Source organism: Paenibacillus crassostreae (assembly GCF_001857945.1).
Classification (GTDB): domain Bacteria; phylum Bacillota; class Bacilli; order Paenibacillales; family Paenibacillaceae; genus Paenibacillus_AQ; species Paenibacillus_AQ crassostreae.
Genome location: NZ_CP017770.1, coordinates 1,614,805 through 1,845,490 on the forward strand (window position 1 = coordinate 1,614,805; position 230,686 = coordinate 1,845,490).

Below are 230,686 nucleotides of genomic sequence, written 5' to 3' on the forward strand. Positions count from 1 at the left end.
CCCACAAGCTAAATAAATGTTGAAAGGTCTCATCAACAGATTTGGGGTTTCTAAGGAACAGATCATATTGTTCCTGCACATAACCGAGATTTGGACCGTAATAAGTTTGCCAAGGATCACTTGAATGTTGCTTATTCATTATCATTGTCGGACGTACCCCCGTCTTGAATTATGATAGTTGCAAGGTGAAAGGTAATACTTACAATCATTTCTGCTTTCATTATAGACCTTCCAACACGATAGCTGAAATAGCCTTTTCATATTGTTATGATCTAATAAACAGATGGATCAATATATATGTTCAATGTCCTTTGTCACATTCTGTTCATATATTGATACTATTATCATATTACCCTCTAGCTACTTTGTCTAATACGATCTTTTTATAGATAATAACAAAACAAAAATAAAAATAGAGTAGCAAACTTTTAACAGTTCACTATCTCTATTTTTATAGGATAAATGAGTCATATATTATCAAAAATACTGCCTTTTATCGCTTCAGTATAGATAATATATTTTTATCATCAGCTAATGGTATCCCGAAATTCGGTGTCCCATCTGAATTCCAATGTAGTATTTGTGCCCGAGCATGGCGATTAGGATCGTATAAAGGATCTCCTACAATTTCTTTATAGTTACGGGCATGATAGACAATGATATCTTGCTTACCATCTGGAGAAACCGTAAAGCTATTATGTCCAGGGCCATATTGCCCCGTTAGCTCATTCGTTTGAAAAACAGGTTGCTCCGATTTGACCCATGAAGCAGGATCTAGTAGATTAGCATCTTCATCTGCGGTAAGAAGACCCATACAATAATTATGATCCGTTGCACTAGCTGAATAGCTAATGAATATCTTACCATTCCTTTTCAGAACAGCTGCACCCTCATTTACTTTGAAGCCGATAACTTCCCATGGATATTCAGGTGTACTGATCATCGCTTGTTCACCACATAGAGTCCAAGGATTACTCATCTCCGAAATATACAGATTGGAATTACCAACGATATCTAAAGCTTTCTGAGCCCATACATAATAACGTTTACTCTTATGCTCAAAAGTCGTTGCGTCTAGTGCAAAACTCTCCCACTTAGTCCGAACCTGACCTTTCTCTTCCCATTTACCTTCTAGAGGGTTAGCAGAAACATTCTCTAGAACATACATACGATGATCGAATAATCCTTCTTTTGTCTCACTAGTATGAGCTGCGGCGAAATAAATGTACCATTTGCCATCAATATAATGAAGCTCTGGCGCCCATATATTAGCGCTTAATGGACCTGTTTCATGCTTACGCCAAACAACTACAGGATCTACCGCATCCAAATCTTGAAGCACCTTAGCTCGGCGGAGTTCAATTCTGTCGTACTCTGGTACCGATGCTGTAAAATAGTAATATTCATCCGTATGCCTATATACCCAAGGGTCGGCACGCTGTTCCACAATAGGATTATTTATATATCCACTCATATCCATGCTTACTTTTCTCCCTCTCTCTAAATCAATCTTGTAATGATTTCACAGTTACGTATGATTAACTGTCTCTCTCCCTTAACCTTTAATTCCTGAATTCAAATTAATAGATTGTACAAAATACTTCTGTGCAAATAAGAACAATACTAATGTTGGAATAATCGCTAGTACTGCCGATCCCATTAGCTGACCAATCATGCGGTAATTCCCATAAATATCTTGTAGTAGTAGCAATCCAGCTGTAACCGGCATTTTTTCCACATCGGTGTATACGATAACCGGCCATAGAAAGTCATTCCATGATCCAGTAAATGAAAATAATGCACAAACGATCAATATCGGCTTAATTAACGGTACGATTACTGAAATATATATTCTATAATCACTAGCCCCATCAATACGGGCAGACTCATCTAATTCTTTAGGTAGACCTTTCATAAACTGTCTAACTAAAAATATGTTACCCATTCCAGCTAATCCAGGGATAATCATCGCCCAAGATGTATTAACCCAACCTAACGCATCAATTATCTTGTAGGAAGGGATCAAGTTAACAACTCCTGGAAAGAAGGAAATACCTAGTAAAACAAAAAACAAAGTATCTCTTCCTTTAAAATTCATGCGAGAATAACCATACCCAGTTACTGAAATAACAATAACCACTAGAATCGTATGCATTGTTGCAATAAAGATAGAATTCATTAACCAGCGTAAAATAGGTGCTGTAGATGTATTAGTTAAGATCGTTACATAGTTATCAAAGATCCACTTTTCAGGGAACAATCTAAAACCAGTGGAGACCACTTCCGTTTGCGATCTAAACGATGTTGTAATACCGTATATCACGGGAATAACGAAAATTGCGCACAGAACAATCAGAAATATATATGCGAAATATTTAGATATACTCTTGTCGGAACCCTTCCCAATATGCTTAACACTTAAATTTGGATTATTATTCGATTTATGTACCACTTGGTTTGACATTTTGTTACACCTACCTTTTCCGTATCCAATAAATTATCATTCAAACTAAGAAGCATTTCGATTCATCACATAATATTGCAATGCTGAGATAATCAAAATAACTAATCCTAGTAAAACAGCCATTGCAGAGGCCATTCCAGCAATAGATTCTCCGTTACCAAAGGCTAATTGACGGATATACATCATCAATACATGGGTGCTTTGTTGAGGACCACCATCAGTCATCATTAACGGTTGACCAAATACATTAAATGCGCCAGCAGTTGTCATGACAAATGTAAATATTAGTGGGAAACGAATAGAAGGTAAGGTAATACTAAAGAACTTGCGAAACGCTCCAGCACCATCCATTTCCGCTGCTTCATACAAATCTTGAGCTACACCACTTATAGAAGCGCGATAGATAATCATATTTCCTCCAGCTCCACCCCATACAGTGATCACAATAATGATAATCCATGCATAAGGCTGATGAGCTGCCCAAACTGTATCTGAACCTAATAAGTTACCTGTAATCCCCAACTGCTTATTAAATATTAAAGACCATATTAATGCAGCTGCAGATATGGATATTAGTCCTGGAATATAGATAATAGCTTGAATGAAATCTTTCATTTTCACTTTTTTATGCTCTAATGCAACAGCAACCATTAATGGGATCACTATTAATAGAGGAACACTAAGAACAACAAAGAATAATGTGTTTTGCAATCCATTAGTAAATTGAACATGGAAGGTTGATTCAGAATCAAAAAGGATTGTTCGATAGTTATCCAAACCAACCCATACTGGATCATTCATTAAGTTCCATTTCGTAAAGGATGCATAAATCCCATAAATCGTGGGTATTAAGATAAAGACAATAAATAACACAACATGTGGACCTACAAAGAAAACAGGTGCCAAATTTAGTTTCTTTTTCATAGGCGTTCATTTCTCCTTTTGTAAAAGTAATATGCTAGCTTATAGCACATTACTTTTACAATCTTTTCAGTTTCAATTCACTTAATTTGCACTACTTGCTTCAGCTACTTTATCATCAACAAATTTCTGCATCGTCTGCAATGTTTCATCAATATCCACGTTACCACGAACGATATCAGCACAGTACGTATCTACTGCTTCTGCTATATATGGATAGTATTCATAGGTGTAAATATAAAGGGATTCAATTTCTTTTTCATTTGATGTAAAGAAAGATTGCATATAGTTTTGGTACTCAGGACTTTCATTGACTTGTTTACTCGCAACAATTTGCCCTGCTTTAGCCCACTCCATTGAATTCTGACGAATAAATTCTAAGAAACTACCCACTCCAGCTTCTTTTTCATCAGTTCTTTTTTCGTTCTTCATCATTGTGAATAAGTGAGAAGATGATCTGTTCGTATATTTATCTGGCGTTGTAGAATAAATATTGGTTACACCGAAGTTCAATCCTTCAACTCCAGCATGTGCTGTAGAACTCCAAGTACCATCTGTAGAGAATAATACATTTTGAGACTGGAACATCAAGTATCCATCTTCACCAAATGGTGTCATTAACCCAGCATCAGCAATTTTCTTAACGCTTTCAAAAGCTTCTTTCATAACAGGTGTGTTTACAGCAGGTTTACCATCTTCCTGAATATCCCCACCTAAGTTTTGTATTTGTGCTAAAATAACCCATCCAAGCAAGGCATCATTGACAACATAATCGCCTTCATCTAATTTACCTTGTAATGAAAGCATTTCATCAATTGTAACAACATTATCATCTAAGAATGATTCCGCATTATATTTCTTAAGCAAATCTTTATTGTAATACATTGTATTGCTATGAATATCTAGAGGTACAGTATATTGAGTTCCATCAATAGTACCTGTTGACCATGCTTGCGGTAAGTAATTTTCTGCTTTTAATTCTGGCTGTGCTCCTAATAGAGTTGTCATTTCTTCGAGTGCACCTTGTTTCACATAACCTGGAACACGGTCAGCATGGATGATTGCTAAATCTGGCACACCTTTACCTGAGTTCAATACGGTAGATAATTTTGTATACATATCAGAAGTGATTACGTGTTTTACTTTAATTTCAGGTTCTGTTGCATTATAATCTTTTACAATTTGATCCATGTAAGCTCCATCGTCACCTGTAAGTGGTGTCCAAAACGTAATTGTTTTTTCGTCTTTATTACCACAACCAGCCAAAATACCTGTTACTAGAAAAACAAGAACCAATGTAAAAACTAATCTTCTTTTCAATGCTTTCTCCCCCTGTTAAGTTCTTTTAGAAAATGATTTCCAAAGATAAATCTTCATAAATAACTTTCTGAGGTTTAGTATACACACTTCTGAAAGCGCTGACAATAACTTTTTTATAAACTTAATAATAAATATTTGATCTTAGTTAATATAAATGTTATCTTATAGTAGGTAATTTGATAATATATTTACTTAAGTTATCATTAATGTTACTATATACAAATATTAATAATCCTTTTTGTTTAGTTAGCAATAATTAAATACCCTTATATAACAGTGATATCAATTCGAAAGAAGTGAATTAGGATGCAATTGACAATAGACCAGTCCTCGCTCGTTGTTTACCAAGCATTAGCCAGTGAGGTTCGAATTAAAATCATCCAGTTACTCTCAAATAATAAAATGAACATCAAAGACTTAGCTAAGGAACTTGAGATTAGTAGCCCGATCGTAATTAAACATATTCAAAAATTAGAAGATGCAGGGATTATTAAGACGGAAAAAATCCCAGGAAAATCGGGATACCAAAAAATTTCTATTTTAAAAGTAGATCATATTGAGATTAATTTTCCTAAAAAGATTTTCCATTCATTCGCTTCCTATGAAACTTCAGTTCCAATCGGTCATTATACGGATTATGATTTAAAACCAACCTGCGGGCTGGCCACTGAGAAAGAATTTATTGGTAGAGTGGATGAGCCGAAGTACTTTATGGATCCCAAAAGAGTCGATGCAGAAATATTATGGTTTACTGAAGGATTCGTCCAATATAATATTGCTAACTTTTTAAAAAAAGAAGAAACATTGCAACAATTTGAAATCAGTTTAGAACTCTCATCAGAATTTCCATTCTCAAATGATGTATGGCCGTCTGACATCACCTTTTCGTTAAATGGGTTGGAATTAGGCACTTGGACAAGTCCTGGAGACTTTGCTGATACTAGAGGGAAATTCACCCCTGAATGGTGGCCACATAATATCAACCAATATGGATTACTCAAAACAATTAGAATTACAAACCATGGTACATACATTGATGGTGACCCATTGTCTCCCGTTTCGGTTGAGGATTTAGATGCAAGTTGTGATAGATGGACTTTTAGAATTGAAGTGAAAGATGATGGGAAACATGTTGGAGGAGCAACGATTTTCGGAAAAAAATTCGGTAACCATGATCAAGACATTATGTTCAAGTTATATTATTTATAGTTCGTTACAAAGTAAATACCACCTAAGCTAGGGAGTCCACATTAGTCATCGTATTGGCTAGAGGCACTCCCCTTTCCCATTTCTCTAATATAAAAATTCTATGAGATGCTCAATTAACATGCAGGAATTATTATATCTAAACCTGAATCATTTAAGTTATAATGGAATATAAAGCGCTTTCAATATTAGCTTTCCATCTAGATCTTGCTTGATTATCAAGTCATACCTAGGAGATGATACATTTATATGATTTATATTAAGAATCTAATGTCTGGTGTTAATATTTTTAAAGCATTAAGTTCAGAAGTTCGTATACAAATCCTAGAATTATTAGCAACAAACCAAAGCCTTAACCTTAATGAAATAGCTAGCAAACTAAATCTTAGTAATGGTGCAATCACGATGCATATCAAAAAATTGGAGGATAGTGGGCTCATCGAGATCAATACCGCTGTTGGTAAGCATGGGCTCCAGAAAATTTGTTATCTAAATAAAGACAAACTAATGGTCGATTTGAAAAATAAAGAGGTCGCTAACCTGTATGAGGTTGAGATAAAGATTGGTCACTACAGCAATTACCACGCTGTTCCAACTTGTGGTCTTGCTACTAGAGACAGTATTATTGGGGATTTTGATGAACCTAGATATTTCGCTGATCCTCAGCGTGTAGATTCTGAAATTATCTGGATATCTGAGGGATTTCTTGAATACCGTATTCCAAACTATTTAAAACCAAATCATATATTCAGTGAAATCCAGTTCTCAATGGAGTTAAGTTCTGAAGCGCCTGGATATTGCGACAACTATCCATCTGACATCTATTTCTATGTCAATAATATTGAGATAGGAAGTTGGACTAGTCCTGGAGATTTTGGAGATATTCGAGGAACATTCAATCCTGATTGGTGGCCACCACATTTAAATCAATACGGAATGCTTAAGTTGATTCGTATTAACAATGATGGTAGCTTTATCGATGGATGTCGCATTTCGAATGTGACACTACAAGATATAGGACTCGACTATAAAAGTGATATCCTTTTCCAAATAGCAGTAACTAACAAACCCTTCAATAAACGTGGACTAACCATCTACGGTAAATCCTTCGGTAATTATGCTCAAGATTTGCTTACACGTGTGCTTTATACGGTACACAATGATGACAAAGCAACATCAAACGAATGAACCTATGATCAGCCAATGAAAATGTACTACTTTCTTATATTTAGAAAAAAGGTTGAGTGGATTTCTCCGCTCAACCTTTTCAATGTTAATTCTTTTCCATTTACTACTGACGTTCAATTACGATTGTTTTGCTATCGTTATCCCATTCTACAGTAGCACCTAAAGCATCTGCTATAAATCTTAGTGGCACATAATTAGTTCCTTCATAGTTCATAGCAGGCTCTGCAAGCTTCACAGTTACACCATCTATAAGCGCTTGGTTGGATCCATTCTTAACAACAATAATTGAACCTGTGATGTCATCTATAATTGTAGTTTGCTTCAATGAAGCGTCCCATTTCATTTGTGCATCCAATTGTTCAGCAACATAGCGAAGTGGCACCATCTTCGTCTTATTCACTTCAATAGGTAGAGGATAATCAATATACCATTCATAATCTTCATCCACGACAGTATCTAGAATGAAATACTTATAAGTGATCTCCATTTCCTCCTGCAAAAAGCGATATACTTCAGATTGATTATCAAAATTACGTAAAATCGTACCAGGAGTAACTTGATCAACAGCAAACATATCTATGTTCAAAGCCCCCTTAGATATATCTACCTTGTTCACTGTAACAGGTTTATTTACGTTCCAGATTTCATTACTAGAATGTATCTTAACCTGTTTCACTGGAACTCCTTCAAACGTAGGAATTTGGATTGTAAGATCTACATTTTGCTTACGTACTTGTAGTTTATTATCCAACATAATATCCATTGCCAGCACAGTATCTTTGCTAAACAACTCATTCAATAATGGCTCTTCTTTAAACATTTCTTTGACACCATTATCGTATTCTGCAAGTAATTCCTCTATGCCCTTTTGCAATTGATTACTCAAGAAAGTAACGGTAGCTTCTTTATCTTCAACTGGGCTACCTATGGCAGATAAGAGTGGATCTTCTAGCTCACTTGTAATTTCACCTTCATAGATTTCTCCATATGCGTTTAAGCTAGCTTCATAAACGGGATAGTAGACATCGTATAACGTACTAATAAGTTCTTTGACTCCATCTTCATCCTTGGATATACTCGTCAAGAATGATTTAGCAAGACCCACCAACTCATCTCCACGAATCTCTATATGAAGGTTCTGTAATGTCAGTTGCTCTCCATACACTTCTTCTTTTACGGAAGATACGGAAATTGACTCTGGATTAGGCGCATTCTTGAAGAAGAATTCACCCAAATCTGTAACCAATTGAGTTGATTGCTCAGTTGATACTTGGAATTCAGCCAAATCCATACCAGCCATAGAGCTCATAGAATCAAGTGGTATATTGATTGGATTTATAGCTCCATCAACCCAGAAGCTAAGATTATTCTTATCCATAGATAGATGGAAAGGCGTCTTCGTGCCATTTAGGCTTAAAGCTCCCTCTACTGAAGCAGTAGATGCATCTTGTACCATTGCATGATCAATATTTAATGAAAATGAGTTCAAAAGATCAATGATTTTCTTATCCTCTTCACTAATTTGTCCATCAGTGGGTACAATTTCAAGCGATACGGTTTGTGTAGATTCTGATGATTTGACAGTAAAACTATCAACTAGAGTCTTATTAATATCCAAACCTCCAACCGATTGACATCCAGACAATATAAGCATAGATGTTAGTACAGTTGCTAATAACCATTTAATACGTTTCATTTTTTACCTCCACATGATCATATATTATATACATATCCTAAAGTATGCCAGTCTGTATCCAGCATGTAAAGGATAATTTATACATCTTTATACTTACGATCTACCGAATACATTTAGTCCAACAATAACCAAATTACGCTTAACATTATCAAGTACGGCAACTTCCGGTAGATAACCCCATTGTTTGAATCCGTACTTCGTAAGAAGCTTAAGACTCCCCTCATTATGAGCAAAAACAAAACCAACTAAATTATCAATATTAAGCCTTGAACATTCAACAATAGCTTTTTCTATAAGGATACTACCAACCCCTGCACCACGGTAATCTTCAGATACGTAGATACTAATCTCAGCTGTTCCATCGTAGGCAGCTCTACCATAAAAGGATTGAAAGCTCATCCATGCGATTACTTTTCCTTCCAATCTCATAACCCACAAGGGCCGGTGGTGATCATTATGTTCGAAAAACCATGAACGTCTACTCTCTACACTCACAGGCTCTAAATCAGCCGTAACCACCCTTCCCAGTATTGTTGAATTATAAATATTTACGATAGCTGGCAAATCCTCTGTTTGTGCATATTCAATTTCATAATTCTGTAATCTCATCATAATTCCTCACTTCATATAAGGTTGAACTTGCTCTTCACTCCAATGCCATAATCGTTCTGCATCCTGTTTATTATTAGCTCGTAAGCTAAGTGGCTTCATTTCTTGTTTATAGAAATACTCCCCACTAACTTCTGCGACTTCAGGCGATGTTGCTAAATATATAGCAGATTGAGACCCTTCTTTTGGAGTTAGGAAGAAAGGGCGTAGCATGGCATATACACGTTTGCCAAAACCCGTCTTACGATCGACACCTAGATTAGTCATTACCGCTCCTGGATGTAAGCAATTAGCTGTCACTCGAGAACCTTCTAACCTTACAGCAACTTGTTTCGTGAACAGAATATTCGCGAGTTTCGATTGTGCATACCCAGTAATTATATTGTATCTTTTCTCTAATGCTAGATCATCGAAATGAATCTTTCCAACTTTATATGCCCCTGAGGAAACATTCACAATCCGCCCTTGCTCAGCGTTGAGAAGATGGTCGATCAATAAATTTGTGAGCAGAAAATGTCCTACATGATTAATACCTAATTGTAATTCGAACCCTTGCTGTGTAAATTGATGCTTCAAAGAAACAACACCTGCGTTATTAATTAATACATCTAATACATCAAATTTTGACTTGTAGCCATTAGCTAACCTACGAATGCTATCCAAATCCCCTAAATCTCCTAGCATCCATTCGATATTCTCTGATCCACTCTGTCTTATGGCCTCTTGATGAGCAATTCTAGCTCGGCCTTCATTTCGACAGACCATGATGACATGTGCTCCTCTTCGTGCTAATTCTATAGATGTCGCTAGTCCCATCCCTGAATTAGCACCTGTAACCATCACTATTTTATTATGCATCTTTTATGACCTCCTATGGATCTCACACAACACGTTTTGTCATTCTCTAATAGAGGTTTATAATATATATATATCACTCCACTCAACAGATCTCTATCTTGAATTATGAAAGGAAGAAGTTGTAATGACAGATCGATTACTTCAATTAGATATCAAAATGAAACAACAAGGGTTGGATGCTTTGCTAATCACTGATCCTAAGCATGTATACTACCTAACTGGCTTCGCTAGTGACCCTCATGAACGATTCTTGGGGTTAGCACTTACGCAAGGGGAAGAACCCGTGCTTATTGTACCAGCTCTTGATGCCGAAGCTGCGCATGCTGCATCCTCTGTACAGCATATTATGACACACTCGGATACCGATTCACCATATACTTTACTTAAGCAACAATTTGGAGAAAGAATTCAAGCCCTAGGTGTTGAAAAGGATCAGTTAACGGTATCTCGCTTCGAATTACTTCAAGACACTTTAAGAGCACAGTCTTATCATGATGTAGGAGCTATGCTCCAAAGTATGAGAGTCAATAAGACAACCGAAGAAATCTCGCGTATGAAGCATGCTATCAACCTTATTGAGGAAGTTCTTCGACAAGGACTAACGCGCGTACAAGTAGGAGTAACCGAAATTGAATTGGTAGCCGAGCTTGAATATTTAATGAAAAAGCTTGGTGCGGACGGTCCTTCTTTTGAAACGATGGTACTATCAGGAGCTAACACGGCACTTCCTCATGGAACAGCTGGACAACGGAAAATTCAGAATGGTGACCTGTTAATGTTCGATATGGGTGTGTTCGCAAATGGTTACGCATCAGATATCACACGAACCTTCGCAGTTGGGGACTTGAGTAAGGAACTAACAACTATTTACAATACGGTTCTGAATGCTAATCTACAAGGCATTCAAGCTATTCGCCCTGGGGTATCTTTGGCATCCATTGATACTGCTGCTCGCAAAGTCATTGATCTAGCGGGGTATGGTCCCCAATTCATGCATCGACTTGGTCATGGGCTTGGAATGGATGTTCATGAATACCCATCCGTACACGGTAACAATATGGATCTTGTGCAAACCGGAATGATTTTTACGGTTGAACCAGGAATCTATGTTCCTGGGTTAGGTGGCGTAAGAATTGAGGATGACATTGTGGTCACAGAAGACGGGGTAGTAGTGCTCACCTCTTTCCCGAAAGAACTAACAATCATTGGATAATAGTGTGGTCGGTACATCGAATTTAATACATTATTATAGTTTTCAGGCATCATTCACACAATTGTGCGAATGATGCCTGTGTTCGTGTAATAAAGGTATTTTCCAGTTGCCTCGCCGGCAGTCAGGTTATTAATTAATCTTCATCTTTAAATTTAAATGTTCGTGCGACATAAAGAAATGGTGTTCCAACAGCCGTTAACACGAATTTAATGATATAGGTAGTGAAGAGAATCTCTACCCATACCTCCCAACCATATACAGGTATGGAGAAGGCGATACCGCAAAACACTAATGTATCGACAAAAGAACTGATCATCGTACTCCCATTGTTACGGATCCAGAACTGTCCTGGCTTAGGATAGAATTTACGAATCCAACTATATAATCTCACATCGAGAAATTGGCTTACGAAATAGGCTGATAGACTTCCTAGTGCTAATCTTGGCATGAGTCCAAAGATAGCTTCTAATGGTTCCTGAGCAAAATCCCCTTCTTGTGGCGTAAAGAAGAGTGCCATTTGCATAATTAATGTAGTCATTAACAATGTGAAGAAACCGAACCATACTGCTTTTCGCGCTTCTCCCTGACCATATTTCTCGTTAAGTAGATCACTTGTCATATACAAACTTACATACATCGTATTTCCCAAAGTCATCGCAATCCCAAACATATCAATGGTTTTAGTGACTTGGATATTGGCTATGACCGTAGCCACACCAATCCATGCATACAGCCCTTTTTTACCAAAAAGACGAAAGCATAATAAAAAAAGTGAGAAATTTACGATTACATATACTATACCCCAGCTTAAATTAAACATCTTACTCCTCCTAGTTTTGATACGCGGGATGGTTACGAACCGCGGTTTGTAACGTCTTGGACGTACAAAACATGATCAACTTTATCACAGAAGAACATAATTGCCTAGATCTCATCTTAAATTGGGAGTACTTTCTAATTAAAATGAACTAGATTGTCCGTTTGCAACATTTTCAGAAAACTTTCTCATTTCAATGATTATACCACTGTTCAATTTTCATATTATTTTGTAATATAGTAGATACGTTGCTTCTCAGAATTCCATATCTATGCTTTATAGCTATTATTCACCTATTAGAACAAGAAAGGTCCCCCCTTTTTTACAGCTAATTCCGTGGTAATAGGATAATTGATAGGACTAGAGTTCTAAGTTGACCAAATCACTAGTTAAAGTGAATTAACACATCTAGATCAACTAACCAGATAATAAACTGATACTGTAGACAAAAGACTAAGGAGATTATTTATTATGTTTCGTATAAAAGAATCAATAAGCCGTAAATTAATGCTCGTTGTTGCCACTGTATTGCTAATCGTGTCATTACTTTTTAGTATAAGTTTTTATTTTGTTTCTATGGATATATTCAATAATTACGTATTACCTGAGGTAGATAACAACCTTAAGACAAGTTCTACAGATACATATAAAGGCTTAAACACTTCACAAGCGTTACAAGCTTTACAAGGAAATGAAGGCTCACAATCTATCGTATCTTTTTATTTCGATGAGAAAGTACGTGATTCCGAATTAGATAATATTTACCTCGCTAATATTAAAGATAAGGAAGTTACTATTCTCGCAACAGATAGTAAATCACCTCTGAAGGTATCTAATACAGTGGCTTACCAAGAAGCCATGCAATCCGCGCTGGACAACAAGTCAGCTACTAGTGAGGTATATACCAATGAATTGGGGACATTTAAAACTGAATTCATTGCTATTCCTGGAAGTACAATGATACTTGCCATCAGTATAGATGCGAACTTTATCGCGGAACAGACTCAGTTTATACTATGGATCTGTATAGGTATAACTATTATTGGAATGGCCGTGGGATTAACCATTGCTTATTACAGCAGTAGACGTATTATCAAACCTATCATTCAACTTGCAGCGCACAGTAATCTTCTTGCTCAAGGCGATCTGCGGCAAGTTCCTGTCGTTACTGGGCATGACGAAATATCACAACTTGCAAGTAGTTTCCAAAAGATGACTCATAACCTCAAAGAAATGATTAGTCACGTTCAACTAACTTCACGCGAAGTATTAAATGGATCTGATGATTTATTAAATCGCACAGAAGTCATGAAATCTATGGTTGAAGGATCCAACGCAGTTCTGAAGGAGATCGATAAGGGTAGTGAAAGCATCGCTTTGACCTCAAAGGAGAATGCCATCGCAATGGAGGAAATCACTCAAGGAATCATGCACATTGCCAATTCTTCCGGTGAGGTATCCGAGCAGGTCGCAGAAGCGACTCTTGAGGCTGTCAGTGGTAATCAATTGGCACAACGCGCTATCGAGCAAATGCAACAAGTAGAGCAAACTTCCATCGAATCTCTTGAAGTCATGAGTACGATGAATGAACGTTCGCAAGTTATTGGAGAGGTAGTCACTTCCATCTCTGAGATTACGAAGCAAATACAAATGCTTTCACTTAATGCTTCGATTGAAGCTGCTCGAGCCGGTGAACATGGAAGAGGCTTTGCAGTAGTCGCTGGTGAGGTACGTAAATTATCTGAATTATCTACCATCGCCACTCAAAAGATCGCAGAACACTTATCAACCATTCAAAAGGATACGGAAGCCTCAGTAGTTGCGATGGACCGTGTTAATCAAGAAGTACGTTCAGGCAAGATACTAGTACAGGATGCAGGAAAAGCTTTCAGCCAATTAGACGTACTCATCCAAGATGTTAACCAAACCATACAGGCTGTGTCCGCAGCTACGCAACAAGTATCTGCAGGTACAGAAGAAGTTAGTGCATCCGTCGAAGAAACGGCATTAATTACATCGAAATCTCGAACTAGTATGAATGAGATTTCCACTACGAGTGAACAACAGCTACATGAAATGGAACAACATCGCTCAATCGTAACAAGTCTTCATGAACATGCTTTACAACTGCAGGAAGCTATCCAACAATTCAAGATTTAAGTTGTAGCGCGAAAGAAAGGCAGGTAACTTTTCAAAAAAGGTGCCTGTCTTTCTTGGTTATAACACCGTCAAGTAGTAAGTAGAGCTTTTTAAATATTTAACTTATGCTTTCAAGTGCTAGTTTTCTTCTTCGACACAGGGGAATACTGATAAGTCCCTTACTCCAACGATCTTGAAAGACTATATGCCTTTCCCCCTGCCTAAGATTTCCGTACCCAATTAACAATCTGTGCATCACTTTTAATTCCATAGCATTCCTTTATGAGAGAGAGATTGTCCTTTTATAACCATGAAAATATCCCCTCCAAGCTCACTCATATCCACAAACATGTGGTCTTTTTTGAGTGTCTACTTAAAGGGGATCATATCAGATATTAATAATAATATATTTTTATCATTCGACTTATACTTGTGCAGAATCTAAATCTATATTCTTATCATGATATACTTTGGAATCATTTTCTTTTAGAATTTTACTAGAAATAAGACCTGAAGTCATAGAATCATTCACATTCAGTGCGGTACGTCCCATATCGATTAGCGGTTCCACAGAGATCAGTAGACCTGCTAATGCAACGGGTAGACCCATTGTAGAAAGTACAATCAGCGATGCAAAGGTAGCACCCCCGCCGACGCCTGCAACACCAAAGGAACTAATGACAACAATCAGAATCAATTTCAGAATGAAATCCCAACTTGTTGGATCTATGCCCACTGTTGGGGCAATCATCACTGCGAGCATGGCTGGATAAATTCCAGCACATCCATTCTGACCAATCGTAGCTCCGAAGGTGGCTGACAGGTTCGCGATCCCTGAAGATACTCCGAGTTTCCTTGTCTGAGTCTCTACATTAAGCGGAATGGTAGCTGCGCTTGAGCGAGAAGTAAATGCAAATGTCAGCGTAGGTAGAACCTTTTTCAGATATACTAACGGGTTAAACCCGAACATGGTAATCAATATTAAATGAATAATAAACATAACAATCAAAGCTACATAAGAAGCAATTACAAAGTTAATTAACTTTAAAATTTCATCAACATGCGTCGTAGCGATGGTCTTGGTGATCAACGCTAATATACCGTACGGAGTCAGTCTTAACACAAGGGTAACCATCCGCATCACGACAGCATATACCGCATCGATCAAATCACGGAAGACTTGAGCTTGTTTCGGTTTCTTACGATCTATTCCAAGAACAGATACACCGATAAAGGCTGCAAAAATAACGACAGCAAGCGTAGAAGAACTCCGGGCTCCCGTCATATCGGCAAATGGATTCTTCGGAATAAACTCAAGGATTTGCTCCGGAATCGATTGATCTTCCACAACACCAAGTCTCTCTTCTAACTTCAATCCCTGTGCCTGTTCTCTGTCACCACTCTGAATATCAATAGCCTGTAAATCAAAACTCAGCGTAGTGATAATACTTACAGATGCCGCAATCGCAGTGGTAAGAAGAAGAACTGCAATAATAGAAAAACTCATCTTCCCAAGATTCTTAACCCCGTTCAGATTCATGATAGCAGAAATGATCGACACCATAATTAGCGGGATCACGATCATTTGGAGCAATCCAACATAACCGTAACCTACCAAGTTGAACCATTCTGTGGACTTTCCTATAACATCCGAATCTGGTTTGAATAACAATTGTAGAATAACACCAAATACGATCCCCAACCCTAATCCTGTAAATACACGTTTAGTGAAGGAGATATGTTTCTTTTGCATCCATACTAATAATCCGATCAGTCCCAGCATAGCAACGATGTTTATGATAATCCATAAAGTATCCATTATGTGTACCCCCCAATAAAATATATGGCTAAATAAATATGAATATATTGTCGACGTTTCATATCATAGCATATACCTTAGTATTTGGGTAGGATTAATTTGTTATTAACACAACAGCTGTTTGTTTGGTTATTCTAAAGGGTAATTGTTGTAATGTTATTGTTTATTCGAATCGATTATACCCATCATATTGTAGATCTGTTTCATATCAACATGGTTGCGAACTACTTCAGCAATCCGATCAAATTCCTTTTCCTTGAGCACATTAGAACTATATGTTTTTCTTAAAGGTTTAAAACCTTTTTTCATACGAATATCATCCAGCCAAGACCTGCGAAAGGTATCGTTATGAAATATACCATGGAGATATGTTCCCCACGTACGTCCGTCTACCGTCCCCCAACCTTCATCTACAAGTTCTCCAGTGATTCTCTCCAACTGAAATAACGTTGCTACGTTATTCTTGTTCAAGCACCTTGTCACTCCCATATGAATCTCGTACCCTTCAATAGGGGTAACACTCTGTTGCGGATCAAGAGCTAGAGGGTGTCCTACAGCTAGAGTACCCTGCACACGCACTGTTGTTTTTTCTTTCAAAAAAGTTGTCGAAACCGCAAGATAATTGAGCCCCTCGGCACTTCGAGGTTCACTGCCCTCCACTGCATAAGGATCAATCAGCATCTCACCTAACATTTGATATCCACCACATATACCTACAAGTTGCTGTGTCCCTGATCTCATTGCTTCTACTATTCCTTCATCTAGTCCTTGCATACGTAGAAATTCCAAATCCCCGATCGTATCCTTAGTCCCCGGTAGAATAATAGCATCAGGCGATCCCAAGTCTGCATTAGACCTCACATATCGAACGGACACATCCTTCTCCTCTCGCAAAGGATCGAAATCCGTGAAGTTAGATATTCTCGGATATTGAATAACCGCGATATCAATCTCTCGCTGATCCGCTACCTTCTGTCCCAGTGTTTCTAATACAACAGAATCCTCAGCTTCAATCTTTAGTTCATCAATAAAAGGTAACACTCCAAGTACCGGGATGCCTGTACGTTCTGTAAGCCAAGTCAGTCCTGGCTCAAGAAGTGTAATGTCACCTCGAAACTTATTAATAATAAACCCCTTCACTCTTTGCCGCTCATGAGGTTCTAATAGTTCTAATGTGCCCACGATAAATGCAAAGACTCCACCCCGATCGATATCCGCAATCAACAATACAGGCGAATCCGCCCAACCGGCTAAGTTCATATTGACGATATCATTGCTCTTAAGATTAATCTCTGCTGGACTTCCAGCACCTTCCATCAATACGACATCATACTGTTTACGTAATCGGTCCAGTGCATCCATCACTATATCCTTCGCATATGGCAAGAATAGATTGCGATAATCTGTTGCACTCATTTGTTGAAATGGCTCCCCATGTACGACAATCTGTGAAAACATATCCTTTACTGGCTTAATCAGTATGGGGTTCATATCCGTTGTCGCTTGAATCCCACAAGCTTCTGCTTGTACCCCTTGAGCACGACCTATCTCTTTCTCATCCTCAGTTACATAAGAGTTCAGAGCCATATTTTGTGATTTATAAGGTGCTGTACGGTATCCATCTTGCTTAAAAATACGGCATAACGCTGTTGTAATCACACTTTTCCCAACATCGGAAGCTGTTCCTTGCAACATGAGTACTGATCCATAGGACCCCTCTTTCATGACATGTGATTCAGACTTCTCCATAAGTTCCCCCCCTCTCACAAGTGATTGTATAATAGCACTAACATGAGCAATGCTACGACTTCTAGTAGTTCGTTAAGAGCACCATAGGTATCACCTGTTAATCCGCCTAACGTAGCATTCATCTTCCGTGCGACCCACATTCCTGTAGCCCATACACTTAGCGGTAGTGTAACCCACCCAAGAAGAGCTATCGTCCAAGTATATCTATCCATCATGATTAAGGGTGCGATCGAGGCTACAACTCCTGATAAGACTAATGCAATAACCAAAGTTGCCCCTATCTGCGCTTTATCCAATCCTATAAATTTCCCAGCTAATCCGTCCTTACCACGGGCCTTTGGCCATGATGACATGGCATGAACCATAAACCAACGACTCCAAATTAGGGGCAAGAGAAGTAGACCTGAACAGTCTAGACCATCTACGATCAATGAATAGATTAGAGAGAGCTTCAACATCAGCAGTAGCACACATGCGAGAACACCCATAGCCCCTACTCGGCTATCTTTCATGATCTCAAGGATTTGTTCTCGAGGTCGATAGCTCAGAATTCCATCCGCCGTGTCCATCCATCCATCCAAATGAAGTCCACCTGTAAGTCCAACCCATAGAATAAGAATCAACACCGCTGCTGGCAATGGTGGGAGCAAGAAGGTAAATCCTAAAGCCGCTATCCACACCACTAGTCCTATTGCTGCCCCCACGAGTGGATAAAACTTCACACTTTGGCGAAAAAGTGTATCAGAATAATCTAGATTTGCCCGTACGGGAAAACGTGATAGAAATTGAAAAGCGGCCGCAGCCGCTTGGATCCAGTTCCTCATAATATATACTCCCTACTCTTGAGTTCGATAGGGATACCTGCCGTTACCAAGAAAACCTGAGAACAACTCCTAGCTATCGCCTGATTCATGAACCCTGCCAAATCGCGATATAATCTTCCTAAAGGATATTCAGGCACAATCCCATCCCCCACTTCGTTGGTAACCATAATCAAGTTACCGGGGTATTGTCGTACTTGATTCACAAGAAGAAGAATTTCTTCTTTTACTTTCTCAGATCTATCCTTGTCATTTTCTACAGACAAAAGAACATTAGATAACCACAACGTTAGGCAGTCCACAAGAATAGTAGGTGCGCCTTCTTCGCTACTCAGACTTTGCGAATGCCAATCCCCTATTAGCTTTACCAGTTCAAATGGTTCCTCAACATTTCGCCATGGATAGTTAGCTTGAATTCGTTGCAGTTGATGAAGAGCAATCCGTTCCTTCATCTCATCATCGAAGGCTTGTGCTGTAGCCACATAGATGGCTTCCTGTGAAATAGACATACACAACTTCTCCGCAAAGCTACTCTTTCCACTTCTCGCTCCACCGGTAACAAGTGTGATCATTACTTCTGATCCTCCGATTCACCAGATATTCCTGCACTTTCGAATGTTGCCATCTCATTTATAATCCGGCAAGCTGCATCCACTAGATGTAGACACAACACTCCACCAGTGCCCTCACCTACGCGTAGATCTAATTCCAATACAGGGCGAAGACCTAGCTCTTGAAGCAATAATCGATGTCCTTGTTCGTGGGAAGCATGCGATACAATCATGTAATCAGCTGAAGTTGGATGAATAGCTTTAGCCAATAACGCTGCTGCACTCGAAATAAATCCATCGATAATAACCGGACATCCATGAACTGCTGATCCAAGAATAACACCTACTAATCCACCAATTTCCAGACCACCGACTTTAGCAAGCACGTCAATTGGATCAAGTGGATTAGGGGCGTTAACTTTCAAGGCTTGTTCAACAACACTGATCTTATGCAACAGGCGAGCGTCATCAATACCAGTCCCTCTCCCTACCGCATCCTTAACCGAAATATTCGTAAGTGCACAGGATACGGCTGAGCTTGCAGTCGTATTTCCAATGCCCATTTCTCCAGTTATAAATAATTGAACATCCCGTTTAACAGCATCTTCGACGACTTTCACACCAATAAGAATGGATTGAATTGCTTCTTCATAAGTCATGGCAGGACCTTGTGCCATATTAGCTGTACCATACCGAATTTTACGCGAAAGGAGGTCAGGGTGTGAGATCTCACTATTAACTCCGATATCCACACATACGACTTCTGCACCCGCTCCACGAGCAAGAACATTAACAGCCGCACCACCCGCAAGAAAATTATGGACCATTTGCGGAGTTACCTCTTGTGGAAAAGCACTTACGCCTTCCTCACATACCCCGTGATCACCAGCCATAATGATTACTTCTCTACGATCAAAGAAAGGTTTCACCTTTCCCGTAATGCCTGCAAGTTGTATCGCCATAGTCTCCAATTTACCAAGACTTCCAGGGGGAACCGTTAGATTACTGATATGTAATTTTGCTCTCTGAATCGCCTCTTGATCAAGACCACGAATTTCTCCGATTTGTTGCATAATAACCTGACTCATAGTTCATTACTCCTTTGATGGTTCAAAGTTAATGTTACTGCATGTTATTGACGGGAAAGAAGAATTTGTGGAACACCGTTTACCGGGTGCTTTACAACCGCTGGATCCACTTCATAGACTCGTCGAATATTATCCTCCGTTAAAATCTCATCTGGTGTTCCTACTCCAACAACTTCACCTTCTCGTAGTACTAAGAGTTTATCACAGAATTGGGCGGCCAAATTCAAGTCATGAAGTACTGCAACGATCGTAATTCCTGAATCTTGTCGCCAATTAGCAACCAATTCCATGAACTGAAGTTGATAATAAATATCTAAGAAAGATGTCGGCTCATCTAACAATAAGATTTGGGGCTCCTGCGCCATCACTTTACCGAGTGCGACACGTTGTCTTTGTCCTCCACTAAGTTCATCCAATGGTCGGTCACCTAAATCAGTCAGATGTAATCTATTCATAATGTCATCCACAAGCGCCGTAGTATTCTTGTTCTGCTCCCGTCCGAGCCAATCTTGAAATGGAAATCTACCCATTTCAACAATATCTCTAACCGGATAGTGGATAGCTGGAAGGCCATCCTGTTGAAGTACGGCAACCATCTGTGATAACTCACGTCGATTATATTTAGATACGTGACGCCCCCGTATCTTCAATTCCCCACTAGAAATTTTGTCCACACCAGAAATTAATTGGAGTAGTGTCGATTTACCGCTACCATTAGGACCAATGATTCCCCACCATTCGCCTTCCTCTATCGTCCAACTAACATTTTGAAGTGCGGATAAATCTCCATAAGTTTTCGATACCTCGTTTACCTCGATCATGCCATACCTCCGTTCCGTTGCTTCTTATTACGATACAACAGATAAGCAAAGAATGGAGCGCCAATAAATGCGGTAACCACTCCAAGCGGAATCTCCGTCGGAGCTAGAATAGAACGAGCAATGGTATCACACCATAACGTGAAGATTGCGCCTCCCAATGCCGATAATGGGACGATGTGTCGATAATCCGGACCCGTAATCAATCGAATGATATGTGGAATAACGAGTCCCACAAATCCAATCACACCAGATACAGATACAGCAGCTGCCGTTAATAAGGTGGATACGATCAATGTTCTCAACTTCAGTCTCTCTACATGAAGTCCCATATGAGCAGCCTGGCGTTCACCCAATGCTAATAAATTCAAAGAGCGAGCGCTTCCCCATATCACCAACAATCCAACAAATACATACGGCAATAACATGAGTGTATATGACCATCCACGAAAGCTTAATCCGCCCATCGTCCAGAACATAATTTCATTAATCGTCTCTTTCGACATAGCCGTTAGGAAGGAGACGATAGCACCTAGGAAGGATTGCATAACCACACCTGATAAAATCAGACTATTCGTTGGGATTTTCCCACCCTCACGTGCTAAAGACAGCACTCCCCATAGAGTCAATATCCCTGTAAAAAAAGCAACCATAGGGAGCGTCCAGATACCCACAAGAGAATACTGCATTCCATAGAAAATAATGACTGCCGCACCAACGGATGCTCCTGAAGAAACCCCTAGCGTATATGGATCAGCAAGGGGATTACGAAGTACACCCTGAAATCCAGAACCAGCAACAGCAAGAGAAGCTCCGACCAGCATACCTAAGACAATTCGAGGTAATCTTACCTTAATAAGTATTTGCTCATGTGCAGGACTCCATGTTGGTATAATCATATCCCCCACCCATGGTAATCGATGCACTAGAATTTGAATAATATCCTTTACGGGTAGCTTAACCGCACCTATTCCAAGGCAGAGCAGGAAGCTCGCGACAAGTAATATGATCCCGAGCCCCCCATACACAGTTAATTTCTTATTCATGGTTTAGTAGTTCTGGATAGATGGCATTAGCAATTTCTTTAAGTCCTTGCGTGACACGTGGCCCCGGACGACTAACCAAGTTATCATTCAATCCAACAATAGCATCATTCTTGATAGCCGTAATTTGATCCCAACCACTGCGAGCTTTAATGATCTGATCTAATGTTTCTTGTGTAGTCTCATCCTTAACATTCATATTGTAAAGAATCACATCAGGGTTATCATTAATGATTTTCTCTTCACTAATTTCATTCCATCCCACTGTATCCGCGGCAACGTTAACCCCACCAGCTAGTGTGATTAACTCATTCAGAAATTCACCACTACCTACTGTCCAACCTAGAGAAAATTCGATATATACTTTCTTTTTCTGTTCAGGCGTAAGTGATTTAACCGCTTCTGTCACTTCCGCGCGCTCTTGTTTCATTTTATCTACAACGGTTATAGCTTCTGCTTGCTGATCTGTAATCTGTCCCAACAATTCAATATTAGCAATGACATCATCTACAGATTTCGGATCAGTCTTGATAATCGTTATGCCAAGTTCACGTAACTTCTCTGTAGCTTCCACACTCATAGAGATTCCTGTAACTACTAGGTCAGGTTCTGCTACTATAATAGCTTCCTCATTTGGACTATAAACACCACCCATTCTAGCTTTACTCGTCACCGCTTCTGGATAATCATCAAAATCAGATACACCTACAACCTGCTCGTCTAATCCCAGAGCAAATAGTGCTTCGGTCTCTGCCGGTGAGAGGGATACAATCTGCTTCGGAGCTTCTGTAAATGTAATAGATTCGCCTGTAGCATCCACTACTGTTAAGGGATAGACCGTACTCAAATCACTTGCTTGCTCTTCGGTAGGCTTCGTCTGTTCTGTTGGAGCTACCTCTGTTGGTGTTTGTTCAGTAACCTTCTCTGCTTGTTCATTATTTCCACATGCCGTTAGCGATATTGTGAGCATGAGCGCTAACGCCCCGGTAATCCAATTCTTCTTCAATAATTTCATTATTATTTCTCTCTCCTTTTCATATCATGTGAGAGTTGCCTTCCTTGTAATTCCAATGAATTTTGTTCACGAAAGTCTATGCATAGCAAAAACCCTGATCCTCTTTATTCAAGAAAGCATCAGGGATTACGTTAGTGCGGACATCATGTGGCTTACCATCATCTCTCCGCAGGCTGTGTACCGAAACAACTCTTAGGTACTTCCAAAAAGCCAAACGTAATCCTTTCCTCGAAGGACCATCGTACTTCTCATAAGGCAGGTCTCCTGACTCACAGGTTAGCTGACATTCTCACCTTCCCATCCTACATGAAGCAGAACAGTGGTATATTGAATCAATTTCATAATCGCCTATGCAGATTATGAAATTGATTCTTGAGAACATCCCTGATTTACAGTGGCGGGACCGTGCCGGATTTACACCGGCTTCCCTTTTAACTAGGATTAAAAGCAACCTTCTTAGCTTCTAATTCCCTAGACCTTACAAGTTTATTATATTCATTTATAAACAAGTCTTGCTTCTCTATTTGAAATTATAGGGCAAAAACAAAGTAGTTACAATCCAATTATTGGCTTACCTCTTTAGTAAATCATAAGTTTCCTACCCATTTGTCATCTTGCAAGGTTAGCTTTAATGATATTAAAGTTCCTGGATCTGCAGCGAAATCCCAGAATGTTGAACCCAAAACTGTCATAGCTAGTAATTGCCTGATAACCCCACCATGTGTAACAATCAATATTGCTGAACTAGAATTCACATGTTCTTCATCCTTCAGGATGCTTGTCAGGGTTTCCATAAAGTTCTCAATTCTCTCTTTGAATTCTAGCCACGATTCTCCATTGGGTGGTGTTATACTCTGAGGGTCATCTAACCAATTACAGTAATCGTCTACAAGTCGTAATTGCTCGTAGGTCTGACCTTCCCAATCTCCAAAATCCATTTCTCGTAGACGGGTATCTAAAATAATTTGTTCTTGTGAAGTAGGATAAATGTACTCTAATGTTTCTTGACACCTCTTCAAGTCACTGCAGAATATACTTTGAAACATCCTGTCTTCAAGTTGTCTCTTTAAAGATGAAAGTTCGGCACTTGGTCTATCTAGGATCCCTATATCTGTGTGTCCTAAATATCGCTTATCCACATTCCACTGCGTTCTGCCATGGCGGATCAATACTAATTCTATCTCCATAGTGTTCCTCCAAATACAACTATCACAAGTACGCTTAGCAATAGAAATAGTAGCGACGATAGTAGCATCAACCTAACTGTCGCTATAATATCCTCTTTCCCCATGGGTCGTGACCCCTCGCCCATATAGGCACGAAAAGATACCTCTCCATGATATATATTCTCGCCACCCAATCGAATTCCTAGAGCTCCAGCCACTGCTGATTCAGGAAACCCACTGTTAGGACTTGGATGTAGACGGGCATCATGTTTTATGGTACGCACAGATCTTTTGTAGTCCAGTCGCATTAGCCAACTGCTAACGACCAGTAATACACCTGTTATTCGAGCTGGAATATAGTTAGCGATATCATCTAACCTTGCAGAAGCCCAGCCTAGGTTTATATATTTATCATTCTTGTACCCAACCATGGAATCTAGTGTATTCACTGCACGATAAGCCATAGCTAGTGGAGCTCCTCCAATAAGCGCAAAGAACAACGGAGATACTATGGCATCAACAATATTCTCTGCAACGGTCTCGACAGTTCCACGAACAATCTCTGGCTCGTCCAAATGATGGGTGTCTCGACCAACAATCATGCCTAATGCTTTCCGAGCAGCAGGTAAATCCCCACGATTAAGATGACCATATACCTCCATACCCGCATCCTTAAGCCCTTTCGTAGCAATGGTTGTTGCGATAAATACGACCTCCGCAACTACTGCAATCCACGGATGAATCATATATAATCCTTTCAACAATGCCCATATTAATAGAAAGGAACCTCCCACTATAATGACAGGGAGAAGAATTCCGACTTTTTTCAAATCAGCTGGTAAAGAGACACGACTACGAATTTTTTTCTCTAACCTTTTAATACCATTGCCCATTCCTATTACTGGGTGTGGTATCCACCTTGGATCTCCTATGATCAGATCTAATAAGTAAGCAGCCCAGAGCATGAATACTGCCAGTTCCATCATGACGTCTTCACTCCTGCAGCGATCAAACTCTCTCTGACCGTACCATACACCAGACGTCCAATAACAGCTCCGAGATCAGTCGCCGTTCCGCAATATCGATGAGCAATAGGATAGGAAGTCGATTGACTGACACCTACTACAATAGCATCCGTCGTGGTTCCAGTAGCCACCAACCCATTCTCTACATCCCGAATTCCTAGATCAGCAAGGGCAGCCGTTTTCGCTTCTACCGCAGTAATGACAGCATTCACCATCGCCGCTTGAGTCATTCTAGCATCGATCATGAGCATGGTATTAATTGTTCCTGGTTGATAGACCGGAAACGTCGTTCGCTCAGATCCAGCACGCGCACCATTAGATATTCCCGCTGTTGTACAACAGAATAGGGAAGCATCCTTCCCATTCTCTTCAAGAACTGCAGCATGTTCCAACTGAACAGCTGTCAATAATCCCGCAGTGTATTCTTGAGGATAGTTCCACTCTTGGAACAACTTCTCTATATCTTTTTCTGGATCATTACAATCATATCGCCTATCCACATATATGTTTGCTATTCGATCGATCTTCCTCATACCCCCACCAAATATAGCACTACTAAGACAATCCACATGAGTTGGGAGTTGGAGTAAAAGATGTCGCTCATGCCGTGTCAGCATAAGATCTTCCCAGACTAACGATTTATATGTATAATGGTCACCATTCAAAAAAGGCGTTGTCATCATTGTTCTCCTATTCTTGTACTTCATGTTCAAGCACATGTCGTAGTTCTTGTAATAACCTTCTATTGTCTTGTGTCGCTTTTACTGCAACCCGAATATGACCTTGTTCCAATCCAGGATACATCGCACAGCTTCGAATTAGAATACCTCTCATTCCCAGCTTACGTTGCATCTCAATCGCTATCCATGGATCAGGTAGTCTCACCAATAAGAAGTTCGCTTCCCCAGGGCTCACCGAACATCCTAACTCAGTAAGACCATGAGTTAATGCAGCCCGCTCAGAACAGATCAGTTCTAATGTGCTACGCTCGAATTCTTCGCCACTCTCAAGAGCAGCCTCACCCGCTAACAAAGCCAGTCCATTCACACTCCAGGTTACCTGTTTACTTTTCATGGATCTGATCACATCGGGATGCGCTAACGTATACCCCAATCGCAGACCTGGGATGGCATAGAACTTCGTCATTGATCTTACTAACAGTGTACGTGGATAATTCACTAGCTCAGATAACAGAGTCGCCTGTTGTTGCGGGGGAATGAAATCTATGAAAGCTTCATCTACTACCAAATACGTATCTTGGTGTTCTGCTGTATCTGCTAGTCTGCGTAATTCTTCTAGCGTATATTGAACGCCATTCGGATTATTCGGCTGTCCAATGAATAGTAGGTCTACTTGTTGCATCAATTCTTCTATATCCTCAATCGTTGCTTTCCAATCTCTATCTTTTCTCCCTAGAACTGAATATACTTCCGCATTGAATTGTTCCGATAGTTGTCTATATTCAGAGAAACAAGGCTCAATAATACCAACCTTCTGTGGATGTAGTCCAAGCAGAATAAGTGCCATACATTCTGCTGCACCATTCCCAATGCAGATGTTATTTTCATTTACACTCAGCTTTTGTCCCAACCTATATTTTAACTTCCGATGACCCGGATCAGGATAACGAATAATAGACGCAAGAGAATCCTCCAATTGTTGTAATACTTGTTGAGGTGGTCCTAATGGATTAATGTTAGCACTAAAGTCAAGGAATCTATCTCCCTTCAGCCCATATGCCTCCGTGGCACTTTCCAAATCTCCACCATGCCCATAGCGTTCTAGCATCTTGATGCCTCCTCTATCTTCTATATTGTCATGAGTAGTTCTATTATTGCGCAGGATTTTGTGTTGCGTCAATGTAGCTCCCCTTTGTATCTACTTCATAATTGGTTTACAATTATATAAGATTCAGAGATATTACATATATCAAAAAATGGAGGAGTAGAATAAACTATGCTATTCATCGATAACCAAGGAATTCATGATCCTGCTATTAACCTCGCTATAGAAGAGTATGCTTTAAAGCACCTTTCCACGGACGAAAGCTATTTGCTTTTCTATATAAATCATCCATCTATTATCATTGGTAAACATCAGAACACCATTGAAGAAATAAACCAAGAATATTGTAAGGAGAATAACGTACAAATTGTACGACGACTATCAGGCGGTGGTGCCGTATATCACGATCTAGGTAATCTTAATTTCAGCTTTATCACCAAGGATGACGGACAATCTTTCCACAACTTCTTGAAATTCACTCAACCCGTGATAGATGCCCTACAAAAAATGGGTGTAAACGCTGAACTCAGTGGTCGTAACGATTTACAGGTTGGTGAACAAAAAATTTCCGGTAATGCTCAATTCTCAACCCGAGGTCGGATGTTCAGTCATGGTACATTGATGTTCAACTTAAATTCGGAAGATGCCCAAGCCTCTCTCAAGGTAAATCCAGAGAAATTCAAATCGAAGAGCACTAAATCCGTCCGTAGCCGGATTGCGAATATTAGTGATTTCATGAAAGAAAAGATGACAATTGAAGAATTCCGCGCGGAGCTACTTCGTTCGATATTTGGATTAGACGTACAGGATATTCCACAATATCATTTAACAGATAAGGACTGGGAACAAATTAACCAAATTTCCAAGGAACACTATCAGAACTGGGATTGGAACTATGGTATATCACCTGAATCCAATGTAAAACATTCGAAGAAATTCCCTGTTGGGTTCATTGATCTGCGCATGGACATTAATGAAGGCAAGATCAGAGATATCAAGATTTATGGCGACTTCTTCGGAGTTGGTGATGTTACTGATATTGAGAATATTTTACGTGGAAAACGATATGATGAAGCTGAAGTGCGTGAGGCTCTAACTGATCTTGATATTAAGCATTACTTCGGTAATCTTGAGTTAAATGATTTTGTTGGACTGGTATTCTTAGAAGATTAGAGTCTAAATTGCTATGTCCCTATTCTCCCCTAACTTATTATCCTGCTGGATAATGTTAGGGGAGTTGTGTTATTGGGGTATTGTCTACTTACTGACCTATTCGATTACGGTAACTTGTAGGGGACACTCCTGTGATTCTTTTGAATACTCGGGAAAAATAAAAAGTATCTTTATATCCAAGTGATTCACCAATCTCCTTCACAGTCAGTTCTGTATTAAGTAGAATATCTCTCGCTTCAGCAGCCTTAAGACGGTGAATAAATTCGTTTAGCGGATATCCGCTATATTCATGAACAATTCTTCGTAGTGTAGATACAGAAATATGATGCCTATTAGCGATCTCATTAGGGTCAAGTGGTAGATATAGCTTCCTCGATAAATCCTCGATTACATTCAGTACAAACGTTCTCGGCGTTCCTTGTCCATTCCCCTCCCCAGCAGTAACGAGTTCATAAACGAACGGTTCTAGCGACATTGCTACTCGATCTAAATTGCTTGGTATGCCACTGTCAATCAACATGAACATCATTTCCATTTTATGAAGGAGAGCATCATCAATAGTTACTTTATGAACGAGTGATGGCGAACTAAGCCAGTTCTCCTGCCATTCGTCCACCCTGTCCCCTTCCACAGCAAAATAATACTCGTCCCAATATCCATCATCATCTGGACCATAGTTATACACTGCGTTAGGGAATAAACAAAACCAATTACCTGCCTCAACTTTTTGCCTAACTCCTCCATTCACCTGGTAATAACCGCTACCTTCTGTAATCACCACAAAAGCCCATGCCGAAAAAATAGCTTCTTGTCTCTGCAGCGTTCTTCCGGGTAAATGACCTGCATTAATCACAGTGAGCGATTTAATCTTCTGCTTGCTTGAATCCACTACACAATTAAAAGTGCGGATCGGACGCGAACTAATCATATAGTCCATATACTTTGTCATCCTACACATTCTCCCTTTGTCATAAGTGTGATAAGTTAATCTTGTTTCAAGCAGACACGGCTATGCGGTCCTTTTTTATATTTGAACAAATAAAACATATCTGTGCGTAATAATTTGTTTCATTGTAGCAAATTCGCATGGATATCGAAAGGGTGTAATCGTAAATCATGAGCCAACTAAGGATAGGTCTTATCGGCAATGGATCGATCTCTGATTCACACTTATTAGCATACCAATGCAATCCGAAAGCAGAACTTGTAGCGATTTGCGATTTGAATGAAAGTAGAGCAAGTGCAGGTGCCAAAAAGTACAATATCCCCTATGTATATACAGATTATCGTGAACTCCTGGCTAATCCGGAAGTGGATGCGATCAGCATTTGTACCTGGAACAATTCACACGCCGAGATCAGTATTGCTGCCTTAGAAGCCGGCAAGCATGTACTATGCGAGAAACCTTTATGCAAAACTGTGGATGAAGCATTAAGGGTCGAGGAAGCCGTTCGTCGTACCGGAAAGGTATTCCAGGTTGGTTACGTCCGTCGTCATGCTTCTAACATTTCTGTGTTGACAAAATTTATTGATGCTGGCGATTTAGGAGAAATCTATTTCGCCAAAGCTAGCCTCGTTCGTAGAATCGGAAATCCCGGCGGTTGGTTCGCCGACAAGGAACGTTCGGGTGGAGGACCGCTGATTGACATCGGTGTACACGTCATCGATTTATGCTGGTATCTGATGGGTAAGCCAAGGGTGAAATCCGTCAGTGGCAATACTTACAACAAACTTGGCAACCGTTCAAATATTGAGAACTATTCATTCTACAAAACATCTGATTACGACGCATCGTTCAATACAGTCGAAGACATGGCTAACGCAATCATCCGCTTCGAGAATGGTGCATCTCTGATGGTTGATGTCAGCTTCTCGCTCCATGCTAAGCAGGAATCGGCTTCCATTAGTATTTTCGGTGATAAGGGTGGAGCCGAAATTGAGCCAACGTTATCGATTGCAACAGAAAAACATAATACGATTATCAATGTCGAGCCGCAAATTACCACCCCAGGCTTTGATTTTCAAGAAAGCTTCCAGAATGAGATCGATCATTATATCGATAGCTGTCTGGGAATCATTGAGACCAACAGTCCTGTAGAAGATGGTGTGGAAATGATTAAAATACTGAATGCTCTTTATAAATCAGCCGCTGAAGGTCGAGAAATTAAATTCTAAGAACTAAGTCTTTTAAGGGAGGGATGTAACAATGCAACTGCTAAATAAAATCGGTGTCATTGTCGACAGCTTTGGGGTAGGTGTTATGGAAGGTCTGAAGAAAGCAAAGGATGTTGGCGCTGAAGGTGTACAAATTTACGCCGTTTCTGGTGAGATGGACCCAGCTGAATTAACTCCCACCAAACGGAAAGAACTGCGGAGTTATATCGAAGGATTAGGTCTGGAAATATCAGCACTGTGCGGTGATTTGGCAGGTCATGGCTTCCAAGATAGTCAGGCGAATCCAGAGAAAATCGAGAAATCCAAACGCATTCTTGATCTGGCGCTTGATCTCGGCACATCTATCGTAACCACCCATATCGGTATTGTTCCCGAAGATCGTAACAGCCGGATTTATGACTCCATGCAACGTGCTTGTGATGAGCTCGGTATGTACGCCAATCGTATGAATGCCTACTTTGCAATTGAAACTGGTCCAGAGACAGCATCTCATCTAAAAAGCTTCCTCGATACGATGACTACCAAAGGGGTCTCCGTCAATTTTGATCCAGCCAATATGGTATTGGTTACTGGTGATGATCCAGTTCAAGGCGTAATAACCCTACGGGATTACATTGTTCACACTCATGCTAAAGACGGCAAGCGTATGCGTTATGTAGATCCAAGAGACGTGTATGGATGTCTCGGATACGGTGGAATGTCTCATGAAGAAATCGCCAAGATGGAAACATCTGGTGCCTCATTTGAAGAAGTTCCGCTAGGGGAAGGTACAGTGGATTTCCCAGCTTATTTCGCGGCTCTTCAAGAGATCCGTTATAACGGTTATTTGACGATAGAACGGGAAGTCGGTTCCTCTCCGGAAGATGACATCCGCAAAGCAGTTCAATTTATCCAAGCTTATCGCATTTAGAAGCTACTCAATCGAAAGGGAGATGAAATCATGAAGTTAGGGGTAAGTTCCTATAGCTTGTATCAAGCAATGCAGGCGGGCACTATGAGCATTCTGGATATCATCGAGTGGGTAGCTGAAATTGGCGGACAGCATATTGAAATCGTACCACTTGGATTCGATTTTGATACCCATCCTGAACTGGAGATCCAAATACGCGAGAAAGCAGCAATCGTCGGTATTGACGTTTCCAATTATGCAATTGGCGCCAACTTCATTACGGTCACAGAAGAAGCTTATCAAGCGGAAATTGCCCGTGTCATCCGTGAAGTCGATCGTGCCAACCGCCTCGGTGTAAAGTTAATGCGTCATGACGTAGCTTCTCGTCCAGACACGTCAATCATCCGGTTCAACGAAGATTTGGATCGTATTGCTCAGGCCTGCCGGCAAATCGCTGACCACGCCGAACAATATGGAATAACCACTAGCGTAGAAAATCACGGCTATTATGTTCAGGCCAGTGATCGCGTGCAAGCACTCATCAACGCGGTTGATCGTCATAATTTCAAGACGACACTCGATGTCGGAAATTTCATATGTGTAGATGAAGATCCTCTATCCGCAGTGAAGAAGAATCTCGAGTACGCTTCCATAGTGCATATTAAGGATTTCTATATCCGTCCTTCACACCGGAATCCTGGAGAGGGTTGGTTCACAACTACAAGTGGTAATTTCCTCCGAGGCGCTATCGCCGGTCAAGGAGACCTTGATTTGTGGGAAATCCTGAGTAGTATCAAACAGTCTGGTTATGATGGATACCTATCAATCGAATTCGAAGGAATGGAAGAATGTCGACATGGTACTAAAATTGCCCTAGATAATGTGAAATGTATTTGGAATGAAGTTTGTTGAAAAATTTGTATTTCGTTGTTATGATTGGATAATAAATTGACTATGTGTAACTGGCGGAGCATGGGTAACCATGAGGAAGCACATAGATTACTAGCCGTACGCCTGGGCAGAGGTAAGGGGAATTCGATCCCCTTACCTCTTTATGTTTCTATCTACACTCACAGCGATTGGAGAAACGGTCCGTTCGCGGAGCGTCCTCTCAGAACACCTATCTTTCTCCTACAAAAAACAAATGGGGTGCCCTGGCCATTTACATGACTTATAGGACAGCCCCAACTTTGGCTCTTTAATGAAAGATTTCATAAGCATAAGATATATCTTATTTAAATTTGCGCCAATCCATACTACTATTCTCAAGCAGGTGTTCGAAGTTGTTATCCAATTTCTTTTGTTCTTGCTTACGCGCTTCCAACTTCTGCAACTCTAGTTCTTCTTTCTTTTTCTTTTCCTCCGCCTTCATCTCATCAGCCTGTGACTTCAATTGTGCTAGGATGTCAGCGTTTAGTAAATCCTTCAGCGTAGCTGACTTATATTCGGAATCAGGCTTTGGAGTCGTGATAGGTCGTTTTTTCTTAGCCATACAATCATCTCCATTTCCATGCTATTATAGCAGTTTATGCTCCAGCGTTCTATGTCTCTACTGGATACACATCCTCATAATTCATACTGTTGATCGTTCAATTAATCTAACCAATATCTCCTCGTGAGAAATCGTAGTATTGTCCATAGCTTGAAGAAACAGTTTTCTTCCAACTTCATTTAAAGGAATTTCAAGAGTAGTGATGTTCATAATTTTTGCTATAGGCTGATTATCAAATCCCATAATTGCCAGCTCATTGGGTATTGAAATATTTTGTTTTTTACAGCAGGTTAGAATTCCTGCAGCGACTTGATCATTAGCTACTAATAATGCCGAAGGTGGATGACTCATATTCTGAAGGCGTTGGACGATTTGTTCTCCATCTTCAAAATTTAAACACTCATAGAAAATAATGTTTGGATCCAAAGGCTGATTGAATTTCGCAAGAAAATCTTTATAAGCTGTTTCTCTTTGTTGGCTATTACTTCCTGTTCTTCTTCCGATGCAATAACCAATTTGTCGATGGCCTTTCTGATATAAATACTCTAAAGCTATAGAGAAACTTTTATAATGATCTATAAACGTTGAAGATACTTTTGTACCTCTCGCATCCTCACATAAAACAATAGGACCATAAGACAGGTAATCATTTATAATATCCCATCCACAAATCCTAGAACATATGATTAATGAATCGATTTGCTTATTTTTCAACATCGTCAAAGCATCTATCTCTCTATCTACCTCGTAATTCGTTTGGAACAAAACTAACTTATAGTTGTTGTGTAAGGCTTCCTTAGCTATACCATCAATTAATACTCCAAAATAGGGATTATTCGAGAAAGGAACAACAACACCTATAAGAAAAGTTTTCCCTGTACTTAAATGAACAGCATTTATATTCCTCTGATAATTACTTTCCTCCATAGCTCGTATAACAGCATCCCTTTTATCAGCACTGACATAGGGTTGATTGTTTAGTACACGGGACACGGTTGTCACTGATACTCCTGCCATCTTTGCTATATCTTTTATATTGGCCATATGAACGCTCACCTTTTCAATAAAACTTTTTCTTGCTCTGAAACGCATTCCATAATTTAAGCTTAGCGTATAGAAAAAAGGAGGAGTCAACAATGATCATACTAGTCGGAATCATCTGTCTCATTTTTATGTGTAGTTCTATCATTATATTGGCATCAATAGCCATTTCACTGCATTCAACAAAGAAGTCTTCAGTAGGGAAAAAAGATCCCTACAGCTTTTTATTTGAAGTTTATGACGAATAATAAACAGGATAAACCATTCATCATTCTATGTTACTTAAGTTTCATGCTAAAAACAACAAGCTACCCCTCGCACAATTGAATCTGCTCAACGGGTAGCCTGTCTATATTTATTGAATTTTTACCCCTCACTTATTTAGGGGACTCAGAGTTTTGGTGTTAGGTAACGTCTTTGTGTCTACCTGATACAATTCCTTAATCACGCGATCGATCGGTAAGGCATTGATTGACATGTCATGAATCGTATAACGGTCATTGACCATACGAATGAATTCCTTAAGCTCTAATTGCTCCGTATCCAGTTCAAGCTCAGCTTCTACCTCGGATACTTGTTTCAGAACTGATACACCTGAAATTCCACTCCAGTCTGCCTGTACTTCCGTCGTAAGTGTCACCGTCTTCTTAGCACCTAGAAAGTTACGTAGAGCCCCTATCGAATCATCAAATACAATTTCGCCATGGTTGACTACGATGACCCGCTTCGCTAACTTCTCCACGTCTTCAAGATCATGTGTCGTCAGAATGAAAGTAACTCCTCGTTCGTTCATCTCCTGAATAAAACTACGAATTTTCTCTTTGGCAATCACGTCTAAACCTATCGTTGGTTCATCTAGAAATACAACTTTCGGACGATGAAGCATAGCCATAATGAACTCGCATTTCATTCTTTCCCCAAGGGATAATTGCCTTGTAGGTTTCCGCATGACTTCACCCACATCCAGTAAATCTACGAGTTGATCCAACGTTTCCTGGAATGGTTCATCTTCTAATGCATAGATAGCTTTATTCATATAAAATGCATCAATTGGTGGGATATCCCATAACAATTGCGACTTTTGCCCAAATACCGCGCCGATATTCCGAACGTACTTCTTTCGGTGCTTCCAAGGTGTGTAACCTAGAACCTGAACATTCCCTGCTGTTGGATATAGAACACCCGTAAGTATCTTCAAAGTCGTTGATTTCCCTGCACCATTTGGGCCCAAAAAACCTACAATTTCACCAGCCTCCATCTCGAATGATAGTCCTTTTACGGCTTGAATCTCGATTGGTTTACGTTTGAAAAGGCTTGCTACCGTCTCACGGAATGATGCTCCACGTTCATAGGTTATATAATTCTTCTGCAATTGCTCTACTTGTATAATCAACCCTTAGCCCCCCGCACTTGTATAGTTCTTAAGCATGTAATGCCAGAATGCCAGACCCGCCCCAAGAAACAATACACACATCATCGCGGCGATCCATGTTCCCTCCGCAGGTCTTCCAAGAAGCGCTGCTGCTGGCAGGAACCCGATCATCGTGATCGGTATGATGTACGTCAGAACATTCTGGAAGGCTTTGGAGAAGATCGTCCCCGGATACAAACCGAACATAGAGACTGAATCAAAGATATCGTATACCCTACTACTCCCAACCCATTTAAACAAAAGCCCAGATAGAATTAATGAGAATGCGAATAGAACCAGCTGTGAACATAGAAATAATACACCGAACTGTAGCCATTCCATACCACCTGGAAAAGACATCCCAGACAGCGCCCAAGTCGCTAATACTCCACCACTAATCAATCTACCAAAGTCGTCTATATCGAAAGAACTCGTCAGCGTAATAAATAAGACAGGGCGTGGTTTAAGTAGAAATACATCATACGAACCCTCCCTAACATGATGAAGAGTAGTCGATACGATCCCGAAGAAGAAGGGAAAGGCAATTCCCTTAGCCAACGTGAATATCCCTTGAATAAGAATAACCTCATGTAATGTCCATCCTGGGAAAGAGGCGCCTGAACGGTACACAAGTAACGTAATCAATGGAACCATTAAGTCTCCAATCAACATCATGAATACACTAATGAAGAAATCGCCACGATACGCCATACGTTCAGCAAGCTTGGTCTTCATAACAGCAGCATAGCAGGCAAGTGCCGATCTCATACACCCACCCCCGTAAACTTCCGTAATCCAAGTGTAATTAGTACGCTAGATAAGCCCCACATTAGTAATACAGCTAACGCTTGCAGTCCTACAATTTGTGGAATAGATAAAGTAACTCCTGCTAGCTCATAACTACCTACGAATACACGGACCGGAACATATTGCATGAATTGAAATGGTAGAAATATAAGAACCTTTTGAACAATCTCTGGAAAGAAAGTCAGTGGTACTAATACACCAGCCGTTACATCGCGAACCAGTAAGAACATACGTCTAATTCCATCCGCATTCGTCAACCAAAAAGCCGTCAAACCAATACAATAGTTCACTAGAAAAGTCATAATAAATCCAAGAATAACAGATATAATGGCCCATAGCGGTTGAGCAGGGATCAGATCAATATCTAGAATGAAGAAGTAGATCAAGGATACCGGTAGAAATTCTATCCAGAAACCGAGAGAGCGGTGACCGATCTTCTGAGAAAAGGCAAAGAAAATATGCGATACCGGTCTCAATACAAAGGTGACATACTTTCCCGTCCGAATAAGCATTTGCAAATTCCAATCTGCAAAATCAAAAGTAAGATAGTTGATGCATGACATCACGCCGAAATACATCAGCATTTGTTCCAAAGTAAATCCATTCAAGGTATCTCTCGTCGAGAAGATCGCTTGCCAGATGAAAAATTGTACTATGAAATAAATAGGTCCGATGAGGATAGACACGGCCATATGAGAGCGGAAGGCCGCCCATTCTTTATAGGTAGCCCATCCAACTGCTCTAATCATTGTTAAAGATTTCTTCATTTAAGACCAGACCAAATGATATTCTTCACATTAATAACAGATTCCGGTACCCAATCGACGTCAGAAGGGACAAAGAAAGCGACTACGAGGTCCTCATCAGGATCAACCATGAGCGTACTTCGACCAGCTCCCTCATGGAAGAACGTATTTGGACCACAAGAATCATATTCTCTGCCCAAAGAACTGCTAAGCGCGAAATGATTATTCTTCACTTGGTCACCCCAACAAAATGCGGGTAATCCTTCAGGATATGGTTCTCTTTGTAACATTTCAACCGATTTACGACCAAGAATTCGAACTCCATCATATGACCCCTTGTTAAGCAACATTTGTGCAAATCTATTCAAGTCTTCCAAGGTAGAGAATAATCCTCCACCTGACTTTGGTGGATCAAATGGTTGCCTCATTCGAGAAAGGCGTTCTAACTCCCAATCATTCACAACACATACCTCTCCATGAAGTTCTTCAGGAACATTAAAGAAAGTTCGTGTCATTCCGAGGGGTTCTAAGATCGTGCGCTGAATATACTCTTCATACTCAAGACCTGTCACTCGGTTTATAATTTCACCTAGAATCATGAACCCTTTTGTACAGTAATTCCACTGTTCTCCAGGAGCGCAGACTGGTGGTCCAGCTAACATCGCCTTGATCCATTGGGATTTACGGAAGGCAATCTCTTCATCCGCAGTGCGTACGGGTTTCTCACCATCATCGTCATCGTCATCTCCGAAAGCGAATAAATGATCATACCAATCTGTTGGATAAGGTTCAAGAAAATAGCCTCCATCCGGAGCCAAACCTGATGTATGTGTTAATAAATGCGTAATATTAATTCTTTCATAGAAACGATGGTCGAATTCTGGAATGAAATCTTTTACTTGCTGTCCTAATGATATCTTTCCATCCTCCATTAAGCGTAACACGGCTACCATCGTAAACCATTTCGTGATTGAGGCAATCCGGCGTATCGAATGGGGAGTGAACAGCTTCCCTTGCTCTGTATGACGAAGTTCACCCATCGACTTCATGGCAAATATCTTCCCACCTCGCGCAAGTAAATACGATGCCCCTTGTACTTTCTCATTCTGAATTAATTCTACAAATAATTGATCTAGTTGTTCTATAGTTTGTATGCGAAATCCTGCTTCTTCTGGCGTAAATTCTGTATGAGTGCTATGTATATGAATGCCCATAATATCCTTCCTTCCTATGTTGGGAGTTATCGCTATATTAATGCTGACCAAATGATTGCCCGTGGATTAATGATGGCTTCAGGAACCCAACCTGCCAAACTCGGTACAAAAAATGTATATACAAGCCGTTCGGTTGGATCTACATACAATCCACTATGCCCATGTCCTTCGTGTGAGAAGGTACCCGGTGAACAAATATCATTATGATTCAGGTTAAAGCCCAGTGACATCGGATAATGTTTCACTTTATCTCCCCAACAAGTAGAAGGGATGTTATGAAGTTGATTAGACACCATATTCTGAATCGTTCTACGACCTAACAGATGAACACCATTGCGAGAGCCGCCATCAAGTAAGGTCTGACCCAATGTCCATAAATCCTGTAATGTGGAGTATAGTCCACTGCCTGCTTGCGCTGGTAAACCGCTCGAATCCCACGGATTTAAGAGTTCCTTCTCCCCCCATGGATGCACGAAGCATGTCTCTGCCTTCAATTCCTCAGGTACGGTCATGAAAGATCGATCCAGCCCGAGTGGTCCGAGGATCTTCTCTTGTAGAAATTGCTCATACGGCATACCCGCTACTCGAGCAATTAGCTCTCCTAGAATCACATAGCCCGCCGTACAATAGTTCCATTGTTCACCCGGTTTACAGTACATTCGTCCACCAAGGAGAATTTTGATCCAATCACTGTCTTCCCAATGGGATTGGCTTTCTTTCTTTTTAGAAGCCTGCCATTGATAGAAAGGTAATTCATAAGGTTCTGTCTGACAACCGGGGTCAGCCATGAGACCCGAAGTATGTGTTAGTAGATGCCAAATCGTAATACCACGGTGCATATCAGTGTCAAACTCTTTGATCAAAGAACTCACCGACTGCTGGTAGAATAGTTTTCCTTCTTCTACTAGTTGAGCGATTGCCACAGCCGTAAACGCTTTCGTGATTGAATAAACTTTACGTATGGAATCCGGCATAAGGTCGGGGCTATCCTCGTGATAGGTTAGTTTCCCTAACGAACGGTGAACAATAATTTGGCCATCTCGTGATATAAGGTAACTTGCCCCCTGAATTTTCTCCCCTTCAATTAGCCCTTTGAAATGCTCATCAAGGTATTGTAAACGCTGTGGATCAAAGCCAAGATTCTGTGGCGTATTATCCGTCCTAGCATCGTGAATCGATAGTGTTGCTACCATGGTTCCATCCTCCTTATCGACTGGTTGAATTTGGAATTCATTACTAGTTTATATGAAAACTCCTTTAGTAGTAAATAGTAAAGAATGATTAAAACCAAATGTTCTTTATTCACACGGTATAGGCGTTCTCCATAATGGCAATAACTTTAACAGCAGCTATAGAGAGGGCACACAACCTATGAACTTATTCAACAGAGAAATTAAAAAAACATTTAGTAATTCTAAACAAGAGCAAACTAACTCCGATGAGAATCAACCTAAAGAGCCATTAAAATTTAAAATCCAAGAAAATATTCAATACATAAAAACAACACTTGGTAATAGTAGCGACATTGTCATTAGAGAAATCCAGATTGATTCAGAACGAAAGATTAAAGCGGCTATTCTATATACAGATGGTTTGTCAGATTCTAAATCCATTCAGAACTTTATTATGGAATCTCTGATGTTAAATTTCCATAATAAAAATCTAGATCAACTCGACTCTTCTAAAGAAAATTCTTTGCAACTTATCAAAGATCACATTCTTACGGTTGGAGAACTTAAGAATATTACGGAATTCAATACACTATTTACTTCCCTGTTATCTGGGAATGCAATCCTCTTACTGGATGATTATAATCAAGGGTTCTCGATCGGTATGCGTGGATGGAAAGATCGCGCTGTTACGGAGACCACTACGGAAACCGTCATCCGTGGTCCAAAAGAAGGATTCAACGAAAACTTACGGACCAATACGGCATTAATCCGCCGAAAAATAAAGGACCCTAATCTCTGGTTAGAAACAAAAGAAATTGGGACAATCACTAAGACAAGTGTGTCCATTATGTATATTAAAGGGATAGCGGACGACAGTATTGTGAAAGAAGTCCATAGTCGCTTAGATCGAATCGATATCGACGGGATATTAGAGAGTGGCTATATAGAAGAATTAATTCAGGATGAGACTTACACTCCGTTTCCGACAATCTATCATTCGGAACGTCCCGATGTCATCGCTGCTGAACTACTAGAAGGAAGAATAGCCATATTAGTAGATGGAACACCTATTGTTCTAGTCGTTCCTATCACTATCGTCAACTTTTTACAAGCTGCAGAGGATTATTATCAACGCGCAGATATTAGTACCCTTATTCGGTTGTTACGGTTCCTGAGTATCTTCATTTCCCTATTAGGTCCCTCTCTATACATTGCCATCACTACATTTCATCAAGAAATGTTGCCTACCCAATTACTGATCAGTTTGGCAGCTCAACGCGAGGGAGTTCCCTTTCCTGCATTCATTGAAGCTATCATGATGGAGGTCTCCTTTGAAATATTAAGAGAGGCTAGTTTACGATTGCCAAAGGCCATTGCTCAATCCATATCCATTGTTGGCACATTGGTTATTGGGACAGCGGCAGTAGAAGCTGGAATCATATCCGCATCTATGGTCATCGTCGTTGCAATTACTGCTATTTCTAGTTTCGTAATACCTGCTTATGATTTTGCGATGGCGATTAGAATGCTTCGTTTCCTAATGATGATGCTAGCTGCTTCCTTCGGTCTATTCGGAATCATCATCGGGATTATTGCAATCATGCTTCATTTATGTAGCTTACGTTCTTTCGGTATTCCCTATATGAGTCCGTTCGCTCCGTTTATCCTTGATGATCAGAAGGATGCGCTCCTTCGATTACCCCAATGGGCTATGTTCTCACGTCCACGGTTGGTCAGTCAGAAGAATAATATCCGTGCACAAAGTACTCCTCCGAAAAAACCGCAAGACGATATAGGAGGTTGACCTATGAAACGGAAAGGACTCTTACTTTGCATTCTCCTTATCCTGACTATATTGATAAGTGGTTGTTGGAGCCGTAGGGAATTGAATAACCTTGCTATAGGTGTAGGTTTGGCGATCGATAAATCAGGAGATAAATACAAAGTTTCCATTCAAGTTGTAGAACCAAATGCAGTCTCAGGAAAACAAGGTGATGGCACTGCCCCTGTCACCATGTATCAAGCATCCGGAGACTCGATTTTACAAACCCTTAGGAGAATGACCACCGTAAGCCCCCGTAGAATATATCTAGCTCATCTTCGAATGTTTGTGATCGGCGAATCATTGGCTAGAGAAGGAATCAGTGAGGTTCTTGATTTTCTATCTAGAGAGCCTGAAATACGAAGTGACTTTTTCGTTGTTGTATCTAAAAAAGCTCAAGCTGAAGATACGCTAAAAATATTGACCAACCTAGAAAAAATACCTTCTGTCAGATTATTCTCAACTTTGGAGACCTCCGCGAAATACTGGGCTCCTTCAACAACAGTTACACTAGATAAGCTTATCTCTGAGCTTGTAAGTGAAGGGAAGCATCCGGTATTAACCGGTCTCAAAATTATTGGCAATCTAGAACAAGGACAAACCAAAAAAAATGTAGAAACCGTCATGTCTCCAGCAGATTTACTGTACTCAGGATTAGCCGTGTTTAAAAATGATAAACTGATTGGTTGGCTAAATGACGAAGAAGGAAAAGCATATAACTACATTACAAATAACATTTCCGCTACAGTAGGGGTTACTCCCTGTCCTGAAGGAGGAACAGTATCATTAAGCATCATTAATTCAGACACTAAGGTTACAGGTATTATTCATAACGAAAGACCACAAATCAATATCGAAGTGCTAATAGAGGGTAATGTGGGCGAAGCCCAATGCCAGATTGATCTGTCAGATCCTGAAGTCATTAAGGGCTTAGAGAAACGGACGAATCAGATAACAGAAGAATTTATTGAGAAAACGATCAATCAGGTGCAACAAGAATTCAAAGTTGATATTTTTGGATTTGGAGAAGTCATTCGTCGCTCACACCCTCAGGAATGGAAGGAGTTAAAAGAAAATTGGGATCAAAAATTCGTGAACATACCCGTTAACGTAAAAGTTAAGACCAATATTCACCATTTAGGAAAATTGTCTAACACTTTTTTAGAAAAGATGAAGAAATAAAAGGAGATGATACTTATGACCATGGAATAGGCAGTTTACTAGTAGTCAGACTCAACCTCGAAGTTAAAGGAGCAATCTACATGCTGTCTATAGCAGGGATCCTTATCATTGTCAGTATTATCATAGCCATAGATGTTCCCCCTCTTGTAAGGAAGAAGTTAATAAAAGAACTTTGGGTATTCTCTATTCTTCTATTATTCGGAACGATATTAGCTATTCTTCAAGCATTACATATCAAGATTCCCAATCCTTTGGATTGGATGATTATTGTATACAAACCGATTGCTGATATGGTTGATATATGGTTAAAGTAGCAACCAGACATTTGATATATTAGAGGTACTACTAATGTCAGAAATGGTGGAGATCTTATGAAATTAGACCCCGGTAAAATAAGTTCACGGCAGTTCTCAATATTGATCTCTTTGTATATCATTGGGAGTGCCATTCTGAATATACCATCTATGATAGGCTCCATAGCGAAACAAGATTCTTGGATATCAGCAACACTAGCCTTAGCCATCGGGTTGATCATTTTACCTTTATACATACATCTTGGCAATCGATTCTCCCATGCTATCTTTTCATGGTATACCGAGAAAGTCTTGAGCAAATGGGTGGGACGGGTGGTTTCCCTTCTTTTTTTTGTATCCTATCCATTTCTTATTACTATCCTCTCCTTACGTAATGTTGGTGACTTTGTCACAATCGAAGTCATGACTGATACACCAATCCAAGCAATTCATTTCATGATGATCCTTGTCGTGATCATGGGTGTACGACTTGGGTTAGAACCATTGGCACGTACAGCAGAATTGTTCTTTCCCTTTGTCATTCTCCTCGTTCTCATCTTTACTCTGTTGGTATCCCCACAAATCGATATCCATAATATTCAACCTGTATTGGAGGAAGGATTCAAACCTGTGCTGAATGCATCACTCGTAGCCATCGCTTACCCTTTTGTCGAATCTGGTATCTTAATTGTATTGTTCCCACACGTTAATCGTTCACAACAGAATGGGAAATCGTTATTTACTGGTATCCTTATAGGGGGACTCTTCCTAGTTATCGTGACGATCCTCTCCACGTTAGTCTTAGGGGAAGATATGGCAAACAGACTCTATCCAAGTTATACACTTGCAAAAAAAATCAGTATAGGTAATTTTCTAGAACGGATCGAAGTCATCATAGCAGTGATTTGGATTGTTACCATTTTTATTCGAGTTACCCTTTTATTTTATGTGTCCATTATAGGAATAGCGCAAACCTTGAACTTAAAGGAGTACCGTTTCTTGATATACCCAATGGCTATCATACTAATTACCTTTTCTCAGATTGTTTTTCCGAATACAGCTTATTTCCAATCGTTCACACCGACCTGGACTATTCATGCGTTGATCATGGGCTTCTGTTTTCCCTTAGTATTGTGGGTGATCGGTAGCTTTAAGAAATAGGGTATAATGAAATAATAGACTTATAAATAGATTATTTAAGGAGAGAATTCCATGTACAAACTGATTGCGATCGATATCGACGACACATTAATTAACGATGACAAGGAAGTATTGCCTTCCACACAAGAGGCCCTCGAGCAAGCTGTGGCCAAAGATGTTGTCGTTACACTTGCTACGGGACGTGCTTATGCCTCTGCGAAGAATGTTGCGCGCCAGACTGGATTAAATGTTCCTATTATCACCTATCAAGGAGCTCTTATTAAGAATCTCTTGGATGAGAAAGTCCTTTATGAACGTTTTGTGCCCGCTGACGCTGCTCATAAGCTTTTTGAATATTGTATAGAGCATAATCTACATCTTCAGGTCTATATAGATGACAAACTATATGCAAGAGAAGAAAACCAGAAGCTAATCGATTACTGTAAGCTGAACAGAACCCCTTACTTTATTGAACCAGATTTTCTCAAAATGGTAGAACAACCTACACCCAAAATGCTCATTATTGATGAACCTGCCTATTTAGATGAAATAGCTCCTGTATTAAGAGAGTTATTAGGAGATCAAGTCCATATTACGAAATCCAAACCGAACTTTTTGGAAATTATGCATCATGAAGGTACAAAAGGTCATGCGCTTACCTTCTTGGCGAAGCATTTCAACGTGGAACTCTCTGAGACAATTGCCATTGGAGACTCTTGGAATGACCATGAGATGTTAGAAGTCGCTGGACTTGGTGTCGCTATGGGGAATGCTATTCCTGCCCTTAAGGAAATCGCGAATTATGTGACGTTAAGCAATAACGAAGATGGCATCAAGCATGTCATTGAGAAGTTTGTATTGAATGTGGAGTGAGTGAATAAATAGATACGCTCCTATTCTAGATCGATCTATGTAAACAACGACCACAATGAAGTACAATAAACCATCCACTGCATCGATGTGTGGATGGTTTTTTTGTTCTTCGAACTGTCTTTTATTTCGATTCTTTTTTCTCCGGCTTAATCGCTATTAGTGTTGCAATCGCTGCTAGAACACTTAATCCGCTTAGGATATAAAATAGGTAATTCTCAGTATACTTCATCATAATGGCCATAACAGGTGGCCCAGAAGCCACACCGCCAAATCTCATCGAGCTGTAAATGGATGTAACAGACCCGCGTTCCTTCTTCTCAATTCCAGATGTAATTAACGCATCCAAAGAGGGTAATCCTACCCCAATCCCAATACCACTTAACGTAAATAAGGTTACTATGAACCATAGCGATTTAGAAAAGCTTAGTGTCGCTATCGAGGCAGCTAACAAGACAATACCCCCAAATGTGATCCATTTCATGAGGACTTTATTTTCTTTAATGACCTTCCCTGTAATATAAGAGGCAATACATAACCCCCCTAATGGGATGGCAAGTAAAAGCCCCTTTTTCACACCTTTGATGTGATGAACCTTTTCCAAGATATCGGACAAATAGAATAATACTGCAAATAACACAAACATTAAAATAATTCCAATTACAAATACAGCGAAGAGCCATTTCCAGTTGTTTTTGAAAGTATTTTTAATGCTGGCTATAAACTTTTTGAAAGGAATGAAATCTTGGTCTTTTTTTGGGGGTTTCACCAAGAAAAACATGAGTACAATTGAAATTAAACAAAATACTGGAATAGAGAAAAAAGGGAGATACCAAAAAAATCCTGCTAAAAAAGCACCTAAAACAGGACTTAATACTTTTCCAAGCGTGTTGGATGTTTCGATGAGACCTAATGAGCTACTCACTTCCTCATCCGTTTTGAACATGTCACCCACGAGTGGCAGTACAATCGGGAATGCTCCAGCAGCCCCAACCCCTTGAAAAGCACGCCCTATTAAAATAATCCAATAAGGGTTATCCATCTTCCAGCCAGCCCATGCAGAAATAAGTCCACCAATAGCTGCAATAATTAGGCTTGGAATGATTACCTTCTTCCTACCTATACGGTCAGATAAGAATCCTGCAATGGGTATTAGTATGATCGCTACAATCGAATAGACTGTAATAATCATACTGGATTGAAAAGAAGATATTCCTAGTTCATGTTCCATAGCTGGAAGCACTGGAATAAGCATCGAGTTCCCCAGCGTCATAACAAGCGGAATAGATGAAATGGATATAATAGCCCATTTTTGATTATTCGGTTTCCCCCTTGATTTCTTCGAACCATTTCTCGCTATCACAGCCCGATTATTATCTTCTTGTCCCAATGATTGCACGCCCTTTTGTTCATATTTTTCCGAAGGTTTAACCTAATTTTCAGAGATCACACTAAGCTTAATATGGACTTTTATAGGATAGATTATCAATCATTTACGATGCTCTTTCCTTATTCCAGACCTTTCTCTTCATAATTATTGTGGCAATTGCAATTAGGGCAATAAATAACAGACTAACAAAGAATCCCGGACGTATATGTTTCTCGAGCAAAGTTCCACTTACAGCCATCGCCATGAGCAATAGGCCCACCCATGCAAGAATTTTACTCCACACTTTTTCTTTTAAAATTTTGAAGGACGACAAAATAATGAAGACCCAGTTATACAATATTAAAATACCGGCCGAAGTTGTAATATATTCGTATATCTTTCCTGGTAATAACAATGCAGTAATTATTGAAGCTAACAAACCAATCGTTGCAAGCACTAGAGATGCAAAGGGTAATTTTTTAAACTTTAATTTCTTTGCGAATAGTTTAGGCGCGTTTCCATCCTTGGCTATCGTTACTAAAAGATTCGTCACACCAAATAATGAAGCAGTCATCGTAGAAAACCCAGCGAGGATTATGGCCCCATTAAATACATGTGGAAAAAAAGCAAGCTGAAAACTATCCATTGCTGTAACAAAAGGGCTTTCTTTTTCAGTAAATGCCTCAATCGTTGCCATCGTTACTGCTAAGCCCATAGATATAACATAAATAATGGTCAGAACAATAAGCATAATCGTCCCTGCTTTCGGTGCATCTTCTTTCTTTTTTAGCTGCATCGCCATCAGACCAATGACCTCTATTCCTCCAAATGCATAAAATGCATAAATAAGTGATGTCCAAAATCCTTTCATCCCCTTTGGGAATAGCTCACTAAAGGTATTTGGAAATGATGGTGGTTCCCCGCCTTTGAGACCAAACCAACCGAATACAGCACTTACCGCTAAAATAATAAACATGACGATCGCTGCAGTCTTAATCACTGCAAGGACGTTCTCAACCCGATCGAATCCCTTCGTTCCAAATAACACGACAACAATTGCTAAAATCGCGTATCCTGATGCAAATATCCAAAGTGGGGCCTTTGGAAACCAAAATTGCGATAATATCGCGAGCGCAGTCAATTGGCTACCCATAATAAGAATATTGGAAGACCAATAATTCCAACCACAGCTAAATCCTGCCCAGCGCCCAAATGCTTTATCAGCATAGTAACAAAAAGAGCCTTCCTGAGGGTCTGCGGCTGTCATTTTGGCAAGTAAATTATAGACGATATATGTTCCTAATGCAGCTAGAATAAATGAAAAAACAATGGAAGGTCCCGTTGTCTGTATACCAATCGTTGATCCGAGAAAATAACCCGTTCCAATTGTGCAACCAACACCGATTAATGACAACTGCCACCATTGCATGTCCCCTTGCTCAACACCATCCTTACTTGAGCTTTCCTCCTCACTACCTGAGCCGCAATTAGCTTCTTTCATCGTGAAATCCCTCCTACCATAAGTCTTAGTATTGTTAACACAACACTAAATTATGATGGGGAAAGGTGGGAGTTAGAAGGATAAATAATGATCTCTTGTATGATAAATATAAAAAATCCACAAGAAGGTTGCTTTCTTGTGGCTTAAATAAAATATGCGATAAATGACCACTGGATCCTTCACCTTCAAAACGGATATGCAGGATGCCCTCTTTACAGATCAATATTTCCCACATTATGAACCATAAACATCATCCCTATCAGCACTACAGCGAGTAAAGCATAACTGAACCCGAATTTATAGCGAGATGATAATGGAACTTCATAATACTTATCATTCTCATACCGCGAATATTCCACTTTACAGTTCAGCTTGATATGATATCCCTCTGGCAATTGCTGATGCTCTAAACCCGTTACATGGACTCTCTTAATGATCCCTTGTTGTGGCATCGAGATTCTTCCTTTGAAATCTATCCCTACCCACTCTACCGTCACATATTGTCGTTGATCGTCCAGATTACAATATGTGCAGAAAGGCAACTCTCTTTTATGTTCAGGTCCAGGAATAGCTATACCTTGAGTATAAAGATGTTCTACTGGCACTATAAAACTTGCGCCGAAGGATTCCACAATTACATTTCTGCGTCCCTTGACATACTTCTTATATAAATCATAAGCAAATAAAGCCCATATAATAAAGAAAAGTATCGAACGCATATAAATAATGACGCCTAACCCACCAATTAACCCCACGAGCCATAACCAACGAGAGACTGCGGTAGCGATCCGTCCACCATCTAATGGATGGATAGGTAATAGGTTGATCAAATTTAGAAAAAAGCCTACATAAGCTAAGGAATATAATAAAGGACTATCCGTATAATACGCTACTATGAATACAGCTATTGCTCCAATGGTTCCTAATATAGGCCCACCCATGGCTATATATGCCTCTGTCTTCGCATCTTGCGGATGCTTTTTCAAGCCGATCATGGCCCCTAGAAAAGGAATAAATAAAGGTGCAGAGACTGGAAGTCCTTTTTGTTTAGCCGCAATGACATGACCCATCTCATGAATGAATAACAGCAAGACAATTCCCATAGCAAATTGCCATGGATAGATCAATGCATAAGCACCTATTGATGCTACCATTGAGAATATAGCTCCACCAAACTTACCAAATTTCAGAAGTGCTAATAAAGACTTTCCTTTTATCAGCAGAAATGTTAACGCACTACCTATATACCACAATCGTGAATCTTTTTTCTTCTCTGTTTTCCCCAAAGTCATAGTCTCCTCCATCCTCATTTATCTATGAAATGATACCAGCCCGATATTCTCCTGGTGTTAATCCTGTCCACTTTTTAAAAGCACTTTGGAAAGCGCTCGGCTCTGAGTAATGAAGAAGATAGGCAATCTCCCCCACTCTATATTCTGGTTTAGCTAAATAACCAATGGCAAGCTCTTTTCGAACGGCATTAACTAACCGGTTATAAGACATGCCCTCCTGCATCAACTTACTTTGTAAAGTCCTTGAACTCATGTTAAAAGCCTGCGCTGTTTCTTGTAATGTCGGTGAGAATGATGGCATGCATGTAATAATCCACTTGTATAATTGATCCGATAACCGTTGTCCCTGCGTCAATTTGTTACTTGCTTCCAATGCAATCGTCTCGAATACCCCCAGTAAACGCGGGTCTGCGTAAAGAATAGGATAATCCAAGACTTCTTTATCTATATGCATGATGTTAAACTCTTGTCCGAATAAGGGTTTAACGCCAAAAACAGATATATACTCGTTAACTTCATTCGGAGTAGCGTGCTGGAATTGCAATGCTTGTATAGGAATCATTCTACAACTTAATCTAAATATCAAGTGATAAATTGAACTAACCATGTCTTCGGCGCAGTGTCGTGCAAATGGTTTGAGTGGATTTCTAGAGACCATCTGAATAATAGCGCAATCCTGATCCACTTTCCAGTTAAGGTTGTAGTCGTTAGAGACAATGACATTATACTTTTGATATGCGGTCAAAGCTTGAGAAATAGTTCCCGAATGCAGCATAACATAACCTAGTACACCCATATCAGTAATATCCACGCTCTGCCCTTGATGTAAACCGAAATATTCATCCTGCATTAAGGTAGCGGCCAGTTCATACAAGTGTTCAAAATCTTTCTCAGGAATACGTGCTTCACCGTCTTTGAGGATATTGGCATCTATAGATGCAGAACTCAGAAAAGACTCTATATCATATCCATTAACCATGAGGGTTTTGATAATAGGAAGAAGAAGGGATACAGATACACCATAATTTATCATACAATTTCCCTCCTTAGCGCAAATGAATACAATTGCTGCGTATATCATCATTTGCAGTCATCTATCTTCAGTTTAATATGTATATAAAGTTGATTGCACACACTTATCTTATCATGAACCTGTCTGGATGAATATGTTAGAGACCCAACTGAGGAGGAATTACTATTAAACCAAAGATTGTAGTCATCATCGGACATCCCCACGGTGACAGCTATTGTGCTGCACTAGCAACCGCTTATATACAAGCGGCTACCAAGAGTGGAGCGAGCGTACGCGTGATTGACTTAAGTACCATTCAATTTGACCCAAATCTAAGATACGGTTACCACCAAAGAATGGAACTTGAAGAAGATCTAATTATTGCCCGTGAGGCGATTACTTGGGCAGACCATCTTGTCTTTGTCTATCCCACTTGGTGGGGCACAATGCCTGCCATCTTGAAGGGATTTATCGATCGTACTTTCCTACCTGGATTTGCTTTCAAATATCGTCCCAACTCGATGCTTTGGGATAAATTACTAAAAGGGAAATCTGCCCATCTTATTGTTACAATGGACACCCCCTCATGGTACAATCGTTTCGTATATAAACAAGCTGGGCACCGTGTTATGAAGCGGGCAACCCTGCAATTCTGTGGTGTGAACCCCGTTCGTGTTACCGATATTGGTCCTGTTAAATCCCTATCCAACGAACAGCGTCAGAAATGGATAACTAGAATCGAAAAGCTCGGTTCATCATTTGCTTAAACTTATTCATTCTAAAAAGGGAACCGTCCTTATAAAAGCGACGGTTCCCTTTTTCAAATGAATAGTACTCCAATACTGCTAATTCACTTTTGCTCTTTCTTTACCTTTATCTGCCTCGCCTGCATTCTTGTTAGCAGCATCACGATCCAGTTGCATTTCTTCAACCGTTTTCACTTTTAATCGAGCCGCTCCTTGATAACCTTCTTTCGTTGGAATCAAGTCACTTGTCGAGAGCCGTTCCTTCGATTCTACAATCGCTTTACTATACTGAGGTAACCATGCCTCTTGAGCTACAAGCATCTCATCGACCATCTGCCATATTTCCTTAGGATTACACACGGCTCCAACCAGAGGGTCCATCATGAAGGCTTGACGCAACAACTGATCATCCCCATGAACAGCAGCTTCTACCGCCAAACGTTGTACTGAAATACTTACATTACATACAGCTGCTGGCCCCAGTGGAAGATCGCCTACGACAGGCATCGATATCCCATTTCGATCTACATATCCTGGTGCTTCTATAATTGCATCATCTGGTAGATTAGAAATAATACCGTTGTTCACCATATTGAAATGCCCACGATATACTCTGCCTGTCTCAAGTCCCTCTATAATATACGAACCATGCTCTTCACTTCGTTGTTCCTGTTTATATGCATGTGGTTCATCTTTCATCCAGTTAGGGAAATCAGTCTCGAACCAATGACGCCCTTCAGTACAGACACGTAGATATCCACCTGTCTCACCATTAATCCAATTTCCAAGATCAATCCATTCTTCGATTTCATTCGGGCGTTTTCTATACCAAGGGACATACTCACTTAAATGTCCGTTGGACTCGGTGCTGTAGTAGCCAAACCTCCGTAGCAAATCAATTCTAACCTTTTCTGTTCTAGCAAAATCAGCATGATTCTCAAAAGATTCCAACAACTTCCCTGTTAAATCTTCACCTTTATGACCAATTTGAACATACCAAGTCTGATGGTTGATTCCTGCACAAACGATATCAACCTCTTTCTTATCTAAACCAAATACTTCTGCTATTTGTGAATGTCCGTGTTGAACACCGTGACATAGACCTACGGTTTTAACGCCTCCATATTTGTTGCAAGCCCATGTGAGCATTGCCATTGGATTCGCATAATTTAATAGAAGAACATCATTCGCTGCTACTTCACGGATATCCTTACAAATATTCAACATTTCAGCAATACCGCGTTGACCATACATGATCCCACCCGCGCATAACGTATCACCAACACACTGATCCACACCATATTTCAAAGGGATATCTACATCTGTTGCGAATGCTTCAAGCCCCCCTACACGGATTGTACAAATGACATATTTCGCATCTTTCAGCGCTACTCTCCGATCTGTGGAAGCTTGAATAGTAATATCCAAACCATTCTCCTTTATATCTCTCTGACATAGTTCAGTTACCATGCCCAAGTTGTGTGAATTAATATCCGTAAAAGCAACTTCAATATTATTGAATTCAGGAACTGACAGTAAATCTCGTAACAGTCCACGCGTAAACCCTATACTCCCTGCACCAATAAATGCAATTTTGAATGACATGAAATCGTGCTCCCCTCAAGGTTAATTAACAGTTTCACCTGATAGCTTCATTGTATCAGCCCTCTTGAGGAAAGCGTTATCAAATTCATTACCTCTTTATTGGATATGTGTCAACAATCCTCACTTTTATATATTTAGGACAGACTACCTTGTGGATAGGATTTACGATATTCAACAGGCGTTAGCCCTGTATGTTTCTTAAACATCATGTGCAAATACTGCCGACTTCCTATGCCAACATAATCAGCAATATCAGCGATAGGGATTTCCGTTTGTCTCAATAACATTTTTGTCTTCTCCATACGATAATGATTAAGGTAGGCCATAATAGAGATTCCTATTTTCCGCTTAAATATTCTTTGTAAATAACCTGGATGTAAGTTAATCGACTCAGCGATCTCCTTGATTTGAACATTACGGTCGTAATTCTGTTGGAGATACTCAATGCATTGTTGAACATACATTCCCTGAACCCCTGATGAACCAGTTGTCACATTATCTTGATATAATCTAGCAATTCGAATGAGAAGCTGGGCAAATAAAATTTGTGCCATAGGTTCTAAGCCCTTCGATGTAGCATCCAACTCAAATACTAGACTTCGAAGAACGTGATGTATCTCTTGAAACTCACGGAGTACAAGAAAGGAAACTGTATCATCAAATAATAAAGAAAGTGAGGCCTCAGACTCCGCCAATTGTCTCATCGAGGGGAACAAGCCATCCGATTGGGTAAACCGAAATTCGATATTAAGCATTCGGCATGTTTCAGGAACCAGTAGCCGATGGGGTACATTACCATTCAAGATAATGAACTCACCTTTTTTTAGCGAAACCTCAGAGCAATCCCTCTCATCCTCCCCCTGTCCAATCATCAACTCTACGGAGCAGACACCCGTGATCACATACATGATCTCCGAAGAATCATGGGTATGCAAAGCCATCTCAAATGCCTTCCACTCCTTATAATAATATGCACTTACTTCAGGGTGGAAATCCTTTAGCATCAGTAATTCAGGGAACAAACCACATCCAGCCATGGATTATCATCCTCTCAGAATAAGCTTATTTCCATATCTGCTACTGCTAGAGATACATCTATTGGTAGAGAATAATCTTGATTCAAATCGATATCATGAGACATATGCGTATAGATTGTCTGCTTAGGTGTGATCTCTTGTAACAAGATATCTGCTTCTGTCATATCATATACAGACCGAGTATGGAACTCCGCTGTTTCATGGTAAAAGCTAGTCCCAAGAACTAATAGATCCAAGCCAAACAATCTTTGCTTCTCCTCATGGTTAAGGTTAATGGCATCCGAGCAATATACCCAATGATATCCTTCCTTCTCCAATCGATATGCATATGAATATCCGTTCTTCCCATGGTTAACCTTCCAGCCTGTAATTTCCCAGCCTCCTATAACTATACCATCATCTATTGTTATCATTTCCAACTGCTTATTCAACCAAGGAAATTGGGATAGGATCGCTTCAATAACTTCGTTTGGCGCATACAGTTTTCCCTTTTTATCAGTCCAACGGCAGGCATCGGCCCATTCTGGTAGTCCAGCGATATGATCGAAATGGGCATGTGTAATCAAAATTTGTTCTGTATTACGAGAATGAATCCTCTCCATCTGGTTGCGCCAATCAGGACCACAATCGATAAGAAAAGAACCCCATTCACCCTCAATAATCACGGAAGAACGCTCTCTCCGATTGATTCCGTTCGATCTAGCTTCAGTACACACCCGACAATTGCAATACACGCGTGGTACACCCATGGCGTCCCCAGTCCCTAGAAAAATTAATTTATCCATGTTCTCCTTCTCCTTCTTCTCGTAAAACCTAATTCATAATTCCATTATAATTCATATATAACCTAACGCAAAAAAAACGCCTACTGGCGTTCTTTTAGAAAATATATCATAACCCTGCAAGTACCTGATACCAGACGCCACGTTTAGAATATATCGTTTCCCTAACATATTCCCAGCCACCAAGGTATTCAATATCAAACAAACCTTCAGGAATAGGATATTCACTTATATTCTCGTTGTACACTACATCATTCACAGGACGAAATCCATGCTTTGCAAAGATTCTTTGTGCTTCTTCACTCCATAAATACTCGATAAAGGCTTCCGCTACCTCACGTGTATCGTGCTTATCCGCATATTTACTTATTACTGCCGCTGGGTTTTCGATTAGTATTGTATCTTTGGGCACAACAATTTCGTATTTCACACCTTTTTGTATACGAGCTCGTAATTCATTCTCATATGTAACAATAACGTCCCCCACACCATATTCAAATGCTGCCATCGAGGATCTACCACTTTTATCAAGCGACTCAATATTGTGGTGTACCTTCTCCAGGAATTGTTTTGCAACTTCAGGATCTTTCTTGCCTTGCTCTTCTGATAATCTCAATCCTGCTCCATAAATAGCATTAATGTCCCATTGTGCACCACCAGATGTTTTCGGATTCGGATACACAACCTTGATTCCTGGCTTTGTTAGATCAGTGAATTCCTTAATGCCTAATGGATTACCTTCTCGAGTCCCCATGACAACAATAGAACGAGTTACCATCCCATTTTCAGGCTTATTCTTCCATTCTTCGTCCAATAGATCTGCCTTAACGAGTTTCTCGATATCCCCTTCCATTGCTAGCAATGTCACGTCAGCTTCAAATCCACCAACAATGGCTCGTGCTTGAGTTCCAGAAGCTTCATATGATTCCTGAAATTTAATATTTTGACCCGTCTTCTGCTCCCATTCTTTGTGAAAAAGAGGCAATATCTCTGACAAAGCATCCTTAGCTACACTATAAGCACCGATGACAAGGGTCGTCTCATCTTTCTGTACCGTAGATTGACTAGGAGAGACTTCATCATTACTACAACCCATCACAGCAACAATGGAAATCATCATCATATTCAACAATATATTACGAATTCTCCAGCCCCTTGCCACTCTGAACCCTCCATTCCCCATGCACACTTTCACCGATTAGATCATAATTGGCATAGGATCTTCTTTGAGTTTATTCTCCATGATCCAGCTCTGCTCGTCATTGAACAGATAAGCTCGATGTACCAGTACTCGAACCTTTTCACCTATTCTTAACGTTTCCTTTTCTAATGAACGATACGTATTTAGCTTATGTCCAACTACTTCTACCTCAACTAACCACTCACTTCCACGAAAATGTAAATGACGGATAATTCCTTCTTCCGTAGCTGACATGAGAATAAATTCATTATCGTGTCCAACTTCAATATATTCGGGACGGATTAATGCTCGTGTTCCCAGTATTTTTCCAGCCTTTTCAAATCCCTTCAATTTAGACGCATCCTCAATGACCGTGGATTCTCCAATAAATGTCGCTACAAAAGGTGTTTTAGGTTCTTTATAGATATCCCACGGAGTTCCCTTCTGTTCAACACGTCCATGATTTATGATCATAATCTCATCTGCCACTTCGATCGCCTCATCTTGATCATGCGTTACGAATATGGAGGTGATTCCCACACGCTCAATCAGGTCTCTAAGCCATGTCCGTAACTCTTGACGAATCTTAGCATCAATAGCAGCAAATGGTTCATCTAATAACAATAACTGAGGTTCAGGAGCAAGTGCACGTGCGAAGGCTACACGCTGTCTTTGTCCCCCTGATAATTGATGAGGATAACGTTTCTCGAATCCCTTAAGCCCCGTCAACTCCACCAATTCCATAACTCGTTCCATCACTTTGGTCTTCGGCATTTTCTTCACCTTTAGACCAAAGGCGATATTCTCAAATACGGTCATATGCTTAAAGAGGGCGTAATTCTGAAATACAAATCCGATTCCTCGTTCCTGAGGGGGCAATTCATTAACTAACTCTCCATGAAAACGAATTTCACCGGAATCAAGATTCTCAAGGCCCGCTAACATTCTTAAGATAGATGTTTTCCCACCACCACTTGGGCCTAATAAACCAATAAGGTGGCCTTTCTCTATCTCAAAGTTAACATCCTTAACTGCGTGGAAATCTCCAAAATGTTTATTCAGATTACTAACCTCGATATGCATATTAGGACACACCCCTTCTTTTCTTCGTCCATTCCATCACAAGCAACAATCCGATTGAAGTAGCCGCTAGTACTAGTGCCACACTATTCGCTGCTACTACATTAAAATTCTCAACATCCTGATACACCAACGTAGTTGCTGTCTGCGTTTTGTTCATGATATTACCTGATACTACAAGAACTGCACCAAATTCACCAAGTGAACGGGCAACAGTAAGCACAATCCCATATAAAACCGCCCACTGGATTGACGGCCATGTGACCTTCCAAAATGTTGTCCAACGATAAGCCCCTAGAGTGGATGAAGCCTGCTCTTGTTGATCACCTATTTCTTGTAATACAGGCATAACCTCACGAACCATCAGAGGAAATGTGACGAACAACGTAGCAATAATCATACCTGGAAAAGCATAGACTATTCGAAATCCTATATTTTCAAAAAAAGCTCCCATAATACTTTCTGGTCCTAATAGTAATACAATCATTAACCCTCCAATGACAGGGGATACCGCATAGGGAAGATCAACAACACTATTGAGAAAGCCCTTAATCTTAGGACTGAGCCAATGACTTCTGACTAAGTATATAGCCATCATCACACCAAAGAATGTATTGATACATGTAACGATGACAACAACTATTCCTGTCACCATCAGCGCATGCAGTGCTTCTGGTCTAATTAGAGCATTACTCCAACCACTAAAACCATCGCTAAAAGCTCCTGAAGTCATTTTAAGCAAAGGAATAATAATTAGAACTGTGAAAACAATATAGGTTAGTAAAATCCACCATTTCCTCATAATCTTCTCCCTCTCATCTGCACCATATTAATGATCCAAAGTATGGAGAACGATAACGTTAGCAATATAATTGACACGGCTGCAGCACCTGTGGAATTATCACTCTCAACTTCACCGAATATATATACTGAAGCTACTAATGTTCTACCAGGGATATTCCCAGCCACAAGTACAACAGCACCAAATTCGGCCAAGGCTCTCGAGAAGGCAAGCATACCTCCACTAATAATTCCTGGTGCCATCGAAGGGAGTAGAACTTTCTGAAATACACGTAATCCTGAAGCACCCATCGTATAAGCAGCCTCTTCTTCCGTAGGATCTATCTCCTCTAATAATGGCTGAACCGCCCTTATAACAAATGGAAACGTTACAAATACCATAGCAATGACGATTGCTGGCTGATGGAACACAATTTCAAACCCTATAAATTCAGCGATCGATCCAATGAGACTACCAGGACCTAATAGAAGTAGAATCATCAATCCCCCTACAGCAGTTGGAAGGGCAAACGGCAAATCCACCAGACTATTTAGAAATGATTTGCCGAAAAAATTGTACCGATTCAAAGTCCATGCAATCATAGTCCCAATGATCACATTAATTAATGTCGAAATAATAGCTAACTTTAAAGTTAGAAAAATAGCCTTCCAAGCAATGGGGTCAGTAACACTTTCAATAAAAGTTGACCAACCAAGTGAGAATGAATAATAATATACACCTAAAAGAGGCAGAATTACTAAAATAATAAAATAAAGTAAAATTGTACTCCGAAAACCCCAGATCCATCCTTTATGTCTCATTACTGTATTCATGATTTCCCCCTGCCTCCAAAGCTCCTTTGGTCGGCTCATTATTTATCTATTGTCTTTCAAAGAAGAAATACCAATTAAACTACTCGGTTTAATATAACAGTACTTTAACAATAAATTACTATATACGTCAATACTTTTTTGAACTTCTCACCACTTAATGACCTTACGGTCTGTTTGAAGTGGGAGATTCCTAAGAACACCAACCTAACGGTTCGTTTTTGATTAGGCGATCCCCGTCATTCCGACGGTTAGAAGTCTTATGGCTTCATTTTTAAGATTGATTCCTGCGTTAATATCTCTTTGATGATGGGTATCACACTTTGGACAGTCCCATTCACGTAATCCGAGCTCTTTAACGTCTTTGTTTTTATAGCCACAAGAAGAACAAAACTGACTGGAAGGGAAGTTTCTTGCAATGGTTACAACTTGTTTTCCATACCATTTCGCTTTGTATTCAATCATATTTTTGAATTGTGACCATGATACTTCACTGATTGCTTTTGCAAGATGTTGATTTTTTAGCATATTAGATACCGACAAATCTTCCATCCCGATAATATCGTGGTTTTTGACAATTTCGGTTGAAATCTTGTCTAAGTAATCTTTTCGTGCATTGGCGATCTTTTCATGAATACATGCTACTTTCAACTTGGCTTTATACTGTAACTATTTATATACGGAATTAATCGTTCCGATCAATATATAATCCTCATTTACGCTGCATAGGCGATTATGAAATTGATTCATTTTAACAAAAAAAGCTGAAGATATACGGGCTAATGCCTGCATATCTCCAACTTATTCATAAAAAATATGATTGTGAACTCATTTTTTGATAATTCATCACAATAACGCATCAATGTAATAACACGATAACAATTCAACGCTTGAAAGCATGGAGACGTACGAAAGCTAATCCAGACCACGACAAAGTACTTTTACATGAGAGAGAGCTATTGGTTGGATTTCTTCAAAAGTTACACGATCCGAAATGTAATATGAGATAAATCCATGTAATGACAAGAATAATGTCCTAGGTAATGACTCAGGGTCTCCACTCATTTGTTCTTCATTTAAGCATTTAAGAACAAGGGATGTAAATAATTTGAAGCAGTGGCCTTGTTCATTCCGACAGTAGGACAGTAGTTCCTCATCACGAATCATAAACATAATCTCATATTGATGGGGATGATTAAGACCAAATGAAATAAAATCCATCATCAAATATTCTAATTTCGTTAATCCCTCTAGATCCTGCATACCGACCGCTTGTATCAACCGATGAGAGAGATGGGCAAAATCATCTACAACAATCGCATAGAATAATTCTGCTTTCTCCTTGAAATGATAATATAATGAACCATGGCTATAACCAAGATGCTGACCTATACTTCGCATTGAAATAGCTCGATATCCTTTAGTGATAAATAGATTTCTCGCTGCCTCCAGTATTCGTTCCCTCGATAATTCCTGCTCCACTGCTCTTCTTGCCATAGACATTATTCCCCTTCAATAAAATAAACCTGTTCTCCCTCCGAAATCAGAGATTGACCTTGTGTGACGTCAATCATCCATGTCTTAAACATCTCTACCTCATGATTTCTCGGAAGACATGTCATCTTTACTTTTTCGCTAAAGAACGTTTCACCTATCCGAACCTCTCTGTTACGTAATTCATTCTCCAACTTACCTAACCAAGTGTAATCTACTTCTACAAAAATCTCTCGATGAAGAACACGAGTGATAACATCTCCTGATCCTAACGCTGCGACAGCACCATCTGTGTATGCCCGAATCAATCCTCCAGCACCTAACATGATTCCACCGAAATAACGAGTAACCACAATCGCAACATTACTTAAGCCCTGATTACGAATGACCTCAAGCATTGGCTTACCTGCTGTACCACTAGGTTCACCGTCATCCGATTGCTTCTGAATCTCATTTCTCTCACCAATCATGTATGCTGAACAATTATGTGTTGCATTCCAATGTTGCTTCTTAATATCTTCAATAAATGCAACAGCTTCAGATTCAGTGCTCACCGGCATGACATGTCCAATGAACCTTGACTTCTTAATGACAATCTCATTCGATCCTGATCTTCTAACCGTTTTATAGCTTTCGATCATTCAATAACACTTCCTATATCTTGAAGTAATGCTGGGATGAAATGTTTAGTTTTTATATTTTAAGAAAGCAGTCCCCCGAAGTTGGTGCAACCGGTGAACTGCTTCTTAGATTTATCTACATATTCTTTATTGAGCGAAGCTACTATTCAGTAAGTCTAGCTTCCAATTCTGCCTTTTCTTTCTCATATCCTGGTTTACCAAGTAATGCGAACATATTCTTCTTATATGCTTCAACACCAGGTTGGTCAAATGGATTCACACCTTGTAGATATCCACTAATTCCAACTGCCTTTTCAAAGAAATATACGAGGTATCCGAAAGAGTAAGGTGTCATATTCGGAACAGTTACAATCAGGTTAGGCACTTGTCCATCTGTATGAGCAAGCATCGTACCTTGGAATGCCTTCTTGTTCACGAAGTCCATTGTCTTCCCTGCCAAGAAATTCAATCCATCTAGATCATTAGGATCACTCTCGATCGTTATTTGTTCAACTACTTCTTCTACCTGAATAACGGTTTCAAAGATGTTACGGCTACCTTCTTGAATAAATTGCCCCATAGAGTGTAGATCCGTTGAGAAGTCAACAGAAGCAGGATAGATCCCTTTATAATCCTTACCTTCACTTTCTCCGAACAGTTGCTTCCACCATTCCGCAACATAATGTAAGGAAGGTTCATAGTTCACAAGAATTTCAATAGCTTTACCTTTACGATAAAGTGCGTTTCGAACTGCAGCATATTGATAACTCTGATTCTCAGCTACATTAGGATTACTAAATTCCACAGAAGCATCAGCCGCACCTTGCATCATTTCTTCTATGTTAATACCTGCTGTCGCAATAGGTAACAATCCAACTGCTGTTAGAACGGAGAACCGTCCGCCGATATCATCTGGAATAATGAAAGACTCATATCCTTCTTCATTGGCAAGGTTCTTAAGAGCTCCTCTAGCTTTATCTGTTGTAGCATAAATACGTTTACGAGCTTCTTCTTTACCATACTTTTGTTCAAGCGCATCACGGAAAACACGGAATGCCACTGCTGGTTCAGTTGTTGTACCCGATTTAGAGATAATATTGACAGAGTAGTCTTTACCTTCTACTAAATCCAATAGATGTGTAACATAAGTGGAGCTAATATTGTTACCTGCGAAGTAAACCTCAGGCGTTTTTCGTTTGTCTTTAGGGAGATAGTTATAGAACGAATGGGATAGAGCTTCAATAGCTGCTCTAGCACCGAGGTAAGAACCCCCAATACCGATAACAATCAGTACATCTGAGTCACTTTGAATTTTCTTAGCGGCTTTCTGAATGCGCGCAAATTCTTCTTTGTCATATTGTGTTGGCAGATCAATCCAGCCAAGCGCGTCTGATCCAACTCCTGTTCCATTGTGCAACTGATCATGAGCAAGCTTGATTGGAGCAGCTAAATAGTCAATTTCATGTTGGTTAATAAAAGTAAGAGCTTTGCTGTAGTCAAAATGGATGTTCTTAGACATAGGTAATGGTAACCTCCTGATTATTTTTCTATAAAAACGTAAATTACTTTAGTTATAAGAATACTTCAAAATCTTGGCACTGGCAAGGATGTAGGACATATCCAACACTTAATATTCTATTTTTGATTGTCTTGTAAAACTGTTCAAAAGTGTATGTAGATTCTTTACTGTTCATAATAACCGCAAACAACATACCCTACTGCTTTTGCAGCCACGAGAAGGGCATCTTCATCGATATCAAATTTGGGATTATGATTAAAATAAGGTTTTTCTACTCCTTTAGGTGTACAAGCAATGTAAAAGAAGCATGAAGGGAATCTTTCAGCATAGTAAGCAAAGTCGTCCTTGAATGATACGTCCAATAATAAGCAATGCGGACCCTTGGGCTAAAACTAGGCAAAGTGAACCCACTATACTTAAAATAAAACCAATATATGAAATCTTTTCACGCCCAATTTTATCGGCAAGCCCACCAGCAGCAACGATAAACATTCCTGAGAACAAAGCCGTTAAACTAATGGCAATATTGACTGTCCCAAATGAAATACCCAAATCTTCTTGAACAGCAGGAACCACATTGACCATTGCTTGTGCAAATAGCCAGAATGTAATAACGCCAAACACAATTCCTGTGATCATTTTATTTGTACCTTTATAACTTGTTTCCATGACTAAAAAACTCCTACTTCTTCATCTAGCCTTCTAACTGCTTTCTAAGTTAATTTAATAAAAAGACATTTCTTACATCCTCATAAAAGAGAAAGTATCTTGTACTTAAATTAGGATGCCCCGTGTACTTGTAAACAACGTTTCATAAAATCATAAAGCTTATGACCCAAATGGCCGCGGCAATCCCCGCCCGATTGCAAGCATTCAAATGTTTATATCTTCGATTTTTTGTTGTAGAATTGGATTGAATCACAGATAAACCTTCCGTATTGATTGTGTTTTCGTCGACCTAATCAACACTTATAACCCTAAGATAAGGTGGTAAAGTTATGAAAAAAATTGGTTTTATTGGGCTCGGAACTATGGGGGAACCTATGGCTATAAATCTACTTCATGCAGGCTTCGATGTTACTGTTTATAATCGTACAGCTTCTAAATGTACCCCCCTCCAAAAAAAAGGTGCACAAATTGCTCTTACACCAGGGATGGCTTCAGACAGTAAAGATGTTATTATGACTATGGTTAGTAATGACAATTCTATTCATGATGTTTACTATGGCCCAAATGGTATCCTAGAATCACTTCAACCAGGAAGTATCGTTATCGACTCCAGTACGATTTCCCCTGAACTTGTAAAGAAAGTTGCCTTTGATGTAGAACAGCGGGGATGTTATTTCCTAGACGCTCCAGTAACCGGTAGTAAGCCAGGAGCTATTAGTGGTACATTGGTGTTTATGGTTGGGGGTAGTGCGGATGTGATTGAAGCTAACCGCGATATATTCGATTCACTCGGTAAGACCCTAATACATATGGGTGAGAATGGTAGTGGTGCTGTTGCTAAACTTGCCCACAATGCTATGGTCGGTATCCATAACGTAGCACTGGCTGAAGGCTTCGCAATTGCGGTGAAGTCTGGTGTACCTGCAGAAAAATTCCTGCAACTAGTCCAGAATGGATCAGCAGGTAGTAAGCAGGCGGAGCTCAAAGGCCGCAAAATTATTGAAAATGATTTTAGCAATCAATTCTCGCTAGCTTTGATGCTGAAAGATCTAAAGCTAGCCTCCTCCCTGAGTGATAATACAGGAGTACCTTCACCCATGTTAGGCTTAGCCAAGAGCATGTTTCAGAGTGGTTATACACAAGGTTATGGTGAAGAAGATTTATCTGCTGTTGTCAAATGCTATGAGACCTGGATCGGACAGAAGATTGGCGGACAGACTGAAGAATCGTAATAACGACAAATAGCAGGTCAAGGATAAACACCTTGACCTGCTATTTGTTTTGAATCATTTTTTCAGGAAATCAGCTGTCTTATCCGAAGATTATGGGACAGCCCTATTATTTATTTGGTAGAGTAAGAACAACAATAATCTGTTACGTTCAACACTTCCACAGTAAACTTAGCATTTCCAGGAACGTTGAATGTACCTGTACCCTTGATCTCCTGCCACACTTCTGTGCCAGGAAGCTTTACATTTAAATCACCGGATAGTATCTCCATGATCTCAGGTCCATCTGTACCGAATTCATAAGTCCCAGGCAGCATTATGCCTAATGTTACTTTAGATCCATCATCAAGTATGACAGTCCGACTAGTAACCTTCCCGTCAAAATATACATTTGCGGCCTTTACAATCGTAACGTTATTAAACTCCGACATATGCTAACTGCTCCTTTAATTCAAGATGGATGGTATAGATTATAGTAACGCTTTGACGCGACTAACTACATTCTCAACTGTGAAACCGTATTCCTTCATTACACGGTCTCCAGGTGCGGATGCTCCAAATGTTGAAATACCAAGAATATCTCCTTGATCTCCAACATATTTCTCCCATCCAAGTGGATAAGCCATCTCAACAGCTAGACGTGCTTTTACTTCTGGAAGAATAACAGATTCTTTGTAAGCTTTATCTTGTTTCTCGAACAAATCCCAACTTGGCATACTGATAACACGTACTTCAATGCCTTCCTTAGCTAGTTCTTCTTGAGCCTTAACTGCTAGTTGAACTTCAGAACCTGTTGCAAGAATCTGTGCAACTGGTTTACCATTCTTCGCATCGGCTACAACATAAGCACCTCGTTTAATACCTTCACGAGCACCATCAACCGTTGCTGGTAGGATTGGAAGGTTCTGACGAGTCAATACTAGCGCTACTGGATTAGAAGTATTCTCTACTGTATATGCCCATGCTGCTGAAGTTTCGTTAGCATCTGCAGGACGGATAACTGTAAGTCCTGGGATAATACGTAGGGAAGCTAATTGTTCAATCGGTTCATGTGTTGGTCCATCTTCTCCGACAGCGATACTATCATGTGTCAGCACATAAGTAACTGGAAGACCCATAATTGCTGCTAAACGTACAGCTGGACGTAAATAATCAGTAAATACGAAGAATGTTCCACCGAAAATTTTAAGTCCTTTATGAAGTGCAATTCCGTTCATAGCTGCAGCCATTCCAAATTCACGCACACCATAATACACATTGCGACCTGCATAGTTCGTAGCGTGGAATGTATCCAGACCATTCAGGTGTGTCATAGTTGAACTTTCCAAGTCAGCAGATCCACCTAGAAGATGTGGTACATTGCCAACAAGACCATTCAAAGCATTACCAGAAGCTACACGAGTGGAGACTGCTTTGTCTTCAGTAGTATATTTAGGAAGGTCTTTGTCCCAACCTTCAGGTAATTTATCTGAAATAGCAATCTCAAATTGTGCTGCAAGTTCAGGGAAAGCTTGTTTATATTTAGCAAACTGTTCTTCCCATGCTTGGTAAGCAGCAATACCGTGTTCTTTTACTTTAGCGAAATGTTCACGAACTTCTTGTGGTACATAGAAGTCTTCTTCATATACCCATTTATAAGCTTCTTTAGTTAACTTAGCTTCTTCAGCACCAAGCGGTGATCCGTGAGTACCACCATGTCCACCCTTACCTTGTTTGTTCGGGCTACCGTAACCAATGACTGTTTTTACTTCAATCAATGTTGGACGATCTGTATCAGCTTGAGCCTCTTTAATTGCCTTTTCAATTGCAGGTAGATCATTACCATCTTCTACGCGCAACACTTGCCAGCCATAAGCTTCGAAGCGTTTCTGAACACTTTCAGAGAAGGAAAGGTTAAGTTTACCATCTAATGAAATATCATTGGAATCATATAGAGTGATCAACTTACCAAGTTTAAGATGCGCGGCTAAGGAAGCTGATTCACTGGAGATCCCTTCCATCAAATCTCCGTCACCACAAATAGCATAAGTGAAATGGTCAACCACTTTATAGGCATCTTTATTATAAGTTGCACCTAGTTGAGCTTCAGCCATAGCCATACCTACTGCCATACCAATACCTTGACCAAGAGGACCCGTTGTAGCATCAACACCAGCAGTGTGACCGTATTCTGGGTGGCCTGGAGTCAAGCTACCCCATTGACGGAACTGCTTCAATTCTTCCATTGGAAGGTCATATCCACTCAAGTGTAACAAGCTGTACAACAACATTGATCCATGTCCCGCAGACAATACGAAACGGTCACGATTAATCCATGATGGTTGATCAGGATTGTGATTCATTGTTTTTGCGAATAATTGATACCCCATTGGAGCAGAACCCATTGGCATACCTGGGTGTCCTGAATTCGCCTTTTCAATGGCATCAATAGCCAAAGTACGGATTGTAGTAATAGATAAATTGTCAATCTGGTTATTCACTTCTTGAATAGTCATCTTAATCCTCCTCTTACATCTGTAAAAACTTCAATTACGGAGAATCCAATAGCGTGTTTTCCCCGCTACAAAGATATAAATCCGCTTTGAATGTTTCAATATGACTTATTGTATCACTTGGCTGTCTGCATTTCCATATCCTTGTTCAGTTTTCACATTCTAATAGTGACTTATCCTATGTTTTAAAAGAAAATGACAAGCCTATTTTAATGAAGACTATATTTACCACAAAGGGAAGTGAAAAGCGATATGGTAAAATACAGGGTAAATATGTTAAACTATGAGTATCGATTATAAGAATGAAGGACGTATGGTTGAAATGATTTACCCGGAGGATGATTGAACATGTCTAAGGAGCATGAAGTATATGTTCTATTAACTGATACAGGAACGCTTCTTACTAGAACAATTAAATGGTTTACAAAGGATCCTCTTAATCATGCATCGATTGCTTTTGACCGAGAATTAACAGAGGTATATAGTTTCGGGCGAAAAAATCCACATAATCCTTTCTTCGGCGGTTTTATTAAGGAGGATATGAATGGAAAATTGTTCAGGCATGCCACTTGTGCAGTCTATTGTTGTAAGGTTACCTCAATAGAATATCAACATATTCGCAGACAAATCCTTCATATGGAACGTAATCAAGAACAATATAAATATAACCTAATCGGAATGTTTGCACTTTTATTGAATATTCAAATCAAAAGGGATCATGCTTATTTTTGTTCTCAATTTGTAGCTTCTGTATTCGAAACTAGTGGTGTTCATTTAGTCAATAAATCCTGTTTACTTGCTACTCCAGGAGATTTAGTGCATGCTCCAGATCTGCAATTAATGTATGAAGGAAAACTTAGAACTTACCTTCAACCCACTCGTTTTCCATTCAAACGTATCGTTACTGCATAATAGTATTTAAACATATAAAAAACCTTTAAACAAAAAGTCTGATGTCGAAACTCTATCGACATCAGACTTTTTTGCTTTTCTGAAAATATAAGAAAATATAAGTTTCACTTGAGTCAATTTCATAATCGCCGATGCATCTAAATCAATTTGCGTAATTATGAAATTGATTCTTGAACCTCTATTTCTTATATTTCGGCAGAGACGGATACCTAAAGTGATACAAGGTATCACTAACATCGGAATCATAAATTCCTTGCAAGAGGACGGCATAGCCGTTTCTGCTTGGGCTATAAAGTTATCAATCATGTGTTATTGCGCTTTATATGCAGGGATGATCACGATACGGCTTAATCGAAGCCACTTAACTAACGTATTAGCGCGAATTGCGCTTCTTTGCAGCAAGCAGGCGGTCCATCGAAGTGGACTGCTCCTGCGGTTGCGGTGGCGAGATTGGAGCCGCCGCGATATCGTTCGGCTCGGCAGCCGCAGGCCGAGCCTGTGCGTGCGGCTGCGGCGCAGCTACCGCACGCACTGCCGAAGCCGGGCGAGCCCCGGCTTCTTGCGGGCTCCGCCCGCTGGCATCGCCGCGTTCCGCGGGCGATGCTACTGGCGGCGGCTTGGCCGCGGAGCCGCCGCCGTAAAAGGCTGCGGTGCGATCCTTGCGCGCCGCTAGCCGCTTCAAGCCGGCGGCTGGCGCAGCCTCGCCGGCAGGAGCGGACCGCCGCCGCAGGATGGCGGCGGTGAACCGGGTCGCGAACGCGCCCCACGGTAGCGCCAAACGGCGCACCGCGATGTCCGCGACCCACAGCAACAATGCTGCTACGAGTAGAGCGTAGCTCAAATCATGCAGCATCCGGCTTGGTCTAGCCTTAGATGCGAACAACTCTTGTGGCTGATCCCATGCCAGCATTCGACCACCTGTGAGCTCAGCTAGTGTTGTAAGTCCCTGACTCGAATCTCCACTTGCTATTCGATACTCAGGTGAATACGGGACGATCAACCCCGTCCCTTGTCCTAAAATCTTATCTTCATCTGCCGTTTCATTTACGAAAGACAACATATACGCACCAGGCTGATCAACCATCACTTCTCCGGTATATTGACCAGGAGCTTCCTGATATAAAGTAACTTTCTTCTCTTCTAAATCATCACCAGTGACGAGTGCAATCATATGATCAGGCGCAACTTCGTCTCCGTTAACATCCACCTGTAATTGAACTTGATTTCCTGCCACAGTCGTTTTAACTTCATAAGGAGAAGATGTGAATTGAGGAAATGTCCACTTAATCAACTGCGTCAGAACATCAGAGAAAGCGGACCATGACACCCAATCCTGCGACCATTTCCCTGTCAGATCACTGGTCCATGCTACTGTACGTCCTGAACCATACTGCCATCTAGCTAACAAAGGATCGGGCTCTGGACTCACAAGTACCGTCTGTGCAGTCGATTTAGCAGTGGTCGCGACATAGCCATAAACAGTAGGTAATCCATTCTCCAGAAGCGTACTCCAATCACCTGCATCTTGTACCGCAGGAATAAATGGTTTATCAACAATGTAGGATTGAGCCATCATCACTGCTTCTCGACTGAAGATCGCCGGAATCGTGGTAGCATCCTGTGCAAAATAATATCTCCCACCAGCCATATTAGCTAACATCTCTAATAACATCTTATCTGAATCCTGTCCTACGGCCACAGATGAGAGTGTCATATTATCGTCTTTCATTTGCTGAATAAGTCCATCGTATGCTCCATTTCCAGCAGATTGTCCATCCGTCAGAAGAATAATATGTTTTCGCTGTGCTTCCACTAAGAGTAACTCTTGAACAGCAGAACTTAAAGCCGGATAAATATCTGTTCCACCCTCTGATTGTATGGACTGAATTTGTCCAAGGATCTCCTCTTTGTTTGTCATTTTCTGAGGTGTAACTACCCACCATGGCTGGCCATCAAAAGCCACCACCCCAACCGTATCCTTGGGACGTAGTAACTCAACGGTTCTCATGGCTGCTTCCTTCGCTAGCTCAATTTTTTCTCCACTCATACTTCCTGAACGGTCAATGACCAGAATTAGACCTAAAGATGGAATCTCTCGTTTCCCCTCTAGTTCCATCGATACGGGCAGCAGTTTCTCAATAGGTGTCTTAAAGTAACCACCCATTCCATAACTTTTCTCTCCACCAGCCATCATGAACCCAATGCCATAGCTTCTGACAGCCTGTTCAATCAGATCCATCTGACGTCCACCGACTTGATCCCCTGACACATTGTTGAACACAATACTATCGTATGCACCATATTTCGCTAACTCTGTAGGCAAAAGTTCAGGTGCTATGACATCATATTGTATTAGACCAGACGAAAGAGCTCCTGTAATATTCCCCGAAGTATTCTCTTCACCTTCAACAACCAGAACTTGTGGTGGACCCTCTACTCGAGTAAAAGCGTACCCACCATTATTCGCAGATTGTTCATCACCATCCATATAGATTTCAGCTCGATAACGATGAAGACCAGTCGACTTGGCCAATCCTTTCAATCCAAATCGGTTATCCCCTGGTGTTACTTCCACCTTCTGTCTTCCTATTTCACGATTATCTTCATAAAGTCGTAATTCACCTAAACCCTCATAAGTACTTCGAAGCATAACCTCGAAATAAAAGGATTCAGCTTGATACAGTTTGTCAGGTACGATAAGCTCTTCTACAGCAACATCTTGAATTACAGGTTGAGGTGACTCTAAGACATCCACAGCGATGCCACGATCCTTCAGCAACCTACCTGCCGCAAGCATGCTACCTACATTCTCTTCTCCATCCGTGATCATCACAATTCGTGAATCACCTTTGCTATTTAGAAGACTACTACTTAACTGCATACCCGCTTCTAAATTACTAAATTCCCGTTTCAAAGTTGCGTTCAATTGTACTTCTTCCAGTAATGAAGTTGATAACTGACGCTCAACCGCGGCTCCTAGGCCAGAGGATACGATCGAAGTTCGATCTTGCTTTTCCTTATATTCTGCTGATTGCTCAATCCAATGAACTAGATTCTCCCCATTAGGCATACTGAGTGAGCGATCAACGAGATATACCACATCTTTTTGATAGAGAATAGTATAGGTTTGCAGACCAGATAACATCAGAACGAGTAATACTAGTATGGTTGAACGAATTCCTATGGCCCACTTCTTACGTCCCTTTGATAATCGAAAATCCGACTTATAGGCATACACCATCAGAATGGTAAGTGGAATAAGTAATAATAACAGCCACGGATGATTAAATTGAACGCCCACGCTGGTACACCCCCCATTCCAACAATATGATCACAAGTGCAACCGCAGCGACAATCCACATCAATGACATTGGGACTTTTCCTTCTTCAACTTTCGCATTCCTAACGTCATTTTGTTCCATATCACCAGTTGTCTCAGATATTTGTTGTGTAAAAGATAAGGCTGTCTTCTCACCAATATCACTTTCAAAAGGATCAGCCGTTACATCCACCCAATAGCTTGTTTTATTCCCTTCCCTATCTTGTTGTTCAAAAGCATACAATCCAGGAATAGCAGGTGTCTTCTGAATCGTGTTGTACCCTCTCGTTCCTTGATCCGCTGCAATAGGCTCAATTCCTGATGCTAACGCTAGTCCACCTTTAGCAATCCATATCGCTTTCGTTACTTCAACAGATATCGGGATATCTAGACTAGCTCCAGCAATGACTCTTCCCAGACCATACCCTTCCTCATTACTCAACCATGAGACCGCATTATTCACCAAGATTGGAAATTCAGCAGACAGTGGTAGATCACTATCCTCTAACTTAAATAGAAATGATAACCGCGAGTGTCCACTCTCCTTACCTGCATAAATCGCCGCTTTTCCTCCAATCTCAACAATAGGATCTCCCCATTCAGGTACATCTGTTTCCAAGATCACGCCCACATAAATGTTAGAAAGTGAGAGGTATTGGGTAACCGCATGATCATGCAATATAGCCTTCTCACCACCTACATTCACTTCCTTTCCAGCCCCACCAATATGCCATAAAGGTGTATCACTCAACAGCTTCTCCCAATCACCTTGTGTGATAAATGGTGGTATGACTCCTTCAATCACAATTAAATCCGGTTTATCTCCCGGCACTGGAGGTGATGATACCGCCAATCCTACTTCGCTCTTAATACCTTCCTCGGTAACAGAATCATTAATTACCATCTTAGTAACTTCTACACCTGTTAACTGAAGTGCCTTTTCTAAGAAAAAATTACCGGATGATAGCAACAGGACTTTGGATGTAGTATTGTTACTTCCGAACGCAAACGAAATATTATCTGCTTGATAAGCATCCTTCGATAGAATCTCTAAACGATATACTTCGGCATCCTGCAAGTTATCTATTCTTATCGTTGCTGTACCATCCTGAAATTCAGTATTTTGCGTAACTAACAATTGTTCGTCTCCATATAAACTATACTCAATGGGATCGGCAATATCTGTCATACTTTCAAGAACAGCTACCGCTATGGTACCTGTCGAGTTGCTCTGCACTCCGAATTGTTTGATTCCAATGTTATTTAATGGCGATGCTCCGATATCAACTACTACACTAGGCACTTGAAAAGATATTCCTTCGGTATCGCCTTTCCATTGCGTATCAGTAAATACAATAATTTCAGCATCTTGTTCATCCGTCGTTAACGCTGAAGCTAGTGATAGTGTTTCTTGATAGGCAGCCTTGCCATAATACGGTTGAAGATTGTTCAAGGCTTCCTCGACTTCCTTATGGTTCTTCTCACGTGATATGACAATCTTAGGTTCCGAATCCATACTTAGAAGTGTTATTTCACTACTCTTCGCATGATCCTTCAGATAATCTTTCGCCTGTGATTTCAAAAGATCTATTCGCTTCAATTCTGAATTTGAATTTTCACCTTCCGCATCAAGGTCATCCGTGTTTGCACTCATGCTACCCGAGGTATCCGCAACAATGACCACATGACTTTTAACGTTATCGGATACCCACCCATACGGTTGCATCAATGCAAACACAAGTAAAGCCGCTACGATCAGCTGTAGCCACAGCAATAATCTGTTCTGTAGTTTCTGCCAAGGGCGGTTCGCCTCGATATTCCGCAGGACTCGTTCCCAAAGAAGATGACTTGGCACCAACGTATCTATAAATTTTCGTTTCAACAAATACATCAGCAAAATAGCCGGTATGCTTAAACCAAACACCATCCCAAGCCAGGATCCGATTCCCACAATAGTTCCTCCTAAAAGTTTTGCGAAGCAAAACTACTTCGTAAGCATAAACCAAGATTTTGAAGAGCTACACTCCTATGAATTATCTTCGTTTCAAAAACTAGCATCGTAAGCATATGCTTAATTTTTGTGGAGCGATGCTCCTTGGTTCTACTTCATAACAAAAATCGCATCGTAAGCATATGCCAAGTTTTGCGAAGCAAAACTTCTAAGTCATAATCAGCCCCGACTCTGCTAGTATACCGAATACAGCTTGCTGTAAGGACATATCATTCGGAATAAGAACATATGATATCCCTCGTTCAGCTGCATAACTGGATAAATGTTGATGATATTTATCCCATTCTGCGCGATATGCCTGTAATACTTTTCCGGTTAAAGCTACATCCTTACCCGTTTCGATCTCACTATCGACTAGCCTTAAATCTCCGCTCAATGCGGGATTCATCTCCTCTTGGGACAATATATGAACGAGTACAACCTCCTGCCCTGCTCCAGTGAGTCTGGACAACACATTACCAATCTCCTCTTCTCCCTGACGTAGCCAGAAATCCGAGAATATCCATGTCATACCTGGCAACCGAGGAATCGCACCAGGTTCAGCAAGACTAGACGCTAAGCTACCCTCTCCACCTACTGGTGAATCTTCTAGAAACTGAAATAATCGATGAACTGCTCCACGCCCTCTTATTATAGGCAAACGATAGTCTATTGATTGACTGTAACAAGCTACTTGCAGACGCTCATAGGAGCATAATGCAATATACCCTATACTTGCTGCTAGTTGCTTGGCGTACTGCAGTTTACTTGGAATTCCCTTGTTCTCCACTGTACTTCCCTTTGCAACTCTAGCACCGAAATCCATAGATTTAGAACAATCCACATACACGCTGACCATTAATTCTTGTTCATCCATGAATTGGCGGATGAAAGGTTTACCGGTACGTGAATATACACCCCAATCGAACCTACGGATATCATCCCCAGCAGTGTACGGGCGGTAATCTGCAAATTCAAGTGATGATCCTAAATGGCGCGAGCGACGTTTACCTTGCATTGTACCTGCTACTCTTCTACCCGCACCTAAACTCAATCTTTCTAGGCGGGGAAGCCAATCTGACGGGAGTAAATATTGCCCGTTCATCCCTTACCTCCAAGCGTATCCATAATTTCCTGAATGATCTGATCTGTCGTTATCCCTCTTGCTTGTCCTTCGAAATTCAAAAAAATACGATGTCTTAGTGCAGGAATGGCTACTGCGTGAATATCACCTGTAGAAAGATGCATTCTTCCATTACATATCGCACGTACCTTCCCCGTCGAAATGATAGATTGGATTCCACGCGGTCCCGAACCGAACCGAACATATTTACGAACACTTTCCGTAGCTGATGCTTCTTCTGGGTGTGTCATCATCATAAGTCTGACTGCATAATCTAATACTTCTTCGGCAACCAACACTTCGCGGGATCCTTGCTGAATTTCCATTAATTCCGTAGCCGTTGCCTGTTTACTCACGATTGCCTGATGTGAAGAAGTCGTTCTCCGCACAATTTCTTTCAATTCATCCGCATTCGGATAAGGGACCATAATTTTCAACTGAAAGCGGTCAAGTTGTGCCTCAGGCAAGGGATAAGTCCCCTCATTCTCTAGGGGATTCTGTGTCGCCAATACGAAGAAAGGCTGCGGCAATAAATGCGTCGTATTACCGATTGTCACAGTGTGTTCCTGCATCGCTTCTAGCAAAGCACTTTGAGTCTTAGGTGTAGCCCGGTTAATCTCATCCGCAAGGACAATGCTACTGAAAATCGGCCCGCTCTGAAAAGTCATTCCCGTTACGCCTTGATTACCAAATGAGAGAACCTGTGTCCCTGTAATATCACTTGGCATTAAATCTGGCGTAAACTGAATCCGTGAAAAAGATAAGTCCAAACTGTCAGCAATTGTACGTACGAGCATCGTTTTACCTAAGCCGGGAATCCCCTCTAACAAAGCATGTCCACCAGCAAAGATACACCATAACATCTGCTCAACGACCTCTTGTTGTCCAACAATTACCTCACCAATCTGCTGACGCACACGAGATATCGTTTCTTTCCATACCTCGGGTTGTATTTCAGGCATAATTGTCCTCCTAAAAGTTTTATGTGCTACTTCGTGATTTCTCTTCGAAAAACTTGCTTCGTAAGCATAATCCTAAGTTTTATGTGCTACTTCGTGATTTCTCTTCGAAAAACTTGCTTCGTAAGCATATCTTAAAAGTTCGGATTAATTGATGTGAAATAGCTTTCTACAAGCCCCTGCATTTTCTGTGGCAGATCGTTCCGTCCAATCGATTTCTTCGCTTCTGCTGCGTACTCTTCATACACTTCTTCATATGGACGACTTGCACCATCGATCATCTGTGAGTCCCCGCCCTTCTGTATGTCTCCGCCTCCACCTTGAATTGGACCCCCATCACTTTGTAGCCCATCTTTCCCTTCCATTAAACGTGGGGTAGTCACTAATTCACGTCCGCCTATTCCTAATCCTGCCCCTGAACCAGTACCAGAGCCGGTTCCAGTCCCTTTACCTCCTGACCCTGAACCACTACCTTGACCATTGCCACTTCCCTGGCCAGTACCTGTTCCTGGTGTACTTCCTTGTCCTGCAGTTTCCCCTTGTCCTGCACTAGGTTCACCCGTACTAGCACTTCCAGTCGCTCCAGCCTGAGCTAGCATCTCCGCACTACCTCCACTACTCCATGTATCCGAATAGGCAAGTCCTGCAGCTGCCATCTGATCGGCCAATCCTAAACCCTGTTGTGCTAACGCTGCACTGAGTACAGAGGCTGCTTCTGATTGCTCCAAAGCTTGTAACTTCGCTTCAATGGCTAATGACAATTCCTCTGCTAGCTTTTGTAAAGCTTGCTCTTGTTCTGTAGAATCACCTTTTTCTAACGCTTCTTCTAATTGTTTCAAGGCATCCTTCAGTTGCTTATTCTCAGCATTCATGGGTACTTCTTTTTCAAGCTTATTTAATGATTCTCGTAATTTTTCTTTTTCTGCAGAAGAAAGCTTCTGCATTTCATTCTTTAGATTACTCATCGCTTTCTGAAGTTCATCTTTACTATGATTTAATAAACTTTTAGCAAGTGAAGACAATTGAGAGACCTGTCGCATTTTCTCAGCCATTTCAGCTAAAGATTTTTCCTTCAGTTCCTGTTTCTTGGCCAATTCCTCCATGGCCTTCATCTTTTTCTCCAATTGATCAAGAGCTTGATTAGGATCCTTCTGTCCATCTAATTCCTTCTGCAATTGCTCTATTTGATCTTGAAGAGGTCGTTTGGTGATGGAAGCTAGTTTAGAAGTCTGTAATTTCTTAGCCAACTCATCAATTTGTTTCTCCTGTGTCTTAATCCATTCCTCTTGTTGTTTGGCATCTGCGAGTACTTTATGTTGTGGATTCGGAAGAACGGCTATGATCAGAACAACCATAAACATAGATGCACAGATTATCCATAACTTACGTTGGTTTGGCCAGGGTAGAAGTGTTCTCATATTAGAGATAAACTGCGTTCCATACTTTGCTGCTTGATTTCTTTGCCAATGAACCGCAACGTTATCCATATCCTTGAACGATAAGGCAGTCACCAGCATATCGCTACGTTCATTACCAAGCGTTGAACCATCCATGATGCTTGCCGCATTTATTGTAGTAATTCGATGGAGCAAACCACTCATGAAGCCGGCAATGACACCTAATCCCACTATACCTATAGCCCAATATATGGAATTTTCTATAGACCATATTCTCGCAGCTAATAGCAAAATCAACCCCAATAATAACCCACAGATCCAACCATGTCCTCCGTATTTTATGACACGAAATAATTGCAATCTTCTTCGAGTGGCAGCTACGGATTCTGAAACGGCATTCCATTTTTCATCGTTTATTTCAGATTTGTTCTGATCTATTCTACTCACCCCCTATCACCAATATGATCATTTAATTAACTTAGTTTATATTGTCTAAATCAGTTAATATCTCACCATTAGGCTCGTTTCTTTCTTCGACAACCTTATGCTTCTTTCTCCTTCGTACTGGACGGATCGAGCGAATACTAACCCATAATGACCCGATGATAACAACGGTATATACAAGAACGAACTCAACCCATAGTTGCATTGGAGCTTCTGTATTAATCGTTGATCCTCGTACATAGAAAATCGTTTTGGAGAATGTAGGATCGAATAAACTTAACATAGCTCCCGCAGGATTTAGCCCTAATATAAATCCAACCCATGAAAAAGTAGGAGCTGCCACCGAACCTCCATAATTCCCTTGCCACATACTAATCAGGAACAAATATAGCAGACCCGTAATTAGAAAAATAAATATTCCCACACTATATGTAACAATGATAGAAATAATCGTTCTTTTAAATATTGTAGAGAACATAACTCCCAATGAACCCAGCAATAACATCACGAACAAATAGAATAGAAATAATGAAACTAACTGACTTGGTGAAATTCCGCCGAATAAAAACACAATGCTATACACAGGTAAGGTTGCAATAACGATCAATGCCATAAAGCCAAGTGAAGACAACAACTTACTAAGAATAATCGTCATTGAGCTCTGCTGTGTTGTTAGAAGCATACTCAAAGTTTGTTTTTCACGCTCACTGCTGATTACCCCAGCGGTCAACGCGGGAGCCATAAATGCAATCATCAACAATTGGGCAAAGCTGAGTACATAGAACATCATCTGGCTCATACCTGAATTGAATTGTTGTGTTCCACCATTGCTATTATTTAGATACATCGTGATATATATAAAACCCATTGCTATAAAACCTAATACTAATATATAGCTCAGTACAGATAACATCGCACGTGGTGTGCGCATTCTCAGTCTAATTTCCTTATCAAGTACTGGATTTATCAATTTCTTGCTCCAGTTCATTGTTCCAGCCCTCCTTTTGTAATCTCTAAGAATACATCTTCTAAGTTCGTCTGAGCTTCATGGAAGGATGTAACCGGGAATCCCCAAGAAATCATTTGTTGAAGTAAGCGAACTTGTTCTTCTTCTCCACCGCTGAAATGAACGTGCACACCCGTGTTATCACCAAGCACTCCACTTACATGGGGTTCATCACGAAGACGATTAGCTAACTCTTCTTCTCTTTCCATCGTACGAATATGCAATATTTTCTTAACACGAAGGCGATTTTGAATATCGGATACTTTTCCTTGAGCAACCATTACTCCATGCTCTATAACACCGATCTGATCCACCATTTCGGCTAGTTCGGGTAAGATGTGTGAGGAAATAATAATTGTTTTCCCCATTAATTTCAGTTCTTTTAATATTTCTCGCATCTCAATGCGTGCACGTGGATCAAGACCCGATGCTGGTTCATCAAGAATCAATACATCTGGATCATGTACTAGACAACGAGCTAAGCATAGTCGTTGTTTCATCCCTCTGGAAAGACTATCTACATAGCTATCCTGCTTATCGCTTAAATTCACCAGATCTAGCAATTGCGGAATGAGTTTTTCTCGTTCATTACGCGGAATATGATAACTTGCTCCATAGAAATGCAAATATTCCGTCGTCTTTAGCTGATCGTATACTCCAAAAAAGTCAGGCATATAACCGATTCTTTTCCGTACTTCCTTCGGATATTCTGTTACATCATAGCCATCAATCTTAGCCGTTCCAGATGTTGGAAGAGCTAGTGTTGCTAGAATGGACATCGTCGTTGACTTACCTGCACCATTCGGACCTACAAAACCGAAGACTGTCCCTTTAGAAATGGCGAGATTGATATCCTTCAACGCATCAAAATTACCGTATCTCTTACTAAGATGTGAGATTTCTATCATGGTTTCACCTTTCCTTTCAGTCTTAAATCCGGTAACGCAAATGAAGTTTCATTCTGGGCAGATACCATCATTCTCAACATTGTTCCATTCATGACATATTGTTCTACATCCGTATTTATGGTGTAGCCACCACTTTTCCATTCTACAACTTCCCAATCCATCTTTTTCGCATTCCATATTTTGAATTCTGTATTTTGTCCAACACTCATTCCTCTAAGAGTTAATTCTTCATAGGCTGCACCCTGATCTAGCTGTGGTAGAGCATATTCAAATGAAATCGTCCCTTGCGACATATTGACCATTCCATTCGGATCTTGGTTCAAGAACCCAGCACTCACCTGCGACATCGTTGGTACAATATAACCAAATGGAATATTTATCACATCATTTTGAATCAGCTCAACTGTTACAGGCTGTGCCCATAAATTCAATTGATTGCTGGAGATCGCTTTCCCTTCATGCGTATAAGTTGTCATTGGATCATCACTCCATGCAATAATGTATGAGCCTTTTGTATACCATGAAGTAGACGGTGCATATTGCATCAATAAATCTCGTTCACGATTGAACTCATTATTATTACCGGTGTTCGTGTACGGATATAGAAGAGATCCAAGATTCCCTCCCATCATGTTCATACTTTTCCCTACTGTCGTTGCAAGAATCTCCGTTTTCTTGTTTTTACCAAGATCCCCTAACTCATATACTTTTCCGCCAATGACAAGTACAACTCGAGTTAGATCACTTGTTGTTTCATTCATAATCTGTCCTTCAATATTCCCCTTATCGTTAAGGGATATCTCTACGTTCAAAGCCCCAACCTGTTGATTATCGCTCTGTTGTGTCCATAACTTTGCAAGTGACCATTGTGGCATATTTAATAGATTCACTGCGGTCTCTTCACTTCCAACTTCTATAAAGCTACTATCCGCTTGATTACCACCAAATCCACTGTTATCACGTTGTAATCTCACATGTGTATTCTCAGGAAATTCAAGGGTATAATCTCCACTCCTAGGTGTAAAGAAAGCTGTAGCACTCGTCGTATTTGAACTACCACTACCATTCAATTCAAGTATATTTATCGTATGAGCCAATTCTTTAGTCTTATCTGAGGAACCAACCATATACACTGTAGCGCTAGCGATAATAGCCATCAGCGGTATTATCCACCATGCCCACTCTCGTTTATCTACCTTTCTCAATACCAAATACAATACAGGTGCAACAACCACTAAGTATATCAATAACATCCAGACTAACCCGCTAAAAGCAGGCATTTTGAGAGAAGGGAAGTAATTTAGAATATGTCCAAGATTACTTAATTGGTTCGTTGGAGACATCATCCCATTCTGATTAGTCGTTAGAGTGAGATCATCCTTTAATAGAAAAGACCACACTTTTGGATGTCCATTCCATGAAGCAATGGGTGCCATAGCTAGATCATATGCTGCATATAAGACGTTACCTTGCTCAACTGGACGTGTCACAAATAGTGGCTTATCGTCAGTATGATATAAAACCTGACTACCTTCTAAAGGTTGTCCATTCGATAACGTAAATCCATCATTTAAATTGAGAGGATTTTCTCCTAGCGATGCTAGTTGCGGAAGTTCCGATACCGAAAAGGTACCCTCATATTGAATAGGAGATAACTCTGCAAATGCTGAGGCTGTCTTGGGATATCCCGCTCCACCCGCGAGAACCAATGTTCCACCTGACTTTACCCAACCAGATATTCCATTGATCTGCAACTCACTTAGTGTATCTGATGAGAATCCGTTAATGACTATGACATCCAGGCTATCAAGTAACATCGGATCTTCTGGAATACTCGTCGGTTCCATAGATACAACATCGAGATTATACCCATCACCTCGAAGTACGTTCATGAAATTCATCGTATCTGGATCATCAGATAATACGCCAATAATTGCACCATATCCAGGGTTTCCTTGGAGATATGGCGTACCCGATTTAAAACCTATGTATTTCCCATTCTCAACGGAACCTTGATAGAATTTAATTTGATTATTATCCTTGGAATAGAACATTCCAGGGATCGCAATAACAACTTCCTTAGGTGTGTTCTGAGGAAGTTCCACATGTTGAACATAGGATGCAGCGCCCGTATAATTATCTGTCGTCTCTATAACAATATCTCCTGAAATATCTTTATCACTTGTTAAAGTTATCTTTACAGGATTCCACTTACCATTCTTGACCTTTCCCTTATACCCATATTCCGTCTTGATCGTGATGGAAGGACCATCCGCATGAATAGCACTTGGAATGATATAAGCTTGAAGTAGAACCATTAGTGCCAAGATCGGCAGAATCAACTTTCTAATATAGCTGGTATGAATAAACAAGATCCAACTTCCCCTCTCTCGAACTATTATTTTTCTATGAATAGATAACCCAATACTCCTCATTATCTATTGACGTCATTAACGAGTAAAAAGTTTGCAACTATCTCCAACTAGAACAATCCTACAATTTCCTAGATGTTACATATATGTATATTAACACAAAGATCCCGCACTCATTGTGCAGGACCTCTGTAAGTAAACCATTTTATACTCAATTAATTAAATACAACCGTTTTGTTCTCATGTACTAAAATTCGGTCTTCAATATGCCATTTCACTGCCCTTGCTAACACTACACGCTCAATCGTCCGACCTATTCTCTTCAACTCTCTGACATCATCACGATGACTTACGCGTTGTACATCCTGTTCAATAATCGGTCCACCATCAAGCTCTTCTGTCACGTAATGCGCCGTTGCTCCGATAATCTTCACACCACGCTGATAAGCCTGTGCATAAGGTTTACCACCAACAAACGCAGGCAAGAAAGAGTGGTGAATATTGATAATTCGATTTCGATAGCGTTGAATAAATGTTGGAGAGATAATCTGCATATACCGAGCCAGAATGATCACATCAATATCATCACCAATTACTTCTAATTGCCGTTGTTCCGCTTCTTTCTTCGTATCTGCTGTTACTGGAATCATGTGATATGGAATACCGAATGATTCTACATAGTCCTTCATATCAGGATGATTGCTAATAACCATCGCAATCTCACCATCAAGGTCACCAGCCTGCCATTGCCAAAGCAATTCAACTAAGCAATGATCTTCTTTCGAAACAAAGATAGCCATTCTCTTCTTGCGGCTTACATTATGAATTTGCCAATTCATCGCAAATTTAGTAGCAACTTCTTGAAACTTTCCTTTCAATTCAACGAATTTCTGATCTAGATCAGAAAGGTCAAATTCAATACGCATGAAGAACATACCGCCTTCCGGATCCATGGTATATTGATCAGACTGAACAATATTGGCTCCGTGCTGGTGTAGAAAGTATGATACTGCTGCAACAATCCCCGGACCATCTGGACAGGAGATCAACATCCGTGCACGTTCTTTATAGGGATTCTCTGTTAAGGTTAAATTTTTATTGATATGAATATCCATTGGTTCTATAGACCTCACTCTCGTCATTTTCAATATGTCATAACAAGCTATTGATCAAGATATACGTCCTGCTAACCAGGCAACAATCCGTTGGTTTACGCCTTCTTCACTTATATCAGAGAAAAGATTATCCTCCATAATCATGTCATAAAGGCGCTCTAGAGGCTCACGAGGATCGGCTTTTTTAGCCTTTGCGTCATTCTTAAGCAAATTCCAAGTATCTAGAATAAACTCCCGGGAATTGATTTGTTTACTATCAAAGAAAGAACCAAGCTCATTGACTTCTTTCAGAAAAGTAGCACCAAATCTTTCTTCTACATTGCCTCTTAGCATAGCTATTTCAATCTCATACATTGGACGTTGTTTTTTAGCATCTTTACCGATCCATGGAGTCTCTAGTATAAAAGGCAACCCCTGTAATTTCTCATGATGAACCACGGAATTAATGGTATCGAATCCGATAAATCCACTTCCCACAGGAGTATGACGGTCTTTACCTGCGCCTCGTGGATTCTTGCTATCATTTAAATGGATCACTCCAATGCGTGATAGCCCAATAATTCGATCGAATTCCTCTAGTACACCGTCTAAATCTCCAACAATGTCGTAACCGGCATCATGAATGTGGCATGTATCTACACAGATCGTAAGCCGTTCATTATGTTTCACTTTATCAATAATTTGGGCTAATTCCTCGAAGCTACGCCCAATTTCGGTTCCTTTACCAGCCATAGTCTCTAATGCAATATTCACACCTGTCTCATTCGTGCCATCCAGCACCTCATTCAATCCATCCGCAATACGTTGAATGCCATAATCAGCATCCATATCTGTATATGCTCCTGGATGTAATACAATATTCTTCACACCAATCGCATGAGTACGACGGATTTCTTCCTGTAGGAAGCTTACCCCAAGCTCATATGTATTAGGTTTGTAAGATCCTAAATTAACAATATAAGGTGCATGAACAATAATTTCATCTACACCGTTCTTTAACATTTGTTCCTTGCCTTCTTCAAGATACATGGATTCAATCGGTTTACGGCGTGTATTCTGTGGTGCACCTGTATATATCATAAACGAACTAGAACCATATTGATTGGCTTCATTGGCAGCACTTAGTAGGCCCTTGTCCGAAAAAGACACATGAGATCCAATTTTCAACATGTTGCATCCCCCTTTTTTATCACGAATACCCTTTATTTTACCTGTTATAGCGAAATAAATCTAGAAATGCGCTATAATTCAAAATAACAGTAGAAAACGTGATAAATATCATTGAGGTGAACATTTATGAATACTCTAATAACGGTCAATTTATTAACGAGTAACAATCCGAACAGATGGTTTATGAACTCGATTGCTTTCTGGACTGTGGTGATGTTGGGAGCCATGTGCATTGGGGGCTTCTTCATGTTCCGTAAGTTTCTAAAAGTTCTTCCGCAAGCAGATGGTAAGTCCAAGCTAGATTGGCAGAATTATTGGGTAGAACGAAGTCGTCCTCTGTGGACCGATGAATCGAAAGCACTTTTAGATACATTAGTTAGTCCAGTTCCCACAACATTTCGTGATATTGCTAAACACTCTATCGCAGCTGAGATTGGTAAGATTGCCGTTGAAAGTGAGGCATCTGAAGTCACAAGAGACCACTGTATCCGAGGATACATTGTCGCTACACCTAAACGAGATTATAAATTTTTAATCAAGTTTTTAACAAAAAATGAGATAGATTATAAACCTTACGAACATCTATTGAATAGATAAAGGTCCAAAAAGCCTTCTGTATAAAGATCATATCGAAAAGTGGAATTATATGATGAAGAGGAGGCTTATCCCATGAGGATTGCCATTTGTGGTGGGACGGGATTTATTGGAAAAGCATTGCAAAAACATTGGCTCAATGAAGGTCACCACCTGCTAATTATCACGCGGAGGATACCTTCTCAAGCTACCGCAGCGAAACAAGCTCAAATAGAGTACATTACTTGGGAGCAATTAGATCATAGCCCTTTCTTACTAAAGAACTTAGATGCACTCGTAAACTTAGCAGGGGCCTCTCTCAGCCAAAGATGGACAACTAAGGCTAAGAAACGGATTATCGAATCACGTCTAAACACAGTCTCAGCAGTCAGCAAGCTAATCTCGCAAATGAAGAACAAACCTGCTGTCGTGATTCAGGCTTCAGCCATAGCCATCTACGGAACGTCTACGAATGAAACATTCGAAGAAACTTCAATTACGCGTGTTATGGACTTCCCATCTGGTGTAGTTCAAGAATGGGAGAATGCCGCTGACACTATTCAAGGTGTTCGATTAGTGAAGCTTCGGGTGAGTGTTGTGCTTGGTCATGATGGTGGTGCTTATCCGCTAATGAAGCTCCCTTTCATGCTGGGAGTGGGAGGGAGAATAGGTAGTGGTCAGCAATGGATGTCTTGGATTCATATTACAGATATGGTGAGATTAATTGATTTCTGCATCCACCATCAACACATCGATGGTCCTGTTAATGCCGCTACACCTTATCCTGTTACGAACGACCAATTCGGTAGAACTGTCGCAGCTATCTACAATCGTCCCTATTGGTTCCCCCTTCCGAGCTTTCTACTCAAAGCAGCTGTTGGGGAATTATCACTAATTCTTCTACAAGGACAACGAGTCCTTCCTAGCAAACCTATTAAGTATGGATTTGAATTTCATTATCCAGAGTTAAAGGCTGCTCTTCAAGACCTTAAGTGATACGTATACTTTCCCTTAGCAATCGTAAATAGATCACCATCGTGGAGTGGATATTCTTTATAACTAACCATTAACTCTTTGTTTAATAAGGTACCGTTCTTAGATCCCAGATCTTTAATGACCATCCCATTGATTCCCTTAGAGATCTCTACATGTGCTCTTGAAGTTCCTGGAGATTCCTCTACGAATTGGGCAACATCAGCTGATCTTCCTATAATAAAGTGAAGAATATCCAACTCAATGCGACATACTGATAGGTCGCTCTGATTACCTTGTCCGATATCTCTACGCTCTAGGAATGGGCTCGGCGATTGAGATCTACCTTTATTATCTTGAGATATACTGTTCTCCGGCTTCAATAGAACAGTTGCATTAGCTCGAGGCGAGGATAACATTTCCGTTCTATGACTAAGCTGAGTATAATAATCACCTTCTTCATGAACATGTTCTTGTTCAATCCTAGATGGAACAAGATTTCTATTATTATTTTGTTGTATGCTATCATCTACAGGACTATCAGGGAATACCCATCTTTCACGGGATGGTTCCAAAGAGCTATCCTTCGATGAACTTTTGGATACCCCCTTTGATGCACCACCAAAGTACCCTGTTAAGCGTTCTACCTGAAATGATGTTTTCTTACGAATGATACTAGAATCATCTAGTTCACCTGAATCAAACAAGGGTATAGATTCTGTTAAGGGCTCAGCACCATTCACTGGCATACGGAGTCGTCCCTTCCAACCCATCCAAGCCATCACTCCAAGTAAGGCGGTAATAGCTAAGCTTACGATCAGCATCGCCGTTCCAGGATGATCCATATAGAGAAATCGCCAGACCAAAGCGCAGCAAACCAAACATCCCAAAGCTACATAGGTTGCCATTGGTCCTTTCTCATGATTTTCATCCTCGATCATTAAATCATTGTCATGTTGACTATCCATCTCAAATGAATCCAAAACAACCGGTATTGGATTGGATCTCACTTGCTTTTGTGGTGAGGATACAACTAAATCTGAATTCTGTCCTGACTGTAGCCCCGAATCAAAAGTGGATGCCTTATTATTATATTGATGTAAATTAGGTGGTTGAGTTCTACCTTCCTTTGGAAGAGACAGAGAATGTTCTCCAGTATTAGCTAATAAACTCTGAAGTAATCCATTCATACCAGACAATGTAAATCCCTCAGCACCAACATATTGAAGCAACATCTGAATCCCATTACCGTGTAATTCTGATACCGTGGTCATCAATCTTGTTATGATTTGACTGAGTGAAAACTGTAATGATTCATGATACTTCATGGTTGGTATAGGACAATAAGTTAGATACAACTTACCGACATGAAGTGGCCCCTCTACAAATATATAATTTTCTTGAAGAATATATTGTTCTGGATATAACATATAAGAGGTGCTGTCTTCCAAGGCATCCACTAATTGAAGTAGCAAAACATAGAATTCCTCCATCGTTAACTTTTCACTTTTGAGTAGATGAGTAAGCATCTTTTTGTCTGTAATATCATAATGTAGACTCACCATAAAATTCACTTCTTTTAATTGAAGAGGTAATAGATGCGGAATTTTTACAGAGGTGATCATGTTCGTCTGTACTCTGTTTAAATCAGTTGACATAAATCCCTCAGCACTATTCATAATCATATAATTACCACCGTTGTGGATGAAATCCTGCGTTAATTCTAACAAATGATGCACCCCTTTCTAATTAGGAAAAGCGTATAGATAAGCACAGATAATACCCGGTAGAACGGCGAGCATAAATGGAAAACGAATTTGCTCCTTGCTCCAATTCTTTAATATCGCGATATCTTTGAAGAGAAAGAACCCGGCTATTCCACGCACTACTTCTCGTAGGCGGGAGAATGTCTCTCTTCTCCACAAGAGAATTGCAATTCCTATAGCGCCTGCAAATAGTACAGAATACAATAAGGTCTGAATCGTGAACAATATACCAGTCCAAGCACCGATTCCACCGAAAAGTTTGACATCTCCCGCTCCTACAGCGCCCATCCAATACATAATAAGGAGTATGATAAATCCAGTAATAAATCCTTTTCCAGCGAATAGTGCTCCACTCCAACCATTAACGATAATATGATAAATTAGTCCACATAAGATAGCAGGGATCGTAAGCTTATTAGGAATCTTCATTGATTTAATATCCGTTATAAACGCTGATATCACGAGTAACGCACAACCAATATGTGCAACTTCCATGTTTAATCCTCATCTCCTAGTCTCGTATGTATTTAATCGCGGTCCACAACGGTAAACATAACTTCCATCCGTTCTCCATTTTCTGTTGTAATAATGAAAGGCCATATCCCTGGAGTCGTGTTGGTTCCAACAAACCATTCCCATTCGAGAAATCCTTCCGCATCCGCTTGGCTCCAACCAAGGTACTTAGCAGTACTTTCTCCACTCTTATAAAAGACTGATAATTGAACCCTTTCATCGGGGGCAACCTTAACCCTGACCTTCGTCTTCTTTCCGATAATAGCTGGATTAGGTTTCTCAAGAATCTGTATAGAAGATGTGTCACCTTCTTCACCATCTCCACTTCCTATTCCCTCAAGGGTATCCCCAATCCATAGACGCTCTTGTGCCTTAGCTTGCAATACAATTTCTTTGTTGATAAAAGGCACCCTCATAGGTAACTCATAACTGACTTCAATTCCGAAATATGGATTTGCCCTAGTCTTCATATCGGGGAGATAAATATTAGAGACATGAATCCTTTCATACCTCAAAAAATCACTTTGAATGAATGGCTTAAGTAACGGCTTCACGACAGGATCAAGTACAGCTTCAGCCATATTATTCTTAACCATCTGTAAGGGTTCGTCCCCCCTTGCTGCGGCATCCAACATCCATTGCGCGAACGGATCAGGCAGAGAATTACTATACTGAGATACCCAATCTGTCACAGAAAGCTTCGGAATAACCCAATTCCCCGTTAATTGTGGGTCTTGGCTTTCTTCTGAAGGGGCTTCCTGATCCACCATTAATCCAATAGGATACATATGAGAGGATACCATCTTCACCGTATCAGATACGGTGCTATGGAGTGCCGTAGATATCAACGTCATCTGAACAATATAGATTAGAAATACAATCAGAAATATAAAAAAGGGAAATACCAATGCCGCTTCAACAACCATGCTACCCTTTTCATTTTTCAACTTTTTAATAGGAATAATCCGCTTTTTTGATAGCATAGTAACGATTTCCTTCCACTTGATCTTCACTATTTGCAGTCGTTCCAAGCATTCTCATCACTCCGGGAAGAAACCATATATTCATACCAATCTTAACTTCACCAGAAGCATAGGTAGCTCTCTCATTAGGATTGATTCCAGTATTAAATCGAATTAAGGATAACATCCTCGACATTTTCCGTTCATTATTACTATGAATAAAAAGAAACATCCTCAAATAATCGCGGTAAGTCATCTCTACTTTCAAATAAGCTGATAGTTCTATCGAACCTTTCTGACACAATTGGATCATGTCCAGAATAGCCATCTCAATTCCATATAATAGTCCTGTTGCTAGGATCAATAATGGATTTCCTAACTTACTACTCTTAACCAAACCTTCCATTGTCCGTATGGCTAATCTAACTCCGAATATTTCTGCATAAGCGGCAGATACATTTCCTACTGGATTATGAAATCCATATAAGATATACTCCAGTTCCTGATTATGAACACTTAATTGATCAACTAAATCGTCACCAATTGAACCATTCGGGTTGCTAACAAGATCTCCCAACTGAGTGATATCGAAGTGATGGAAATAAAGCGACGCATATTCATTTTGATAGAATTCGTTCTGCATTCCAGACAACATGCCACTCATGGAACCATATAAATTATCCACATCATCCATAGCTGATTTACTAGCATCATAAGGATTGCTATCCAATTCTGCACCTTTAGTTGAATCGCCTTCTGATTGTTTATTAAATGTGATACTATCACCATAATATTGTTGGATCGTACGATACTCCTCTAGATAATCTTGTGCTTTTTCATCTAGTCGATTGATGGTTGCTAATATCTTCGTTGCATCCTGCAATTTCGCTTTTGCCTTCTTCTCAGTCTCCTTACGTTGCTTATCAAAGGATCGCCCCTTCTCTAATTCACTCATCGCCTCATAAAGCACATTCTCTGAACCAGATTCCACATAATTCTTCATATACTTATCTATAACTTTTCTTGATTGGATGACAGCGGACTTCATTGAACTACTATTAGCTGACTTACCAAAAGCACCATTTAGTACAGATTGCATAGATGATACCTTACTATTTATGGTTTCAAATTGCGAAGTTTGGTTTTCTATTGAGGTCTTTAAATCTTGAAATAAATCTTCAGTATGAATTAATTGTTGAGACTCCTCTCGGATCTTTCGAATGGCTTCCGAGTCATCATTACTAAAATCTGTACTTTCTGAATTACCCTCTTTAGATACATGGTCATAGCTTTCATCTATCACACGACTTTCCGATTCTGCAATCACTTGTTTCATTTCTTCATTATATTGATACGCTTCTTCCCACAGTTCCAATGCCTTAGGCAACATATTCGTATGTTCTTTTTTAGATGAACTTTGCTTACTAGAAATATTAGAGAGTAATTCCGAAGCACCCGAATGATAACTATTAATTAAACTCGTTAACATATTTATCTCGGAGTCAATAGCATCATCATCATTATCTTTATTATTTTCTCTACTTTGTTTCTCAGCGATTTTCTGTTCTAACTCATTGGCTTTGGCGACATAATCATCATATTGCGCAGCAATGTCAGCTCCAGAACTGATGCCTCCACCTAATGATTGATTGGATATGTAAGTAGATGATTCGGCCATAATAAGACTAACTAGGGGATTCACACTTTGGGCAGCCTTTCTTTGATTCTCTATCATTTCATTTAGCGCATCTTCTCTTTTGTCATATAGCTTTTGAAGCTTTCTAAGTACATCCATCGTATTAGAGGCTTCCTTCAGCGATTGTGAGAGTGGCTTGAACTTATTCATTATTTCTATTGTGAAATCTATTGGTGCTTTGTATTTCATTTCTTCACTAATCTGACGATCAAAAATTTCATATTCACCTAACATCCGGTTCATCTGTAATGTGGATGTATCCAATTCTAGATCCACTAACGAGAACGCATCTCCACGATCTCCATGATCAATATTTCCATTCAATACACCTGACATGATCTGATCCCCATCACTCTCACCATAGGCGAACAATCCATACTCCTGCTGTAATTCCGGATCATAGGCAGACATAACAGAGCGAACTGCAGAACGCACAAGCCGCTCACTTTGAACTTTCACTGCAGCAATTCGAGCATAATCAATGAATATAGCAACAAAACTAAACATAATCGCCAATATCAAAATAAGGAAAATAGTTACTGAGCCCCTCTGATCTGTATACCATTTACCGAACATGAAATTCCTCCTTTCTTCAATCTAAAGTGAAAACATTCAATAATTTATTAACAATTGTTCTATTTAGTCTTTGACCCATATTTCTGCAATACCTTGGCTGCATCCCCTTTATTCATCGAACTACTATCACTTGATCCTGATCCTTTGAATTTCGCACCATAATATCTCATTAAATCGACCGTACGTATAAATTCAACAGGTTCAACAATAAGCGATTGAGCATGTACTTCTATTTCAGATCCACCAGATAATATCCGATCTAATAGTGGCAAGTTAATGAGCTGATGCAATTCAGCATTTACCTTTCGAAACAATAACTTATTCTCATAAGTTAGATTCCCCGTCATTTCACCTGTTGCTAGTTCACTTACTTTGGTCAGCTTTTCCACTGGAAGTGAACTCGACTCACCACCAACTGGTAAAGAAATAGATTCTTCACTTCCAGCTCCTGCCCAACCAAATATTGACCCAAGCATGTTATCATCAGATAATCTCCAGTACAGCGAGTCATGTTGCCCCGGTTGAACAGCACCACTAGATGCTTCTTTATGGCTGTTATCCCAGACATAAGCTGATCTTTCTGTCGCAGCTGATGCAACTTGCTGTAGAAAAGATTGCTGGTAAATATACATACAAAAGAACATGAGTATAATCGTCACCATCAGTATAATTGGCATAACAAGGGAAGCTTCAATCGTGAAGCTTCCCTCGTTGCCTTTGAATTTACTTCTCATCAATAAAGGTACTACTTTTACTACTAACCTTTTTCAATAGATTATCAACGATTATTTTAAGTTGATCCCTAAAGACCACTGCTATAACTACAAGTGCCGCAATAATCAAGATCATTTCCAGCATGCCAAGACCATCTTCCTCTTGCCAAAGTCCCTTTACTTTACCCCATATATTCGTTAACATATCATCATTCCTCCTACATATTCATCATCATCATTGCCGGTGCACCGACTAGCACAACTACCACCATAAATATTACAACCATCGGGAATACCAGTTTAGAAGAGGCTTGTTCCCCACGTGTACGCGTAATTACTTTGCGACTCTCCCATAGTGTTCGAGATAATTCACGTAATGCCAATACAAAGTCATTGCCTCCACGTCTGAAATTCAGCAATACAGTCGTAGTAAAGATCGATACTTCTTGGATTGCACATCGTTTACTGAAACTTTCGAATGACTGTTGAAAGGAATAACCACTATCCCAATCCCCAACCATACGAATCAATTCTTTATACAAAGGATGATCCTGTTGATCCTTCTTTCGTTCAACACAATGAGCAATCGCCTTTTGTACCGTTTCACCTGCTCCCACAAGCAATACAACCTTATTTAATAGTTCAGGGAGTTCCATAAGAATGTCTTGGTCGCGAACCTGAACCTTTTTGTGAAGATCCTTTACCATAGCTACCGGTAAGAGGATCCCTAGAACCCCACCAAGAATTAGCCCCGTCTCTTCTCCCATACCTATGGAAAGAACACATCCAAAGCTAAACAGTAACCAGCTGTAACACATCATTTCCCCAAGATAGAGCAAAGTCATTTCCCCACTATATCTCGTTCCATAAACTTTCTGTATCGACCGTTGTACTTTAAAAAAGAAAAATGGAAATCTTGTTGTTATCTTTGATTTATCCAAGATATACAACGTCGGTACAACCATTTTACTAAGTCGTAACCCTTCCATAGGCAGCTTGCTAAGTGTTCGATATTTCTCGTCGCTGAGCCAGTTCAGCACCACCCAACCGCCCACTAGCAGAACCAGCATCACGACGTAGATTACAATCATTGCATCACCTCCTCTACAATTTTATGTTCATAATCTTAGTAATCCAGATCGAACATACACCCAATACTGCCAATGAAATTGTTGTAATAAAAAATCCTATTCCGCTATACATCGGTAACATATAATCTGGCGAAGATAAATTCATGAAAGCGATCAATAAAATGGGCGCCACCAGGATCGTTGTAGATTCGAATTTCTTCTGAGCGATCATCACAGAGATTTCCTGTTGAACATCTAACTTCTCACCAATAATGTTGGATGTTCGGCGTACGACTTCTACTAAGTCACCACCTGTTCTTTTACAGGTCGTGAATACATCAGCAAAATTTGTGATATCCTCCATCGCCGCACGTCGACTGAAATCTTGTAATGCATCTTCAATCGGCTCTCCATACTCCAATCTAGCGCAAATAATATTCAATTCCATTATGAGATCATTCTCTGCTCCAGGATCCAGCATTCGTAGATCCGAAACAGCTTCTCTGAATCCATTCTCTACAGAACGACCTGCCGAAAGTGAAGAAGACAGGGAGAACAACGCTTGCTTGAAGTGTAAATTCATCGCGGCCCGTCGACGGTTCAGCATATTCCTCCTCCAGAATCCTGGAATAAATCCTCCACAACATGCAATCAATATTGAAACAAACCAATTATGATAGAATAAATATCCTATGCTATAAAATATAACGCCACCGATAACCATACAAAGGATTCTTTCCAACATACTCAACTCATAAATACTGTAATCAGGGAGAGTTTGCCGTTGCTTTCTTTCGTTCTGATGAATCGAGCTCACATGACTTTTGACTCTATTCTTAGCCGTCGATGATCTCATAAGTTCACCTCCACACCTTCTTTCCTTAGTGCAACTTCAAGCCCAGCCATCTGTAGCTTATCAACATGCTGCATAATGGTACCGCAAGATTCTAATTGACCTATAACTTTTCCGTCCCGCTCCTCTTTCTCCTTGAACCGAAAGAGTGGATTCAGTTGCACCTCACCATTCTCCATACCTAGCACCTCGCTAATTTCAGTTACGCGTCTTGAGCGATCCCGTAATCTTGATAGATGAACTAGAATATCAATCGCTGAACTTATCTGTTGACGTACAACTAGGATCGGAAGGTTAGCTCCACTTAGTACCATCGTTTCTAAGCGACTAATCATATCCCTCGTACTATTCGCATGCCCAGTTGAGAGACTTCCATCATGCCCAGTATTCATTGCCTGTAACATGTCTAAGGCCTCACTCCCCCGAACTTCACCTACTACAATTCGATTCGGACGCATCCGTAACGAGGATCGGATCAATTCACGAATAGAGATTTCTCCTCTCCCCTCCGTATTGGCATTTCGTGTCTCAAGCGACACTAGATTAGGAACCGTTACAATCTGCAACTCTGCTGAATCTTCAATTGTAATCACACGCTCATCAATCGGAATGAACTGAGATAGGGCGTTAAGAAAAGTTGTTTTCCCTGATCCAGTACCTCCACTTATGAAAATGTTATATTTACCAACTACTAATCTTTGTAGAAATAATGCCGTTTCCTCACTCAATGCATCTCGGCTGACTAGATCATCCATCGTCATCGGTTTCTCGGGGAATTTCCGTATGGTCATGGTTGGCCCCTTCAATGCAATTGGGGGAAGAACAATATTGACACGTGATCCATCTTTCAGTCTCGCATCTACAATCGGCGATGATTCATTCACTACGCGATTCACTCCAGCTACGATGGTCTGAATAATATCCTCCAAGCGGTTCTGTGATTCAAATTTCTGAGATATTCGTTTCACATCACCATTTTGTTCAATAAAAATATCCTGATGGCTATTGATCATGATCTCCGTAATCGACGGATTGTCCACTAAGGGTTGCAATACATCTAATCCACGAAAGGAATCATATATTCGACGAACCAATGTCCGTTTCTCCATAGCCGTCAGTTCCTGCAATTCCACTTGAGCAAACACGGTCCGTTCGATATAATCCATCAATTCGGAGTCATCCACCGCTGATGTCACATCTAATCCAGAACGAATAACACTTCGGATAATTCTGAACATCTCCTCATCCACGAGATTGCCCCCCATCCACATTAGGTAATAAATCCCCGACCAAATCTCTACATAGATGAAGAATATCTCTTTGGAATATAGGTGAACTCAATATAATCTCCTCATGACAGACTTGCTTCCAAGAGGGAATATACGGAAGAACGCCATCTATTTGTTCTAAATAGGTGGGAAGAGTATTTGTAAGAGTTCCAACATAACGGTTCATAATAAACTTGCTTCGCGACATCATATCCATGAATAAAGGCGGGTTGTTCCTTTCTAGATAAGAAAGCCACTTTTCACTCTTATACATACTGATTACGTCATCAAGTAGAAGCCAAACTAGACTTCCACAGCATTCCATGACAGCCTCACATCGTTCATCGGCACTCGTATCTGTATCTGCGATAATGACATCATATCGACCACTATTTGCAATCAACTTCATAAGTTGACTTGCATTGTTCTTACTCATTTGAATCCATTCCTTGATATTGGTTAATGGTTCAAAAATATCAGCCTTTATCCCCTCATGATGAACAATATAAGATGCCACTGAAATCGATGAATAATCTTTGGATTCCTGTGCTGCTTGAAGATCATAGAGCAGACGAGATAGACCTTGACCACTCTCCCTACTCCTAATCTGTCTTGGGAATACTGCAGTACTATTCACGGTTTCTAAATTAAGATAGAATACGGATAGTCCTTTACTATTTAACTGCTTAGCCATATTAAGAGCAGTCGTAGTCTTGCCACTACCTCCAACAGCAGAGAGGATACCAATCATAGCTGTCTCACCCATAGCTCGTGATCTTGGCGAACTTTGACTTCGAGATAAATCTAAGATTGACTCTAAAAGTTGTGGTAAAGGTTGATATTTGCTAAGAACAGGTCCTTGCAATGAACTCTGCCCCATCTCATTCAGGACGATCCACGTCACAGTCTGCTCACTCTGCTTCAACCAAGGCTCTATGAAAGACAGCTCTCCAACGATTAATTCCGGACGCTCTTTCTCGTTCCCATTCATATACTGAAGAAATTTATCCACTTCAGTAAAAGCAGAAATACACATTTTATCCCTATATTCACTATTGTGAACGTAACTAACTAAAGGATCTATGTACTCTTTCTCCGCTACAGCCAAAACTATTCTGGTCGGAATCATAAACAAACCCCCTTCAGATGAAACAAAAAAAGCACCGTTCAACAACCGCAGTTACGCGGTTATTAAACGGTGCTTCCGTTTACGAGCCATTAATTTATTGATAGAATATCACAGTTACTTCCAATTAGGCAAGTATAGAATTGATAAAGTACACTATTTAACATCATTCGTACAATCATGGTTACTCTTATCGATTAGTGGAAATAATACTTTTGGCTTCCCATTCTTAGACTGACTTTACTTCAATTCAAAATCGAGGAGAAGATGTATATGAAGAACCTATTGATTTATCTGTTGCTCTGCATTTTGGCCATAATTATTGTTGTTATTATGGATCTGCTGACAGGAATGAGTCTTTCATTGTCGTTCCAGTCTATTTCTGCCGTCTTTTCCGTTACAAATATACCGCTGCTTATATTCATGATCTCCATCCTTATTCTTCCCTTTATTATCGTGATTACTACATCCTTAAAGAAACGAATCCATCAGCATAAATAAAGAAATCTTATCGATATAGACCGAATCTTCTGCGTATACGATGAACAATGTAGAGCAATATAGGGATATAGGCACATATAACAATCAGAATATATTTCATAAATACCATTCCTTCTTCTATATGCTCAGGATAATTCCCTGTACTGATCATTGAAGTGAATAGAACTACAACTCCAATAGGCACAGCTAGCTTTCGTGGATTCTTCACCTTAAATAAATCTGCTGTTATTACCATGGCTGCATAACAGTAAATCGTCAATTTGAAAAAAACACCAATGATTAAAGTTAGTATAACAAGCGCATCTAAGCGCTGTATGAAGTTTGCTAAGTTAACTAGCGTTATTGTGTTGTATATTGGAAAGGTACTCCTAGCGTATAAATCCTCCCCCAGTACCGACAACTCAATCGCATGTGTGAAGGTTAATAAGAACCCACTTAGCAAGACCGCAACCATCCCTGTGCGCTTACTTGAGTGAGCTTTATTGAAATGAGGTAATATTGTTGTGAAGCATACCAGTTCTCCGAATGGAAAAATCCAAATGCTAGGATAAGCTGATTTCAGTGCATCCTTCCAGTCTTTCGCATGGATTGGAAATATATTCCTGAAGTCAACTAGGCCGGCAAGTATAACAACAGAACAACATATTATCCCCATAAAAAGAATCACAGTAAAATAGATTTCTGCTGTCCTAGCGAAAACTTCTATCCCTTTGTTCAAGATATATATAACCGCAATAACCATCATTGCATCCATGATATAAATGGGAGTTATATCATATGAAGACGATAACAATAAAACACTCCCTTCACGCAAGTTCCTAGAACCGTTAAACATAAGGACTGGTATATACAATAAACTCAATGGCCAACCAATAAATTTTCCGAGAATTTTCTGGGTATATCCACTGATGATCATATTAGGATATTGTTGATATAAATCTTCATAAATAAGGTATAACAGCAATCCGCCAGGCAGGGCCATAAGAATGGATATCCATACAGCATGTCCACTTTCAAGACCAATCGGAACAATGATTGCTGTTCCCAATTCAAATAAGACAATCATGGCAAATAGTTGATTTGAACTAATGACTTCTTTTCTCATAAGACAACTTCACGCTACCTTTCCGCCAGACCCCAGTTATTCCGTTTTTGGCAAATACGGGTTTAATCTCATTCCTGTGGTATGAATATTCGCTTTTACACGAACATCCAATTCACCTTGGGCAAATAAGTTCGCCCAATCTTTCTCCACGGTTTCCCATGCTTTCGGGTCGGTTCGCTTTAATTCATTCCCAAAATTAAAAATATCACTTTTCATACGCTGTGCGGCTTGTAAAGCCTGCATCACTTCATTCTTTGTCTCCTTTTCTATTTCTTGCTCCAATTTATTTATTTCATCCCTCTTACTTAAATCAACATAAGCCTTCATTTCATTTATACTGCCTTGCTCCCTAATGGAGACATGAAGAACTGGTAAACCATCTACAATTTCAACCTTTATAATCGTATTCGAACGAAAAATATTGATAGCAATCGCCTTTTCTTTATCATCGGAATCGATATTAATACTCGTCTCTTTTATTTTATTCTGAACCCAAAGTGTCCCTCTCGCTTCAGCATCATCCAACCAATATGTTAATTTGCCATTTTTAAATAAAGCCAACCCGCTCATCGTAATAAACGTCTCCGGATCGGTCTGTTCCAGATCAGACTTCTTCTTTCCTACCTCCGGATCCCCGATAACTTTTGCACCACTAATGACTATTTCACCATTTCCTGATATGTCATTAATGAGCTCAAAAACAGAAGCAAGCCTGCTCTCCCCCCACACTCTTGCGCTATTCGTCGTCTTCTTAACCATACCTGAGCCAGGGAGATTCTCCATTTGTAATAGTGTTTTTAGAACGGACTCCGCATCTGAACCCCTTGATACAAGCACAGCCGTGTTAAGCCGCAACTCATGTGATCTTTCAAATAAATCAAATATATCGTTAATTCCGCTCTTGGCCATGGATTCACCAATGACTAGAAGTTGTGTATGCGCAAAAAACAACTGTCTTGTTGCCCTCTTTGATGTTTTGCGCAAGGCTCCAAATATCGTCTGATCATTGGTTGAGAAGATCGTAATCGGTGCTTGCCCCGTACTGGCGCCAATAGTTGTTGCCATAGCTGTAGGATTAATAACTTGAAAAGTGATTCTATACTCATCTTTATCTGGTACTTTATCAATCCCTATACCGCTCACTATAGATACGGAATTCAATTCCCGACTATTCCAACAACTTGTCAAGAGCAATAGCAATACCAAATAAATAATAGTTCGCATTGTCCATTTAGTTGTCATTGATTTCTCCTCGATTTTCTTGATTTGTTTGCATGCGGACATTATTCTTCTGGCTAATAAGACGTGGCCGCCTCCGCAGGAATTGTAGTGGTGCACGTATAAATGTGTCCTTCTGTTCCTCTGGAATAAAAGGTGCCATAGGTGACATATACGGAACCCCCAAAGATCGCAAGCTACACATATGTGCAATCAGTATAAAGCTAATAATGGATATCCCATAGAGCCCCATAAATGCAGCAATAAACATAATGAAAAATCTTATTAACCGTATAGTAAGCGCCATATTGAAAGCGGGAGTCGCAAAGCTGGAGATACCTGTTAGAGAAACGACTATCACCATGGCAGGCGAGACAATTCCAGCTTGTACTGCCGCTTGGCCCAATACTAACCCGCCAATAATAGATACGGTTTGACCAATCGGTGACGGCATTCGGATTCCAGCTTCACGAATAATCTCAAATGTAACCTCTAGCAGGATCGCCTCAACAAAAGCAGGAAAGGGAACACCTTCTCTTTGCGAAGCTAAACTAATGAGCAATGGTGTGGGGATCATTTCCTGATGAAAGGTTATAGCTGCAACAAATACTGCAGGACCGAATGACGAGATAATAAGACACAAAAACCTTAATAAACGAATCACAGATGAAATCTCAAATGGCTGATAATAATCTTCAACAGCATGGAAAAACATAAAAAAAGTTGTAGGTGCAATCAGAACAAACGGTGTCCCATCCACCAATATAGCGATTCGTCCCTCTAATAAATTTGCAGCAACACTATCGGGTCGTTCCGTATTAAACACCGTCGGAAATGGTGAATATGTATTCCCTTGAATTAACTGCTCAATGTATCCTGATTCCAAAATGGAATCAATTTGAATATCTTTCAGTTTTTTTTTTAATTTGCGAATCGTTTTATCATCAGCAATTCCATTGATATACATGATCGACACTGCTGTTTTTGTCACAGTACCTATTTTCATGCTTTCAATCCATAAGTCAGCATTTTTGATTTTTCTACGAACTAATGATATATTCGTCTCAATCGATTCCGTAAAACTGTCTTTAGAACCACGTATGGCGACCTGAGTCTTAGCTTCTGAAACCGCCCTAACCTCGCCACCACTTGTGTTTCCACTTACGGCTTTCCCTAAACCATCAATTAGTATAATCGTGCTTCCGGATAAAAGAGCCTCTAATAAACCATCCCAATCCTCGACAACCTTTTCTTCACCAATGCTCAAAGCTTTTTTTGCCATAAATTCAAAAATTTCTAATTCAGAAGTTATATGAAGTTTATCCTGAGTAATGGGTTCAAAAGACATCACATGTCCAACAAAATCATCAACCGTCGACTTATCAGTTATACCATTTATATATATAGCAGCAACTTCAACTTGCGCGCGTATCAATTCAAATTTCCGCATAATCAGATCAGGACTATTTCCAAACCTTTCCTTGATACCTTTAAGATTATGTTCGAGATTTGTGGATATCCGTTTACTTTCCTCCTGACTATTGCTGGCCGCTTCGGATACTTTGGATTTTTTCCTCTGAATAGGCATACATTAACACCTCCCGCCTATACTATTTGCTACCTAATCGACTTTTATGCAACTTATGGTAAGCAGTTATAGAAACAAGAAAAATCCCGATTAGTCTCATTACGAGCTAATCGGGATAATTATCATATTTATATATTATTTATATCGGAAGCATATCGCGAGCCTTGGCTTTCGGCCTACATTCCTTACATACTCCTACAACTGTTCCCTCATCACTTGCATAAAAAATTAATCTACTTGTCTTTTTACAATAGGAACATTTCTGTAAATTCTGCTTACTCTTCTTCTGAAATTTAATGACATTCCCTTGAGATTGAGCTTTTCTATTTTTCAACCGTTTTAGCACCAAGCTCGCTACAACAATACCTACAACGAGTACAATCAAGATATATTTCACAGCATTAACCTCCTCTACGAGTGCTAACCTATTCTAATAATCTCCCCTTAAGATCTGATGTCGGTAACATACATTGATCGGACTGGCCAAACCAACGATACCGATTTCTAGCTATATATTGATATACCGTATCTCTTATAAATCTAGGTAATAAAATAATACCATATGTAAGTGGCCATAAACCGCGTAAATGTCTAGCAATGCGTAAAGCAGCAGTGGATTGAGTGAAATAACGATCGCCTTCAATTAAGACAAATGTACTTATATGATCTAGTGGTAATCCTACATTACCAAGTAATCTCTGCCCCGTTTCAGACTGTAAGGAAGCAAAGTAAAATCTCCCTACAGGATCATGATGAACAATAAATTTGGTCGCACTTTGACATAAAAGACACTGCCCATCAATCAATACAATCGAAAATGGATCATCATTCTTCATCTCAAATATCCCCTTCCAGCATATATAGTGAAAAGAAGCGTAGGATTATTTCCCACGCTTCTTTTCTCTAACAAGTCTTTACTTAACAATAGCCTTTTCTAGCCACTCATTATCGATGACTTGTTGTTGCAAATTATCTCTGAAACTTTCCATACATCTGCAAATAAAATCTTTGCGGCATACAGGGCAAGGTGTTTTTTGAAGTCGTGTAATATTCGTCATTTTCCATTCAGGATAACGGTTATAGAACGTACGACATTCTGTTCCATCTGCCAAGTAGAAGATGAATTCATATAATCCATCTTTCTCATTATTACTAGCTTCTTCCACGTTCGAAATAATCGGTCTGTAAGACATAATTATCACCCATTATATTAAATTTGCTAACACAATCTTTATCCAGCTGTTCCAACAAGTACTTAGACATTCTAATGAATTTTCAACTTGATGTCAATTTATTATAGCACTTATCTCTCTCACTCCATAACATCATTAATAGATATACAACGTTCCTATCCTATATTTCTTCAAAAAAAACAGTAAAACAAGGATCATCCCTTAGTTTACTGCTTTTGGAATTCAAGATGCGGTCGGCGGGATTTGAACCCGCACACCCGAAGGCACTACCACCTCAAGGTAGCGTGTCTGCCGTTCCACCACGACCGCATAATACAGATAAAAATTTCTTACAGCAACAAAATACATTTTACACGTTTGCCCATTAAAAGTAAAGAAGAAATCATTTCAAATATCTTCCGAATTTATATAATGTAATATAACCTATCAATATAGGTTATAAATATTTACGTAATTACTTTTTATTGACAATAAACCATCCGTTTAGTATCATAATTTCATGGAATATTATCGAAAATACAAATATCATTCATTTCTTGTTAATTAACATAACACTAATTGAACTATTTTAACATTATATACCATGGAGGTGTCACGAATGGACAAAGGTAGGAAATTACTTGATTATGTACAGATGTTAGATTCATCCCTTTCCGTTGGCGGGTATACTCATACGTTAACCATGGAGGCCCAAGTTGCGCAAGGAAGCATTCAAAACTACCGTGACCTGGAATTATTCATGAGAGACCACCTCCAAAGTATGTTACTTAGAACCGATGGCTGGGCCATTAAAGAAATCTATGCCGCATCAGAAGGGAATGATTCGCAGAAAATCGCTTTAATCGATAGGGTGATTCAGAATCGAAAGAATAGCTATGAGAATACCTCTGAAGCTCATAAGAATGGAAGACGTCTATTGAAATTAGCCCGAGCTCTTTACCCTTGGTTCGATTTTGATGAACTTGAACAAACGCTTCATGATTACAATACCTTCGGTTGCCTAACAACGGTGCATGCTTGGATTAATCAACGACTAGAGATAGATTGTGACCAAGCAGTGCAATGTTACTTATTCTCCGCTGTATCCTCATGCATCCAAAGCGCTTCTGTTGTAATACAAATATCAAATGATGAAGAAAGTTATTTACTTCAGTCCCTGCTTGATTCATTTAGACAAGAATGGCTTTCAGTGAAGATCAATTCTTCTGAAGTTCTACAATATTCATCGATGGCGTAACTAGGTCTTATATTTTCAAGAAAAGGTACCTACCATTTCACATAATGGTAGGTACCTTTTCTATGGTATACAATCATTTATTGTTGGGAGTACCGGCTTCTTCTATAATTTGTAAATTCAATATATTCCTTTATACAAGTTCTTTCCTGTTCACTTAATTTCGGAACTATACGTTGCAACCATTGAACATCATCTACCACATATGCCCTATGCTCTTCCATGATCGTTTCATTATAAGGTTCTCTCCCCACAATGAGCCAATCCAAGCTAACATTGAAGTACTCACCAATTTCTATTAATTTATTTGTACTTGGTGTCGACTTCCCTCTTTTCCAATCTCCCAAATTACCAGTACTAATCCCTAATTCTTCACAAAATAATTTCTTAGTCATCCTCTTATCCTTAATAAGTAATTCAATACGCTCATAAATAGACTGCATCTTATGTCCACCTTCCTATGTTGTTAAAAAACAACCTATGTTTCTCAAATTCCAACAAAATAAATGACGTATGTAAGTGTTTTATATTGCAAAATGACGTAAAGACGCATATACTATTTGTTATATTACCCTGAATTATATCACATAATTAACATCTATTTGGAGGTATCCTATTCATGCTGCAAAGGAGATATAACAATGCCCGCTGTTCTTCCTAACGAAGTTCTACACGCATTACATCAGAGTATTATAGTCATTGACACTGATGGCTACATCATCGAAGCAAACCGAGCATGGGGAGAATTATCTGCGTCAATTAACATCCCTTCAGATTTTCAATGGCTTGGTGTTAACTTTTTGCAAATCTACGATGTTCTTTTACATACGTGTAATTATAACTGTACTATCGCCAATCAATTTTACTGTATTTTCAACGGGCAGCTACCATCATTTTTTCATGATTTCAGTATGAATATCAATCTTACAACCGAGTGGTTCATGTTAGAAGTATTCCCCCTAATTAAGAACAAAAAGTGTATTGATGGAGCCGTAATTTCTATCAGCAATATTACCCAAAGAAAACAAGTGGAATTTGACTTTCAAGAAGCGGTTCTACAAATACGAACATTGCGTGGACTTATCCCCATATGCGCTGTCTGTAAAAGAATTAAAGAAGATGATCTATGGAGTAGTATTGAAAGCTTCTTAGAGAAGCATACTTATGCAGAATTTACTCATGATATATGTCCAGAATGTATTCGACGTTTATACCCAAAATATTCATCTGTCTTGGATCACCCACCCGATCTATAACACATTCTTTCTATAACCACCCTTGGGGTTACCCAAATAATTCCATTACATTTGACATTAATAGTTGTTATGAATATAATTGTTACAACAACTATTTAATAAGGAAGTGTTTCTTCTGATCGAATTTTCTCCTCCTAATCAGTCCATCGGATATAAATATTCACCTATTTTCCGCCAAATCAGCACCTTGTTCGCCAATCAACTCAAACCGTTTGGTATAACCCCTGAACAATGGACCGTTCTATACCAAGTTCATCTTGATGAGGGTATTAACCAAAAGGAAATTGCAATTCGAACCAATAAAGATCAGCCCACGGTTACTCGCATCTTAGATGTATTGGATAAGAAGCAATTGATCATTAGACAAATAGACACCTTAGATCGAAGAGCATTTCTAATCTATGCAACTCCTTCCGCTCATACACTTATCAACGATACTCTACCACTTGAGCTAAGACTGAATGATACAGTGACCGCTGGGATTACAGATCAACAATTACATGACTTACAACAGATCATGCAACAAATCCAACATAATATTAATCAAGCACATCAAGAATAGGAGTTATTAACACAATGAATATCAACCATGAGAAACTTTGGACAAAAGAATTTGTCATGCTTACTGTTTGTAATTTACTACTATTTCTAAATTTACAAATGATATTATCACCCTTACCTGCATATGTTAAAGATCATTTCCATGCAAATGATTTCACAGTTAGTCTTTTTACAACCGTGTTTGCATTGTCAGCTATTGCTTCTCGCCTATTCTCTGCTAAGATCCTTGAGAAGGGTAAAAGAAACTTCATTCTCTTCACCGGACTCATCCTAATTACGCTCGCTACTCTCGGTTATTTATGGAGTGGAACATTAGCAACATTACTTCTTATGCGTGTTATTTTCGGTATCGGTTTCGGAATGGGAAGCACTACATTGCCAACAATGGCATCCGGTGTCATTCCAATTAGAAGATTAGGCGAAGGTATGGGGTATTTCAGTTTATCAACTAGCATTGCCTTATCTCTTGGACCAGTGATCGGAAGTACCTTATTAGGACAAAGCGGATTTCATACATTAGTGTATGCTACCCTAGCAACAGGATTATTGATTTTCCCATTGATCTATCCCCTCGCTAAAAAGGTCAAAATTCCAATCACGCCCCTGAAGGAACAATCAGCAACACCTCAAAAGGCAGGTTTCAACAAAAAGCTGATACTCCCGAGCATACTTAACATGCTCCTGTCCATCAGTTATGGGGGATTATTGAGCTTTCTAATATTATTTGGAAAAGAAGTCGATCTTGCAAATGCATCCATCTTCTTCTTGTTTAATGTTATTTCAGTTATTCTTATCCGTCCGATCTCCGGTAAACTTTATGATCGAAAAGGTCATGTAGTATTACTTATCCCTGCGGCATTATTTATAATAACTGGCCTTATTATCCTTTCCTACTCAACTTCTACCGTTTCTCTTGCTATATCAGCATTAATCTATGGAATAGGTTTCGGTACAGCACAGCCTACTCTTCAGACTTGGATGATTCAGTCAGTCACACCCCAGCAGCAAGGGCTAGCCAATAGTATGTATTTCAATTCACTTGATCTCGGAATAGCTTTTGGAGCTCTATTACTAGGGCAAATCGCTTCGTTCTCAAGTTATGCCTTGATGTACCGTTATTCATCTATATTCCTTGTCCTATTTATCATGCTATATGCCATCTATATGTTTAAACAGAAAAAACAAAATGTTACAAGTTAACAAGCAACATTATAATCCAATCTGCTGAATAAATTAATATCTGATTCACATACTACGTTTAGTTCGAAATGAAGGAGCGTAATGATGAACAAACAACGAGCAATTGAAATTTCCGAATCAGCAGTGATGGAGAATGTAACTTACCAAGGAACGCCCGTATTTATTCAGCATGTTAATGATGATGACACAGCGAGAATATATCCACTTCATAAATCAGAACAAGAAATGATTGTCCCCTTAGGAAGTTTGATGGAGAATAAATTTAATTAGGCAACTCAATCCCCAAAGTACAAGCGAAAGAATCAATAACAACGCCTATGCTCTAATAGTAGGCGTTGTTTTAGTGATCAAGTAGAAACGATTATGCCGTCCTTTTTCAAAGACGGCATCCGTTTCAGCGGAAATATAAGGATTAGAGTATCAAGTAAAACTTATACTTTCTTATATTTTAAAAAAAGGAACCCTGATGGGTTCCTTTGTCAATTCTTATAGGATAAGTATGGCTAATGAAAAATATGGCGGAGAGAGTGGGATTCGAACCCACGCACCGCTTACGCAGTCTAACCCCTTAGCAGAGGGTCCCCTTATAGCCACTTGGGTATCTCTCCAAAATAATGGCTCCCCGAACAGGACTCGAACCTGTGACAACTCGATTAACAGTCGAGTGCTCTACCAACTGAGCTATCAGGGAACAATAAACAAGACTTACAAACATTAATATACCACTCTGAATGACTTCAGTCAAGGTAAGATCATGGAAGATAACCGCAATGAACCACTGCATTTACCACATTGATAACGCTTCGGATCCACCTTTCGCTTACGAAGATACTCCATCCCACATCGGCTACAAGTTAGCTTGTAGCGATACGGTAGAGCCCGCTTCGCTTTCTCTCCAGGCAGTGACTGACAGTATCTACTCCCACCTACTTGCAGTAACAATTGCTTGAAATCTGGATCACGATGTCGGTACCCTTTCCCCCTTAGATGAAGATGGTAATGGCATAATTCATGTTTGATAATCTTTTCTACTTCCTCATTTCCAAAGTTATCAAGTTGATGTGGATTAATCTCTATGTTGTGTCCCTTAAGGAAATATCGCCCTCCTGTTGACTTTAGTCGTCTATTAAACAGTGCCTTATGGAGAAATGGCACTCCGAAACATCGAATTGAAATATCTTCAACCCATACCTGCAATTCTTCATTGCTCATCGTTTCTTTCATGATTCTCTTACGGTTCCTTCCCATCGGCTAGGCTTATAGTCATGACTCTATTTAAATGATTCTACTTGAATTTTAACTTCACCATAGGCTACACTGACAAGTATATACTTCGATCAGAAGAACTGGATTTGCTAATATATCTAAGGGAGCTCATCACACTATGGCACAAATGAGATACGTTATTTTACAAAGAGAACAAGAACTTCAATTTGTCGAAATGCCTACAGACTACGCTTATCAACTAAGTGCATTGAATCTGCGGCTCAACAAGGAAATTGATAAACTGACTGCGGATCATGTTCCTACATTACCATTAGCTGTTGCTGAATGCGATAATTTGGATCTTTTGCAAGAACAATATTCAGTACGTAATGGACTAGAATACATCAATGAATTGGAACAATCCTTCGCATCTATTGATGAGAAAAGCTATCCGCTCATATCACTCTTAACGGAGATTCGCGCTCTTCAAGCGCAACTAGAACAATGGTATGAGGAAGAAGCAGAATAGTTCATTTGTATACCGCACACTCTAGGCTACTCCTCCATATGCTAAGGTTAAGATGGAATGCATGAGGAGGAGATACCCTTGCCACAATGGCTGTGCAATCAATTAATGCGTGCTTTCAATAGAAAAGATCGTCGCCAGATCAGACTACTGAATGAAAGTTGGTTTCATTACCGTAACACTCCAACGAACAAAAGCAAGACATCCACATAAATACTACGTACTTCTAATTTATCTTTGTACTTAAAAGCTTCGCCGTCCTGAACAGGATAGCGAAGCTTTTGAGTATGATTAGATCATTGATCCTTCCGAGGGTTCTTCATCGTAAGTCCAACGCGTCCTTTTTTCTCATCAATATTCAGAACCCATACCGTCACATTATCACCAACAGAGACAACATCCATCGGATGTTTTACATAACCATTACTTAACTGCGAGATGTGAACTAACCCATCGTTCTTGATTCCGATATCCACAAAGGCACCGAAGTCAATGACATTCCGAACAGTTCCTTGCATCTCCATTCCCGGTGTCAAATCCTCCATCTTCAATACATCTGTTCGGAAGATAGGTAGGGGAAGTTCCTCACGCGGGTCACGTCCAGGTCGTTGTAAACTTTCTATAATGTCACGTAATGTAGGAACACCTACATCAAGTTTAGTCGCTAAATCCACTACATCCTGCTGTTCCAGTAGTTGACTGAGTTCTTGGGTTCCAAGCTTCTCTAGTTCAACATTTAATTCGCGGAACAACTGATCCACGACGGAATAGGACTCTGGATGAATGGGGGTCCGATCTAGAATATCCTTGCCCTCTGAAATTCGCATAAATCCGATACATTGCTCATACGTTTTTGCACCTAAACGGGGTACTTTTTGCAACTGTTTACGTGTAATGAATTTTCCATTCTCTTCGCGATACTTCACAATATTCTTTGCCGTAGTTGCATTCACGCCAGCAACATACGATAGTAACGAAGGAGAAGCAGTGTTCACATCTACTCCCACATGGTTAACAGCGGATTCAACAACGGCCTTGAGACTCTCTTCTAGATGCTTAGGACTAACATCATGTTGATATTGACCTACACCTATAGCCTTCGGATCGATCTTCACTAACTCGGCCAATGGATCCTGAATACGACGCGCAATGGAAACCGCACTTCGTTCAGCAACATCCAGATCCGGGAATTCCTCTTGTGCCAGCTTCGAAGCAGAATATACACTAGCACCCGCTTCATTAACAATCAGATATGCAAGATCCTTATCGTTCAGATCACTCATGACTTCAGCTACGAATTGCTCCGTCTCTCTTGAAGCTGTACCGTTCCCAATCACAATCAATTGAATCTCATACTTCGTAATCAACTCACGGAATTTCTCTGCTGCCTCCTTCTGTTTATTATGTGGTGGGGTAGGATAAGTAACAGCTACTTCGAGCAACTTTCCTGTATCATCCACCACAGCTAATTTACAGCCTGTTCGGAAGGCTGGGTCTACGCCTAATACACAACGCCCCTTCACGGGTGGTTGTAATAGTAAACTACGTAAGTTGCCGGAGAAGATCGATATCGCTTGATTCTCTCCTTTTTCAGTCAATTCCGTACGAATTTCCCGTTCTATCGAAGGTGCGATCAGCCGCTTATACGCATCTTCGATCACAGTTTCCAGTACATTTTTCACAATAGAGTCACCCTTGATAACTTGAGTACCCATATATTTGTGAATTGATTCCGCTGGAACATCAAGACTTACTTTAAGTATATTCTCTTTTTCCCCACGGTTAATCGCGAGAATACGGTGTGGAGGCATTTTCTTAGCAAGCTCTTTGTAACTATAATAGTTTTCGTATACCGACTCTTGCTCTGAATCTTTCGCTTCCGAGACCAATATTCCGTGGTCCATACTATATCGACGTACCCAAGCACGTATAACCGCTTCATCAGCTATATTCTCAGCAAGAATATCCATCGCTCCTTGGATCGCATCATCGGTCGTTTCTACACCCTTATCCGAATCTACATATTTCTCTGCTTCCTTAGCCAAATCTCCCTGCTTTGGTTGTTCCCATATCCAAATCGCCAATGGCTCCAAACCCTTTTCCTTCGCCATACTAGCTCTAGTTTTGCGTTTTTGACGATATGGACGATATAGATCCTCGACTTCCTGTAATTTACTAGCCTGTTCAATAGCAGCCATTAATTCAACAGTCAGTTTATCTTGTTCATGTATAATACGGATGACTTCCCGTTTGCGCTCTTCTAAGTTCCGTAGGTAGCCTACACGCTCTTCAATATCACGTAATTGATTCTCATCTAGCTCACCTGTCATTTCTTTACGGTAACGTGCTATGAACGGAATCGTATTCCCTTCATCTAATAGTCCCACTGTTGTGCGGACTTGTTTCAATGAAATATTTAATTCCTTAGCAGCTTGCTTTACGATCCGTTCTTGCTGTTCTGCTTTCATCGCTTCATCTTTTATCTCTACAACAACATCATGTTCTGACAATGGTATCCCTCTTTCTAAATACGGTATGTATCATATTATCACAAACTTTCACTCATATTTCCAGCAACTCAGACCAAAACAGTAATAATAAGAACTCATTTCTTGCTTTTGACAAATTCTTATATTTTCAAAAAAACATGTTCAGCTAATTAATAACTGAACATGTTCTCCACATAATAGGTGTTCAAAAATGAATGAGCTACACTCTTTCGAACCTAAACAATTCACTGTGATAATCTCCAGGCTCTGCTCCGACCGGAATACCTGCATACATCAGAGCATCCCCACCGAAGACTTCACTCCCCCTGACCAATCGATAATCAGCATGAAGATCCAAACCTTTCAATTTCAAGCGGTTCAGAGGAGCATTCGATTCTGACAGGACTCTAAAGTAGAATACAGCTACTTCACTTCCATCTGGAGAAACGAACATCCATGCGGTCTCATTACCCTCGAAAGGACTAAGCAGACGATGGAAATTTCCAAATTGGATCAAGCTACGTATTTCCTTATAGAGTGAGATTTGTTGTTTGACGATATCCTTCTCTTCGTCACTAAATTTCGTTAAGTCTAGTTCATAGCCGAAATTACCAGACATCGCCACATGACCACGCATCTCTAATGGTGTCGTACGCCCTACCTGATGGTTAGGGACAGCCGAAATGTGGGAACCCATAGAACTTATTGGATATACAAGACTTGTGCCATATTGAATTCTTAAGCGTGCTACAGCATCTGTATTATCACTTGTCCACGTCTGCGGCATATAATACAGCATACCTGGATCGAAGCGCCCACCACCACCTGAACAACTCTCAAACAGAATGTCTGGAAAAGATGAAGTAATCCGTTCCAACACATCATATAAGCCTAACATATAACGATGTGCTGTCTCCTGCTGTCTTTCTGGAGGTAATAACGCCGATCCTATCTCTGTCATATTACGATTCATATCCCACTTCACATAAGTAATAGGAGAGCTCTTCAGAATCTCACTTAACATTCGTACAATTTCATCCTGGACATCTTGCCGAGAGAAATCCAGCACAAGCTGTTGTCTTCCCTCCGTACGACGGCGATCCGGCACATGTAGACACCAATCTGGATGATTGTGATAGAGTTCGCTGTCCGGAGACACCATCTCTGGCTCGAACCAGAGTCCAAAACGCATTCCTTGGTTAGTTACTCTGCTAACTAAATCTTCAAGTCCATTAGGCAGTTTTTTCTTATCTACGACCCAATCGCCAAGTGATGAATTGTCGCTATCTCGGTGACCGAACCAACCATCATCAAGTACAAATAGTTCTATACCCAGTTCTTGGCCCGCTTTAGCGATATCCTCAATTTTGTCAGCATTGAATTGGAAGTAAGTGGCTTCCCAGTTATTCACAAGTACAGGACGCTCAGCATCACGATATTTACCACGTGCTAACCGTTCCCGATACAAGTTATGGTACTTACTCGACATTCCACCTAGTCCCTCAGAAGAATATACCATGACTACTTCGGGTGTTTGAAAAGCTTGCCCTGCTTCCAGTGCCCATTGAAACTCAAACGGATTTATCCCTATTGAGAACCGTGTTGTTCTAAACTGATCCACTTCAGCTTGTGCAACAAAGCTACCACTGTATACTAAACTGAACCCAAATACTTCACCTTGATCCTCATCCGATCCTGGTGACAATAACGCTGCAAAAGGATTCTGCTGATGACTACTAGATCCTCTACGACTCTCCACGCTCTGCGTACCACTAGCCAACGGGCGGCGCACAATATCTCTTTCTCTACTCCATGCTCCAGACAATTGAAGCCATTCGTAATCTGCATGAGGGAAGTCTATACTAGCGCTGAGTACACGTAGCAATTGTACAGATTCATTACTATCATTCAGAATAACCATGGAGCGCGTAATGGCATCATATTGTTCAAAAGCTGAATACTGTAGTTCAACCCGCAGTCCTGACACCTTGTCTTGAAGCTCAACGATTAATGTCTGTGCTTCACGTTCTTCTTCAACATACGTTGCTGGCAGTCCCGCAAGGCTAGGTTTCCCCTGCTCAACACGATGTGATTGATATGTAAATTCAGTGACCGTCGAACCATCGCTAAGACGACATTGTAAAACGGGATGCCTGAAATCACTCGTTCCATAGACAGGCAACTCTTGTGGCAGTGTATCCAATGAGATCGAACGATCCTCCGGTACTGGATTCGGACTAAATGACGCTCTTTCCTGACTGACCAGCAGCCAGCTCAGATCTCCTGCACGTAGCTTTTTACCATAATAAAGATGAGCTAAATAACCCGAAGGCAAGACTTGGAATACATAACTTGTACTAACGGTTTGTAGGTGGAAAATTTGCTTATCTTGATCAATAAATACGCCCATGGTGCCTCCTTGTTAACGAGAAATTATAGTGGTTATTATAGACATTAATCCTTCATAAATAATCATACTTCATTCTAGTAATAATGCAATTCACAAAACAGTGATTATAACAGGTAGAACCGGCTATGTCGTCCTTTTTCAAAGACGGCATCCGTTTCAGCGGAAACAAGACGACCTTCCGTTCATAACCGAACGAAAAGTCGCCTAACTTCTTTATTATGATATAAAACAATCAACATCAAAAATCAATTAAGCTGAGACTGATCAACAAAGCCTCATCTACTTTTTTCATTGTTTCTTCATCGAGATGAGTGATCTTATCCGTTAATCTTTGTTTGTCAATCGTTCGAACCTGTTCCAGCAGAATAACGGAATCTCGATCAAATCCATGAGAGATTGCATCAATCTCTACATGTGTTGGGAGCTTCGCCTTTTGAATCTGCGCAGTAATCGCCGCTACGATCGCCGTTGGGCTAAAGCGATTACCGATATCATTCTGTATGATTAAAACAGGCCTCACCCCTCCCTGTTCAGAACCAACAACAGGTGAGAGGTCCGCAAAAAACACATCACCGCGTTTTACAATCAATGTTTACACCCCGCTCACTGCGCGGCCTAGAGTGCTGTCTGCATCTTCCTCTGCGTGAAATGCCTCAGAAGCCATGGTCAAATTAATTTTGGCCATTTCCATGTAGCCACGCTGCATAGACTCGCGAATGTATCTTTTCTTCCGCTCCATCAAATACAATTTCATGGCCTGTCTAATGAGTTCACTACGATTGGAATTCTCCATTGCGACGATTCCGTCCACTTCCTGCAAAAGATGATCCGGTAAACTGATCATAATTCTTTTGGTGTTCTGCAAATTAGCCACCTTCTCTTCCACCCCCACAACACCTAGTCACTTGTGCACCAGTATAGCTTTATTCAAGGGAATTTATACAAAGGAATATATATGCGAATCGTATATCATGTATGCTATATTCCATTATAAACTACAACTAGCATTTTTATAAGATACTCTAGAGTCAATTTCATAATTACGCAAACTAACATAGTCGATTATGAATTGATTCCTATCGATCTAATTTTAGATTCGTGATCTTATCTTATAATCCTGCTTCCCAACAATAAAACTATTGATGGCAAATTTCTCTATCGCAATAGAGGATTAACAACGTGCTGAAGGATTCCACCTTGTATGTAGTGGCGTGGCACTCTGGCGGATAACATACAGATCACTTCGTAATGGAGGGTACCTAGCTTGGAAGCCAACTCATCTGCTGTAATACATTCATCAGATTGTTGGCCGATGAGAACAACCTCTTCGCCCACTTGAATTTCTTTTGCCTCTTCAGCAAAAGATTGCAACGATACCATACATTGATCCATGCAGATTGTTCCGACGACAGGAATTCGGCGACCGCGTATCAGTACATTCGCTTGCCCGCTCAACATTCGGGAATATCCATCAGCATAACCGATCGGAAGTGTGCCAATTACTTCATTGTCATCCGTCACGTATCTAGAGCCATAGCTTATTCCCCATTGAGCTGGTAATGTCTTAACATATGCTAGCTTCGTCTTTAGCGTCAGTACTGGGGTTAATGCAATCGTCTGCAAATTCACTTCATCTGATGGATAGAGTCCATACAAGCTAATGCCTATACGAACCATATTATAAGATAAATGTGGCATATCGATCGCAGTTGCACTGTTACCCGTATGTATAATGGGAATTTCATAGCCTCTTTCCCCAAGTGCTTCAGCCACCGATTGAAACCGTCGGTACTGCACCAATGTATAACTCTTATCTTCTTCATCTGCCTTAGCATAATGAGTAAATAACCCTTCGACTAGAACCCCTTGAGTGGAGAAAGCTTTCTCTATAAAAGATAATGCTTCTTCTCCAGGAAATAGTCCAAGTCTACCCATGCCAGTATCGATCTTAATGTGTACTCTCAAAGGCCTAACAATACTTTCTACAGGTAATTGACCGATGGCATCAAGGACTTCCGGAGTAAAGAGAGTTACTGTAATGTCATTCTCCCAGGCATCTTGAATCGCTTCTGGAGCCGTATATCCAAGAATTAGGATCGGCAGGCTAATTCCTGCTCTACGCAATTCCAACGCCTCATCCAGAAAAGCAACACTAAGGTAATCAGCGCCTAGTCTCTCCAACTCTCGTGCCACTTCCACCGCACCATGTCCATATGCATTTGCCTTTACACAAGCTAAGATCATCATTTCTTCTGGTAATATCGAGCGGAAAGCCTGGAAATTTCCATGTAAATAATCCAAATTAATTTCCGCTGTTGTTGCACGGTAATTCACTAACAAAACAGTCACCTTCTCTGAAGTTTGAGCAATCGTCATTCATGTTCGTATTACCTAATGGTAATGTTCTGGAAGGCACCTGTCAATTGAAGCAAGTAGAAATAGAGTATCAAGTGAAACTCATACTTTCTTATATTTTAAAAAGGACGAATTCCATCATTGTAGAGGGAGAGTGCCCCAAACAACAATGGAATCCGTCTACAATAGTTATTTACCCGTTTTTTCGGATAAAGACGCTGCAACTTTCATCATTTCTGTTACAGGGAGATTTGCACTCGTAATTCTGAACTCAATTCCATTATCCATCCAGGTTAATGTCTGCTGCTCATCCCCAGTCAATAAGCCCACAGTAAACCCTAGATCAATGACCTCACCTGGTGTAAGTGATACCGCACGATCAAGCGGACGTGCCTCCATTAATGTGAATTGATACGCACCATCATAACGTAATAAGACGGAATGATCTTTGCTATTTGCAATCTCAACCGTGTCATTCAGGACAACACCCTCAGGTAAATAATCTGGATCGATGATCCCGAAACTCCCTAATTCCTTCGTCACTTGCTCAGCTTGTGGTGCATCTGAAAGTTCTGAAGTAATTTCATTCCCAAACTCATCCACTTCTGCAATCGTTAGAGAAGAATCGCCCATCACTGTCATATTTCGTTTCATATCGAATGAATCTTTCTCGAATTTCGTATTGAATGCAAAGCTATTAAACTTCACTTCAACAACGACATTCGCTTCAGAATCCGATACCTGAACTTGCTTCGGTGCGTAATTCTCCTTGTTTAACCAAATCTTTTGACGAACAAGGGATTTACTGTGGTAATTTGCGGCAACATCAAACACATAACTATCCTTATCATCTACAAATTGTCGCGTGTTATCACTGAGAATCCCTTGAACCAATGTCTGATATAAATAGACCTGCCCTTGACTTTCGGGCCAATCACTCTGGAATCTAAAGCTTTTGTTCAAACTAGGTGTGAGTACGAAAACACCATCATCATTACGTAGAACAATTTGAGTTATATCCTTCTGCGCATTCTTCAAGCTAATACGGTAGTATGAAGGATTCTGATACCATACTTCCACATCATATTGCTGTGGATTTTCACCTGTGTACAACGTCATCGTACCTGCGCCTTGGTATGAACCCTCTTTACTTTGCAACTTATCCACCACGTTGTTCAAATCTTTGACTACGGCTGCAGCATCTTTCTTACCACCACCGCAACCTGCCAACACAACGCTAATACATAACACCATGGCGAGCACCCAAGATATCCGGCGCATGACTTCATCCCCTTTATCCACATGTATTGAATTGATTAGTACATGTCTATGAGGGACTTGGTCACAATATGCAGACTAGCATGACAAGCCAAAAAAATGGGGATATATTTAATTCCAATAAGAAAACTTGGATAAATGTCTTGTATTGTCGTATTTTGTTGCTATAATAAATATTAAATATTACAATAAATTAGTATTCATTAGGGGGACTCAACATGAAACACAGAAAATTATGGTTTAGCGCATTACTTGCTCTTGTATTGGTGATTAGTGCATGTGGTAGCAACAATACAACTCAATCAGAAACACAAGCGCCAGATACTGCTTCAACAGATACTAGTGAGCCTAAAGACGGCGGATCAATCATCATTGCTGTTCAAGATGATCCTAAGGTTCTGAACCCGATCTATGCTGGTGATCGAGTAACACTTACGATAGACCAGTCTTTATATGCTCCGTTGTTCAACATTAATGAAGGTGTGAAAACATTCGTTCTTGCTGAAGACATTACTGTTTCAGAAGATAACTTAACTTATACCATTAAACTACGTGACGGATTAAAATGGCATGATGGTGAAGTACTCAATGCTGATGATATCGTATTTACAGCGAACAGCATTCTTGATGAGAATCAACACAGCTTTCTACGTAGCCAATTCGTATTAAACGGTAAGCCGATCACAGTAAACAAAGTAGATGATTTAACCGTAGAGTTTACTCTTCCAGAAGTAACCGCCGCTTTTGACGGAGCACTTGTACAATTCTTCCCTATTCCAGAACATATCTTTGCTGGTGTTGCAGACATTGAGAAGAGTGACAAGAACAATACTCCTGTAGGTTCAGGTCCCTTCAAGTTCAAAGAGTATCGTGCAGGTGAATATGTAACATTAGAAAGATTCGACGACTATTTCGCAGGGAAAGCGCACTTGGATACGGTAACTTATCGTGTTGCGAAAGATACAAACTCAGCTAATCTTGCCCTTCAGAATGGCGAAATTCAAATGCGTATGGTCGATACACAAGATTATAATAAGCTCAATGACATAGGTAAATTCAATATGCTAACTTATTCCGAAGGCCGTCTTCAATATATGGTGTTCAACCTAAATTCCGAAGCGGTACAGCAGAAAGAAGTTCGTCAAGCCATTGCTTACGCACTAGATAAGAACGAAATTATCACTGCTTCATACACATCAAGTGAATTTGCAGAGCCAGCGGCATCTATCTTGACACCAGATACATTGTATCAGACGAGCGATCTTGAAACGTATGACTACAATCTAGATAAGGCTAAACAACTGCTTGCGGATGCAGGCGTTAGTAATCTGAAGCTGCGCTTAGCTTATACGAATACTAATAAACCACAAGAAAGTCAGGCTCTATACATTCAACAAAAACTGAAAGATGTTGGAATTGAAGTGGAGTTGTTGCCTATGGATGGTACAGCGTACGGTAACAAAACACTAGATGTCAACAATAAAGATTTCGAATTGTCTTTTGGTGGATATATTATGGGATTTGAACCCGATGCTTATAAGGTACTCTTCCAAAGTGAAGCTGCTTACAACTATTCACATTATAAAAATGCTGAATTTGACAAGCTTTGGGATGATGCAGCTGTAGAGGTCGATACTACGAAACGTGAGGATTTGTACAAACAAATTCAACAAACCGTTGCTAATGAAATGACAGTCTATCCTATCGCCTATACCAAAGCAATAGTTGCTGTAGATAATACTTACGGTGGTATCGAAGAATCCACACCGAAACCAGTCGTTATGCTCGAAGATTTATCTCAAGTTTATAAAAAATAATCTAAATTTCTTATTAGACGCCGGCAGGCAACTGCCGGCGTTAGTCCGGAGGGGTATTGCTTGAGAAGATATATCTTACGAAGGGTTGGACAAGCTGTCCCCCTTCTTTTATTTATTTCTATTATATCGTTTGCGCTAATCAAGCTTGCACCAGGTGATCCTGTTCTTTCTTTTGTTACACCCAATATGGGAGCAGAGGATATTGAACGTATTCGCCAAAATTTAGGTCTGGATAAACCTATGTATGTCCAGTATTTATTGTGGCTCAAAAATGTACTTTCAGGTGATCTTGGTTACTCGATCGTTAATCATCGTCCCGTGATGGATCAGCTATTAGAACGTCTCCCTGCTACGGTAGGACTGATGGGTACGGGTCTTGTTCTCTCTATTATCATCGCCATTCCAATAAGTATGTATGCAGGATCACATAAGAATCGCTTCTTTGATCGGATACTTAGCTTATTCTCTTATATTGGTATTTCTATTCCAAGCTTTTGGTTTGGTATTATGCTCATCTACTTTTTCGCATTGAAGCTACATTGGCTTCCAAGTATGGGCATGCGGACGATTGGTTCAGACTCTATTCTGGATATTATGAAGCACGGGATTCTACCTGTGACTGTACTCTTATTTATGAACGTATCTGTCTACATGAGATATATTCGCTCTAATACGATCAGTCAATTGGAAGAGGATTATGTACAAATTCAATATGCTTATGGTTCAACTACGGGAACCGTATTACGGAGACATGTACTCAAGAACGTTCTCCTGCCTGTCATAACAATTCTCGGAATGTCTCTTCCAGAGCTTATCGCTGGAGCCTTCATCACGGAATCTGTTTTCTCTTGGCCTGGTATGGGTTCACTAGGGATTACCGCAGTACATGGACTCGATTACCCTATTATTATGGGTATTACGATGTTCTCCTCCATCATGCTCGTTGTGGGTAATTTGGTGGCAGACATCTTATACGGCGTGGTCGATCCACGTATCAAGACGATGAGGTGAGAAGCAACATGAATTCAATGAGATGGCGTAATATAACATCACAATTACGCGAACAAAAAATAGGTATAGCAGCTATCGCTGTTCTGATCATATTTGTGATCGCCGCAGCATTTGCTTTTCTATCTAAATATGATCCCAATCAAATCGTTGTTCTTGATCGATTAAGTCCACCTAGTTCCGACCATTGGTTCGGAACAGATAATTACGGACGTGACTATTTTGCCAGAGCATTATATGGTGGGAGAGTCTCGCTAAGCGTTGGTTTCCTCTCGATGGTTATCTCTGTTTCTCTAGGAATGACAGTAGGCACGATCAGTGGTTATTTCGGCGGTTGGGTAGATAATTTACTGATGCGATTCGTTGATGTTCTTATGGCTATTCCCTCTTTCTTTCTCATGCTTATATTGAACGCATATATGAAACCAGGGGTTGGAACAATCATCGTTATTATAGGTTCACTCAGTTGGATGGGTATTGCTAGAATTGTGCGGGCCGAGACACTCTCAATTAAAGAACGTGAATATGTACTCTATGCCAGAGTATCAGGACAAAGTAAATTTCGCATTATTCTTAAACATATTATTCCTAATATTATGCCAACCATTATTGTATCTGCTACGATTAATATTGCATCAGCTATCCTAATGGAATCTTCACTCAGCTTCTTAGGACTTGGTGTGAAGCAACCTAATTCCTCATGGGGAAGTATGCTAAATGATGCGCAAGGCTTCATTACTGAGGCTCCTCATCTAGCTATTATCCCTGGGCTATTTATATTATTGACTGTATTAGCTTTTAATTTCCTTGGTGATGTATTCAGAGTGGCCTTTGAGCCAAAAGCCAATAAACGTTAAAAAAATATTCATTTAGATATATTGGAGTGGGGTTTATATGAAAGACTTACTATCTGTCCGAAATTTGAAGACTTCATTTATGACCCGTGCAGGCGAAGTCCAGTCTGTCAGAGGGGTTAGCTTTAATGTGCAATCTGGAGATGTTATTGGAATTGTTGGAGAATCTGGTAGTGGTAAAAGTGTCACTGCCAAATCAATTATCGGATTAATTCAACCACCAGGTAAAATTATAGACGGACAAGTTCTGTTTAATGATAAGAATCTAGTAACATTATCGGATAAAGAAATACGCCAAATTCGCGGTAATGAAATTTCGATGATCTTTCAAGACCCTATGACTTCTCTTAATCCTGTCGTTCGTATTGGCAAGCAATTAATAGAGGTCATCAGACGTCATAGTGCAATAGATAAACATGCTGCAAGACAGCGAGCAATAGAATTACTTCGTGAAGTCGGGATCCCTTCACCAGAGCAACGAATTGACCAGTACCCTCATGAGTTTAGCGGTGGGATGCGACAACGGGTCATGATTGCGATGGCGCTTTCTTGTAATCCGCAACTTCTAATTGCAGACGAGCCGACTACAGCATTGGATGTCACCATTCAAGCACAAATTCTTGGGCTCATGTCACAGCTTAAAGAACGCACTAATACAGCTATCCTGTTAATCACACATGACCTTGGCGTTGTTGCCCAAGTATGCACTCGGGTTATCGTGATGTATGGGGGGCTAATCATGGAAGAAGGAACCGTGGAAGAAATCTTCGAACAACCACGACATCCCTATACACAAGGATTATTGAAGTCTATTCCTCGTGTTACCTCCGGTGGACGACAACGTTTATCTACTATAGATGGCACCCCACCAGATCTACTTAATCCACCTTCTGGTTGTCCTTTTATGGATAGATGTTCACATGCAGGATCCATATGTAAGACCATGCCTCATCGTACCGATTTTAGTAATCATCATCACGCATTTTGTTGGCTATATGAATCTCGTGAAGGTAATGATGCGAAATGGAGAGAGGGGGAACCAACATGAATCCAAATCCAGAAATTCTACTAAACGTGTGCGGATTAAAGAAGTATTTCCCTGCACGTGGGGCCGGAAGTAGTGGCCGAAATATACTAAAGGCTGTAGATGATCTCTCCTTTCATATCAATCGCGGGGAAACATTCGGGTTAGTTGGGGAATCCGGTTGTGGTAAATCAACGACTGGTCGAAGTATTGTGCGCTTATACGATGTAACAGATGGTGAGATTCTGTTCGACGGACATAATATCGCGTCGATGAATGAACGTCAATTGAAGCCATTTCGCAAAAGAATGCAGACCATATTTCAAGATCCTTATTCATCACTGAATCCAGGAATGAATGTTGAACAACTTATCAGTGAACCTATGGAGATTCACGGCATCGGAAGCAAAAAGGACCGCCGGGATACTGTATTAGAATTACTTGAGAAAGTCGGATTAAAAACAGAACATGCTCAGCGTTATCCGCATGAATTCAGCGGAGGACAGCGCCAACGAATCAGTATAGCTAGAGCTCTGTCCGTTCGGCCTGAGTTTATATTATGTGATGAACCTATATCGGCGCTTGATGTGTCTGTACAGGCTCAAGTCGTCAATATGCTTGAAGATTTACAAGCAGAATTCGGCTTAACATATCTATTCATTGCACATGATCTGTCCATGGTACGCCATATCTCAAATCGTATCGGGGTAATGTATCTTGGCAAACTCGTGGAGCTAGCTCCAAGTGATGAGTTATATGATCACCCAGCACATCCCTATACTCAGGCTCTGCTTGAAGCCATTCCGCAACCTGATCCGAAGCTTGCTCAACAACTAACCTCACCTTCAATTTCAGGTGACTTACCTAGCCCAATGCAGGATTTTCAAGGTTGTAAATTCGCTTCTAGATGCCCGTTTGCACAGGATCGTTGTCGCCAAGAAGAACCTCAATGGCTTGAGATTTCACCAGGACATTATACGGCTTGTCATTTATATGATAAGTAGAGAATATACAATAGGAAGGCGGTATCATAATATGAGCAATGACATTAGAATATCGCAGCATACTGCCATTCTATTAGAACACGCCAGAAAGGTACTGAACGATGAGGAACAGATCAAAGAAGCCATACGCTTAAACGATGTTAACCTCCTTCAGGACGCGGAAGAAGAACATTACCAATACGATGATTTCCTTACGTATACTAATGCACATAACGAGCAGATTGAACAGGCGCTCGAAGGATATCAAATGACCTTTAATACTCGAAATGGTCTAAAAATTTGGGTTGAGAAGAAATTTAATCTCCAAGCGAATGTGGATTTTAAATTCGGTGAGAATAGAATCGATGAGCTTCAGCTTAATCAACGTCAATTGGCTCAGTTAAGACAAGCACTTGCAGTCAATTGGACTATTATCGAGAATTCACATCATGATGGGCTCCATGAAGTGTCCTTAGTTCTACGTGTGAGTGAATAAGTAGCCCTAATATACTTCTAAGATCCACAACTTAAAAACATCTTCCCGCAAAGTATTAGCTTCTGCAGGAAGATGTTTTCTTTATAACAATTCCCCTCTTTATCTAAAATCAGGCGGAATACGCCTTGCTACTCCCGTTAGAATTGCCGCTTCAATAATGGCTTTTCGCACGGATGGCACGACTTGTTCATTGAATATGCTCGGGATGATATAGTGCTCGTTAAGTTCGGTATCTGTTACGACGGAGGCGATGGCACGCGCAGCAGCTAACTTCATGGGCTCATTGATTTCTCTAGCTCTACAATCTAGTGCACCTCGGAATAATCCAGGAAATACGAGTACATTGTTAATTTGATTCGGATAATCACTTCGTCCCGTTGCGAAGACCGCAACATGTTTAAGTGCCTCTTCAGGATTCACTTCAGGATCTGGGTTAGCTAAGGCAAATACAATAGATCGCTCGTTCATATTCTGAATGTCTGATCCACTTAATACGCCACCGCGAGAAACACCGATGAATACGTCTGCTCCATGGATGACTTCTTCTAAAGACCCTGATGCCTTCTCCACTTGTGGTTGATCGGCTAGCCATTGCCACATTGGATGAGTATACTCTCCGCCACAGACAATGGCGCCTTCTTTATCTACTGGTACAAGCTTTGTGACGCCTGCATCCAACAGCATTTTACAGATAGACACCCCTGCCGCTCCAATACCATTAACAACGATTCGAACATGGTTAATCCGTTTATTGACGATCTTCAACGCATTTAATAATCCCGCGATCACAACGACGGCAGTACCATGTTGATCATCGTGGAAGATCGGAATATCCAACTCGTCAGTTAACCTTTGCTCAATTTCGAAACAACGAGGGGAGCTAATATCTTCAAGATTGATACCACCAAATATAGGACTAACAGCTTTAATGGTCCGAATAATTTCTTCGGTATCACTCGTATCTAAGCATAATGGAAATGCATCTACGCCACCTAATTGTTTGAATAGCATTGCCTTTCCTTCCATGACAGGTGCTGCCGCATAGGGGCCTATATTCCCAAGTCCGAGCACCGCGGTTCCATCTGTAATAACAGCAACTGTATTTCGTTTAATGGTTAACGAATAGGCTTTTCCCGGATTCTCATGAATTGCCTTACATACTTTGGCTACACCTGGTGTGTATACCTGCGACAAATCCTCGCGATTCTTAATAGGTAATGTAGGTTCAATTTTGATTTTTCCACCAAGATGAACTAGAAAAGTACGGTCAGAGACGTTAATCAATTTGATTCCATCTAGACACTTTAACGATTCGACCAATAAATCTTCACTATGATCGCCTGCATCTACGGTAATATCTCGTATCGACGATTCTTTACTCGAATGAATCACGTCAATCGATGTGATGTCTCCACCTGCTTTACTCACTGCAGCGGCGACATCTCCGAAGCTCACTTGTTCATGATCCAACTCCAACCGAATGATAATACTTGTCTGAGCCATTCGTTAATTCCACCTCCACCATTTCAATACAGTTATAAAACCAAACTTTACCAATTTATTTTGTACACATAATATACAGCATTTGAAAAAATTGGACAATATAATAAACAAATTTACACTAACATAATATTAGACTCTATCTTCATGACTTTTTCTATTCTTCACACACTTGTTGAATATCTTGCTCTATAGATTCTGGGCTATCTGTGGGAGAGTATCTTCCTACGACATTTCCATCTCGATCAATAAGGAACTTCGTGAAGTTCCATTTAATACTTTTTAATAGAAAACCTTTACTGTTGCTGGTCAAATAATCAAATAGCGGATGTGCCTCTTTTCCGTTCACTTTCACCATGTCGTGCATAGGGAAAGTAACACCATAACTCAGACGACATGATTGCTCAGCTTCTTCTCCGTTGCGAAGTTCTTGACCAAATTGATCCGAAGGAAATCCAAGAACAATCAGTCCTTCATCCTTATACTTTTTATGTAACATCTCCAAGCCATCAAATTGATTTCTCAATCCACATTTAGTTGCAGTATTAACGATCAACATCGGTTTCCCTTTGTATTCATTAATTAGATATTTCGCCCCATCTGCTCTCGTAACTTCAATATCATAAATACTCATCTTCAATCACTCCTTCAGTATTCATCCTATTCAATCAGACTAATTGTTTCAAAAATGCATTTAAATTCTTCAAACTAATCATGATTTCCTCGGCATTTACATCAAAATAGTTACAGCTGATGATTGTCTCAATAATGGCTGTTTCTATTGCCTGTTCTTGCACTTTGGCCTGCTCGGTTAGCGAGATAATAGAAGCTCTCTTATCCAGCTCTGACTGTTGCTTCACAATCCAACCTCGATCAATCATTCGATTAACAATCGGATTCAACGTTCCTATCCCAAGATCTAATCTAATACCGATGTCCTTAGTAAGCAAATGATCTTCTTCCCAAAGCGTGAGTAATACTAGATACTGTGTAAATGTTAAGTTAAAGGGCTCCAACGTGCGTGCATATAACTTCGCAAAGTTTCCAGCAGCTTTGTATACTTCGAAGCATATTTGTTGATCAAGTTTTGACGTTTTAATCATGTAATCACACCTTACAGCAATATTTATAAATATACATCGTACACGATATATATTTATCATAAACTATATCGTGTGCGATGTATATAGTTTTATTCATAAGTGCCTATATCTCAATAAATAACAACGCTACCTAAGTTATGAGCGTGTTACAATAAGAGATATACGAATCAATTTCATACAATAACCTATTTAAACCTTTTGAGGAGAGCCCATGGAACTCGAAACTAATCTATATACACCATTGAAACCCTCCAACCGTTCACGAATAAAATTAAAAATGAAATCAAGAATTAAGACGACATATGCCTTAGATACAACCTTTTGGAGAATCGCTCAAAGTGGAGTTTGGGCAGTAGGCTGTTTCATGTTCGCATTAACAGCACTCAGCATGCCTACTAGCTTAGGCTCTATGCTCGATATACTCTTGATAATAACATTAGGTACACTAGGATTGTCATGCTCAGCCCATCTGATCGCACTCTTACTCGCCGTGATCGGAATTCGTATTCCACGTCTTTTTGCAGGTGGAGTTTTATTTCATTTGATCGCTTTTTATTTCATATTCTGGGTTCCAGGTAGTGGTATCGTTGTATCCATCGTAATGGCGTTGTTCCTCACCTTGTTAGGTATAATTATAGGTTGTTGGATTGCACTGTTAGTTAGCCAACAAGTGAGGAGTCGTACCAAATGGATTGTAACAATCCTATTATCTATCATCCTTTGTACCAGTATCATTTCTAATTCTATAGAGAGATCAGATATAATCTCAGAGTCACCAATTACAGATCCGACAGTTACAACACTCCAAGTCTCGAATCCATCTGAACTAGGTACTTACGATACTCAGTATTTCACATATGGCAGTGGCATTGATTTGCACCGCGAGGAGTATGGACCTAAGTCTGATCTGACATCTTCATCCGTAGACGCCTCCTTCTATATTGATGAATGGCCGCTTCTGCGCACTTTATTCTGGGGATTTAACCAAGAGGCACTTCCTCTTAACGGAAGAGTTTGGATGCCAACTGGGGAAGGTCCTTTCCCACTCGTACTGATCGTTCACGGTAATCATTTAATGGAAGATTATTCAGACGATGGGTATGGTTATCTTGGGGAATTACTTGCAAGTAGAGGGTTTGTAGCGATATCCGTCGATGAGAACTTTCTGAACTATTCCGTATGGTCGGGTATACCTGACAATGATATTAAAATACGATCATGGTTACTACTGAAACATATACAGCAGATGCAACTATTCTCAGAAGATCCTGAATCTCCCTTCTATCAGAGCGTGGATTTCAACAATATTGCTCTGATTGGCCATTCCCGTGGTGGACAGGCTGTGGCAATGGCTGCAGATGCGAAGCAATGGTTCCAATCTGACTCTGGACTTAAAGAAGACCTCCAGAATAAGACTTTTACTATACAAGCTGTTATCGCTCTCGCACCAACCGATTCAAAAGTCGATGGTTTGCAAGCTAAGCTTCAAAATGTAAGCTACATGGCTCTTCAAGGAGCACGTGATGGTGATCTGAATGAGTATTTCGGAGAACGTCAATACACTCGAACTAGCTTCTCTTCTGATGATGTAGGATTTAAAACCTATCTCCATATCCCCAACGCGAACCATTCCCAGTTCAATACTACATGGGGAGGGCTGGATACAAACTTGCCAAAAGGGTTATTCCTCAACCGCAAGCAAATGATGACGGGATCGGATCAAAGACAAATCGCTAAAGTGTATGTATCTGCCTTCTTGGAAACTGTCCTACACGATACTCAAGAATATGAACCTTTGTTTCGGGATTACCGCACAGGACTTAATTGGCTACCCAATTCTATCTATTTCAATAGATTCGAAGATGCGAAATTCACGGCGCTTGCGAGATACGATGAAGACGAGGATCGAACAACTCTCTCATATGATGGCAAAGCTGAGGCAAGTGATGGAATACGCTGGACAGAAGAGTCTATCTCTCTTCAGAATAAGGGTGTTCTTTTAGAAACGACGGAAGATCACAGCAAAGAAACATCTTACTCGTTAAGTTGGGATGAAGAGGATGTGACTGATACATTTGCAGAAGCTGACGGGTTATCTCTATCTATCGCAGATCAAAGTACACTTAAAGAAGAGATTCTTACATCAGGAGATATCCTCCCGATTGCCGACGTGGACATTGCATTAGAGACTAGTGATGGTGTATCCGTTACTCTTCCCTTATCTCAATTCATGAACCTTCAACCAATCATTACTCCTCAATTCACGAAGAGTGAATGGCTTGAGAAACATTTCGATAAGGGCAAATATAATCTTCCAGAGAAAGCGATCCTCCAGACGGTTGAATTACCTTTCGAAGAGATTCAGAAGGTTAATCCCAAGTTCAATCCTGCTCTTATCCATAGAATTACACTGAATTTCAGTCGTGTACCTAGTACAATCATATTAGATGATGTGGGGCTATACCGTTAATAAAAAACCCTAGATGATATTTACAAGAATGCACATCATAATATAACTAGAGGCGTCCCCAAGTCATGAATATGGCTGGAGACGCCTCTTGTTTCACGTACTTATACAATATCCACTCTATCTATATTTCTAAAAGTGACGTAGGCTATGATCACACCAATCGCAGCCAACGAAAGCGGGATTGCGATAATATTACTAAGAGAGTGACCCATATTGTTAGAGTTAACTAATCCAATAATCAATAGCGATGACACAATCGTAGTAGGGACTGATTTCTTTCGCATGCCAAAATATAAGGAGATAAGACTCATCCCCGTTGCGGCTATGGCCTGAACGACAATATTGAGGAACTCTGAGGATCTCCAATGGCTAGCTAGATCATTTTGAACGAAATGAAAGTAATGATTAACCATGACAAAAGACCCTGCTACAAACACATTAGAAACCACGATTACAATGAATGTCATCCCAGTAATCAGCAGGATTTTAGATAGGATCACTTTCTTACGTTGGATTGGATAGGTAAATAGAAGTGAGATGGTATTATTCTTATATTCATCAATGATTAATTTGGAATACAGAACACCTGCAAAAATAACAAATGTTACTCGAACTATCGTGCCTATGATTGATAGAGCTTCAGCTAAGTCTACAAAGGCGGGACCTTCCCCCTCCAGTTTCTCCACATAAGGCAAAAAACACATAGTTAGAACAATAATCACATTCGCAAGGATAACCCCTCTAAGGTACCATCCGAATTTATTCTTCTTCAATTCAAGCTTCATCAAATTAAACAACATTCTCAACCCCCTCTATTTGTGTTAAGAAGTATTCTTCTAATGACGCTGTCCTTTTATTAATAGATTCGATGTTAATATCATTTAGGATCAATGTTTTTGAAATGTCCGATTGAGCGATCCCTGTATCGTAAATACGAATGATTGCGTTATCCATGACCTTAAAGTTTCTAAGTTGAAGCTTACTCTCTAGAATAAAGGCTGCCTTCTGGTAATCAGGAGTCTTGAGTTCAACATAATCTGTACCCTGACCTCTCATCGTGTCCATGGAAATCTCTCGGATTAATCGTCCACTCTTAATAATTCCGATCGTATCCGCGATAACTTCAACCTCTCCCAATAGATGACTTGAGATTAACAAGGTCATACCATACTCTTTACTCAACATACTGAAAATACTTCTCATATCTTTCATTCCGCTAGGATCCAACCCATTGATGGGTTCATCCAGAATTAACAACTCCGGTCTCGTGATCATAGCTCTAGCGATACCCAACCGCTGCTTCATTCCTAGAGAGAAGTCTCGGACAGACTTTTGATCCACATTAGTTAAATGGACTAGTTCCAACGTTTCTTTGAGAGCCTTCTTATTATAGAAACCCATATAAGCACAATGCAGTTCAAGATTCTCAAGTGCAGTCAATTTGTCATAAAAGACAGGAAATTCAATAATGCTACCGACCCGCTTAAGGTACTCAATGGACGAATATGTTAGGGGCTCTCCGAAAATTTCAATGTCACCACTAGTAGGTTTGACCAGATTAAGGAGCATCTTCATCACCGTCGTCTTCCCTGATCCATTAGGTCCGAGGAAGCCGTAAATCTCTCCTTGAAAGATATTCATACTTACATCTGATACGACTTCTTTTCCTTGAAAAGATTTAGTTAAATGTTTCGTGCTCACGATAATACTCATTTATTTAGCTCCTTCAAATGTTCTTATCTAAAGAATAGAGCATAATCTTTTCTTTTTTGTTTCTTAATTCTTAAGAAATTCTTACGAATGAATAGCTCCCTTAATATGTCGCTCGTGGTAGTATCACCGTAAATGTTGTCTTCACGTATGGTTTGCTATGCAGACGGACTTCCCCACCCAATTGTTCCACCAATCTTTTCGTTATGGTGAGCCCGAGTCCACTTCCCTGAAAAGATCTATTCCTGGAGTCTTCGAGGGTGTACATCCTTTCAAAAACAAGATCATGGTGTTGCTCACTGATGCCCTTCCCTTGATCCCATACATCTATGTATACAAAGGCTTCGTCACTTCTTAAAGTTATGCCAATCACTTTTCCATCGGCCCCGTAGCGGATTGCATTATCTATTAAATTATTTAATATTCGATCTAACGCTTCTTCATTAGCATAGGCGTAAATTGGTGACTCTGGTATGTCAATGGAAGGCTGGATATAGTTCGATTGAATGACATCATAGTAGGATAGAATACTATTCTTACACACACCATTCATGTTCACACGCGTCAACGGAAAATCTTGATCATTTGACTCTAACTTCGCTAGATCAAAAAAAGTATGGATCATCTTAACGATCTCTAATGCTTTTTGATGAAGCAATCTTAGTAATCGTTCTTGTTCTTCTGGATCTAAATTAGGATCATCTAGAATCATTTCGATCGTGCCGAGTACGACGGTTAATGGCGTCTTTAAATCGTGGGATACGTTGGCGAGCATTCGCTTCATAACTATTTCTGTTCGCGTAAAATGTGCTGTTAACTCTTGATTAGCATCTAACAACAGATTCATCGCCGTTAATAGTTTTTGGATGCTGACATCATCTGTTACTCTCATTAGCTGCTCTGAAGACTTATTCTCCATAATAGACGTTAATTTGTTGTAGCAATATTTCAGATCATCAGACCTTCTCTTCGCAGCTATGTACTGAAGTACAACAATCATACTTAATATAAAAATGATAGTTATCCATACAATGGTCATACTAAAACTCCCCTAGCCTATATCCGATTCCCCACAGGGTCTTAATATATTGAGGCTCCGAAGGGTTGTCTTCGATCTTTTCTCTCAATCTTCGCATATGTACATTAATAATATTCTCGTCCCCGTAATAGGGTTCATCCCATACGGTTTGGTAGATATGTTCTTTGGTAAATACCTTTTTCGGATTAGTCATGAATAGTTTGAGTATTTGATGTTCCTTAGAAGTTAATTTTATTTCCTGCCCTTTTTTACTACAGGTTAGATTCTCTACATCCATCATCAGTTCATGGATCTCAATGATATTTCTTCTACGATCCTCAGGGGCATTGACATGGTAATTAGCTCTTCGAAGAGCCGCGTTCACTCTAGCAGACAGTTCAATCATAGAGAATGGTTTGGCTATGTAGTCGTCTGCACCGAAGCCAAGTCCTAGCGCTTTATCTACTTCACCATCCTTCGCAGATAATATCAGAATCGGGATCAGGCTCTTCTCCCTAATCATTCTTAACAATTCCATTCCACTTAGCTTCGGAAGCATCAGGTCTAGAAGAATCAGATCGAATGACTCGAGGGTAAATATCCGTAATGCCTCTTCCCCATCCTTCGCATGGATAACAGTAAATCCTTCCTTCTCTAAGTAAGTGATAACCATCTCTCCTATGGAAAGCTCATCTTCCACGAGTAATATTGTTCCTGCCACTTTACCTATTCACCCACCCATCATGTTATATCCATGATTGTATCGTAATTTCAACAGTTTATCATCGTATAATTGGTAAATCCCGTATTAATTTCTCCATTTACTGTATATCATTGTAAGCTTATGATTAGACACATGTATACTTATAATGGAGGGTTATTATGAAGAAATGGATCATCCTTACGGCGACGAGCTTAGTTATTATTACCGTGGCATTTACAAGCTACTTCTTAAGTAACCGAGAAGAGCCTATTATCTTTTTCGAGGCAGAAGATGGTGTCCTCAATGGGGTTGAGAAGAGTCAACAGACTGCTCTATTCTCTGGGAATGGATATGTTACTGGCTTCGATCAACCTGAGGATTCATTATCTGTAAAGCTACATGCTCCTGAAGAGGGAATGTATCAACTCTGGATCGGGTATAACGGCCCAAATGGTGATAAACAGAGCAACCTCTCGCTTAATGGACAACCATTTGCTGATGTTAAATTAGTACCTACGACAGGATTTACTGAGTTGAAGTATGGAAGAGTTAAATTACTAGAAGGTGATAATACCTTCACCTTCACGACTGGATGGGGCTGGTATGATATCGATTATGTCAAAATTCAAAAGGTCGCTCCCAAATCAAAACATCAAGTGAAGAATGAACTTGTTAACCCTAACGCAACTAAAGAAGCACTCACACTACATAAATTTTTACTAGATCACTATGGAAAGAACATACTATCTGGACAGCAGAATCTTATTGAAGCGCTGGAACTAAAGGCTGAATATGGTAAGCTTCCTGCGGTGGTCGGATTCGATTTAATCGAATACTCTCCAACCCGTGTTGCACATGGTTCAAACTCGAAGGAAGTTGAGAATATCCTTCAGTGGGATGAACTCGGTGGAATCACAACACTCGCATGGCATTGGAACGCACCTAAAGACCTGATTGATTCGGTTGAACAACCTTGGTATAAGGGCTTCTATACAGAAGGAACAACATTCGATATAGAGCAAGCTTTAGCGAATCCCGATTCAGAGGATTATAAGATGATCCTAAACGACATCGATGTGATCGCCATACAATTAAAACGTCTTCAAGAGGCTAACATCCCTGTCCTTTGGAGACCTTTACATGAGGCTGAAGGGGGGTGGTTCTGGTGGGGAGCTAAAGGTCCTGAGCCTGCTAAAAAACTCTATCGTCTACTCTATGATCGCTTAACTAATGTCCATCAACTCAACAATCTCATCTGGATTTGGAATTCAGAATCACCAGAGTGGTATCCTGGAGATGATGTCGTCGATATTATCAGTATCGATTCTTATCCTTTAGCAGGAGATTATAGTCCTATTAACCACCGCTATGATCAACTCGTAGAACTTGTCCAAGACCGGAAGTTGGTTGCTCTAACGGAGAATGGGCCAATACCTGATCCTGATCTTCTTCAAGAATATCAGAGTGATTGGAGTTGGTTCTGCACGTGGGAGGGAGAGTTCATTAATGATGGGATACAGAATAACAAAGAACATATCCAGCAAGTATACAATCATCCTTATGTCCTTACGTTAGATGAGCTACCCGAATATAAGAAATAGAGTATCAAGAATCAATTTCATAATTACGAAAATCGATTTAGATGCATCGGCGATTATGAAATTGATTCAAGTAAAATTTATGCTTTTTTTAAGCAACAAGAGCTGTCCGCAACGTGTGTAACCACATCTGCGAACAGCTCTTGTCTTCATTTAAATATACAACCCATCTATTCCGTAACTTCCACTTCATTCGATACTTTAACATCTTTTGATCCCTCAATCGTAGTCACAGTAACCGGTGACCACTCCGCAATAATAGTCTGTCCATGAACAGATACGCTGCCTTCTGGCGATAGGTCCTTCTCAGTCATCATCCCAAGCGCAATCGTGAACTGATTGAACTTGATCGGAATGTTCTTCTCCCGTCTGATCTCTACCCCATTTAGATAGAATACTGCTTCATCTTTAGCGCGATTATACGTTATTTTATATGTGTTGAATTCTCTCGCCTTAAAGTTCGTATCTTCTTTGAACACACAGAAGTATCGTGTCTTGTCAGATGGAGGAACCTCTACACCTGGAAAAGGTAGCACGGCATATACACTTGCATATTTATCATTTCCAGCAAAGAAATCAAGCGCTGCTCCTGTTGTGAAATCCAGCAAATTAACAGATACATATCCATCATATAAATCTCCAGGAGCTGTATTCTGTGAACGTGCACGAATTTGAAGTTCAAAACTTACTTCGCCTGCTTCAGGTACTTCGACGGGATCTACCGAATAGTACATATGTTTAGCATTATCTAGAATTTGGATATGATTATTCTGACGACTTAATGTTGCGCGAGCATACAGAATTCCATTGCGTACGATCACAACTGCATCTGGCTCGCGATACTCCCAGAATGTTCCGTCAGGAAGTGGGAACCCACCTATTTTCCACACTTTCCCTTCATCTAAAATGGTATGAAAATCACCAATCACACGCTGTTGTTCCATCTTAAATCCCTCTTTCTTCAATATATTAACATCTTAATAATCAGAACATTAGACCTTGAATAATCATGATCAGGATGAGTATGGCTCCGAAGCGTACGGTCGCTTGCAAGGAACCTCCCATTAAAGGTAGATATGCTTGTGATTTATTATGTTCCTTCAACCCACCATATACACGATACAACGGAATTAAAGCTAAACATGCAATCAATGAATAATAAGGCAACACACCTACGATAGTGCATACAACGAGCGATAGCGCCGCTAATAAAAGTAGTATTTTAGAGAAGCGAAGTGCCTTTGCTTCACCCCATACGACAATTAACGTCTTTTTGCCTGCTTGGCGATCCAATTGCCAATGTAAGAAATGGTGATTAAATAAAATAAGAGTCGTCAGTAGTCCGATCGGTAACGATAATAGTAGCGCACGAACATCCATATGAGCTGTCTGAACATAATAAGATCCCATTACAGGTAACACACCAAACGAAAGGATAATAGCTACTTCACCCAACCCTTTTCCCCGATAACCAAGCTTCAGCGGAGGTGCCACATAGAAATAAGCAATCATCCCACCTAATAATCCTAGTACGAATGCCCACCAACCACTAAAGAAACTCAAGATGATACCACAACAAATAGCGATACCAAATAACAACCAAGTTACGAACGTGTAAGTACGTACACTCCACATCCCGTTTGTCAGAAAACCTGAGTGGCTAGTTATCGCATCTATCCCCTCTTCTACATTAGAATCGGCCCCATTCTTATAATCCCATAGATCGTTAATCATATTTGAGAATAAATGTGCCAGTGCTGATCCTAAGAGTGTTAACAACAATAGTCCAATATGAAATACACCGTCCCACATATAAGCTCCTAGTGCACCTAATGCAACAGGAATCAACATTACCATAATAATCGAAGCTCTTGATGCTTTCATAAATTGCCTAAACATATTCAATCCGCCTGTCACTCTCCTTATCCATAAAAAATAAGCCTGCACATGTCATTGCAGACGTCACTCTAACATCTTAAGCTTAAGAGTATCATATTTTGTAGGTTTTTGTCATGGATTGATGTATGGTTACATTGGTAACCATTTCTCATATTTGCTAAAACCTTCGACTTCACCCTTATAGCTAAAACCACATTGTAGGTAAAAACTATTTAATAGTTCGTTATTGGCTATACAGTCCAGCCGAATAACATCCTTGTCTTTGAATTGAATACCCTGTTGCACCCAAAGCATGATTTCTTTTCCTAGACCCTGTCCACCATATCCACGACTAACCGCAAGTCTATGTACATATACAGAGTTATCGAGATGCGCCTCATGCTCACCCCATAAATTTATATCCCATGGACTAGCTTGCTGCTTCAGAATGACAATTCCCACACAAACTCCATTTTCTTTAAAAACAAATACCTCACCTTTTGAAATTGAGCCAATCATATCATGGCTATCTTCACCATGTAATAGACCTTCCCATTGCCTAGAACCCTTGCTCTTAAGCCATCTTGCTATGCCTAACAGAATATCCATGATATCCTGTGCATCCTCATCCTTCGCTTGATACGCCCTAACTGTTTCATTAACATACTCGTTCATCTGGAATGATGCCATCTCACAACCATCCATTTCGTAGAAATTTGTAAATCACTCCTATTAATATACCACGAACTCTTCGTGGTCTGCTTATTATGAACAGAAAAATCCACCCTCCAGAATCAAGTAGATTAAGAAGGATGACTCTTTCATATAGCTAATTGGCAAATTAGTTGTTTATTGCTGAGTAATCTCCTGAAATTTAGCAACATATTGTGCAGCTAATTCTGTAATAAGGTCATAGCGATTGTCTTTGGCTGGAGCCGTTAAATTTCCACCGATACCGACTGCGATGCTTCCATTACGAATCCACTGTTCCATATTATTCAGATCCACGCCACCCGTAGGCATAATCTGCACATGAGGCATCGGTCCTTTAACAGCCTTAATGAAATCCGGCCCGAATGCACTACCCGGAAATAACTTCAGTACATCTACGCCCAACTTCAACGCTTCCTTCATTTCATTTAAGGTCAGACAACCTGGCATATAAGGTATGCTATACAAGTTACACATTTTAGCTGTCTCTTCTTCAAAAGAAGGACTCACGACAAACTCAGCACCTGCCAAGATAGCAATTCTTGCTGTTAATGGATCGAGTACGGTACCCGCTCCAATAACTGCTTTATCACCATATTTCCGAGCAAGAATCTTGATCGCATGATCTGCATCGGGTGTTGTAAAAGTTACTTCGATATTATTAAGTCCACCTTCAATACAAGCTTCAGACATCCGAATAGCCGCTTCAGGAGTATCAGCTCTAATAACAGCAACTACGCCTACCGCTGAAATATTCTGTAACACTTTGATCTTCTTCATTTTATTCATTCTCCTTTTTAATAAAAAGTTTAGTAAACTTGATAAAATAATTTTGTTATTATACATGAAATTCTAATTATTTCAACGTGATCAGTCAATAGAAATATAACTTATTATTGTTAAAAACCGTTTTATGTGATAATTTCTAAGTAAATAGTTTGATATGTGAACTCACACATTATTAAGGAGGTATTTATGATGAACAACCATTTAGATGTAGTTACTTTTGGAGAGCCTATGGCGATGTTCTATGCTAATGAACCTGGACCTTTACATGAGATTTTTTCATTCTCCAAAGCTCTCGCAGGAGCAGAGACGAATGTTGCGGTAGGATTGTCACGGCTAGGATTGAATGCGGGACTCGTAACCAAGCTAGGTGAGGACAACTTCGGAAAATTCATCGTAGAAGCTCTGAAGAAAGAGAAAATAGATACACGTAGCATGACCTTTACAGAACAATATTCTACTGGAATGCTCGTGAAATCCAAAGTCATAACAGGTGATCCGATCGTTGAATATTTCAGAAAAAGTTCTGCAGCTTCCAAATTGAACGTATCTGATTTCGATGCTGATTATTTCTCATCCGCTAGACATATGCATATGACGAGCATATCGGTGGCGTTATCTCAGGAATGTCATGAATTTGCTGTCCATGCCATGAAATTCATGAAAGACAAGGACAAGACAATCTCCTTCGACCCCAATCTACGCCCGAAATTATGGCCTGATACCTCAACTATGGTGAAGACGATTAATGACTTATCCTCTAACTGTGATTGGTTCCTACCAGGAATTAATGAGGGGAGAATCTTAACTGGTTATGAGACACCTGAGGATATCGCTTCCTTTTATCTAGATCGAGGTATATCCGTTGTTGTCATTAAATTGGGGGCAGAGGGAGCCTATTATCAAACAGTAGAACAAGCAGGGTACGTTAAAGGTTTCCCTGTTACTCATGTTGTTGATACCGTTGGTGCGGGAGATGGATTTGCCGTTGGTGTGATCAGTGCACTTCTTGATGGACTTTCACTAGAGGAAGCTACCCGACGTGGGAATGCCATCGGTGCTCTTGCGGTCATGTCACCTGGGGATATGGACGGCTTACCTACTCGGGACAAATTGGAATCATTCATGAAATAATCAATCTATATTTTTGGAAAAAGTGCTTAAGCAGAATTAACCTGCTCAAGCACTTTTTGTGTGTTATATCCTAGTTATTGTTCTAACTGACTTTCCCCTATGTAATTCAGGTACAAATCGATAAATAATCGGGACAGACTCTCCCGGTTCTTCAATACATTGAAGCAATATTCTCGCTGCCTGTTTGCCCATATCATGTGTTGGTTGACCAATAGTAGTAATATTAGGATTGTAAATATGAGCGAAGTCAGCATCATCAATACCAATCACCGAGATATCCTCTGGAATTTGAAGGTTATGCGTACTACAGTATTTCAACATCTCCGCGAGTACAACATCATTCCCTGCAAGAATTGCTGTAGGTGGGTGCTGTAAATGAAGTAATTTATCCAGCATCTCCTGAACCTCTTCCTTAGGTACACTTCGAATATACTCATCTCTAATTTCGAGTCCATTATCCTCCAGTGCCCGCTTATACCCACTCAATCTTTCCACCCTAGGCGTGATCCGATGTGTCTCGTGAGGCAATGTAATAAGCGCGATTCGCTCATGTTGATGTTGTGTTAGCTCTTGAATCGCGATCTTGACAGCCATTTCATTATCTAGAAGTAGACTATGTGTCGTGACTTGTTCAACAAGTCGATCCAGAAAGACAATCGGAAAATTCTGTTCAATCAGGCGACTGTACGAAGAAGCATTCTTCCCCGTTGGAAATATAATTAATCCATCGACCTGTCGAGCAAGCAGCATTTCAATATACTTACTCTCTTTGTCTGGATTCTCATCTGCATTACAGATAATGACCTGAATTCCATGTAATTGTAACTCGCTCTCAATCGCTCGGATACACTGGATCGAAAGAGTATAGTCTATATTCGCTACAATGACTCCAACCATATGAGTGCGATTACTTTTCAAACTTCTAGCCAGACCATTAGGTTGGTAATTCAGCTCTTTAATAACCTCTTCAATCCGCGCTTTTGTGGATTCGCTCATATATTTATATCTTTTATTTAGGAACTGAGACACTGTACTCTTAGAAACTCCTGCTTGTAGGGCAACATCTTCAATAGTTAACTTCTTCATACTTTATGCTCCTTTGATATCCTGAAAGGAAAAACATCTATAAAAATTATAGCTTTTATTTAGTAAATTTACACTATCCTATTACACTTCTGATTTAACATCATTTTTACATTTGTTGAAGTTACAGCTAATGTTTCATTGATACAATAATTTAACAACAATGTTCTTCAAGTCCATAAATTTGTTTAATTATAAAATTGATTCATATTAAAATATAGGAGGCTATATTTTGAAAATTGATTTCCACTTTCATTTAGAAGAAGGGTCCTATTCTCTGGCATGGCTTAATCGAACAGGATTAGCTTTGGAGCGAACTTCACGGAATCATTCAAATCATACAGAGCGTAACTCTCGATCTTGGATCGAACATATCACAAGAAGCCTAGCTCGCAGAATGAAGGAAGGTTGTTATTCTGAAGACTGGGTCACAAGATATCTTGAACAAGGTCGCAAGAAGGGGATTCAAAAGTTCGGTGTTGTAGATCATTTATACCGCTTCTATGAGTTTAAAGCTTATTATGAACAATTTATGGTATTAGATGACAGTCCGTTAGGTAGAATACAACGGGAATGGTTAGATCTCGTATGTACGAATTCCATCGATGATTATTTATCTGGAATGCGGAATGCCGCAAGGTTCTACGACGAATTATCTATTGGAGTTGAAGCGGATTATTTCCCTGGGAGCAAGGATACACTTAAAGCGCTTCTTCAACCCTACCAGCTAGATTATATCATTGGTTCTGTTCATTGCCACAATGGCTTGAGGTTTAATCACCTTGATCCACAGAGCCCATTTACTAATGAAGATCCCTCAACACTTTACAGACAATATTATCAAACGGTTATAGAAGCAATCCATAGTGGTATTTTTCAATTTATGGCGCACTTGGATCATATCAAGGTATTCAATAACCGTCCTCCAGAAGATGAATTATTGGTACATTACCATGAGATAGCCGCTGCCCTAAATGTTACACAAGTCGCTACAGAAATAAATACAGGTCTAGTCTATCAGCATCCAAATATGGAAATATGCCCTAGCGCTTCATTCTTAACGATTCTGAAAGATTATGACGTTGCGATCACCCTGTCCTCCGATGCTCACTTTCCAGATGAAATAGGAACGATGTTGGATGAAGCCATTCAACTTGCTATAGAGATTGGATTTAAAGAAATCGTTTATTTTAAAAATAAACAGCGTCTCACTCTCCCTTTAAATTCTTCTACGGACATTCCACTTATAAGCCTAGCACAATAGAAAAAGGATCTCCTTAACCAAAAGGAGATCCTTATATTTATTTCAAAAATGGAAATAACTTCTTACTCCTTAACACCACCCACTTGCAGACCAGCCACAAAGTATTTCTGCATAAAAGGATACACAACTAGAATAGGCACAGCTGCAACGATCGTTATGGCTGCACGAATAGAGATTGGTGTTATCATATTTCGTGCTGAATCTTGATCCATCCCTGCGACCATCCCAGGATTACTATTCGAATTCATTGTTGATGACAATAACTTCATTAATTCATATTGCAATGTACTTAAATTCTGCTTAGAAGATGCAAACAAGAATGTATCGAACCATGCATTCCATTGACCTACAGCGACAAATAAGGCAATTGTAGCGAGTACTGGTTTACATAATGGAAGAATAATTTGCAGAAAGATTCTAAATTCTCCAGCTCCATCAATTTTAGCAGACTCAATCAGACTATCGGATAATGTTCGTATATACGTCCGAATGACGATTAGATTAAATCCACTAACCAATCCCGGTATAATATATACATAGAATGAATTCAGCAAATGTAAATCTTTAATCAAGAAATAATAGGGAATCAATCCTGCATTGAAATACATCGTCATGACCACTATTAACGTGAATGACTTTCTGAAATAAAACTCTCCTCTACTAAGCACGTACGCAAGCATAGAAGTTAGTAGAACGCTAAGCAACGTCGCGATGATTGTTCTAGCAACTGATATCCAGAATGCATTTAGAACAGTACCTGTGATGAATACGGCTCGATAGTTCTGTAACGTCCAAGATCTAGGCCATAAATAGATGCCTCCACGAACTGTATCAACCCCAGAATTAAATGATACTGCAAGGGTGTTTAAGAACGGGTACAGGGTTACAACCGCTAATATAATCATAAATACCGTATTCAGTGTATGGAAAATAACCGGCTCTAGGCTACCAGAATTATTAGATTTTCTTAGCATAACATTAGACCTCCTCAGATCAATCTCTCTTCGCCAAGACGTTTGGCGATTGAATTCGCAGCAAAGATGAGGGTGATACTGACGATGGTCTTAAATATTCCGGCTGCTGTGGCAAGTGAATAGTTACCTATTCGAAGTCCATATTTCAGTACGAAAATATCAATCGTTTCTGACCAATCGACGACGAGACCATTACCTAATAAATATTGAACTTCAAATCCAGCTTCTAGAATCCAGCCTAAGTTCATAATTAATAGAATGACAATAATGGACTTAATACCTGGCAACGTAATATGTAACATTTTCTGGTAACGATTCGCCCCATCAATATCTGCTGCTTCATAAAGTTCTGGACTAATCGACGTAATAGCAGCAAGATAAATGATCGCATTCCAACCCACTTCCTTCCAGACGTGAGATGATGCGACAATACCCCAGAAATATTTCCCTTCATTTAACCACATAATTGGACTATCTACAAAACCTAACTTCATTAATAAGACATTCACGATACCATCTTCAATAGCTAATGAGTTAGCGACAAGCCCCGTTACAATAATCCAAGAGAGAAAGTGTGGTAAATACGAAACGGTCTGCACTGTTTTCTTGAAAAATTTAGATTTAATCTCATTGAGTAATATAGCGAATACAATCGCTGTCACGAATCCAAGGGCCATATTAATCATACTCATAGCTAGTGTATTTCGTAATACTCGTAAGAAGGTCTCATCTGTAAATAGGAAGCTGAAATGCTTAAATCCTACCCAAGTCTGCTCCGTGAAAGCTTTCGCTGGTTTGAAATCCTGAAACGCCATTGACCATCCCCATATGGGAATATAAGAGAACAAAATAATGTATAAAATAACGGGTACAGACATGAACATCAATTGTTTCTGATCACGAATCACTCTCCAACCTTTCTTTTTCGGGCTTATGAGAGTGCTTTTCTTAGATACTTCATTAGGGTTCGATACGGGTATATCAATTTCAGACATGCTCTCCCTCCATTTCTTTTTAAAAAGAAAGGTATGAAGCAATTTGCATCATACCTTCCTGATCCATATTTTTCCTGCTTATTCACTCCAATTTTCAACACGCCACTGAATCTGTTCATTCACTCGTGCTTCATAAGCTTCAATATTAGCTTTACCAAGTTCCTCTACATACTCATTCCAAACCTTATCAAATTCATCAGGCTTAGATAAGATGGCCTTTGGTAAATGCTTCAATGAAAGATCATTGATCTTCGTATCTGCTACACTCGCTTCAGATCCTTCAATCAGATCGATCTGCCAAGCTGCATAGTGAATAGGATTCTCTGGAGGTGCGGAAAAGAAATCAGTCCACATCCCATGTCCGTACGCATCTAGGATTTCCTTATCCAGCGGTTTCAGGCCATCTGTAAATTCTTTCAATTGTGAACCTGGAGTATTCGCATTCCCATCGCTAAACGATCCTTGAATTTTAGGGATATATTCCAAAAGATATTGTGCACGATTAGCTAGTTTCCACGCTGGATCTACTTGTTGATCACGCATCTCCTGCGTTCTATAGAACATTCCTTCTGCGTCTACTAGGTAATCATCACCTTCGATTCCCCATTGTAACGTCTTCTGCCACTCCTCATCCATCATGGCTTCTAAGAACTTGATGATCCGAACTGGATCCTTAGCATTCACACTAATACCGTAACCATTATTTAGATTGATAGGTGGACGATCACGATACCAGTCCGTAATACTATCATCATAAACTAAAGGAATTCCTACATAAGTACGATCATCCTTTTTTTGTGTTGTCAGTGAATCCTCAGCAGATTGGAAGTTCCAGTGTTGATCGAACATTCCGAGAATACGACCACTAGCTACTTTCGCTAAATACTGATCATAATTCTGAGCAAATGCTTCTTTATCCATCAATCCCAACGCATTAATATCATTTAACTTCTTATAATAATCTTTCGCGATTTGTTTATCTGCAAAAATCTTGGCTACATTATTGTCTACCGTCACGCCACCATCGTTCGGATATCCAGCTAAATGCTGCGGTGCATTCTTGAGACCGAAAGTCCGCCAATCAAATGCTAGAGTTGAGAATCCAATCGTCGGTTGTCCATCAATTTCTGGATACTTTTCTTGGTATTGCTGAATGAGAGCGAAATATTCATCCAATGTCTTCACTTTTGGATATCCAAATTCCTTGAGAACTGCCTTCTGAATCCAGAAAGCTGGGCCCCCATACCAAGTTTCATTAAATGCCCCAGTATAAACACCATAGTTCGGCAACCAATAAATATGACCATCACTAGAGTCTTTCATTCTTTTTAAGTAAGGTTTATAATGTTCCAGCAATTTCGGGGCATGTTCTTCAAGCAAATCTTCCAAAGGAATGACTGCACCTGCTCCAACTAACTTCGTATCTGCTGTAATTAAATCTGGGTATTCACCACCTGCGATCATCACGCCCAGTTTTTGCTCATTATCCCCTACAAGAAACTCCATTTCGAGGGTAACTCCGAGTTCATCCTTAATCTTCTTGTAGATTTTATTACTCTCTGGTGCAGTCTGGCCTGGAGCGCCATTATATACTGAGATCGTAATTGGCTCCAACTTTTCCTCGGTGTTAGTGTCCGTACTTGGAGTGTCTGTGCTTGGTGTATCATTGCTTATTGTGTTAGTCCCTGGTGTGTTAGTATTTGATGCGTTGTTGTTACTACTACATCCCATCATGACGACACTAAATATCATCATACAAATCAACACTGTCGTTAACGATCTTTTCCTCGTAACGCCCATTAACTAACCCCCTAAATCATAATGTAAACGCTTGCAATACCTATTATAAATGATCTATTCCTCTTTACCATTTGCAAACTATAGGTCTACCCCCCATAAATTTAGGTCCGATCATCCTCATTCATGTCCTCTTTCTTGATCTGACTAAGTGGAATCGTAAATTCTACCCTTGTACCCCGTCCTAATTGACTCTCAATCCGGAATTCTACACATCCGTCATAGTAGAGTTCAAGTCTTTTATATACATTACGAATCCCTACATGTGCACCAGAATAGTCAATTTTTGAGATAGACTCTATGACCTCTTGAATTCTATGCTCATCCATCCCCATACCGTTATCCTCTACAGTTACAATTAACTGGTCACTAGTTACATGTGCTGTGACCTCAATATTCCGGATCCCTTTTCGCGCTTGAAATCCATGCTTACATGCATTCTCCACTAACGGTTGAATGCTCATCTTCGGTATCTTGTATAATAATGCCGACTCATCAATCGTCATTGTGTAGTCAAAATGTTCCATAAAACGAAACTTCTCAATTTGTAAATACATATCAGTAAACCGAGTTTCTTCTTGCAATGTTACAAGATCATCTGACCAACTTAACAAACGGCGAAGAATTAATGACAGGTCCTTAATAACATTTACAACCTCGGTATAACCATTCTTCGTACTAACCACCAACAAAGCATTCAACGTATTAAACAAAAAGTGGGGATTCAACTGACTCTGCAATACATTAAGCTCAGCACGAATCCGTTCAAGTTCTAAATCTTTCTTCTGAATCTCTAATTTATATACATCGTTAATCAGCGAGTTAATTTTCCCTATCATCAGATTATAGCTATGAATCAGTCCACCCATCTCATCTTTACTTTCGGCTAAAATCACTGGATCAAACACACCCATTCTGACCTTTCCCATATGCCTAGACAAGCTCTTCATTCGGAAATGATAAGATTTCAACATAATGATGATTAGAAGCGTCGGTATTAATGTACTGATCATCATCATTGTAATCATAAAGCTTCTTGATTGGTTCACCAGATCTGTTACTTTATGATGATTCGAAGTTCCGATTAATTTCCAACCCTTCATATAAGTAGCCACCCCTAAATTTCTCTCAAAGCGAACCTTCTCATCACCTATATCCCCGCTTATTGATAGCATTTCAGAAGAAGCCATCTTATCTTCCTGTTGACTTGTCAGCACAACACGATTGTGATTATCGATCAATTGAAATTCTAAATAATCCCGCTCGCTACTCAGAATCTCACTTAATTTATCCATCTTGAGGTCAATTTTTAAATGCTTATTATAGGTTCGTAGATCTCTAAAGTTATCAAGTTTATACATAATACTAATCTGTCTAGTTGGTTTGTTCAGAGATAGGGATACTCCATTAATATAAGCATATACAATGACTTGATCGGTAGAGGATTGAATCTTCTTATACCATGAGGTACTTCTCAGGTTGGTATCTACATAGAAATATTCACCACCACTTGCAATGGTGTCGTTATTCGTAAATATGCCTAGTTCCTGCAGATTGGGGTGAACTGACAAATGTACATTTAATTTGTTCCGCAAGATAAGATTATTGGCCTCATAGAATTCTACTGGGGTTGCATAAGTCCGGTCTATTGCCTCATATAGTGTTCTATCAATAGAGATTGTATGGCTTAGACTAACTAAATCTTCGAACATCCTTGTCACTTCCTTCGTGGCTCGATTCATTGAGATCGCAATGTTCTCCTCTTCACGAAGTAGAATGTTCTGTGAAATTTGCTTATAGAAGAGAATGTTAATCGCAATAATGGGAATCAGCACACACAATAAGTAGATTAATAGGAATTTGTATTTCAATGGAATATCATTAATGATATGAGTAAATCCCCTAATAGAGTGTCTCCGCATTCGCATCCTCCCTGAATATGATAGACTCAACCATTATTTTTCTTATACATTGACGGGATACAATCCGTTAGAACTTTGAATTTCTCCACAAAATATTCCGGATTTGAGTAACCAACTTTCTTTGCAATATGTTCTATCTTTAAATCCGTCCGACGTAGTAACCTCTTCGCTTCTTCGATTCTTAAATAATGGATGTAGGCGTTAAAAGACATACCATTATATTTCTTGAAACATTGACCAAGGATCACCACATTCAATTTGAATTGTTGGGCAAGTGTTTGAAGCTGCAGTTTATGACTATAATTCAATTTCACATACTCGATAATTTCATACATCGGATCAAGCTCTGACTTCTCTTTCTTCAATACATCTAGCATAGAGGCAATTTCGGTACATATTTCAATAAGTTCTCTCTTCAATTGCGTAATATAAATAGGGACATCCTCGGTAATCAAAGATACTCGATCGCTAATATTCTCTACAGCATTCCATTGCAGCATTAGATTCATTAACTGAGATCGGATGATCACCATAACATTCACAATATCCTGATAATTGGCTCCCATAGTATTAAAATCTTCAAAAATCAAATGAATCTGCTCTGATAGCTCGACCAACTGCCCCTCTTTCACTATACTTATTAGCTTGTCTATACGCTTATTCAAAGTATCATTAAACAGCCTATCTTTCGTTTGGGTAGTAAAGAAGAAGACCCCCGCTTTACTCGCTGTTAATCTAATCATCTTAGCTTGCAATGCCTGCTGGTATAATTCGTGTAATTCTGTTAGTCCATACCCCTGACCACTTATGTAGAACGAAATGTCTAGTTGAAATGAGGATTTCACATATGAAGCTAATTTAGATAGATGACTTATCACCGTTCTGCGGATCGTTGGTCCTTCAACCAACAAGACACCCATCCGACCATCTGGTTCATGGAACAATGAACATTTACACCAAGAGGTTATTTCTATGATGCATTGCTGTCCGATCTGTTCCATCACCGATTTAGGCATATTTCTGAGTACGTCATGCTTGTCACTCTCTAATTCTAACAATAGAATTCTAAAGGAGGGAGTTTTCTTAAATCCAAGCCAATCAGGGACATGAGAAGGCATTTCATTCAAAGATTCTCCACGAACCCATTGGGAAATCGTAGCGGTAAATGCCCTCTGTTTAATTTCCTGATCAAGAAGTAGCTGTTTACGTTCCAATTCCATATCTTGTTGAACCTTATGTAGAACCTCTTCCACTTCATCTGCCATAATGGGCTTCTGAATATAGTGAGATACCTTATAACGAATTGCCGTCTGTACATAATCGAATTTAATATGAGCGCTCAAAATCACAAATTTGGGGATAATTATGCATTCCTTCATCGTCTTTTGAATCAGTGATAAGCCGTTCATGCATGGCATATCAATATCCGTTATGACCAAATCAGGCTTCAAACTATGCAGGAGTTCATAACCTTCTTCTCCATCCATCGCTTCACCACATAGCTCGAACCCATACTTTGACCAATCCACCATCCATCGTAATCCTTCAAGAACATAGGGTTCATCATCGATAATAAGAACTCTTTTCATCATGTTCCTCCTTTAAATCACTAGGAAAAGTATGCATGTTTATTAGTTTTGTAAGCGCATTCAATAATACATCATTATTCTACAATAGAAATCCGAAATAATCTCTAACTATCCAAATATTATGTTATTTATATTATATATAAGCCAAAAAAAGAAGCTAGAGATAATACTCTAACTTCTTTATATTCCTTGAGTGAAATTACTGTTCCATAATCTTATATTGTGCTTGCCATCCTAACATTTTCTTTGCTTTTGCACTTGATAACAGTGTGGCTCTTCCTTCAAGTGAATCACGAATATCAGTCACCCCTGGCAAATACCGCTTAACTAAATCTAGCGTAGGTTGATCTGAAGAAGAATCATCTGCAGCAAGATTTAAAGCGATCGCTCCAAGTCCATCTATCTCAATCGCCAGACGACAAGCGGAGGCGACATCTCTCGCATCAATGTAACTCCATAGAATACGAAGTCGATCCTCTGGCTGATCAAACCGTGCCTTCACTTCTGCATATCGTTCCGGTACAAGAATATTACCGAGACGGAAGCTTACTACCTGCATACCAGTTCGGCGATTAAATGCTTCTGCGGCGACCTCATTCACGATCTTAGACAATCCATAACTATCTTCTGGCAGTTGAGGGTGATCTTCATCCATAGGGATATATTTAGGTTCAAAGAATTCATTGGCAAAGCAGATACCATATGAAGACTCGCTTGATGCAATAACTACTTTACCTATATTAAGATTAGCTGCAGCTTCCAAGATGTTATATGTACTCATTACATTATTTCGATAGCACACTTCATTAGGATGAGTATAGGCTTGTGGAATGGCTGCGAAATGCACGATCCCTGCTACCTCTTGTCGGTGCCCACTACCATATTGAGAGAGCGCATTATGAACTTGTCCCAAATCCGTTAGATCTGTTATGATCGTCCGACAAATAGATTCATCAGGGACTTTCATATCTAGATTAATCACTTCATAATTCTGTTCTACAAAATGCTTCAATATCCATTTCCCTGCTAACCCGCTACCTCCGGTGACGATAACTCGTTGTTTACTCATGATTTGCCTCCTTAGTTCCTATATCAATTTATGGATAGCGCTTACACAAATTCATTGTATCGACAAAGTCTGATCCTGTAAACAGTTCGATTTGGACAATAGCCATTTACCATGGCACCAATCGTAATCAGTAAATTTTATACTTCCCTTAATCTCTATAAGCTTTGTCATTGTGGCATACTGACAATTTAAGTTATACTTTACGTCGGTTTGTGAAAGGAGAAATGATCATGTGGTTTGTATTTGCATTAATAACAGCTTTCGCTTGGGGCGGAGCTGACCTATTTTACAAGAAAGGTTCAGATAGCAGCGATAGATTCAGCCATATTAAGATCGTCATTATCGTTGGTTTAGTCATGGGGATTCATGGCATAGCTTATATGCTCATCACAGGAATAACATTTGATCCAATGGACTTAGTTCGATATTTCCCTGTTTCCGCTCTTTACATTTTGTCAATGACCATCGGATATATCGGGTTGAGATATCTTGAACTTTCGATTGCATCTCCCGTGCAAAATTCATCTGGAGCCATAACAGCAATACTATTATTCATATTTTTCACCCACGAGCTGGGTATGCTTGAAATATTGGGTATAGTCATCATCACTTTAGGTGTGATTGGGATTGCTATATTAGAAAAGAAAGCTGAGAACAATGCTCTACGAGCAAATTCAACACTGATTGATAAGAAGTACCAAATTGGCTTTATCGCCATCATCTTCCCGATTCTGTATAGCTTAATCGACGGACTTGGAACTTTTGCTGATGCAATCTATTTAGATGAGATGAAACTGATCAGTGAAGATGGAGCACTTCTTGCTTATGAGTTTACCTTTTTCATATGTGCCGTATTGTCATTTATTTACCTCAAATTCATAAGAAAAGAAAAATTCAACGTATTCAAAGAACGAGACAAAGGATTGGCCGCTATTCTAGAAACAGCCGGACAGTTCTTTTATGTATTCGCTATGTCTAGTAACGCTATTATCGCAGCACCACTCATTGCTTCATACAGTATATTCTCGGTGATACTCTCCCGAATATTCCTCAAAGAGAAGCTCAGTAAGCTGCAGTACGCCGTTATTATTGTTGTGATTCTCGGTATTGCTCTGCTAGGTATCGCTGATGAAATGTAGACTAGATTATTGACCTGCATTACATCTTATCAAGCAGAAAGCAGAAGGAGGCTCCTCATAGTCTATATAGAACTTAAGAGAAACCTCTTTTAAGTTATAATAACGAGATAGATCATCATTTAAGTAATAGCTCTCAACTGTTGTAGCGCTTCCTCGTAATACTTTTCCTCGCCATAATATTCTGTAAAATACTGTTCGAATCCCTCGACTCTATCATTCTGACCAGTCGTAACGAAACGTGCATACCAAGGAATAATAAAACTATAGAGTACATTCTTCTTATTTTCTCTTATATCTGCTTCCGTTAATCCATTATCGATGAAACTCTGTAGAATTTTTTGATAACTCTCTATAAATACACGCCCAAAATTATAACCAATCGGATCGTTACCAGCATAGGTGAACATCGAGCGATGAATAATGCAGAACTTCGGCTGTTGTGCGAGTATTGCATACTGCCAATAGAGCTGATTAAACGAAGAATCTATATATTTCGACTTATCCTCAAGTGCGAGCCAAGCATCACGCTGTAAGATCATGGATGAAATAAAGGTACCCGATATGGATGAGCCCTTAAGATATTCTGCAAGCCCTTCTCCAGTATCGACCCAATAACCTCCTTTTAGCAGATCAATGTGGAACACTGCACAGTCATGATGTTTATACAGCACATGTAACAAAGGAATAAGTGTATTCTCCATAAAAAAATCATCGTCACCCTGAAGCTTGAGGAATTTCCCTCTGCCCTGTCCAAGTACATGCTGAATGTTACGGTCGGCTCCGATATTCGTTGCATTTCGTTGATATTTCAAATTGTTATACTTTATACGAAATCGTTCAACGACTGATGGAGTCGAATCATCGGATGCATTATCTGATATACATACCTCGAATAGATCGCAATTGCCGATCTGTGAATAGATGGAGGTCAGACATTTCTCCAGATCCGTAGATCGGTTATAGGTAGGAATACAGATGGAGAGCAAGGGTTCTTCTTTTCTTTGCTTAAGTAGTTGTTCTACCTCTTGTTGGGTATTAGTTCTTACCCATTCATTCGTTGCTGGTTGATATACCTTAAGAACTTTCGCAGGCGCTCCTCCAACGACGCAATAATCAGGTACATTGCGGACGACTACAGAATTCGCCGAGACCACACTCCCCCTGCCGATTCTAACATTTCCTACAATCACCGCGTTCGCGCCGATCCATGCTCCTTCGCCAATTATCACTTGATCCGATCGTGTCGTGATGCCTTGGGATAGAACTGGGACTCCCACTTCCCGATATTGATGATCCGTATCAGAAATATAGACATTGGGTCCAATAAGCACGTTAGTCTCCAACTCTATCCGATTGACTGCTGATAGAATAAGTCCTAGATTGCATTGACAACCATCACCGATAATAATCTTTGGCATATCGCCGATATGTGGATCAATCACATTAAACCAATATCTTGAGCGTATATAAACATTGGTCCCAATCGCTATTCCAGCCGGATTAATCGATTGGCCTCCTTCCTCAACATGACTATTCAAGCCAAATCGGTTAAAGAGCGCTGCCGTCTCCATGCCTATCCATCCCATCGTTATCCCCCTTCTAACTCATCAAGCATATCGATCAACATTACCTTTCTTAATTGTTCCCTCGTAAGTAAAGGCGACATGTCTTCAATAGGTCTATTTACGACTAACTTCGGATTCACATTCGTATTTATAGCAAGCATTACTTCTACGAAATAACTTCCTTTACTGCGCAGTGCCAGATCAATCTTCTCCGTAGCTTCAGACATATTGGCTATTCTAGTTCCTGGAATACCGTAAGCTTCTGCTACCTTGACCAAATCAGGACATCCGTATCCTTCCACGGTAGATTGCTGGCGACCGTCGAAGTACATATCCTGAAATTGCCGAACCATACCAAGATTTCTGTTATTCATCACGAACACTTTAATATTAAGATGATTCTGTTCAATGGTATGCAATTCTTGAATATTAAGCTGTATACCCCCATCTCCAGCAATAACAATGATTCTGGCATTCGGTGCTGCCATTGCGGCACCGATAGCTGCAGGTAGCGCAAATCCCATGGCTCCCATCCCTCCTGCGTTCAGCAAACGCTGATCCTCGAGCAATTGGAATGATTGGCTCGCCCACATCTGATGTTGACCGACATCCAGTACGATCACATCCCCTTCAGCGCACCGTGAAGACAATAATTCTATAAACTGGTTGGGATCAATCACATTGTGATTAACTATTGAATCACCACTTGGATATTTCACCTTATGATCACGAATCATCGCTGCCCATGGTTCGTAATCAGGTAACTTTCTTCCAAATAAAGCTTTGGTAATATCAAATAGGAATTGTTTCACATCCGCATGAATGGCCAGATCGACCTGTACCTTTGCATTCAACTCCACGGCTTCTATATCCACATGAATTTTCTTCGCTCCGCGGGCAAATGTCTGTGGTCTTGTCCCCGTCTGCCGGGTATCTAGTCGAGAACCTAATACAAGCAATACATCACAGTTCGCTAAGGCAAGATTGCTATAACGATTACCATACGACCCGATCAGTCCCATATTCGAAGAATGTCCCGCTGGAAGCACATCTAAGCCCATCAATGAACTCACGACCGGAATACCAGTTAACTCAATGAAATCCCTAAGTTCCTTGACCGCATCAGCCGCCCTTACTCCTCCCCCAACAAGAACAATCGGTCGTTCCGCTTTCTCTAACAAAGTAATGACCTCTTCAATCTCCTCAATCTGACAATCTATATTGAAATTAGAATATCCACGATATTCTTCACTATCAAAGAAGCTTTCCAGCAGATCGGGTTCAATCTGAGCTCGCTGAATGTTCATCGGAATATCAAGTAGGACAGGTCCAGGGCGACCATGTTGGGCGATGAATACTGCTCGCTCCAATTGATATCGAATTTGACCGGCATCCGTAATCATCACTGCCGTCTTCGTAATGGGTGTGACGATACTTACAATATCTGTTTCTTGAAATCCAATCTGCCTCACTGGCTTATCAAACTTATATTCGTACGTATTAACCTGTCCTGTAATGAATAAACAGGGAATCGAATCAAAATAACAGCTGCCGATACCAGTAATCAAATTAAGCGCTCCTGGCCCGCTCGTCCCCATCGCTACTCCCAGCTTACCGTTAATCCGGCTATAGCCTTCCGCAGCAAATGCAGCTGCCTGCTCATGATGAACAGACACACATGATATATCCTGTTGCTCGATCGTCGAGTCAAGTAGATGAACGATTGCTCCTCCAGTCATCTCGAAGATATGATGCACGCCTTGCTTACTAATAAAATTAATGACGTAATCAGACAATTTCAATTGAAACCCTCCGTTCATATCCCCTAGGCATCCTTTAACATATAAGCATTGATCTGATCTAAGGTTACATTCCTCATATCTTCTTGTCTCTGATAAGCCTTATACCATTCTACTGTTCCAGTGATCGCCTGATCCACGTCCCATTTAGGCTGCCATCCTATATCCTGCTTGGCTCTTGCACTATCAAGCCTAAGTGTAGAAGTCTCATGGAGAGTAGTTCCACTCTGGATATCATAAAAGTCAGGTTCGCCCCATAACGCTCCTAATGTCTTGACTAACCAATTCACATTCCGAACACTGTCTTCACTTGGTCCAAAGTTCCATGCATCAGCATACTTCTCTCCTTGCTCCACCATCCTCTGAATAAGTAACATGTAGCCTTGCAAAGGATCAAGTACATGCTGCCAGGGTCGGATCGCCGCAGGATAGCGGATGGGTAATCTATTACCAGATAATAAAGCACGAATACAGTCCGGAACGATTCGGTCCACTGACCAATCTCCACCACCAATGACATTACCAGCTCTTGCCGTAGCAATACTGATACCATGCACATCGTAGTTGGTAGGGTGAAAATAACTTTTACGAAAAGCAGAAGTTACCAACTCTGAACAGGCTTTACTATTGGAATAAGGATCATATCCTCCTAATGGATCATTCTCGCGGTAACCCCATGCCCATTCTTGATTCTCATAGCATTTATCTGTAGTCACATTGAGTACTGCATGGATGTTTATTCCGCTTATTGTAGCAGTTCGTATTGCTTCAAGGAGATAGACTGTTCCAAGAGTATTTACCTCATACGTTTCAACAGGATGGGTATAAGAATAGCGAACAAGTGGCTGCGCAGCCATATGAATAATAATCTCTGGCTTCACCTCATTGATCGTACGGAGTAATGAGTCATAATCTCGAATATCAGCAGTAACGGAACGACAAATATCCTGAATACGTGCTGACTCGAACAAACTAGGGGAATTCCTAGGATTCAATCCATATCCAGTTATTTGCGCCCCCAGTGCATGCAGCCATAAGCATAGCCAGCTTCCTTTAAATCCTGTATGACCCGTAATCATCACTCTTTTTCCATTCCAGAATGAATTACTCAGCGCACTCAACCCCTTAGCCCTTATTCCAGTACCCTTTACCCGATTTCCACAGGTCTTCTAAATAATTTTTATCACGCAAAGTGTCCATTGGATGCCAGAATCCGTGATGTTTAAAGGCCATTAGTTCACCAGATTTAGCAAGCTCTTCAAGCGGTTCTCGTTCCCACACCGTGCAATCCTTTTCGATTAGATTGAAGATCGTTGGCTCGAGCATAAAGAAGCCTCCATTCACCCAACCTCCATCCCCTTGTGGCTTCTCCTGAAATCCGAGCACCTGTTGCTTATCCGTCAATTGTAATGCTCCAAACCGTCCTGTCGGCTGTGTAGCTGTAACGGTTGCCTGCTTACCATGTGCATCATGGAATTTAACAAGTTCTCCTATATCGATATCCGATAAGCCGTCTCCATATGTCAGCATAAAAGCTTCATCACCCACATATTTCTGTATGCGTTTAATCCGCCCTCCCGTCATCGTATCTTGTCCCGTATCCACTAACGTCACCTTCCATGGATCCAGATAGCGATTGTGTACAGTGATTTCGTTCGTATTGGAATGTCCGAAATCAATCGTTACATCAGAGCCATACAAATAATAATGTGCAAAGTATTCTTTGATGACATTCCCCTTGTAACCGAGACAAATGATGAAATCCTGGTATCCATAATGCGAGTAGATTTTCATGACATGCCAGAGCAGTGGTTTATCACCTATCTCGATCATCGGCTTCGGCTTCAAATAGGTCTCTTCACTGATTCTCGTTCCATAACCTCCAGCCAGAATAACAACCTTCATGAAAGAACCCTTCCCTTCAACAGGTGATGAATACTATCAGCGACGTATTGAAGCATATCTAACGTTAGCCCTGGGTATAAACCTATCCAAAACGTATCATTCATGATTCGGTCGGTATTCTGCAACGTGCCAACAATGCGATGTGGAATGTCTTTATATGCCGGCTGACGTAAAATATTACCTGCAAATAACAAGCGAGTCCCAATCCTTAATTTTTCTAGTTCTTGAACAAGTTCATTTCGTGAAAGAGGTGCCTGAGCCCTCACTGTAATGGGAAACCCGAACCAGGAAGGTTCACTGCCAGCAGTGGCTTCCGGTAAGATCAGTACATCCGCTAATAACTTTAACTCTTCCTTCAAGTAATCAAAATTGGACCTTCGCTTGGCAATAAAATCAGGTAATTTCTGTAACTGTGCAACACCAACTGCTGCTTGCATATCAGTAACCTTGAGATTATAACCAATATGACTGTACGTATATTTATGATCGTATCCATAAGGGAGATCTCCTAGTTGCCAACCAAACCGCTTCCCGCATGTATTGTCCTTCCCGGGATTACACCAGCAATCTCTACCCCAATCCCGGAACGATTCTACGATTTTCTTAAGTTTAGGCGAAGCTGTTAGAACGGCTCCTCCTTCACCCATCGTAATATGGTGAGCAGGATAGAAGCTGACAGTGGCTAAATCACCGAATGTTCCAACCTGTTGCCCCTTATATTTCGTTCCAACAGCATCACAACAATCTTCAATTAGCCATAGATTATACTTATCCGCTATTCGTTTCACTTCATCTACTTGATATGGATTTCCGAGGGTATGTGCGATGATGATCGCCTTTGTTTTCTCTCCTATAGCCTCTTCTAATAATGAAATGTTGATATTATAAGTAGGGATATCTACATCAAGGAATACAGGGATCATGCCATGTTGCAAAATTGGATTAACGGTTGTCGGAAATCCTGCCGCTACAGTGATCACTTCGTCTCCTGGCTGAAGTCGACGTTCACCAAGCTGTGGAGAGGTTAATGCGGAGAATGCAAGCAAATTGGCGCTTGACCCCGAATTCGTTAGTAGCGCATATTTGCACTGCATGAATTTGGCGAATTCTCGCTCGAATTTGCGTCCGTAACGTTCTGACGTTAAAGTGAAATCAAGTGACGCATCAAGCAGATTCACTACTTCCGAACTATCGAATACTTTGCCACTGACCGGAACATAATCTACTCCACGCCGATAAGGTTTCTCTGGCCACTTGGTAGCATAATATTCAACGGCTAACTCCAATATTTGTTCCCGTATATCCCGTGCTGATCCTGTCATGTATTTAGTCCTCCTAGGCCAGTTCATTCTTCATACTTTCATTTATATGCCACGAATAATGAGCGGGTTCATCGTCAGTATGAAAATGGGGATTAAGGTAGGAATGAATATGAGAATCTTGCCGAACATAGCGAACAAAAAAGGCGAACCTTTAAGATGCGGGTTCGCCTTTCAGTTGATAATTAAATTAATTTCCCTCAATGAAACATCTTCACTTTATATTTATTAGTAGGTAATAAGTATATCACTAGATTCTACATGTCCCTCCGATTCAAGTAGAAATTCATCATTCAAATCATCCCATTGAAATGCTGCGTCCCGCCGAACAATCCGATTCCGCCGAACAATGGATGACTCACCTCCTGTTGTTGGTTCACCACCCTCCAACTGTAATTGGATTGAGACAGCATCCACCTGATCATGAAGAGATAGCTTTATACCTGATAACTTTCTCCGTTCATCAGCCGACATATGCTCTGCAGGATTCATCCAGAATAGAAACTTCTTCGTTGATTCTGTAACAATACGAGACCACCATACTTCCGGAGTATCCGTTCCCGATTTTACAACCTTACTCGTTAACTCCAGTACTTTTGCTAATACACTAGCATCTGCACCCCTATCTAACACAATGATTTCTTCAGCCATCTGCTGAATCTGAGGAAGTATGACTTTTACATGGTCAACGGTATGCTCATCTATTGGAAGGACAAGCGTGATCGCTACCGGATCTTTATAAATCAGCGAGTGAATATCCTGACCCCACTTTTCCCTTGCCTTTTCCCGATTAATCACAAGCAAACCACCAAGATTCGCATTCTGTAATATTTTTGTTGTCATATGTCCAAAATGATGAATATATGAGTCGTAAACAACTCTTAATCGATACCCCCGATTCAATACCCTCAGGCACATATCATCGTCCTCGTAGTTTCCCAGCCCATATCGTTCGTCGAATCCACCAACCTCTTCAATTATTTTGCGTTTAAACAACATGCAAAAACCGATAATCCTGCGAACATCAAATGAGTACCCCGCATGACGTGTCCCATGTTCATGGGCAAAAGCATTTAATCCTGTTAAATCATCATATCCAACTGCAATCTTCTGTTGTCCACTCGCATAATTCGTAACAGGTCCGACAGCCCCGATATCGTCATCTCCATATAACACCCTCAACATTGCCGTTAGCCAGTTCGGAGTTACGATTGTATCATTATTTAAGAAGAGGATAGTATCTCCAGTCGCTACTTCTATTCCCTGATTACAGCCTTTGGCAAAGCCTAGATTGATATTATTGAATATAGATTTCACATCTGCCTGACTCTTTAAATAACTCACAGTCGCATCTGTTGATCCGTTATCTACAACAATCAGTTCATAAGGCTCATCTGTATAACATCGAATGCTGGACAAACACATTTGGGTAATGGGTAATTGATTGTGAGTCAGAATAATGATGCTAGTCTTGTGTGTCATGACGGATCTCCTATCTTATGAGTATCTCTGAAGTATTTGCGATTATAAATCATACTAGGATGAGTAGGATGAAATGCGGCTGCCTTCTCATTATGTTCATATGCTTTGTCATATTGCTTCAAACGGTCGTAACATAAACATAGTTGAAGATGAGGATACCAAGTTGAAGAAGAACTATTGGTTATACCCAACCTAGCAACATTCTCAATCTGGGTTGCCTGTACATACCAGTAAATTGCTGTATCGTACTGCTTCTCTGCAAAGAAGTAATTGCCGAATTCACAGGAAACCTCCGCACGTGGTTTCTCATAACATAAGACTCTAGCTAGAGATATGAATTGCTCATCTTTATTGCCCAACATACTATAACAATTTGCCATTTTCAGGCATGCTTGAATATTATCTTCGATCCAGCCCTCTTTTGTTCGAAGCATTTTATCGTAAAATATGACTGCCTTGTCGTACATTTGGTGGTCTTTTAACTCGTTCGCATAATAATAGAGATCACGCGTCGAGAACTCTTCCCCAACATCCAATCTTTGCTGATAGATCTGTAAATTTCGATCTGTATAGGTCTTCTCCTTCCGATGCGTAATGCACACATCACTATCTAGAGATGGGCCGAAAACACTCAAGTATTCATGTACCGGACCAATCCATTGGAATCCGCATGCTCTACGTACAAGACGATTACGACGCAAGCTCGATGACGGCTTCCCATTGGTATCAAAAGAAAGTAAGTATGGCATCGTCACACGATCATATTGATTAGTTAACTTTTGCTTAAGCTTACTAAACCTCTTGCGATCGGCTTCTTCAATGACATCATCAGCATCCAACCATAATACAAAATCCTTCGTTGCTTTCGAGAATGAGTAGTTGCGAGCATCACCGAAGTTATCAATCCATTCATAATCGAAAATACGATCCGTATACTTTCCTACGATTTCTTTAGTTCGATCAACAGATCCCGTGTCGATAATATTGATCTCATCCACAATTCCTACCACAGACTTTAAACATCGCTCAATTGTGGCTTCTTCATCCCTTACGATCATACATAAGCTTATAGTCACCATTTCTATTTGCTTCCCCTCCTTGCTGTCCTTCCTTAACAAGTGACATGTGTTTGTAATCATATATAAGCCTCAATCACCTTGGAATCATCGAATGAAAGTTGCAGCGTTCCCTCATACTCTTCTCTTACTTAATCCAGCTAACCTAACTGTTCATCACATTGAACCGCACGTAGCGATTGCCCACCAATCAGAACAACCAAGCGAAAGAAGCGATGCATACTACAGTTTATACAGCCATAGAGGGAAGAGTGAGCCCTTTTTCAGAACAATGGATCATCTGATCTGAATGATTGTGGCATACCCATTCACTGCACAAATCCTAGACAGGGGGACATCAGTTTACCTGCATCCACCTTTGAGGTTCGAGTCTTTAAGTAAACCATAAGATTTATCCTATTCTCGAGGAACAAAAAAACGCATGTTCTCATACACAGAACATACGTTTTTTAATATTTTACATAGTGGTTATTTACAGTCTGTAGAGAAAATCCTCTTTAGAAGAAATTCTTATTATGAAACTTGAACAATTGTCAACGCCGCGCCTGCACCGCCACCAAGTAGCGTTGCCGCACCTAATAGACCGAATAATTGCAATTGCACAGTCGTTCCTGCCCCTAGAACCGTTATAACTGTATTATTAAAGCTTGATAAGCTTAGGACTGGATTGACAATCGAAGGCGTCAACGCTACGCCATTAATTAGAAGCTGTGAGTTTACAGCTAAAGCTGCAGTCAGGTTGATTTGATAAGATATCATATACGTTCCGGCAGTTGGGATTGTGATGATAGTACTCGCTCCATTAATTGTTATTCCGTTTAAAATATGATCATCCGGAAGCGGAATATCAGTACCACCAAGGAGAACTGCAATTATTGCACCAGAAGTATTAGCAGCAAATGCATTCACATCGGTAAACGCTTCTCCGGTTTCACCTGTGGCTCCCGTTGCTCCAGTCTCACCTGTTGCCCCGGTTGCTCCGGTATCGCCTGTTGCCCCGGTTGCTCCGGTTTCGCCAGTCGCTCCCGTTGCTCCTGTTTCACCTGTGGCTCCTGTTGCTCCGGTATCGCCTGTGGCTCCTGTTGCTCCGGTTTCACCTGTGGCTCCTGTTGCTCCGGTATCGCCAGTTGCTCCCGTTGCTCCGGTTTCACCAGTTGCTCCTGTTGCTCCGGTATCGCCAGTTTCACCAGTTGCTCCGGTTTCGCCAGTTACCCCTGTTGCTCCAGTCTCACCTGTGGCCCCTGTTGCTCCGGTTTCACCTGTGGCTCCTGTTGCTCCGGTTTCACCTGTGGCTCCTGTTGCTCCGGTTTCACCTGTGGCTCCTGTTGCTCCGGTATCGCCAGTTTCACCAGTTGCTCCTGTTTCGCCAGTTACCCCTGTTGCTCCGGTTTCACCAGTTGCCCCTGTTGCTCCGGTTTCGCCAGTAGCTCCCGTTGCTCCAGTCTCACCTGTGGCCCCTGTTGCTCCGGTTTCGCCAGTTGCCCCTGTTGCTCCGGTTTCGCCAGTTGCTCCCGTTGCTCCGGTTTCGCCAGTTGCTCCGGTTGCTCCGGTATCGCCTGTTGCTCCTGTTGCTCCGGTTTCGCCAGTTGCCCCTGTTGCTCCAGTCTCACCTGTTGCCCCTGTTGCCCCTGTTGCTCCGGTTTCGCCAGTTTCACCAGTTGCTCCGGTATCACCAGTTGCTCCCGTTGCTCCGGTATCACCAGTTGCTCCCGTTGCTCCGGTATCGCCTGTTGCCCCTGTTGCTCCGGTTTCACCTGTGGCTCCTGTTGCTCCGGTTTCACCTGTGGCCCCTGTTGCTCCAGTCTCACCTGTTGCTCCGGTATCACCAGTTGCTCCAGTTGCTCCTGTTGCTCCGGTTTCACCTGTCACTCCGGTTGCTCCGGTTTCGCCAGTTGCCCCTGTTGCTCCGGTTTCGCCAGTTTCACCTGTTGCACCGGTATCACCAGTTGCTCCGGTATCACCAGTTGCTCCCGTTGCTCCGGTATCGCCTGTTGCCCCTGTTGCTCCGGTTTCACCTGTGGCTCCTGTTGCTCCGGTTTCACCTGTGGCCCCTGTTGCTCCGGTTTCACCTGTGGCTCCTGTTGCTCCGGTTTCGCCTGTTGCTCCCGTTGCTCCGGTTTCGCCTGTTGCTCCCGTTGCTCCGGTTTCGCCAGTTGCCCCTGTTGCTCCGGTATCACCAGTTGCTCCCGTTGCTCCAGTATCGCCAGTTGCCCCTGTTGCTCCTGTTGCTCCAGTTTCACCTGTTGCTCCTGTTGCTCCAGTTTCACCTGTTGCTCCTGTTGCTCCTGTTGCTCCAGTTTCACCTGTTGCTCCTGTTGCTCCAGTTTCACCTATTGCTCCTGTTGCTCCAGTTTCACCTGTTGCTCCGGTATCGCCTGTTGGTGAACCAATAGTCTCAATCTGTACGATTGCAGATCCTGATGTTACTCCAATCGCGAGTGTGTTGGATGCAAAGATTAAACTATCTGCAAAATTCACTGGAACAGTTGTTCCTTCTGGATCTACAACATTAAATAAGAATCCTCCCGTCTCAAATTCACCCGTAGGACCTGTTGGCCCTGTTGGACCAGTTGGTCCTGTGGTGCCTGTAGCGCCTGTTGGCCCTCCAGAAGGGCCAGTCGCTCCTGTTGGTCCTGTTGGTCCCAACAAGGTAGGAGCAGATAGAATAGCTTCTAACTTATTCGTCAAGATCCATTCTTTTTTAACAGTTTCTCTAAGTGTTTCACGTACACTTTCATTTACATTCAAAAGATCTGCTATCGTTGCTCCAGGGCCAGTAATACCAGGTAATGTCCCAAGAACATATTGTAGCTTCTCCCCCTCTGCATTAATAATGTGACTCAGTCCTAATTCCTCCATCGCTATGGATGACAGTAACAACGTTATTGCTTCCTCACGCGTTACTGAAATGCTAGGAGTAATATTAGGAATATTCGATTGTGACATATTGACAACTCTTCTACTTATGGAATGCTCTATCATATGAAAACGATAGTTCTGTTGTTTGTGCTTTTTCTCATAATAGAGTAGGTGTTTTCCTGAATACTTGATTAATATGGACTAGAAAAAGCAACTCATGCTAGATTTATATTTTAATCATGTCCACTATCAATGAATGCTTTTACTACTATAGTTATCTACTCTTGAATAGCTCGCAATACCATTTCCAACTTATTCGTAAGAATCCATTCTTTTTTTCCTATTTCGCGAAGTGTTTCTCTAACACTATTATTCATGTTCAATACATCACTTAGTGTTGCGACTGGTGAGGAGATGCCAGGTAGAGTACCAAGTACGTATTGAATCTTCTCTCCCTCTGCGTTAATAATATGAGCAAGCCCTAACTCCTCCATCGCAATAGAGGTCAATATCAGGTTGATTGCATCGTCTCTGGTCAATGATATGGACGGAGTGATATTTGGAATATTTGCTTGTGACAATTAACTCTCCTCCTTCAGCTTAATAACATAATGTATGTATTACAGAATTAAAGGGGACTGAGCGATACACCTATTTATATAAGTAGAAAGGCTAACGAAACAGACTTATATAACCCCTTATACACTACTGTGGAAAACAGTAATAAGCAGGTTCCCATACTGCGGAACCTGCTAGATTATCGTTATTAATGGCCAACAGTTAATTCTTTTTTTATAATGTTCTAGAAGAAACTTAATGTACTACACAATATTGATCTTGCATCTCTTCTTACAGATTACCTTTTTTTCGCATCTATAAGGTGCTTTGTATTTTTTTGAAACTTTACATTTTTTCGCTGCTAGTGTTTTGATAATACGTGCTACCGTTTTCTTCGATATACGAATACCCCTTTTACGGAGGGCTTTGGTGATCTTCTCGACATCACACCTGAATTTATGATCGCAGATAACAGTATGGACCATCGATCGGCTTTGACAAGTTACTCCTTTTCTCCGCCCTCTAGCTCTGACATACACCGTTCGCCCTCGGGGTCCTGGAGGGCCCGGAGGGCCTGCTGGACCTACACCATAAGGTCCTGGAGGACCCGGAGGACCCGTTGGACCTACACCATAAGGTCCTGGAGGTCCTGGAGGACCCGGAGGACCCGCTGGACCTACACCATAAGGTCCTGGAGGACCCGGAGGACCCGCTGGGCCTACACCATATGGGCCTTGTGGACCTTGAGGTCCTGCGACACCTTGAGGTCCTGCAACACCTTGAGGTCCTGCAACACCTTGCGGCCCTGCGGGGCCTGTGCCACCTATGCCATATGGTCCCGTGGGTCCTGCAATTCCTGCCGGGCCTGTGGGTCCGGCGACACCTGCGGGTCCTGCTGGACCTGTTGAACCTTCACCATATGGACCCGTGGGTCCGGCAGGACCTGGGGGTCCAGCAAGACCCGTTGCGCCTGTCGCACCTGCACCCGGTCCAGTAGGGCCGATTGAACCCGTTGGCCCTGTTGGTCCAGTTGCTCCCCTACCCGGAGAGACAAATTTTTTGAGTGAATCCATCTTATTTTGGAGAATAAATTCTGTCTTCGTAACCTCTTCTAGCATTTCCTTCACATTACAATTCAATGTTATAATTTCCTCAAATGTCGGTGCAGGCGTAACCCCTCCACCAGACAACGTTCCCAATGCATACTGAATTTTTTCTGCTTCTGCGCTAAGAATATGGCTAAGACCTAGCTCCTGCATTGCAATAGAAGCTAATATTAGATTTACTGCATCATCACGAGTTACTGTAATTTCAGGTGTAATATTAGGTATATTAGCTTGCGACATTTTGCAATACACTCCTTCCCTTTTTTCATTCATCACGTATGATATACGAACAATAATAGTTCAATATCTACATCCAGTGTATGAATTCACTATAAAAGGGATTGGACTATCTTACCTGTTTCTACTCTCCAATGGCTCCGAAAGTTGTTGCAGAAGATCCTTCTATTAACTTAAGGGCTTCATGTGCATCCCTATGATCTGGTAACAATTCAAGGGTTTTCAAATAGGCATCCTTAGCTTTTTCATAGTTCTTCAGATTTTGGTGACAGACTCCAATATAATAATGAGAATAGAAGCTGCCTACGCCAACCATAATTAAATGTGCCGTATTTACCTCCTTCAGTTCCAAACAGTGATTAAAGGATATCAACGCTTTCGTGTACTCCTTAGATTGCATATAGATAATCCCTCTGTAGAAGTGTAAATCCACATAGTCGGGATAGAGTTGAATTGCAAAATTTATTCCATCTTTGGCACCTTCATAACTTCCAAGTGCAAGTAAAATAGAGTATTTTAATTTATACAATAGGGAAGGTGGCATGGATTTTTTTTCTAAAAAGCGACGAATAGACGTGTTCACAGACTCGAAGGCCTGAACAAGTTCTCCTGAACGATAAAGTTCGCTACCGATATGATAATCGATCCAAGGATCATAATCTTCCAGTTGCTTCTCTTTCTCCAGTAGACGTAAATTGCGCTCGGATTTCCCTTTAACCTCTACCTCATAGTCCATATAACCATAATGATGAATATTGACAGGAAGTGTAATAACTGATTGTTTAGTTAAACCTAATTCGGATATATCTAATTGCTCATGAACGGCATTACGAAAGCGGAGATTGGAATTATTACGGAAGAGCCGATACTGTGCTAACAAGTGCGACTGATTATAACTAGCTGGAAGTGGACCATAATAGTTAATGATTTGGACACTACCCAACCAATACTTATCTTCTTTTAACACATTTCGTAATAATTCAACACTTTCCCCCGCCACTTCTTCATCAGCATCAAGCCAGAGCACCCAATCTCCTGTGCTCTTCTCGAGACCATAATTACGTGCAGCCGCGAAATCATCATTCCACTCGTAAGAATAGACTGAAGCATTGAAACTCAGGGCAATTTCTTTCGTCCGATCCTCTGAACCTGTATCGACAATAATAATCTCATCGACTACAGCCCTAACACTCTTCAAGCATTGTGCAAGTTTTTCCTCTTCATTTCGTACAATCATACAGAGTGACAACTTTTTAAATTCCTCCGAATTATTATCCACGATTGTATATCCTCCCATTTATTCATAGTTCGATATTTAGAATACGCACCACAAAATGAGTTAGAGATTAGAGACTCATGTAATACTAACTATATGTCTAGAGCCGTTTTCTGTTACATATGACATTTTTCAGGGCGTGCCATCCTTACCCGCTCATAGAGTATAGTGTTGTTACCAAGCAACACAAGCTGAAACGGCTACGCCGTCCTTTTAAAGGACGGTATCTGTCTCTGCCGAAATATAAGGGTATAAAGTATGAAGAATCAATTTCATAATTACGCAAATCGATTTTGATACATCGGCGATTATGAAATTGATTCAAGTGAAACTTATATTTTCTTATATTTAAGAGAGGCCTCTCACAAGTTCAATGAACTCATGAGAGGCCTCTTTGTGCGAATTGCCTTAGGTTCTTAGGCCTTCGATAATTCTAGAATGGAATTTTCACTAACACCTTATATTCTACATCTGATTTCAGATCTTTAATGATTCCATCTTCTATATAATTGCCATGAACATATACCTCTGTTGTGGTTACACTGGCATCTCGCTTTATATGGAATTGAAGTTCTACTCCTCTAAACATACGTTTAACCGTAACCTCTTGCCACTCAGAAGGAAGCTGTGGCCGGATATGAATACCTTCTTTATTACCCTGTAATCCAAATAGACCATCAATCAAACAGCGATAAACCCATGGAACGGTTCCTGTATTAAATAAATGGCTGGACCGTCCAGCAGTATGCGGAATTTGTCTATATGCACCTCTATAATAATTAGGTATGAATACAGGCAATTGACCACGTCTAATAATATCCTCTGAGTCTGGTCCTGGAATCATTTTTCGAAGTAAACGATAGGCATTATCTTTCTCTCCCACGGCGTACAACCCATAGATATAAAATGCTGCAGCGTGATTATACACCGCCCCATTCTCTGCGGTCCCTGGATGTTTCTGCGTTACTCTACCTACATCCTCTCGCATTGCTGTAAAAGATGGTGCTAGTTTCTCAACTCCGTAGGGTGTTTCTAATTGATCTTTAACAGCTTGGATCAGCTTACGCTGTTTCAATTCATCGGCAGCACCACTTAGTAATGCCCACCCCTGGGGATTGATGAAAATTCTACCTTCCTTATCTTCACTAATACCAAATACAACATTATCATCTGTTATTCCGCGCGCATACCATTCTCCATCCCATAAATACTTATTCACCACTTCATTTGTTTCATTCGCCGCCAATCGATATTCTTTACTCATTTTCAATTGGTCACTGTGCTCACATATATCAGCCCATATCATAAATGCATATGACGTTGCGATCGTTAACCACCCGGATACACCTTTTCCTTTGTAACCAACCATATTCATCGGGTCACACCAGTCGCCTTGATTAATAAAATTCAATCCTCGCTCATCTCTATCCTTCATAAGCCAGTGCATCGCACGATTGATATGTTCAAATACAGTTCCAACTTCCTTACGATCAGCATAGGGAACTACTTCATCTAAGAGAGTATAATCATTTGTTTCATCTAAATAAGTACTCAAGCAGATGGGTAACCACACACAATGATCCGTATGAGGGACTTGATTAATATATTTCAACTCAGCATCCTCATGTAGAATAATACCATCCGGCATGGCACCGCTCGTATTCTGTTGGCTTAACGCTGTAAGAAAAGCATTCCTTGCCATCTGTGGTTTAATGTAACTCATGCCCATATTGTCTTGAAGATAATTGCGAGTCTGAGGATCTGTTGTTAGACGATTAGTTTGGCCATGATAATACATTTGCCGCGGTAACCAATGATTCACGAAATTATCTAAATCAGCATCCGGTGTCTTAATCTCAATACAGCCTCTGCCTTCTCTTATGTATTCTGCATATTCCAGTTCAGCTAACATAAAACCATCATCGCCACTGGCATTCGTATCTATGAAATAGGTCCGTCGAATCTGAGCAATCTCATCTTCCGTTTTAGCTGGACCGAATATGAACCGATAAGCCTTCTCTTCTCCTGGTTCCACATCGATTCTATATTGTAGAGCAGCAACAGGCATTTCATATCTGGCTTCTCCATTAGAGAGCAATTCGTTCTGGATCGCTGATGGGTTGGTTATACCACCTTCACCTTCAAAGGCTTCTTGATTGACTTCCCATGCGGAAGGTTCCTGATCAGCTAATAGAAATGTCTTGTCTTTCAGAGTTTTGATCTTGTCATAATCTTGATATTTCTGATATGGAGTAATCGCCGAACACACAATCGCTTGTAAAGCTTCATTGTATTCCGCTGATTGATTCATCCATGACATATATCCTACTGTAAAATATGGATAAATACTTAATTTGCGTTTCATTGACGAAAGGTTGGTCACCTTCACTCGCCACAATTCCATTGGATCTTCTTTAGGTAAACTTAGACTCATTTCTATTAAAATATCATTACTTTCAATCTTCCATACGATATTATGTTTCCCTACTGAAAATGTATACTTATCGGGAAGTACACGAACAGGTTCATAAGGCGCAGAGAATATTTCACCACTCACCTCATCTTTCACATAAACAAAACGACCAGGATGATGTGCATAATAAGGTTGCTCTGGTTGCATAAACGTCTTCGCTTCTAAGTTAGGAGCATAAGAGTATTTCCCCGGTTCTGGTTGCATGTACTGAGCCACAGCATACCCACGGCAATTCATGTGAATCATCATCTTTTCATTCCATAAGAATCCCGAAGCCTTTGGTAGAATAGTGGGACTTGTCAATTCAACATATTCATTATTTTCAGTTGCCTTTATCATCATCCTAGTCCTCCTTAAATTCATCATACAACTTCCTTATACTAAAAGTTAATCTTCTCTAAGTAAAGCCCACATGCATCTGCCATTCCACCGGTTTGAACCCGTTCCTTTGATTGGAGAATGGATGGTATTTCTTTGGCTTCTATCTCACCTAAGCCTACCTCGATCAGCGTGCCAATCATCTTTCGAACCATATTATATAGAAAACCATTTCCACTCACGCGAAATTGGATGAAACCTCCACTCTCTTCTAGATCTAGAGAATAAATTTCCCGCACCATCGTCTTTTTATTAGACTTAGCATTGGAATAAGCCGTAAAATCATGCTCGCCGACAAAATACTGACATGCTTTTCTCATTTGTACGATATCTAGCTTCTTCCTAACATGCATACTGTACTTTCTCATGATAGGATGGCTATAATATTCGTTCCAGATTTTATAAATATAAGTTTTATCCTTCGCATGATAGCGGGCGTGAAAACGGTCATCTACTAGTGTAATCTCCGGAATGCTAATGTCTGGAGGTAAATAACTATTCAATACTGTCATCATTTTAGATTCAGGTATATCTTCACTAATCTTAAAGTTAGCTATTTGAGCAAGTGCGTGTACTCCCGCATCCGTTCTACTCGATCCAATGATTTCAATAGAGTGTCCTACCAATTCTGATAAGGCCTTTTCTATTTTCCCTTGAACAGTATTGTCATTATCCCCTAACCGCTGCCAACCTTTATATCGACCACCATCATATTGAATTTTCAGTTTGTAATTATTCATTGTTAACCCCTTTTTCTTTGTAATCCTATTCCCAATTCCGTTTATTATATTACTTCACTGAACCATATAATAACACAAGTTTATGGTTTTTCCATTTACCAAACATGAAAGATACAAAAGAAAGACGCATCCAAGGAATTCTAATAATCCAAGAAATGCGTCTTAACTGTTTATTCAATTTGATTAACCTTTTACTAATTTACTGCGCACTTTATTCGATACAACTTCCACTATTAAAATAAGTACAATAAGGCCAATTAGAATAGATCCTACTTCCGACCAGCGATAAGCATTCATTGCAAAAATAAGTGGGGCACCTATCCCACCGGCTCCAACTAATCCGAGAATAGCCGCATCACGTAGATTCATATCAAAGCGATAAATAACGATGGACATGAACATGGCTGACAACTGAGGGAGAATACCGTAGCGAATCTTCTCGATTGTCGTACAACCAATGGATTCCATAGACTCAAGCACAGATGTATCTAAATCTTCAATAACATCAACATATAGCTTCGATAACATACCGACGCTGGTCAGCGATATGGTAAGCACACCTGTAAAAGGACCTTGCCCTGTCACGCGAATGAACATTAACCCATACACAATAGGTGGAATTGTGCGGATGACAATTAATAAGAGTCGAATAACATAAGCTACTGGTTTCGGCACAATATTGGATGCAGACAGAAAAGCAAGCGGAATAGCTAGCACCGCCCCAACAATGGTTCCTAAAAAAGCGATGGCCATGGTTTCAAGCAATAAATATAAGACCCCACCTGTAGTCAAATTAAACAATAGTTCTGTATCTGGTTGAATTAGCCCTAATAAAATGTTTTTCGCGATCGACAATCCATTTGCTGTTACATTATCCAATTGCACTGCTGATGTAGACCACACAAAAATAATGAGGACAATCACAGTGATTAGTAAATTAGGCAGATAGCGGTTTGTGGCTTGTTGTAACTGTTTATCTATAGCATTCATCATTTCTTCACCTACATCAGTTTCTTTCGGAAATATTCGCTAATCGTTTCAATCACGAACACGGTACATACGAGCATCAATAAAATCATCCCCACGTTGGCATAGTTTCTCCAGCCAAGACTCTCAGCTAACAATAAACCAATTCCACCTGCACCAACGTATCCTAATATAGAAGCATACCGAACATTCCCCTCGAAACAGAACAATGATGTCGATAGATAGTTAGGTAGCACCTGTGGAAATATAGCATACCGGAACGATTGAATTGTTGTCAGACCCATTGCATTCATGGCCTCATAGGCACCCATTTCTGCATTTTCGATCTGCTCGTACAGCAATTTACCTATATAAGAAATAGTAAACAAGAAAATTGCAACCGTTCCTGCCATCGTTCCTAATCCAAAAATAAATGTAGCGATCAGCGCTACAACTAAAGTCGGCAATGTTCGAAGTATACTCAAAATAAATTTGGTGACTGAAGGAATCCAACGACTGCGATTAATATTACTTGCTGCTAACATCGCGATCGGTAATGCACAAATAGCACCAAGTGCAGAACCGAATAATGACATCTTAATAGTAGCAATTAGTGGTTCCCATAGCTTCGGCATATAAGCCCATGTTGGGGGGATCATTTCATTAATAATGACAAAAAACTGATTGATTCGTTTAAGTAATCTTTGCAGATCAAAATCAGTAATCTGCACGGAAAGATAGATCAGCACTATAAAAACTAATAATATGATCGGAGTCATCGATCGTTTTTGGATGACGACTTTTCCATTAGGCAACTCTATTGTTTTAGGTGGAAACAGCTTCGTTAGCATGGCTACCGCTGCCTCCTTTTTCTACTTGACCATTGTATATAAGATGCAGTACTTGATCATTCACCTCTTGTGAAGGACCATCATATACAACTTCACCAGCTCGTATACCAATGACGCGTGTAGCATAAGCCAAGGCTAATTCGACATGGTGAATATTAATAATCACGGTCATATTCATCTCTTCGTTAATACGTCTGAAATCTTCCATCACTTGATTGGCGGTAACCGGATCTAAGGAAGCTACTGGTTCATCTGCTAGAATAATTCCCGGATTCTGTGCTAATGTTCTTGCCAAAGCAACACGTTGCTGTTGTCCTCCAGATAATTGATCTACACGTACATACGCCTTATCCAAAATACCGACTTTATCTAGCGACATCAGTGCTCTTCTCTTTTCATCTTCTGTAAATATCCCAAGTGTTTTACGCCAAAATGGCATCTCAGGTACGAACGCTACCAATACATTTTTAATAACTGAAATTCTTGTCACTAAGTTAAAGGATTGAAAGATCATTCCGATCTTCCGACGTAGTTGACGGATACCTCTTCCTTTAAGTTTACTAATTTCTATCCCCTCAACCGTCAATGTGCCTTCCGAAATATCATGCATTCGATTAATACAACGCAGTAACGTCGACTTTCCTGCACCTGACAAACCAATAATGGCGATATATTCACCTTGGTCAATTGACAAATTAATATCTTTTAATGCTACTAATCCATTCGGATATTGTTTGTGTACCTGCTTAAATTCAATCATAGACGTACTCCAATCACTGAAAAATGAGAACATAACAACATGTTCTCATTCTTCGTAAAATTAAGTTGTAATAGATAGTAATTATTTTAATTGTTGTACTAGTTCTTGCGCTTTACGCTCATTGTCATAATCGGCATCCGTTGCTACTTGGTAACCACCATGGCTATAAATAGCGATTACTTCTTTACCTTCAGCAGAATTACCAATATTGATAAATGCTTGCTCTAATGCAGTTTTTAAACTCTCATCCATGATTTCAGAGTTTTTACTTACACTTACTGTATCGTTATAGATCGCTGGCATTACACCGATTAGATCTGTTTCTTCCCAAATGGAAGCGGTGCGGGTAAATTCAGTTGTCCATTTTTCTTCGTAATCTCTACGTGCATCTGCATAAGTGACAAGCACATCGGTTTGACCAGCAGCAAGACGAGCAAATGCACTTGCATAAGAATCAGCTTGCACGACTTGAGAAAGATCCGTAATTGTTTTGCTGAAATTCTCTTTCAACCATAGTGCTGGGTAAATGTATCCAGCAGGAGATGATGATGACATCACGTTCCAAGATACATTATTCAAATCTTCAAACGTTAGTGCTTCACCATTATTCACTTTTGCCGCTAGTGCTTTTCCCTTATCCGAAGGGCCAGCTACAAGGATTGCACGATAAGAAGTCGCTTGATTGGTAGTTGGCGCTGTTGGCTCATTCTTATTCCAATCTGCAGGGTTATCTGAATCATTACTTAAGCCATCGCGAGTTGCAGTTAGAATAACTTCTGCGCCATCATCGTAGAGCACATAAGTGCCGCCCGGTATTAATCCAACATCAACTGTACCTGCAGATAAGCCCTCACCGACAGCTTCATAGCTTGTACCCACCGTAATTTCAACTTCACCTACATCATAACCAAGTCCTGCAAGTTCTTTCGTTAGCAACTCCTTTAAAGGCTCCGTAGCTGTAACGATTTCCGCAGGATCGCGTGATGGTACGAAACCTACCGAAAGCTTCTCAATTTCTTTATTAGACTTTACTTCTTCTTCTGGAACTGTAGCATTTTCTGTTTTGGTAGTATTATTTGCACTAGGTGTATTATTTGATGAATTGGCCGTTCCCTCATTACCACAAGCCGCTAATACGAATAACAGCATCAACGCTACACTTAACAATCCTAATTTTCTCATCTCTATTTCCCTCCCATGAATAACATACTCAATTAATATACTTGCTAAATGTAAAGACAATACCATTAGATTGTAAATAGTTTGTAAATAAAAATAATCAACTTGTTAAGAATCAATTTGCGTAATTATGAAATTGATTCTAATTGACAACATATACAGTTTAGACCCTATAATTAAATATTAATTAAATCAGAGGTGTAACTTGTGTCTACTCAAAAAATCCAAATACTTGTAACAAGTGATGTCCATGGTTATCTTATGCCTACTACTTACCGCGGTATAACAGAACCGGTTGGGCTTGCGAAAGCAGCGTCCCTTATTGAACAGTTACGACAACAACATCCAACTGTCTTGATTGATAATGGAGACCTCATTCAAGGAAGTCCATTAACTTATTACCATCAAAGATTTCATCCTGAACAGTCTAACCCCATCATCAATGCTGCGAATGCACTACACTATGATTTAGCCGTGTTTGGTAATCACGAGTTTAATTATGGGTTACCTGTACTAGAGAACACGATCAAAGCTTCACACTTTCCGTGGTTGTCAGCCAATATCTATACCCAAGACGGAGCAACTTGGATGAATCCATATCTTATTCAGGAAGTGGCAGGTATTCGAATCGGCTTCATTGGCGTCACTACTCACTTTGTAAGCATATGGGAGGATCCAAGTCATATTGAAGGACTGAGCTTTGAAAATGCTTTTGATAGTGCTAAAAAGTGGTTAGGTATCATGAAAGAAAAGGAGCAAGTTGATATTACAGTACTCTGTTATCACGGGGGATTCGCTCATGATCTAACATCAGGTAACTTACTTGAGCCAGATACTGGGGAGAATGAAGGCTATCGAATGTGTAAAGAGTTAGACTTTGATATTATGATTACTGGACATCAACATCGGGAAATCTGTACCCAAGCATTCGGGAAATCCATTGTACAACCAGGAACGAAAGCTGTCTGTGTAGCTGGTATTACCATCGATGTGGAGATGATCAACGGTACAAAACAAATGATTCAGCACGAGCCTAAATTATATTATGTAGACGATCACACTTTGCTTGATGAGCGAGTGGTACGTGAAGCGAGGGAAATGCATCTCTTTACTGAACAATGGTTAGATGAACCGATTGGCTCTATTACCGGAAATCTGCGATATAACAATGCTTTTGATGTACGAGTAAATAAGCATCCCTACATAGAATTTTTACAACATGTTCAAATGCATGTGGCGAACGCATCAATATCCTGTACATCTCTATTTCATGATCAACCTGGCGGTTTTAATGACCAAGTAACCATGCGTGATATCGTCACGAATTATATTTATCCCAACACGTTAAAAGTACTACAAGTTACAGGACAGCATATTCACGATGCCCTAGAACAGTGTGCCTCCTATTTCGCCATTCAAGATGGTCATTTAGCGGTTAATCCCACATTTCTACAACCAAAAGCACAGCCGTATAACTATGATATGTGGGAAGGAATCGCATATATAATAGATGTGCGACAGCCTATTGGTCATCGGATCATTAGCGTCGATTATCAAGGGAAACCTATAGATCTTAACGGCAACTACGAAGTTGTCATGAATAATTATCGTGCCACTGGTGCTGGAAATTTTCCGTACTTCGCAGACTGTCCCGTCATAAAAGACATTCAGACAGATATGACAGAAATAATCGCCGATTATTTTGCTGAATTTCCTGTAGTTCTAGCTACTTGCGTTCCCAATTGGAAAGTCATATGGGACTAGAAGGCAAAAGCTATCAACAGTGAGCATTCTGATATTCTTTGTATCGATGATATGAACGGTTTGACTATAATGAAAAAAGTAAGCTTCTCACAAAGTTCGTTTTGAACTCGTGGAAGCTTACGATTAATAATATTAATGGGCTATCATTTCATGAGCAATCGTGTGACCATCCATAGTTGAAGGATAATAAGTAGGCCAATTAACGACTTCCTCAAGTAATGCTTCTCGATCGTCACCCCCATATAAATGATAATGATCTGAAACATCTGGTGCGATGCGATGATCACTAAATTGAATGTATTGAGGGAGCCCCTCAGTCGGTTCAACTAATTTAAATATATATCGCACACCTTTATTTTTAGCTTCATAGGTAAGAATTTCAAAGCCATCCGCCTCGTATTTACCCGAAACCTCCTCACCATCAGTGAAGAAAGTAACTGTATCCCCCTGTATCACAATTCGCTCTGTATCGGTTTTATAACCGATCTCATAATATTCTTTGTATTCCGTTGCAGACATTTTTCCTGTTGCTTCAGCTTTATGGGTAAATACTTCATCCAATGTACCATCTAGCAAATATGGATACACCGATTGCCAGTTCCCTTCCCAATCAGATAGTGAGCGATGCTCTACTTGATTATCCTCAAAATAGCCTTTATAAATTTTTTCATCCTCTTCACTATGATCGTGATCGTGATCGTCACTATCATTATTACCTTGTGAGTGACTATCGACGACTTCCGTAGTTAAGGACCCATCTGCTAATTCTTCCTTTGCTTCTGTAGCTTGACATCCCACCAGTAGTAGACCTAAAGCTAATAATAACATCCATTTCATAGATGCAATTTTCATATGTAACACCTCTCATTAATAGTAATGATTACGATTATTAGTATACATAGGTGGCCGTTTACTGTCAATATAAATTGTAAAAATTACTATTATATTCAAAAAAACAATATCATCCCAATTTACTGAGAGCGTAAAATATGATGTGTAAATAGATAAATAGTATATTTATTAAACTATTTACGATCTAATCCGTTCTTAATTATATATCCCTTATTTTGCGTAACTATCTACAAGGAGAGGATCTATTGCTTATTATTACGGGAATTGTAGCAATCGCTCTCGGGTTACTTAATATCTATAACCCTTCATTCTCTTGGAAATTCAATGAAGGTTGGAAGGTCAGAGGTGAATCCGAACCTAGCGAAACCTATCTATCGGTTACGAAATTCTGTGGTCTGATTTCAACACTTTTTGGTTTACTGTTACTCATAGCTGGAATCTTTAAGCTTATCGCTTAATATTATTGTTAATCCAGATAGGGAGTTGAGTGTCATAACTAAGAAAACGAGAAAAATTCTTAATAGATTGCAATTCATATTTCAATTAGTTGGATTGGTTTGCATATTACTAGATTCAACACTTTGGATGATCATCACCATCTCCATTTCTATAGTGATAAATATAGTTTTGATTCTAGTTAAAAAGACTGAACATAACTAATATCAAGCCGAAACACTTATACTTTCTTATTATTCGAAAAAAGTATTGTATAAATTTGTTTGTTGTGTAAATATTTAAAATATGACAAGTAAAGAAGGAGCAAAACAAATTGATTAATATACTGGGTCAAATTATGTTGTATGTAAATAACCAGGATGAATCATTGAAGTTTTGGACAGAAAAAGCTGGGTTTATCCTTATTTCTGAGGCGGATGACGGCCAAGGAATGAAATGGTTTGAAATAGCCCCAACCAAGGATGCTCAAACAAGAATCGTCCTACACAACAAAGATTTAGTTGCAAAGATGTCCCCTGGAGTCAATCTGGAGACCCCTTCAATATTGTTCTTCTCGGATAACCTTGATCAATTGTATAAGGACTATTCAGATAAAAATATTACTGTCGGAGAACTTGTCAATGTACCAGAGGGTAGAGTATTCAACTTTGCTGATAATGAAGATAATTACTTTGCTGTGGTAGAGAAAAAGTATCCACTATAATTAGTGGATACTTTTTCTTATTAATTATTAAATTGTATCGTATCCAATGGTTCAACTGTATTTCTCTTGATTCTTGCCTCATCAAATTCTAAAGCTAAAATAGCTATTGTTTCCGCTCCATTTTTTAACTTCTCTTCAATATTAGCATCTCTATCGAAGAAATATCTTTTAACTTTTTCAATTTCAGATGAATCTAATAATCTCACAGTAGCTTTTTGAACCCTTATAAACTCATAATTCAAATCAAGGTTTTTAGAATCACATACATATGACAGTAAACAAGCATAAACGCCTTCGGCGTCCTTATAAGGACGGTAAGTGTTTAAGCGAGAAATATAAGAAAGTATAGCGTAAAACTTATGCTTTCTTATATTTTGAAAAAAAAGACCTTCCAACAGTTCAGTGAACTGATGAAAGGCCTTCTCTTATAGATGAGAAAGTTAGAATGGGTTTGTATTTATAAGACTCGCTTGTTTCACATAAATTCGTTGACTTAACTTTAATTGTGACACAATGAATTCTGCTAGGTCTTCAGGATGCATATATTGTTCGATCTTGTTATCAGCGATTAATGATGAATTGACAGCAAGATCTGTTGCTACTGTACTTGGTGTTAAGGCTGTAACGCGAATATTGTTGCGACGTACTTCCTGTGCTAAAGATTCTGTTAGACCAATCATACCGAATTTTGATGCACTATATGCACTAGATCCTGGCGCACCGCTTAACCCAGCTGTTGAAGATATATTAATAATATCTCCAGCATTTTTTTCGATCAATTGTGGAAGTAATGTGCGTGTAACATAGTATGTGCCCATTAGATTGACATCAATAATTTTTCTCCATTGGTCAACATCCATCTCTAATAGTTTAGCAAAACCACCAATGCCTGCATTATTGATTAGAATGTCCGCTGTGCCTATTTCATTTGTTATTTTTTTGATGGCTTGTTCCACTTGTTCTAGTGAAGAAACATCAGCTGCTGCATACGTGGATTTCACACCTATTGCTTCGATTTCGGCTGCTACTTCCTTTACTGCTTCCTCTGTTCTAGCAATCAGCCCCACGTTTACACCTTCTTTAGCTAAAGCAATTGCAACGGCTTTACCAATACCTCGTCCAGCTCCCGTTACAAATGCTACTTTTCCTTCTAGTGATTGCGCCATTTAGTACATCTCCTTCATCCTAATACTATATTTTTCACTTCTAATTATATTATAGTAAAAGCGGAGAAAAAACATCCACTTTTAAGGAGCTACGATCATGAAAATGAAATCAACGCCTTCATGGTTCGTTTCTTCCAGAATGCGCTTCGTGACATCTTCTGCTCTATAATCAATGGCTATAACTGCTCCAAGCGATTGTACCCAAGGATAATTGCTTAAAGAAACTGTTGTAAAAACCTTCAATCCAAGCTCTTTCCCAAGTTGAATCGCATATCCACCAACCCCTCCAGCTCCCGCGTATATCAATATGGTCAACTTCTGTGTGTGATTTAATTGAAAAAGGCTCCTCTCGGGAGCCTTTTAAACACTAGTATTTCAGGGTTTTTGATGTAATTATTACATCATGCCGCCCATGACATTAGGCGAGTTTTATGTGTTTTTTGGTTCTATTAATTGATTTCAAGTCCACTATTCAGACAAAACCAGTCCATTATGTGCGGGGAGAAATGATACGTTCGCAGTGTTCGTGGTCAAAATGTGGTCAATTGGTGGTCAAGCAATTTAATAGTCATTACACCACATGTGTTGTATGTGGACCATAGGTTAATTGTTTAATTTTTGTGTTATAGGCTATTCCTTTGATTAATATAGGATTCCTAAATTTGGGTATAGTTCTGTTTGGTTGTCTTTTATCCTTCTGTAATGGCTTTTGTCCCCAAAACAGAAATCTGCTTATTCCCATGAATTTAATAATTCTCCATTCAACACTAGAACCTGAATCTTGAAAATGATGTTTTGACACTCGCTCTACATATCGGGATTATCGACGTAACCCCAAGTAAGACCAGGGATTTCAGACAATAGTTCTAATTCTTTTAATGCGTTCGAGGTCTTCAAAAACATCTTTCCAACCTTTCCCGAAATCACCCTCTTTAACATTATCCAAAATTAAAACTCTTCCTTCACTAATTTCAAATACATAACCTTGACCACATTCGGGACTCACACCTATAGATAGCGCCCATGCTGGGCGCACATAGAAAAATAACCATGGAGTAATGCCCCATGGTTATTTTCGTTATGATGAGAGATAGTTACAAAAGATCCTTCTTAATCTATCAATCTGGCCAGCATGGTCGCTGCTTCCGCGCGGGTAACCTGGCTTTTAGGCATGAAACGATTGCCTCCACTGCCTGTAATCAATCCCAGTTCCTGGGCTGCATGAATGGAAGAAACTGCCCAAACGGATGCTTCTCCCATATCCGTGAAAGTACCTTGAATACCTGCTGCCTCTGTCATTCCCGTGTTCAGATTATGTAGCTTGTTCAGGATAACAACTGCTTCTTCACGGGTAATCGTAGCCTGCGGTCGGAAGTGTCCGTTAAAGCCCTGAATGAGTCCAAGCTTCACTGCTTGGGCGACATAAGGGGCATAGTATTTGGTCTGATCTATGTCGCTGAACGACGCTTGGTATGCAGAATCTTCAAATCCAAGCGTCTTCACTGCAAGTACTGTGAAATCAGCACGTGTGATGGTGCGGTTTGGCAGGAACATATCCGCAGATACGCCAGAAGCGATATGTTTGGCCGCCAGTCTCTGAACATCGCTGTTCGCCCAATGACCGTTCATATCAGAAAATTGCTTCCGGTATTCAAGCACCGCAAAAGTGGAGAAGTGCTCCGTCTCAAAACTTACGATGTTGCCGTTAAATTCACCGCCTATATAATCAACAGCTGATCCGTTAAGGTAGTATACGCCTGCAAAGGACGTGTCGAGGTTGGCAAGCTGTTCACTTGTCAATGTTACTGTTACCTTGACAGGCTCTTTAAACGAAGTAATTGCAGTTTGCTCTGCGTCATTAAGCGTAGACAATCTGAAGGTGAATGCAGCACCAGTAGACGACAGCGATCGGTCAGCTGTTAAGGCTTCGTCCAGTGCCTCTCGAATGTCTTCCTCTGCTGCGCCGATATCCAAGGTAACCGTGTCGGAGACTCCAATCTGCTCCAGAACCATCGTTGGAATTGTAAGGACCGTTTCGCCTAATACGATTGTTAGCTTACCCTGCCGCTCTGCAATAGCACGCAATCCTTCGCCACTCAACTGCAATTGAATATTCTCGTTAGCCAATGGTGTGGTCATGCGGACTTCTACAACACCCGAGACCGCCATTTGAGCCACTGCATTCATTAGCTGTGTTCTACTTACCGAATGAATGCCATTCAGAACACTTGGCTCAATAATTCCCTTGGCTGGGGATGACGAGTTCTTTACGCTATCCGTTGCCTGTGTCGGTGTTGGTGCAGGCGTTGGTGTCGGTGTCGGTGTCGGTGTCGGTGTCGGTGTCGGTGTCGGATCGGTACCCGGCTCCTGAATGCCTGACGAAAACGACCAGATGTCCGACAACGTTTTTCCACCATATGGGTCTTCCGCTGTCACATACCATTCATACCTTGTATCCGATGTTAGACTGTTCCAATCGGCGCGTGCGTTTTCTCCGCTCTCCGTCTGAACCATTTCGCCAATTTGTTGATCGGTGTAAAGATTGACCCCGAAATAGTCGGTGGCAACCCGCTTGGTCTGCGGCTGCAGATCGAGATCCAGAACGAACTCGTCCTTGCCCGGATATTCCGCAGGATCGTAGTAATTGTAATCGTCGAGGTACGGCGAATATGTTTGAATAATCAGTTTGTTATTGTTCGTATCAAATTTCATCAACCGGATATAACCGAGTCCACCTTCTGGAGCGCCCTGATAATCAGCCAGCATTTGATAGACTTTGCGGTCGTCCACGCCGTCCCCATCATCATCAATTCCGCTGACGAGCAGCTCCGAATCGTGATAGTGTCCAGACAATGTCGCTATGACATTTTTGTTTGGTATCACGACGCGTTCAAATACCTTGTCTGCATCCGGTGCCCGATTACCCGACACTAGCAAATATTCATGCATACTAATGATCGCCTTGTGATTCGGATACTTTTTCAGTACCATGTTCATCCAGTCGATATCTTCATCTTCCAGACCCCAACCCATATACAGCATAATATAATCGTTACCGTTTGCTGAGATCAGGTCATAGTGGCCCATATTGTTCTTGTACGATTCCCCGTAATATGGCTGGGATTTGAAGCGTTCCTCTCCGTAATGAGTCCAATAATAGCTGTAGTCTCCATATTGATGATCCACATCATGATTACCGGCCAGCACACCGTAAGGAATATTCGCATCCTCCAGTACCTTCATATTCTTATTAGCAACGTCCCATTCGTACGCCTGATCCGCATCATCTACGATATCGCCGGTATGAAATACATATTTGATATTCATCGGGTCCTTGTTTGCCGCGATCCAATTCACGATATTTTCATAAATATACGGATAGCTCTCCGCATAATACTGCGTATCGGACATCCATACAAAAGAATAATCGATATTTTCTGAAACTGCCGCAACCTCATCCTGAACCATTAGGTGGATGGTGTCACCATCCCGGTAGCCCCCCGCCTTCGCAGACGATTTCAATTCAAAGTCTTCGCTGCCAGCGATACGGTGGTCCAGCAATGTCCAAGCTTGCTCCGTTGGATTCCAGGCGTACAAGGATACTTTACGCCCTTCTAGCGAATGACCTTTCCAAGATATCTTAACTAGATCGGTATCCTTTATGGTAGGATCAAGCTTGATCTCGAACCTCTGGTAAGGGAACTGATCTACAGAATCGTCCGTTAGGTACTTGCCATCTACAGAGGCAATTGACTCGTAATCACCAGCGGCAAGTGGGATCTCACCTCCAGGCTGCAGCGACTTCGGTGGCTCAGTATCCGAAGCACCGCGATACACGGAGATCGTGGCCGGTTGGCTTGCATCATGCTTGAACCCTCGATAGAAAGAAACATTCAGCCGGTCTCCCAGTGGATCACTCACCTTCACTGCCAGCTTAGCAGTCGAACTGATCCCAGATGCACCATTCTGCGGAGATACCAACTCAGGCATTGTGGGAAGCTCATCCGGTACAGCAAAGACTATACTGATACTACCAGTATTGCCGACAATGTCTTTAGCAGTAATCTCCAGCCTATGATTACCACCATCAAGCAGATAGGAAGCCGTTGCATAAGGAAGCTGGATCGGGTCACCATCCAGCAACGCTTCCACAGAATCCACACCAGCAATGGCATCGGAGATGATTGCGTCAATGGTGAAGGCACCGCGGTACTCTTTGCCCTCTGAGAGTGTTGGTTCAATAGTTGGAGCTGTATTATCCACCTTCACAGAGACGGAGACAGGCTCATGGCTCAAGTGACTGACCCCTACCGTATGATCGCCGTCAGCCAGCGCTTTGGTATCGAGTAGGTATGTCTTGGAAGAGAACTTCTCTTCCGGAATAAGAAAGCTGAAATCCTCAAACTCTAGCTTCCCGGCGCTGTCTCCCATCTGGATTTCCCGTTTCGGGTCATTATAGCGGGTATCGTATACTACCGTTCCGTCTGTAAATAAAAGACGGATATTGCGAATGACAAAGTCATCCTTGTTCTCCTCGACTCTGTCGTCGAAGGGAGAAGTCTTAGACCCGGCCCGAATCGAAATCGTGTTGCTTCCAACTTGCAGACGATCCGCTTCAATCGGCACCGTTAATGTAGTATATTGGCCAATAGGATCCTGGAATGTGTGCAGGATTTCCTCTCCAAGGGTGACAGCATTTTTGAAATAATAATTAACCCCTGTGACATCAAAGACGAAATAAGCATTATTCTCCAGCGAAGTATACGTATTCGCGGGTAAAGCTTGACCGTCTAGCATAAGCTCCAACTCTTGGGCTGGGACTTGTTCGGCGGTCGCCTTCAACACTTGATCTCCCGAGAGAATATCTCCATCTTCTACATTCAACCGCAACGCGGAGGTATCCCTCCCGCCTGTAATTATCAGGCGGTACATACTCGAGGTAACTTCATTAGTTCCGTCTGATACGACGTAATAATAATCTATATACTTGTGGCCGATCAGTTCCGGCGAGAACAATTTGTAATGGTACAGATTATCGTTATAGCTCTCTGAAAGATAACGTTTAGTAAACCCGATCTGAACGTCATTTTTAAATAAAATCGCAACCGACTTCACACCGATGTCATCCGTGGCATCTCCAATCAGTTCCACATCAAGGCTTTGGTCGATTTCCTTGATTCCACTAACATCACTTACGGTAGGAGCCTCCGTATCATCCATCAAATGGACCCGGGTAGCAGGTACTTGAACAGAATCGACTGTTCCTGGCGTCGCCGCCAGCAGGCCAGCGCTGTATTTGATCATTCCAGTTGTGCCATCAGTCGGGGCTGTATAGAATATCCCCTTGTTCGCTTTAGTCTCATCATCATTATCATAGGAAGCAACGGAGATATCCTTACCTGTATTCGTAGTAATTGCAACTCCTCGGTCACCCCCGTTAGCCATGCCGCTGCTGTATGTTCTATAAATATCGACATCCTCCACAAGCTGTGTTCCATAATTAGCGTTAAAGTCAGCTACTGTACTACCTGTATTAGCTGCGTTTATTACCCAGAATACCAGCGTTTGTCCGAAGCCAATAATCATATCCTCACGCTCTGTTGACCACACGACATCCGCGTCTGGTCCCGATGAAGTATAGCGGTAGATTAGCTTATAGTCCTTCAGATTGATATCTCGGTCCGTATTATTGTACAGCTCGATGAACTCGTAACCATCCGAAGTTCCCACATTCGTAGAATCGGGAACAAGCTCCGTCACAAGCAGAGTCGGGGCTTTGGCGTCGTCCGCACCCGCCAGATTAACGTTTACGGTATAAGTATCCGAGACAGCTCTCAGTCCTGCACCCTCTGCTTCAATACGGTATTTAAGCAACGGCGATGTCAACGCCGACTTCGGTATAGCTGCCGAATAGAGATTATCGCTCCCCTTGGTCATTGTCAGCTTATGATCAGTGGTTTCTGTCCCATTTTTGTAATAGACAGCCGCAGTAACTGAGATGTCTCCAGCCGTAATGAAAGCCGGAATTATCAGATCTTGTTGTGAATCGGCATCAGTTACAGGAGCGTGAGTGATAACTGGTGGTAAATCCTCGGGCAGTTGGATTCCTTGTACAGGAATTGCAGGCACTTGTTCTTCTCTCACACTGCCCGGTGTGGCATTAACCGTACCCGTGTCATCCAGAATCTCCATTTCCTCGCCACCACCAGCAGCATAACGGTAGAATATGCCCATATCCGGCTTCGTCTGCTGGTCATTCTGATAAGACGCAATCACAAGTTCCATCTTCGCCTGATCCCGGATCACAATAGACCTTGGCCCTGCGTTGGACATTCCCCCGCCCCCGTTCACGCGGAACAGGTTCGTGTTCTCGGACAGGTTCGTATTGAAGTTGGCGTTTAACTGATCAGCGGTGAGCGAACGGTTCTTGTCATTCATCACCCAGAGAACAATAGAGGTCTGCGATGGAATCTCCATCTTGCCTGTTCCATCCAGTGCAGGCCAGACCAAATCCGTAGCTCCGTTCCGGTACACCAGCTCATATTCCGCTAAATCAAGCGTACGGTCGCTATTATTATAGATCTCGATCACTTCATAGGCGTCCGCACTATTGACATTCGCTGTATCCGGCACCAGCTCCGTAATCATCAGTATAGGGAGAAGGTTATAATCGATTCCCTCCCCGCCCTCAATCTGTACCGTATAATTATCCGTGAGGACAACATGGTCTGTATCTTGCGCTTCAATGAAATACTGAAGCTGCGTGCCGGTCAGTGCTGCTGCCGGAATCAAGGCTGTATACTCGCCAATATTACTTCCAGTGGTCATCGGTAGGACGGAAAATTCCGTATTTGCTCCCGTTTTGTAATACACCACAGCCGTCACCAACTCTGCGCTGTATACGGAACCGGTAACCGATTGATCCGGATTAACAATAGTCGCATCAATCACTATACCACCGCCCACCTCTGACTTCGCAAAAGGCAGATGGGTAATGACCGGAGGGTAATTGACTTCAGGATCTTCACTAGGCAAAGGTGTCGGTACTGCGAACAGCTGCTCAGGCGCAGCTATTCCTGGCGTAGGTGCGCTTTTGACCGCATATTTGTCCTGTTCACTCGTCCCTGTTCCCGGCTTATAATGAACACCAAGTCCACTGGCGACGTCTTCCAATAAATAAGAAGCGCTTGCGATTTCCTCCCCTTGTGGTTTCTGAATCACCACAGCACGATTGCCACTATTATAGAAGCTGCCGAAGCCAATAATCTCTGCAACCTCGCTATTGTTTAAGGCTGTGTTGTATTTCACATTGAAGTCGGCCAAAGTCTTGGGAGTATTTATATTATTGTTATTCCATAAGACCATCAGCTTGCCCGGGGCAAGCGTCACATCGGGTAAGCTAAGCGCCGTATCCGGCTTGCTTCCGTCTGTATAACGGTAGAGGAAGCTATAATCATTCAATCTAATTGTCTGCTCCGAGGCATTGTACACTTCAACAAACTCATAATCATCCGCCCCGTTAACATCCGGGTGTATCTCCGTCACGAGCAGCTCTGACGTCGAAGGCGTTGCCTGAATGTCTGCAGCTTTGCTTACAAACGGAGGCATAAATCCGAACAGCATACTGGTCAGTAAAATCATCGAGAGATACCTATTCCTATGGTATATCCATACTTTTCTAAGCGGATTCATTTCTATACGTTCCTGCAAAAAAAGTCACTCCCCGATATAACATATTTGCGGCAGCAATGTGGCCACAAACTCTACTATATCTTTCCATTGTTAACGGAGATGTCAGAAACGATTAATGTATTGTAAATACCCAGCGACACTCTCGCTGGGTACCGTCGTTTAAGAGCTATAGGATTCTGTCTTTCTTAGGAGTCACCGCCGCTTGGACCAGACTTTAATGTTTCCGCTGAAACATAATGCCCCAAAGCTGTCGGTATTGCCTGTCCAGAGATTGCCGGATATAATGACCATATATTAGTAAAGGAAGAGAGATATTTGCGTAGCATGTATCCCTGCTAGAACAGGCACACCGAAAATATCACTTATCATAGACATGATCATTGCAACAAAATATAAGTTGGTTGAAAAGTTCCCTATTGTTTTTTTGTATGTGGTGCAGAGAAGGTGGCTTGTTCTTGCTGCACACAGAACATGGGAGTCATCAGTAGCCTAAAGCGAAAGTCTAGAGGTGGGAGAGGTGTGGTGCGGAACCTTTTAATTTGTAGAGTTTGGTGTGTGGGATGCCGCTTCAAAATACTACTTTATCACCAACAATATACAGCAATCCACATGAGTGGAGATGGTGAAAGGGATATAAATAAAATCACCTAATTAAATAGTGGAATCGCGAGGTGACTTCATGATATAAGCCTCTTTTTGTCATGTTTGCAAGGATACTGATGAAATATGTAGAATAGTAATATATACCTAAAATACTGGCATTCACAACAAATTAATCAAAAAACTTATTGCTAACCTCTATTGACGCTATATTTTGATATAATGAACTATAAATGGAGATGATTACTTGAACGGCTTAGCTTTACTGTGAAGGATAATAAAAGATGCTTTTAATCAAAACTAGTAGGGCAATACAAAGTAGGTGGGGTATTCCCATTCTTCCATTCTTCATACGCCCGCTTGAACTCATCATTGATAATTTGTTTCGGTCTTCCGAACTTAACACCATTATTTAATGCAGTTGCAATTCCTTCTGCTTGTCTTCCGTTTATCTTCTCTCTCTCTCTCACGTTCAGCCATGTATGACAATAGTTCAAGTACTACACTTGATATAAGTTTCTCTAATCCATTTTGGTACTTGGTTTATCTCTACCTGGATTATAATTACATAATAAAAAAAGTGGGATTAATCTTCCCATACATCATCTATAAGTTTCTTAATCTTCTGTTCTCGTTGTTCTGTTTCTGAGATATTTGTTCTCCAAACACCATCAACAAGAACAACGGCATCTCCAACATTGACAGATACATCTACATTCAATTTATCAAAGTCCTGAGTTTGACCTTCAATCTCGATTACCACATAATCTCCCTCGTATTGAACTACTTAAATATTCAGAGAATTTAATGGATTATATTTATCATTTTCCAATCTCAGTTCATTCCCCCACATAGAAACATATCTCATCGTAACAGTAATGTTTTGGTGACGCATTAGCTTTTGAATGGCAACAGCACTCATTCCAGACATAGCAAGTCGATGGCAAAATGTATGACGAAAGGTATGAGCAGATACTCTAACATCTATAAAATTCATTTTTTGTCCCAGATATTTAAAAACTAACATCAATGAGTTCTCAGTCATTTGAGTATTATCTCTTTTCACAAAAACATAATCACTTAAGTCTCCCCAATGCTGTTTACAGAAAATATTATATGCTGCTAACTCCTTAGATAACTTATCAGTTATCGGAAGGGTATCTCTCCTTCTACTTTTCCCGAAGACTGCAATGGTTTGATTAATAAAATCAATATCCGACCATTTGAGATTAATAATTTCACCTCGTCTAATCCCAGTTCCGAGTAAAGTTACTATCATCATATAATCGCGATAAGCAACATAATTTTTGTCTCGTTGCTTAATACGTCTGTAGAAGTTCAGCATCTGTCGTATTTGTTCATCAGAGAAAACATTAGTCTTAACATCTTCCTTTTGCATTTTAACTCGTTTAGCAGGATTCTTCGTTATAACTTCACATTCCACCATATAGTTCAAAAAGGCTCTAATTCTCATGATTTTAGTATTGATTGAACCTGCTTTGTTACCTCTTTCTTGACATTCCATAAGATGTTGGCGTACATGGTTATAGGCAATGTCTTCTACACTTACAACCTCATGATGAATACAATATTCCACAAATGCTCCGAGCATTGTTTGATAGTTCCTAATGTTCTTCTCTGTCGTGTTCCTGAACCGTCTGTCATCTAGAAAATCCTGATAAGCAAATTTTAATAACATAAAAAAGACTACCTCCTGTTTTTAGGAAGTAGTCTTTACTTTAGAAAATAGTTTTTTACGTGACCAGTTCTCAAAACGAGCGAAAAATAGCCTTAACTATTTCTCAAATGTAGGGCAAAAGCCTACATCATGCCGCCCATGAGACAAATAAGATTTTATGGGTATTTTGAGTCTTTTTGTGGCGATTTTGTCCGATTGACTACAGAAATTAGTCCAATAAATCCGTGTGATTATGATCTGTGGGTAGAGTATGTGGGCAAAATGTGGGCAAACATACAATCCAAAATATGCACCGTATGCGGGAAGCGACCTCGCTCCCGCAGTTTCTGTTATAGCCGCTTAATATCTCAAAGAATCAATGTTCTCACAGTCAGTTCACTCAGCATTCCTTTGCATTACCGTACTTTATCACAAGTTTTTCCGACAGTTTTACGGCAGTGCGTTCTAATTACAATGTACTTTTAAAGAGGGAAAATGTTTATTGTTGAATTAATTACATCATGCGGTCAAGTTAGTGACTCATACTCTTTGAATTAACGGTCCTTGTGAACCATAGCCGATAAAATTGTACTGTGTGAGCGACTTATTGCGGTACTTAATTGCCAGCAGTTTTGCAAAATTATCATCGTGTGTTGAAATAATCAGGCTTCGCTTTCTGAAATTGGAGTCGCTGATTGCACGTAGGACATCAATGAAAGATAATATCTTTATGTCATCCATACTCTGGATTGGGTCATCAAGGAATAACTGATCCCAATTCGAGAATTTCTGTGTTAGTCCCAACCCGAGAAATATGCTCAAAGCGAGAATATTTAATTGGGCCGAACTAAAGAGATGATCAAGAATTACATTGCCGGTAATATCCTTTACATTTATACCATTTCTGTCTCCATTCATTCGAATTTCTTTATAATGTGGGTGAGGATACACAAGTTTATATATCCAATTCACCATTTTATTATTTTCCAATTGTTCTGTAACAACTCTTTGCAGGGTATCTAGTGCAATTCCGTTGATTGTATTGGTGTCGTTTTTATATTTGATCAATTGATCCAGAGTTTCCTGGTAATTTTCCATAGATCCCGTTAATGAAACATAACCCTCTAATAGTTTTTGTTCGTGTTCACCCGGCATGTAACCCAACAAACGGTCGATTAAGTCTATAACAGGCACTATCTTCTGTATTTCTTCTTGCTTTGCAGAAGAGTCCTGTTCCAACTTCTTTAATTGATCCTGAATACTCCCTATGCCTTCGATTTGCGTTTTCAAGGAGTCCATTTCTTCAATTACTCTTTCAATTGTGGGTTCAAAGTCAACAAGCCCTGATGTTATCATTTCCTCTTCCCAGGACTTAATTTCTTTACTCACTTCTTCTAGCACCGCAAGCACTTGCTTCTTCTCATTTCCTAAACCAAAGTCATCTTTGCCAGTCAAATTCTCATACTGTAATTTATCTCTATCTAAACGATCAGTTAGAACCTTCAGTTGTGTTTGTATTGCCTGTTGCTCTTGGGTAACTGCCAGCGCACTTTCATCAATGAACTGGGTTACTCTTTGATGAAGCTCGCGGAAATCACTTTGCAAATGATGCATCATATCAATTAAGGGGGTTACAAACTGTTCCCTAATTACTTTCGACAATGCAGCTAAATCCGTCTGCAAGCCTGTGATTTCATCTGAGACTTCTTTCAGTTTCTGATCACCTAAAGATAAGGTATGCCCGATAATAGCTATCAGTTGATCGGGGATCGGTGAATCCGCGTTTGCAATACCACCGACGTGTATTTCTGGAAAAGACTCTGTCAAACAAACCGGACATTTATCAATAGAATCCTGATTTTTTAAAATGTAGGATTTTACTTCATCTAATACGCGGCTATACTCAGTATTCATACCCGACAAGACATTTAATACACCGTTTTTTGTTTGTACCTGAGATTGGAGAAAATTCCTTGTCTTAATCTGGTCGTTATAGCTTGTTCGTTTTTCTGTAATATCCGAGGGTAGTGTCCTCTCGAAACCGAGGTCTGCTATCTCGCTACTAAAAGTTTTAAGGAAATCGCTATACTCTCTTCGTAGATCCGAGTAGATGACCCAATAATCATCAACAATACTTGCAGATTGTTCATCGATGGTGTGACGCCAAACTAAAGAATTTACGTGCGACCATTGATTCAATTGACTTTTTTTGACCTGGAATCTAGATTTCTGTGTTTCAAGGCTAGACTCAGTTTCCTGTAGGTCCTTACTCCTGACTAAGTCAGCACTAAGATTTAGGTTAGCTAAGTCATTTAATCGCTCCCACCTCTTATGTATGATTAACCTTTCTTCGAACCTTGTCAACCGTTCAAGTGACTGTATTGATTTCCCTATTTGAATGGATTGTTGATTAGTTCGTTGTTGTGTGGCAAGAATTAACTCCTTCTTCATTGAAAGTTTTTGAAGAACTGCTGAACTATTGTTGAGAGTTATAGCATCAGGAAGTTCCCACTCTTGCAGGTTTAACTCCTCTGCGTAAGCAGACGACTGTTTGATTAATTCAATAAGTAATGAATAGCTTTCTTTAATATTACTTAGGTATTCTTCAAAAGTACCCCAGTTTCTTGCATGGAAAATATCATCGATCTGGCGGCGCTGCGTAACAGCAGTTTCAATACATGTTGTTAGTTGATTAATCTTGTTGCTCAAACGAGTCGAATCCTTGATTACCTTACTCTTATCATAGATCTGTTCAAGTGGGATCAAATTTAATAACCGTATAAGGATGCTGCGTCGATCCCCGGCAGTTGAAGATCGGAGGAAATCATTCATTCCTTCTTGACTCAGGAAATGAGCTTTAAATAGTTGCTCCTTCCAACCGGAGTCGTAGCTTCCTAAGAATATCCGTGTGAGTTGCACCTCCCAGGTCGGTTCTGCTGGAAGTAGTCTATCCTCAGATTTGCATACGAAGCTTTGCCAATCACCATCTTCGTGGACGTGTAGGCTAGATTCATATCGATCTCTTTCGGTAACAGACAAAAAGTTACTGGATGTAGTCCTACGAACACGCACCCCATTATCGAATTCAAGTTCCACTTCTGCTATCCTTTGCTCTCTATCCCTTACGGTATCCACTGGTGATATAAATTTTAAATAAGAGCTCCTTTTTAATGTATTTGCGTCATATAACCCTCTCTCCCTAAGTGCATGAAGTCTAGAGATGTTATCGGTTAAACACCATTCGATTGCCTCATAGAAACTGGTTTTACCAAAACCGTTAAAACCGTTTAGTACAACAAGTCCTTGATCTAAGTTTTCGAAGATATAACTGTTGTCATCTGACTCTTGATTCTGCCCATATCCCCGAAAATTTTTAATTTTTACTTTTTTTAGATTCACCGAACTCTCCCCTTTGATTACTCAATAGCATTTCTGACACTGTCGATTTTATTTAGATATCCAATGATTTGTTCAACATTGCGTTGAACTGTGAACTCTTGGTCCGGCTCTATAGATTCATAAACCTGAGTAATCAATGATTCTTTCCATGTTTGATTTTCTTGGTATTCTGCCAATAAAATATCTAGTTCCTTTTCAGGGCATAGTTGTTGGTTTATTTTTATAACAGCTTCTTCCTGGGATGTATATTCTACAATTATTTTTCTTGCGACGAACTTGTCTCTCTCAAGCATAGTAATATCTGTCTCATCAAATCTCTCACTCTTATTGATATCATGTAAGGCGACTACATATAAGTCCCAAAGAAAGGCGGGCAATGTAACACTCGTAAAAGCATTTGGTCTCTGATTTCTTACTATAGTTAACAAGGTTTCCTTTGCTTCAGGTAATAGAGATATAAAATGGTGAAGTTGGGTTATATCCAAAATCTCAACAAAAAAGACAAGTTTATCATCCCGAATATTTATTATTGAGTAATCAAATTCACTAACCCTTGATTCTATATATGGTAATTCCAACTGCTCAATTATTTCTTTCATGTGCACACCCCATCAATAAATTTACACACATCTCCATACATACAGCTATCGTTTTCTTGGGGATTAAGACACCTCGTACATTTGTATAGCAGGTTACCGTAAAGTTCGTGATATTCATCGTTTCTTGCAACTTCTGCAATATTCATCACCATATTTCTAATTGCTTCTCTACTTTCTTTGCATGGTTGCAAATGTGTGCCAAAGACTACCTGCAATCCAAAATCTAAATCCTTAGCATGATCCAATGTCTGTTTAACAAACTCCGTGATAATTTGGCGATTGTTCATAAATATGCTTGCATCTTTAAGAATATAAGGCTCATCTTCACTTAAGCGAAAATTTATAATTCCTGGTTTATCAGACACTTGAATAAGCGCCGGATCTCGATGCAAAAACACAGCCAAAATACTCATGGGTCTTAATAAAGCGGTTATTTGTGATACGGAATGTCCGTAGTTACGAATGGAAAAGGTTTGTAATAGCTCATCGAAATCCCTCTGTTCGTTTTCCATAGTTGAAAATAGTTTTTCTGTTAGTTCATGAAAGGTAAACACAATTTCATCCGCTTTTGATCCTGTGTAATCGTTTTTAACAAAATCCGTAAGTATTCGATTCTCTTCTTCGACAGCATTGATTGCTTCTTGAAGTTTAGCCGACACTAGGTACTTTCTTTGGTAAGTTTGATGATCTGTAATAATTGTACGCAAGTCTGAGACTTTAACATAAGAAGAATTCCCGCGTATAACTGTGTCAAATAAGCAATCAATAATATGAAAAATAACCTTGTCACATTCGTCCTCACTTAGAGTATTTCCAATGGTACTGGCTTGTAACAATGACCTTGCTTCAGCCTTTATGGTATGAATAGTCTCCAATTTACTTACATGCTGTGTAGCAAACTGGAACCTCAACGATTGTATAAAATGTTCTAAATAGTTATCGGCAATAACTTCACAGTATTGATTGTAGAGGATTTGATCTTGACGGATCGCCTTAAATAGCTGCTCTTTGTATAATGATTCCTTAAGATTCGTTCCTAAAGCTGCCTTATGTTGCGCATAATTTGTTTTATATGGTTCTTCACTGGTAATTGATTCCTCTACAATACAGTCTAGGATAAATCGCTTATAAGTCTCGTCTAGTTGTTGTCCAGCCAACGGCCAATTCCTAAAAAAGTCTGAATCGACTTGCGATATTGGGACATTTGTAAGGTATATATATTGATTATTGCGGCTTGCTACATCTGTATTTTTGTAGTGATGGTAAAAGTTATATATTGTATGGCGAATTGTTTGGTGTTGTTTGGTAAATTGCTTATTCTTATAAAATTTCGTTTCGATACATAGCCCAGCTTGCTGAAAAACACGAATGTCAGAGCCTCGTTCAACCCCCACGCCATCTGTTGGATTAGAATTTTGGTCTGCATTTAGTCGTAGTAGTTCTCTTGTCGCAACAAGAAGTTGATAGAAATAACCTGCCAGACTGGCCGGCACGTCAGTATTTCGAGTCATTCAAGACCCTCCCTCTTTGCACACTCATCATCGTTAAGCTACAAACGGAGACACTTCTTTTATTAATGTCACAGTTATAAAAACAAATATCCCCTAAATAAAATTCATGGTTTCCCATATCCATGAATTTTACCTAGAGGAATAATTCTACATACTTGTTACAAATCCCTTTTTTCGACACATCCTCCTTTAGTTAGTCCTTGTTATACATATTCAGCAACTTATACCTTATCTTCAATCCCTTAATCGTCATATTTTCTTGAACATCGGTAAGAATTATCAATAAATATGACCATAGTTTCCCTTCATGTTTCAATTCGTGATTTGTAACGTGTTGACACCATTTCACAACTGCTGCGGCTTTAGCCTGAACCACTTTACTATCAATATCAGCATCTTTTTTTACTTCTACAATGTATTGGCTGCTCTTCGTTTCGACCACAAAGTCAGGTTAGTATGTAGAATTATGTCCATTATAGATTTTAATATGGTTTTGATTCATAGATGGCTTTATCCACTTTTCGACTTTCGAGTCGTTTCCGTAAATAACAGAAAAGCCACGCTCGCTGTCAGAATCAATTTTTTGCTCCTTATAAAGGCATTTCAAAAACCCATCGATAATTTAATTCATCCTTTGAGGAAACTAATTCTATACTTCCAGACACAAGTATAATTCTTTCTATACACAATTCATCATCTCCATAGTCAAGATATATAAAAGACACCTTAGAGCAATTTCCATCACTCTAAGGTGTCTTTCTTTTACACAACGCGGAAAACTCTTCGGGTTTATCGAAGGAGAAACCCTTGATTCTACAGGCTTTTCAGCCTAATTTACCGCATGGAGCGTTTTTCTGCTCCAGCGGCGATGAAATCATGCCGCTCATGCTTTTGTGCGGTTTTGATGAGTTTTTGGTAATATTTAAGTAGGAAAGCGTAAAAGGATATATAAATAATTTGAAAACAAAGAAATATATCTCCCCGACTCTTGAAACTATTCTATTTCCACTAGTTTTTTTTCAATTCCGATCACTTCTAAGCCACCATCAAGTTAATGATATTTTTGCTTTGTTTCAGCAATCCACTCTGGAAGTTTAGTAGTTAGCATCATATTATGCTTTAACTTATTCCCTGCTGATTTATCAGTTGCTTTATTGAAATCCACACTTCTAATGAGATCATGAATATAAGGAACAACACTAGGTTGTGCAGTAGAATAAGCAAGTACTGACTTTTCAAGCGTAGCGCTATCTAGTCCCCACTCCACCGCAAAATCATTCACCGCATTTTGTAGCTTACTCAATTTCCAAAGTTCGAATGCTTCATCAAAATTCAAACTGTTTGATAAGTTGCCAGGTACAAGCTCAGTATCTACAAATTCCTTCAATAACTGTGCTTGCTCATGTTCCCCCATATTACTCAACTCTTGAATTTGTTCGTAAATAATACGGAGCGTTTCTTTATCTACTGTTTGCACACCATTTGGTGAAGTCACTTTTAAACCGATTAAACTAAGAATATGGTTTGCGTCTATGACTTGTGTCCCTGCTAACTTTGTTTTTCCAACAAGTGCATTAACGGGTGTGGGCAGCGATGGAGTGCCGGGTTGCCACGTTAAGTTTCTATACGCACCGAGATATTGCAACCACGTATGCTCGTCAATCCCAAAAGAACCGTCATTCCACTTATACTCATAATATTGTTGAACCAAATTAAACTGTTCGGCGGCATCCTCAAAAGCAAGTATAAATGCTTCTTTTGCCACTTCATCATCTTTTATTGTCTGCCAGTCTGTAGGGTTAGGTAGAGTAGGTAGCAATTCGGCAACTTTGATCTCTAGCTTTTGTACCGCGGTTACATAGGTATCAACAATTGCCTTACTGCTCTTTCCACCACTACTATATAACCTCAAAGCTTCATTAACAATTTCTTCGGTAATCCGTGGATATTGGAAGTTAATAATCGTTCCAAACTCTTTAGTAAAGCCAAATATACGGTTTGTTCGTGAATAGGCTTGAATCAAACCTTGAAGTTCAAGAGAGCGGTCTACATAAAGCGTATTAAGCCACTTAGAATCATAGCCTGTCAATAGTTGATCTGCCACAATCACAAGATCTATGTTCTTAGTGTTACGCCCACTACCACCCCTCGTGGCACGTTCCACAACATCTTCAAAGTAAGCATCCTCACCATGTTTTTTATCACCAGCGACAAATTCAATGCCCGTAAATACAGCATAGTCCTTAAACATAGCTCTTACAATCTTAGGGTCAAGTGGCGTAGTGTCATTTTCATTCCCAAAACTAAAGGTCATAGCGATATTTAATGTTTCCCCACGCTCCGTCAGCTGCTTCTTAAATTCATCATAATAAGCCATCACTCGATTTTTATAAGCGACGGTCAAAATCGCATTAAATTTCCCATCTTGTGATTGTGATTCCCAGTTATTCAGAATTTCTTCAACTACACGTGGAATATGTGTTTCATCTTGATAGATTAGTAATTTGTTTTTCTTCGCTTGTTTTTCAACGTCAACTTCTGAAAATGCTTGAACTTGACGTTCAATATCTCTTTCAAGTTTCTCTGGGTGTTCTTCTTTCATTTTCTCGATAAGCTGTTCTCTCAAATCTTCGTAACTCTTAAACTCTCCCGTATTGATATAGTCAACGTGAAAGCCTAGTACGTTTTTATCTGCAATCGCTTGTTCTATCGTATACTCATGTAAATTAGGCCCGAATAGCTTTTCGGTCGTATTAATGACTTCACTTTTTTCGTTGATCATTCCTTTGATCAAGTTTTCATCAAATAAAGGCGTACCCGTAAAACCGTAAAAGAGTCCATTTTTCTTGAAGTATTGCTTAATGCTCCCCATCATTTGTCCCATTGTTGTACGATGTGCTTCATCAATAATAAAGACAAATTTCTTATCCGCCAAACTAGCATCGTGAGCTTCTTCTAGTTCCTTCACTACATTATTTAGTTTGAATGTTGTTGTCACCACAATACCGTTTTTAGCTGATTTAAGTATTTTTTTTAACTGATAGGTGCGTTGTGTATCATCAACGGAAACCGACTCATAAGCTGCATATGCTTTGAAGTTCTCGCTCGTCCGATTGTCTAGTTCACGCCGATCAACAAGAAAGATGACTTTATCAAATCCTGCTCTAGTCGATAAAAACAAAGCAGTTTTGAAGCTAGTAATCGTCTTTCCTGAACCAGTCGTGTGCCATACAAATCCGCCATGAGGTAATTTTTCATCGTTGTCCCAACCAAATGCTGCACCTTCAACCGCTTGCAGGGCATGGACTTGATAAGGACGCATAAGCATATGTCGTCTGTTTTCTTCCTCGCGTGCTTCATCAATAACCAAATAATCGCCTACTATCTGATGCGCCATAGGAATCATCAGAAATTGTCCAATTACTTTTTCCCAATCGTTTACAACATTATTTTTCTTATCCGCCCAATGGAAGACAAAACTAGGGTTAAAGTCTTCATACGTTTTTGGTGTAGCGAAATAACGAGTAGCGATTTCAGAAGTAATGACCATCATCTGTGAAAACGCCATGAAGTTATTATTGTATTCACCGCCACGATAGTAACGCATAAACTGTCCAAATGCTTCATCTAGCGTTTTATCTGTCCGTTTTTGCTCGATATTGATAAGCGGCAAGCCGTTTATCAGTAAGACTATATCAAAACGGTTACCGTTAGGTGTCTGTACCTCTCTAGCAATTCGATAACTAGAGTCTCCACCACGTACTTCTGCTTTTTTGAAAATCGTCAAGGTGATTTGTTTTCTCGTAATTATTGGATTGTCGTCACGATAAATGCCGTCGATCTTGCCTTTCGATTCTTCAATGGCTAGTATCTTCGCTGCTTCATAACTGTTGCTGATTTGCTGAACTTTAGCCATCACTTGGCTGAACTCGCTATCCGTCAATTCCACACCTTCAAGCTGATCAGCATTAATACGATTGAGTTCACTACGCCAATGATTAACCAGGTCAACGACGGTTACTTTTTGCTTGTTGCCATTTAGAAAGTCAGGCGCTTCCCATTTATATCTTTGCAGCTCTTTGATAAAATTTTCTTGAAACGTTTTCTCTGACGCATTTTTTGGTGTATCACTCACAGGTTATTCCCCCCTTCTATACATACATCTCATTTAGATATGCTTTTTTTAGATTTTGTAGTTTTTCCAACTTACGCTGATGAAGGGTGATGAGGGTGTCGAGGTTTGCAAAAAAGTCACCTATTTTCTTCTGTTCTTCTCCATCTGGTAGCATAACCTCTTGATCTTTTACTAAATTAGAATTCAAGTTAACTTGACTACCAGGTTGTCCGTATTGTTGCCATTGCGGGCGGAACATCTCCAACCACTGGAACATAAACTCGCGGTCAAATTTTGGATTTTGAAATATTAAGAATCCATCGTGCACACCAGTCTTAACATAATTCACAACGGGTTTTCCAACCGTTGCGGCAATACTCAACAATAGATGCGGTTCTGTTAATACACGGGTTTTTTCTTGCCCAGCTTTTGATATACGTTGTTCAAGATAACGAATACGTCCTTCTTGCTCGGTTACATCCGAAATTCGTAACCATCCAACATCAGATTTATCATCAAACCATTTCGGGTCTTGAATTGGTCGAGGACTTGCGCCACGTACAATATCAGCAACCTCCCCCAACTCACGCTGTTCCCAAGCTCCAGTAAACCCCGCAAATCTCCGTTTTGGTTCACTCTCACCTTCAGCGGGAAACATTTCAGAAAGATAAGCAGCTTTTAAGGCTTTCGTCTTTTCTAACTTACGCTGATGAAGGGTGATGAGGTGGTCGAGACTTCGGAATAATGATCCGATTTTCACTTGTTCCTCACCATAAATAGGTACTTTAATTTCAAGTTCTGCTAAGTCATTTGAGTTGATGGCAGGATAACTTGTCCCCGTACTTCTATCTAGAACAGCCTTAACGAATAACTCTTCTTGAACACGACTAAGCAAGAAATAACTATCAATACTTGGTCGCATTTGTGCGTAACCGGTTGAGAAAACATAGTTATCATAAGGCAGGTCATATAAATAGTTGTTCTTTTGATAAGGACGAACTGTTTGATAAAAGACATCTCCACGTTGTGCTAACCGTTGAGCTCGAGATGGTGCAGATTCTTTTGATTCAGTACGATGAGTAATCAAATCAGTACCTACAACGGATTCCAAATCAACGTATTCAAACTTGTCTGGCAACATTGATTTAGGATTAAATTCAGCAAGCTCCCCCAGCTTACGCTGTTCCCAATCGTGGCTGTTTAGAAATTCCTGAAATCGTCTTTTTGGTACTAAATCTGTTTGTCCCGTCATGATCTCACCACCAATTCACTCTTCAATGCTACAAACGCTGCTTCCAAGTCACGACTTTCCTCGTCGAGCACTGACAATGTCTCAACATAACGATCATGCAACAACTGTAGCGTGTTCAGCTCTGCATTTAGCGGTAACTCCGCCAAACCGACGATGGTTTCCACTGTGTTGCCGAACCATTTTTCATACATTAATATATCAATTTCTTCATTTGTTAATGTCAGAATACGCTCTTGTGCAGCTTCTTTAAGTGCTTTTTCATCTGCTTTTACTGCTTTGCTAAGTGTTGATTTATCTGTAAATAACTCTTCAACATTTTTCAGAAGTTTATATTCAACCGTTCCTTTGCTTGCTTTCTTTAATTCCGCCTTGACCGACTTATTTTCAAAAGCCTCGCCAGCTTCATTTAAGATTCCACCTAAAGCATCGGCTTCATCGCTATCTTCAACTTTCGCAGCCTCTACTAAGTCCGAAAGTTCATTTTCAATTCCTAGAATACGCATTTTCTTTTTTTCGATTCTTTCTAACTCATCACTGTACAAACGTTTTGCTATCAACTCATTCGGTACGATAATACCAACCCAACCATCTTGCTCTTCACGTTTTTTATCGCCTGATCCTTTCGTCACCATATTAGGCTCACGAGTTCGTCCTGCCGTATAGAAATCACTCAATGCGATAATTTCTGTATCATGGACCAATGAATTTTTCCAAATCTCCGCCACAATCTGATAACCGTTATAAACATCAATATATTTAAACTCCGCCAAAAACGTCTTGATTTCAACAAGCATGTCATCCATTAACTGATTCAAATTGCTATTGTTGTCTACGACTCGTAAAATGTCCCAATACTTATAAACATATGATTTTGCTTTACTTTCGATTTCTTTCGATTTTGCAACAATGCGAGCGTCACTTAATATTTCCTTAGATATTTCCTCAACTGGTTTCAAAAGTTCAACATAACCATTACGAATTCCCTTCAAAGACTGATCTAATATATCTGGCACTGTAGACTGCAAAACCTTCAAGTCTTCAATATTCTGTTGAGGAATCCCACCAAGTAAATGTGCATCCACATCTTGGGGAATTTCTTCGTCTATTGCTTCAACATAGCGAGGAATGTTCATGTTATATTGATTTTCGAGAATATCTTTACGTTTCGCCAAACAGCTATAACCCTTTTCTTCTCTACGCTCAACATATGTATCCACAATTTTTGCAATGTCTTTTTCTTGTAGAACATTCTGTTTGCCGACTTTAATAAAACTGCGAGAGGCATCAATAATCAAGACAGGCTCATCTATTTTACGACTCTTCTTCAATATCATCACGGCTACTGGAATACCTGTATTGGTGAATAGGCTACTCGGCAAGCCAATGATACTATCAATGCGGTTTTTCTCTAACAGCCTTTCACGAATCTCTCCCTCAGCCCCACCTCGGAATAATACTCCATGAGGCAAGACAATCGCCATCGTACCATTTTGACCTAAGTGAAATAATCCATGTAAAAGGAATGCGAAATCCCCTTTTGAATCTGGTGGCAATGCCCCGGCAATTTCAAAACGAGGGTCACTGATTTTTAACCCTGCTTTGTTCCAACCTTTTACGGAATAAGGTGGATTCATAACTACTGCATCAAACTGTACACCTTCATTCGGACGTTCTGGGTCTTCGGGCCAATCATGCGAAAGCGTGTCCCCATTTTTAATCGTCATTTTTTCTGGACGGACACCATGAAGTAATAAATTCATACGAGTCAAGTTATAGGTAGCTGTATTCTTTTCTTGCCCGTAATAGCTCAAATCCTTTTGGACTTCTTTACCTAAATGCTTCTTAACCGTCAAAAGTAGCGAACCAGAACCAACAGTGGGGTCATAGATTGTCTTAACATCAGACATTTTTGCTACAATTTGTGCCATGACTTCACTAACTTGATGGGGCGTGTAGAACTCCCCTGCCTTTTTCCCTGATTCCATTGCAAACTGACCGATAAGATACTCATACGCATCTCCTAATACATCGCCTTTTTGCAATGCTACCATGTTCAAGTCTGCAAACAGCAAAATTAGAGACTTAATGTTTTTACTACGCTCGTTTAGATTGCTACCTAAAGCCGTATCCGTTAAATCAAGTGTCGAACTTGAAAACAATCCTTTGAAGTCATTAGAATCACTAGATACAGCAATTGTGCGCTCGAAATTATTCAAGCTATCTGTTACTTTTTGAACTTCGAAATTTCCTGAATTAATGTCTTTTAACCACGATTGGTAGAGATATTCAGGAGCAACATAATAACCAAGTGCCATTTGAAGCATTCTATCTAGTTCTTCACCGTATTCTACTTTTGCCTTTACATATTCCTCTACTAATTCAGATTCAGTTATTTGCCCTAAACCGCTGCTTATTTTGAATTCTTCCAACGTTTTATCACTCAAAAACTTATAGAACATCAAACCAAGCATGTAATCTTTATAACGGCTGGCATCCATTGAGCCACGTAATTCATTTGCTCCGTCCCATAATCTACGTTTAATTTCTTCTGATGTAATCACTATGTAACCTCCATTGATTTCTTTATTTTTTCAGCTTGAATATAGAGCGCTCGCTCGCCCATGATCTCGGATTGCTTGTAAATCGGAACTAAATCATAACCAGCATCCGCAAGCACATGAGAAACGGCCAGGTCTGTATGTCTTTCGGCTAGTCCTTTAAGTAAGGGAAAGAAAGCTACGCTGTAAGGATATATTGGCTTTTGCAGTCCTCTTGAAAGGCTTGTTGAACTAATAGTTCTTGCGATTGCTGAAAGACTTGGGATTTTTAAAGTTTTTGAATTAGCCGTGTATTCGAAGCTTCGCTTGAAATTCGATCCGAACCGGTGAAGCGATCATCTCAGGTGCTTCTTCATAAATCATATCTTAAAAACGTTTAATATTCCGATTTATTATTTTTCATCCTCGAATGTATAGGCCTGCAACACAGCTTGTCTAATCGAATTCCTGATCGGTTCTGGCCAGATCACTGTATTCGTATGCTCAACAACAAGATCATCATCATGAAAAGCTATAAAGTGAAAAGGAATGGCTTGCTGTTCGGAGAACGCCGCTGCATTGTACCTCTGTACTTCATCCTCCAGTTCAAATATAAAAGGCAACCGTAATGGATCATCTTCCCGATCATAGATCAAAAAGTTAAAAACAAACTGAAAAACAGCGGCAGCTTCGACCTCAAGCCCCCATTTTGAGTTGCGAATTGATTCCAGTTCAATGTCCTCATCAAGAGAACAAAACAATTCAAGTTCACCATCACGATTTGTCTGATGGAGTAATTGCCCGCCAGCTAAAAAATAAGCGAATAGTTGGAAATTACCTAGTCTGTTAATGATGCTTAAATCTCCAATGTTCTTTATTGGATCGACATCTATATTCACCATTCTTTGTGGCAAGTTTAATACATCAAACAATTCCGTTTCTATCCAGGGCATCATACAAAGGCCTATACAAAATAGTCTTTTAGACTTATTCCACAAACATGCAAAAATAACCTTCATTCGACATCATTTACCACCATTGTACACTATGTTCCTGTCGATTATTTGTCAGCAGGTACATGTTAGTGTATCCACTTCACTCTGCCCACCCCGGAACCTCAACCTCAAACTCCCTACACGTACGCTTTATTTTTTTCTTGTAAGGAAAACACCAATCCCTACGCTCATAGATTACCACTTGTCGTTCTTCCTCATTTCCCTCGTAATATTGAAGCTCTGCCTCCAATTCTTGCGGCGTAAAGATACCGTGTTCGCCATTTCCCTTACAGGAATAACAATAGAACCAACCGTTAATATACGTGTCCGCATCAACCTCTAATATATCCCCACAATAAGCTTCACATTTATAAGATTCCACGATTGACAATTCTACTCCGCGCTTGTCACAAAACGGCTTCAGAATTTCAAATGCCTCTTGGGCCATCTCCTCATTATCGAATACATAGTTCAATCTATCTCGCCAGGGATACTGATGATTCTTGATTACATAGAGGATAAACTCTTCATAGCCGTCTAAATACAAATCTGTGCAAATCCGATTGTATATTTCTTCTTGCTGTTCATCTGAAACTCTATAATCCTCTATACTTCCGTCCACCCAATATAGCACCTTTCTATTTGGCCGCCATGCAAAAATACACCTCTGAAGCTCTCTCAGCTTCAGTGTGTATTGATAGATTTCCCAAGCATATGGGCCATCGTCTCCTTCTGCACGAATAAAGTCATCATGTTCTCCAATCAACTCGTCCATTTCTTCCAGAAGCTCGTCAACAACATCCTCTAAGTTTCCGACAGTATTACATAGCGTTTGTTCCCATGTATCCAGAAGCTCAGTATATGCATGTCGTAGGATCAGATAACTATCCTCGTATGGATGAGGTTCGATATCGTGCTTGTCCTGGTACTCCTCCATACAATCTTCTGAACAATACTCTGTTCCTCTAGCATCAATGATATACTTCTCATCCATTTCTTTTCCACAATGAGTACAAGTCATCTTATTTCCTCCCCCTCAACTCATCATCTATTAACATCGGCGAACGTCCAAGCAATGTCAGTCGCCATTCCAAGAAATCTACATCTCCAACCTCTAATCTGTACTTCTCTTCGATAACATTCATTGCGTTGATATAGGCTTCTCGTGAAACCCATAAATCAGATGGTTGCCTTGGAACCGAGCCGAATAGTAGCACTAAGAACTCTTTATAAGCTAGGCTAATCCGCTCAGCTGCGGAATCGCCGAAAATGGCTTGAACGATTTCCTTAATGGCTGATTTTGCATTCTTTCGCTGTCCGAGCGTCGAATAGGTTCCTTCGAAAGTATCCGCATGAACAGGAACAAATGTCATTAATTTTTGGTGAAATTGCCCGATTATTGTGTCGCGATAACAGAACGTAATGACTCTTTCCCGATGATCTACGATAATCTCAATATTACTCTTGCAATATCGGCCGTTCAGAATAGCAACCAGCACCTGTTTAGAACGTTGTTTACGCAAGCGTATATTTGACATCCAGTGCTTCTCGCCAGATGGAAGTTGCCAAAATTGATTAATCCTGTCCCAACGTTTATCGCTATCTGGGATAGATTTCAAATAGGCATGGGGATTTTGAACTTCCTCATTTGCCAACACTATCAATTTGTTATTTACATCCATGTCCATTTCTCCTATCATTTAATTTCGCTGTTGATCTCTTGAGGAGTCTGTTGTTTTCATTCCCACTCACCCACAATATACACACGCATCTCGTAGAACTCTTATTAAGTGGGACTAAAGTTTTATAATCTTCGTATATCGTAAAAATACAAATCTATATTATTACCTTGATACAGACCTAAAAGCATATAAACCGAACAGTGATAACTCGTTCAGTTTATATGCTTTTCTATTTAAAACACGCCGTTCACGGCTGTTTATTAAATTCCAACTAAAGAGGAGATGGTTAACATGCCAGCAAACATCGAAACCATGTTTTACGTAAGAGAAGCACCATGGCACGGACTCGGCAATAGAGTCGAACACGCACTCAGTTCGGATGAGGCATTACAAGCAGCCGGTTTGGATTGGACTGTCATTCAGAAATCAATTCAAACCGAAGACTTCGCTGAAATCCCAGGCTACAAAGCAAACATCCGAGCATCCGACCAACGGATGCTCGGTGTCGTTACGGACAGATACAAGATTGTCCAAAATTATGAAGCATTCGCCTTTGCTGATGAACTGCTTGGTGAAGGGGTGAGATTTGAAACCGCGGGTAGCTTGCAGAACGGCAAGAAGGTATGGCTGCTCGCCAAACTGCCGGAGAACTACATCATCGCTGGGGATCGTATCTCACCATACATGGTGTTCTCCAACAGTCACGATGGCAGTGGGAGCATTAAGGTGGCGATGACCCCAGTACGCATCGTCTGTCAGAACACCTTGAATTTAGCTCTTAATAGTGCTAAGCGGATGTGGACTACCATTCATACCGGTAATATCAAGTCAAAGCTGGAAGAGGCCAAGAAGACGTTGCTCCATGCTGAACTGTATATGGACAAGCTAGGAGTCGAGATTGATCGACTCCATCGGATCAAAACGCCTGATCATAAGGTTTTGGAATATATTGAATTTCTGCTTCCAATGCCAGAACAGGCAACGAAGCTTCAGGAGAAGAATGTTCAGCAACTGCGTGAGGATTTGCATGCAAGATACTTCGAAGCACCTGATCTAAAACAAGTCGGTAAAAATGGTTATCGCTTCATCAACGCCGTCTCGGATTTCGCTACTCATGCCAAACCACTTAGAGAGACAGCATCTTACAAGGAAAACCTGTTTCTGCGTACGATGGAAGGCAATCCGCTTATCGACAGAGCTTATGAGTTGATTTTGGCTACGGCTTAATAAGTAATCTAAGCTCCAGTTCAATGATCAGACTATCTTAAATCTATTGGAGGTCGCTTGTTTGCATGAACAATAACCAGTTTGAATTAAGATCGCTACTCGCAGACTCTCTCCGTGAGAAGCCTAGCAGCTATATTATCGATCAAATCTTTTCTCTTTGTCGCACAACGGAAGAATTGATCGAGGTGACCGAACAGGAGCTAACTTCGATCAAAGGCATTGGTCAAATGAAGGCAAGGCAGATACTCGCAGCACTGAAACTTGCTCAGGCATTAGCCGCCACAAGTCCACCCATTTGTAAGATCCGCTCTCCTGAAGATGTATACAATCTCATTGAGCCAGAATTCCGCTATCTACAGAAAGAGCATTTTGTAGTTATACTACTCAACTCTAAAAATGCGGTAATTGCCACAGAACTGATATCCATTGGTTCCCTCAACGCTTGTCTCGTCCACCCAAGAGAAGTGTTCCGTCCAGCCATTAAGCGTAGTAGCGCATCGATTATCTGTTGTCATAATCACCCAAGTGGTAGCCCTGATCCAAGTCCTGAAGATATATCAATCACCAAACGCCTATCGGATGCAGGGACTCTAATCGGAATTGATGTTCTCGATCATATCGTCATCGGTCACAAACAATATGTAAGCTTAAAAGAACGAGGGTTAATGTCAATCGTACATTAACCCTCGTTTTTATTTTCGGAGGTGTATAAGAACAATGGCTAAAGCACTAAAATTCCATGCGGATATTCTTGTAGAGACTGATAACCTGTCCTATGAAGAGTGGCTTGTCCATCGGCGGGATGGGATAGGTGGTTCTGACCTTGCGGCGATTTGCGGCATCTCAAAATGGAGATCACCCATGCATCTCTACCTAGAGAAATTAGGAGAAGCCCCACTAGAAAAAATGGGCGAAGCTGCTGAGTGGGGAACGAGACTAGAACCCCTCATTGCAGATAAGTTTGCCAGTGAGCATCCTGAATGGGCGATCACGGAGAAGAAGGTTATTTACTGCCATCCTGAGCATCGATGGGCACTTGGCAATATCGATCGTATGATCATCTGTCCCAAGCGTGGCCGAGGCATCTTAGAGATTAAAACCGCAAGCGAGTATCTGCTTAAGGAATGGAACGATGGAAATATTCCCGATTACTACTACGTCCAATTACAGTGGTACATGTTTGTGACAGGTCTGGATTGGGGCTATTTTGCAACACTCATTGGCGGTAATAAATATCGGGAATACGAGGTTATACGTGACGACGATCTCATAGTTCAGCTTCTCCGGCTTGCCAGTGAATTCTGGCATCATTATGTACTTGCAGGTAACTGTCCTCCTGTTGATGGCTCAGAGGCATGTACAATACTTCTGAATCGACTCTATCCTGATGCTAAAGGCAATACTGTCATTCCATTAGAAGAGATCGTACAGATTGAAACGTATTTCGACCATAAACGTGAGCTTAAGATTTTGGAGGAGACGATTGCTGAAATCGAAAATCAATTCAAAGTGCTAATGGGCAGTCACGAAATTGGCATCACTGGAGCTTACAAAGTGAAGTGGGAAAACCGAAGTCGAACCGGAGTTGACAGCAAACAGCTTAAGGAGCTTCATCCTGACATTCATGAAGCATGTCTAAAGAAAACTCATTTCCGCCAGTTTAGTATCAAGAAGGAGGCTGTTACGATTGCCCACTGAAGTAATAAGCCTATTCCAACGATTAAATGCCCCCTTCCCCTATACAGAATACCATTACGACAGCTTTGGAGACCGCTGCTACATCTCCGGCCAATCCATTACTGAACGTCTGAATCTAGTGCTTGGAGTAGGCTATTGGAAATATGAAGGCTTATATGATACTGAAAAAATCATTCAAGATCCAGGCGGCAAAAACTCACGTGTGAAGATCTATGTCCAATTCAGCTTTTTTAATAGCGAGCTAAAGGAATGGATTACTTTTATTGACGCAGGGAGTGAACAAATTAAATCAGGCATGCACGAAGGCGATGCGACGAAAAGTGCGATTACTGATGGTATGAAGAAGTGCGCAAGCCGATTAGGTGTCGGTAGTGATCTTTATAAAGGCTTGATCACATGGGACAAGCATCAGCAAATCATCATCGTGCCCCAGCATTATAAGCACTACTATCACGATATAGGCTGGATAACGGAAACTCCTCCCTCTTCTCAGCCTCAATCACCAAATCGTCGGACGAGCAATAAATCAGAGCTTACAGATAAACTAAAGAGCAGACAATCAGCACTTGCTAGTCAAATTAAAGCCACCTGGCAAGAGCTTGCCGGAAGCCTCGATGGATTTGATGAATGGTATGCTAAAAAGCGCTCAGAGCAGGTCAGTGATCAACAAATCATGAACTTGCTACAAAAGCGACTGCGCCAAAAGCAAATAACAGCAACCGCATAATAGTTATTATTACAACGGTCAGTCAAATTAGCTGACCGTTGTTTCATTTCAGATGTTAAGAAACGACATACCGACATACGCAGTGCTTTACGATTGGATTATATATTATAGCTGTATACACGTTGACGCTAAGCTAGTTAGCGGTCTTCCGTTAAGTGCGGAACATAGTGAAGCAGGTTCATAGAAAGTCAAACTCATCTTTAGATGATGCGCCCTGTTTTCAGTTATTCATATCCTCAAAATATTTCAATGCGTATCTCAATCCTGCGAGAGATGCTGGTGGTACTAATCCATACTTTTAACCATTTATTTGGCTGTTATATCATATTGAGCACGCCCTGAGTTTGCACTATCGTTTAAGTGGGGTGAGGAAATTGAAAAATATTGAAGTTATTGGTGAAAACATCCGCATATTACGACAAAAAAGCGGATTGAGCCAAGAGCAGCTTGCTTTACTTTCTAATATGAATACATCCTATATCGGACAAATCGAGCGAGGTGAGAAAAATCCTACTATCCGAACGTTGGAAAAAATAGCAGCGGCCCTGAAGATTAATATTACTGATTTATTTACATTATCAAGTCCGTCTACAAAAAGCGATAGCCCTCCCCAATCTCAACAATATCTAGCTATTCTTACTCCTGAAGACATTAAACGCTATATGCTTGGAATTTTAAAGGATGAGAGCAATAACACGAAAGGCTAGCATTCCCCATGCGAGACCCAGAAAATTTTATTCAAAGGAGCCGCTTATGCAAATCCAATCCAATCAGCCAATTGTTACAAAAAATATGGATACAACTGACGAAGCTATCTCAATCGAAACTCCAATGAAGGCACTCAAAAAGTTGTATATCCTCTTCATCCCATTAGGAGGCATAACATTTGCATTTGGAGGTCCCATAGCAATTGCTTTTGGTCTAGTAATTGGTTGGGCTGCAGCCTACATAACCCTACAAGCAATCTCAGGCATCAAGCTCATCAAACTAAACTTGAGAAACTATACCTTATCGCATCCTGTAACAGATGAGCAGCTCTACGAGCAATTATTAACAACTGAGCTTCACCCTGATTTCAAACTCGAAAAAGGGACCTGGGGAGTACGATTCGTATTCAAGAACACCACAAGACACACCATTTTCATCGATCACAAAAAGCAAAGCTACTCTATCGTTTCAAAGTTGACCAAAAAGAACCTTATCAAGAAACGGCACAATCCAGGAGTAACAGAGTATTCTTATGCATTTACAGCAGTTCCTATCATCAAGCAGATCATAGAAACTGCAGTAGTCAAACATGCATTGAGCAATGAGAGCAAAGAAAACACGACTATATCATAGGGGGAAATTCTACTGATTGTACTGTATGTAATAATAAGCATCCCTTTCGGCTGGGTCTTTATCAGCAAGCTGCAAAGAAATATCACGGTATTTACAACCATTTCAAACTATATCGTGTACAAGATCATTCTCTCGACCTTTATTGGTTGGGCCGTTACTCCGTTTTACCTGGTCTATGGTATCTTCAAAATGTTTCGGAGTACAAAGCAACGAGATAGATCCCTTGAATAATAGATTAAGGAAGGAGCTATAATTGCTCCTCTTTTTTTTGCATTGAAGACTATTAATGTTTCATTTTTGATACTTATTCCGCAGTGATATAGACGAAGAACTTTTCACCAGGAGTGCAAAATAACAAAGAATAATGCTCTTTAATGTCGATGAAAATGATTTAATGAACAGAATAGTAACTATAGTATAGGGAGGACATTTTTATGTATGATGATTACTATGGAGAGATACTTACTGTTCAAGAACTAGCTGAGTTGTTGAAAATTGGTATGAATACAGCATATAATTTAATTAATTTAAATGAGATCGAATCATTCAGGGTAGGTAATTCACATCGGATTCAGCGGTCTGCTGTGACAGATTATATTATTAGAAAATCAAAACAACGTAGAAGGAAATAAGGTGAGGATGATTTATGGGGAAGCGCCACTCAACGGGAATAAAAGATAAAGTTTTTGATTACTTTGGTTTTGAGTTCGATCATAAAAGGAAAATCTCCAACTACGAGGACGTTTGTAAATCAATATCTTTGGGCCCAGTGTTCGAACAAATTTGCAAACGACTTCAATTAAACTGCGACAAATTGCGCGGGCACATAGTAAACTATGTACTGCATTTAATCTACGAGGATGTAATCACTATATCGCTCGAAGAAAAGGTACTGCTACAAAAGTTTGGTTATCTTTGGTCAGATGAATATGACGATGATGAGGATAACTTCTTTGCAGGCATTGCTGCAGAATATTTCAATAAACCGGAGGATTTCATTGAGTATTTTTCGCTCGAGTTTCTATGTGACCTGTTTGATATTGGTATTTCTAGGGATATGGGCTCGAAAGCAACTAGAAATGAGCTGCGAAATGCCGAGATATTGTTAACGAATCAAATATTTCCTGGAATTCCAGTCGATTATAGTCTGAAAGAAAAAGACATAGAAAGCTCTGGGGATATTGAATTCTCATATGATGAAACAGATAACTTATGGCACCGATATTCCAGAATATCAGGATCACTTTACAGGGTTCTAAATAAAAAGCTAACTGAAGGTGAGATGACACTAACAAGACAACCGCAATTTATCATTAATAAACGGCAAAACAAAGATGATACAAAAACATTCTTCCAGAATGCTCTTCAAAAAACTAAATGGTTCGTAGAGACCCTTGAACAGCAATCAACGAATCACCCGTCCTACGAAGAGTTATTGTTATTTGAAAAAGACACCAATATGCTGTTTTTATTGGAAGCGTCCATATTCATGGCTGCCGCTAATAACAATTCAAATCAATATAAATATTCTCCGGACAAACAGAAAATTCTTGCGTCTTTTATATTAATAAACGATCTAAACATTCGTAGTTACCTTGACGCGGCTTACTATAGTGGAGTTGATCTGCTGGTCGAATTGGAAAAACGGGATAGCTACAACTACTTCTTTTTACTTAACTTTATATTGGTGCCGTTCCTCACTAAATTTATAAAAACAGAGCTTTCATTGCTTGTACCTCAGGCATTTACTGGGGCTTCAGAATCAGAGGACCATACACTATCCCCTATCCTCAAAGGAAAACTGGCGAAGTTGTACAAAAAAGATTTCTTGTATAAATTAGTTAAAAATCCAAAAAAACCGAGCTTAACACCGTTCAGAAAAAAGCTTGATTACATAGGGCAATGTGAACATATTGAGAGCATCCAAAATGATTTTATTCAACTGTATTTCAAAGCAAGAGATGTTAAGGTCCGGATAAATCAAAACAAGAGGATAGGTCAAAGTTTTAATTTACTATTAGCGACCGAGCCCTTGAAGTGGTATAAAAACAATAGCATTAAGATAATGGACGACATAGATGGAGCCATAGAATATTTGGCTGGAGTAATTTCTGATGACTTCAAAGACATTGTTGGAATGAACTCGAATAGTTCTGATTCGAAGATTACCTTAGAAAAAATAATCGATGATCTCGATTCCTATTTCAAGAAACTGAATAATGTAGAAGAAGTGAAGTTGTCGCAGGACAAACTACTTAGGGAATTGAATAAGCGTGGATGGAACTTAAGATGAAGAGCAACGGAGACGTTGCTCTATTTTAATGTCTATGGATTGGTAAATTTTTCAAGTATAGTGGGGTTATTTACCAAAAATTAGCCTTGTTATTCTGAATTTAAGTTATTCATCACTCCCCGTTGGAGTCCTAGACCTAACCGGCGTGTTAATAACAATTCATTTACGAGGAGAATGGGACATGAACAAAAAAACGTTATTCGACAATCTTACCGAGAAGGAACAGCGGCTCTTTACTCAATTTACAAAAGGGAAGAAAGACATCCAGGTCTTGGCGTGTAACGGGAAGGAATCTTGCGCCATTATTGACCAGACAAATCTCGACCCGTACAACCTCATTATCGGCATTGTCCGAAACGATGAAAGGCTCTGCATTGGTCGATATGGTGAACAACATTTCTCTTTCATTACCGGTCAGCCCACGAGTCTAACAAGAGTCTGGATCGATGTTAAGGGGCAGGGCGACTTTAAATTTCACATCAATTGTCGTGACCAATATTATGAACTTTCCAATGATGACGATGAGGTTGAATACAATAACGAGATCATGATCGCGCTACTTCATAGTCCAGACTACGTCCAGTTCTCGATGTATGACGGTAATTTACCGTATAGGAAGTCCAGTCATATCTTTACCGCATCCAAGATAGCGAGTGACAATATCAGAACCATTGCACATAGTTTGCTGAATCAGCACTTTCCCGGTCTTTCCCGTTATTTAATCCAGTTAGAAGGTGACGGGAATGAAACGGAATAATCGGACTTTATATCGTCAAAAGGACTTTATGGACGCTGATGATTCTCTCTATGAGAAACTGGATCATATTAGATCGGGAAAACTGAATATAGACTTTCTGAAATCTAAGGACATGGAACTGGCCACTACGGACAGCGATTTCACATGGCCTACTGATCGAAACGTTAGTCGTTCATTCGTTCAATCACACGATATGACTAACAATGACACAAGTATCCCCTCCACGTTAAGGCGTGGAGGATTACAGCAGGAATTCATGGATAACCATAATATGCAGATTGAAGAACCTGACAGCAAGGAGAATAACATTCCCCAAAATCAGCGAGAACCTAAGAAGAACAATAACGCAAGCCAGGAAGCAAAGATACCGATCGATGTCCAAGCGAAGATGGCTTTGCTTGGAAAAAGGGTAGTTCGATGCTGTGGCACAACGGCGTTTCTCTATGACGTTGAGTTTGGTTGCTTCGAGGAACAAACGGAAGCAAGTCTCTACGTAGCTATCCGAAAGTGTATAACCCCGGAAATGGACATGAAACTCGGTAAACACAAGATGGCAGAAGTTGTCCACCGCCTTGTTAGTAGTCCGGAGCTTCAAGTTTCTTACACGGAGTTTGACAACCACACTCACTTAATCAATTTTCGGAACACGGTCTTCGATGTAACCCAGCGGAGATGCTATCCGCATAGTCCGGAATACTTGTTCACAAGTTACGTCGATGCCGATTACGGGGAATCGTCTTCTAATATTCGGGTTTATCGCTCGAATAGAGGCGGCGACGAACGAGGAAATTGTTTTAGACGTTTTCTGGAGGATTGCACAGCTGGGGATCGTCTGAAAATGAAGTCTCTACAGCAATTAATGGGCTACATTATCAGCAATGAATGGCGGGCCAAGAAGTTCTTCGTTCTGATAGGACTTCCCCACACCGGTAAGAGCGTATGGCTTTCGCTAATTCGTTCGTTAATTGGTCCCAAACATACAACCGCAATGTCGTTAAAGCAACTGGGTGAGAATCGGTTTATGAGCGCCGAGCTATTCAAATCCAAGGTCAACATCAGTTCTGAAATGGATGAGAACGGAGCTATTAAAGGCACTGATATCATTAAGGCACTCACCGGGGGCGACCTTATAACAGGCGAAAAAAAGGGTAAAGACCCGTTCCATTTCTATGGAAAAACGAAGCTCGTTGCTTGTGGTAACCATATGCCTTTGCTTAGCAAGCTAGATGGAACAACCGCTTTCACTGACAGAATCCAATTTCTTGTGTTCTCCAATACCATCCCAGAAGAACGAAGGGATAAATCGTTACTGGACAAATTGATTGCGGAGAAGACGTACATTGTGGAATGGGCATTGGAAGGTTTTCACGAGTTAATGGACAATAGTCTGATCTTTACTGAAAGCGATGAGGCTCGTACTTTTAAATCGAGATACATTACGGAATTGAATAATGTAACAGAGTTTGTTCGTGAACGATGCCGTGTCGATTTGGATAACGATGAGTGCAAGGTTCATCGCAAAGTTCTTTTCCCTGCTTACAAGCAATACTGTCGGGATAATGGCTACAAGTCACTGAGCAAGCAAGAGTTTTTTGTAGAAGTCTCAAAACATAATGTGAAACCCAAAAAAATGAGGATCAACGGGTCTACACCTTTGGAGGGTTTCCGAGGAATTCGACTATTAACAAATGCCGAGCTTAAATCCTCACTTACTGAAATACAGTAGGTTTCATTGCTACATTGGCTACGCCATTAAAAATGCTCAAGTAATACGGAGTATTAAGCCGTTTTTAACGTAGCTTGCTCTTGTCTACTACTTGGCTACATGCCGCAACAACCTTTATCAATCCAATAATATATCCGGAGGTACAACCATTGACGACTCGCAGCTATAGAAATCAGGTAGTATCTTACGAAGCGTACGCCAAAGGGAGTATCATGGAAGATTTTTATGAACAAGCGAATCGCAAGGAACAAAAGCGAAATATGAAAAAGAAAAAGTACGCAAAAAAGTACGTGATCCAGCGACTGCGTCAATCGGATAACCGATAATCATTAAACATCGGAGCACACACGTTATTCCCGTAATCTCAGTTATATATTATTTATCTGAATACATTTGGAAAGAGGTTTTAACATGAGAAGGAACCCGATAAACTACAACCGGATTTATTTTTTAAATGAAGCTCATCAGGAAAATTTCCGAAAATGTATACAGAAATTTGCTTGCCGTACGAATGAATACACCTCCACTTGTTATCTGGCCGCATATCCAGAAATTTTCAAGTGCTTCGATCTTGAACGTCAAGAAAACGGGCCATTCGACTGGTACTTCGATTCCTTGGATAACGTTTCGCTCCAAGAGCACCGCTCGACAGGTTCAACAGCTCCACTAACCGGACAAACCACTGCACTTGTTAACCTTGCACTTAATCTGTGGAACGGGAAAGAATTTGATCTAGCAAGTGGACTTTCTATATGGGACTCCGAGCTATATGCAGTCGCTCTTCAAGCGATCAATCTACGACAACAAGGGAGGTCCATAATCGATGAATAAATCTGATTATCCACTTATCCTGCAAATCAAAGACGTGAAAGAAATTTTAGGTGTATCCCGCTCGACAGCTTACGAAATTGCAAGGGAGCCGGATTTCCCTTTACTCATCATTAACTGTAGAAAAATTGTATACCGAGACGACTTCTTCAAATGGCTGGATTCCAAGCGTACCAATCCTAATGTGATATCAGCATAACGGAATCTTCTACGTAGAGATGGCTTATGCCATCTCTACACTTTTTAGAAAGGATGATCATTTATGAAAGGTTACTTTAGAAAACGTGGCTGTAAATGCGAAGGCAAACGCTGTACATGTGATGCAACCTGGTCATTCACCCTTGATATCGGTCGAGATCCACTCACGGGTAAACGAATCCAACGACAAATGGGCGGGTTTAAGACCAAGAAGGAGGCTCAAGCTGCATGCGCTGCAATGCATACGGAGCTTGCGGAGGGAACCTACATAGCGGAAAAGGAGATGTTATTCCCCACTTTAGTCGAAGAATGGCTAAAGCTTTATGAAACCACGGTCAAAATTAGTACCGTACGTGTTCGAAAGCATGAAGCATCTCGACTGCTCGATTATTTTCAAAATCATCAGGTGAAAAGCATTACCCGGAAAGCTTATCAAAATGCCTTGTTAGACTTGTACAAGCGTGGCTTTGCGTTAAATACAATTGCTGGCATTCATTCAACGGGACGAATGCTATTTAGCAAGGCAATCGAGCTAGAAGTCATCAAGATTGATCCAACGCAATATGCAAAGCTACCTCGCCACCAGAAAACAGTTGAGGAAATTGAAGCGGAAGAAAACAAGGTCAAATATCTTGAAAAGCATGAGCTGTCTAAGCTTCTTCAAACAGCCCGAGAGCACGGTTTAACGAACGATTATGTAATTTTCCTGACTCTGGCTTATAGTGGCTTACGAGTCGGAGAGCTATGTGCATTAACATGGAATAGTTTGTCATTTATTGAAAATACGCTGTCCGTAACGAAGACCTATTATAATCCTACTAATCGAGCAACGGAGTATCATTTACTAACACCTAAGACAAGCACATCGAAACGAACCATCGAAATAGACCCAAATGTATTTAAGGAGCTTGAAAAGCTAAAAGCCCGTCAAAATGAGCTTAAAATGCTTCATCGGGATGTGTATTATGATCAAGATTTCGTATTTGCCAAAACAGAGAAGGATATGGGCTATCCTGAGTTCATTAAGACAATCCAGAACCGTTTGAGAAGGCTTCTACGGATCGCTGGCTTGAATGAGACACTAACCCCTCACTCTCTGCGTCACACGCATACCTCATTGCTTGCCGAGGCTGGAGTTGGCATTCATGAGATTATGGAAAGATTAGGACACCAGGACGACGAAATTACAAAACGTGTTTATCTCCACGTCACCAAAACTATGAAAAAAGAAGCTTCTCAGAAGTTCAGTGAACTCATGCAAAACTTGTAATACTAAGGGCTATTGTTTTAATAGTCCTTCTATTATCTTTTTGTATTATCAATGGCTTGTTGCTGGTCATGTAATTTCTCTAACTCATCAACAAACCTTATTATTTCATCCGTTATGACTTCTATTAAATTATATAATTCATTCACATCAGGTTCCGCAACTTCTGCCAATTCTTCATGTCGATCAAAAGCACGTTGGGACGCTATCTCTGTAGCCTCATCTAGTTCATCATAATATGAAAGTTCATCACTGATTAGTTCACAAGCAAAATCTTGATGATCAAAGAATGCTAATTCATATATAGGTGATTCTTCTTCACATAAATTTCGGGCAGTCTCTAGGTTACTAATAATGTTTGACTCAAAAAAAGTGTCATGCCCAGTAACGCTAATCAAATCATTTATTTCCTCATCAAATTCATACAATATCTCACACAACTGATTAAGCTTTTTAGGAGATACATATGGATCTCTCGAATTATATACCTCATTCTCTTCGAATCGACCTACATAAGTAAACAATCCTTCCTTCATGCTATCTGTAATAGACATCATATCTGATAATAGCTTTGATAGAATAATTTGCTTTTTATTAAATATATCACCGAAATACTGAATCCCTTCATCTTCAATTAAAGGTACCAAATTTTCAATAATCAGCTTTACCTTCTCGGGGTCACGAATAAGTGTACCTGTCTCTCTGTTATTCATGCTTTCATCCGAGAAATTCGCTGAACCAATGTAAGCTATATTATTTGTTAGTACTATTTTAGTATGATTATCAAAGTGATAAAAAGTGGCTACACCATCTATCTCATTTGAATTCAACCGTTTTGTATAATTCTTGATGCTATCTTTAGCTTTTTCACGTGCTGAATCACTATAGTAGGTATCATAATGATTTGGAATATTTGTAACAATACGTACCTCTGCATGTTCTGCAGAATCTTTAAGTAGATCTAATAAGTGATTTCTTTTTGCAGAGATATTATATGTGGTTACAAATATATACTCTGCATTCGGAAAATCATCCAAAACCTCCTGATAATTTAATTCATCCTTTGAGGAAACTAATTCTATACTTCCAGGCACTAGTATAATTCTTTCTAAACTCAATTCATCATCTCCTTAGTCATGATATACAAAAGACACCTTAGAGCAATTTACATCACTCTAAGGTGTCTTCATTTTTACACAATGTGGGCAAAATGTGGGCAATCAGTGTTGCCCTGAGGAGAATCCCTTGCTACGCAAGGGTTCAGCCCTCAGTTTACATCATGCCGCCCATACCACCCATGCCGCCCATATCAGGCATGCCTGCTTTTTCTGGTTCTGGCTTGTCAGCAATAACTGCTTCAGTAGTCAAGAACATTGCAGCTACAGATGCAGCGTTCTGAAGAGCTGAACGAGTTACTTTAGCAGGGTCAACGATCCCAGCTTCGAACATGTTCACCCATTCATCAGTAGCAGCGTTATAGCCGATTCCGATAGCTTCTTTCTTCAAGCGTTCCACGATAACGGAACCTTCTTGACCAGCATTAGCTGCGATTGTGCGAATTGGTTCTTCAAGAGCGCGTAATACGATGTTCACGCCTGTTCTTTCGTCACCAGTCACGTCTACAGCATTTACTGCATTATATACGTTCACGAGTGCAGTACCACCACCGGATACGATACCTTCTTCAACTGCAGCGCGAGTTGCGTTCAAGGCATCTTCGATACGTAGTTTGCGTTCTTTCAATTCTGTTTCAGTAGCAGCTCCAACTTTGATTACTGCAACTCCGCCAGACAATTTAGCTAGACGTTCTTGCAATTTCTCTTTGTCGAACTCGGAAGTAGTATCTTCCAACTGAGATCTAATTTGGTTAACACGAGCATCGATATCAGCCTTGTTACCAGCACCGTCTACGATAATTGTGTTTTCTTTGGTTACACGCACTTGACGAGCAGTTCCCAATTGTTCAACTGTTGCTGTTTTCAGATCAAGACCAAGTTCTTCTGTAATCACTTGTCCGCCTGTCAATGCAGCGATATCTTGAAGCATTGCTTTACGACGATCACCGAATCCTGGAGCTTTAACAGCTACTGCGTTGAATGTTCCACGCAATTTGTTCACTACCAGCATAGCTTGTGCTTCGCCTTCGATATCTTCAGCAATAATTACAAGTGGTTTAGCTTGTTGAACGATTTTCTCAAGCAATGGCAAGATTTCTTGTGTGCTGGAGATTTTCTTATCTGTGATTAGGATGTATGGATTATCAAGAATTGCTTCCATTTTATCCGTATCTGTAATCATGTATGGAGAAATGTATCCGCGGTCGAATTGCATACCTTCCACGACTTCCATTTCAGTTGCGAATCCACGAGATTCTTCAACAGTGATAACACCATCGTTTCCTACCTTTTCCATAGCTTCAGCAATCAATTCGCCTACTTCTTCGTCAGCAGCAGAGATAGATGCAACTTGTGCAATGGATTGTTTGCCTTCGATTGGCTTAGCAATGTTCTTAAGTTCGATTACAGCTGCTTTAACAGCCTTCTCGATCCCTTTACGAATAACCATTGGGTTAGCACCCGCAGTTACGTTCTTAAGACCTTCACGAATCATCGCTTGAGCAAGAACTGTAGCTGTAGTTGTACCGTCACCAGCAACATCATTTGTCTTGGTAGCTACTTCTTTAACAAGTTGTGCACCCATGTTCTCAAAAGCATCTTCCAATTCGATTTCTTTCGCAATCGTAACACCGTCATTAGTAATAAGCGGGCTACCGAATTTCTTCTCAAGAACTACGTTACGACCTTTAGGTCCCAAAGTAACCTTTACAGCGTTTGCCAAAGCATCAACACCGCGAAGCATAGAGCGACGAGCATCTTCACTAAATCTAATATCTTTTGCCATTGTGATGTAAACCTCCCATTTGATTATAAATTAATTTCGTTCGTTCCTATGGTTTAGGCTAATTAACCTAAAATAGCATGAATGTCGCTTTCTTTCATAATCAAATATTCTTTACCTTCATATTTGATTTCTGTACCGGCATATTTAGAGAACAATACTCGGTCACCTTCTTTAACTTCAAGAGCAACACGTGCCCCATCTTTTACGGCACCACTACCTACAGCAATAACTTTGCCTTCTTGCGGCTTTTCTTTAGCGGAGTCCGGAAGGACAATCCCGAATGAAGTCGTTTCTTCTTGCTCGATTGGCTCTACCAATACGCGGTCACCTAAAGGTCTGATCATGAAAAATAGCCTCCTTAAATTATTATAGTATGTTGTTATGCAGTTACATCTGTCGATATATGTATTAGCACTCGACAAGCATCAGTGCTAACAACTAACATTTATGATACTCAACTTTAGCATATTTTTCAAGTCCTAATGCTTGATTTCACAAAAATATATGAACCCTCATCCATTCTGTCCATACATCCACTAAATATGCTCTTACTGGAGAATAATTGAAAGTATTTTCAAAAAAGCATTCCTGCTATATAGGAATGCCCTCATAAATAACTATATTCAAAATTAAGATTAATATGTTGGCTATGAATAGCGTTTCTCTATCTCCGCATCGGCTGCTAATTGTTTGCGATAGATAAGAGACGACAGATACACACTGAACTCATACAATACGACTAATGGGATCGTTACAAGGAAGTCTGAGATAAAGTCTGGCGGTGTAATCACCACAGCGATAAGGACAAGGACGAAATAGGCCACCTTACGCATTTTCCGCAAACGAAGTGGATTTAAGACTCTAATCTTGGTAAGGAACATGATCAGAACTGGTAGTTCAAATAAGAGAGCCATCGGGATGACAAGTGTGAACATAAAGCTGAAATATTGTGTAATTCCATACGTTTCCTTCAGACCCATACTTGTTGTTACAGCTCTACTAAATGCTAACGCCATAGGGAATATTATGAAATAAGCAAATAATATTCCAGCAATAAATAGTATGAAAACAAAAGGTACGTATTTTAGAGAAGCTTTCCGTTCTTCTTCTCTTAAACCTGGGCTCACAAAAGCCCACACTTGGTACACAATTGCTGGAATAGATAGAACCAATGAAACACCCATTGATATCTTCATATAAATCCCTATACCATCCCAAAAAGAAAAGGCATTAAGCACATAATCCTTTGCCTGATCTGCATTCACTAAATATTGATAGATAGGGTTAGCTACGAACAAGCCAATGATAAGTCCCACTAGAAATATGATCAGAACGTAAATGATTCGCTTACGTAACTCACCTAAATGTTCGAAGATAGACATCCCATCTTGTGCTGTCTCTGTTTTCTTTACTTCTGACATGTTCCCCACCTCCCGTACATATCTATTTCTGGACACAAGAAGAAACGGCTTCGCCGTCCTTTATCAAGGACGGTATCCGTGTCTGTGATATTATTTAGAAATAGAATATTTCAGATATCTCATAATCACTGTTGTATTACTCAGGAAGGCGTTTATTGTCCTGCTCTTGGCTTGTTGTATTCACTTGTTGCACTTCATTCTTCTCTTTAGATGGTTCTTCTATAATTTCACGCGCCCCAGATTTAAACTCCCGAAATGTCCGTCCAACAGCACGGCCCAGTTCTGGTAGCTTATTGGGTCCAAATAGCAATAACGCCAATATGACTAGCAAAATAATCCCCGGTGTTCCAATTCCACCTAACATATATATGCCTCCTCATTGTAATTACTTCATTTAATGTGGACTTTTACTTACTCAGCGAATAATACATGGCAAGGTAGTCTCCAATAAACATATCATACCATAACATATGTCACATAAATACAATGATTTTGAAGGTAAATAAGTAGAAACTGTTAGATTACTGACGATATTGACCTGTTACCATCAACAATGCTTCAGGAAGCTGATCCATAATTGCTGCTAAACATTCATGTACCCCTTTAGGAGTACCTGGTAGATTAACAATGAGTGCACGGCCCCGAATACCGCAAATCCCTCGAAATAACATAGCTGAACGATTTCGTTCCATCCAAGCACTACGCATTGCTTCTGACATCCCCGGCACTTCACGCTCTATAACCCTACTCGTTGCCTCTGGTGTCACATCCCGAATTGCTAATTCTGTACCTCCTGTTGTCAGAACAAGATCCGCCCTGTAATAATCCGTAAGTTCAATGAGTGATGCGATAATTTCATCCTGTTCATCGGGTACAATTCGGTATTCCACAATCTCCCCACCCAATTCCTCTTCCACTAACTCCCGGATGACCTGGGCGCTTGTATCTTCACGTTCCCCCCTAGCTCCCTTGTCACTGGCTGTTAAGATCGCTGTTTTCCAAATCATTTCATCACCCTACCTATCTACTAAAATCAGTATTATTCATTTATTATTCTTGTTAATATCTACAATACCCTTCTCTGTAACGAGCATATGAAGTGGTGCATCATGCTCATCCATAGGAACCTTATCCACAACCTGCATGCCATACCCAAGCCCAATTAATATTGGAGGTTTATTGTGATCCATCCATGGTTGTAATCGCTCATAGAGCCGATCATAATAGCCACTTCCATAACCTAACCTGCCTCCAAATGGATCAAAGGCTAGACCTGGAAGGATAATCACCTCTGGAACAAAATGAAGATCTAGAGCATTCAGGAGTAACGGATCTGGTTCCTCAATCCCATAGGCACCTGGTGATAATTCATCCCAATGGCTAAGAGAATAAATCTCCATAGAATAATCACTAGGGTTACAACGCGGAACAAGTATGTTCATCCCCTTGTCCCATCCCCATTCAATGAAGGATCTTGTATCCAATTCAGAACGAAACGGGATATATACGAGAGCATTCGTTATTCTCATCGTTTCGAATACTTCTATTAAATAGCTAATGGCCTTGCTAGACCAGTGTTCTCGTTGATTCACAGATAATTCGTTTCGTGCTTTAGTCATTCTTAAACGCATTGTTTTTTTATCGCAACATATAGAATCATTATTCACTTTCATTCCCATGCAACTGCTTTCTCTATACATTCTCAATCTAATTCTACGATTCTTTATCCATTATTTATATTATAGTGTAACACTCTTACTTTCTTTTCGCCAAGATTGCTTGAAAGTCCTACTCACAAGTCGCGTATTACTTTCTTTTCATGTAAAATAACTATTATATAAGGATAAAGATGGAGGTTTCTACCGCATGTTGCTTCAAGCCACTGGAATAAAAAAATTGTACGGAGTCCATCCCGTTCTAGATGGAATTAACCTACAAATTCTCGAGAAGGAAAGAGTCGGACTTGTAGGAGTTAATGGTGCTGGAAAGTCCACATTTCTACAAATTCTTGCAGGAGAAATATCCTATGATGGAGGGCAAATTTTCAAGGCAAAAGAAACCACCATTGGATACCTCGCACAGAATAGTGGTCTTCAATCAGATCGAACCCTCTGGGAGGAAATGCTTAACGTATTTACCCCATTAATTGATGCTGAACAAGAACTAAGATCTATGGAGAAACAGATTGCAGATCCTGATTTGATGGAGAATCCTAAGAAATATCAAGATTTATTGGATCGTTATGCCGTTCGCTCAGATTGGTTCAAAGACAATGGCGGTTATGAGATGGAGACCAAAATCCGTAGCGTTCTACACGGAATGGGCTTTGGAGATTTCGCACCCGATACGCCTATTAGTACACTCAGCGGTGGACAGAAAACGCGATTAGCGTTAGCACGGATACTGTTGCTAGCACCTGATCTTCTGATGCTTGATGAACCTACGAACCACTTGGATATCGCTACTTTAACATGGTTAGAAGATTACTTACGTTCCTACTCTGGATCGCTACTAGTTGTATCACATGACCGTTATTTCTTAGATCGCTTAGTGACTACTATTGTGGAAATCGAGCGCCACCAATCTAAACGTTATACAGGTAACTATAGTCGCTATATTGAGCTTAAGGCTGCGGAGTACGAAGCCGAATTGAAGCAATACGATAAACAACAAGATGAGATATCACGTATGGAAGCATTTGTTCAACGCAATCTAGTACGTGCCTCAACAACAAAGAGAGCTCAGAGTCGACGGAAGGCCCTTGAGAAGATGGAACGATTAGATAGACCACAAGGGGAGCTCAAGAAAGCCAGCTTTTCTTTTGAAGTTGAATACTCATCTGGTAAAGAAGTTCTCCAAGTTAGTGATTTATCTGTTGCTTTTGATCCGTCTGCCCCTCTATTTCAACATGTGTCATTTGATATGCGCCGTGGAGAAACGGCAGCTCTAATCGGTCCTAACGGAATTGGAAAATCAACCTTGTTCAAATGCATGCTCGGAACCCTTCAACCTGCTGCAGGCCAGATTCATTGGGGCACAAAAGTAAAAATTGGGTACTATGATCAAGAGCAGACAAATTTGAATTTCTCGAATACCGTCTTAGAAGAGTTATGGAGCGAATATCCTCATATGGAGGAAGCACGAATCCGTACTGTACTTGGTAACTTTCTGTTCAGCGGTGAGGATGTACTTAAGAAGGTCTCTTCACTCAGTGGTGGGGAAAAGGCACGGGTTGCACTAGCCAAATTAATGCTTCTTGAATCCAATATGCTCATTCTTGATGAACCTACCAACCATTTAGACTTATTTAGTAGAGAAGTACTAGAATCAGCATTGATCGATTTCGAGGGTACCCTATTATTTATATCGCATGACCGTTATTTCCTAAATAAGATGGCTGAGCGAATTGTAGAACTGTCTTCTAATGGGACAGAGCATTACCTTGGAAACTATGATGATTATACTGAGAAGAAACAAGAACTCGCAGAAATCCAACAGGAAGCTAAAGATCTCGCTGCAAAAACAGCTAAGATTGAACCCGGGTCAGATTCTATTGAAAAACCCGGAGCCTCGACCTTTGAAGCAGATAAATTAGCTAAACGTGAAGAACGTAATCGTCAACGTAGATTAGTAGTCTTGGAAGAAGAGATTCACACGTTAGAAGAGAGTATCCAAGCTCTTGAAGCGAAGATGGCTCTCCCTGAAATATTCCAAGATTACATAGCCCTTCAAGAACATCAGGAGATGGTTGAATTAAAGAAGCAGTCACTTGAGGAAGTATATGCCGAATGGGAACAGCTAGCGATAGATTAATCACAATTATGCAATGATAAATCAAACTACAAAAAATATTTTTTTGTCACATTTCAAGTTATGCACAAGGTTATCCCCTGAAATCCTGCATAACTCTCATTAAAAAATAGCCCTTAGGGCTATTTTTTTAGGTTTAATAGAGATTCTTCTGAAAATCCATCTCTTATCCACCGAGTTATGCACATTATCCACAATTTCCATGAAAATAATATCCACTGTTTCAAAGTTACGTCAAAGCTATATATATTCCGTAATGTAATCATTTACACACATTTTCACTGGATATGTGGATAACTTTGTCCACATCTTGACAAGACTGATCAAATCAATTTAATCCATCCGATTCATTGATGTTCATACAATTTAGTGTTAGGAAGTACTGCTGAAATTCATCATCCTTGACATAACCTAGAAATTCATACAGGGATTGTGCTTTCTTGTTATCATGACCCGTTGACAATGCAATTCCCTTTGCTCTCGTCTTGATTGCAAAATCCTGCACATGATGTAATAACTCCTTAGCAACTCCCTTTTTACGATATTCCTCAATAACATATAGATCATTCAGAACCCAAGACCTCATCATCGAGAGCGATGAGAATGTTGGATACAGCTGAGCAAACCCAACAATTTGATTATCAGATGACTCTCTAGCAATGTGAATGATAGACTCCGCATGTTCAAACCGATCAAATAAAAATTGTCTTGCCTCTTCCTGATTAGAGACTTGCTCATAAAAAACGCGATATAAATCAAAAATAACACTTAGTTCATTTAAATCATTAATCGTTGCTTGAGATACTCTGAAATTTAGATTCACACTACTACTTACATAGTCCCCCTCTTTTTATATCTACTTTATCATTTAACAGGCACTCTGGTTGTTAGCCTAAGAGTGCCCACTTCACTCACTGACTAGGCTTTAGAAATTATCGAAAGAGCACTATTACAAGCAGCAACATAAGCAAGACCAGCAGCCATTACGATATCTTGATGAATGGCCGTACCTCGATAATTCTTACCTTCCCATTCCACTGTTACCGCTGCTTCAGCATGTGCCTCTTCCCCTGTACTAAGTGAATGCATTTCCAAATCACCGAAAATAATATCTGCATCGATTCCATCTGATATCGCTGAAATCAATGCTTCCAGGGGCCCCTTACCTGATGCCGTATGAGTAGATTCTCGATCTTCATGTAGGTGATGTAGTGTAACCGTTGCGATCCGATCTTCTTCGCTACTCGATTGTACACGCACTTCTCCAAGTTCAAAGTTCTGTATCCTTTTTCCTGTCGTATGGCTGACCATCTTCAATAGTAGATCATCACTGACAATCTTCAATTGATCCGCAGTTTCCTTGAAGGTACCATAGAGCACTTCCATTTCTTCTTCGTTCAACTTCACCCCATAACGGGCTACACGATCCTTCAAGGCATGGCGACCCGAATGTTTACCAAGGATAATCATATTCCGAGATATGCCTAGTGATTCAGGTCTCATAATCTCATATGTGCTAAGGTCCTTCAAAAGCCCATCTTGATGAATTCCGGACTCATGCTGAAAGGCATTACGTCCTACAATAGGCTTGTTATATGCCATAGGGAAATGCATTGCACTACTAACTGCCCTTGATGTCCCATATATCTTCTCCAGCGAAATTCCCGTTGTATAATTCAATACATCTTTTCTGACTTCCAGAGCCATGACCAGCTCCTCTAATGCACAATTCCCAGTTCGTTCTCCCACACCATTCACCGTTACTTCAATTTGAGATGCACCGTTCTGAATAGCAGCAAGACTATTTGCAACTGCCAGCCCCAAATCATTATGGCAATGTGCACTATAGCGAACGCCAGCTCCACCTCTTGCCCCCTCGCGAACCTTGCGGAACATTTCCCCATACTCATGAGGGAGTGCATATCCTACGGTATCTGGAAGATTGATCATGGTCGCTCCTTCCTCGATCACAACCTCAATCATCTCAATGAGATCATCTATTCCTGTACGTGCTGCGTCCATGGCTGTGAACTCCACCTGTTCATTGAATTGCTTAGCGTAAGCTGTCATCTCCCGTGCCATCGCCACAACCTCCTTCCGACTCTTGCGCAATTGATACTTCAGGTGAATATCCGATGACGACAGAAAGAGATGAATACGACGACGTTCTGCATCCTTTGTAGCTCGAACCGCAGCATCTATATCTCCCTTTAGAGCTCTAGCAAATCCACATATCTCGACTTGCTGGAACTTTCGTGATATAGTCTCCACCGCAGCAAATTCTCCTGGGCTAGAAATGGGAAATCCCGGCTCCAACACATCGATACCTAGCTCAACAATCTTGGCAGCAAGCTGCACTTTCTGATCTGGCTGTAAACTTGCACCCGGCGCCTGTTCTCCATCACGAAGCGTTGTATCAAAAATCGAAATCTTTGGTGTTTGCATTTTAATAACCTCCCGAAATTTTTGTGGAGCAATAAAAACATAAAAAGCCTGCCATCTCTAATAAATATTAAGAGACGACAGGCTTTCACCCTCCGCGGTACCACTCTTGTTGGCGCTATATAATAACATGATTAATCATGTTAGCACCCCACTTTGTTCTATATGCTGGTTGTGTGTAACCACTCATATAGAGATCCCTATAACGGTGGATATCCGAGTCCGTGTACACTTCTGCTGAATTTCCACGGACTTGACTCCCGGGCGAGATTCGAAGGGGCTGCCACTGTGTTACACCAATTCCACAGCTCTCTGAAGACAACTACCCTTTTACTACTCCCGATCATGGTCGTTATTTATATCTAATTTTGTATACAAAAAAGCCTGCCATCTCTTATATCAAGAGACGACAGGCTGTTCACCCTTCGCGGTACCACTCTTGTTGTCCTTCCTCCCCATATAATAGGATCGGCGGAAGAACCACTCAAACACCTTACAGCCATAATTACATATAGATAAAATGGACTATTAGGCTTGCCCTCTTACGGAGGCCTTCGTAACGGTATACTTACCCGGCGTGCACTACCGGACCTGAGAGAATCATCACTCACAGTGTTCCACCGCTCCGCTCCCAAGCGAGTTCAGGTCCCATCGACTGCGTTGCACCAACCCGCAGCTCTCTGTATCGTCCGGATCACCTTACTATTCTTGTTCATCACGTTTACTGAAATTTGAAATTTTTATTATTATATCCATAGGGGATGATAATGTCAATAAACAAATTTCTCAGTTTGCACTCTTTTATTAATCGATGTTATTAGAACCCCATTCTTCTAATGGGAGCTGCGGATCTGCTTTCATATCAAGTGGTGTAAAGTATTGTTCTCGCCATTTGATATACGCAGCAGCACCAATCATCGCAGCATTATCCGTACAATATTCGAAAGGAGGAATCGATAAGTCTATTCCTTCCTTAGCACATTTCCGTTGCAATTCAGTTCGGAGTCCACGATTAGCCGCTACCCCACCACATAATAATAATTGCTTCACACCATAAGCCTTCACCGCTAGGATAGCTTTGGTTACGAGCACTTCTACAACTGATTCTTGGAACCCTCGTGCAATAGCACCGATGATCGGTGTTTCTCCACGCATTTTACGTTGATTAATGACATTTAGTACTGCGGATTTTAACCCACTGAAGCTGAAATCATAGGATCCCGCTTCTAACCATGCACGTGGAAGGTCTATCGATTCATCTGACTCCATTGCTGCCCGGTCAACATGCGGTCCACCTGGATAAGGAAAACCAATTGAACGTGCTACTTTATCATAAGCCTCGCCCACAGCATCATCCCTAGTCTGACCAATTACTTCAAAATGACCCTCTTGCTTCATATAGACAAGCTCCGTATGACCGCCTGATACAACTAATGCCATACATGGATACTTGATATCTCCAACTAGCCGATTCGCATAAATATGCCCTGCGATATGATGTGTACCTATTAACGGTTTAGATAAAGCTACAGATAAACTCTTTGCAGCTACAACGCCAACTAATAGAGCCCCTACAAGACCAGGTCCTTGTGTCACAGCTATCGCAGACAAATCCTTCATCGGAATTCCAGAAGCTGTCACCGCCTCTTCGATCATAAGGGTGATACTCTCTACATGCTTACGCGATGCTACTTCTGGCACAACACCACCAAATGCCTTATGTGTCTCGATTTGGCTTGAGATCATGTTGGATAATACCTCGTGCCCATCCTTTACGACAGCTACAGCTGTTTCATCACAGCTTGTCTCAATAGCTAATATATAACACGGACTATAATTAGTCTGATCTATACTCATGAATCTATACGCTTCCTTCCCAACTACCATACTCCTTATTTCGTGGCAATTCTGCCCACATAATCATCGCATCCTCATGATTATCCGAATAGTAGCCTTTACGAATTCCTGCTGCTTTGAATCCTTTTTTAGCGTACAATCTCTGGGCAATTCTATTAGATACCCTAACTTCTAGTGTCATTCTTTCCATTCCTGATTGGTAAGCTGTCTTTATTAATTCATCTAACAGTCGATCCCCTAATTTACGTCCACGGTATTCCTCTAGAATAGCAATATTCGTTATATGTGCTTCATCGACAATCGTCCACATTCCCGCATAACCAACAGGTAACCCATTGTTCTCCATAACGATATATTTAGCAAAGTGATTATTCGTTAATTCATTATGAAAAGCTGTTTCTGTCCATGGTAGTGTAAATGCTTCATGCTCTATGATCATAATCGCAGGAACATCCTCAAGCTTCATCGCTCGAAAGGAGATATCCTCATACTCCTGCTTATTGAACTGCTCTGTTATCATAACCTAGCTCCCTTCAAGGCTTACGAAGGAGATTGGCTTCCGCTTCAGTAAGTTGAGTATAATTCGGTATCAGTGCATGCAAATCATCCATCTCGCCTTGGTTAAGCCTTTGCTCACCTAACAATCCAACAAAGCGTGCATTCAAATCATATGGAACAATATGAAGCCTATCACCCAGATATCCTCTTAGCCGTTCGGCTACTTCCTTATGGAGATTAATATCACCAACGAACCAGAGACTAACTAGCTTGTCCGGATCCGACAGCGTTTCTAGTCGCTTCGCCAACCCTTCTACCCACTGCTCCATTAAGCGGATTGCATCCGGCTCAAGCCGATTCGGTATATGATCATCAGATGTACTGAACAGCGCAGTGTATACCTGCCCCCGTCTCGCATCCATCAACGGAACAATCCAATTCAATTGATTCCTGCCTTCTACATGAATCGCTTCAGAATAACCACCATAAGCTACAGAATGAAGGCTAGATATTCCCACAACAGGTATATTCCACGCCCAAGCTAACGTTTTAGCTGCAGTAACAGCTATTCTTGTTCCTGTATAAGATCCCGGTCCTATTCCAACTGCAATACCTTTCAGTTGTGAATTCACTGTTCCCGATATCTTCAGAACTTCCTCCACAATTGACAGTATTCGAATCGAATGATTTCTTTCACCCAACTCGCTCATCTCATGTAGTACCTGACCGTTCTCCATTACCGCTACAGTTAAGGATGTTGTAGAAGTGTCTAAGGCCAAGATCCGTTGTGGTTCTATCTTCTGTGTTTTACTCATAACTTAAAGACTCCATTCTGTTTCAGGTTACGGCACCAGTTCTCATAGGGTTCACCTAACCCATGAATCGTAATTTCGCGTTGATCAGATCCCGTGGTCGCAATCGATAAATGCAAGTGAGCCGTAGGTAGCAAATCACTTATGATTTGAGACCATTCCACTAGACATACTCCCTTACCATAGAAATATTCATCTAATCCAAGTTCATCTGCTTCTTCTATCGAAAGACGATACACATCCATATGATAAAAAGGCATTTTACCTTCGTATTCTTTAATAATTGTAAATGTGGGACTATTAACGATTCCCTTAACCCCTAAATGCTTAGCAAATTGTTGTGAAAAAGCCGTCTTCCCTGCTCCTAAATCCCCATCCAGTCCAATCACTGTACCTGGTACAACAGCATCAGCAAGCCACACCGCAAGTGCCTCCGTATCTTGTAGCTGATAAGAAGTATAAACAAATTGCTCTTTATAATGACTCATTTCCATGATGAACCCACCTTCATGCACATTTCCAACATAACTTGACCTTTATTATATCGGTCTATGCTAACACCCGCAAGAACTGAGCATATACCCACTTTCGACTCACTCCAATGATCTCCTCGTTATTGAAGGAGTCTTGCCCATATACTTCTTATATAGTTTGGTGAAGTAATTCGGATTCCCGCATCCAACCTTGGATGCGATCTCTGTTATTGAATCATTACTCTCAAGGAGCAACCGCTTAGCCTCATTCATTCTACAGATATTCACATATTCAATAAAAGTTCGACCAGTTAATCGCTTGAATAGTTTACAGAAGTAGTACGGGTTAAGACTGACCTCCTTTGCAGCCTGTTCGACCGTTAACTTCTCGGGCAAATTAGACTCCAAACGTTGGATCAGTAACTTAAACCGCTCATAATTTGGGAAATATCCCTCTACAGGTTTGTCATCCAACTGAAGTGGCATGAACGTACGTGATAATAACGTAAATAGTACATGTAGTTTCGACTTAACTACAAGTTGATAAGCGGGAGCCTTTGCTGCAAGCTCCGCTATGGCCTCATTCAATATAGGGTAATAATTTGCACATACCTCATCATGATCAGCTGGTTTAACTGGAAATCGCTGCCGTCCCTCTAAGTAGGGGGAAACATACTGTACATGTACCGGATCATTCATCCAATCATTGAATAGCGAAGCATTCAAGACAACACAGTCATAGTTCACGTCTCCATCGTTTAGTGAGTATCCAACATGCAGACTACCACCCGGAATAATGACAACGTCTCCCGCCATAACCGTATAGGGGCGGCTGTCGATATGGAATTGGGCTCTACCTTTACGCATGACGATGATCTCGAAATGCTCATGCCAGTGTAAATAGAGAATACAGTCGTTCATTTTAGCGGAATGATGATTCTGGAAGAGTTGAAATGGATATATTGAATGCTCGAGCCGAGTATTTTCCCAAAGTTCCATTGGATAGGTCATATTCTTCTTCACCACCACAAGATTAGACTAGTATTGCACAAGATTGAGTAGAGTAATTACTAAATCTCCTGGCTATAATGGAGATGTTATCAATACTATAAGACAATATTGGAGTGATATACAAGGATGGATAATAAATTACGCATTGGGACACTAGTTCAGGGCGGAAACGCAGTTCAGGTTATTCCACAAATCGTATCGCATGGATTCGAATCCTTCAACCCGACCTTTTGGCAAACGACAGGGGATACAGATCTTACAGAAATGGCGAAGCGTTTACGTGCGCTTGCGGACGAGCATGATTTTGTAATATCAGCAATTAGTGTTTTTGGCAATCCATTAACAGGCGAAGGAGATAATGCTGACACGCTTGCAAGTTGGGAACGTCTCATTGATCATGCACATCTATTCGGAACGAACATTGTATCCGGGTTCACAGGTCGTCTCACTGGGCAATCGATTGATGAATCTATTCCTAAATTCAAGGAAGTATTCGGAGAGTTGACACGCAGAGCGGCGGATAAAGGTGTTCGTATTGCTTTTGAGAACTGTGATATGGGAGGAACTTGGGCAACTGGTGATTGGAATATTGCACATAACCCAGTAGCTTGGGAGTTGATGTTCAATGCCGTTCCTGAAGATAATATTGGATTAGAGTGGGAGCCTTGTCATCAAATGGTGAGCTTAATTGATCCCATTCCACAGCTACGCAAATGGGTCAACAAAGTGTTCCACGTACATGGTAAAGATGCAACAATTGCATGGGATGTTGTCAAAGAGCAAGGTGTGCATGGAAAGGAACCATTCGTTTGGCATCGGACACCTGGCTTTGGCGATACCAATTGGTCGGATATTATTACGATTCTCAGACAGAATGGCTATCAAGGAACCATTGATATCGAGGGCTGGCATGATCCAGTCTATCGGGATGAATTGGAAATGACCGGTCAAGTGCATGGCTTGAATTATTTGAAACACTGCCGTGGTGGAGACTTTGTTCCAAATCCAGTATAAGCATTCACTAGGTGATTGGGGACAATCTTTATTAAGGGGCACAACGAGAAGGGGAGGTTGATGACTGTGACAATAAAGCATCGAGTGATCATAGCCGGTTGCGGCGGGATGGCCAATACATGGGTGGACTATGCGAAGGGTAGAGCAGATACGGAGATTGTTGGATTAGTTGATATTAAGGAGCAGTTCGCAATGGCAATGGCGGAACGCAAAGATCTAACTTGCCCGACATTTACAGATCTTAAACAAGCTATTATAGATACCGGAGCGAACATAGTCTTTGATGTTACGATTCCGTCCAGTCACTATACGGTGAGTAGATCTGCGCTTGAACTTGGATGTCATGTCTTTGCCGAGAAACCGTTGGCAGAGTCTATGGGGGATTGCGTCGATATCGTTCGCATTTCGGAGTTGGCTGGTAAGACACATGCCGTCATGCAGAATCGCCGCTTCGATCCGCGCATACGTGCATACCGTAATCTTATCAATGAAGGAACTATTGGCAAACTGGGCTTCATGGGAGCAGACTTTTTTATCGGTGCACATTTCGGCGGCTTTCGTGATGCTATGGAAAGTCCGTTGCTACTCGATATGGCGATTCATACATTCGATCAAGCGCGGTTCATTGGTGGCGCAGATCCGGTATCCGTCTACTGCCATGAATTCAATCCCCCCGGTTCTTGGTATGCAGGTCATGCAATGGCTATCTGCATCTATGAAATGTCTGATGGCTCAGTATTTAACTACCGTGGTTCGTGGTGTGCTGAAGGCGTGCCTACATCATGGGAAGCATCCTGGCGAGTGACGGGTGAGCATGGTACAGCAATCTGGGATGGTCTTGGAGAACCGTATGCGGAGGTGGTTGCTGCTGGCGATCAGTCCGGTAATTTCATTCGTAATTACGAACGAGTAAAGGGCAAGCTTGTTGACATGAAGCACACGTTCCACCAAGGCTGTCTGGATGAGATGTTCGCTTCACTTGAAGATGGTCGTAAACCAGAAACAGACTGCAGCGACAATATATATAGCATGGCAATGGTCCTTGCTGCCCTTGAAAGTGCAAAGACCGGTCGCAAAGTACTGGTCGCTGACTTCATGGATATTCCTTGAATTATGTTCAAATGATGGGGCGCGAATTTATAAGTTGAACGTGGACTCTTCGCTCCCTATCCACTTTTGCAACTGTTGATGGGTCGAGGAACGAATACTGGAGACCCATGCATTCACCAGAACTGAGGTACTCCCCGATCCCCGTCGCTTAGCCGACTAGCTGCAGTAAGTGTATTTAATTAGCGTAAAAAGTATACTTTCTTCTAATTAGAAAAAGACCCG

At 40.3% G+C, this 230,686-nt stretch carries 202 protein-coding genes, 3 tRNA genes, 4 pseudogenes, 2 riboswitches and 2 other annotated features (1 of these 213 cut by a window edge); of the genes and pseudogenes, 58 read left to right on the plus strand and 151 right to left on the minus strand.

Annotation, left to right across the window (positions count from 1 at the left end):
• The 5 genes from LPB68_RS07730 to LPB68_RS07750 all read right to left on the minus strand — a co-directional run.
• Positions 1-145: the 5' portion of a 2-oxoglutarate dehydrogenase E1 component gene (locus LPB68_RS07730; protein ID WP_068654296.1), read on the minus strand. 2,711 nt of this gene lie to the left of the window's left edge; only the first 145 of its 2,856 coding nucleotides appear in the window; it begins with the start codon at positions 143-145; its stop codon lies beyond the left edge, outside the window.
• A 348-nt stretch (positions 146-493) separates the two neighbouring features.
• On the minus strand, positions 494-1,480 hold the full coding sequence (locus tag LPB68_RS07735; protein WP_068654298.1) for a glycoside hydrolase family 43 protein: 987 nt from the start codon (positions 1,478-1,480) through the stop codon (positions 494-496).
• Between the two features lie 75 nt (positions 1,481-1,555).
• A complete protein-coding gene (locus LPB68_RS07740; protein ID WP_068654300.1) occupies positions 1,556-2,464 on the minus strand; it encodes a carbohydrate ABC transporter permease in 909 nt (302 codons plus the stop codon).
• A 45-nt stretch (positions 2,465-2,509) separates the two neighbouring features.
• Positions 2,510-3,388 (minus strand): carbohydrate ABC transporter permease, encoded by an 879-nt coding sequence (locus tag LPB68_RS07745; RefSeq protein ID WP_068654302.1) that lies wholly within the window; start codon positions 3,386-3,388, stop codon positions 2,510-2,512.
• 81 nt (positions 3,389-3,469) lie between these two features.
• The gene (locus LPB68_RS07750) at positions 3,470-4,705 is read right to left on the minus strand and encodes an extracellular solute-binding protein (protein ID WP_068654304.1); all 1,236 of its coding nucleotides are present in this window, start codon (positions 4,703-4,705) and stop codon (positions 3,470-3,472) included.
• A gap of 306 nt (positions 4,706-5,011) precedes the next feature.
• Between LPB68_RS07750 and LPB68_RS07755 the strand changes: the two genes are divergently transcribed.
• Positions 5,012-5,914 (plus strand): ArsR/SmtB family transcription factor, encoded by a 903-nt coding sequence (locus LPB68_RS07755; RefSeq protein ID WP_068654306.1) that lies wholly within the window; start codon positions 5,012-5,014, stop codon positions 5,912-5,914.
• A gap of 246 nt (positions 5,915-6,160) precedes the next feature.
• Positions 6,161-7,099 (plus strand): ArsR/SmtB family transcription factor, encoded by a 939-nt coding sequence (locus LPB68_RS07760; RefSeq protein WP_068654308.1) that lies wholly within the window; start codon positions 6,161-6,163, stop codon positions 7,097-7,099.
• Positions 7,100-7,202: 103 nt separating this feature from the next.
• On the opposite strand, the gene LPB68_RS07765 is transcribed toward LPB68_RS07760, so the two are convergent.
• The 3 genes from LPB68_RS07765 to LPB68_RS07775 all read right to left on the minus strand — a co-directional run bounded on the left by LPB68_RS07765 (position 7,203) and on the right by LPB68_RS07775 (position 10,262).
• The gene (locus LPB68_RS07765; protein WP_068654310.1) at positions 7,203-8,795 is read right to left on the minus strand and encodes a copper amine oxidase N-terminal domain-containing protein; all 1,593 of its coding nucleotides are present in this window, start codon (positions 8,793-8,795) and stop codon (positions 7,203-7,205) included.
• A gap of 93 nt (positions 8,796-8,888) precedes the next feature.
• Positions 8,889-9,407, minus strand: coding sequence for a GNAT family N-acetyltransferase (locus LPB68_RS07770; RefSeq protein WP_068654312.1), 519 nt, complete (start codon positions 9,405-9,407; stop codon positions 8,889-8,891).
• Between the two features lie 6 nt (positions 9,408-9,413).
• On the minus strand, positions 9,414-10,262 hold the full coding sequence (locus LPB68_RS07775) for an SDR family oxidoreductase (RefSeq protein WP_068654314.1): 849 nt from the start codon (positions 10,260-10,262) through the stop codon (positions 9,414-9,416).
• A 124-nt stretch (positions 10,263-10,386) separates the two neighbouring features.
• Between LPB68_RS07775 and LPB68_RS07780 the strand changes: the two genes are divergently transcribed.
• On the plus strand, positions 10,387-11,475 hold the full coding sequence (locus tag LPB68_RS07780) for a M24 family metallopeptidase (protein ID WP_068654316.1): 1,089 nt from the start codon (positions 10,387-10,389) through the stop codon (positions 11,473-11,475).
• 133 nt (positions 11,476-11,608) lie between these two features.
• On the opposite strand, the gene LPB68_RS07785 is transcribed toward LPB68_RS07780, so the two are convergent.
• The gene (locus tag LPB68_RS07785; RefSeq protein ID WP_068654318.1) at positions 11,609-12,295 is read right to left on the minus strand and encodes a queuosine precursor transporter; all 687 of its coding nucleotides are present in this window, start codon (positions 12,293-12,295) and stop codon (positions 11,609-11,611) included.
• Positions 12,296-12,763: 468 nt separating this feature from the next.
• Here LPB68_RS07785 and LPB68_RS07790 point away from each other — a divergent pair, with 468 nt between their 5' ends.
• A complete protein-coding gene (locus LPB68_RS07790; RefSeq protein WP_068654319.1) occupies positions 12,764-14,452 on the plus strand; it encodes a methyl-accepting chemotaxis protein in 1,689 nt (562 codons plus the stop codon).
• Positions 14,453-14,855: 403 nt separating this feature from the next.
• On the opposite strand, the gene LPB68_RS07795 is transcribed toward LPB68_RS07790, so the two are convergent.
• The 12 genes from LPB68_RS07795 to cobD form a co-directional block, all read right to left on the minus strand.
• Positions 14,856-16,250 carry an L-cystine transporter gene (locus LPB68_RS07795; protein ID WP_068654322.1) on the minus strand — a complete coding sequence of 465 codons (1,395 nt, stop codon included), beginning with the start codon at positions 16,248-16,250 and terminating at the stop codon, positions 14,856-14,858.
• Positions 16,251-16,406: 156 nt separating this feature from the next.
• The gene (locus LPB68_RS07800; protein ID WP_232510123.1) at positions 16,407-17,999 is read right to left on the minus strand and encodes a cobyric acid synthase; all 1,593 of its coding nucleotides are present in this window, start codon (positions 17,997-17,999) and stop codon (positions 16,407-16,409) included.
• 14 nt (positions 18,000-18,013) lie between these two features.
• Positions 18,014-18,823, minus strand: a complete 810-nt coding sequence (gene cobS, locus LPB68_RS07805; RefSeq protein WP_068654324.1) for an adenosylcobinamide-GDP ribazoletransferase — start codon at positions 18,821-18,823, stop codon at positions 18,014-18,016.
• A complete protein-coding gene (gene cobU, locus LPB68_RS07810) occupies positions 18,820-19,392 on the minus strand; it encodes a bifunctional adenosylcobinamide kinase/adenosylcobinamide-phosphate guanylyltransferase (protein ID WP_068654326.1) in 573 nt (190 codons plus the stop codon). Before cobU ends, cobS begins: the two co-directional genes overlap by 4 nt.
• Positions 19,392-20,459 carry a nicotinate-nucleotide--dimethylbenzimidazole phosphoribosyltransferase gene (gene cobT, locus LPB68_RS07815; RefSeq protein ID WP_068654328.1) on the minus strand — a complete coding sequence of 356 codons (1,068 nt, stop codon included), beginning with the start codon at positions 20,457-20,459 and terminating at the stop codon, positions 19,392-19,394. Before cobT ends, cobU begins: the two co-directional genes overlap by 1 nt.
• 44 nt (positions 20,460-20,503) lie before the next feature.
• Complete coding sequence (locus LPB68_RS07820; RefSeq protein WP_068654330.1) at positions 20,504-21,280, minus strand: ABC transporter ATP-binding protein; 777 nt, start codon at positions 21,278-21,280, stop codon at positions 20,504-20,506.
• Positions 21,277-22,323, minus strand: coding sequence for a FecCD family ABC transporter permease (locus LPB68_RS07825; RefSeq protein WP_068654332.1), 1,047 nt, complete (start codon positions 22,321-22,323; stop codon positions 21,277-21,279). The genes LPB68_RS07820 and LPB68_RS07825 overlap by 4 nt, the downstream gene beginning before the upstream one ends.
• Entirely contained in the window at positions 22,316-23,335 is a 1,020-nt protein-coding gene (locus LPB68_RS07830) for an ABC transporter substrate-binding protein (protein WP_068654334.1), read from the minus strand. The genes LPB68_RS07825 and LPB68_RS07830 overlap by 8 nt, the downstream gene beginning before the upstream one ends.
• Positions 23,336-23,572: 237 nt before the next feature.
• Positions 23,573-23,806, minus strand: a riboswitch (cobalamin riboswitch).
• Between the two features lie 116 nt (positions 23,807-23,922).
• Positions 23,923-24,522, minus strand: a complete 600-nt coding sequence (locus LPB68_RS07835; RefSeq protein ID WP_068654336.1) for a histidine phosphatase family protein — start codon at positions 24,520-24,522, stop codon at positions 23,923-23,925.
• Positions 24,513-25,484 (minus strand): adenosylcobinamide-phosphate synthase CbiB, encoded by a 972-nt coding sequence (gene cbiB, locus LPB68_RS07840; RefSeq protein ID WP_068654553.1) that lies wholly within the window; start codon positions 25,482-25,484, stop codon positions 24,513-24,515. Before cbiB ends, LPB68_RS07835 begins: the two co-directional genes overlap by 10 nt.
• Positions 25,484-26,209, minus strand: coding sequence for an adenosylcobinamide amidohydrolase (locus LPB68_RS07845; protein WP_232510124.1), 726 nt, complete (start codon positions 26,207-26,209; stop codon positions 25,484-25,486). Before LPB68_RS07845 ends, cbiB begins: the two co-directional genes overlap by 1 nt.
• 7 nt (positions 26,210-26,216) lie before the next feature.
• Positions 26,217-27,314 carry a threonine-phosphate decarboxylase CobD gene (gene cobD / locus LPB68_RS07850; RefSeq protein ID WP_068654340.1) on the minus strand — a complete coding sequence of 366 codons (1,098 nt, stop codon included), beginning with the start codon at positions 27,312-27,314 and terminating at the stop codon, positions 26,217-26,219.
• A 168-nt stretch (positions 27,315-27,482) separates the two neighbouring features.
• Between cobD and LPB68_RS07855 the strand changes: the two genes are divergently transcribed.
• Positions 27,483-28,484, plus strand: a complete 1,002-nt coding sequence (locus LPB68_RS07855) for a lipoate--protein ligase (RefSeq protein ID WP_068654342.1) — start codon at positions 27,483-27,485, stop codon at positions 28,482-28,484.
• Positions 28,485-28,572: 88 nt separating this feature from the next.
• Here the strand turns inward: LPB68_RS07855 and LPB68_RS07860 are convergent, their stop codons facing one another.
• Complete coding sequence (locus LPB68_RS07860) at positions 28,573-29,433, minus strand: AraC family transcriptional regulator (protein WP_068654344.1); 861 nt, start codon at positions 29,431-29,433, stop codon at positions 28,573-28,575.
• A gap of 167 nt (positions 29,434-29,600) precedes the next feature.
• Between LPB68_RS07860 and LPB68_RS07865 the strand changes: the two genes are divergently transcribed.
• The 3 genes from LPB68_RS07865 to LPB68_RS07875 are packed head-to-tail and all read left to right on the plus strand — an operon-like array spanning position 29,601 to position 32,460.
• Complete coding sequence (locus tag LPB68_RS07865; RefSeq protein WP_068654346.1) at positions 29,601-30,659, plus strand: Gfo/Idh/MocA family protein; 1,059 nt, start codon at positions 29,601-29,603, stop codon at positions 30,657-30,659.
• A 31-nt stretch (positions 30,660-30,690) separates the two neighbouring features.
• Positions 30,691-31,569, plus strand: coding sequence for a sugar phosphate isomerase/epimerase family protein (locus LPB68_RS07870; protein WP_068654348.1), 879 nt, complete (start codon positions 30,691-30,693; stop codon positions 31,567-31,569).
• A gap of 30 nt (positions 31,570-31,599) precedes the next feature.
• Positions 31,600-32,460: a sugar phosphate isomerase/epimerase family protein gene (locus LPB68_RS07875; protein ID WP_068654350.1), complete on the plus strand. Its 861-nt coding sequence runs from the start codon at positions 31,600-31,602 to the stop codon at positions 32,458-32,460.
• Between the two features lie 36 nt (positions 32,461-32,496).
• Positions 32,497-32,575, plus strand: a riboswitch (ZMP/ZTP riboswitch).
• 204 nt (positions 32,576-32,779) lie between these two features.
• Here LPB68_RS07875 and LPB68_RS07880 read toward each other — a convergent pair.
• Positions 32,780-33,040, minus strand: a complete 261-nt coding sequence (locus LPB68_RS07880) for a YqkE family protein (RefSeq protein ID WP_068654352.1) — start codon at positions 33,038-33,040, stop codon at positions 32,780-32,782.
• Between the two features lie 81 nt (positions 33,041-33,121).
• Positions 33,122-34,084 (minus strand): LacI family DNA-binding transcriptional regulator, encoded by a 963-nt coding sequence (locus LPB68_RS07885; protein ID WP_068654354.1) that lies wholly within the window; start codon positions 34,082-34,084, stop codon positions 33,122-33,124.
• A 92-nt stretch (positions 34,085-34,176) separates the two neighbouring features.
• Between LPB68_RS07885 and LPB68_RS22715 the strand changes: the two genes are divergently transcribed.
• On the plus strand, positions 34,177-34,329 hold the full coding sequence (locus LPB68_RS22715) for a hypothetical protein (RefSeq protein ID WP_157756133.1): 153 nt from the start codon (positions 34,177-34,179) through the stop codon (positions 34,327-34,329).
• Positions 34,330-34,454: 125 nt separating this feature from the next.
• On the opposite strand, the gene LPB68_RS07890 is transcribed toward LPB68_RS22715, so the two are convergent.
• Genes LPB68_RS07890 through LPB68_RS07910 form a run of 5 tightly spaced genes read right to left on the minus strand, consistent with a single transcriptional unit; the run spans position 34,455 to position 39,452 of the window.
• Entirely contained in the window at positions 34,455-35,474 is a 1,020-nt protein-coding gene (locus tag LPB68_RS07890) for an ABC transporter ATP-binding protein (protein ID WP_068654356.1), read from the minus strand.
• A gap of 3 nt (positions 35,475-35,477) precedes the next feature.
• Entirely contained in the window at positions 35,478-36,260 is a 783-nt protein-coding gene (locus LPB68_RS07895) for an ABC transporter permease (protein WP_068654358.1), read from the minus strand.
• Positions 36,257-37,066 (minus strand): ABC transporter permease, encoded by an 810-nt coding sequence (locus tag LPB68_RS07900; protein WP_068654360.1) that lies wholly within the window; start codon positions 37,064-37,066, stop codon positions 36,257-36,259. The genes LPB68_RS07895 and LPB68_RS07900 overlap by 4 nt, the downstream gene beginning before the upstream one ends.
• The gene (locus LPB68_RS07905) at positions 37,063-38,259 is read right to left on the minus strand and encodes a serine hydrolase domain-containing protein (protein ID WP_068654362.1); all 1,197 of its coding nucleotides are present in this window, start codon (positions 38,257-38,259) and stop codon (positions 37,063-37,065) included. The genes LPB68_RS07900 and LPB68_RS07905 overlap by 4 nt, the downstream gene beginning before the upstream one ends.
• A gap of 32 nt (positions 38,260-38,291) precedes the next feature.
• Positions 38,292-39,452, minus strand: a complete 1,161-nt coding sequence (locus LPB68_RS07910) for a serine hydrolase domain-containing protein (RefSeq protein ID WP_068654364.1) — start codon at positions 39,450-39,452, stop codon at positions 38,292-38,294.
• 178 nt (positions 39,453-39,630) lie between these two features.
• Here LPB68_RS07910 and LPB68_RS07915 point away from each other — a divergent pair, with 178 nt between their 5' ends.
• The 5 genes from LPB68_RS07915 (at position 39,631) to LPB68_RS07935 (ending at position 44,741) form a co-directional block, all read left to right on the plus strand.
• The gene (locus LPB68_RS07915; protein WP_068654366.1) at positions 39,631-41,235 is read left to right on the plus strand and encodes a spore germination protein; all 1,605 of its coding nucleotides are present in this window, start codon (positions 39,631-39,633) and stop codon (positions 41,233-41,235) included.
• A 3-nt stretch (positions 41,236-41,238) separates the two neighbouring features.
• Entirely contained in the window at positions 41,239-42,435 is a 1,197-nt protein-coding gene (locus LPB68_RS07920; RefSeq protein ID WP_068654368.1) for a Ger(x)C family spore germination protein, read from the plus strand.
• Positions 42,436-42,515: 80 nt separating this feature from the next.
• Positions 42,516-42,749: a hypothetical protein gene (locus LPB68_RS07925; protein WP_068654370.1), complete on the plus strand. Its 234-nt coding sequence runs from the start codon at positions 42,516-42,518 to the stop codon at positions 42,747-42,749.
• A 57-nt stretch (positions 42,750-42,806) separates the two neighbouring features.
• On the plus strand, positions 42,807-43,889 hold the full coding sequence (locus tag LPB68_RS07930; RefSeq protein WP_068654372.1) for a GerAB/ArcD/ProY family transporter: 1,083 nt from the start codon (positions 42,807-42,809) through the stop codon (positions 43,887-43,889).
• A gap of 51 nt (positions 43,890-43,940) precedes the next feature.
• Entirely contained in the window at positions 43,941-44,741 is an 801-nt protein-coding gene (locus LPB68_RS07935; protein WP_068654374.1) for a Cof-type HAD-IIB family hydrolase, read from the plus strand.
• Positions 44,742-44,862: 121 nt separating this feature from the next.
• Here LPB68_RS07935 and LPB68_RS07940 read toward each other — a convergent pair whose 3' ends face one another.
• From LPB68_RS07940 to LPB68_RS07955, 4 genes are all read right to left on the minus strand, one after another.
• On the minus strand, positions 44,863-46,101 hold the full coding sequence (locus LPB68_RS07940; RefSeq protein WP_068654555.1) for a bacillibactin exporter BcbE: 1,239 nt from the start codon (positions 46,099-46,101) through the stop codon (positions 44,863-44,865).
• Between the two features lie 130 nt (positions 46,102-46,231).
• A complete protein-coding gene (locus LPB68_RS07945) occupies positions 46,232-47,608 on the minus strand; it encodes an amino acid permease (protein WP_068654376.1) in 1,377 nt (458 codons plus the stop codon).
• A gap of 212 nt (positions 47,609-47,820) precedes the next feature.
• Entirely contained in the window at positions 47,821-48,900 is a 1,080-nt protein-coding gene (locus LPB68_RS07950) for a site-2 protease family protein (protein WP_232510125.1), read from the minus strand.
• 22 nt (positions 48,901-48,922) lie between these two features.
• On the minus strand, positions 48,923-49,933 hold the full coding sequence (locus LPB68_RS07955; RefSeq protein ID WP_068654380.1) for an AraC family transcriptional regulator: 1,011 nt from the start codon (positions 49,931-49,933) through the stop codon (positions 48,923-48,925).
• A 164-nt stretch (positions 49,934-50,097) separates the two neighbouring features.
• Between LPB68_RS07955 and LPB68_RS07960 the strand changes: the two genes are divergently transcribed.
• On the plus strand, positions 50,098-50,679 hold the full coding sequence (locus tag LPB68_RS07960) for an NAD(P)H-dependent oxidoreductase (protein ID WP_068654382.1): 582 nt from the start codon (positions 50,098-50,100) through the stop codon (positions 50,677-50,679).
• A 78-nt stretch (positions 50,680-50,757) separates the two neighbouring features.
• Here LPB68_RS07960 and melA read toward each other — a convergent pair whose 3' ends face one another.
• From melA to LPB68_RS08020, 13 genes and pseudogenes are all read right to left on the minus strand, one after another.
• On the minus strand, positions 50,758-52,263 hold the full coding sequence (gene melA, locus LPB68_RS07965; RefSeq protein ID WP_068654384.1) for an alpha-glucosidase/alpha-galactosidase: 1,506 nt from the start codon (positions 52,261-52,263) through the stop codon (positions 50,758-50,760).
• 134 nt (positions 52,264-52,397) lie between these two features.
• On the minus strand, positions 52,398-53,300 hold the full coding sequence (locus LPB68_RS07970) for an AraC family transcriptional regulator (RefSeq protein WP_068654386.1): 903 nt from the start codon (positions 53,298-53,300) through the stop codon (positions 52,398-52,400).
• Positions 53,301-53,314: 14 nt separating this feature from the next.
• Complete coding sequence (locus LPB68_RS07975; protein ID WP_068654388.1) at positions 53,315-54,085, minus strand: MBL fold metallo-hydrolase; 771 nt, start codon at positions 54,083-54,085, stop codon at positions 53,315-53,317.
• Between the two features lie 106 nt (positions 54,086-54,191).
• Positions 54,192-55,205, minus strand: a complete 1,014-nt coding sequence (locus LPB68_RS07980; RefSeq protein WP_099458640.1) for a sulfate ABC transporter substrate-binding protein — start codon at positions 55,203-55,205, stop codon at positions 54,192-54,194.
• A 75-nt stretch (positions 55,206-55,280) separates the two neighbouring features.
• Positions 55,281-56,345, minus strand: coding sequence for a sulfate/molybdate ABC transporter ATP-binding protein (locus LPB68_RS07985; protein WP_068654392.1), 1,065 nt, complete (start codon positions 56,343-56,345; stop codon positions 55,281-55,283).
• Between the two features lies 1 nt (position 56,346).
• Positions 56,347-57,144 (minus strand): sulfate ABC transporter permease subunit, encoded by a 798-nt coding sequence (locus tag LPB68_RS07990; protein WP_068654394.1) that lies wholly within the window; start codon positions 57,142-57,144, stop codon positions 56,347-56,349.
• Positions 57,141-57,956 (minus strand): sulfate ABC transporter permease subunit CysT, encoded by an 816-nt coding sequence (gene cysT / locus LPB68_RS07995; protein ID WP_068654396.1) that lies wholly within the window; start codon positions 57,954-57,956, stop codon positions 57,141-57,143. The genes LPB68_RS07990 and cysT overlap by 4 nt, the downstream gene beginning before the upstream one ends.
• A 222-nt stretch (positions 57,957-58,178) precedes the next feature.
• Positions 58,179-58,613 (minus strand): annotated as a pseudogene (locus tag LPB68_RS08000) (RNA-guided endonuclease TnpB family protein); the annotation flags it as partial.
• A 255-nt stretch (positions 58,614-58,868) separates the two neighbouring features.
• A complete protein-coding gene (locus LPB68_RS08005) occupies positions 58,869-59,450 on the minus strand; it encodes a TetR/AcrR family transcriptional regulator (protein WP_068654398.1) in 582 nt (193 codons plus the stop codon).
• 5 nt (positions 59,451-59,455) lie between these two features.
• Positions 59,456-60,088 (minus strand): YigZ family protein, encoded by a 633-nt coding sequence (locus LPB68_RS08010; RefSeq protein ID WP_068654400.1) that lies wholly within the window; start codon positions 60,086-60,088, stop codon positions 59,456-59,458.
• A gap of 142 nt (positions 60,089-60,230) precedes the next feature.
• Complete coding sequence (locus LPB68_RS08015; RefSeq protein WP_068654402.1) at positions 60,231-61,586, minus strand: glucose-6-phosphate isomerase; 1,356 nt, start codon at positions 61,584-61,586, stop codon at positions 60,231-60,233.
• Between the two features lie 164 nt (positions 61,587-61,750).
• Positions 61,751-61,942: pseudogene (locus tag LPB68_RS23370) on the minus strand (amidohydrolase); the annotation flags it as partial.
• Positions 61,929-62,255: pseudogene (locus LPB68_RS08020) on the minus strand (MFS transporter); the annotation flags it as partial. The pseudogenes LPB68_RS23370 and LPB68_RS08020, both read right to left, overlap by 14 nt.
• A 329-nt stretch (positions 62,256-62,584) precedes the next feature.
• On the opposite strand from LPB68_RS08020, the gene LPB68_RS08025 reads away from it, so the two are divergent.
• Entirely contained in the window at positions 62,585-63,487 is a 903-nt protein-coding gene (locus tag LPB68_RS08025; RefSeq protein WP_068654406.1) for an NAD(P)-dependent oxidoreductase, read from the plus strand.
• Between the two features lie 110 nt (positions 63,488-63,597).
• On the opposite strand, the gene ppnP is transcribed toward LPB68_RS08025, so the two are convergent.
• The gene (ppnP, locus tag LPB68_RS08030; protein WP_068654408.1) at positions 63,598-63,915 is read right to left on the minus strand and encodes a pyrimidine/purine nucleoside phosphorylase; all 318 of its coding nucleotides are present in this window, start codon (positions 63,913-63,915) and stop codon (positions 63,598-63,600) included.
• 39 nt (positions 63,916-63,954) lie between these two features.
• Positions 63,955-65,979 carry a transketolase gene (gene tkt, locus LPB68_RS08035; RefSeq protein ID WP_068654410.1) on the minus strand — a complete coding sequence of 675 codons (2,025 nt, stop codon included), beginning with the start codon at positions 65,977-65,979 and terminating at the stop codon, positions 63,955-63,957.
• A 345-nt stretch (positions 65,980-66,324) separates the two neighbouring features.
• Between tkt and LPB68_RS08040 the strand changes: the two genes are divergently transcribed.
• Positions 66,325-66,888 (plus strand): C40 family peptidase, encoded by a 564-nt coding sequence (locus LPB68_RS08040; RefSeq protein WP_068654412.1) that lies wholly within the window; start codon positions 66,325-66,327, stop codon positions 66,886-66,888.
• 373 nt (positions 66,889-67,261) lie between these two features.
• Here LPB68_RS08040 and LPB68_RS08045 read toward each other — a convergent pair whose 3' ends face one another.
• The 10 genes from LPB68_RS08045 to LPB68_RS08090 all read right to left on the minus strand — a co-directional run bounded on the left by LPB68_RS08045 (position 67,262) and on the right by LPB68_RS08090 (position 82,691).
• A complete protein-coding gene (locus LPB68_RS08045) occupies positions 67,262-70,189 on the minus strand; it encodes a VWA domain-containing protein (protein ID WP_068654415.1) in 2,928 nt (975 codons plus the stop codon).
• The gene (locus LPB68_RS08050; RefSeq protein ID WP_068654417.1) at positions 70,173-72,158 is read right to left on the minus strand and encodes a vWA domain-containing protein; all 1,986 of its coding nucleotides are present in this window, start codon (positions 72,156-72,158) and stop codon (positions 70,173-70,175) included. Before LPB68_RS08050 ends, LPB68_RS08045 begins: the two co-directional genes overlap by 17 nt.
• Before the next feature lie 208 nt (positions 72,159-72,366).
• A complete protein-coding gene (locus tag LPB68_RS08055) occupies positions 72,367-73,302 on the minus strand; it encodes a DUF58 domain-containing protein (protein ID WP_068654418.1) in 936 nt (311 codons plus the stop codon).
• Complete coding sequence (locus tag LPB68_RS08060) at positions 73,299-74,282, minus strand: AAA family ATPase (protein ID WP_068654420.1); 984 nt, start codon at positions 74,280-74,282, stop codon at positions 73,299-73,301. The genes LPB68_RS08055 and LPB68_RS08060 overlap by 4 nt, the downstream gene beginning before the upstream one ends.
• Positions 74,283-74,413: 131 nt before the next feature.
• Positions 74,414-76,123: a phage tail tape measure protein gene (locus LPB68_RS22725; RefSeq protein WP_099458636.1), complete on the minus strand. Its 1,710-nt coding sequence runs from the start codon at positions 76,121-76,123 to the stop codon at positions 74,414-74,416.
• Between the two features lie 31 nt (positions 76,124-76,154).
• Positions 76,155-77,108 (minus strand): ABC transporter permease, encoded by a 954-nt coding sequence (locus LPB68_RS08070; RefSeq protein ID WP_068654423.1) that lies wholly within the window; start codon positions 77,106-77,108, stop codon positions 76,155-76,157.
• A complete protein-coding gene (locus tag LPB68_RS08075) occupies positions 77,105-78,034 on the minus strand; it encodes an ABC transporter ATP-binding protein (protein WP_068654425.1) in 930 nt (309 codons plus the stop codon). The genes LPB68_RS08070 and LPB68_RS08075 overlap by 4 nt, the downstream gene beginning before the upstream one ends.
• A complete protein-coding gene (locus tag LPB68_RS08080; protein WP_082865531.1) occupies positions 78,031-80,406 on the minus strand; it encodes a DUF7408 domain-containing protein in 2,376 nt (791 codons plus the stop codon). The genes LPB68_RS08075 and LPB68_RS08080 overlap by 4 nt, the downstream gene beginning before the upstream one ends.
• Positions 80,407-80,621: 215 nt before the next feature.
• Complete coding sequence (purU, locus tag LPB68_RS08085) at positions 80,622-81,521, minus strand: formyltetrahydrofolate deformylase (RefSeq protein WP_068654426.1); 900 nt, start codon at positions 81,519-81,521, stop codon at positions 80,622-80,624.
• A gap of 54 nt (positions 81,522-81,575) precedes the next feature.
• Entirely contained in the window at positions 81,576-82,691 is a 1,116-nt protein-coding gene (locus LPB68_RS08090) for a deoxyribonuclease IV (protein WP_068654427.1), read from the minus strand.
• A gap of 126 nt (positions 82,692-82,817) precedes the next feature.
• Here LPB68_RS08090 and LPB68_RS08095 point away from each other — a divergent pair, with 126 nt between their 5' ends.
• Positions 82,818-83,288 (plus strand): DUF2621 domain-containing protein, encoded by a 471-nt coding sequence (locus LPB68_RS08095; protein WP_068654428.1) that lies wholly within the window; start codon positions 82,818-82,820, stop codon positions 83,286-83,288.
• A gap of 72 nt (positions 83,289-83,360) precedes the next feature.
• Positions 83,361-84,260 (plus strand): TIGR01777 family oxidoreductase, encoded by a 900-nt coding sequence (locus LPB68_RS08100; protein WP_068654430.1) that lies wholly within the window; start codon positions 83,361-83,363, stop codon positions 84,258-84,260.
• On the opposite strand, the gene LPB68_RS08105 is transcribed toward LPB68_RS08100, so the two are convergent.
• From LPB68_RS08105 to LPB68_RS08150, 10 genes are read right to left on the minus strand one after another with little or no spacing between them, the layout of a single operon-like run.
• On the minus strand, positions 84,245-85,966 hold the full coding sequence (locus tag LPB68_RS08105; RefSeq protein ID WP_068654432.1) for a DUF6382 domain-containing protein: 1,722 nt from the start codon (positions 85,964-85,966) through the stop codon (positions 84,245-84,247). The genes LPB68_RS08100 and LPB68_RS08105 overlap by 16 nt on opposite strands.
• 15 nt (positions 85,967-85,981) lie before the next feature.
• A complete protein-coding gene (locus LPB68_RS08110) occupies positions 85,982-86,497 on the minus strand; it encodes an A24 family peptidase (RefSeq protein WP_068654434.1) in 516 nt (171 codons plus the stop codon).
• 32 nt (positions 86,498-86,529) lie between these two features.
• Positions 86,530-87,498: a TadE/TadG family type IV pilus assembly protein gene (locus LPB68_RS08115; protein ID WP_068654436.1), complete on the minus strand. Its 969-nt coding sequence runs from the start codon at positions 87,496-87,498 to the stop codon at positions 86,530-86,532.
• Positions 87,467-89,749: a hypothetical protein gene (locus LPB68_RS08120; protein WP_068654438.1), complete on the minus strand. Its 2,283-nt coding sequence runs from the start codon at positions 89,747-89,749 to the stop codon at positions 87,467-87,469. The genes LPB68_RS08115 and LPB68_RS08120 overlap by 32 nt, the downstream gene beginning before the upstream one ends.
• Positions 89,750-89,808: 59 nt before the next feature.
• Positions 89,809-90,483, minus strand: a complete 675-nt coding sequence (locus LPB68_RS08125; RefSeq protein ID WP_068654440.1) for a TadE family protein — start codon at positions 90,481-90,483, stop codon at positions 89,809-89,811.
• Positions 90,473-90,667, minus strand: a complete 195-nt coding sequence (locus LPB68_RS08130; protein WP_068654442.1) for a Flp1 family type IVb pilin — start codon at positions 90,665-90,667, stop codon at positions 90,473-90,475. Before LPB68_RS08130 ends, LPB68_RS08125 begins: the two co-directional genes overlap by 11 nt.
• A gap of 13 nt (positions 90,668-90,680) precedes the next feature.
• Complete coding sequence (locus LPB68_RS08135) at positions 90,681-91,553, minus strand: type II secretion system F family protein (protein ID WP_068654444.1); 873 nt, start codon at positions 91,551-91,553, stop codon at positions 90,681-90,683.
• A 13-nt stretch (positions 91,554-91,566) separates the two neighbouring features.
• On the minus strand, positions 91,567-92,388 hold the full coding sequence (locus LPB68_RS08140; protein WP_068654446.1) for a type II secretion system F family protein: 822 nt from the start codon (positions 92,386-92,388) through the stop codon (positions 91,567-91,569).
• Positions 92,385-93,635, minus strand: coding sequence for a TadA family conjugal transfer-associated ATPase (locus LPB68_RS08145; protein ID WP_068654448.1), 1,251 nt, complete (start codon positions 93,633-93,635; stop codon positions 92,385-92,387). The genes LPB68_RS08140 and LPB68_RS08145 overlap by 4 nt, the downstream gene beginning before the upstream one ends.
• On the minus strand, positions 93,628-94,782 hold the full coding sequence (locus LPB68_RS08150) for an AAA family ATPase (protein ID WP_068654450.1): 1,155 nt from the start codon (positions 94,780-94,782) through the stop codon (positions 93,628-93,630). Before LPB68_RS08150 ends, LPB68_RS08145 begins: the two co-directional genes overlap by 8 nt.
• Before the next feature lie 270 nt (positions 94,783-95,052).
• Between LPB68_RS08150 and LPB68_RS08155 the strand changes: the two genes are divergently transcribed.
• The gene (locus LPB68_RS08155; RefSeq protein WP_068654452.1) at positions 95,053-95,280 is read left to right on the plus strand and encodes a YczF family membrane protein; all 228 of its coding nucleotides are present in this window, start codon (positions 95,053-95,055) and stop codon (positions 95,278-95,280) included.
• 7 nt (positions 95,281-95,287) lie between these two features.
• Here LPB68_RS08155 and LPB68_RS08160 read toward each other — a convergent pair whose 3' ends face one another.
• The 7 genes from LPB68_RS08160 to LPB68_RS08190 form a co-directional block, all read right to left on the minus strand.
• Positions 95,288-96,385 (minus strand): GerAB/ArcD/ProY family transporter, encoded by a 1,098-nt coding sequence (locus LPB68_RS08160; protein WP_068654454.1) that lies wholly within the window; start codon positions 96,383-96,385, stop codon positions 95,288-95,290.
• A gap of 36 nt (positions 96,386-96,421) precedes the next feature.
• The gene (locus LPB68_RS08165; protein WP_068654456.1) at positions 96,422-97,627 is read right to left on the minus strand and encodes a Ger(x)C family spore germination protein; all 1,206 of its coding nucleotides are present in this window, start codon (positions 97,625-97,627) and stop codon (positions 96,422-96,424) included.
• On the minus strand, positions 97,617-99,191 hold the full coding sequence (locus LPB68_RS08170; RefSeq protein ID WP_068654458.1) for a spore germination protein: 1,575 nt from the start codon (positions 99,189-99,191) through the stop codon (positions 97,617-97,619). The genes LPB68_RS08165 and LPB68_RS08170 overlap by 11 nt, the downstream gene beginning before the upstream one ends.
• Before the next feature lie 139 nt (positions 99,192-99,330).
• Positions 99,331-99,588: a hypothetical protein gene (locus tag LPB68_RS08175; RefSeq protein WP_068654459.1), complete on the minus strand. Its 258-nt coding sequence runs from the start codon at positions 99,586-99,588 to the stop codon at positions 99,331-99,333.
• 28 nt (positions 99,589-99,616) lie between these two features.
• Positions 99,617-100,027 carry a thiol-disulfide oxidoreductase DCC family protein gene (locus LPB68_RS08180; protein ID WP_068654461.1) on the minus strand — a complete coding sequence of 137 codons (411 nt, stop codon included), beginning with the start codon at positions 100,025-100,027 and terminating at the stop codon, positions 99,617-99,619.
• A 78-nt stretch (positions 100,028-100,105) separates the two neighbouring features.
• A complete protein-coding gene (locus tag LPB68_RS08185; RefSeq protein WP_068654463.1) occupies positions 100,106-100,384 on the minus strand; it encodes a hypothetical protein in 279 nt (92 codons plus the stop codon).
• A gap of 228 nt (positions 100,385-100,612) precedes the next feature.
• Positions 100,613-100,693 (minus strand) — tRNA-Leu (locus tag LPB68_RS08190).
• 289 nt (positions 100,694-100,982) lie between these two features.
• Here LPB68_RS08190 and LPB68_RS08195 point away from each other — a divergent pair.
• On the plus strand, positions 100,983-101,621 hold the full coding sequence (locus LPB68_RS08195) for an urease accessory protein UreF (RefSeq protein WP_068654465.1): 639 nt from the start codon (positions 100,983-100,985) through the stop codon (positions 101,619-101,621).
• A gap of 77 nt (positions 101,622-101,698) precedes the next feature.
• Here LPB68_RS08195 and LPB68_RS08200 read toward each other — a convergent pair whose 3' ends face one another.
• Positions 101,699-102,061, minus strand: coding sequence for a helix-turn-helix domain-containing protein (locus LPB68_RS08200; RefSeq protein WP_068654467.1), 363 nt, complete (start codon positions 102,059-102,061; stop codon positions 101,699-101,701).
• A gap of 198 nt (positions 102,062-102,259) precedes the next feature.
• Here LPB68_RS08200 and LPB68_RS08205 point away from each other — a divergent pair, with 198 nt between their 5' ends.
• The 4 genes from LPB68_RS08205 (at position 102,260) to LPB68_RS08220 (ending at position 104,905) form a co-directional block, all read left to right on the plus strand.
• Positions 102,260-102,874, plus strand: a complete 615-nt coding sequence (locus tag LPB68_RS08205; protein ID WP_068654469.1) for a PAS domain-containing protein — start codon at positions 102,260-102,262, stop codon at positions 102,872-102,874.
• A gap of 79 nt (positions 102,875-102,953) precedes the next feature.
• Positions 102,954-103,436 (plus strand): MarR family winged helix-turn-helix transcriptional regulator, encoded by a 483-nt coding sequence (locus tag LPB68_RS08210; RefSeq protein ID WP_082865533.1) that lies wholly within the window; start codon positions 102,954-102,956, stop codon positions 103,434-103,436.
• Between the two features lie 14 nt (positions 103,437-103,450).
• Positions 103,451-104,635 (plus strand): MFS transporter, encoded by a 1,185-nt coding sequence (locus tag LPB68_RS08215; RefSeq protein WP_068654471.1) that lies wholly within the window; start codon positions 103,451-103,453, stop codon positions 104,633-104,635.
• A gap of 84 nt (positions 104,636-104,719) precedes the next feature.
• The gene (locus LPB68_RS08220; RefSeq protein WP_068654473.1) at positions 104,720-104,905 is read left to right on the plus strand and encodes an H-type small acid-soluble spore protein; all 186 of its coding nucleotides are present in this window, start codon (positions 104,720-104,722) and stop codon (positions 104,903-104,905) included.
• Positions 104,906-105,151: 246 nt separating this feature from the next.
• Here LPB68_RS08220 and LPB68_RS08225 read toward each other — a convergent pair.
• From LPB68_RS08225 to LPB68_RS08235, 3 genes are all read right to left on the minus strand, one after another.
• A tRNA-Ser gene (locus tag LPB68_RS08225) sits at positions 105,152-105,243 on the minus strand.
• Between the two features lie 7 nt (positions 105,244-105,250).
• A tRNA-Asn gene (locus tag LPB68_RS08230) sits at positions 105,251-105,326 on the minus strand.
• Positions 105,327-105,376: 50 nt separating this feature from the next.
• Entirely contained in the window at positions 105,377-105,847 is a 471-nt protein-coding gene (locus LPB68_RS08235; protein ID WP_082865538.1) for a SprT family protein, read from the minus strand.
• Between the two features lie 172 nt (positions 105,848-106,019).
• On the opposite strand from LPB68_RS08235, the gene LPB68_RS08240 reads away from it, so the two are divergent.
• Together LPB68_RS08240 and cmpA are read left to right on the plus strand one after the other, a co-directional pair.
• Positions 106,020-106,370, plus strand: a complete 351-nt coding sequence (locus LPB68_RS08240; protein ID WP_068654477.1) for a hydrolase/acyltransferase — start codon at positions 106,020-106,022, stop codon at positions 106,368-106,370.
• Positions 106,371-106,448: 78 nt separating this feature from the next.
• Positions 106,449-106,580, plus strand: coding sequence for a cortex morphogenetic protein CmpA (gene cmpA / locus LPB68_RS22730; RefSeq protein WP_099458637.1), 132 nt, complete (start codon positions 106,449-106,451; stop codon positions 106,578-106,580).
• Positions 106,581-106,663: 83 nt separating this feature from the next.
• Here the strand turns inward: cmpA and LPB68_RS08245 are convergent, their stop codons facing one another.
• From LPB68_RS08245 to LPB68_RS08270, 6 genes are all read right to left on the minus strand, one after another.
• Positions 106,664-108,835 (minus strand): Tex family protein, encoded by a 2,172-nt coding sequence (locus LPB68_RS08245; RefSeq protein ID WP_068654563.1) that lies wholly within the window; start codon positions 108,833-108,835, stop codon positions 106,664-106,666.
• A gap of 241 nt (positions 108,836-109,076) precedes the next feature.
• Positions 109,077-111,266 carry an alpha-galactosidase gene (locus LPB68_RS08250; RefSeq protein WP_068654479.1) on the minus strand — a complete coding sequence of 730 codons (2,190 nt, stop codon included), beginning with the start codon at positions 111,264-111,266 and terminating at the stop codon, positions 109,077-109,079.
• 238 nt (positions 111,267-111,504) lie between these two features.
• Positions 111,505-111,855, minus strand: a complete 351-nt coding sequence (locus LPB68_RS08255) for a type II toxin-antitoxin system PemK/MazF family toxin (RefSeq protein ID WP_068654481.1) — start codon at positions 111,853-111,855, stop codon at positions 111,505-111,507.
• 3 nt (positions 111,856-111,858) lie between these two features.
• The gene (locus LPB68_RS08260) at positions 111,859-112,140 is read right to left on the minus strand and encodes a CopG family ribbon-helix-helix protein (protein ID WP_068654565.1); all 282 of its coding nucleotides are present in this window, start codon (positions 112,138-112,140) and stop codon (positions 111,859-111,861) included.
• Positions 112,141-112,421: 281 nt separating this feature from the next.
• A complete protein-coding gene (gene alr / locus LPB68_RS08265) occupies positions 112,422-113,642 on the minus strand; it encodes an alanine racemase (RefSeq protein WP_068654483.1) in 1,221 nt (406 codons plus the stop codon).
• A 168-nt stretch (positions 113,643-113,810) separates the two neighbouring features.
• Complete coding sequence (locus tag LPB68_RS08270) at positions 113,811-114,902, minus strand: LolA family protein (protein ID WP_068654485.1); 1,092 nt, start codon at positions 114,900-114,902, stop codon at positions 113,811-113,813.
• Between the two features lie 215 nt (positions 114,903-115,117).
• Here LPB68_RS08270 and LPB68_RS08275 point away from each other — a divergent pair, with 215 nt between their 5' ends.
• From LPB68_RS08275 to LPB68_RS08300, 6 genes are read left to right on the plus strand one after another with little or no spacing between them, the layout of a single operon-like run.
• Positions 115,118-116,716 carry an ABC transporter substrate-binding protein gene (locus tag LPB68_RS08275; protein WP_068654487.1) on the plus strand — a complete coding sequence of 533 codons (1,599 nt, stop codon included), beginning with the start codon at positions 115,118-115,120 and terminating at the stop codon, positions 116,714-116,716.
• Between the two features lie 60 nt (positions 116,717-116,776).
• On the plus strand, positions 116,777-117,727 hold the full coding sequence (locus LPB68_RS08280) for an ABC transporter permease (RefSeq protein ID WP_068654489.1): 951 nt from the start codon (positions 116,777-116,779) through the stop codon (positions 117,725-117,727).
• 8 nt (positions 117,728-117,735) lie between these two features.
• The gene (locus LPB68_RS08285; RefSeq protein ID WP_068654491.1) at positions 117,736-118,581 is read left to right on the plus strand and encodes an ABC transporter permease; all 846 of its coding nucleotides are present in this window, start codon (positions 117,736-117,738) and stop codon (positions 118,579-118,581) included.
• A 37-nt stretch (positions 118,582-118,618) separates the two neighbouring features.
• Positions 118,619-119,626, plus strand: a complete 1,008-nt coding sequence (locus tag LPB68_RS08290) for an ABC transporter ATP-binding protein (RefSeq protein ID WP_068654493.1) — start codon at positions 118,619-118,621, stop codon at positions 119,624-119,626.
• A complete protein-coding gene (locus LPB68_RS08295; RefSeq protein ID WP_068654495.1) occupies positions 119,623-120,606 on the plus strand; it encodes an ABC transporter ATP-binding protein in 984 nt (327 codons plus the stop codon). The genes LPB68_RS08290 and LPB68_RS08295 overlap by 4 nt, the downstream gene beginning before the upstream one ends.
• A gap of 31 nt (positions 120,607-120,637) precedes the next feature.
• Positions 120,638-121,081 carry a hypothetical protein gene (locus tag LPB68_RS08300; RefSeq protein WP_068654497.1) on the plus strand — a complete coding sequence of 148 codons (444 nt, stop codon included), beginning with the start codon at positions 120,638-120,640 and terminating at the stop codon, positions 121,079-121,081.
• Between the two features lie 99 nt (positions 121,082-121,180).
• Here LPB68_RS08300 and LPB68_RS08305 read toward each other — a convergent pair whose 3' ends face one another.
• The 3 genes from LPB68_RS08305 to LPB68_RS08315 form a co-directional block, all read right to left on the minus strand.
• Positions 121,181-122,584 (minus strand): NAD-dependent malic enzyme, encoded by a 1,404-nt coding sequence (locus LPB68_RS08305; protein ID WP_068654499.1) that lies wholly within the window; start codon positions 122,582-122,584, stop codon positions 121,181-121,183.
• 154 nt (positions 122,585-122,738) lie between these two features.
• Positions 122,739-123,215 (minus strand): glutathione peroxidase, encoded by a 477-nt coding sequence (locus LPB68_RS08310; RefSeq protein ID WP_068654501.1) that lies wholly within the window; start codon positions 123,213-123,215, stop codon positions 122,739-122,741.
• A 34-nt stretch (positions 123,216-123,249) separates the two neighbouring features.
• Complete coding sequence (locus LPB68_RS08315; protein WP_068654504.1) at positions 123,250-123,684, minus strand: MarR family winged helix-turn-helix transcriptional regulator; 435 nt, start codon at positions 123,682-123,684, stop codon at positions 123,250-123,252.
• A gap of 211 nt (positions 123,685-123,895) precedes the next feature.
• Between LPB68_RS08315 and LPB68_RS08320 the strand changes: the two genes are divergently transcribed.
• Positions 123,896-126,154 carry a poly(ethylene terephthalate) hydrolase family protein gene (locus LPB68_RS08320; protein ID WP_068654506.1) on the plus strand — a complete coding sequence of 753 codons (2,259 nt, stop codon included), beginning with the start codon at positions 123,896-123,898 and terminating at the stop codon, positions 126,152-126,154.
• A 101-nt stretch (positions 126,155-126,255) separates the two neighbouring features.
• On the opposite strand, the gene LPB68_RS08325 is transcribed toward LPB68_RS08320, so the two are convergent.
• The 4 genes from LPB68_RS08325 to LPB68_RS08340 all read right to left on the minus strand — a co-directional run bounded on the left by LPB68_RS08325 (position 126,256) and on the right by LPB68_RS08340 (position 129,555).
• Complete coding sequence (locus LPB68_RS08325) at positions 126,256-126,954, minus strand: ABC transporter permease (protein WP_082865534.1); 699 nt, start codon at positions 126,952-126,954, stop codon at positions 126,256-126,258.
• On the minus strand, positions 126,944-127,867 hold the full coding sequence (locus LPB68_RS08330) for an ATP-binding cassette domain-containing protein (protein ID WP_068654508.1): 924 nt from the start codon (positions 127,865-127,867) through the stop codon (positions 126,944-126,946). The genes LPB68_RS08325 and LPB68_RS08330 overlap by 11 nt, the downstream gene beginning before the upstream one ends.
• A gap of 100 nt (positions 127,868-127,967) precedes the next feature.
• Positions 127,968-128,903, minus strand: a complete 936-nt coding sequence (locus tag LPB68_RS08335) for a sensor histidine kinase (RefSeq protein WP_068654510.1) — start codon at positions 128,901-128,903, stop codon at positions 127,968-127,970.
• Position 128,904: 1 nt separating this feature from the next.
• Positions 128,905-129,555 (minus strand): response regulator transcription factor, encoded by a 651-nt coding sequence (locus LPB68_RS08340; protein WP_068654569.1) that lies wholly within the window; start codon positions 129,553-129,555, stop codon positions 128,905-128,907.
• A 209-nt stretch (positions 129,556-129,764) separates the two neighbouring features.
• Between LPB68_RS08340 and LPB68_RS08345 the strand changes: the two genes are divergently transcribed.
• The gene (locus LPB68_RS08345; protein ID WP_082865536.1) at positions 129,765-131,186 is read left to right on the plus strand and encodes a glycosyl hydrolase; all 1,422 of its coding nucleotides are present in this window, start codon (positions 129,765-129,767) and stop codon (positions 131,184-131,186) included.
• Positions 131,187-131,353: 167 nt separating this feature from the next.
• Here the strand turns inward: LPB68_RS08345 and LPB68_RS08350 are convergent, their stop codons facing one another.
• The 4 genes from LPB68_RS08350 to LPB68_RS08365 all read right to left on the minus strand — a co-directional run bounded on the left by LPB68_RS08350 (position 131,354) and on the right by LPB68_RS08365 (position 134,552).
• Positions 131,354-132,127, minus strand: a complete 774-nt coding sequence (locus LPB68_RS08350) for a DUF6081 family protein (RefSeq protein ID WP_068654512.1) — start codon at positions 132,125-132,127, stop codon at positions 131,354-131,356.
• A 40-nt stretch (positions 132,128-132,167) separates the two neighbouring features.
• Entirely contained in the window at positions 132,168-133,082 is a 915-nt protein-coding gene (locus LPB68_RS08355) for a prenyltransferase (RefSeq protein ID WP_237087914.1), read from the minus strand.
• Between the two features lie 129 nt (positions 133,083-133,211).
• Positions 133,212-133,751 (minus strand): GNAT family N-acetyltransferase, encoded by a 540-nt coding sequence (locus tag LPB68_RS08360; RefSeq protein ID WP_068654573.1) that lies wholly within the window; start codon positions 133,749-133,751, stop codon positions 133,212-133,214.
• Positions 133,752-133,910: 159 nt separating this feature from the next.
• Complete coding sequence (locus tag LPB68_RS08365) at positions 133,911-134,552, minus strand: bifunctional 2-keto-4-hydroxyglutarate aldolase/2-keto-3-deoxy-6-phosphogluconate aldolase (RefSeq protein WP_068654516.1); 642 nt, start codon at positions 134,550-134,552, stop codon at positions 133,911-133,913.
• Between the two features lie 198 nt (positions 134,553-134,750).
• Between LPB68_RS08365 and LPB68_RS08370 the strand changes: the two genes are divergently transcribed.
• Complete coding sequence (locus tag LPB68_RS08370; protein WP_068654518.1) at positions 134,751-135,692, plus strand: sugar kinase; 942 nt, start codon at positions 134,751-134,753, stop codon at positions 135,690-135,692.
• Between the two features lie 63 nt (positions 135,693-135,755).
• Here the strand turns inward: LPB68_RS08370 and LPB68_RS08375 are convergent, their stop codons facing one another.
• Positions 135,756-136,778 carry a LacI family DNA-binding transcriptional regulator gene (locus LPB68_RS08375; protein WP_068654521.1) on the minus strand — a complete coding sequence of 341 codons (1,023 nt, stop codon included), beginning with the start codon at positions 136,776-136,778 and terminating at the stop codon, positions 135,756-135,758.
• Positions 136,779-137,007: 229 nt separating this feature from the next.
• Between LPB68_RS08375 and LPB68_RS08380 the strand changes: the two genes are divergently transcribed.
• Positions 137,008-138,039, plus strand: coding sequence for a PHP domain-containing protein (locus LPB68_RS08380; RefSeq protein WP_068654523.1), 1,032 nt, complete (start codon positions 137,008-137,010; stop codon positions 138,037-138,039).
• Between the two features lie 62 nt (positions 138,040-138,101).
• Here the strand turns inward: LPB68_RS08380 and LPB68_RS08385 are convergent, their stop codons facing one another.
• The 6 genes from LPB68_RS08385 to LPB68_RS08410 all read right to left on the minus strand — a co-directional run bounded on the left by LPB68_RS08385 (position 138,102) and on the right by LPB68_RS08410 (position 146,385).
• Positions 138,102-139,013: a carbohydrate ABC transporter permease gene (locus tag LPB68_RS08385; RefSeq protein ID WP_068654525.1), complete on the minus strand. Its 912-nt coding sequence runs from the start codon at positions 139,011-139,013 to the stop codon at positions 138,102-138,104.
• Between the two features lie 14 nt (positions 139,014-139,027).
• Positions 139,028-140,008 carry an ABC transporter permease gene (locus tag LPB68_RS08390; protein WP_068654527.1) on the minus strand — a complete coding sequence of 327 codons (981 nt, stop codon included), beginning with the start codon at positions 140,006-140,008 and terminating at the stop codon, positions 139,028-139,030.
• Positions 140,009-140,086: 78 nt separating this feature from the next.
• Positions 140,087-141,808, minus strand: coding sequence for an ABC transporter substrate-binding protein (locus LPB68_RS08395; protein WP_068654529.1), 1,722 nt, complete (start codon positions 141,806-141,808; stop codon positions 140,087-140,089).
• A 101-nt stretch (positions 141,809-141,909) separates the two neighbouring features.
• Entirely contained in the window at positions 141,910-143,727 is a 1,818-nt protein-coding gene (locus LPB68_RS08400) for a sensor histidine kinase (protein WP_162274307.1), read from the minus strand.
• Between the two features lie 26 nt (positions 143,728-143,753).
• Positions 143,754-145,319 (minus strand): response regulator, encoded by a 1,566-nt coding sequence (locus LPB68_RS08405; RefSeq protein WP_082865537.1) that lies wholly within the window; start codon positions 145,317-145,319, stop codon positions 143,754-143,756.
• A 196-nt stretch (positions 145,320-145,515) separates the two neighbouring features.
• Entirely contained in the window at positions 145,516-146,385 is an 870-nt protein-coding gene (locus tag LPB68_RS08410) for an NAD-dependent epimerase/dehydratase family protein (protein WP_068654535.1), read from the minus strand.
• Between the two features lie 230 nt (positions 146,386-146,615).
• Here LPB68_RS08410 and LPB68_RS08415 point away from each other — a divergent pair, with 230 nt between their 5' ends.
• Positions 146,616-147,524: an EamA family transporter gene (locus tag LPB68_RS08415; protein ID WP_068654537.1), complete on the plus strand. Its 909-nt coding sequence runs from the start codon at positions 146,616-146,618 to the stop codon at positions 147,522-147,524.
• A gap of 119 nt (positions 147,525-147,643) precedes the next feature.
• On the opposite strand, the gene LPB68_RS08420 is transcribed toward LPB68_RS08415, so the two are convergent.
• The 17 genes from LPB68_RS08420 to LPB68_RS08500 all read right to left on the minus strand — a co-directional run bounded on the left by LPB68_RS08420 (position 147,644) and on the right by LPB68_RS08500 (position 170,056).
• Entirely contained in the window at positions 147,644-149,110 is a 1,467-nt protein-coding gene (locus tag LPB68_RS08420; RefSeq protein ID WP_068654539.1) for a glycosyltransferase, read from the minus strand.
• Positions 149,111-149,112: 2 nt separating this feature from the next.
• Positions 149,113-150,909, minus strand: a complete 1,797-nt coding sequence (locus LPB68_RS08425) for a thiamine pyrophosphate-binding protein (RefSeq protein WP_232510127.1) — start codon at positions 150,907-150,909, stop codon at positions 149,113-149,115.
• 5 nt (positions 150,910-150,914) lie between these two features.
• Entirely contained in the window at positions 150,915-152,009 is a 1,095-nt protein-coding gene (gene rfbG / locus LPB68_RS08430) for a CDP-glucose 4,6-dehydratase (RefSeq protein WP_257786628.1), read from the minus strand.
• Positions 152,010-152,013: 4 nt separating this feature from the next.
• Positions 152,014-152,793, minus strand: a complete 780-nt coding sequence (rfbF, locus tag LPB68_RS08435; protein WP_068654542.1) for a glucose-1-phosphate cytidylyltransferase — start codon at positions 152,791-152,793, stop codon at positions 152,014-152,016.
• Positions 152,790-154,115, minus strand: a complete 1,326-nt coding sequence (gene rfbH, locus LPB68_RS08440; RefSeq protein ID WP_068654544.1) for a lipopolysaccharide biosynthesis protein RfbH — start codon at positions 154,113-154,115, stop codon at positions 152,790-152,792. Before rfbH ends, rfbF begins: the two co-directional genes overlap by 4 nt.
• A gap of 225 nt (positions 154,116-154,340) precedes the next feature.
• Positions 154,341-155,594, minus strand: coding sequence for a glycosyltransferase family 2 protein (locus LPB68_RS08445; protein ID WP_068654546.1), 1,254 nt, complete (start codon positions 155,592-155,594; stop codon positions 154,341-154,343).
• Positions 155,591-156,673 (minus strand): tetratricopeptide repeat-containing glycosyltransferase family 2 protein, encoded by a 1,083-nt coding sequence (locus LPB68_RS08450; protein ID WP_068654548.1) that lies wholly within the window; start codon positions 156,671-156,673, stop codon positions 155,591-155,593. Before LPB68_RS08450 ends, LPB68_RS08445 begins: the two co-directional genes overlap by 4 nt.
• Positions 156,674-157,183: 510 nt before the next feature.
• Positions 157,184-159,616 carry a BclA C-terminal domain-containing protein gene (locus LPB68_RS08455; RefSeq protein ID WP_071193207.1) on the minus strand — a complete coding sequence of 811 codons (2,433 nt, stop codon included), beginning with the start codon at positions 159,614-159,616 and terminating at the stop codon, positions 157,184-157,186.
• 191 nt (positions 159,617-159,807) lie between these two features.
• Positions 159,808-160,110 carry an alpha-helical endospore appendage domain-containing protein gene (locus tag LPB68_RS08460; RefSeq protein ID WP_068661315.1) on the minus strand — a complete coding sequence of 101 codons (303 nt, stop codon included), beginning with the start codon at positions 160,108-160,110 and terminating at the stop codon, positions 159,808-159,810.
• A gap of 240 nt (positions 160,111-160,350) precedes the next feature.
• Positions 160,351-161,433 carry a helix-turn-helix domain-containing protein gene (locus LPB68_RS23700; RefSeq protein WP_068661316.1) on the minus strand — a complete coding sequence of 361 codons (1,083 nt, stop codon included), beginning with the start codon at positions 161,431-161,433 and terminating at the stop codon, positions 160,351-160,353.
• A gap of 121 nt (positions 161,434-161,554) precedes the next feature.
• Positions 161,555-162,709, minus strand: a complete 1,155-nt coding sequence (locus LPB68_RS08470) for a glycosyltransferase (protein ID WP_232510321.1) — start codon at positions 162,707-162,709, stop codon at positions 161,555-161,557.
• Between the two features lie 430 nt (positions 162,710-163,139).
• Entirely contained in the window at positions 163,140-165,518 is a 2,379-nt protein-coding gene (locus tag LPB68_RS08475) for a GH36-type glycosyl hydrolase domain-containing protein (protein ID WP_068661470.1), read from the minus strand.
• 41 nt (positions 165,519-165,559) lie between these two features.
• Positions 165,560-166,297: a tRNA pseudouridine(38-40) synthase TruA gene (gene truA, locus LPB68_RS08480; RefSeq protein WP_068661317.1), complete on the minus strand. Its 738-nt coding sequence runs from the start codon at positions 166,295-166,297 to the stop codon at positions 165,560-165,562.
• 183 nt (positions 166,298-166,480) lie between these two features.
• On the minus strand, positions 166,481-167,287 hold the full coding sequence (phnE, locus tag LPB68_RS08485) for a phosphonate ABC transporter, permease protein PhnE (RefSeq protein WP_099458732.1): 807 nt from the start codon (positions 167,285-167,287) through the stop codon (positions 166,481-166,483).
• An 11-nt stretch (positions 167,288-167,298) separates the two neighbouring features.
• Positions 167,299-168,114, minus strand: a complete 816-nt coding sequence (gene phnE / locus LPB68_RS08490; RefSeq protein ID WP_068661319.1) for a phosphonate ABC transporter, permease protein PhnE — start codon at positions 168,112-168,114, stop codon at positions 167,299-167,301.
• Positions 168,089-168,874: a phosphonate ABC transporter ATP-binding protein gene (gene phnC / locus LPB68_RS08495; protein ID WP_068661320.1), complete on the minus strand. Its 786-nt coding sequence runs from the start codon at positions 168,872-168,874 to the stop codon at positions 168,089-168,091. Before phnC ends, phnE (LPB68_RS08490) begins: the two co-directional genes overlap by 26 nt.
• A gap of 81 nt (positions 168,875-168,955) precedes the next feature.
• On the minus strand, positions 168,956-170,056 hold the full coding sequence (locus LPB68_RS08500; RefSeq protein WP_068661321.1) for a phosphate/phosphite/phosphonate ABC transporter substrate-binding protein: 1,101 nt from the start codon (positions 170,054-170,056) through the stop codon (positions 168,956-168,958).
• 204 nt (positions 170,057-170,260) lie between these two features.
• On the opposite strand from LPB68_RS08500, the gene LPB68_RS08505 reads away from it, so the two are divergent.
• Positions 170,261-171,817, plus strand: coding sequence for a bifunctional metallophosphatase/5'-nucleotidase (locus LPB68_RS08505; protein ID WP_068661322.1), 1,557 nt, complete (start codon positions 170,261-170,263; stop codon positions 171,815-171,817).
• 132 nt (positions 171,818-171,949) lie between these two features.
• Here the strand turns inward: LPB68_RS08505 and LPB68_RS08510 are convergent, their stop codons facing one another.
• Complete coding sequence (locus LPB68_RS08510; protein WP_068661323.1) at positions 171,950-172,669, minus strand: metal-binding protein ZinT; 720 nt, start codon at positions 172,667-172,669, stop codon at positions 171,950-171,952.
• A 245-nt stretch (positions 172,670-172,914) separates the two neighbouring features.
• Between LPB68_RS08510 and LPB68_RS08515 the strand changes: the two genes are divergently transcribed.
• Together LPB68_RS08515 and LPB68_RS08520 are read left to right on the plus strand one after the other, a co-directional pair.
• On the plus strand, positions 172,915-173,127 hold the full coding sequence (locus tag LPB68_RS08515) for a DUF6199 family natural product biosynthesis protein (RefSeq protein ID WP_068661324.1): 213 nt from the start codon (positions 172,915-172,917) through the stop codon (positions 173,125-173,127).
• 311 nt (positions 173,128-173,438) lie between these two features.
• Positions 173,439-173,828, plus strand: a complete 390-nt coding sequence (locus tag LPB68_RS08520; RefSeq protein WP_068661325.1) for a VOC family protein — start codon at positions 173,439-173,441, stop codon at positions 173,826-173,828.
• A gap of 20 nt (positions 173,829-173,848) precedes the next feature.
• Here LPB68_RS08520 and LPB68_RS08525 read toward each other — a convergent pair whose 3' ends face one another.
• From LPB68_RS08525 to LPB68_RS08605, 16 genes and pseudogenes are all read right to left on the minus strand, one after another.
• Positions 173,849-174,223, minus strand: coding sequence for a hypothetical protein (locus LPB68_RS08525; RefSeq protein ID WP_068661326.1), 375 nt, complete (start codon positions 174,221-174,223; stop codon positions 173,849-173,851).
• Between the two features lie 45 nt (positions 174,224-174,268).
• The gene (locus LPB68_RS08530) at positions 174,269-174,994 is read right to left on the minus strand and encodes a 3-ketoacyl-ACP reductase (protein WP_068661327.1); all 726 of its coding nucleotides are present in this window, start codon (positions 174,992-174,994) and stop codon (positions 174,269-174,271) included.
• An 81-nt stretch (positions 174,995-175,075) separates the two neighbouring features.
• Complete coding sequence (locus LPB68_RS08535; RefSeq protein WP_068661328.1) at positions 175,076-175,300, minus strand: zinc-binding dehydrogenase; 225 nt, start codon at positions 175,298-175,300, stop codon at positions 175,076-175,078.
• A gap of 804 nt (positions 175,301-176,104) precedes the next feature.
• A complete protein-coding gene (locus tag LPB68_RS08545; RefSeq protein WP_071193208.1) occupies positions 176,105-182,704 on the minus strand; it encodes a lamin tail domain-containing protein in 6,600 nt (2,199 codons plus the stop codon).
• A 914-nt stretch (positions 182,705-183,618) separates the two neighbouring features.
• Positions 183,619-183,826: pseudogene (locus LPB68_RS23745) on the minus strand (recombinase family protein); the annotation flags it as partial.
• 46 nt (positions 183,827-183,872) lie between these two features.
• On the minus strand, positions 183,873-184,049 hold the full coding sequence (locus LPB68_RS23115; protein WP_198402189.1) for a DUF3006 domain-containing protein: 177 nt from the start codon (positions 184,047-184,049) through the stop codon (positions 183,873-183,875).
• Between the two features lie 24 nt (positions 184,050-184,073).
• Positions 184,074-184,985 carry a tyrosine-type recombinase/integrase gene (locus tag LPB68_RS08555; protein ID WP_068661332.1) on the minus strand — a complete coding sequence of 304 codons (912 nt, stop codon included), beginning with the start codon at positions 184,983-184,985 and terminating at the stop codon, positions 184,074-184,076.
• Positions 184,986-185,504: 519 nt separating this feature from the next.
• Positions 185,505-188,363, minus strand: a complete 2,859-nt coding sequence (locus tag LPB68_RS08560) for a hypothetical protein (RefSeq protein ID WP_068661333.1) — start codon at positions 188,361-188,363, stop codon at positions 185,505-185,507.
• Positions 188,364-188,380: 17 nt separating this feature from the next.
• Entirely contained in the window at positions 188,381-188,962 is a 582-nt protein-coding gene (locus LPB68_RS08565; protein WP_068661334.1) for an ABC-three component system middle component 1, read from the minus strand.
• Complete coding sequence (locus LPB68_RS08570) at positions 188,959-190,473, minus strand: hypothetical protein (protein WP_068661335.1); 1,515 nt, start codon at positions 190,471-190,473, stop codon at positions 188,959-188,961. The genes LPB68_RS08565 and LPB68_RS08570 overlap by 4 nt, the downstream gene beginning before the upstream one ends.
• A 1,051-nt stretch (positions 190,474-191,524) precedes the next feature.
• The gene (locus LPB68_RS08580; RefSeq protein ID WP_068661337.1) at positions 191,525-194,608 is read right to left on the minus strand and encodes a type I restriction endonuclease subunit R; all 3,084 of its coding nucleotides are present in this window, start codon (positions 194,606-194,608) and stop codon (positions 191,525-191,527) included.
• 16 nt (positions 194,609-194,624) lie between these two features.
• The gene (locus tag LPB68_RS23380) at positions 194,625-195,839 is read right to left on the minus strand and encodes a restriction endonuclease subunit S (RefSeq protein ID WP_082865859.1); all 1,215 of its coding nucleotides are present in this window, start codon (positions 195,837-195,839) and stop codon (positions 194,625-194,627) included.
• Positions 195,836-198,400 carry a type I restriction-modification system subunit M gene (locus LPB68_RS08590; RefSeq protein ID WP_068661338.1) on the minus strand — a complete coding sequence of 855 codons (2,565 nt, stop codon included), beginning with the start codon at positions 198,398-198,400 and terminating at the stop codon, positions 195,836-195,838. The genes LPB68_RS23380 and LPB68_RS08590 overlap by 4 nt, the downstream gene beginning before the upstream one ends.
• A gap of 389 nt (positions 198,401-198,789) precedes the next feature.
• Positions 198,790-199,308 carry a hypothetical protein gene (locus tag LPB68_RS08595; protein WP_162274308.1) on the minus strand — a complete coding sequence of 173 codons (519 nt, stop codon included), beginning with the start codon at positions 199,306-199,308 and terminating at the stop codon, positions 198,790-198,792.
• 163 nt (positions 199,309-199,471) lie between these two features.
• Positions 199,472-200,392 carry a hypothetical protein gene (locus LPB68_RS08600; RefSeq protein WP_068661340.1) on the minus strand — a complete coding sequence of 307 codons (921 nt, stop codon included), beginning with the start codon at positions 200,390-200,392 and terminating at the stop codon, positions 199,472-199,474.
• Between the two features lies 1 nt (position 200,393).
• On the minus strand, positions 200,394-201,053 hold the full coding sequence (locus LPB68_RS08605; RefSeq protein ID WP_068661341.1) for a hypothetical protein: 660 nt from the start codon (positions 201,051-201,053) through the stop codon (positions 200,394-200,396).
• Positions 201,054-201,344: 291 nt separating this feature from the next.
• Here LPB68_RS08605 and LPB68_RS08610 point away from each other — a divergent pair, with 291 nt between their 5' ends.
• The 14 genes from LPB68_RS08610 (at position 201,345) to LPB68_RS08670 (ending at position 213,118) form a co-directional block, all read left to right on the plus strand.
• Positions 201,345-202,280 (plus strand): DUF932 domain-containing protein, encoded by a 936-nt coding sequence (locus tag LPB68_RS08610; RefSeq protein ID WP_068661342.1) that lies wholly within the window; start codon positions 201,345-201,347, stop codon positions 202,278-202,280.
• A 65-nt stretch (positions 202,281-202,345) separates the two neighbouring features.
• Positions 202,346-202,963: a RadC family protein gene (gene radC / locus LPB68_RS08615; RefSeq protein ID WP_068661343.1), complete on the plus strand. Its 618-nt coding sequence runs from the start codon at positions 202,346-202,348 to the stop codon at positions 202,961-202,963.
• Positions 202,964-202,997: 34 nt separating this feature from the next.
• The gene (locus LPB68_RS08620) at positions 202,998-203,978 is read left to right on the plus strand and encodes a YqaJ viral recombinase family nuclease (protein ID WP_068661344.1); all 981 of its coding nucleotides are present in this window, start codon (positions 202,998-203,000) and stop codon (positions 203,976-203,978) included.
• On the plus strand, positions 203,968-204,705 hold the full coding sequence (locus LPB68_RS08625; protein ID WP_068661345.1) for a Rad52/Rad22 family DNA repair protein: 738 nt from the start codon (positions 203,968-203,970) through the stop codon (positions 204,703-204,705). Before LPB68_RS08620 ends, LPB68_RS08625 begins: the two co-directional genes overlap by 11 nt.
• 374 nt (positions 204,706-205,079) lie before the next feature.
• A complete protein-coding gene (locus LPB68_RS08630; RefSeq protein ID WP_068661346.1) occupies positions 205,080-205,412 on the plus strand; it encodes a helix-turn-helix domain-containing protein in 333 nt (110 codons plus the stop codon).
• 46 nt (positions 205,413-205,458) lie between these two features.
• On the plus strand, positions 205,459-206,046 hold the full coding sequence (locus tag LPB68_RS08635; RefSeq protein WP_068661347.1) for a hypothetical protein: 588 nt from the start codon (positions 205,459-205,461) through the stop codon (positions 206,044-206,046).
• Between the two features lie 434 nt (positions 206,047-206,480).
• Positions 206,481-206,678: a helix-turn-helix domain-containing protein gene (locus tag LPB68_RS08640; RefSeq protein ID WP_068661348.1), complete on the plus strand. Its 198-nt coding sequence runs from the start codon at positions 206,481-206,483 to the stop codon at positions 206,676-206,678.
• Between the two features lie 14 nt (positions 206,679-206,692).
• Entirely contained in the window at positions 206,693-208,339 is a 1,647-nt protein-coding gene (locus LPB68_RS08645; protein WP_068661349.1) for a hypothetical protein, read from the plus strand.
• A gap of 181 nt (positions 208,340-208,520) precedes the next feature.
• On the plus strand, positions 208,521-209,096 hold the full coding sequence (locus LPB68_RS08650; RefSeq protein ID WP_068661350.1) for a hypothetical protein: 576 nt from the start codon (positions 208,521-208,523) through the stop codon (positions 209,094-209,096).
• Positions 209,083-210,822 (plus strand): DNA primase family protein, encoded by a 1,740-nt coding sequence (locus LPB68_RS08655; RefSeq protein WP_068661351.1) that lies wholly within the window; start codon positions 209,083-209,085, stop codon positions 210,820-210,822. The genes LPB68_RS08650 and LPB68_RS08655 overlap by 14 nt, the downstream gene beginning before the upstream one ends.
• A 149-nt stretch (positions 210,823-210,971) precedes the next feature.
• Positions 210,972-211,148: a hypothetical protein gene (locus tag LPB68_RS22740; protein ID WP_157756247.1), complete on the plus strand. Its 177-nt coding sequence runs from the start codon at positions 210,972-210,974 to the stop codon at positions 211,146-211,148.
• Between the two features lie 85 nt (positions 211,149-211,233).
• The gene (locus LPB68_RS08660; RefSeq protein ID WP_068661352.1) at positions 211,234-211,653 is read left to right on the plus strand and encodes a DUF6075 family protein; all 420 of its coding nucleotides are present in this window, start codon (positions 211,234-211,236) and stop codon (positions 211,651-211,653) included.
• Positions 211,646-211,849, plus strand: coding sequence for a helix-turn-helix transcriptional regulator (locus LPB68_RS08665; RefSeq protein ID WP_068661353.1), 204 nt, complete (start codon positions 211,646-211,648; stop codon positions 211,847-211,849). Before LPB68_RS08660 ends, LPB68_RS08665 begins: the two co-directional genes overlap by 8 nt.
• Positions 211,850-211,912: 63 nt before the next feature.
• Positions 211,913-213,118 (plus strand): site-specific integrase, encoded by a 1,206-nt coding sequence (locus LPB68_RS08670; RefSeq protein WP_068661354.1) that lies wholly within the window; start codon positions 211,913-211,915, stop codon positions 213,116-213,118.
• A gap of 32 nt (positions 213,119-213,150) precedes the next feature.
• Here LPB68_RS08670 and LPB68_RS08675 read toward each other — a convergent pair whose 3' ends face one another.
• From LPB68_RS08675 to LPB68_RS08705, 7 genes are all read right to left on the minus strand, one after another.
• A complete protein-coding gene (locus tag LPB68_RS08675; RefSeq protein ID WP_068661355.1) occupies positions 213,151-214,233 on the minus strand; it encodes a phospholipase D-like domain-containing protein in 1,083 nt (360 codons plus the stop codon).
• Positions 214,234-214,387: 154 nt separating this feature from the next.
• Positions 214,388-216,016: a chaperonin GroEL gene (groL, locus tag LPB68_RS08680; RefSeq protein WP_068661356.1), complete on the minus strand. Its 1,629-nt coding sequence runs from the start codon at positions 216,014-216,016 to the stop codon at positions 214,388-214,390.
• 62 nt (positions 216,017-216,078) lie between these two features.
• The gene (gene groES, locus LPB68_RS08685) at positions 216,079-216,360 is read right to left on the minus strand and encodes a co-chaperone GroES (protein ID WP_068661357.1); all 282 of its coding nucleotides are present in this window, start codon (positions 216,358-216,360) and stop codon (positions 216,079-216,081) included.
• Positions 216,361-216,663: 303 nt separating this feature from the next.
• Positions 216,664-217,437 (minus strand): twin-arginine translocase subunit TatC, encoded by a 774-nt coding sequence (tatC, locus tag LPB68_RS08690; protein WP_068661358.1) that lies wholly within the window; start codon positions 217,435-217,437, stop codon positions 216,664-216,666.
• 136 nt (positions 217,438-217,573) lie between these two features.
• Positions 217,574-217,801 (minus strand): twin-arginine translocase TatA/TatE family subunit, encoded by a 228-nt coding sequence (gene tatA / locus LPB68_RS08695; protein ID WP_068661359.1) that lies wholly within the window; start codon positions 217,799-217,801, stop codon positions 217,574-217,576.
• A 157-nt stretch (positions 217,802-217,958) separates the two neighbouring features.
• On the minus strand, positions 217,959-218,444 hold the full coding sequence (locus tag LPB68_RS08700) for a MogA/MoaB family molybdenum cofactor biosynthesis protein (RefSeq protein ID WP_068661360.1): 486 nt from the start codon (positions 218,442-218,444) through the stop codon (positions 217,959-217,961).
• A 36-nt stretch (positions 218,445-218,480) separates the two neighbouring features.
• On the minus strand, positions 218,481-219,110 hold the full coding sequence (locus LPB68_RS08705) for a 5-formyltetrahydrofolate cyclo-ligase (protein WP_162274309.1): 630 nt from the start codon (positions 219,108-219,110) through the stop codon (positions 218,481-218,483).
• Positions 219,111-219,303: 193 nt separating this feature from the next.
• Here LPB68_RS08705 and abc-f point away from each other — a divergent pair, with 193 nt between their 5' ends.
• Positions 219,304-221,250 carry a ribosomal protection-like ABC-F family protein gene (abc-f, locus tag LPB68_RS08710; RefSeq protein WP_068661362.1) on the plus strand — a complete coding sequence of 649 codons (1,947 nt, stop codon included), beginning with the start codon at positions 219,304-219,306 and terminating at the stop codon, positions 221,248-221,250.
• A gap of 325 nt (positions 221,251-221,575) precedes the next feature.
• On the opposite strand, the gene LPB68_RS08715 is transcribed toward abc-f, so the two are convergent.
• The 7 genes from LPB68_RS08715 to LPB68_RS08745 form a co-directional block, all read right to left on the minus strand.
• On the minus strand, positions 221,576-222,070 hold the full coding sequence (locus tag LPB68_RS08715) for a GNAT family N-acetyltransferase (RefSeq protein ID WP_068661363.1): 495 nt from the start codon (positions 222,068-222,070) through the stop codon (positions 221,576-221,578).
• Between the two features lie 95 nt (positions 222,071-222,165).
• Positions 222,166-223,692 carry a 2-isopropylmalate synthase gene (locus LPB68_RS08720; RefSeq protein ID WP_068661364.1) on the minus strand — a complete coding sequence of 509 codons (1,527 nt, stop codon included), beginning with the start codon at positions 223,690-223,692 and terminating at the stop codon, positions 222,166-222,168.
• 67 nt (positions 223,693-223,759) lie between these two features.
• Positions 223,760-224,045, minus strand: a binding site (T-box leader).
• 43 nt (positions 224,046-224,088) lie between these two features.
• Positions 224,089-224,414 (minus strand) — a binding site (T-box leader).
• Between the two features lie 79 nt (positions 224,415-224,493).
• Positions 224,494-225,546: a tRNA (adenosine(37)-N6)-threonylcarbamoyltransferase complex transferase subunit TsaD gene (gene tsaD / locus LPB68_RS08725; RefSeq protein WP_068661365.1), complete on the minus strand. Its 1,053-nt coding sequence runs from the start codon at positions 225,544-225,546 to the stop codon at positions 224,494-224,496.
• Between the two features lie 4 nt (positions 225,547-225,550).
• Positions 225,551-226,066 (minus strand): ribosomal protein S18-alanine N-acetyltransferase, encoded by a 516-nt coding sequence (gene rimI / locus LPB68_RS08730; RefSeq protein WP_068661366.1) that lies wholly within the window; start codon positions 226,064-226,066, stop codon positions 225,551-225,553.
• A gap of 13 nt (positions 226,067-226,079) precedes the next feature.
• Positions 226,080-226,859, minus strand: a complete 780-nt coding sequence (tsaB, locus tag LPB68_RS08735; protein WP_068661367.1) for a tRNA (adenosine(37)-N6)-threonylcarbamoyltransferase complex dimerization subunit type 1 TsaB — start codon at positions 226,857-226,859, stop codon at positions 226,080-226,082.
• On the minus strand, positions 226,856-227,344 hold the full coding sequence (tsaE, locus tag LPB68_RS08740) for a tRNA (adenosine(37)-N6)-threonylcarbamoyltransferase complex ATPase subunit type 1 TsaE (RefSeq protein ID WP_068661472.1): 489 nt from the start codon (positions 227,342-227,344) through the stop codon (positions 226,856-226,858). Before tsaE ends, tsaB begins: the two co-directional genes overlap by 4 nt.
• Before the next feature lie 105 nt (positions 227,345-227,449).
• Positions 227,450-228,340 carry an AraC family transcriptional regulator gene (locus tag LPB68_RS08745; protein WP_068661368.1) on the minus strand — a complete coding sequence of 297 codons (891 nt, stop codon included), beginning with the start codon at positions 228,338-228,340 and terminating at the stop codon, positions 227,450-227,452.
• 126 nt (positions 228,341-228,466) lie between these two features.
• Between LPB68_RS08745 and LPB68_RS08750 the strand changes: the two genes are divergently transcribed.
• Together LPB68_RS08750 and LPB68_RS08755 are read left to right on the plus strand one after the other, a co-directional pair.
• The gene (locus tag LPB68_RS08750; protein WP_068661369.1) at positions 228,467-229,354 is read left to right on the plus strand and encodes a sugar phosphate isomerase/epimerase family protein; all 888 of its coding nucleotides are present in this window, start codon (positions 228,467-228,469) and stop codon (positions 229,352-229,354) included.
• A 66-nt stretch (positions 229,355-229,420) separates the two neighbouring features.
• A complete protein-coding gene (locus LPB68_RS08755) occupies positions 229,421-230,464 on the plus strand; it encodes a Gfo/Idh/MocA family protein (protein WP_082865868.1) in 1,044 nt (347 codons plus the stop codon).
• Positions 230,465-230,686: the final 222 nt, after the last annotated feature.

Excerpts from the sequence above, each read along its gene's own strand:
- LPB68_RS07735 (WP_068654298.1), bottom strand. The coding sequence starts at position 1,480 with ATGGATATGAGTGGATATATAAATAATCCTATTGTGGAACAGCGTGCC.
- LPB68_RS07740 (WP_068654300.1), bottom strand. The coding sequence starts at position 2,464 with ATGTCAAACCAAGTGGTACATAAATCGAATAATAATCCAAATTTAAGT.
- LPB68_RS07745 (WP_068654302.1), bottom strand. The coding sequence starts at position 3,388 with ATGAAAAAGAAACTAAATTTGGCACCTGTTTTCTTTGTAGGTCCACAT.
- LPB68_RS07755 (WP_068654306.1), top strand. The coding sequence starts at position 5,012 with ATGCAATTGACAATAGACCAGTCCTCGCTCGTTGTTTACCAAGCATTA.
- LPB68_RS07760 (WP_068654308.1), top strand. The coding sequence starts at position 6,161 with ATGATTTATATTAAGAATCTAATGTCTGGTGTTAATATTTTTAAAGCA.
- LPB68_RS07765 (WP_068654310.1), bottom strand. The coding sequence starts at position 8,795 with ATGAAACGTATTAAATGGTTATTAGCAACTGTACTAACATCTATGCTT.
- LPB68_RS07770 (WP_068654312.1), bottom strand. The coding sequence starts at position 9,407 with ATGATGAGATTACAGAATTATGAAATTGAATATGCACAAACAGAGGAT.
- LPB68_RS07775 (WP_068654314.1), bottom strand. The coding sequence starts at position 10,262 with ATGCATAATAAAATAGTGATGGTTACAGGTGCTAATTCAGGGATGGGA.
- LPB68_RS07780 (WP_068654316.1), top strand. The coding sequence starts at position 10,387 with ATGACAGATCGATTACTTCAATTAGATATCAAAATGAAACAACAAGGG.
- LPB68_RS07785 (WP_068654318.1), bottom strand. The coding sequence starts at position 12,295 with ATGTTTAATTTAAGCTGGGGTATAGTATATGTAATCGTAAATTTCTCA.
- LPB68_RS07790 (WP_068654319.1), top strand. The coding sequence starts at position 12,764 with ATGTTTCGTATAAAAGAATCAATAAGCCGTAAATTAATGCTCGTTGTT.
- LPB68_RS07795 (WP_068654322.1), bottom strand. The coding sequence starts at position 16,250 with ATGGATACTTTATGGATTATCATAAACATCGTTGCTATGCTGGGACTG.
- LPB68_RS07800 (WP_232510123.1), bottom strand. The coding sequence starts at position 17,999 with ATGGAGAAGTCTGAATCACATGTCATGAAAGAGGGGTCCTATGGATCA.
- cobS (WP_068654324.1), bottom strand. The coding sequence starts at position 18,823 with ATGAGGAACTGGATCCAAGCGGCTGCGGCCGCTTTTCAATTTCTATCA.
- cobU (WP_068654326.1), bottom strand. The coding sequence starts at position 19,392 with ATGATCACACTTGTTACCGGTGGAGCGAGAAGTGGAAAGAGTAGCTTT.
- cobT (WP_068654328.1), bottom strand. The coding sequence starts at position 20,459 with ATGAGTCAGGTTATTATGCAACAAATCGGAGAAATTCGTGGTCTTGAT.
- LPB68_RS07820 (WP_068654330.1), bottom strand. The coding sequence starts at position 21,280 with ATGATCGAGGTAAACGAGGTATCGAAAACTTATGGAGATTTATCCGCA.
- LPB68_RS07825 (WP_068654332.1), bottom strand. The coding sequence starts at position 22,323 with ATGAATAAGAAATTAACTGTGTATGGGGGGCTCGGGATCATATTACTT.
- LPB68_RS07830 (WP_068654334.1), bottom strand. The coding sequence starts at position 23,335 with ATGAAATTATTGAAGAAGAATTGGATTACCGGGGCGTTAGCGCTCATG.
- LPB68_RS07835 (WP_068654336.1), bottom strand. The coding sequence starts at position 24,522 with ATGGAGATAGAATTAGTATTGATCCGCCATGGCAGAACGCAGTGGAAT.
- cbiB (WP_068654553.1), bottom strand. The coding sequence starts at position 25,484 with ATGGAACTGGCAGTATTCATGCTCTGGGCTGCTTACTTATTAGATCTG.
- LPB68_RS07845 (WP_232510124.1), bottom strand. The coding sequence starts at position 26,209 with ATGATGACAACGCCTTTTTTGAATGGTGACCATTATACATATAAATCG.
- cobD (WP_068654340.1), bottom strand. The coding sequence starts at position 27,314 with ATGCTAGAACGCTATGGGCATGGTGGAGATTTGGAAAGTGCCACGGAG.
- LPB68_RS07855 (WP_068654342.1), top strand. The coding sequence starts at position 27,483 with ATGCTATTCATCGATAACCAAGGAATTCATGATCCTGCTATTAACCTC.
- LPB68_RS07860 (WP_068654344.1), bottom strand. The coding sequence starts at position 29,433 with ATGACAAAGTATATGGACTATATGATTAGTTCGCGTCCGATCCGCACT.
- LPB68_RS07865 (WP_068654346.1), top strand. The coding sequence starts at position 29,601 with ATGAGCCAACTAAGGATAGGTCTTATCGGCAATGGATCGATCTCTGAT.
- LPB68_RS07870 (WP_068654348.1), top strand. The coding sequence starts at position 30,691 with ATGCAACTGCTAAATAAAATCGGTGTCATTGTCGACAGCTTTGGGGTA.
- LPB68_RS07875 (WP_068654350.1), top strand. The coding sequence starts at position 31,600 with ATGAAGTTAGGGGTAAGTTCCTATAGCTTGTATCAAGCAATGCAGGCG.
- LPB68_RS07880 (WP_068654352.1), bottom strand. The coding sequence starts at position 33,040 with ATGGCTAAGAAAAAACGACCTATCACGACTCCAAAGCCTGATTCCGAA.
- LPB68_RS07885 (WP_068654354.1), bottom strand. The coding sequence starts at position 34,084 with ATGGCCAATATAAAAGATATAGCAAAGATGGCAGGAGTATCAGTGACA.
- LPB68_RS22715 (WP_157756133.1), top strand. The coding sequence starts at position 34,177 with ATGATCATACTAGTCGGAATCATCTGTCTCATTTTTATGTGTAGTTCT.
- LPB68_RS07895 (WP_068654358.1), bottom strand. The coding sequence starts at position 36,260 with ATGAGATCGGCACTTGCCTGCTATGCTGCTGTTATGAAGACCAAGCTT.
- LPB68_RS07900 (WP_068654360.1), bottom strand. The coding sequence starts at position 37,066 with ATGAAGAAATCTTTAACAATGATTAGAGCAGTTGGATGGGCTACCTAT.
- LPB68_RS07905 (WP_068654362.1), bottom strand. The coding sequence starts at position 38,259 with ATGGGCATTCATATACATAGCACTCATACAGAATTTACGCCAGAAGAA.
- LPB68_RS07910 (WP_068654364.1), bottom strand. The coding sequence starts at position 39,452 with ATGGTAGCAACACTATCGATTCACGATGCTAGGACGGATAATACGCCA.
- LPB68_RS07915 (WP_068654366.1), top strand. The coding sequence starts at position 39,631 with ATGAACTTATTCAACAGAGAAATTAAAAAAACATTTAGTAATTCTAAA.
- LPB68_RS07920 (WP_068654368.1), top strand. The coding sequence starts at position 41,239 with ATGAAACGGAAAGGACTCTTACTTTGCATTCTCCTTATCCTGACTATA.
- LPB68_RS07925 (WP_068654370.1), top strand. The coding sequence starts at position 42,516 with ATGCTGTCTATAGCAGGGATCCTTATCATTGTCAGTATTATCATAGCC.
- LPB68_RS07930 (WP_068654372.1), top strand. The coding sequence starts at position 42,807 with ATGAAATTAGACCCCGGTAAAATAAGTTCACGGCAGTTCTCAATATTG.
- LPB68_RS07935 (WP_068654374.1), top strand. The coding sequence starts at position 43,941 with ATGTACAAACTGATTGCGATCGATATCGACGACACATTAATTAACGAT.
- LPB68_RS07945 (WP_068654376.1), bottom strand. The coding sequence starts at position 47,608 with ATGAAAGAAGCTAATTGCGGCTCAGGTAGTGAGGAGGAAAGCTCAAGT.
- LPB68_RS07950 (WP_232510125.1), bottom strand. The coding sequence starts at position 48,900 with ATGACTTTGGGGAAAACAGAGAAGAAAAAAGATTCACGATTGTGGTAT.
- LPB68_RS07955 (WP_068654380.1), bottom strand. The coding sequence starts at position 49,933 with ATGATAAATTATGGTGTATCTGTATCCCTTCTTCTTCCTATTATCAAA.
- melA (WP_068654384.1), bottom strand. The coding sequence starts at position 52,263 with ATGTCATTCAAAATTGCATTTATTGGTGCAGGGAGTATAGGGTTTACG.
- LPB68_RS07970 (WP_068654386.1), bottom strand. The coding sequence starts at position 53,300 with ATGGCTGGATGTGGTTTGTTCCCTGAATTACTGATGCTAAAGGATTTC.
- LPB68_RS07975 (WP_068654388.1), bottom strand. The coding sequence starts at position 54,085 with ATGGATAAATTAATTTTTCTAGGGACTGGGGACGCCATGGGTGTACCA.
- LPB68_RS07980 (WP_099458640.1), bottom strand. The coding sequence starts at position 55,205 with ATGATGATGATTTCCATTGTTGCTGTGATGGGTTGTAGTAATGATGAA.
- LPB68_RS07985 (WP_068654392.1), bottom strand. The coding sequence starts at position 56,345 with ATGCATATCGAGGTTAGTAATCTGAATAAACATTTTGGAGATTTCCAC.
- LPB68_RS07990 (WP_068654394.1), bottom strand. The coding sequence starts at position 57,144 with ATGAGGAAATGGTGGATTTTACTAACCTATATTGTTTTCACAGTTCTA.
- cysT (WP_068654396.1), bottom strand. The coding sequence starts at position 57,956 with ATGAATACAGTAATGAGACATAAAGGATGGATCTGGGGTTTTCGGAGT.
- LPB68_RS08005 (WP_068654398.1), bottom strand. The coding sequence starts at position 59,450 with ATGGCAAGAAGAGCAGTGGAGCAGGAATTATCGAGGGAACGAATACTG.
- LPB68_RS08010 (WP_068654400.1), bottom strand. The coding sequence starts at position 60,088 with ATGATCGAAAGCTATAAAACGGTTAGAAGATCAGGATCGAATGAGATT.
- LPB68_RS08015 (WP_068654402.1), bottom strand. The coding sequence starts at position 61,586 with ATGTCTAAGAACATCCATTTTGACTACAGCAAAGCTCTTACTTTTATT.
- LPB68_RS08025 (WP_068654406.1), top strand. The coding sequence starts at position 62,585 with ATGAAAAAAATTGGTTTTATTGGGCTCGGAACTATGGGGGAACCTATG.
- ppnP (WP_068654408.1), bottom strand. The coding sequence starts at position 63,915 with ATGTCGGAGTTTAATAACGTTACGATTGTAAAGGCCGCAAATGTATAT.
- tkt (WP_068654410.1), bottom strand. The coding sequence starts at position 65,979 with ATGACTATTCAAGAAGTGAATAACCAGATTGACAATTTATCTATTACT.
- LPB68_RS08040 (WP_068654412.1), top strand. The coding sequence starts at position 66,325 with ATGTCTAAGGAGCATGAAGTATATGTTCTATTAACTGATACAGGAACG.
- LPB68_RS08055 (WP_068654418.1), bottom strand. The coding sequence starts at position 73,302 with ATGAACGGGCAATATTTACTCCCGTCAGATTGGCTTCCCCGCCTAGAA.
- LPB68_RS08060 (WP_068654420.1), bottom strand. The coding sequence starts at position 74,282 with ATGCCTGAAATACAACCCGAGGTATGGAAAGAAACGATATCTCGTGTG.
- LPB68_RS08070 (WP_068654423.1), bottom strand. The coding sequence starts at position 77,108 with ATGAACTGGAGCAAGAAATTGATAAATCCAGTACTTGATAAGGAAATT.
- LPB68_RS08075 (WP_068654425.1), bottom strand. The coding sequence starts at position 78,034 with ATGATAGAAATCTCACATCTTAGTAAGAGATACGGTAATTTTGATGCG.
- purU (WP_068654426.1), bottom strand. The coding sequence starts at position 81,521 with ATGGATATTCATATCAATAAAAATTTAACCTTAACAGAGAATCCCTAT.
- LPB68_RS08090 (WP_068654427.1), bottom strand. The coding sequence starts at position 82,691 with ATGTTGAAAATTGGATCTCATGTGTCTTTTTCGGACAAGGGCCTACTA.
- LPB68_RS08095 (WP_068654428.1), top strand. The coding sequence starts at position 82,818 with ATGAATACTCTAATAACGGTCAATTTATTAACGAGTAACAATCCGAAC.
- LPB68_RS08100 (WP_068654430.1), top strand. The coding sequence starts at position 83,361 with ATGAGGATTGCCATTTGTGGTGGGACGGGATTTATTGGAAAAGCATTG.
- LPB68_RS08110 (WP_068654434.1), bottom strand. The coding sequence starts at position 86,497 with ATGGAAGTTGCACATATTGGTTGTGCGTTACTCGTGATATCAGCGTTT.
- LPB68_RS08115 (WP_068654436.1), bottom strand. The coding sequence starts at position 87,498 with ATGCTATCAAAAAAGCGGATTATTCCTATTAAAAAGTTGAAAAATGAA.
- LPB68_RS08120 (WP_068654438.1), bottom strand. The coding sequence starts at position 89,749 with ATGTTCGGTAAATGGTATACAGATCAGAGGGGCTCAGTAACTATTTTC.
- LPB68_RS08125 (WP_068654440.1), bottom strand. The coding sequence starts at position 90,483 with ATGAGAAGTAAATTCAAAGGCAACGAGGGAAGCTTCACGATTGAAGCT.
- LPB68_RS08130 (WP_068654442.1), bottom strand. The coding sequence starts at position 90,667 with ATGTTAACGAATATATGGGGTAAAGTAAAGGGACTTTGGCAAGAGGAA.
- LPB68_RS08135 (WP_068654444.1), bottom strand. The coding sequence starts at position 91,553 with ATGATTGTAATCTACGTCGTGATGCTGGTTCTGCTAGTGGGCGGTTGG.
- LPB68_RS08140 (WP_068654446.1), bottom strand. The coding sequence starts at position 92,388 with ATGAGATCATCGACGGCTAAGAATAGAGTCAAAAGTCATGTGAGCTCG.
- LPB68_RS08150 (WP_068654450.1), bottom strand. The coding sequence starts at position 94,782 with ATGATTCCGACCAGAATAGTTTTGGCTGTAGCGGAGAAAGAGTACATA.
- LPB68_RS08155 (WP_068654452.1), top strand. The coding sequence starts at position 95,053 with ATGAAGAACCTATTGATTTATCTGTTGCTCTGCATTTTGGCCATAATT.
- LPB68_RS08160 (WP_068654454.1), bottom strand. The coding sequence starts at position 96,385 with ATGAGAAAAGAAGTCATTAGTTCAAATCAACTATTTGCCATGATTGTC.
- LPB68_RS08165 (WP_068654456.1), bottom strand. The coding sequence starts at position 97,627 with ATGACAACTAAATGGACAATGCGAACTATTATTTATTTGGTATTGCTA.
- LPB68_RS08170 (WP_068654458.1), bottom strand. The coding sequence starts at position 99,191 with ATGCCTATTCAGAGGAAAAAATCCAAAGTATCCGAAGCGGCCAGCAAT.
- LPB68_RS08180 (WP_068654461.1), bottom strand. The coding sequence starts at position 100,027 with ATGAAGAATGATGATCCATTTTCGATTGTATTGATTGATGGGCAGTGT.
- LPB68_RS08185 (WP_068654463.1), bottom strand. The coding sequence starts at position 100,384 with ATGTCTTACAGACCGATTATTTCGAACGTGGAAGAAGCTAGTAATAAT.
- LPB68_RS08195 (WP_068654465.1), top strand. The coding sequence starts at position 100,983 with ATGGACAAAGGTAGGAAATTACTTGATTATGTACAGATGTTAGATTCA.
- LPB68_RS08200 (WP_068654467.1), bottom strand. The coding sequence starts at position 102,061 with ATGCAGTCTATTTATGAGCGTATTGAATTACTTATTAAGGATAAGAGG.
- LPB68_RS08205 (WP_068654469.1), top strand. The coding sequence starts at position 102,260 with ATGCCCGCTGTTCTTCCTAACGAAGTTCTACACGCATTACATCAGAGT.
- LPB68_RS08215 (WP_068654471.1), top strand. The coding sequence starts at position 103,451 with ATGAATATCAACCATGAGAAACTTTGGACAAAAGAATTTGTCATGCTT.
- LPB68_RS08220 (WP_068654473.1), top strand. The coding sequence starts at position 104,720 with ATGAACAAACAACGAGCAATTGAAATTTCCGAATCAGCAGTGATGGAG.
- LPB68_RS08235 (WP_082865538.1), bottom strand. The coding sequence starts at position 105,847 with ATGAGCAATGAAGAATTGCAGGTATGGGTTGAAGATATTTCAATTCGA.
- LPB68_RS08240 (WP_068654477.1), top strand. The coding sequence starts at position 106,020 with ATGGCACAAATGAGATACGTTATTTTACAAAGAGAACAAGAACTTCAA.
- LPB68_RS08245 (WP_068654563.1), bottom strand. The coding sequence starts at position 108,835 with ATGAAAGCAGAACAGCAAGAACGGATCGTAAAGCAAGCTGCTAAGGAA.
- LPB68_RS08250 (WP_068654479.1), bottom strand. The coding sequence starts at position 111,266 with ATGGGCGTATTTATTGATCAAGATAAGCAAATTTTCCACCTACAAACC.
- alr (WP_068654483.1), bottom strand. The coding sequence starts at position 113,642 with ATGACGATTGCTCAAACTTCAGAGAAGGTGACTGTTTTGTTAGTGAAT.
- LPB68_RS08270 (WP_068654485.1), bottom strand. The coding sequence starts at position 114,902 with ATGCGCCGGATATCTTGGGTGCTCGCCATGGTGTTATGTATTAGCGTT.
- LPB68_RS08275 (WP_068654487.1), top strand. The coding sequence starts at position 115,118 with ATGAAACACAGAAAATTATGGTTTAGCGCATTACTTGCTCTTGTATTG.
- LPB68_RS08285 (WP_068654491.1), top strand. The coding sequence starts at position 117,736 with ATGAATTCAATGAGATGGCGTAATATAACATCACAATTACGCGAACAA.
- LPB68_RS08290 (WP_068654493.1), top strand. The coding sequence starts at position 118,619 with ATGAAAGACTTACTATCTGTCCGAAATTTGAAGACTTCATTTATGACC.
- LPB68_RS08295 (WP_068654495.1), top strand. The coding sequence starts at position 119,623 with ATGAATCCAAATCCAGAAATTCTACTAAACGTGTGCGGATTAAAGAAG.
- LPB68_RS08300 (WP_068654497.1), top strand. The coding sequence starts at position 120,638 with ATGAGCAATGACATTAGAATATCGCAGCATACTGCCATTCTATTAGAA.
- LPB68_RS08305 (WP_068654499.1), bottom strand. The coding sequence starts at position 122,584 with ATGGCTCAGACAAGTATTATCATTCGGTTGGAGTTGGATCATGAACAA.
- LPB68_RS08310 (WP_068654501.1), bottom strand. The coding sequence starts at position 123,215 with ATGAGTATTTATGATATTGAAGTTACGAGAGCAGATGGGGCGAAATAT.
- LPB68_RS08315 (WP_068654504.1), bottom strand. The coding sequence starts at position 123,684 with ATGATTAAAACGTCAAAACTTGATCAACAAATATGCTTCGAAGTATAC.
- LPB68_RS08320 (WP_068654506.1), top strand. The coding sequence starts at position 123,896 with ATGGAACTCGAAACTAATCTATATACACCATTGAAACCCTCCAACCGT.
- LPB68_RS08325 (WP_082865534.1), bottom strand. The coding sequence starts at position 126,954 with ATGTTGTTTAATTTGATGAAGCTTGAATTGAAGAAGAATAAATTCGGA.
- LPB68_RS08330 (WP_068654508.1), bottom strand. The coding sequence starts at position 127,867 with ATGAGTATTATCGTGAGCACGAAACATTTAACTAAATCTTTTCAAGGA.
- LPB68_RS08335 (WP_068654510.1), bottom strand. The coding sequence starts at position 128,903 with ATGACCATTGTATGGATAACTATCATTTTTATATTAAGTATGATTGTT.
- LPB68_RS08340 (WP_068654569.1), bottom strand. The coding sequence starts at position 129,555 with ATGGTTATCACTTACTTAGAGAAGGAAGGATTTACTGTTATCCATGCG.
- LPB68_RS08345 (WP_082865536.1), top strand. The coding sequence starts at position 129,765 with ATGAAGAAATGGATCATCCTTACGGCGACGAGCTTAGTTATTATTACC.
- LPB68_RS08350 (WP_068654512.1), bottom strand. The coding sequence starts at position 132,127 with ATGGAACAACAGCGTGTGATTGGTGATTTTCATACCATTTTAGATGAA.
- LPB68_RS08355 (WP_237087914.1), bottom strand. The coding sequence starts at position 133,082 with ATGTTTAGGCAATTTATGAAAGCATCAAGAGCTTCGATTATTATGGTA.
- LPB68_RS08360 (WP_068654573.1), bottom strand. The coding sequence starts at position 133,751 with ATGGCATCATTCCAGATGAACGAGTATGTTAATGAAACAGTTAGGGCG.
- LPB68_RS08365 (WP_068654516.1), bottom strand. The coding sequence starts at position 134,552 with ATGAAGAAGATCAAAGTGTTACAGAATATTTCAGCGGTAGGCGTAGTT.
- LPB68_RS08370 (WP_068654518.1), top strand. The coding sequence starts at position 134,751 with ATGAACAACCATTTAGATGTAGTTACTTTTGGAGAGCCTATGGCGATG.
- LPB68_RS08375 (WP_068654521.1), bottom strand. The coding sequence starts at position 136,778 with ATGAAGAAGTTAACTATTGAAGATGTTGCCCTACAAGCAGGAGTTTCT.
- LPB68_RS08385 (WP_068654525.1), bottom strand. The coding sequence starts at position 139,013 with ATGCTAAGAAAATCTAATAATTCTGGTAGCCTAGAGCCGGTTATTTTC.
- LPB68_RS08390 (WP_068654527.1), bottom strand. The coding sequence starts at position 140,008 with ATGTCTGAAATTGATATACCCGTATCGAACCCTAATGAAGTATCTAAG.
- LPB68_RS08395 (WP_068654529.1), bottom strand. The coding sequence starts at position 141,808 with ATGGGCGTTACGAGGAAAAGATCGTTAACGACAGTGTTGATTTGTATG.
- LPB68_RS08400 (WP_162274307.1), bottom strand. The coding sequence starts at position 143,727 with ATGCGGAGACACTCTATTAGGGGATTTACTCATATCATTAATGATATT.
- LPB68_RS08405 (WP_082865537.1), bottom strand. The coding sequence starts at position 145,319 with ATGATGAAAAGAGTTCTTATTATCGATGATGAACCCTATGTTCTTGAA.
- LPB68_RS08410 (WP_068654535.1), bottom strand. The coding sequence starts at position 146,385 with ATGAGTAAACAACGAGTTATCGTCACCGGAGGTAGCGGGTTAGCAGGG.
- LPB68_RS08415 (WP_068654537.1), top strand. The coding sequence starts at position 146,616 with ATGTGGTTTGTATTTGCATTAATAACAGCTTTCGCTTGGGGCGGAGCT.
- LPB68_RS08420 (WP_068654539.1), bottom strand. The coding sequence starts at position 149,110 with ATGGGATGGATAGGCATGGAGACGGCAGCGCTCTTTAACCGATTTGGC.
- LPB68_RS08425 (WP_232510127.1), bottom strand. The coding sequence starts at position 150,909 with ATGAACGGAGGGTTTCAATTGAAATTGTCTGATTACGTCATTAATTTT.
- rfbF (WP_068654542.1), bottom strand. The coding sequence starts at position 152,793 with ATGAAGGTTGTTATTCTGGCTGGAGGTTATGGAACGAGAATCAGTGAA.
- rfbH (WP_068654544.1), bottom strand. The coding sequence starts at position 154,115 with ATGACAGGATCAGCACGGGATATACGGGAACAAATATTGGAGTTAGCC.
- LPB68_RS08445 (WP_068654546.1), bottom strand. The coding sequence starts at position 155,594 with ATGACACACAAGACTAGCATCATTATTCTGACTCACAATCAATTACCC.
- LPB68_RS08450 (WP_068654548.1), bottom strand. The coding sequence starts at position 156,673 with ATGGTGACTATAAGCTTATGTATGATCGTAAGGGATGAAGAAGCCACA.
- LPB68_RS08455 (WP_071193207.1), bottom strand. The coding sequence starts at position 159,616 with ATGTCACAATCGAATATTCCTAATATTACTCCTAGCATTTCAGTAACG.
- LPB68_RS23700 (WP_068661316.1), bottom strand. The coding sequence starts at position 161,433 with ATGTCGCAAGCTAATATACCTAATATTACACCTGAAATTACAGTAACT.
- LPB68_RS08475 (WP_068661470.1), bottom strand. The coding sequence starts at position 165,518 with ATGATAAAGGCAACTGAAAATAATGAATATGTTGAATTGACAAGTCCC.
- truA (WP_068661317.1), bottom strand. The coding sequence starts at position 166,297 with ATGAATAATTACAAACTGAAAATTCAATATGATGGTGGTCGATATAAA.
- phnE (WP_099458732.1), bottom strand. The coding sequence starts at position 167,287 with ATGAATGCTATAGATAAACAGTTACAACAAGCCACAAACCGCTATCTG.
- phnE (WP_068661319.1), bottom strand. The coding sequence starts at position 168,114 with ATGCTAACGAAGCTGTTTCCACCTAAAACAATAGAGTTGCCTAATGGA.
- phnC (WP_068661320.1), bottom strand. The coding sequence starts at position 168,874 with ATGATTGAATTTAAGCAGGTACACAAACAATATCCGAATGGATTAGTA.
- LPB68_RS08500 (WP_068661321.1), bottom strand. The coding sequence starts at position 170,056 with ATGAGAAAATTAGGATTGTTAAGTGTAGCGTTGATGCTGTTATTCGTA.
- LPB68_RS08510 (WP_068661323.1), bottom strand. The coding sequence starts at position 172,669 with ATGAAAATTGCATCTATGAAATGGATGTTATTATTAGCTTTAGGTCTA.
- LPB68_RS08530 (WP_068661327.1), bottom strand. The coding sequence starts at position 174,994 with ATGGCGCAATCACTAGAAGGAAAAGTAGCATTTGTAACGGGAGCTGGA.
- LPB68_RS08555 (WP_068661332.1), bottom strand. The coding sequence starts at position 184,985 with ATGTTATTAAAATTTGCTTATCAGGATTTTCTAGATGACAGACGGTTC.
- LPB68_RS08565 (WP_068661334.1), bottom strand. The coding sequence starts at position 188,962 with ATGAAAGAAATAATTGAGCAGTTGGAATTACCATATATAGAATCAAGG.
- LPB68_RS08570 (WP_068661335.1), bottom strand. The coding sequence starts at position 190,473 with ATGACTCGAAATACTGACGTGCCGGCCAGTCTGGCAGGTTATTTCTAT.
- LPB68_RS23380 (WP_082865859.1), bottom strand. The coding sequence starts at position 195,839 with ATGACGGGACAAACAGATTTAGTACCAAAAAGACGATTTCAGGAATTT.
- LPB68_RS08600 (WP_068661340.1), bottom strand. The coding sequence starts at position 200,392 with ATGACTTGTACTCATTGTGGAAAAGAAATGGATGAGAAGTATATCATT.
- LPB68_RS08605 (WP_068661341.1), bottom strand. The coding sequence starts at position 201,053 with ATGGATGTAAATAACAAATTGATAGTGTTGGCAAATGAGGAAGTTCAA.
- LPB68_RS08610 (WP_068661342.1), top strand. The coding sequence starts at position 201,345 with ATGCCAGCAAACATCGAAACCATGTTTTACGTAAGAGAAGCACCATGG.
- radC (WP_068661343.1), top strand. The coding sequence starts at position 202,346 with ATGAACAATAACCAGTTTGAATTAAGATCGCTACTCGCAGACTCTCTC.
- LPB68_RS08620 (WP_068661344.1), top strand. The coding sequence starts at position 202,998 with ATGGCTAAAGCACTAAAATTCCATGCGGATATTCTTGTAGAGACTGAT.
- LPB68_RS08635 (WP_068661347.1), top strand. The coding sequence starts at position 205,459 with ATGCAAATCCAATCCAATCAGCCAATTGTTACAAAAAATATGGATACA.
- LPB68_RS08640 (WP_068661348.1), top strand. The coding sequence starts at position 206,481 with ATGTATGATGATTACTATGGAGAGATACTTACTGTTCAAGAACTAGCT.
- LPB68_RS08645 (WP_068661349.1), top strand. The coding sequence starts at position 206,693 with ATGGGGAAGCGCCACTCAACGGGAATAAAAGATAAAGTTTTTGATTAC.
- LPB68_RS08650 (WP_068661350.1), top strand. The coding sequence starts at position 208,521 with ATGAACAAAAAAACGTTATTCGACAATCTTACCGAGAAGGAACAGCGG.
- LPB68_RS08655 (WP_068661351.1), top strand. The coding sequence starts at position 209,083 with ATGAAACGGAATAATCGGACTTTATATCGTCAAAAGGACTTTATGGAC.
- LPB68_RS08660 (WP_068661352.1), top strand. The coding sequence starts at position 211,234 with ATGAGAAGGAACCCGATAAACTACAACCGGATTTATTTTTTAAATGAA.
- LPB68_RS08665 (WP_068661353.1), top strand. The coding sequence starts at position 211,646 with ATGAATAAATCTGATTATCCACTTATCCTGCAAATCAAAGACGTGAAA.
- LPB68_RS08670 (WP_068661354.1), top strand. The coding sequence starts at position 211,913 with ATGAAAGGTTACTTTAGAAAACGTGGCTGTAAATGCGAAGGCAAACGC.
- groL (WP_068661356.1), bottom strand. The coding sequence starts at position 216,016 with ATGGCAAAAGATATTAGATTTAGTGAAGATGCTCGTCGCTCTATGCTT.
- groES (WP_068661357.1), bottom strand. The coding sequence starts at position 216,360 with ATGATCAGACCTTTAGGTGACCGCGTATTGGTAGAGCCAATCGAGCAA.
- tatC (WP_068661358.1), bottom strand. The coding sequence starts at position 217,437 with ATGTCAGAAGTAAAGAAAACAGAGACAGCACAAGATGGGATGTCTATC.
- tatA (WP_068661359.1), bottom strand. The coding sequence starts at position 217,801 with ATGTTAGGTGGAATTGGAACACCGGGGATTATTTTGCTAGTCATATTG.
- LPB68_RS08700 (WP_068661360.1), bottom strand. The coding sequence starts at position 218,444 with ATGATTTGGAAAACAGCGATCTTAACAGCCAGTGACAAGGGAGCTAGG.
- LPB68_RS08705 (WP_162274309.1), bottom strand. The coding sequence starts at position 219,110 with ATGAAAGTGAATAATGATTCTATATGTTGCGATAAAAAAACAATGCGT.
- abc-f (WP_068661362.1), top strand. The coding sequence starts at position 219,304 with ATGTTGCTTCAAGCCACTGGAATAAAAAAATTGTACGGAGTCCATCCC.
- LPB68_RS08720 (WP_068661364.1), bottom strand. The coding sequence starts at position 223,692 with ATGCAAACACCAAAGATTTCGATTTTTGATACAACGCTTCGTGATGGA.
- tsaD (WP_068661365.1), bottom strand. The coding sequence starts at position 225,546 with ATGAGTATAGATCAGACTAATTATAGTCCGTGTTATATATTAGCTATT.
- rimI (WP_068661366.1), bottom strand. The coding sequence starts at position 226,066 with ATGATAACAGAGCAGTTCAATAAGCAGGAGTATGAGGATATCTCCTTT.
- tsaB (WP_068661367.1), bottom strand. The coding sequence starts at position 226,859 with ATGAGTAAAACACAGAAGATAGAACCACAACGGATCTTGGCCTTAGAC.
- tsaE (WP_068661472.1), bottom strand. The coding sequence starts at position 227,344 with ATGAGTCATTATAAAGAGCAATTTGTTTATACTTCTTATCAGCTACAA.
- LPB68_RS08745 (WP_068661368.1), bottom strand. The coding sequence starts at position 228,340 with ATGACCTATCCAATGGAACTTTGGGAAAATACTCGGCTCGAGCATTCA.
- LPB68_RS08750 (WP_068661369.1), top strand. The coding sequence starts at position 228,467 with ATGGATAATAAATTACGCATTGGGACACTAGTTCAGGGCGGAAACGCA.